Below are 230,686 nucleotides of genomic sequence, written 5' to 3'. Positions count from 1 at the left end.
GAGTTTGAAGGCTTTACTCATGGTTTTTTCGTTCCTGCAGGAGATATCGGCGGGCAGGCTGCTAATTCTACTCCGCTATGGCGAATTTGCCAGAAAAAAATACTGGATATATTTACAGATATCCTGCACGATAACAGGGAGCAGCAACGACTCGCTTCAGTGCAATTTATGCGGCATCTGGCAAAACCTTGTTGCGCAAGGTTATCCCCAGATGGGTGATGCTTTTAACATTTGTCAATAGAGCGTCATAAAATTGCAGTTGTATGACCAACAAGAAAAATCTCAGGCTTGATTTTAAATAACATATTGATTTATTTATAAATCAGTAAAAAGCCCAGTTTCTCAGCATAATGTATCCAGGCCGCGTATTTCCTCGCTTGCGCTCTGTTTTCAGTCTCTAATACACAAGGTTATCCACAGGAATAGTGGATAACTGACGGCAGCCCCGCCGCCATCGCCTGTGCATAATTTTCTAAGCCTATTCCTGGCGTGCGAAAAAAAATTTTTTTATGTTTATTTTTCCCACAGCCCGCGTGGCATTAACTATTCTTTTTTCGTGCTGACGTCACTGAAAGCCCGAAATTCCCAGTAAATAAGGCCACTTATTCCTGAGCGATCTGCCTTATTACTGCTCAGATGCACCAGAAACGTTAAGCATTCAGCACCGCTAAAGTGCAGCCGTTTTATCACCCCCAGCAATTGTTAAGCATCGCTCAACTTTAATTCCTGATTTTGCCTCGCTGCTGCTGCTTTTTTTCATGGCATCAGCAAACTGGCCTGGGAATTGCAGGTTTCTCCATAAGCATACGCATCAACTCACTGATGGTGAGAGTGGCAATGATGAATCGTGTTTGACTGTTTGCCAGACGACACAGAGCGGGAGCATTCAGGCTAATTATCTGGAAGGAGAATGTCAGATGCTAAGTTTACGTTCGGTGAATCAGTTTTACGGTCAAAACCATATCCTGTGGGATGTGGACCTCGATCTGCCCCCTGGCACCTGCACGGGCGTGCTGGGTAGCCCTGGGATGGGTAAAACCACCCTGGTCAACTGCATTATGGGACGGTTGCCGATCAATAGCGGGTCGATGACCTGGCAGGAAGATGGCTCCCCTCCTGAAGATTTATTGCTGCAACCGGCGGAGCAACGTGCGCGCATGGGTATCGGCTACGTACCGCAAGGTCGCCATATTTTCTCGCAAATGAGCGTGGAAGATAACCTGCTGATTGCGCTGATGGCGGCGCATGACGACCGCAGTCGCGCCATTCCGGAAATGGTGTTCGATTTGTTCCCGGCGCTCTATTCATTACGCCACCAGCGCAGCGGAGAACTGCCGATGGATCAGCAGCAGCAGTTGGCATTAGCGCGCGCGCTGGTGTTACAACCGAAATTGCTGATCCTTGATGAACCAACCGAAGGCATGTCGCCGTGGCTGGAGGAGGAGATGGGAAATCTGATTCGCCGCCTGAACCGCGATTACGGCCTGACCATTCTGCTGCTGGAGCAACACGTCTCCTTTATCCGCCGCGTGGCTGACTATTTTCTGCTGCTGCATCGTGGTCGCAACGTGGCGCAGGGAAAAGTGGCCCAGTTGGACGATGTCACCATCAATAAATGGCTGACGGTAACCTGACATGAGCTGCCCGTAGCGGCGCGATTTATCGCGCCGCTACGCTTCAGGGCAATGTCAGATAACGGCCACAGTCATCCTGCTGCGCGTCATGCGTAAGATACGGGATTTCGCCCAGACACGGCGCATCAAGACGCTGACGCAAGGTTGCCAGATATTCCTGATGCCGCTTACCCGGCGGCTGAATGGTATTGGCGATCCAGCCTGCAAGGCGCAGGCCACTGGCATGCACGGCGGCGGCAGTCAGCATCGCATGGTTGATACAACCCAGTTTGATACCCACCACCAGGATCACCGGCAGCTGCTCAGCCACCACCCAATCAGCATAGGTTTGCGTTGCCGACAACGGAGTAAACCATCCGCCCGCGCCTTCCACCAATACCCATTCTGCCTGTTGCTCCAGCTCCCGTAGCCCGGCAGACAGTCCGGCAAAATCGATTGGCCTGCCCTCTTCGGCACTGACGATATGCGGTGACGTGGGTTCAAGAAAAGCCAGCGGATTGACCTGCTCATAACGCAATGCCAGCGAACTGTAGCGTTGCAGCGCCAGCGCATCGCTGTTGCGGATGCCTTCGGCAGTTTGCTCACAACCCGAGGCCACCGGCTTGTAACCTGCAGTGACCCATCCGGCAGCTCCCGCCGCCTGTAGCAACGCGCCACTGGCTACCGTCTTGCCGACTTCGGTGTCGGTACCTGTAATAAACCAGCGTTTCATGCCGTTAAGACTCCATACATCAGATGATAACTCAGGCGATAACCCGCCTCGTCCTGTGGCCAGCACTGCTCCAGCCGGGCCAGCTGACTCCGCGTCAGTAATCCGCCCTGGCGTCCATCATGCAGATGGGTTGCGCCAATCCCTTTCAGCGAACGCATCGCATTGAGCGCGCTGGGAAAATGTAAGGTGATGGTTTGCAGCGTGCTGTGCAGCGCCATGCCATCGGTCGCGGCGGCGATTTGCGCCGCGCTGAGAAAACGGTTGGCGTGCTGACGTCCATCCAACTGCGCCCACGCCTGATGAACCTCATTAAGCGAACCGGCCAGCAAAGTGGAAAACAGCACGCTGCCGCCGGGGCGAGTCACGCGTAGAAATTGCTGCAAAGCAGTGCGCAGATCGCTACTCCATTGCACCGCGAGGTTGCTCCACACGCCATCAACGCAGGCATCCGGCAGCGGCAGCGCATCAATATCGCCCTGCACATAATGATGTGCCGAGTGTTGCCGGGCCGCGCTATTCAGCATGGTTGGTGACAGATCAAGCGCAGTCAGGGTACGTCCACGATCGCGCCAGTAGCGGCTGTACCAACCGGTACCACATCCGGCATCCAGCAGGTGCGGGCCAAATCCGGCCGGTGCCAGCGCCAGCAGGGCATCACCACTCTGGCGTTGCAACTCGGCATGCTGCTCATAATGTTGCGCCGCCCGACCAAACGCCTGAGCAATCGCCTGTTTATTGATGTGCAGCGTCATACAGCGCCTCCAGCAGACGATCGATATCGTCAAAACTATGTGCGGCGGTCAGGGTTATGCGGAGGCGTGCTGTGCCCGGTGGCACCGTCGGGGGACGAATGGCGCTGACCCAGCAGCCTGCCGCCTTCAACCGCTGTGATAACGCCAGCGCAGCGCTGTTCTCACCGACCACCAACGGCTGGATGGCGCTGGCCGATGGCATCAACTGCCAGGGGAGATCTGCCGCTCCAGCGCGAAAACGCGCGATATTGGCGTGCAACTGCGCACGCAATTCATCGCCCTGCTGAATTTGCTGTAACGCCGCCAGCAGCGCGCAGCACTGCGCGGGCGGCATGGCGGTCGAGTAGATCAAATGGCGGGCAAACTGTTCCACATAATCGGCGGTCGCGTCATCGCACAACAGGGCGGCACCGCTGACGCCAAAGCCTTTGCCGAAGGTGACGATCAGTAATTCTGGCTTCACCTGCTGCTGCCAGCAGCTACCACGACCTTGCTCACCGGTCACGCCAATGCCATGCGCATCATCGACCAGCAGCCAGCCGTTGGCGCGTTGCGTTTCAGCAGCCAGCTGCGCCAGCGGTGCGCTGTCGCCATCCATGCTGAAGACGCCTTCGGTGACCACCAGGGTGTTACCCTCCACCGGCGTTGCCAACAGCTTTGCCAGGCTGGCGGGCTGATTGTGGGCAAAACGGCGCAGCGTGGCCGGGCTGTGGCTGGCAGCATCCAGTAACGAGGCGTGCGCCAGCTTGTCGGCCACAATCCGATCCGGCTTTTCCGCCAGCAGATGGATCACCGCCTGATTGGCGGCGAAACCCGAGATAAACAGCAGCGCACGGCGATAACCCAGCCAGTCGGCCAGTTGTTCTTCCAGTTGCGCATGATAACGGCTGAAACCGGTCACATGTCCCGATGCACCCGCGCCAGCCCCGGCATCCGCGGCCCCCTGTTGCCAGGCGGCAATCACTGCCGGATGCTGGCTCAGGCCAAGATAATCGTTGCTGGAAAAGTGGCGATAGCGTTGCCCGGCGACGGTCAGCTCGCGCACATTGTTATGTTCCACGCGGATACGCTGACGCCAGCCGTCGGCGGCACGCCGCGCCGCCAGCGCCTGTTCGATGCGTTGCGACCAGCTCATTACACCGCCGCGTTGTAAAACTGCGCGGTATCGGCATGCAACAGCTGTTCACTCAACTGATATTGCTGTTCGTTATCACCGGCGGTGGTGGCGGTATGCTCCGGGTTGAGTCCCAGTTTACGGAACAAAATCAAATCCTTGTCTTCTTCCGGGTTCGGCGTGGTCAGCAGCTTGCAGCCGTAGAAAATCGAGTTTGCCCCGGCCATAAAACACATCGCCTGGGTCTGTTCGCTCATCTGCTCACGACCGGCAGAAAGGCGGACGTGAGAAGACGGCATCATGATGCGGGCCACCGCGATGGTACGGATAAAATCGAACGGTTCGACATCGTCGTTATCCGCCAGCGGCGTGCCTTTAACTTTCACCAGCATGTTGATCGGCACGCTTTCCGGCGGTGTCGGCAGGTTCGCCAGTTGCACCAGCAGACCGGCACGATCTTTTACCGTTTCGCCCAGGCCAACGATACCGCCCGAACACACCTTAATGCCCGCGCCACGCACTTTGTCGAGGGTATCGAGGCGTTCCTGGTAGCTGCGCGTGGTGATGATGTTGCCGTAGAATTCCGGCGAGGTATCGAGGTTATGGTTGTAAAAATCCAGACCGGCATGCGCCAGCCGCTGCGCCTGGGTGTCGTTGAGGGTGCCGAGGGTCATACAGGTTTCCATCCCCATCGCTTTCACGCCCTGCACCATCTGCTCCAGGTAAGGCATGTCGCGATCGTGCGGGTTTTTCCACGCCGCCCCCATACAGAAACGGCTTGAACCGGCGGCTTTGGCTTTGCGCGCCGATTCCAGCACCGCTTCCACCTCCATCAGACGTTCCGATTCCAGCCCGGTTTTGTAGCGCGCGCTTTGCGGGCAATATTTACAATCTTCCGGGCAGGCGCCGGTTTTGATCGACAGCAGGGTACTGACCTGCACCTGACGCGGGTCGAAATGTTGGCGATGTACCTGCTGCGCCTCAAACATTAGCTCAAGGAAAGGTTTATCGAATAGTGCCTGGGCTTGTGCCAGTGTCCAGCGATGTGCCATTGCTTCACTCCAGAAAAGGGTTCATCCTGACGATTAACGTGGTTATACTTGTAAACTATATTTTTTATTTTTGGTTTACAATACCCATGTTCACTCAGGACGATCTCAATTTCGACCGCCAGCATATCTGGCATCCCTACACCTCAATGCGTGATCCCCTGCCCTGCTACCCGGTCGTCGCGGCGCATGGCTGCCAGTTACAACTGGCGGATGGACGTGAATTAGTGGATGGCATGTCGTCATGGTGGGCGGCGATCCACGGTTATAACCATCCACGTCTTAATCAGGCTTTGCAGGACCAACTGGCGCAGATGTCGCATGTGATGTTTGGTGGCATCACCCACCCGGCTGCGGTGGAGCTGTGCCGTCAGTTGGTGGCGATGACGCCAGCCCCCCTGGAATGTGTGTTCCTCGCCGATTCGGGGTCGATCGCCGTCGAAGTGGCGATGAAAATGGCGCTGCAATACTGGTTGGGACGGGGTGAAACCCGGCAAAAATTTCTCACCCTGAAACGCGGTTATCACGGCGACACGTTCGCCGCGATGTCGGTGTGCGATCCGCAAAACTCGATGCACAGCTTGTGGCGCGGCTATCTGCCGGAACACCTGTTCGCGGCTGCACCGGAGCGAGGGTTTGATGATGCGTGGGATGATGCTGATTTCGCCGATTTTGCCCGTCTGGCGGAACAACATCACCGGCAGATTGCCGCAGTGATCCTGGAGCCCATTGTGCAGGGCGCAGGGGGGATGCGTTTTTATCATCCGCGTTATCTGCAACGGGTGCGTGAGCTGTGCGATCGCTACGGTTTGCTGCTAATTGCCGACGAGATCGCCACCGGCTTTGGCCGCAGCGGCAAGTTGTTCGCCTGCGAACATGCCGGGATCGTGCCGGATATTTTGTGTCTGGGCAAAGCCCTGACGGGTGGCACCATGACGCTCTCCGCCACCCTTACCACCCGCACAGTGGCCGATACCATCAGCAACAGCGCCGCCGGCTGCTTTATGCATGGCCCGACCTTTATGGGTAATCCGCTGGCGTGCGCGGTCGCGGTAGAAAGCCTGAAGATGGTGAACGAAGGTCACTGGCCGGCGCAGGTGGCACAGATTGAGCAGCAGCTACGCGCGGCATTGCTGCCGTTAGCTGACCATCCGGCCGTGGCGGATGCACGCGTTCTGGGGGCGATTGGCGTGATTGAGACTCGTCGGGCAGTGGATATGGCGGCACTGCAACAGTTCTTTGTCGAGCGCGGGGTGTGGATCCGTCCGTTTGGGCGGTTGATTTACCTGATGCCACCCTATGTGATTACGGCGGCGGAGCTGACGAAGTTGACCGACGCCGTACGCGATGCGCTGGATTTTTCGCGCCATTTTCAGGGGTAAAAAGCAGCGCGATACATCGCACCGCTACCATTCCCCCCGTAACGGCGCGATTTATCGCGTAATGACTTAACCCAGTGGGTGAATCACCACCCACATTGGGCCTTGTCCGACGGCATAACGCGCCAGCGGTGTCAGCAGACCGCGATCGTCGCTGATTTTGTAGACCTCGATATGGTGCGATTTCTGCCCGGCTGCCACCAGATATTTCCCGCTGTTGTCGATATTAAAACCACGCGGTTGCGTCTCTGTCGGCTGGAAGCCCTCGATGTTCAACAAGCCGCCATCTTCGCTGACGCTGAACACGGTAATGGTGCTGCTGGTGCGATCGCAGGCATACAGGAAACGGCCATCCGGCGTCAGATGGATATCCGCTGCCCAGCGGGTGCCGCTGAAATCCGCAGGCATCATATTCAGGCTCTGCACACGCTCCACTTCGCCGTGTGCATTGCTTAACGCCCAGACATCTACGCTGCTGTCCAGTTCGTTGACGCAATAGCTATAGTTGCCATTCGGGTGAAACGCCATATGACGCGGGCCAGCACCTTCAACCGTGGTGACCTGGGCTTGCGCGGCGGGTGTCAGGCTGCCATCGTTGCCTAACTGGAACAAACAAATACGATCCTGCTTCAGCGCCGGCACAAACAGCGTCTGATTTTTCACATCAATATTGGCGGAGTGACAACCTTCCAGCCCGCCGATCACCTGGCTCGGAGCCTGCGGCAGACCATCGCTACCAATTGGGCTGATGCTGACACAGGCATCATTGTAAGAACCGCAGAACAGGAAGTTACCCTGGCGATCGGTAGAAATGTGCGTCGGGCTGCCCGGCAGCGGTGCCTCTCCGGCTTCGCTCAGGGTGCCATCCGCGGCAATACGGTATGCCAGCACGCGAAAATTCGGACGCACGCCAACATAGAGGAAATCTTTCTTCGGGCTGACCACCATCGGCTGCACCTGACCGGCCACATCCGTCACCTGTAATAACGTCAGCGCGCCATCTTCCTGTAACTGCCAGGCGTGAATCTGCTGGCTCTCGGGGCTGGCGGTATACACGACTTGTTTCATGCGTTCTCCTTGTTCGGCTTGCTGAAAGGGTATCACTCTAGCGCGTTTCATTTTGCCGCGCAGGAATCATTTGTGCCCTGCTTTTTGTCTCAAAGGCGTTACCCGGTGTAGACTGGTTGCTTTGTAACCCAGACGGAAAGAGTAATGAGCTACCGCGTAATCGCCCTTGATCTTGACGGCACCCTGTTGACCCCGCGTAAAACCATTCTGCCTGAATCCCTTGAAGCCCTGGCCCGCGCGCAGCAGGCAGGCGTCAAAGTGCTGATTGTTACCGGTCGCCACCATTGTGCCATCCATCCTTTTTATCAGGCACTGCAACTGGATACACCCGCTATCTGCTGTAACGGCACTTATTTGTATGATTATCAGGCGAAAAAGGTGCTGACCTCCGATCCGCTGGAAAAATCTCAGGCGGTGCGGGTGATCGAGATGCTGGATGAACAGCAGATTCACGGCCTGCTGTATGTCGATGACGCGATGCTTTACCAGGAGCCGACCGGCCATGTGACCCGTACCCTTACCTGGGCGGAATCGCTGCCTGCGGCACAACGTCCGACCTTCCTCCATGTGCCGAGCCTGGTTCAGGCTGCGCACGATGCACAGTCGATCTGGAAGTTCGCCCTGTCCCATGCCGATACCCACGCGCTGCAACAATTTGCCGAGCGCACCGAAGCCGAACTGGGGCTGGCGTGTGAATGGTCATGGCACGATCAGGTGGATATCGCCCAGCGCGGCAACAGCAAAGGCAAACGCCTTGCGCAGTGGGTGGAGAGCCAGGGATTAAGCATGAAAGACGTGCTGGCGTTTGGTGATAACTACAACGACCTCAGTATGCTGGAAGAAGTCGGTCTGGGCGTGGCGATGGGCAATGCCGACGACGCGATCAAAGCACGCGCCGGCAAAGTGATTGGCACCAATCTGGAGCCGGGCATTGCCGAAGTGATTTACCAGGAAATTCTGTAAAATCCGCGCGATAAATCGCGCCGCTACGGATTTCCCGACATCATGGGGTAATCGACACGCTTTTAATCTGGGCATACAGCCACTGATCTGGCCGAATGCCCAGCTCATCCCGTGCCCAGGGCGAAATACGCGCCCACAGTTCGCTGATGCCAATGCGCAGCTTAACCTCTACCTGATCGTCAATCTCCAGCAATTCAACCACCTGCGCGGGCAGGATGTTACGAATCGAGGTGTTTTGCGGCGGTTGCAATGCCAGCGACACATCGGCTGAGGCGATACGAATGCGTAACGCGGTTTTCAGCGGCTGATTGACCCGGCTGACCCAGATATGTTGATCGCCGAGTGACAGCGCGGTCATCGGGTAATCAGGATGCTGCTCCAGCACCTGGACGCGAAGTACGCTGGTGCGATCGCTGGCCGGTAGCCACGGGCGCATCGCCGCACTGCTCCACACCTTCTCCAGCGAACCAAAGGCTTTGACTTTACCGCTATCCAGCACCAGCACGTTATCCGCCAGTTGCAGGATCTCGTCGAGGCTGTGCGACACGTACAACAGCGGAATATCCACCTGTTTCGCCAGCTTTTGCAGGTAAGGCATCAGTTCACGTTTACGTGGTAAATCCAGCGAGGCCAACGGCTCATCCATCAACAGAATATCCGGTGCCGTGAGCAGCGCGCGGCCAATCGCCACCCGCTGTTTCTCGCCGCCAGATAAAGAAGATGGCGCGCGACGCAGCAAGGCGTCGAGGCCCAATAACGCCACCAGGCTGTCGAATTGCGGTTTCATGGTAGCCGCCATACCGTATTGCAGATTGCCGCGCACGCTGTAATGCGGGAACAGGCGAGCATCCTGAAACACATAACCGATACGGCGTTTCTCTGGCGGTAAATTCAGTCCGGTGGCGGCATCAAACAACAGCCGTTCATCCAGTTTAATCTGCCCCTGCTGCGGCTGAGTTAACCCGCCAATCGCGTTGATCAACGAGGTTTTGCCCGCGCCAGAAACGCCAAAAATCGCGGTGATCCCTTTGCCGGGGATCTCCACGTCCACATCCAGCTGGTGGGTGCCCAACTGCTGGGAAAAGTTCAGTGTCAGCATTAAACCCCCAGCCGCTTACGGCCCCAGCGGGCCAGCAGTTCCGACGCCACCAGCGACAGCAACGCCAGCACAATCGCCACCGCACACAGGCGCGCGGCGGCATTTTCCGCCCCCGGTGTTTCAATCAGGGTAAACATCGCTGACGGAATGGTGCGGGTTTCACCAGGTATATTCGACACGAAGGTGATGGTGGCACCAAACTCACCCAGCGAACGGGCAAAAGCCAGCACCGTACCGACAATGATGCCGGGAAAGGTCAGGGGTAAGGTAATGGTAAAGAACACGCGCCAGCGTCCTGCGCCGAGGGTGCGTGCCGCCTGTTCCAGTTTGGTATCTACCGCTTCCAGCGCCAGGCGAATGGCTCGCACCATTAACGGGAAAGCGATCACCGCCGCCGCCACCACTGCGCCACGCCAGCTAAAAGCAAAGCTGAAACCAAACCAGTCATATAACCAGGCACCGATAAAGCCACGCCGCCCGAGGGCAATCAGCAGCAAATAACCGACCACCACCGGCGGTAGCACCAGCGGTAGATGGATAACACTATCGAGCAGGGTTTTGCCCGGAAACTGGCAACGCGCCAGAATCCAGGCCATCAGGATGCCCAACGGCAGGCTACACAACACCGCCACAGTGGAGACTTTCAGGCTGAGAAACACCGCCTGCCATTCGGGATCACTCAATATCATTTCTTCGGCGTAAATCCATACTGTTTAAACACTGCGGCGGCTTCCGGCCCCTGCAAATACTTGAAGAAGGCTTCTACCGGCGCACGCTGATGTTCTTTGACGATCGCCATCGGATATTCGACCGGCTTATGGCTATCTTCCGGGAAACGCCCCACTACCTGCACTTTTTGGCTGGCTACCGCATCGGAACCGTAAACAATGCCGTAAGGCGCTTCATTACGTTCCACCAGCGCCAGCGCAGCTCGCACGTTGTTGGCCGGGGCCAGTACCGGCACTAACGTATCCCACGCGCCCAGTTTCTGTAACGCTTCTTTTGCGTAGATCCCGGCAGGAACATGATCCGGGTCGCCCACCGCCAGACGCTGGCCCTTCAGCAGGCTTTTCCAGTCGGTTTGCGCATTGATGGTCACGGCCTTAGCGCTGTCGCTGCGCGGTGCCACCAACACCAAATCGTTACCCAACAGGGTTAAACGCGTGTTATCGATGACGCTTTTTTTCGCCACCGCATCGTCCATCCACTGCTGGTCAGCAGAGATAAACAGATCTGCCGGTGCACCCTGCTCAATCTGGCGCGCCAGTACCGACGACGACGCAAAGGACGACACCACTTCGACACCGGTTTTTTTCTGATACTGCGTGGCGATATCCTGCAACGCGTTGGTCAGTGAGGCCGCTGCAAACACGGTAATTTTCTCAGCAGCCAGTGCCTGTCCGGCCAGTGAAAAAGTCAGAACGGCAGCGGCACCCCAGCGGTAATGTTTTGATAGCATTTTTAGCTCCTTGTTACGTTATATACTGAATACTACAACGCTGGCTTCGATGCTGTCATGAAGTTTATATCGGCAGGATTTGGCGGAAGTTAAGAGCAAAACGCCCGCAAGATGCGGGCGTTGAAAAATCAATGTGAGTTGTTGGCGGGGCGATCGTCGCGGCGGCCAAATTTCGAGATGACGTTGAAGACTTCACCCAAGCCGTAAATTAAACCCAGCATGATAGCCATAACAATTGGCACCATAATGATGGCCACGGCCAGGCTTTTTAGCAGTTCCAGCATGGAAACCTCACGAAAATGATAAAAAAGTGATTGTAACGGCTTGAGAATAAACTGCCATGCCCTTTTCGTGCTTTTACTTTAGCGCATACAATTGGTGCCACTAACTTAAGGAGCTGACATGCAAGCTGAACTCTCTCTCCATATTCGCCTACAGCAGAAGTTGTTTGCCGATCCGCGCCGCATCGAACTTCTGAAGCGGATTAAGGAGACCGGCTCCATCAGCCAGGGAGCAAAACTGGCGGGTATCAGTTACAAAAGCGCCTGGGATGCCATCAACGACATGAACGGGATGGCAGATCAAACCCTGGTGGAACGCGCCACCGGCGGCAAAGGGGGTGGCGGTGCGCAACTGACACGTTACGGTGAGCGCCTGATCCAACTGTTCCAGTTGATGGAGCAGATCCAGCAGAAAGCCTTTGATGTGCTGCAAAACGACACCCTGCCGCTCGATAGCCTGCTGGCGGCGATTGCGCGTTTCTCGCTGCAAACCAGCGCACGCAACCAATTGTACGGCACGGTACTGGCGCGTGATAATCAGCAGGTGGTGCAGCATCTTGAGGTGTTGTTAAGCGATGGCGTAACCCGCTTGCAGGTGGCGCTGACCCAGCGCAGTGCCGAACGTTTGCAACTGGAAAGCGGCAAAGAGGTGCTGGTGCTGATCAAAGCACCGTGGATTCAAGTCAGCCGCACAGCCAGCCACGGGGATAATCAGCTGCCGGTGCAGATAACCACCATCGAACCCGGTGAACAGGTGAGCGAGGTGTTGATGGCGCTACCTGGTGGAGAAACCCTGTGTGCCACGCTGCCGAATAGCGCAGTGACGCAGCAGAATCTGCAACCTGGCGACAACGTCACCGCCAGTTTTAATGCGGAACACGCCATCATCGCCACACTGCTCTGAAATCCCGGCCATGATTTGACTTCACCGGCAGCGGTCGCTACAACTGAGTGACACGATGCATAAAATGGAACAAATCATGGCTTCATTGCAAATTTCGCAAGGCACGTTTCGTCTTAGCGACACCCGAGTACTGTCCCTCAATGATTTAACGCTTAACAGCGGTGAGAGCTGGGCGTTTGTCGGTGCCAACGGTAGCGGCAAATCCTCACTGGCCCGCGCGTTGTCCGGTGAATTGCCGCCGGGCAAAGGCAGCGTCACGCATAGCTTTCAACGTCCGACCCGCTTATCACTCGAACAGCTGCAAAAGCTGGTGACCGAAGAGTGGGAACGCAACAACACCGACATGCTCAGCGAAGGCGAGGATGACACCGGTCGCACGGCTGCGCAGATCATTCAGGATGAAGTCAAAGACGACGCGCGCTGTCAGGCGCTGGCGCAGCAGTTTGGCATCAGCTACCTGTTGGATCGTCGTTTTAAATATCTCTCGACCGGCGAAACGCGTAAAACCCTGCTGTGCCAGGCGCTGATGGCCCAACCGGACCTGCTGATCCTCGATGAACCTTTTGATGGTCTGGATGTGGCGTCCCGTGCCAGCCTGGCACAAACCCTGAGCGATCTGCATCAGCATGGCTACACCGTGGTTCTGGTGCTGAACCGCTTTGACGATATTCCCGACTTTGTCGATCAGGTTGGCGTACTGGCGGAGTGCACCCTCACCCACGTCGGCCAACGTCAGGCGATTCTGGCTGAAGCGCTGGTCGCCCAACTGGCGCACAGTGAAAAGCTGTCCGGTATGGCGCTGCCGGAAGCCGATGCTCCCGATCAAATTCCCCCGCTGGCGGAGGATGCGCCACGGGTGATTCTGCGTAACGGTGTGGTGTCATATAACGACAAGCCGATTATCAACGGCCTGAGCTGGCAGGTAAGTCCCGGTGAGCACTGGCAGATTATCGGCCCCAATGGCGCAGGCAAATCCACCCTGCTCAGCCTGGTGACCGGTGACCATCCGCAAGGCTACAGCAACGATTTAACCCTGTTCGGCATTCGTCGCGGCAGCGGAGAGACCATCTGGGACATCAAACAACATATTGGTTACGTCAGCAGCAGCCTGCACCTTGATTACCGTGTCAGCGTCAATGTGCGTACCGTGATCCTCTCCGGCTTCTTTGATTCCATCGGACTGTATCAGGCGGTGTCGGATCGGCAAAAATCGCTGGCGCGTCAGTGGCTGGCGTTACTGGGGATGGATAACGCGCTGGCCGATGCGCCCTTCCATAGCCTCTCCTGGGGCCAGCAGCGGCTGGTGCTGATTGCGCGTGCGCTGGTGAAACATCCGGCGCTGCTGATTCTGGATGAACCGTTGCAGGGTCTGGATCCCATCAACCGTCAACTGGTGCGGCGCTTTGTCGATGTGCTGATTGGCGAAGGTCGTACCCAGTTGCTGTTTGTTTCCCACCACGCCGAAGATGCGCCACAGTGCATCACCCATCGCCTGAGCTTTGTCGCGCAGGATGGCGGTGGCTATGGGTATCAGCAAGAAAAGCTGCGTTAAAACCCCCGCGATAAATCGTGCCGCTACGGTAGCGGCGTGATTTATCGCGCATCACACCATCAATGTAACCGTTACCATTTCATTGCCCACATATTCGGCAAACACGCCTGATAACCCCACAAAATGAGAATCGTCACCTTGTGTAAACGATACCATTTATCCAGACTGGATCACGCTTTCAGTCTGACCTTTATGCTACTTTGAACGCAGCCATTTTTATCTGTTTGTCGTTTACCAGGATCCAACATGGAAAAATTTAACCCGGTCGATCATCCGCATCGCCGTTATAACCCGCTGAGCGATCAGTGGGTATTGGTTTCGCCACATCGCGCCAAGCGTCCGTGGCAGGGCGCACAGGAAACGCCGGCGCTGGAAACATTGCCGGCACACGATCCCGACTGCTTCCTCTGCGCCGGTAATACCCGCATCACCGGTGATAAAAATCCCGATTATAAAAGCACTTACGTCTTCACTAATGACTTTGCCGCGCTGATGACCGACACGCCTGATGCGCCGCAAAGCGACGATATTCTGATGCGTTGCGAAAGCGCGCGCGGCACCAGCCGGGTGATCTGCTTCTCGCCGGATCACAGCAAAACCCTGCCGGAACTGCCGCTCAGCGCGCTGGAAGAGATCGTACGTACCTGGCAGGAACAAACCGCCGATCTCGGTCAGCACTATCCGTGGGTGCAAGTGTTTGAAAACAAAGGTGCGGCGATGGGCTGCTCTAACCCCCATCCGCACGGTCAGGTATGGGCAAACAGCTTTTTGCCGAATGAGGCACAGCGGGAAGACCATCTCCAGCGTCGCTATTACGCCGAAAAAGGCACACCGATGCTGGTGGACTACGCCGCGCGTGAACTGAACGATGGTAGCCGTACCGTGGTAGAAACCGACCACTGGCTGGCGGTGGTGCCCTGGTGGGCCGCATGGCCGTTCGAAACGCTGCTGCTGCCAAAAGCGCAGGTGAAACGCATCACCGATCTGACCGAGGCGCAACGCAAAGATCTGGCGCTGGCGATCAAGCTGCTCACCAGCCGCTACGACAACCTGTTCCAGTGCTCCTTCCCCTACTCAATGGGCTGGCACGGCGCGCCTTTTAACGGTGAAGCCAACGATCACTGGCAACTGCACGCGCATTTCTATCCGCCGCTGCTGCGCTCAGCAACGGTGCGCAAATTTATGGTTGGCTACGAGATGCTGGCCGAAACCCAACGTGATTTAACGGCAGAACAGGCGGCTGAACGCCTGCGTTCTGTTAGCGATGTCCATTTCCGCGAGGCGCAATAAATGTCATTAAAATCCATTACACAACAGACGTTCGTCGAGACATTTGGTTATCAGCCGAGCCACAGCATTCAGGCACCTGGCCGCGTTAACCTGATTGGTGAACACACCGACTATAATGATGGTTTCGTGCTGCCCTGCGCCATTGATTATCAAACCGTGATTGCCTGTGCCAAACGCGATGACCGCCAGGTGCGCGTGGTGGCGGTGGATTACGATAACCAGCAAGACAGTTTCTCACTGGATGCGCCGATTGAGCCGGTAAAAGAACCGATGTGGGCCAATTATGTGCGCGGCGTGGTGAAACATCTGCAAAAACGCGATGCCAGCTTTGGCGGCGTGGATATGGTGATCAGCGGTAACGTGCCGCAGGGCGCGGGCCTGAGTTCTTCGGCGTCGCTGGAAGTGGCGGTGGGCACCGTGTTTCAACAGTTGTATCAACTGCCGCTCGACGGCGCAGCCATTGCCGTGAACGGTCAGGAAGCGGAAAACCAGTTTGTCGGTTGTAACTGCGGCATCATGGATCAGTTGATCTCGGCGCTGGGTAAGCAGGATCACGCCATGCTGCTGGATTGTCGTAGCCTCAGCACCCGCGCCGTTTCGATGCCGGCAGATGTGGCAGTGGTGATCATCAACTCCAACTTCCGCCGGACGCTGGTGGGCAGTGAATACAACACCCGTCGCGAGCAGTGTGAAACCGGTGCACGTTTCTTCAATAAACCCGCGCTGCGCGATGTCACCCTGGCGGAATTCGAAGCGGCTGAAGATCAGCTCGATCCGCTGGTGGCAAAACGTGTCCGTCATGTGATTACCGAGAATGCGCGCACGCTGGAAGCCGCCGATGCGCTGGCAGCGGGCGATCTGACGCGAATGGGTGTCCTGATGGCCGAATCACACGCCTCAATGCGTGATGATTTTGAAATCACCGTGCCGCCGATTGACCAGTTGGTGGAGATCGTCAAAGCTGCGATCGGACCGCGCGGCGGTGTGCGAATGACCGGTGGCGGCTTTGGCGGCTGCATTGTGGCCCTGATGCCAACTGATTTGGTGGATCAGGTGAAAGCGGCAGTGGCCGGGCAGTATGAAGCCCAAACCGGTATCAAAGAAACCTTCTACGTGTGTAAAGCCTCTGAAGGAGCTGGCCAATGGTAAATGATGTGCAATCACATGCACCTGATGGACAACCGTGGCGCATTACCGTGTTACGTAATCACAACGGTATGGTGGTGACGTTTATGGACTGGGGCGCGACCTGGCTGTCGGCGCGCGTGCCAATGCGGGATGGCAGCGTGCGTGAAGCGCTGCTCGGTTGCGCCACGCCATCCGACTATCTGCACCAGGATGCGTATCTCGGTGCCACGGTTGGCCGTTATGCCAACCGTATCGCCAACGCCACGCTGAAGCCGCTGAATCTGGCACTGGTGGCCAATCAGGGCGCGCATCAGCTACATGGCGGGCCGCAAGGATTTGATAAACGTCGCTGGCAGATCATCAGCCAGAGCGAAACCGAGGTGCATTATCGCCTCGACTCGCCGGATGGCGATCAGGGATTCCCCGGCAATCTGATTGCTGACCTGCGTTATCAGCTTGATGACGACAATTGCCTGTCGATCAGCTATGTCGCGAGCACCGATAAGCCCTGCCCGGTCAACCTCACCAACCATGCTTACTTCAACCTTGACGCGCATCATGGCGATGCGCGCCAGCATCGCTTACAACTGCTGGCAGACCGTTATCTGCCGGTCGACAGTGAAGGCATCCCCAATGCGCCGCTGAAAGCGGTAGAGGGAACCAGCTTCGATTTTCGTCAGCCGAAAACCGTCGCCGATGACTTCCTCGCCGATGACGATCAGAAAGCGGTAAAAGGTTATGACCATGCGTTTCTGCTGAATACCGCTGGTGACAGCAGCCAGCCCGCCGCCCGACTGTGGTCGGCCGACGGTAAGCTGGAGTTGAGCGTATTTACCGCTGCCCCGGCGCTTCAGTTCTACTCCGGCAACTATCTGGAGGGAACGCGCGCCCGCGAGCAGGGAAGCTATACTGCTTTCCAGGGCATCGCCTTAGAGAGTGAATTTTTACCGGATTCGCCCAACCATACTGAGTGGCCGCAACCGGATTGTTGGTTGCAACCCGGCGACAGCTGGCAGTCGGTGACGCGCTATCGCCTCACCCCGCACTGACCCGCCGGATGAAAAACGCGCACTGCGTCGCTGACAGGCTTACGCAGTGCGATGTTTTCCGCTATGGTATGGCGCTATCAGTGAGCCGCTTCATCAGGTGGCCGCCGCCGGTTTCTATAATACATCAAGCATTAAGGAGTTAAGCTATGGCCGTAACTAAGCTGGTTCTGGTGCGCCACGGCGAAAGCCAGTGGAATCAGGAAAACCGCTTCACCGGATGGTACGATGTGGATCTGTCCGACAAGGGTCGCACCGAAGCCAAAGCAGCCGGTCAGCTGCTGAAGAAAGAAGGTTTCGTATTCGATTTTGCCTACACCTCCGTGCTGAAACGTGCCATCCACACCCTGTGGAATGTACTGGACGAGCTGGACCAGGCCTGGCTGCCGGTTGAAAAATGCTGGCGTCTGAACGAACGTCACTACGGTGCGTTGCAGGGTCTGGACAAAGCAGAAACCGCTGCCAAATATGGCGACGATCAGGTGAAACAGTGGCGTCGCGGCTTCGCGGTTACTCCGCCAGAACTGGATCGCAGCGATGAGCGTTTCCCGGGCCACGACCCGCGTTATGCATCACTGACCGATGCCCAGCTGCCGACCACCGAAAGCCTGGCGCTGACCATCGAACGCGTGATCCCTTACTGGAACGACAGCATTCTGCCGCGCATCAAAAGCGGTGAGAAAGTGATCATTGCGGCACACGGTAACTCGCTGCGTGCGCTGGTGAAATACCTCGACAACCTGAGCGAAGACGAAATCCTCGAACTGAACATCCCAACCGGCGTGCCGCTGGTGTATGAGTTCGACGAGAACTTCAAACCGCTGAAACGTTACTATCTGGGCGATGCCGACGAGATCGCTGCGAAAGCAGCCGCCGTGGCAAACCAGGGTAAAGCGAAGTAAGTTTCGCTTGAAACGTAAAAAGGCCAGACGCAACTCTGGCTTTTTTTTTGTAGTAGGTAGTAGCGCGTTGACAGCGAGAAGGTTCCGGCTGACAGCAGCGGTTTGGCTCTGAGCGGGTTCCGCCCGCCAGGCTTTGGGCAGTTTCAGCACTGCCGTGCTGGCGGACGGGCAAAGGTGCGATGGCGCGCACCTTTGCAATCCGCGCCATGCGCCGTCCTCGCGCAGCGCTACGCGCTGTGCCCTCGCTTATCACTCAGGCCGCACGGCACGCGCGGATTCGCCATCCATGGCTCATTCCGCTCTCTCGCCGCATCCATGCGGCTCGGCCTGGCCTTCACTCTGCACTCGGCGCTGCGGATGCCACCCACCCCACCGCCTTTGAGTTTTGTGCTCTCTTAATTGCGCGATAAATCGCGCCGCTACAAATGACCGCACGTAACGTAGCGGCGCGATTTATCGCGCAGACAGCAATGATGATATTACAGCGAAGCACAAGTCATGCAGCGATGGGTGGGCGCCATCCGTACTCGCTGAACGAGGGAACGCTGCCAGGATGAGCCGCATGGATGCGGCGAAAGGTGGCGTTGAGCAGGAGCGAATCGACGCCGGTCCTTCGGCAGCGTGAGGGAGTGAAGGTACCGCGAAGCGACGAGGCAGGCTGGCGCAGGGCCGGGGAATGCAAAGGGGACGGCCAGGTCCCCTTTGCTCGGTCGCCGCACCGGCGAAATGTATCTGCCAGTGCAGGTGGCGAACGAAATATGCTCAGTTCAAACCAAACTTACTCAGCGTGGCTGAAATTAACCGCGACGCTGTTTAACCGCCTGAGCCAACTGACGCAATACTTTGTCAGTATCTTCCCAGCCAATACAGGCATCGGTCACGCTTTTGCCGTAGACCAGCGGCTCACCGCTGTCGAGGCTCTGGTTACCTTCCACCAGGTTACTCTCCAGCATCACACCGGTAATACCTCGCTCACCACCGGCAATCTGCTGCGCAACATCTTCCGCCACCACCATCTGGCGCTGGAATTGTTTGCTGCTGTTGGCGTGGCTAAAGTCGATCATCACCTGCGGTGTCAGACCTGCTTTCTCCAGCCCGGTTTTCACCGCTGCCACATGATGGGCGCTGTAGTTCGGCTCTTTGCCACCACGCAGAATGATATGACAATCTTCGTTGCCGCTGGTTTCGACAATCGCTGAATGACCATACTTGGTGACCGACAGGAAGCAGTGCGGCGCGCTGGCAGCACCAATGGCGTCAATCGCCACTTTGATGGTGCCATCGGTGCCGTTTTTGAAACCTACCGGACAGGAAAGACCGGAAGACAGCTCGCGGTGTACCTGTGATTCGGTGGTACGCGCACCAATCGCGCCCCAGCTCATCAGATCCGCCACGTATTGCGGGGTGATCATATCAAGGAACTCGCCTGCCGCAGGCAGACCGGTATCATTAATATCCACCAGCAGTTTACGCGCCAGACGCAGGCCGTCGTTGATCTGGAAGCTGCCATCCATATACGGATCGTTGATCAGCCCTTTCCAACCCACGGTGGTACGAGGTTTCTCAAAGTAGACACGCATTACCACTTCCAGCTCGCCACTCAGCTCATCACGCAACTTCAGCAAACGTTCGGCATATTCTTTGGCCGCCGCAGTGTCATGAATCGAGCACGGCCCGATGATCACCAGCAGGCGGTCATCTTCGCCATGCAGAATACCGTGAATAGCCTGGCGGGCTTTCGCGACGGTCTGTGCTGCGCTATCGGTCGCGGGGAATTTTTCAAACAACGCAACAGGAGGTAATAATTCTTTGATTTCTTTAATTCTTAAATCGTCGTTCTGGTAATTCATACTTAGTCCATTCAATTTCTGGCCCGGCGCGCGCCGGACGCAACCCGTCCACTGTAGCCCGTCAGACTAGCGCTGTAAACTGACGCTTCCATGAAGAGTTGCTACCTGGCGATCCAGGGTGAAGACCTGCCAGTCAACCCGCTGTGAACTAAGGGTAAATACCGCCGTGGCGAGGGTGTTTTCGTCATCCGGGTCCTGCGGTGATAAACGGTAGATCGGTAGTTCAGCATCATGCTGGTCCGATAAAATCGCTTTTGCCGCATCCTCGTCCAGTTCTGACTGACTGGCCTGCCAGCCTTTTAATCTTGCCTGGCGTGAAGCTGAACTGGCGGTGATAACCTGCTGAACATCGTCCATCACCGGGTGAATAAGGTGATTGGCATGGCCCATCACATTTGTTACCTGCACCACGGAACAGCCCGAACCGGTGGCCTCCACACTGAATACACGACGGTCGCCCATCTGTCCCAGGGTATGGTGAAACGCCCCGGCACGCGTATGCGTGGTCAATTGCAGAACCGCCTCGTCCAATGTGGCAGCATTTAACGCCGCGCGGGCCAGCACCTGACGCGGTAAACCCGCCGGGCGGTGCAGCGCACGGATATTATTCACCGTGTTGACGATGCCCTTCTCGTTAACTGCAAAGGTATGACCGGGAATCGAACCGGGATAGGCAAAGCTGGTGAACCCCAGCCCGTCATCCGGCGTGATGCTGACCAGCGCGCAATCCTCGCGCAGCTGCGGGAAACCATCCTCGTTATGGGCGATGATAATCTCCCCAGTCACGCGACTACCCGCCACGGTGGTACAACCGTCCGAAGTGGAACGCACCAGATCGCCACGGCAGTTCCAGGCGAGGACCTCGTCAACCGGGACGCCCAGCCCCTGCGCCATACCTTCCAGCTCCTGCCAAATCAGCGGATACTGCGCGATCACCGCAGCGCGCATCGCCTGGAGTTGTGCCGATCCCTGCATGGCGATCACCGTTTGCCACAGCCGGGTTTGCGTCAGCTTCTGATGCCAGGCATCACGGCCAAACTCACCTAATTGCTTACCGACGGCAAATGCGGATCCACTGATTGCGATTTTTTTCATGGTGTTATCATTCACTTATATTCAGGAAACGTGCTGCAAAAACTCTTTCAGACGCGGATTGCTGCTGGCGTTGAGCAGAATATCAGGCGGGCCATCTTCCGCAATGGTGCCACCATCAATAAAGATTAGTCGCGATGCCACATCACGCGCAAAACCGATCTCATGGGTGACGATCACCATTGTCATGCCTTCATCCGCCAGCGAGCGCATCACCTTTAACACCTCATGGCGCAGCTCCGGGTCGAGGGCCGACGTCGGTTCGTCAAACAGCATCATTTTCGGCTTCACCGCCAGCGCACGGGCAATCGCGACACGCTGCTGCTGGCCGCCGGACAATTCGGCGGGATAATGATTGGCACGTTCACGCAGCCCGACGCGATCCAGTAGCGCCAGCGCCTGTTCGCGTGCCGCCGCTTTACTCTGCTTACGTACGCGAATCGGACCAAACATCACGTTCTCCAGCGCGGTCAGATGCGGAAACAGGTGAAACTGCTGGAACACCATCCCTGCTTCGCGGCGGATATCACACTCATTGGCGTGGGGATCAGTGATGTGCATACCTGCCACCAGCAGGGTGCCGGAAGAAATCTCTTCCAGCTTGTTAATACAACGCAGCAGCGTTGATTTGCCCGATCCCGATGGGCCGATGATCACCACCACTTCCCCGGCTTCAATTTTTAAATTGATATCGTGCAGCACCTGAGTCGCACCAAAATGCTTGGAGACCGCATTAAATTCAACCATGCTCATAAAATATGGATCCTTTTCTCCAGTTGCTTCAGCAGGAAACTCAGGCACAACGTCACCAGCAGATAAATCAGCGCGACCGCGGTCCAGACTTCCAGTGCACGGAAGTTGCCCGCAATAATTTCCTGACCCTGGCGCGTTAATTCAGCCACGCCAATGACAATAAATAATGAGGTGTCTTTAATGCTGATAATCCATTGATTCCCCAGCGCCGGAATCATACGACGTAACGCCAGCGGCATGATCACGTACCATAGTGTACGGCGCTGGGAGAGTCCCATCGCCAGGCTGGCCTCTTTAAAACCTTTATTAATGGATAAAATGGCGCCACGGGTAATTTCCGCAATATAGGCACCAGAGTTAATAATAATGGTGACAATCGCGGCGCTCACCGGATCGATACGAATCGGTAACACCATCGGCAATGCGAAGTAAATAAACATCACCTGCACCATAATAGGTGTACCACGGATCAGCTCAACGAAAATTAATGATATCGTTTTCGTGATACGGCCACCCAGGGCACGGCAGGTTCCCGCCAGCAGGCCAATCACAAACCCACCGAGCAATCCCGTCAGGGAAATAATCAACGTCAATTGTAATCCCTGTAATAACAGCGGCAGGGATTCCCATATATATTTGGTTTCGAAATTCATAGCACGACCAATTCAGCTGAACTCAGGCCGGTTTTCACCGGCCTGACAGGATTATTTAGGTTGTTTATCAAACCACTTTACGTAGATTTTGTTGTAGGTGCCGTCGGCGCGTAATGCTTTCAGCGCCGCATTAACTTTTGGCGTCCAGCTGCTGTTTTTCTGCATTGCGAAACCGTACTGCTGCGGCAGAATGCTGTCGGTTTCTCCGGTAGATTTCACTTTGCCATCACCGGCAGTTTTCACGTAATAGAGTACGTTCGGTGAATCGTGCACCACGGCATCCAGATTACCGGCCTGCAAATCAAGGTAGGCGTTGTCGATATTCGGGAACTCAACGTAATCCGCTTTATATTTGGCTTTCATAAAACTGGCCGCCGCAGTGCCCTGTTTCAGGCCCACTTTTTTACCCGCCAAATCGCTGAATTTGGTGATGGTGTTATCACTGCTTTTAACCGCCATTAATAAATCGGCGTCATAATAACCATCGCTGAAATCCACCACCTGTTTGCGAGCATCGGTGATGGTAATCCCGGCCATTGCCACATCCAGATTGCGTGATTGCAAGCCCGGAATTAAACCACCGAAGTCCATTGGACGTAATTCATAGCTGACATGCATTTTCTGTGCAATGGCATCCCATAAATCGATATCAAAACCGACATATTTATCGCCTTGTTTAAATTCAAACGGAACAAAAGCGGTATCCACACCCACCACCAATTTATCCTGGGCCGTAGCAACAAAACTGGCCGAACAGGCAACGAGTGCCAGCGTGACTTTTAATTTTGAAAAAAATGCAGACATAATAACCCTCAGCGTCAGTGAAACAGCAGGCAGTAGCATTCGCGCAGCACAATAAATATTGGCTACCATTATTCATCAATGTTATTCAGCACGGGGAATAAGGGCGCGATACCTGCCCTTATTTTCGAGTGAACCACTTATGCGGGGATAATAAAATCCCTGGTGTCGGGTACTGGCGTCTGTGCGCCATTCATTATCATGGAAAGAAAACTGTAATAACCGTTGATACCGATCAGGTCGACCACACCTTTCTCACCCCACAGGGCGATGGCCTGTTGCCAGGTGTCATCATTCACTTTTTTCTGTTGATGCAGCTGCTGGCAGAAGTGATACAGCACCCACTCATCATCCTGTAAATCTTCAGGCAAGCGTTGCTCGTTAATCGCCTGCACGGCGTGGGCGGAGATCCCCTTCTCCCGTGCGATAGGGGCGTGAATCGCCCACTCAACCGGCTGTGACCAGTGGCGCGCCGTAAGCAGAATCGCCAGCTCCGACAGGCGCTGACCCAGCGCGCTGCGATAACGCAGATATTCACCCATACGTTGTGCATGCGCCATCAGCTCCGGGCTGCGTAACAGCGGTTCAAACGGTGGCAACAAGGCACCGCGCGGTCCGTTGATGATCTCTTCAGCCAACTGACGCTGTTCTTCGCTCCATTGCTGTTCAGCCAGCGGCGGTAAACGATTCATAATTAACGCCCCGCTAGCTTGCGCGTTTCTTCGCTAATCACCTGATGCAGCGTATCCACCACAAAATCCAGTTGTGGGCGGGTGACGATGAACGGTGGTGCGATCAGGATATGATCGCCATATTGACCGTCGAGGGTGCCGCCCATCGGATACACCATTAAACCACGCGCCATACATTGCGCTTTGATTGCCGCATGCAGCTTCAGTGCCGGATCGAACGGGGTCTTGCTGGCTTTATCCTGCACCAGTTCCACGCCCGCGAACAAACCGCGCCCGCGCGTGTCTCCGACATGCGGTAACTCACCTAACACCTCACGCAACGCCTGTTGCAGATATGCCCCCTGCTGCTGTACCTGTGCCAGCAGGTTGTCGCGCTCAATAACTTGCTGTACCGCCAATGCCGCTGCGGCCGCCGTGGCGTGACAGATGTAAGTATGACCATGCTGGAACAAGCCACTGCCCGCCTGTAATGCCGCGACAATTTTTTCGCTCGCCAGCACCGCACCAATCGGCTGATAACCGCCACCTAAGCCTTTGGCGATGGTGACAATATCCGGTACCACGCCGTCCTGCTCAAAAGCATGCAGGGTGCCGGTACGTCCCATGCCGCACATCACTTCGTCGGCGATATACAGGATGCCGTACTTGTCGCATAAACGGCGCACCCCCTGAAAATAGCCGGGGGTTGGCGGCGTGGCGCCGGTAGTCGCACCGACCACCGTTTCCGCACAGAAACCGATGATTTTCTCCGGCCCGGTGGTCAGAATCGCTTCTTCCAGTTCCTTCAACAGACGCTGGGTATATTGCTGCTGGCTTTCATCGTCGCGACGATCGCGATACTCATTGCATGCCGACACACGAACCACATCCATTAACAAAGGGGCAAACTGACGGCGACGCCACTCATTGCCCCCTACCGCTAACGCTCCAAGAGTATTACCGTGATAACTCTGCTTGCGGGCAATAAAGGTGGTGCGCTCAGGCTGACCAATCTCAACAAAATACTGACGTGCCAGTTTTAGCGCCGTCTCAACCGCTTCGGAGCCGCCAGAAACGAAGTAGGCATAATTCAGATCGCCAGGGGCAGTGCGGGTTAATTGCGCAGCCAACTGTTCAACAGTTTCACTGGTGAAAAAGCTGGTGTGCGCATAAGCCAGTTGATCAATCTGGCGGTGCATGGCGGCCAGCACCTCGGGATGACCATGCCCCAGGCAGGAAACTGCCGCGCCCCCGCAGGCATCGAGAAAACGCTTACCATGAATATCGGTGATGTAAGCCCCCTGCGCGCTCACCGCCACGGCTGGCGTGGTACGAAGGCTGCGGTGAATGATCTGACTCATGCTCTGTTCCTGCTCCTGAAAACGCTTGTGCTCGATATTGATTGCATCTTGCATGATCCATTTGAATCACGTCAATGCAAATATGATACAAATGCATTTCATTTTCTTATGACAGGAACAAATGGATCATCCGTCAGGATTTGCCAGGAATTACGTAGGCTCCCGAATCAATCAGATAACGTTCCGCGCTCTCAATCTTGCTGACCGCTTCGCGTCCATGACGCGCCACCAGCATCGCCAGCAGGCATTCCGCTAACCCCATACCCGACACTACCGAAGGGAAAAAGGAAGGACTGTCGATAGAGAACAACAGGGTACAATCTGCCGCCTGTGCCAGTGGGGAAACCGGGGAATCGGTAATGGCGATGATACGCGCACCGGCCTCAGTTGCCGCGTGCAGGACAGCGAGCGATTCGCGTGAATAAGGCGCGAAGCTGGTCAACAGCACACAATCTTTGCCACTTAACTCGCGGGTAAAGACTTCGATGTTACTCGCCAGACCATCAATCAATGACACCTGACGGTTAAACAGCCGGTAGACATAAAACAGCGACCAGGCGATGGGGAAGCTGGCACGAAAACCGCAGATATAGACGTTTTCCGCCTCATCCAGCAAGGTGACTGCCTGCTGCATTGCCTGTTGGTTTTCTGTCTGGGTAAAGGCCAGATTGGCCTGATGCGCCAGAAAAACCTCTTCATACAGTGCTGGCTGGGTGCCTTTCGCAATCAGTTTTTCCGCTTTGGATACATATGTATCATTGCGCAAACCCAGATCATCAATCATGGCGCTTTTCAGTTCACCCCAGCCTTGATAACCAAGGCGCTGCGCCAGCCGCAGCAATGTGGCAGGTTTGACGCCGCCTTCAGCGGCAAAAGCGCGCATCGACAACACCACCAGTTTGTTGGCATGTTGCAGGGAAAATTCGGCGGCACGCTGTAACTCTGGCGAGAGTGAACTGAACTGACTGACAATATTTTCCCGTAGATTCATCGCGTTTCGTCATCATAAAAAGGGTAACGGCACGATGTTAACACTCATACGCCGGGGAGATAATGAATATTCCCCTGCTTTTCCGTTATGCTAAAACAACGAAAACGACAGGACAGGATTATGGCTGCGCTGCTGCTTATTGATGATCACCCGTTAGTTGAAGTCGCGCTGAGTGCTGCCTGCGTCAACTCCCCGATTCCGTTGCAACTGTACGCCGCCGGTGACGAAGCCCAGGCGCGCCAATTGCTGCAACAACAAGCTATCGACCTGGTTATCCTTGATATTGGCTTACCGGACAGCGACGGGCTGGAACTGCTGCGTCGTCTGCGCATACATCATCCCGACTGTCCGGTACTGATCTATTCAGCGGAGCAGAGTCGTCATACCCTGCTGCGCGCCGCCTCGCTGGGTGCTGCCGGTTATGTGGTGAAAAGCCAGAGCATGGCGCAGTTGCTGAGTGCAATTCTCGCGGTGCTGGGCGGGCAACAGGCGTTTCCAGCCTTGCCCGAACGCATCGATTTACCACTGACCGAAAAAGAGCAGCAGATTGTTGCGCTGCTGGCTCGCGGCCTGTCGAATTTGCAGATTGCTGAACAACTGCATATCAGCAACAAAACCGTCAGCACGCATAAGAAGAACATCCTCGAGAAAACCGGGGTGCATTCGGTGGTTGAACTGGCTGAACTGTGGAAAGCACATCAGTGAGACGTCTGCTTCTGTTGCTGGCCTGGCTTTTCAGCACCGTGGCGCAGGCCGATTTACAACCCGCCAGCAGCGTGATGCTGCCGTCAATGATGCCTGCGCCACACAGCACGCCGTGGTCGTCCTCTCCCCTGCGCGTGGCGCTCCCCGCGCAAAATAGCGCGCCCTGGGTGATGCGCATCGGCGATCAGATTTGGGGTGTCGACGCTGACTATCTGAGCGCGCTCAGCCAGCTCACCGGCAGCCACTTCGTGTTGCAAACCTATGCCGATCGTGACCAGCAACTGGCCGCGCTGGCGCGCGGTGAGGTTGATTTGGTGCTAAGTACCAACCACGCCTCCTTATCACCCGACATTCGCCTCAGCGATAGCTGGTACACCAGCCCGGTGCGTATCTACCGCAACCGCGAAAATCAACGCGCCGTGATGTTCAATAGCCACAATGCGCAACTCACCGTAGCCCAATCCACGCTGGCGCAGCTGCCGGAAAATTTTGTGCGTGCGCATCGCTGGTTTGCGTTACCGGGGGATCTTCAGGCGCTGTATGCGCTGCTGAATCAGCAAAGCGACTACCTGGTGGCCGACCAAACCAGCGCCGGATTTCTGCTCAGTCAGTTGCAGCAGGGGCAGATCTACCAAATCACCGCTGACCCGGGTGCCGGAGATCTCACCCTGCGAGCGATGGCACGCGATCCGGCCCTGATCCAGTGGCTTAATCAGCAACTGCGTCTGCTGCCTGCCGAATTCAGCAACCGGGTTCAGCAGCGCTGGAGTCCCCCACTGCTGCGTTATCAGGATACGCAGACGCTGATGCTTTCTGCGCCGGAGCAGCAGTGGCTGACGCAACATCAGCAAATCCCCTATGCCGCTGAGGCTGATAACGCCCCCTGGAGCTATCGTGATGCCAATGGCAACCCACGGGGTTTTGCTATTGATTTACTCAACGCACTCAGCCAGAGCACCGGCCTGCATTTCACCCCGCACTGGGTGGCGAATCCACAACAGGCGACCACCTTGCTCCAGCAGCAACAGGTGATGCTCAGCGTTCTGCCTGCGCTGGACGGCACCACCACGCTGCCGGTATGGCGTGCCATCTGGGGCATTTACACCCTGTCGACGCGCCAGCCCATGAACTGGCAGGCGCTTCAGGGACAACGCGTAGGTATCTTGCGCGACGACCTGGCACAACGCATGCTGCCCGGTGGAATTAACGTCCAGGTTTTTGACGACCGTGCCCAGTTGTGGCAGGCGTTGAATAACAACCAAATCGATGCGCTGGTGGATAATGTGCTGTCGGCACGTTGGCGCATCGCCAGCCATTATGGTGAGCGCATCCATCTGGCGTTTGCCGCCAGTGATATTGCCTGGCCACTGGCCCCGCAAATCAGCGATCAACAACCGGTGTTGCGTGCCTTGCTGGATCGGGCGCTACAGCAAATCCCGCCGGAAACCCTCAACCAGATGCGCGATAACTGGTCGGTGCCGCCACAGCCCGGCACCAGCATGGCGATGCGTAATGTGCCGCTACTGGTGTTGATTGCCGCGGGTATCGCGATTCTGGTGCTGTTGGTGCTGCTGATACGCCGCTACCTGCAACAACGGCGCGAACGTCTGCAACGCGAGCAGGCCGAGCGGGCCAATGCCGCGAAAAGTCAGTTTCTTGCCACCGCCAGCCATGAGCTTCGTACGCCAATGCAGGCGATTCTGGGCCTGCTGGAGCTGGAACAACAACAACATCCCAGCGCCCGGCTGGAGCTGATGCACAGCAGCGCACGTTCGCTGATGGCATTGCTGAATGATTTGCAGGATCACGCGCGCATCGAGAGCCACAGTTTTCGCCTGGCACCGCGCCCGTTGAATTTGTCGCACTGGCTGCAACAGCAGCAGCAGTTCTACCATCCGTTAATGCGGGATGCCGGCCCACAGCTGGTGGTGGAGGCGTTAACTCGTCTGCCCGGCACGGTACTGCTGGACGGCGACCGCCTGCAACAGGTAGTGAATAATCTGGTGGCGAACGCGCTGAAGTTTACCCGTCAGGGTGATATCCGCCTGACGCTGGCGGTCAATGACGCCATCGTGTTGGTGGTGACGGATAGCGGCAGCGGCATCCCGCAAGAGGAGCAGGCGCAGTTATTTGAACCCTGGTATCAGGCACCGTCCGGTAAAGCCCTCGCCGTGCAGGGCAGCGGTCTTGGCTTGTTTATCTGCCGGGAGATTGTGCAGCGCATGGGCGGTAGCCTGACGTTAACGTCAGCACCGGGGACGGGCACCCGCGTTGAGGTCACGCTGCCGCTCACCCTTGTCGACGGTCAGACTGAAAGCGATTCTGCCGCCTGGCCGCACTATCCGCAGCTACGCGTGGCGATTGTCGACGACCATCCCACCAATTTGCTGGTGATGCAGCAGCAACTGGCGCTTTTTGCCATTCATGCCGAGGTGTTTGATGAGGGGCGCGCATTGCTGCGCGCGGATGCCCGTCAGCCCTTTGACCTGCTGTTTATTGACCAGATGATGCCGCGCCCCAATGGCCTCACGTTGTTGCGGATCCTGCGTCGCCGCCAGCGACAACGTGGCGATAATGCGTTGCGGGTGATCTGTTCCGCAGATGCGCAGCTGGTCAAGCTGCCGCTCCAACCCAACGAAGCGCTGCTGGTAAAACCGATCACGCTGAACGATGTTGCCCCCCTGCTGGCGCGCGCCAGCCAGGACCCGCTGATGCAGCTATCCGACAGCCTGCATATCCTTGCGCAGCACAACGCCAGCATGATTCCGCGCATTTGTCAGACGTTGCAACGCACGATGCTACAGGACCGCGACACCCTGCTGACCGCCAGCACCGCGCAGGATTGGCCAGCACTGGCGCGCGCCGCACATCGGATGAAAGGCAGCTGGCTGTTGCTGGGGATGGACGAGGTTGCGTCCCATTGTCAGCAACTGGCAGAAGCCGCCAAACAGCAACGGCTGGAACCAGAGCAACTCAATTTACTGATATCATTAACGAACAGGTTACTGAAAAAACTGGAAAGTTATGGCACACACCCATTCTCACAACACGCCTGACGGCAACCATACCCGCCTCGCAGCGGCCTTTGGCATTACCGCCTTGTTTATGTTGGTCGAAGCGATTGGCGGTTGGATCTCCGGTTCGCTGGCCCTGCTGGCAGATGCTGGTCATATGCTTACCGATACCGCCGCCCTCTTGATGGCGCTGCTGGCTGTGCAATTTTCCCGACGCAAACCGAATGCGCGTCATACCTTTGGCTTGTTGCGCCTCACCACGCTGGCTGCCTTTGTCAACGCGATTGCCTTGCTGGTGATTACCGTGATGATTGTCTGGGAGGCGTTACGGCGCTTTTATCAACCGCAGCCGGTCGCCGGTGGCCTGATGCTGACCATTGGTGTGGCCGGTTTGCTGGCGAATTTGCTCTCCTTCTGGCTGCTGCATCATGGCAGCGAAGAGAAGAACCTTAACGTGCGTGCAGCCGCCCTGCATGTGCTGGGGGATTTGCTGGGTTCGGTCGGTGCTATTGTCGCGGCGGTGATCATTATGTTCACCGGCTGGACGCCGATCGATCCGATTCTGTCGCTGCTGGTGTCGCTGCTGGTGGTACGCAGCGCCTGGTCGTTGCTGCGTGAAAGTTTGCACGAACTGCTGGAGGGCGCGCCCGGTCATATCAATGTTGATAAGCTCAAACGCGAACTGACTCTGAATATCGCTGAAGTGCGCAATGTCCATCATGTGCATTTATGGCAAGTGGGCGAGAAACCGGTGCTGACGCTGCATGTACAGGTGATCCCGCCTTATGACCACGACGCGCTGCTGGTGCGCATTCATCGCTACCTGCACCAGCATTATCAGATCGCTCACGCCACGGTGCAGATGGAGTACCAGCCCTGTAGCGGGCCGGATTGTGAATTGTGCTTCGACTCAGGGAGTATGCAGCATGACCCGCATCATCATGCCGGTCATGTGCACCAACATCATTAAGAGGAGAGCGCATGCGAGCCATGTTCGCGTGCGCTTTTGATCCACAAACGGGAACCGTTCAGCGCGATCAGCGTCAGGATGGCGTACTCCAGCGACATGGCATAGACGCCCTGGCGGGCAAAAATCATCACGCTGATGACATTGATCACCACCCACAGCAGCCAATTTTCCACGTATTTACGCGTCATCAGAATCATCGCCACAATCGACAACACCATCATGCTGGAATCCCAGAACGGGAAGGCATCCGGTTGTAATTGCGGCATCACCACCTGCAACCCCAGCCCCTGCATGATGCCTACCGCGCTGCGGGTCAGGAAGGCAAACACCGGGTCAATCCAGAAGGTCATCAGCGCGATGGCAATGACGCATACAGCCCCCCAGCCCAGCGCTTTTGGCAGCGGCAGCCAGCGAATTTTCAGCTCCGCTTCCTGCGCTTCATTTTGCCGACTCCAGGCATACCAGCCATAGACATTGGCGACAAAGAAAAACAGTTGCAGCAGCAAACTGGCGTAGAGCTGGATCTGGAAGAAGATCACCGCAAACAGGGTGACGTTGATCAGGCCGAAGAAATAATTGATGATTTTTTCCAGACTGGCCAGCCAGATACACAGCAGGCCAGCCACAGTGCCGACCGCTTCGATCCAGGAAAGATCGTAGCCGCCGACGCCGAGAGGAATATGAACCAGAATGTTTTGCGTGCTAAAGAAATCCATAACGGGCACCTGTCTGAAAGGTGCAGCGCGTCAGGCGTTCCCTTTCACCTTGAGTTTGAGTTCCGCTGCAAAGGATAGCATGCGGTTGAGTGGCAGCAACGCCGCTTCGCGTAATCCATCATCGACATGGATTTCGTGCTCACTGCCGCCCTGCGCTAACCCTTCGGCAATCGCTTTCAACCCGTTCATTGCCATCCACGGACAATGCGCACAGCTGCGACAGGTAGCCCCTTCTCCGGCAGTCGGTGCTTCCAGTAGCTCCTTTTCCGGTACCGCCTGCTGCATTTTGTAGAAGATGCCGCGGTCAGTGGCGACGATCATCTGCGGATGCGGCAGGCTTTTCGCCGCCTGAATCAGCTGGCTGGTAGAACCGACGGCATCGGCCAGATCGACAATCGCCTGAGGGGATTCCGGGTGGACCAGCACGGCGGCATCAGGATAGAGCGCCTTCATACGTTGCAGCGCCTGGGTTTTGAATTCATCGTGTACGATGCAGGCCCCCTGCCAGCACAGCACATCCGCGCCGGTTTTCTGCGTAACGTAGCGCCCCAGATGACGATCCGGTGCCCAGATGATTTTCTCACCGAGGCTGTCGAGATGTTCAATCAGTTCAACCGCGATGCTGGAGGTCACAACCCAATCGGCGCGGGCTTTAACCGCTGCCGAGGTGTTGGCATACACCACCACGGTACGATCCGGGTGCGCATCGCAAAAGCGGTTGAACTCCTCAATCGGACAGCCCAGATCGAGCGAGCATTCCGCCTGCAAGGTAGGCATCAGCACGGTTTTTTCCGGGCTGAGAATTTTCGCGGTTTCGCCCATAAAACGCACCCCTGCCACCAGTAGAGTGGAGGCCGGATGAGTGCTACCAAAACGCGCCATTTCCAGCGAATCCGCTACGCAGCCACCGGTGGCTTCCGCCAGAGCCTGAATTTCTGGATCGGTGTAATAATGCGCCACCATCACCGCATCGCGTTCTTTTAGTAACCGTTTGATTTCTTCGATATAAAACGATTTTTCATCCTGGCTGAGACGCGCCGGTTTCGGCGGGAAGGGGTAGATCGCGCTTTCAGGATCGAACATCAGGCTCATGACACGGCTCTCGGTTTTCTTAATTTAACAAAATCGCCTTGAGGGGCGATTAAGATGGCAAAAAATCCGCCATCGTGTTTTATATGCTAAACAAGATAGCGGATCTCACCGAACGTGTCGTGTTTTTTTTACCCAAAGCAGAGTGGCTGTGACGCGGTTAGCGTTTTGGCATCCCTTCCAGTTCCAGCAGGAAGGCTTTGACCGGCAAGCCACCGGCAAATCCGGTCAGTTTGCCATTGCTGCCAATAACCCGATGGCAAGGTGCCACAATCGACAGTGGATTCTTACCGTTGGCCGCACCGACGGCCCGCACCGCTTTAGGATTACCAATTTGCTCGGCGATCTGGCGATAGCTGCGGGTTTCACCAAAGGGAATGGTGATCAACGCCTGCCAGACTTTTTTCTGAAACTCAGTGCCGACGGTGTCATAGGGCAGGTCAAACTGCTGACGCTGCCCGGCAAAGTATTCGCCTAGCTGGCGTTCGGTTTCACATAAGATCGGATGCTGGTCATCACGGCTGATCGGCTTGAGCGGCACGCGTTGTGACCCTTCGTTCTCCCACAAAATCGCCGAGAGTCCTTTATTGCTGGCAATTAAGGTGAGATCGCCCACAGGGGTAGCGATAATTTTTGCATGATACATAGTGCGCCTCCGGCTTGATATCTGTGGTGCATTATCGCACTTTTGCTGCCATAAACTGGCTGTTTTCGGTCATGCAGATAAACTGGTTAGCTGTCCGAAAGCAGCGAGTTTTCGTCGCCAGGCTGCGCGAGGATGCGGTTTATTTGCTGGAGAAGATGATGTTTGATCCCGATATTGCTTACCAGGCGCTGACATCGCGCGACAGCCGTTTTGACGGCTTGTTTTTTGTTGGTGTGACATCAACCGGCATCTATTGTCGACCGATCTGCCCGGTTAAAGCCCCAATGCAGAAAAATTGCCTGTTCTTTTCCAGCGCTGAAGCGGCAGAGAAGGCCCATTTTCGCCCCTGTCTGCGGTGCCGCCCGGAACTGGCTCCCGGTTTTGCCCCGGTTGATAGTCACCATCGTATCGCCGATCGGTTGATCCGCCGCATTGAAGAAGGCCTGCTGGAAGAGCAGGAAACGCTGGCGGAGATTGCCAGCGAGTTTGGTCTGAGTGAGCGCCAGTTGCGCCGCGTAGTGCAGCAGGAACTGGGCGTATCACCGATCGAGTTACGGCAAACCCGGCGCATGTTGCTGGCGAAGCAGCTATTGACTGAAACCTCGCTGCCAATCACGGAAATCGCCTATGCCAGCGGTTTTAACAGCCTGCGCCGATTCAATGATGTGTTCCAGGCCCGCTACCGTATGACGCCATCCCGCCTGCGTAAGCAGGCTTCCCCTGCCCCCGGCACGCCGTTGCAGGAGAGCGCGGAACTCCGCCTGAGTTATCGCCCGCCTTATGACTGGGAGGCGATACTCGATTTTCTGCAACAGCGCGTGATGAAGGAGGTGGAATGGGTGTCAGAGGGCGTCTATCACCGTACCGTGGCGCTGGGCGGTTGTCAGGGTTGGGTACGCGTCAGCCACTATCCTGAGAAACAGGCGCTGAAGGTACAATTCACCACCAGCCTGACGCCGGTGTTGCCCGCCCTGCTACGCCGCCTGCGCGATTTGTTCGATTTGGATGCCCAACCGCAGCGAATTGCCGACCAGTTAGCCCAGGACCCGTTACTGGCACCGAGTCTGGCAAAGTATCCCGGCCTGCGAGTGCCAGGCGCGTTTGATGGTTTTGAGTTGGGAGTGCGGGCGATTCTCGGTCAGCAGGTGACGGTCAAGGCGGCGACGACGTTGAGTAGCCGTGTGGCACAGCGTTTTGGCGCGCCCATGATGACGCCGTGGCCTGAGTTGTCGCGCCTCTCTCCCAGCGCAGAAACGCTGGCGGCTGCAACCCAGGATGATATCGCCAGCCTTGGGATTGTCAGCGCACGTTCCCTGGCGATCATCGCCCTGGCTCAGTCCTGCGCCTCGGGTTCCTTGCGTTTTAATGGCGCGGTAAATCCGGATGTGGTGCAGCAGCAATTGCTGGCGCTGAAAGGGGTCGGTCCGTGGACCGCCAGCTATATCGCGATGCGGGCGCTGCGCTGGCCGGATGCGTTTCCCAAAGAGGATATCGCGATTCGTAACAATCTGGGCGGCGTAAGTGCGAAGGAAGCGGAACAACTGTCGCAGGTGTGGCGTCCGTGGCGCAGTTATGCGGTGCTGCATATCTGGCGTAGCGGTGCGATTGATCGCGCAGAAAAGCACGATTCGTAACGGTCATAAAAGAGCGCGATAAATCGCGCCGCTACGGTTTACAGAGTGATACCCCTGGCACCGTTACCCCTACAAAAAAACTAAAAGGCGCCCTCAGGGCGCCTTGTTTAGCCAATAATTACGTTAACATTCAGGCATGTTCATCATACAGCGTTTGTGCCTGCTCACGCGCCAGTTCCAGCTTCGGCTGGGCGTTCATGGTCGCCACTGAACGCTCAATCCTCTGGCGAGTGTACTTACGGATCAGTGCCTGCATCCCTTCATCCATCAGTCGGGTGCGCTCATCACTGGCGTAGCTCTTTGATTTTGCATGGTAGATGTAAGTGTTGGTGAGGACAGCCAGATCGAAACCGGCATCCGACACGCGGAAACAGAAATCATTCTCCTCGCCATAGCCGTGTGGGAAGCTTTTTTCGTCGAACAGACCTATTGCATCAAACACTTCACGCTTAACCGCGAAACAGAAACCATGTACCAATGGTACGCGCACCAACTGACGATCCCAGCGTGTCTCGAAGAAGTGATCAATATCCGCCGGAGTCAGGCCGTCCGGCAGTGCGTTAATTGCCGTTTGCGTTGCGGTGCCCTTGATAGAAGGCACGGATTGGGTACTTGCCGCATTGGAAAGTGGCCCCACTACGCCAAGGTTTGGTTGGCTATCCAGCGCATGACACAGTTTTTCTAACGCACCTGCGGGAACGATAGTGTCACTGTTAAGCAACAACACATTGCGGCTGGAACCACCGCGCACACCATTATTGGCTGTCTTGGTGTAACCCAGTCGAACTTCCTGTCTGATCAATTTGGCGCCTTTGGCAACGGCAAATTCCGCGAGAAATTGCTCGGTCTCTTTAGCGGAGGCATCATCGACCAGAATGATATTTCCTCGTCCCTGCAATGCTTCATCCAGAGATGCCAGGCACGCACGCACATCATCCAGTGCGTTGTGAACACAGACCACAACATCAAGATCGAGAGATTTCTGCGGTTGCGCGTCCTTGTCAGCAGACGTGTAACTGATATCAACTACCGGTTCTGAGGCCGGGGTATGCCAGCTTGCGTAGATATGCGGCTGCGGTCCCCATTGGTTCAAACCATGCTCGTACAGTGCAAACTCGTCAGAGTCACGCACCGATTGATTATCTTCCAGCAACGGATACCAGGTGACGCCAGATGCGTTCAACGCATAACTTATACTGATCTGATCACGACGGCTGTAGGTGTTGATCTCGTTCCACCACAGTTTCATGAAGTTATGCACCGCCTGCTCGCGCGCATCCAGCACCAGCACATTGCTTTCGATCAGCGGAATAAGACTCAGCTCATCAATGGCTTTATAACGGCCAATCTGCTCGCTGACTGCTGACGGATCATCAAGCTCCAGCGCCAGGATCTCTTCAGCTTCTTCCAGCCAGGTGTCGCGGATCGGATGTTTAATCGCGCCAATCTGCCGTTCAGATAACGCCACGCGTTCCACCAGATCGGAAACCGGGACATTCAGCTCAACGTTGGCGTCGATCCAGATGACATAATCATAGTTTTCGATATATTTCAGCAAATTAGTCTTAATATATCGCGCTGAGCGGCGAGGATCGGCATCAATATAAGGCGGAAGATGCATCTGGAACACACCGTAACCATCGGTGACCGAATCAGAAAAACAGTGGTAATCGACATCGCTTTCAAGGCATTTGGGCAGCAGTAACGCATCAAAAGGCCCAATAATGGCGGTAACCAATGCAATACGTGGTTTCCGACCGCCCCTCGCCTGAACGGCACGCTGGTAAGCTTCGATATCCGCGTGACGGTCACGCACCAATTGCGGGAAACTACCAGACTCAGAATCAGCTAAACGCGCTCGATCAAAGTAGTTGATCAGACGGAAGTCCCTATCGACGAAACGCATAGTTGTCGTGTAATTCTGCAACAGCGGGACCGTACCAAACAGGCGCTCAAAACCATGTGCCAGCGTACCGTCATACTGTCCTTCCTCTTCGTCAAAATCTTCCAGACGGTATTCACCATTGAGCAGTGGGCGCAATGCATCAGAACGCGACCAGAAGAACGATCCTGCCGGATAGTCCGGACAATAGGTCATGTCATAGGTGAAGCCCAGACGTGCCAGCTGTTCCTTAACTATCTCACGATTGCCTCCCCAATTAGGTTGACGTGTCACCCCGTAGAAATAAGCCGGGAATAACACACCTAATTTCGGATCGTTATCAAATGAATTCAGGATTTGTGTCGTAATAGACTCACTGCCCAGCGTGTAATGCAGCAGGAAACGACGCCATCCTTTTGATAACGCTTGTGGCGATTTCTTCGAGTGAATATGAAGAATAAGTTCGTAGGAAAGCAATTCCGGACCAAACTCAACAATAAACGGATAAATATCTCTCCCTTTATTTTCTGTTTCCCGGATGATTAATTTTTTAAGCGTTTTAATACCCGTACGGAATTTGCGCTCGCACTCTTCGACATTATGCTTGCCACGAGGCAGCGAAATAAACAGATCAAAGCCTGTCGGGATGGTATTCAAATGTTTGATAAATTCATCGGCCAGATCGACATAATACAAGTGCAGATGGACACCAATGGTGCGCGAGAAACCTTCATTCAATTGCACTGGGGCGTCAATCAATAACGTCCTTCCTTTAGCACCATATTCTGAAGGCCCATAGCGGAAGAACGGTGCTTCTAACATGCGCGGCGTTGCACTCGGCTGACGCCCTTCGGTATGGCCATACAGAAGAAAATGTTCGAACGGGTCCATACCTGATGCAGCAACATCAGGATAGGTTTCCAGATACCACGGAATATCCAGATCCTGCGCGACCAGCCTGGCTAATGAAGAAAATCGTCCTTCCTGACGTCCATGCGTAATGTAATGGTACACCGCAGATATCTGCGCGCGGGCAACGTCGGTGTAGGTATCGAGATACCATTCTGCATCGAAATCTGGCACCTCAGCCTGCAGAAAGGCATTTTGGGTAGGATAGCGACCTTCGTGCTTACCGTAGTTCTGGTAATGTTCTTCTGGCTCGACACCCGACCCCAATACATCTGGATAGGTTTGCAGATACCATTCGCGATCGACCTGAACCTGTTGCTCAGGCATTCCTGGAGCAGCAGATTGACGTCGCAGTAGCGTGTTTTTTGTCCGTCGTAATACACGACGCAGCGCGCGTTTCGTAGCACGCACAGGCGCAGTGATACGCCATGAGGAGGAGTTCAGAATGATTCTGATATCCTCATTTTTGAACGCAAGCTCCTGAGTGGCCAGTGCCAGCGATTCAGCCGCCTTTCTGGCTTCAGCGAGTAACATCTCATTTTCTTGTCTGCGCAGCACCAGTTGTTGTGTAGCCCGCGACAGAGAAGCCTCTAATTCCACAATTTGCGCAGCGGTTTTTGCATCTGTCCGTTCTCTGGCGTTGTCATTTTCCATAATCCGCATGCGGAACTGTTCCTTTTGCTGAGATATCGTTACTTCTGCTTCCGCAATTCGCTGGCGGAGTTGCTCCACTTCCTTAACCGAGCGATCGCGCTCGCTTTGGGCAGCCCCAATCGTTGTTTTTAACGAACGTACACTATATTCATCAAGGCAAGCTTTCCCCAGACGGGCAAACACTTCCTGAACGTTACGGAGTTGCGTTTCATCGTTATCGGCTGCAAACAAGCGTTGTAATGCTGCGGTTTGCTCAGCCCCCACCCCCACTATCGTTAAACCATGACCGTGGGCAAATTCGAAACAGGGATAGGTGTGTCTTAACTCCTCAACAAAGCGGAAAACGCCAAAGTCCCCCTTACGCTCGTTGCTGTCATGAATAATAACCACCCCACGACTGGAGAGTTTCGGCAGCCAGGTGTCAAAGTCGTGTTTCACGGCTTCGTAAGTATGGTATCCATCGATATGTAGCAGATCGATTTCATCCTCTTTGAAGAAGTTAGCCCCTTCATCAAAGGTGGTGCGCATGAGTGTAGAGAAGCGTGAGTAGAAACGAGTATTGTGAGCATGCACCGAGCCATAGACGTTTTCGCCATAAAAGCCGGCATGCTCATCACCTTTCCAGGCATCGATGGCGTAACTTCGAGTAGGTAAACGCAGCTGTTCAATTGCCTGGCAGAATGCAAAATACGATGAGCCATAATGTGTGCCCAGCTCAACCAGAACGCGCGGTTTGTGGGCATTGGTCAGCCAAAAAGCAAAGGGGATATGTTCAAGCCAGGCTGATTGGGTAAGCTCCGTTGGTTGCATGAACGCAATCGCATTCATGGTCAAATCCGGGTATGCGGAGTTCCCACCAATTCCAATCTTAATTTCTGCAGAGGTATTCGAAGCGTTTTTGAATTCCTTTACTGTATTGAATTCTTTTTCAGTCGAGTTCATTTTTTTTCCCAAAGACACTTACAACGGCTTCAGCATAATCCCATTTCGTATAAGAATCATCTTATATATCCAGCATTACCAAGACTGGGAGCAGACTGATTCTTCGCTAATGTTCCGTCCCGGAACATGGAGACTGACCGGGGACATCGCCAGCGTCGCCTGGCTGGCAGCGCCTGTGTTCACAGTGAATACATCGAGAATGATGATAATGCGGTGGTTAAATAGTATGTTTGCCCAGGTTCTCTAACGCAATAGTGTCATCTGAAATTTAGATTTTTCTCCGAAAAATTGCCGCACATTCGCAGACAAAATGCTGAACTATCAGGCATGGAATTCATCAAGATGAAAAAAAACCGCCTCTCTGAAACAGAGAGGCGGTTTTCTTATTTCCCCGGATATTATCAAATATCCCAGGAAGCAATATTGGTGGGTCGTGCAGGATTCGAACCTGCGACCAATTGATTAAAAGTCAACTGCTCTACCAACTGAGCTAACGACCCGCTCGATGAGGGCTTACAACCAGAGTGACCAGATGGTGGGTCGTGCAGGATTCGAACCTGCGACCAATTGATTAAAAGTCAACTGCTCTACCAACTGAGCTAACGACCCATCGTGGTTGTGAAGCAAACTGAAGAAAACACTGAACCGATTAGAGGTTGAGATGGTGGGTCGTGCAGGATTCGAACCTGCGACCAATTGATTAAAAGTCAACTGCTCTACCAACTGAGCTAACGACCCATCTTCAGCGCTGCCGATACTTGTTAAGATATGTCCCGGCAACGGCGGCATATATTACTGATTTAGCGGGGTAGCGCAACCCTTATTTTCCACCAAATCACTCAATTGCTTACCTTTCATGCGGCCAGACCAGAAATCACACGAAATCCGGTCTGTGCTGCACAAATTACAACCCGGCGAGACGTTTCTGCGCCAGCTTTGCCGATTCGCTGTTTGGGAATTGTTTGATCACTTGCTGGTAGACCGCCTTGGCTTTCGCCGTGTCGTTCTTCTCCTGCATGATCACCCCAACCTTAAACAACGCTTCTGCGGCTTTCGGCGATTTCGGGTAGTTTTTTACCACAGTGGCAAAATAATAGGCCGCATCGTCCTTTTTGCCCTTGTTGTAAAACAACTGCCCCAGCCAGTAATTGGCATTGGGCTGGTAAGTCGAATCAGGATAACGCTTCACCCATGCCTGCAACGCAGTAATGGCCTGATCGTACTGCTTCTTCTCCAGAATCAGCGCTACAGCGGCATTGTAGTCGCTGTTGGCATCACCGCTTTGTGTCGGCGCTGCGGTTGCTGCGCTGTCACTGCTACCTGCGGCTGCGGTGGCAGCACCGGCATCAGCACCACCGGCGGCTGCCGCTGCATCACCACCACCGCTGGCCTGAGCACCATTATTACCGCTGCTCAAACTGTCAATCTGTTGGTAGATCTGCTTCTGGCGCTCAATCACCTGATTAAGCTGATAAGTGTTCTGCTGAATTTGCCCGCGCAGCGAATCAATATCGCTTTGATTGTCACTCATCTGCTGCTGCAACTGCTGCAAAAGCTGAGCCTGGGCATTGGAGATTCGTTCAAGAGTGGTGACACGGTCTTCGACCGAGCCTGAGCCAACGCTACTGATTGACGCCTGGGCATTAGCGGCCCAGGGGGCCGCTACACCAACCAGTAACGACAGACTCAAGAGATGAAGTCTGAAGTTACTCATCATGTGATTATCTTAGTAAACCAGAACGGCACGACGGTTTTTAGCGTAAGCCGCTTCGTCGTGACCCAGAACTGCCGGCTTCTCTTTACCGTAAGATACGATAGACATCTGATCAGCTGACACGCCTTTACCCTGCAGGTACATTTTCACTGCGTTAGCACGACGCTCGCCCAGGGCGATGTTGTATTCCGGCGTACCGCGCTCATCCGCATGACCTTCGATGGTCACTTTGTAAGACGGGTTGCTACGCAGGAAAGCAGCGTGCTGATCCAGCATCTGAGCGTACTCAGACTGCACGTCATACTTGTCCAGACCGAAGTAAACGATGTTGTTCTGCTGCAGCTGCTGCATTTGCAGACGTGCCTGCTCGTCAGAAGACATGTTACCGTTCTGGCCAGAACCGTAAGCGCCATCAGCACCCATACCAGTCTGGTCGTTGTTGTTGTTTTTGTGAGAGCTACATGCAGCCACTGCGATAACCGGCAGAGCCAGCATCAAACCCTTCAGCACTTTGTTCAGTTGCATTTCTTTATCCTATTATTTTGTTTGCCATACATATGATCCCCCACCTCAGCAGGGGATTGATGCATCACAGATACGGCGACCAGGCAGGTGATTTTACCTGTCCATCAGTTGCCGGAAGACGCGCTTTGAAACGCCCATCGGTTGAAACCAACTGCAACACGGAACCCATCCCCTGAGTAGAGCTATAGATTACCATCGTGCCGTTAGGAGCCAGACTTGGCGTCTCATCCAGGAACGTGTCCGTTAACGTTTGAACGGCTCCCGTTTCCAGATCCTGTTTGGCGACATGCTGAGCACCACCGGCGCTGCTGATCATCACCATTGTTTTACCGTCGGCAGACACATCCGCATCCTGGTTCTGTGAACCTTCCCAGGTAATACGTTGTGGCGCACCGCCGTTAATGCCAATTTTGTAAATCTGTGGCGCACCGGCCTGATCCGAGGTGTAAGCCAGGGTCTGGCTATCCGGGAACCAGGTGGGTTCGGTGCTGTTGTAACGCCCATCGGTAATCTGACGAATCTGACCTGAACCCAGGTCCATCACGTACAGATTCAAGCTACCGGTTTTAGACAGGGCAAATGCCAGTTTAGAACCATCCGGCGAGAAGGCTGGCGCACCGTTGTGGCGCGGGAAAGAAGCCACCTGGCGAATCGCACCGTTTGCCAGCGTCTGCACTACCAGCGCAGATTTACCGCTTTCAAAGGTCACATAAGCCAGTTTGCTGCCGTCCGGCGACCAGGTCGGTGACATCAGCGGTTCCGGCGAACGATGCACCACAAACTGGTTGTAACCATCGTAATCAGAAACGCGAAGTTCATACGGGAACTGACCACCGTTGGTCTGTACCACGTACGCGATACGGGTACGGAAGGCACCTTTGATACCGGTCAGCTTCTCAAACACTTCGTCACTGGCAGTGTGTGCGGCATAACGCAGCCACTGCTTCGTCACTTTGTAAGAGTTCTGCGCCAGTACCGTGCCCGGTGCACCACCGGTATCCACCAGTTGGTAAGCGATCTGGTAGCTGCCATCGGCATTCGGGGTGACCTGACCTACCACGACAGCGTCGATACCCAGTGCGCTCCAGGCGGCAGGCTGAACCTGCTGTGCGCTGGTAGGCTGCTGCGGCAGACGTGAGCGATCCAGCGGATTGAATTTACCGCTGTTACGCAAGTCTGCTGCGACGATGCCACCAATATCTTCTGGTGCAGCGCCCGGACCGGCCCACTGGAAAGGAACCACACCAATAGGACGTGCGGTATTCACGCCCTGCGTAATTTCAATGCGTACTTCCGCGTGCAGCATGGCCGCCCACAGCAGTACAAAAAAACCTAAGGTTACACGAAGTGCCTGCTTCATCTTTTCTCCCTTATCTGAACCTGAGTTCATGATAATTCGCACTGTTCCTGAAAAAACACGGGTACTCATAGAATACGGCAAGCTAACCTTAGTTCAACCTGCCGTATGTTACTGCATTACTGAGGTTTGAAATCCATTGGTGCGTTTTTGAACACCTCATACACCGCCTGTGAAGGTGGCTTCGGTATGCGTGCCTGTTTCGCTGCCGAGACTGCCGCCTGACACAACGCAGGATCGCCACCCTCCGCCCTCACATCAATCAGCAAGCCATCCGGAGCCAGCTTGATGCGCAGGTTACACTCTTTACCTTTGTAGGAATCAGCATCATAGAAACGGCTCTGAATTGCTGCCACAACCTGGCCCATATAGGAGTTAATTTCGGCTCCTGAAGCACCGGCTTTCTTCTGATTACCTTGTCCAGCCGCAGCCCCGCCACCGGAAGCGTTCCCGCTTTTCGGTGCATTCTTACCGGATGAAAGACCACCCAGCAGATCATCAACAGCGTTTTCATTCTTCGCCGCTTCGGCAGCTGCTTTCTTCTTCGCGTCAGCTGCTGCTTTGGCTTTCGCCGCGGCATCCGCCTTCGCTTTCGCTGCTGCTTCGGCTTTTTCTTTCGCCTCAGCCGCAGCCTTAGCTTTCGCGTCTTCAGCCGCTTTCTCTTTGGCTTCCTGCGCGGCTTTTGCCTTGGCATCGGCCGCGGCCTGCGCTTTGGCTTTCGCCTGAGCCGCTGCTTTCGCTTCCTGCGCCGCTTTCTCTTTCGCCGCTTCGGCTGCTGCCGCTTTCGCCTCTTGCTCAGCCTGTTTCTTCGCTTCAGCCGCTGCCTGTTTCGCTTCAGCAGCGGCTTTCGCCTGAGCTTCTGCCGCCGCTTTTGCCTGTGCATCGGCCTGCGCTTTGGCGTCGGCTTTGGCTTTCGCCGCTGCCGCTTCAGCCGCTTTCTGTTCTTCCTGCGCCTGTTTTGCCGCCGCTTCAGCCGCTTTCTGCTGCTCGGCCTGCTGTTTCGCCTGCTCTTTGGCTTCCTGTTGCGCCTGCAAACGCTCTTTCTCCAGCTCTTTCAGACGCTGTTGTTCGGCGGCCTGCTTCTGTTGCAACTCTTCAGCCTGCTGCTGCGCCTGTTTCTCGCGCTGCTGCTCGGCACGCTTGCTATCGCTTTGTTGATTCTGCTGACGATTGTATTGATCGACCACGGCACCCGGGTCGACCATTACCGCGTCGATATCGCTACCGCCGCCACCGCCGCTGGATTCGATTTTTTCGTTAAACGAGCTCCAAATCAGCAAGGCGATCAACACGATGTGCAGAATCACCGAAATGATTATCGCGCGTTTTAACTTCTCGTTTTGCTCGGTTGCCTTCGACACTCTCGGTTCCCAAAAACGGTTCGCTTTAAATCGGCTGCGTCATCAAACCGACAGATTTCACGCCAGCCTGATGCAGCAGGTTAAGCGCCTTGATGATTTCGTCGTAAGGCACATCTTTCGCACCACCGATCAGAAAAACAGTCTTCGGATTGGCTTCCAGTCGGCGCTGCGCTTCGCTCACCACTTGCTCAGGAGGCAGTTGGTTCATACGATCGTGATCCACCACCAGGCTGTACTGCCCTACCCCGGAAACTTCGACAATCACCGGCGGATTATCATCGCTGGAAACTGTTTTTGAATCAGTCGCATCCGGCAGATCCACTTCCACACTTTGGGTAATGATCGGCGCGGTTGCCATAAAAATCAGCAGCAGCACCAGCAGCACGTCCAGGAGTGGAACGATGTTGATTTCCGACTTAAGGTCGCGGCGTCCGCGACCACGGGTTCTGGCCATCGTTTACCTCGACTTACTTCGTATTGTCGGTGGAGAAAGCCTGACGATGCAGGATAGCCGTGAACTCTTCCATAAAGTTGTCGTAGCCCTGCTCCAGCTTATTCACACGCTGGTTCAGACGGTTGTACGCCATGACCGCCGGAATCGCGGCAAACAGACCGATTGCGGTGGCGATCAGCGCTTCAGCGATACCCGGCGCAACCATTTGCAAGGTAGCCTGCTTCACCGCGCCGAGGGCGATAAAGGCGTGCATAATCCCCCACACCGTACCAAACAGACCGATATAAGGACTGATGGAACCGACGGTGCCAAGGAAAGGAATGTGGTTTTCCAGCGCTTCCAGTTCACGGTTCATCGAGATACGCATGGCACGGCTGGCACCTTCCACCACCGCTTCTGGCGCGTGGCTATTGGCGCGATGCAGGCGCGCGAACTCTTTAAAACCGGAATAGAAAATCTGCTCTGAGCCGTTCAGTTCGTCACGACGTCCCTGGCTCTCCTGATACAGGCGAGACAGCTCGATACCTGACCAGAATTTATCTTCAAACGCTTCGGCTTCGCGCCCGGCAGCATTGAGAATGCGGGTACGCTGAATAATGATTGCCCAGGAGGCAATGGAAAAGCCGATCAAAATCAACATGATAAGTTTGACCAGAAGGCTTGCCTTCAGGAACAAATCAAGAATATTCATGTCAGTCACTGCTTGAACTCCGCGACAATAGACTTGGGAAGCGCAATCGGCTTCATTAGATGTGGGTTGATGCAGGCAATCAGGACTTCTGCTTCATTGAGCACTTTGCCTTCATTATTCACGATACGCTGCGAGAACGTCATGGTGGCTCGCGTCATTGAGGTCACTTCACTCTGGATTTCCAGAAGATCGTCAAGACGTGCTGCCGCAAGATAGTCCACCGTCATACGCCGTACCACAAAACAGATTTGCTGTTCCAGCAACGTCTGTTGATTGAAATGGTGCTGGCGCAGCATTTCGGTACGTGCTCGTTCATAAAAAGCGATATAGCTGGCATGGTAAACCACACCACCGGCGTCGGTGTCTTCGTAATAGACCCGAACCGGCCAGCGAAACAGCGTTGTACTCACTCTACATCCCGGTATCATTTTAAACGTTGCTACTATACGCAAGTGAGATCAGCTTGGGAATGGCCCGCTGACGCCGCGAGAAAATAATTATCACACGGTAACAATCGGAAGGAATTTTGGCAGGTTTCTTGACCAGGCGCTGACATAACCTCACACCAGCGCCTGAAATTTCTACAAAAAAAGGACAACATTCGTCCTGATCGTTGACTTAACGGTAAAACCAGATGATTCCCGCCGCCAACACGACCATTGCCGGTAACGGTGTGAACAACGCTTGCCAACGCAAGCGCTGAGGACGGAACCCGGTACCATGAATCACGCCAGTACATACCGCCCAAATCAGCACCAGTCCATGCCAGACCGAGAGAGCGCTGGTCTTCGCCGCGAAGCGCGACGGATCCCAGAACACACACCCCGCCAACCATAGGGCCAGCAATAGTGAAAGGGCCCGTAACGGGCCCTTATCCATCAGACGATACAGTGTCTGAAACAATCCGCGCATCAGGCTTTATCACCCTTTGCTGCGGCTTCTTCCGCACGCTCCAGCGCCAGTGCCGCGATCACACCGAACGAACAAGCCAGCAGGGTGCCAAGTATCCAGGCAAAATACCACATGCTCTTTCTCCTTAATCAGTACAGGGAGTGCGTATTGCTCTCAATGTGTTCTTTGGTGATGCGACCATACATTTTGTAGTAACACCAGGTGGTGTACAGCAGAATGATCGGCACAAACACGATGGCCGCAAAGGTCATAATTTTCAGCGTCAGCGCACTGGAGGTTGCATCCCACATGGTCAGGCTGGTGCCCGGCACGGTGCTGGATGGCATGATGAACGGGAACATCGCAATGCCTACCGTCATGATCACACCCGCCAGAGTCAGTGAAGAGAAGATAAATGCCCAGGCACCCTTCTCAGCACGCGAACACAGGATGGTCAGCAGCGGCATCAGCACACCCAGTAACGGGAAGATCCACAGGATCGGCGTCTGCTCAAAGTTCACCAGCCAGGCTCCGGCTTCACGTACCACATCTTTACCCAGTGGATTAGACGCCGCATGGTGATCGATAACGCTTTTCACCACATAACCATCAATACCGTATTTCACCCACACGCCAGCGAGAATGAAGCACACCATCATCACTAAGGCGGAGATCTGCGCAACAGAACGTGAACGGACATGCAGTTCGCCAGTGGTACGCATTTGCAGATAAGTTGCGCCCTGCGCCAGGAACATCGCCACACTGATCACGCCAGCCAGCAGGCCAAACGGATTTAACAGCTGGAAGAAGTTGCCGGTATAGAACAGACGCAGGTATTCGTCAGCGTGGAAGGGTACGCCCTGCAACAGGTTACCGAATGCCACGCCAATCACTAACGGCGGTACGAAGCTACCGATAAAGATGCCCCAGTCCCAGGTGCCACGCCAGCGCACATCTTCAATCTTGGAGCGGTAATCAAAACCGACCGGACGGAAGAACAGTGACGACAGCACCAGGATCATCGCGACATAGAAGCCGGAAAATGCGGCGGCGTACACCATCGGCCAGGCAGCGAAAAGCGCGCCACCTGCGGTGATCAGCCACACCTGGTTACCGTCCCAGTGCGGGGCAATGGTGTTGATCATTACGCGACGTTCGGTATCGGTGCGGCCCATAATACGGACCAGCATCCCTACCCCCATGTCGAAACCTTCAGTGACGGCAAACCCAACCAGCAGAATGCCGATCAGCAGCCACCAGATAAATCGCAACACTTCATAATCAAACATGGCAGCTCTCCTTATCCACGCGCCGGTTGAGTCGATGAGCCAATCTGCTCATGGTGGTAGCGGCCCGTTTTCAGGCTGCTTGGACCAAGGCGGGCAAATTTGAACATCAAATACATCTCCGCCACCAGGAACAGGGTGTACAGACCGCATATCAGAATCATGGAGAACAGCACGTCACCAGTGGTCAGCGAAGAGTTCGCCACTGCCGTCGGCAACACCTCACCGACCGCCCAAGGTTGACGACCATATTCCGCGACAAACCAACCTGATTCGATGGCGATCCACGGCAGTGGGATGCCGTACAGTGCCGCTTTAAGCAGCCACGGCCACTTGCCGATGCGATTGCGGATCACACTCAGGAACGACAACGCAATGATTGCCAGCAGCAGCACGCCGCACAGCACCATGATACGGAAGGCAAAATAGAGCGGTGCGACGCGAGGGATCGAGTCCGCCGTCGCTTTCTGAATCTGCGCTTCGGTAGCGTTAGCCACGTCCGGGGTATAACGCTTCAGCAGCAAGCCATAACCGAGATCCTGTTTGCTTTGCTCAAAAGCGGTACGCACTGCCGGATCCTTGCTACCTGCACGCAATTCGTTGAGTAACGCATAGGCCTTCATACCGTTACGGATACGCACTTCATGCTGCGCCAGCAACTCTTTCAGGCCGGTAACCGGCGTATCCACCGAACGAGTGGCTATCAAACCGAGCAGATAAGGAATCTGGATAGCGTATCTGTTTTGCTGCGCGTCCTGATCTGGAATACCGAACAAGGTAAAGGAGGCAGGCGCAGGTTGCGTTTCCCATTCCGCTTCGATGGCAGCCAGTTTGGTTTTCTGCACATCACCCATTTCATAGCCGGATTCATCACCCAGTACGATAACGGAGAGTACCGCAGCCATACCGAAGCTGGCGGCAATCGCGAAGGAGCGCTTAGCGAAAGCAATGTCACGTCCTTTCAACAGATACCATGAGCTGATACCGAGGATAAACATCGCCCCTGCGGTGTAACCGGCTGCCACCGTGTGCACGAATTTCACCTGTGCCACCGGGTTGAGCACCAGTTCGGAGAAGCTCACCATCTCCATACGCATGGTTTCAAAGTTGAACTCAGAGGCAATCGGGTTTTGCATCCAGCCGTTCGCCACGAGGATCCACAGCGCTGACATGTTCGAACCCAGCGCCACCAGCCAGGTCACCGTCAGGTGTTGTACCTTACCGAGGCGATCCCAGCCGAAGAAGAACAGGCCGACAAAGGTAGATTCAAGGAAGAACGCCATCAGGCCTTCGATGGCCAGCGGCGCACCAAAGATATCGCCGACGTAATGTGAGTAATAAGACCAGTTGGTACCGAACTGAAACTCCATGGTCAGACCGGTCGCCACACCCAGGGCAAAGTTGATACCAAACAACTTGCCCCAGAATTTGGTCATATCTTTATAAATTTGTTTCCCCGTCAGGACGTATACGGTTTCCATGATCGCCAACAGAAACGCCATACCCAGCGTTAATGGCACGAACAGGAAATGGTACATCGCCGTCAGAGCAAACTGTAAACGCGACAGCTCGACAATATCTAACATGATGACTCCTTGCTCCTCGCATGAACTCCTTCTGCGGGCGACAACGGTAAAAAGACAGACATTGACGTGCAGAATAAGAGTCAGGAACGACTGATTATTGATTCCAGTTTTGTTTTGTTACCGACAGAACAGAGTAATCTGCTGCCCGAAGTGAGCGAGTAACTGTGATGAAAAAGCCCTGAAAACTCATCGCAACAATCGGTTTTCGACAGTCGAGAGTGCGGTGGCGACAGAATTGATATAACAACGCCTGGCACAAACTCCTGAAAAAACATGGAAATGATTGAATTGATGTAGCGCAATTTATACCGTTTGCGCTGCGCTTTGCCAGCGGTAAAGTTTGTTATATCTCAGCATTTATTGATCTGAGATAACGTACAAAATTTCCAGATATGTATTGTTAGGCAGGTTGTTAATTAGTTGTCATGAGACGATGACGCAATTAAGAAAATAATTACCTTTGCCATAAAAATTTAACGAAGCGGCGGGTAAGACTTTCCTAACTTTCAAACAGAACGCCTTCGAATTTGCCCTTCTTTACCTTTCTGACAAAGTAAGCATAGACGGCAATTTTCACTGCGCAGGATTTTTCCCCACTTTTTCAGTGGCTACGGACATAAAAAAAGCCACCCGCAGGTGGCTTAGATCAAAAACGTAAACTTATTTAGCAGGCAGTACCGCTTTCACCGCGTCACCGATGTCAGCCAGGCTGCGCACGGTTTTCACGCCAGCCGCTTCCAGTGCAGCGAATTTCTCATCCGCCGTACCTTTACCACCGGCAATGATTGCACCGGCGTGGCCCATACGTTTACCTTTCGGCGCAGTCACACCGGCGATGTAACCAACAACCGGCTTGGTGACGTGTTCTTTGATGTAGGCAGCAGCTTCTTCTTCAGCACTACCGCCGATCTCACCGATCATCACGATCGCTTCGGTCTGCGGGTCTTCCTGGAACATTTTCAGGATGTCGATGAAGTTAGAACCCGGGATCGGGTCACCACCGATGCCGACACAAGTAGACTGACCATAACCGATATCGGTGGTCTGCTTAACCGCTTCATAGGTCAGGGTGCCAGAACGTGACACGATACCTACGCGGCCCGGCAGGTGAATGTGACCCGGCATGATGCCGATTTTACATTCGCCTGGGGTGATCACACCCGGACAGTTCGGGCCGATCATGCGCACACCAGCTTCATCCAGCTTCACTTTCACGGTCAGCATATCCAGCGTCGGGATACCTTCGGTGATGGTGATGATCAGTTTGATACCGGCATCGATCGCTTCCAGGATACCGTCTTTGCAGAACGGAGCCGGAACGTAGATCACGGTGGCGGTTGCGCCTGTTGCTTCTACCGCTTCGCGCACGGTGTTAAACACCGGCAGACCGAGATGGGTGGTGCCGCCTTTGCCCGGCGTCACACCGCCAACCAGCTGCGTACCATAGGCCAGCGCCTGCTCAGAGTGGAAAGTCCCCTGGCCACCGGTGAAACCCTGGCAAATGACTTTGGTGTTTTTGTCGATCAAAATGGACATTATTTACCCTCCGCAGCAGCAACAACACGCTGTGCCGCGTCTGTCAGGCTGGTTGCTGCAATGATGTTCAGACCGCTGTCCGCCAGTTTCTTAGCGCCCAGCTCGGCGTTGTTACCTTCCAGACGTACCACCACCGGTACGTTGACACCCACTTCTGCCACTGCACCGATGATGCCGTCTGCGATCAGGTCACAACGCACGATGCCGCCGAAGATGTTAACGAATACGGCTTTAACCGCATCGTCAGACAGGATGATTTTGAAGGCTTCGGTTACGCGCTCTTTGGTTGCGCCGCCGCCGACATCAAGGAAGTTTGCAGGCTGACCACCGTGGTGTTTCACGATGTCCATGGTACCCATCGCCAGACCGGCACCGTTGACCATACAGCCAATGTTGCCTTCCAGCGCGACGTAGTTCAGTTCCCACTGCGTTGCATGAGCTTCACGCGGATCTTCCTGGCTCGGGTCACGCATTTCACGCAGTTCCGGCTGACGGAACAGGGCGTTGCCATCGGCACCCAGTTTGCCATCGAGGCACACCAGGTCACCCTGCTTGGTAACGACCAGCGGGTTGATCTCTACCAGCGCCAGATCGCGCTCTAGGAACATGGTCGCCAGACCCATAAAGATTTTGGTGAACTGGCTGACTTGCTTACCGGTCAGGCCCAGTTTGAACGCCAGCTCGCGGCCCTGATACGGCTGAGGACCGGCCAACGGATCGAGTGCCATTTTGTGGATCAGGTGCGGGGTCTCTTCCGCCACTTTCTCGATCTCAACACCACCTTCGGTCGAGGCCATAAAGACCACGCGACGGCTGGCACGGTCAACGACCGCACCCAGGTACAGCTCCTGATCGATGTCAGTCGCGGCTTCAACCAGAATCTGGTTTACCGGCTGGCCTTCGGCGTCAGTTTGATAGGTCACCAGACGTTTGCCCAGCCAGTGTTCTGCAAAGGCGCGGATCTCTTCTTTGCTCTTGACCACTTTCACACCGCCCGCTTTACCGCGGCCACCGGCATGAACCTGACATTTCACTACCCACGGGCCTGCGCCAATTTTAGAGGCGGCTTCTTCTGCTTCGCGTGGCGTAGTACAGGCGTAGCCAGTCGGTGCCGGCATACCATACCGTGCAAACAGCTGTTTCGCCTGGTATTCGTGTAAGTTCATGATGTTCTATCCATTCAGGTCTGAAAAGACTAATGAGTGTTGGGCGCGCCCTTAAGAACGCGCCCGGTGAAAATTAGACGTCCAGCAGCAGACGCGCCGGATCTTCCAGCATCTCTTTCACGGCCACCAGATAGCCGACAGACTCGCGGCCATCGATCAGACGGTGATCATAGGAGAGCGCCAGATACATCATTGGCAGCACCACAACCTGACCATTCACTGCCATCGGACGATCTTTGATAGCGTGCATACCCAGGATCGCACTCTGCGGTGGGTTGATGATCGGCGTGGACATCAGCGAACCGAACACCCCACCGTTGGTGATGGTGAAGTTACCGCCGGTCAGTTCTTCAACGGTCAGCTTGCCGTCACGGCCTTTTACCGCCAGCTCTTTAATTTTCTTCTCGATGTCAGCCATGCTCAGCGCATCAACATCTTTCAGCACTGGCGTCACCAGACCACGCGGGGTTGATACCGCGATGCTGACGTCGAAATAGTTGTGATACACCACGTCTTCGCCATCGATAGACGCGTTCACTTCCGGGAAGCGTTTCAGCGCTTCAACCACGGCTTTGATGTAGAAAGACATAAAGCCCAGACGCACGCCGTGACGCTTCTCGAAGGCATCGCCGTACTGCTTACGCAGATCCATGATCGGCTTCATGTTCACTTCGTTGAAGGTCGTCAGCATCGCGGTGCTGTTTTTCGCTTCCAGCAGACGCTCAGCCACGCGCTTACGCAGACGCGTCATCGGTACACGCTTCTCGCTGCGGTTCGCAATCGCCGTCGGCGCAGCAGCGGCAGCAGGCTGCGCAGCCGGTGCGGCTTTAGCTTCCGGTTTCTTCGCCAGATGTTTTTCTACATCTTCACGGGTGATACGACCGCCCACGCCGCTGCCTTTGATCTGGCTGGCGTCAAGGTCGTGCTCCGCGATCAGACGGCGAATCGCCGGGCTGAGCGCGTCATTGCTCTCTTCTTCCAGAGAAGCAGTCTGACGCTGTGCTGGCGTTGACTCCTTGCTCTCCACTTTCGCGGTAGTCTCTTTCCCGCTGCTGTTGCCTTCCTTCAGACGGCCCAGGATCTGACGTGAGGTCACGGTTGCGCCTTCATCTTCAAGCACCGCATCCAGAACACCGTCGGCAGCAGCCGGTACTTCCAGTACCACTTTGTCGGTTTCGATTTCGACAATCACTTCATCGCGACTGACCGCGTCGCCGGGTTTTTTATGCCAGGTGGCTACCGTTGCATCCGCTACGGATTCAGGCAAATCGGGAACGAGAATATCTACACTACTCATTATCTTTCCTTTTTATTAACCAAGGTTCAGCGCGTCGTTAACCAGGTCTTGCTGCTGTTTTTGATGTACAGACATGTAGCCCACGGCCGGTGAAGCCGAAGCCGGACGGCCTGCATAACGCAGTGACGCACCAAACGGAATCACTTCGCGGAAATGATGCTGACTGCAATACCATGCACCCTGATTCAGGGGTTCTTCCTGACACCAGACAAAATCCTGCACATGGGCATAAGCTTTTAATGCTTCCTGTACCGCTTTATGCGGGAACGGGTATAACTGCTCGATACGAATAATCGCGACGTCGTTTTTCTCGTTCTTACGACGTTGCTCCAGCAGGTCGTAATAGACCTTACCAGAACACATCACTACGCGTTTTACCTGTTTCGCATCAAGGGCGTCGATTTCGCCGATAGCCGGCTGGAAGCTGCCGTTCGCCAGTTCGTCGAGTGTGGAAATCGCCAGCGGATGACGCAGCAACGACTTCGGCGACATCACGATCAACGGACGACGCATACCGCGTAACGCCTGACGACGCAGCATATGGTAAACCTGCGCTGGCGTAGACGGTACACACACCTGCATGTTCTGCTCAGCACAGAGTTGCAGATAGCGTTCCAGACGGGCGGAGGAGTGCTCCGGGCCTTGTCCTTCGTAGCCATGCGGGAGCAGCATCACCAGGCCACACATACGGCCCCACTTCTGCTCGCCGGAACTGATGAACTGGTCGATTACCACCTGAGCACCGTTGGCAAAGTCACCGAACTGCGCTTCCCAGATGGTCAGCACGCGCGGCTCTGCGGTGGCATAACCGTATTCAAACGCCAGCACCGCTTCTTCAGACAGGACGGAGTCCCAAACTTTGAACTGGCCCTGACCATGATGGATATGGTGCAGCGGCGTGTAGGTTGAACCGTTCGCCTGGTTGTGCACTACCGCATGACGATGGAAGAAGGTGCCACGACCGGAGTCTTCACCAGACAGACGGACCGGGATGCCTTCATCCACCAGCGTAGCGTAAGCGAGGTTCTCCGCGCCGCCCCAGTCAAAGGCTTTGTTGCCTTCGGCCATCTCTTTACGATCGTTGTAAATCTTGGCGACACGCCCCTGAACTTCAACCGCTTCCGGCACCTGGCTGATACGACGCGCCAGTTCCTGCAAACGTTTCATCTCCACAGTTGCCGGGTAGCTCTCATCCCAGTCGTGGTTGAGATACGGTGACCAGGTGAAAGAATGCAGACTCATCGGACGCCATTCCGGCACCACGCATTCACCGGCATCCAGTGCGTCGCGGTACAGGTTGACCATCTCGGTGGCATCTTCCAGTTTGGCAATACCATCCGCTTCCAGACGATCGGCATAGATTTTACGCGGTGTCGGATGCTTTTTGATTTTCTGGTACATCAGCGGCTGGGTTGCACTTGGCTCATCGGCTTCGTTATGGCCATGACGGCGGTAGCACACCAGATCGATAAACACATCACGTTTAAAGGTGTTGCGATAGTCGAGCGCCAGTCGGGTAACAAAGGCAACGGCTTCCGGATCATCCGCGTTAACGTGGAAAATCGGTGCCTGCACCATTTTACCGATATCGGTACAGTACGGCGTAGAACGCGCGTCCAGCGGGTTAGAGGTGGTGAAGCCCACCTGGTTGTTGATCACGATGCGAACGGTACCGCCCACTTCGTAACCACGCGCCTGCGACATGTTCAGGGTTTCCTGCACCACGCCCTGGCCGGTTACCGCTGCATCACCATGAATGGTGATTGGCAGCACTTTATTGCTGCTTGGTTCTGCCAGACGATCCAGACGCGCACGCACCGAACCCATCACCACCGGGCTAACGATTTCGAGGTGCGACGGGTTAAACGCCAGCGCCAGATGCACCAGGCCGCCTTCGGTTTCCACGTCTGACGAGAAGCCCATGTGGTACTTCACGTCACCGGTGCCGAGATGTTCTTTATGCTTACCGGAGAACTCGTCGAACAGATCCTGGGGCTTTTTACCCAGCACGTTGATCAAGACGTTAAGACGACCACGGTGTGCCATACCCAGCACCACTTCACGCGTGCCACTCTTACCGGCATGACGGATCATCTCACGCAGCATTGGAATCAGCGCGTCGCCGCCTTCCAGCGAGAAGCGTTTTGCGCCCGGGAATTTAGCGCCCAGATATTTTTCCAGGCCTTCTGCCGCTGTCAGTTCTTTCAGGAAACCTTTTTTCTCATCCGTGCTGAACGTCGCGTGCCCCACCACCGATTCGATACGCTGTTGAATCCAGCGTTTTTCGTCGGTGTTGGTGATATGCATATACTCGGCACCAATGGAGCCGCAGTAGGTTTGCTTCAGCGCCTCATAGAGATCGGCCAGCTTCATGGTCTCTTTGCCGATAGCAAATGAGCCTACGTTAAAGCTTTCCTGAAAATCGGCGTCGGTCAGGTCGTGATAAACCGGGTCGAGATCCGGTACAGCGTCCTGCTTCCACAAGCCGAGTGGATCAAGGTTAGCGTGCTGGTGTCCGCGAAAGCGGAAGGCGTTGATCAGCTGCAACACCTTAACCTGTTTGGAGTTGGTGGCCGGATCAGTGACTGTGGAAGTGTAACGCGCAGCATCTTTCGCCAGGCGGCGGAAGTAATCACGCGTGGTGGAGTGAAACTGCTCAGGTTTCACGCCAGTGCCAGGCAGCTGTTGGAACATGTCGCGCCACACTGCATCAACAGAGTCAGGATCGGTCAGGAAATCCTCATAGAGTTGCTCTATGTAAGATTGGTTCGCGCCGGCCAGCCAGGAGGAGTCCAGCCAGGGCTTCATCGCGCTGTTCTGCATTGTGATCCCTTAAGCATTAGTATGCTTTTTTTGAGGTTTCATTGTTGCCGCTTTCGCGGCTTGCCGTAGTGAGTTCAGCGATACGAGCCCTTGCGCTATCGGCGCCCGACTCGTAAGGGAACCTTTATAAGCGTGGTGTTGACCGCGCTTATAGAGGCTTCCGTAAACTGCCGGGAACCTGAGGTTCCCGGACAATGGTGGTGATTACGCCCCGCGTTGCAGCAGCATCGACTTAATATGGCCGATGGCGCGCGTCGGGTTTAGTCCTTTCGGGCACACGCTCACACAGTTCATGATGCTGTGACAGCGGAATACACTGAAAGCATCGTTCAGATTATCCAGACGCGCATCGGTTTCCGTATCGCGGCTGTCAATCAGGAAACGGTAAGCCGCCAGCAGACCGGCCGGACCGATGAATTTATCCGGGTTCCACCAGAACGACGGGCATGAGGTTGAGCAGCAGGCGCAGAGGATACACTCGTACAGGCCATCCAGATGCTCACGCTCAGCCGGGCTTTGTAAATGCTCGCGTGCCGGTGGATTTTCCCCGTTATTCAACAGGTAAGGCTTAATCTTCTCATATTGTGCGTAGAATTGCCCCATATCCACAACCAGATCGCGGATCACCGGCAAACCAGGCAATGGACGGATAACAATTTTCTTCGAACCATTACCCAGCGCAGAGACCGGGGTGATGCACGCCAGACCGTTTTTGCCGTTCATGTTCAGGCCATCGGACCCGCACACGCCTTCACGACAGGAGCGACGAAACGCCAGCGTCGGATCTTTCTCTTTCAGCTTGATCAGCGCATCCAGCAGCATCATATCGCGACCGTCTTCCGCTTCCAGGCTGTACTCCTGCATACGCGGCGCGTCATCCACTTCCGGGTTGTAACGATAGATTGAAAATTCGAGTCTCATGATGATCTCCGCAATTAGTAAGTACGCGCTTTCGGCGGGAAGGCCGCACGCAGTTTCGGTTGCATGTTCACCTCACGGCGCGTCATGCTTTCCGTTTGCGGAACATAGAGGCTGTGGCACAGCCAGTTTTCATCATCGCGATCCGGGTAGTCGAAGCGGCTATGCGCACCACGGCTTTCGGTACGGAAGTTCGCCGCCACTGCCGTGGCATACGCGGTTTCCAGCAGGTTATCCAGTTCAAGACACTCGATACGCTGAGTATTGAAGTCCGGTGAACGGTCATCCAGACGCGCGGATTTCAGACGCTCACGGATCACTTTTAACTCTTCCAGCCCCTGCGCCATCGCTTCACCTTCACGGAACACCGAGAAGTTGTTCTGCATGCAGCGTTGCAGTGCTTTGCGAATCTCAACCGGGTCTTCGCCAGTAGTGTTGTTTTCCCAGCGGTTGAAACGCGCCATTGCCGCGTCGATCTCTTCCTGGCTGGCATCGCGCAGTTCACCCTGCTCTTCGATACATTCCGCCAGATGCAGACCCGCTGCACGGCCAAACACCACCAGGTCAAGCAGGGAGTTACCGCCAAGACGGTTAGCACCGTGTACCGATACGCAGGCGATTTCACCCACCGCGAACAGGCCTGGAATCACTTCATCTTCACCCTGCTCATTGACGCGCAGCGCCTGGCCGGTGACTTTGGTCGGCACGCCACCCATCATGTAGTGACAGGTTGGAATGACCGGAATCGGTTCTTTAATCGGATCGACGTGAGCAAAGGTACGCGACAGCTCGAGAATGCCCGGCAGACGTGATTCCAGCACTTCTGCACCCAGATGGTCGAGTTTCAGTTTGATATGCGGACCCCACGGGCCGTCACAACCACGACCTTCACGGATCTCCACCATCATGGAACGAGCGACCACGTCACGCCCCGCCAGGTCTTTGGCGTTTGGCGCATAGCGTTCCATAAAGCGTTCGCCGTGTTTGTTCAGCAGATAACCGCCTTCACCACGACAACCTTCGGTTACCAGAACACCGGCTCCGGCAATGCCGGTTGGGTGGAACTGCCACATCTCCATATCCTGCATCGGCACGCCAGCGCGCAGCGCCATGCCAACGCCGTCGCCGGTGTTGATATGGGCGTTGGTGGTGGACTGATAAATACGTCCCGCACCGCCAGTTGCCAGGATGGTAGCTTTGGCTTTGAAGTAGACGGTTTCACCGGTTTCGATGCAGATAGCGGTACAACCGACAATCGCACCGTCTTCATTTTTCACCAGGTCCAGCGCATACCATTCGGAGAAGATGGTGGTTTTGTTTTTCAGGTTCTGCTGATACAGGGTATGCAGCAGGGCGTGGCCAGTACGGTCAGCGGCCGCAGCGGTACGCGCTGCCTGCTCACCACCGAAGTTTTTTGACTGACCACCAAACGGACGCTGATAGACGCGGCCGTCATCAAGACGGGAGAATGGCAGACCCATATGCTCCAGCTCCAGAATCGCTTCCGGGCCGGTTTTACACATATATTCAATCGCGTCCTGGTCACCGATATAGTCGGAACCTTTGACGGTGTCATACATATGCCATTCCCAGTTATCTTCATGGGAGTTACCCAGCGCTACGGTGATACCGCCTTGCGCCGATACGGTATGGGAACGGGTTGGGAACACTTTGGATAACAGGGCGCAACTCAGGCCCGATTGGGAGATTTGCAGAGCGGCGCGCATACCTGCGCCACCCGCGCCGATCACCACGGCATCAAATTCTCTGACTGGCAAACTCATTTACACACCCCACACTACAACGGTTCCATAAATTGCATAGGACAACAGCGCCACCACAACCACCAGCTGCAACACCAGACGGGTCGACACCGGTTTCACGTAGTCAGTCAGCACCTGCCACATCCCAATCCAACCGTGGACCAGAATCGAGAACAGCGTCAGCAACGTGAACACTTTGGTAAAGGAGGAAGCGAAGAAGCCGCGCCAGACGTCATACGTCAGCGTGCCTGTCATCACCACAAAACCGAGAATGTAGAGAATGTAGAGCGTAATTAAGATTGCAGCAGCACGCAGCAACAGCCAGTCATGAACACCGTTGCGTCCTAATGCAGAAGCATTGCTTACCATACGAGGACTCCAGCCAAAATTGAAAGCACGACAGTGATACCAAAAGCCGCCTGAGCGGAACGGGTGCCCACCTGCAAGGTTTCTTCCATAAAGCCAAAATCAGCCAACATATGACGAATACCGCCCACGACATGGTAAGCCAGCGCAGTCAGAATGCCCCACATGATGAATTTGACGAAGAAGCTATCCATGATGGATGCGGCTTGCAGGAAACCTTCAGGAGAAGAGAGAGAGAGACCCAGTAACCAGAGCAGAATTCCGAGAGCGACAAAGGTGATCACGCCGGAGACGCGGTGGAGAATGGACGATATTGCAGTAACGGGAAACCGGATCGTCGAGAGATCCAAGTTAACAGGTCTTTGTTTTTTCACGGTTTTGCCCACACAGCTCTTTTTTATTTTGCTTCCTCCGGTCCTGGGTTGCACCAGAGACACAGGACGTGTTCAGAGTGCAACCGTCACCAAAGAAGCAACATCCAGTGTTCAGTGACGCGGGGAAAACGCTGGGTGGCTCCTGGTGTCAGGGTGTTCCGGAGACCTGGCGGCAGTATAGGAGGATCACATTCTGATTACAATTCCCCTACAATCTCTTTGGTCACATTTAAGCTGAACAGTGATCCCCCTCACGGATTTCACATTTCATACATTTTTAATTATCTGATTTGACAAAAGTTCAACAATTCGGTTACAAACAAACGCATTAAAGCCCTATGATGCACAAAAGTTATGGGGATACACTTTCCCCTAAGCTGAAGTTATGTAACATTGCCACTCAGAGCATTACAAAGCATCAGGTTATTGGTTACCAAGAAGTTATGTCGTGACAGGATCTTTAACATCCGCGATTTGCAGCATGTCATGCCCGGACGCCACTGCCCCAAACGTAACGTTCACTCTGTACTCTACCTTGCACGACAAACGTGACCGCAGAGTGATACTGTGAAGATTGTGGTTTTTATGAAACATGAAAGCTGTATTGGTGTCTAAGATCCTTACCTACCAAGGCGCTATGGAGACGAAAAATGACAGATAAAAAAGTGACGCTAACCCTACAAGACAATACGGCAGTTGAACTGGACGTGATGCATGGCACGCTGGGACAGGATGTCGTTGATGTCCGCGCTCTCGGCAATAAAGGCCTGTTTACCTTCGACCCCGGTTTCACCTCTACAGCGTCATGCGAATCTAAAATCACCTTTATTGATGGTGATGAAGGTATTTTGTTACATCGCGGTTTTCCGATTGATCAACTGGCAACGCACTCAAACTACCTGGAAGTCTGTTATATCCTGCTGAACGGCGAAGCGCCAACCCAGGAGCAGTTTGAAGAATTCCGCGTTACCGTTACCCGCCACACCATGATCCACGAGCAAATCACCCGTCTGTTCCACGGCTTCCGCCGTGACTCACATCCGATGGCGGTCATGTGTGGTGTAACGGGTGCGCTGGCCGCGTTTTATCACGACTCGCTGGACGTCAATATTGAACGTCACCGTGAAATCGCCGCGTTCCGTCTGTTGTCCAAAATGCCAACCATGGCGGCGATGTGCTACAAATACTCCATTGGTCAGCCGTTCGTTTATCCGCGCAACGACCTCTCCTATGCGGGTAACTTCCTGCATATGATGTTTGCCACCCCGTGCGAAGAGTACAAGGTAAACCCGGTACTGGAACGCGCCATGGACCGTATTCTGATTCTGCACGCTGACCACGAACAAAACGCCTCCACCTCCACCGTACGTACCGCTGGTTCTTCCGGTGCTAACCCGTTTGCCTGTATCGCGGCGGGTATCGCGTCCCTGTGGGGACCGGCACACGGTGGTGCGAACGAAGCTACGCTGCGTATGCTGGAAGAGATCAGCACCGTGGATCACATCCCGGAATTCGTCCGTCGTGCTAAAGACAAGAACGATTCGTTCCGTCTGATGGGCTTCGGCCACCGTGTGTATAAAAACTACGACCCGCGCGCTACCGTCATGCGTGAAACCTGCCACGAAGTGCTGAATGAGCTGGGTATGAAAGATGACCTGCTGGAAGTGGCGATGGAGCTGGAACATATCGCGCTGAACGACCCGTACTTCATTGAGCGTAAACTCTATCCAAACGTCGATTTCTACTCTGGCATTATTCTGAAAGCGATGGGCATCCCGTCCTCCATGTTTACCGTGATCTTCGCGATGGCGCGTACCGTGGGCTGGATTGCACACTGGAAAGAGATGCACGACGAAGGCATGAAGATTGCCCGTCCACGTCAGCTGTATACCGGTTATACCGAGCGTCCTTTCACGTCGGCACTGAAGAAATAAGGTTAAGGGCGGGTTATCCCGCCCGCTGCATCAAACCGCGCGATAAATCGTGCCGCTACAATTGGAACACCTGACGTAGCGGCGCGATTTATCGCGCATCAGGCCTGCTGTCATTAGTTCTGACACCCCGGACACCAATAAAACGGGCGGGATGACAGCACGCCCTTCTCGATTACCGTCCCACAACGTCGACACTTTTTCCCCTGCCGATGAAACACCTCAAAACGGAAAGCCGCCTCTTCATGGTATTTCTTCATGCTGCCACGCATCTGATAAGAGTGGCGCGGCACCGCCAGTAGCGCTTCACTCAGCGCCCTGAGCTGCAACGCATTCAGATCCTGAGCACGATGCTGCGCCAGCAACTGCGCATGCCATAAAATCTCCACGCGCAGGTAGTTCCCCAGGCCAGCGAGAAACGCCTGATCGAGCAGCAAGCCACTGAATTGCCGCCGCCGAAAGCGTGGCGACAACAAGCGCTCCTGCACCGCGTCCACCGTCAGGCTGGCATCCAGCACATCCGGTCCTACGCGTTGTAAAAAAGGATGAGCGGCCAGCGTCTCCGCATTGAGCAGCTCAATATCGGACGCGCTATATAGCAGGATGGTTTGGTCAGCATTAGCCAGCCGTACCCGCAACTGCCGAGCGGTCTGCGGTTGGGTACCGGTCGGCACCACACGCCAGACGCCATACAGCTGGTTATGGCTGTAGAGGGTCAGACCATTGGAGAAATGAGTCAGTAGCGCCTTGCCCCGGGTTTCAATTGCCGTAACGGTTGCACCCAGTAGCGCCGGTTCGTAAGTTTTCAGCTGCGGAAAGGCAAACCACACATCAGTGAGCGGTTTGCCCGTCATCGCCGCCGCCAGCTGATCCGCCGCACGGCGGATCTCCGGTCCTTCAGGCATGACGACTCCTGTTAATGGGTCGCGCCCCCCGCGACATGCAAATCTTTATCCACCTTCAGCGTCACGCGGATCGCCATCTCCAGCGCCTGAATGACACTGGCCGCTGCCATGCTCGGCGCACCGGGATGCTTCACCGCTTGCTCCGGCAGATATGGGATATGAATAAAACCACCGCGCGCGCTGCTCTGATGCATCGCCAGCCAGTGCAGCAAGCGATACATCACATGATTACAGGTAAAGGTCCCGGCAGTTTGCGATACCGAGGCCGGTATCCCCGCCTCGCGCGTTGCCGCAACTATCGCCTTGATCGGCAGCGTCGAAAAATAAGCCGCCGGCCCGTCCACCACCACCGGCTGATCAATCGGCTGCTGCCCCTCATTATCAGGGATACGTGCATCATCAATGTTGATCGCCACCCGCTCCACGCTGATGTCGCTGCGTCCCCCCGCCTGACCGATACATAGAATGCGATCGGGTTGCAACGCTTCCAGCGCCTGCGTCAGCACGGCACCGCAACGACTGTACGCCACCGGTAACTGACGTGCCACCACGCGTGCGCCGTCAATCACCTTTCCATCAAAAGATCGTACCGCTTCCCAGGAGGGATTGATGCTTTCGCCTTCAAAAGGCTCAAACGCGGTCATTAATACCGTTTTCATTCTTTCCTCACAAAAACATCATGAACCACAGCAGGAAAATATTGACCACCAACAACATTAAACCGGTCGGGACCTGAGCTTTGATTACCGCATTGCGATCCGGTAGCTCCAGCAGGCGAGCCGGAACAATATTGAAGTTCGCCGCCATCGGGGTCATCAAGGTGCCGCAATAGCCCGAGAACATGCCAATCGCCGCCATCACTGCCGGGTTACCGTGGTGTTGCAGCACCAGAATCGGGATGCCGATACCGGCGGTGACAATCGGGAACGCAGCGAAGGCATTACCCATCACCATGGTCAACAGCGCCATACCAATGGCATACACGGCTACCGCGATAAAACGGTTATCGACAGCCAGATACTGCTCGGTCAGGTGTGAAATCGCGTTACCCACCCCGGCGCTGGTGAACAGCAGGCCCAGCGTGGCAAGGATTTGCGGCAGGATAAACGCCCAGCCAACGGCATCCAGCAAACGTCGCGTTTCCTGCATCGACTGCATCGGCTTTTCACGGGTCATTTTCAGTGCCACCAGCCAGCCAATCAGACAACCCATCATCATTGAGAACAGCGTAATCAGGGTGGAATGGTTCCCTGCGCCAAACACCGCCTGTTGCAGACCAGGCAGATTGTTAAACGCCAGCACGCCAACCACCGTCACCACCGGGATCGCCAGCGCCGGGATAAACAGCTGGTTACCCAGACGTTTGGCGCTGGCCTGCTTCTCTTCATCGCTGCGTTGGTGATACCGGCCCAGGCGCACGCCGCCAAAACCGGCAATCAACGCCATCACCACCACGGCAACACCTACGGCGATATGCAGGGTTCGTGGCGTCATCCATTGATAAACCCCATCACTAATCAGGAAGATCATCCCGTATAGCGCCCAAAACAACCCGGTAGTCAGACGCCGAGGATTGGCACGATCCCGCCAGGAAAATACGGCGACAATCAGCAGAATGATGCCTGCCAGCCACATCAGATATTGTTGCTGGAACATCATTCCGCTCCTTTGGCTTGTAACGCCTGTTGATTCAGTGCGCCCAGCTCACGCGCCAACTGGCGGTCAAGACGGATCAAACGGGCGGAGTGGATCAGGAAGGCACAAATCGCGGTGGGAATGCCCCATACCGCGATATGCAGCGGTTCGGTCTGAATGCCAGCCGACTCCTGCATAAAGTTGTGCATAAAGATGATGGCACCGAAGGCAACGAAAATATCCTCACCAAAAAACAGTCCGACGTTATCCGTGGCGGCCGACATGGCGCGCAGACGATGACGGACCTCCGGCGACACTTCACCATAGCGGTTTTCTGTCGCCCCTTCCGCCATCGGCGCCAGCAGCGGGCGCACCATTTGCGGATGGCCGCCGAGGCTGGTCAGCCCCAGCGCTGCGGTAATTTCTCGCACAAATAAATAGACAATCAGCAGACGTCCCGCCGTAGCGGTTTTGATCTGGGCGATCCAGGTTTGCGCTCTTTCTTTCAGGCCATGTCGTTCCAGCAGGCCGATCACCGCCAGCGGCAACAGCAGAATCAACGGCAGGTTACGGGTGTTCAGGAACCCGGAGCCCAGTTTTTCCAGAATATCGGCCAGCGACATATGGGCCGATAACCCGGTAACAAAACCCGCCACAATCACCACCAGCACCGGATTAAACCGCAGCACAAAACCGAGCACGATAGTACCAATCCCCAGCAACGGCCAGAGATTCACCACGCTTTCCATGTTTTCTCCCCTTATCAGAAATAAAAAGCCCGGCTTGCTTGCACCAGGTCGTCGCGGCACAGTTTATCGTGCGGGTTTTGGCAGGCCATGAAATGCCTGAAAACAGCGCGATAAATCGCGCCGCGACGGAATGTGTAGCCGGGTAATTGTTCGAAACTTATACGCTGGTCACAGTAACGTGCTGGGCCGCAAACGCCGCACGCAACGCGTGAGCAAATTGCAGCGCATGAGCCCCATCGCCATGCAGACACACGGTTTGCGCATTCACCGCCACCCAGTCGCCAGAGATGCTTTGTACTTTACGCTGTTGCACCATCGTCAGCGTGTGGGCAATTGACTGCGCAGTATCTTCAATCAACGCACCCGGCTGACCGCGCGGCACCAGCGCGCCACTGGACAGATAGCCGCGATCGGCAAACACTTCTTCGCGCGTTTTCAGCCCATGATGGGCCGCTGCCTGAATCGACTCACTGCCCGCCAGCCCCACCAGGATTAAACCGGCATCAACCGCCTTGACGGCACGAGCAATGGTATCCGCCAGTTGTGGATCGGCTGCCGCCTGGTTGTATAACATGCCATGCGGTTTGACGTGCACCAGTCGCGCGCCCTCGCTTTCCGCCAGACTTTTCAGTGCGCCAATCTGGTAAATCATCTGCGCATAGACGATATCCGGCGGCAGCTGCATGGCGGTGCGGCCAAAATTTTCCCGGTCGGGAAAGCTGGGATGTGCACCAATCGCCACCCCAGCCGCCTGCGCCCAGCGCACCGATTGCAGCATGGTTGCCGCATCCCCTGCATGGAAACCGCAGGCGATGTTGGCGGAACTGACCAGTTGCAACAATTCCTGATCGCTGCCGCTCCCTTCGCCGAGATCGGCGTTGAGATCAATTTTCATGTGATAGCCCCCAGTTCATCTGATCAAATACACGCTGTTGCTGCTGCTTCGCCTGCATCGCTTCTTCCAGCGTGCAATGGGTGAAATGAATCGGTTCCCCCAGGCGAATCTGGGCTAAATGATAGAGATCGGCTTCGATAATGCAGGCAATTCGCGGATATCCCCCGGTAGTCTGCGCATCGGCCATCAACACAATCGGCTGTCCGTTTGGCGGCACCTGCACCACGCCCGGTACCAGACCGTGTGACAACAAATCGCGCGTGGCTTTGCGATGCAGCGTGCGCCCCTGCAAGCGATAGCCCATGCGGTTACTTTGCGGACTCAGTTTCCACGCGCTGCGCCAGAACGCTTCCTGCGCTTCACGGGTGAATTCGTTGTATTCCGGTCCGGGCAGCGCGCGGATACGATTGCCCCACAGCAACTGCCGCACCCCGGCTTTCTTGCTGAAGTCACGAGTCGCCTTGCCGAGCGGCAACAGATCACCATCCTGCAACTTACGTCCGGCAAAACCACCAAATCCGGCTTTCAGATCGGTACTGGCGGAGTCCAGCATCTCTGGCACGGCAAAACCGCCGTTAATCGCCAGGTAACTGCGCATGCCGTGCACTGGCATCGACAAACTGAGGACCTGCCCTTTCTTCACCGGCAGACGCCAGCCGGTCCAGACAGCTTTACCGTCCAGGTTAGCATTGCAGCCTGCTCCCGTCAGAGCGAACCAACCGTCACGCTGAAACTGCGCTTTAAACTGCCCCAGCACAATCTCCAGTACCGCGCTGCCTTCATCGTTACCCACCAACATGTTGGCGGTGCGCATGGCCGGTTGATCAAGTGCGCCACTGACGCTGATGCCAAACTGCCGCCAGCCGTTACGGCCCTGATCCTGCAATGAGGTCATCAATCCGGCACGAAGAATCTTTAGCATACGCCCTCCTTTTGCGGCACGAAGCGCACGCTGTCGCCGGGACGCAACAGCGTTGGCGGTTGCTGTTGGGGATCAAACAGGCTGATGGCGGTTTGTCCCAGCAATTGCCAGCCACCTGGGGTTGCCAGCGGGTAAACGCCGGTTTGGCTGCCGCCGATGCCGACTGAACCGGCAGGCACGATCACGCGTGGCTCGGCGCGACGCGGCGTATGTAAACGGCTATCGAGGCCGCCCAGATAGGGGAATCCTGGCTGAAAGCCAATAAAATAAACCACATAGTCGGTGCTGCTGTGTAGCTCCACCACCTGGCGTGGTGTCATTCCGGCATGCTCGGCGACCACCGATAAATCCGGCCCGGCCTCACCGCCATAAACCACCGGGATCTCCACCAGACGCGATTCCGGTCGCTGCGCTTCACTCTCTTCCCACCAGCGTTGCAGATTCTCGATAGCATCCAATGCATTGCGCTGTGGATCGCGCAGCAGCAGCGTCAGATTGTTCATGCCGGGAATCACTTCCGACACCTTTTCATTACCCTGTAGCCGCTGGCACAATCCCCAAATGCGTTGCTGGCTGGCTAAGGAAACCGGTGGTTCCAGTTCCAGCACTACCGCGCGTTCCCCCAGCAGATAACAACGTGCTCGTTGCAAAACCCACCTCCTGATTCACTTTCTTCCGGGCAGCCAACTGATGTTGCTCCCCGCTGTACGCGTGTCGCTTATGCTTTAAAGGCAACCAGTTATGCGAAAGTGTCAGAGGTGTGTCAACCGATTTGCGCCCCCAGCCGTAGCTTAGGGCGCAATAGCTGAAAAATCAGGCAGGATTGTCGATATCGATAAAGGTCACGTCGAGGCTATAGCTTTGTGCCAGCCATTCCCCCAGAGCCTTGATGCCGCCACGTTCGGTGGCATGGTGTCCGGCGGCAAAGAAGTGCAGTCCCTGCTCGCGGGCGCTGTGAATGGTTTGTTCCGACACTTCGCCAGTGATAAACGCATCGACGCCGAATGCCGCCGCGCTGTCAATAAAGCCCTGACCGCCGCCGCTACACCAGGCGATACGTTTGATTTTCTCCGGCGCATTATCACCGCAATGGAGCGGTGTGCGCCCCAGCGCCTGGGCAATGCGTTGTGCCAGCGCCTCACCGCTCAGCGGCTCCGCCAGCTCACCCCACGGCACCAGCGGCATCACCTCGCCCTTCACCTCAATATTGAACAACCGCGCCAACTGCGCGTTATTGCCGAGATGAGGATGGGCGTCAAGTGGCAGATGCCAACCATACAGGTTGATATCATTGGCCAGTAGCGTGCGCAGGCGCTGGCGTTTCATTCCTTTAATCACCGGCGCTTCGCTTTTCCAGAAATAACCGTGATGCACCATCACCGCATCGGCATTGCGTTTTACCGCTTCGTCGAGCAATGCCTGGCAGGCGGTGACACCGGTAATAATGGTTTTCACCTCCGGACGACCTTCGACCTGCAACCCATTGGGGGCGTAGTCACTAAAGGTGCTGCTGTTCAGCTGCTGGTTAACAATGTGTTCTAATTCAACGTGATTCATAATGGCTCCCTGACCTCTCAGGCCGCGCTGCGCGCGCGCTCGAAGGCGTCCAGTGTCTTTTTACGTGCGTCCTTATGTTCCACGATTGGCTCAGGATAATCGAGTGTCTTGTTATTTTTCTGCGCCCAGGCGTGCGGCTGATGGATATGCGCGTCCGGTACTGCCGCCAGTTCCGGTAACCACTGGCGGATAAACTCACCCTGTGGGTCGAAACGCTCGCCCTGAGTCGTCGGATTAAAAATGCGAAAATAGGGAGCCGCATCAGTGCCGGTAGAAGCCGCCCACTGCCAGCCTCCGTTATTGGCTGCCAGATCACCGTCGATCAGTTGCTGCATAAAGTAGCGTTCCCCGTCATGCCAGTCGATCAGCAAATCCTTCACCAGAAAACTGGCGACAATCATCCGTAGCCGGTTATGCATCCAACCCAGGGTATTTAGCTGGCGCATCGCCGCATCCACAATCGGATAACCGGTTTTCCCCTGCTGCCAGGCCACCAGATGGTTTTGATTTTTCTGCCAGCGCACGTTACGCGTCCAGGCGACAAACGGCTGATGTTTGCATAGTGCCGGAAATGCCACCATCAAATGGCGATAAAACTCACGCCAGATCAACTCGTTAAGCCAGACAAATGCGTGACCGCCATCCAGCGCGTCCGGGTGGTGTTTGAGGATACGATGCAGGCACTGGCGTGGCGACAACACGCCCGTCGCCAGATACACCGATAGTCTGCTGGTGCCATCCACTGCGGGTTTGTCGCGTTCAGCGGCATACGCCACCACCGGCTGCTGCGCGAAATGGCGCAACTGTTGCAGCGCCGCCTCTTCGCCGGCGGGAAACAGCGTGGCGTCGAAATCTTCCAGCGGATAGTCAAACGGCGGAATTTCGCGTTCGACCGCGATGGGGCCACCGCCACGGGCGCGAGGGGCCATATGACATTCGGGCAGCCCCTGATGCAGGCGACGGACAAAGGCTTTGCTGAACGGGGTAAACACCTTAAACATGGTGTGATTGCCGGTCTGCACGCTCCCCGGCGGCAACAACAGGCTGTCATCAAAGCCCTGGCAAATCACGCCCTGATCATCGAGACGTTTTTCCGCAGCGGCATCGCGCTGACGTTCATTGATTTCGTATTGATAGTTGTAAAATAGCTGATCGACCTGGTGGTGCTGGCAAAAGTCTGCCAGATACTCCAGCGAGGCAGCAAAATCGTCGCATTGCTGGTAATGCAATGGGATGCCCCGCTCCGCCAGCGCCCCCTGCAACAAACACAGGCTTTGATAAATAAACGCCGCCTGTTTCGGTGCCATATGATGTTGCTGCCACTGGCCGGGCGTGGCGATAAACAGCGCCAGCACGCGCGCGCCCGGATCGCGACAGGCAGCATACAGCGCGCTGTTGTCATTGATGCGTAAATCATTGCGCAGCCAGACAAGATGAGTGGTCATAAAGCTCCTGAGATTATTGGCCATAGCGCAGACGCAGCGCTTCCGGGTAAGGGTCGAAATAACGCTGCTGGGTTAGCCACGGATGCGGGAACTCCGCCATGTAGTGTTTCAGCATGGTGATCGGGGCCAGTAACGGCTGTAGCCCACAGCGATAACGGTCAATCAGCAGGGCCAGCTCCTGGCGTTGCGGCGAGGTCAGCTGACGGCGGAAATAACCCTGCACATGCATCAACACATTGGTGTGGTTGCGTCGGGTCGATTTGTGCGCCAGCAAACGCATCAACCGGTTGCGATATTCAAAAGCATAATCATCCAGCGAATCCCACGACTCCATCTTCGCCACAAAACGTCCCAACTCACGGTATTCATCCTGAGAGTGAGACAGCAGCAGCAGTTTGTAGCGACTATGGAACGCCACCAGTTGATGGCGCGTCAGGCCATTGCGCCACATCTGATTGAACTCATGCAGGGCGTAAACACGGCCAATGAAATTTTCCCGGATATCCGCATCGTTGAGACGACCATCCTCTTCCAGTGGCAACCACGGCAGTTCACGCTGGAGGAATTCGGTGAAAATGCCGGTCCCCGCTTTACGATTGTTGTTGGTTTGCGGTTCATACACCCGCACCCGCTCCAGACCGCAACTGGGTGATTTGGCGCACAGGATGTAGCCACACAGGTGATGTAACCCTTTCACCCGTTGTGCAGACCACTGCGCCATCTGATCCGTGACTTCATCGCCGCCCGCCTTACTGAAGCACAGATGTACGCGCGCATCGTCCTCTTTTACCAGACGCAGCGCCGGGCGCGGCGTCGGCAAACCAATCGCCATTTCCGGGCATACCGGCTCGAAATGGACAAAGGGGCTGAGTTCGTCTGTCGCAAAGGCAAAACGCTTATGGCCGCCATCAAAGCGAACGCTATCCCCGAGCAGGCAGGCACTGATACCGACAGGAATTTTTTCGCGCATACTTGTACAACCTCCGAAATCTTGTAGAGGTTTTAAGTGTAGCTGAAATGTATGCCGAACACAGCGTCAGCGGGGATGCGCAGTGAAAAATTGGCATAAAAAAACCCGGTGCTTCAGGGAAGACACCGGGCGGAACGACAGCGGAACAGCGTTACCAGAAAATGCCGCCAGCCGCTTCAGATTGCGCCAGCCAAACTGGCTTCGCGCTGGTTTTGCACCACATACGGTGCAGATAGCTGTAAAAGCGTGCGCGATCGGCACGGAACAGCATTACAGGGAGCGCCAGCACCCCCAGCAACACCACCAGCGCGCGGCGCAGCACAACTTTGTAGAACGGATATGCCTGATACATGGTTGCCTCCTGGTGAGTCTGAGAAAATGTGATCTGACACAAATATTACGCCTCGTTGTGTAATTTTACTACTCATCCGACCACTTTTTTGATCTTTTTTTGTCCATTTCATCGCCGCACTGAAATTAAGTTACATGAATGTAAATGTAAGGTTCCCAATGGGTAACAAACTTCAACACGGACGGCGACGCGATTTATTGCTACAGTGAACCGTTATCCATTTCTGCCGCAGGAGTTCGCGTGACCACCATCTTGATCGTTGAAGATGAAAAGGAGATCCGCCGTTTCGTGCGCCTGGCGCTTGAAGGCGAAGGGCTAAAGATTGTGGAAGCCGAGCAGTTGCAGCGCGGCCTGATTGAAGCCGCCACGCGCAAACCCGATTTGGTGATCCTTGACCTCGGTTTGCCCGACGGCGATGGCAATGACTTTATCCGTGAAGTGCGCCAGTGGAGCAGCATGCCGGTAATTGTGTTATCCGCCCGCACGGACGAACAGGATAAAATCGATGCGCTGGATGCCGGTGCCGATGACTATCTCACCAAGCCTTTTGGCATTGGTGAACTGCTGGCACGGGTGCGTGTGGCGTTGCGACGTCATCAGGGCAGCCAGTCCGAACCGGTATTGCGTTTTGGTGACGTGACGGTCGATCTGGCGGCGCGTCGTGTGCTGCGCGCTGGCGAAGAGGTGCATCTGACGCCGACCGAATTTCGTCTGCTCAGTTTGCTGCTGAATAATGCCGGAAAAGTGCTGACACAACGTCAGTTGCTGAACCAGGTCTGGGGGCCAAATGCGGTGGAGCATAGCCATTATCTGCGCATTTATATGGGGCATCTGCGTCAGAAGCTGGAAACCAACCCCACCCAACCCAACCATCTGCTGACAGAAACCGGCATTGGTTATCGGTTTATGCCATAAAAAAAGGCGCATAACGCGCCTTTTTTCATTTCGCTGTGCTTAAGCGTTTTTCAACACTTCGCTCACGATTTCTACCGCTTCTTTCTCGATCAGCTGGCGATGCTCAGCGCCGAGGAAGCTTTCACAGTAGATTTTATAAGCATCTTCGGTGCCGGACGGACGCGCGGCGAACCAGCCGTTCTCCGTCATCACCTTCAGACCACCAATTGATGCGCCGTTACCCGGTGCCGCCGTCAGACGTGCGGTGATCGGATCACCGGCCAGCGTGTCAGCGCTCACCATTTCCGGTGAAAGCTTCGACAATGCCGCTTTCTGCGCGGAAGTCGCAGCTGCCTGCAAACGGTTGTAGCTTGGTGCGCCAAAACGCGCCGCCAGCTCATCATAATGTTGCTGCGGGTTTTTACCGGTGACAGCGGTGATTTCCGCCGCCAGCAGGCACAGAATGATGCCATCTTTATCGGTGGACCAGGCCGTGCCGTCGAAACGCAGGAACGACGCCCCGGCGCTCTCTTCACCACCAAAGCCGAAGCTGCCGTCGAACAGGCCATCAACGAACCATTTGAAGCCCACTGGCACTTCCACCAGCTTGCGGCCAATGTCGTTCACCACGCGGTCAATCATCGCGCTGGACACCAGGGTTTTACCCACGGCGACATCTTTGCCCCACTGTGGACGATGCTGGAACAGGTAGTTGATCGCCACCGCCAGATAGTGGTTCGGGTTCATCAGGCCAGCCGGCGTCACAATGCCGTGGCGGTCGTAATCGGGATCGTTGCCGAAAGCCAGGTCGAATTTGTCACGGTACGCCAACAGGCCAGCCATCGCGCACTCTGACGAGCAGTCCATACGCACCACGCCATCTTTATCCAGATGCATAAAGCGGAAGGTCTGATCGATAGCATCGTTAACAATGGTGATATCCAGCTTGTAATGCTCTGCAATACGCTGCCAGTAGGCCATACCAGAGCCACCAAGCGGATCAACACCAATTTTCAGGCCCGCTTTCTGAATCGCCGGGAAGTCGATCACCTGCGCCAGCCCCTCAACATAGGGTTGGATCAGATCCTGTTCAACGATATGACCGCTGGCCCACGCCTGATCCAGTGGCAGACGTTTTACATCCTTCAGACCCGCTTTCATCAGCTGGTTAGCACGATCTTCCACCACTTTGGTGACGTTCGTATCGGCCGGGCCACCATTCGGCGGGTTGTATTTGATACCACCATCTTCCGGCGGGTTGTGCGACGGGGTGATGACGATGCCATCAGCCAGTGCGCCACCGCGTTTGTTGTGCTCAAGGATCGCGTTGGAGATAGCAGGCGTCGGCGTGTAGCCGTTGTCCTGCTGCACAATCACATCGACGCCGTTAGCCGCCAGCACTTCCAGCACCGACAAAATCGCCGGTTCAGACAGCGCATGGGTGTCTTTACCGACATAGCACGGACCGGTGATGCCGTTCTTCTTACGGTCTTCCGCGATGGCCTGCGCAATCGCCAGAATATGCATTTCGTTGAAGCTGTGACGACCTGCGCTACCACGGTGACCGGAAGTACCAAATTTCACCGCATGTTCAGGGTTATCCACATCCGGCTTCAGGACGTAGTACTGAGAGGTTAATTGTGCAACGTTAATCAAATCGCTCTGCTGGGCGGGCTGCCCGGCACGGGGGTGATTGGCCATTGGCGCTTCTCCCTGACGCTTCGGTTTAAATGGTGCCGCAAACTTTCTCTGTCAGTTCCTGCGGGAACTGCATGGCTAACATGATGTGTTCCACCATGCTGCATTTGCGACCGGTATTGGTATTGGTGATCACCCAGTACGGTGTGCCGGGCACATGCTTCGGCTTAGTATGGGTGCCATTTTGCAGCAGCGTATGCTCATCACCGGCAAAATAGACGCGGGTGCGTCCTTGCAGTGACGCCGTGGCATCCGCAAAGGCTGCGGGATCAAGACGATAGAGCGTTGACAACACCAGCATAAAGCGATTAACCGCCTTTTTCTGCTCTGCATACTCATCAGAAAGTAACAGTTCACGTACCGCACGAACGCGATCCTGCGGACGGGCTTGCGTTGCGACCGGCTGGGCTTCTTTGGCCGCAACGGCGACAACAGCAGAGGTTGCAGGGGCACTCTGACCGGCAGTGAACTTCAGCATGCGGCGCAAAATTTCGGAGGCGCTTTCACCAATGTGCTGGGTGTGGCTGGCAATATAACGGTAGAGTTCTTCGTCAACTTCAATCGTTTTCATCTTTTTCCGTACGATTCTGGCAAATGACAGAACCACGCATTTCTGCAAAGGCCTTAGCAAAATCCTGCCGTGCAAAATGTGAGCGGGCTCTAACATGAGGATTATAAAGTTAAATCCCAGGCGGCCGATAGCGCTGGCATCGTTTCAGGGCAAAAGTCGGAATATGCCCTAATGCCCACCAGGTTGGCTCCTGAGCAGGTGGATTCATGATAACCTAAGCGAAGCTCACAACCGTAAGAACTTTGCCATGATTTTGAATGCCCGTCTGGAAACTGAACAATCTGCCCCTGATGCTCCTCCGATTCTGTTAATTCATGGCCTGTTTGGCAGCCTGGATAACCTTGGCGTGCTGGCACGAGGCCTGCGCGATGCCCGTCCCACCTTGCAGGTGGATGTACGCAATCACGGTCTGTCCCCGCGTAGCGACGAGATGAACTATGCGGCGATGGCGCAAGATATCGTTGACACTCTTGACGCCCACGGCCTCGATCGTGTTGGCGTAATCGGCCATTCGATGGGTGGCAAAATTGCCATGACGTTAAGTGCCATTGCGCCGGAACGCATTGAAAAGTTGGTGATGATTGATATCGCGCCGGTGGATTATCAGACACGCCGCCATGATGAGATTTTTGCTGCTATCCGTGCCGTGAGCGCCGCGGGTGTGACGCGTCGCGGTGAAGCCGCCGAGGTGATGCGCACCCTGTTGACTGAAGAAGGGGTCATTCAGTTCATTCTGAAATCGTTCCAGGATGGCGAATGGCGCTTCAATGTGCCGGTGCTGTGGGATAATTACGCCACCATTTCCGGCTGGAATGAGGTTCCTGCATGGCCACATCCGGCGCTGTTTATTCGCGGGAGCGAATCGCCTTATCTGGACAATCAGCATCGTGATGCGTTGCTGCACCAGTTTCCACAGGCGCATGCGCATGTCATCAGTGGTGCCGGTCACTGGGTCCATGCTGAAAAACCTGAGGCGGTTTTGCGCGCAGTTCGCCGCTTTTTTGTACTGTAAAAGCAAAAGCTTGCCGCAAAACGTTTAAGGTTGGCGTCGCAAGGAGTGCTGGAGTATGATGTCGCGCTAAAAATTTGCCGCGGATGATTTTTTCACCGTGGCTGGGCCGATAATGTATAAATTGCGCAGCGCCTTTCCGCCGTTCGCGCCCACTCAGTTTTACAAAAAATGGCAAAAGAACAAACTGACCGCACCACGCTCGATCTCTTCGCTGATGAGCGACGTCCCGGTCGCCCCAAAACCAGTCCGCTAACGCGTGACGAACAGTTGCGCATTAACAAGCGCAACCAGCTAAAACGCGACAAAGTGCGTGGTTTACGTCGCGTGGAGCTAAAAATGAGCAGTGAAGCGGTTGACGCGCTTAATACTCTGGCAGAGCAGCAGAACATCAGCCGTAGCGAATTGATTGAACAAATGCTGCTGGCGCAACTCAAACTGTCGTAACACACGCAGACCGCACGCAGGAACACAAAGTCTCGGCTTTACAAGTTCCGCCACTTTGCCCGGTCTGCTATCATTCGCTTAACTGTGCATTCAACCCATATATCAGGATTTAAGAGGTTACTTAACTCATGGCAATCGTAGGCATTTTCTTCGGCAGCGATACCGGCAATACTGAAAACATTGCAAAAATGATCCAGAAACAACTGGGTAAAGATGTGGCCGAAGTGCATGACATTGCCAAGAGCACCAAAGAAGATCTCGAAGCATTCGATATCCTGCTGCTGGGCATTCCGACCTGGTACTACGGCGAAGCGCAATGTGACTGGGATGATTTTTTCCCGACTCTGGAAGAAATTGATTTCAATGGCAAATTAGTCGCGCTGTTTGGCTGCGGTGACCAGGAAGATTACGCTGAATACTTCTGTGATGCGATGGGCACCATCCGCGATATCATCGAGCCAAACGGCGCGGTGATTGTGGGACACTGGCCGACCGAAGGCTACCATTTCGAAGCCTCGAAAGGTCTGGCAGATGACAAACACTTCCTCGGTCTGGCGATCGATGAAGATCGTCAGCCTGAACTGACCAACGAACGTGTTGATAAATGGGTGAAACAGATTTTCGATGAGCTGCAACTGAAAGAGATCATTGAAGCCTGATCCCCTGCCCTCCTCAATGTGGGCGCTGGCTCACATTGAGTTAAAGGAATTTCCTATAAAAATAATAGCTACTGTTTTTTAACTTTTTCCCGCAAATCTGTAGAATACCCGTAACGGTCATCCGCTTATTCCTCTGGCATCAGAATGAGGCTGAGTGAAATGGAAACAAAGACCTGCACGATCCCCGCCGGCGTTAGTGACATTTCTCCTTACAGCCACTGGTGATTTTCAGGACATTGCCTTGGTTTTCATTTCACTGCTTGAGTTCTATAATGAGACGCAAATGAGAATGCGCGTGATCGACATTCAAGGCCCTGCGCCGCAAGTGACTAGCTAAGTAACAGGACAATATCCGCATGACTGACAACAACTCCGCATTGAAGAAGGCTGGCCTGAAAGTCACGCTCCCCAGACTGAAAATTCTGGAAGTGCTTCAGGAACCCGAATGCCATCACGTCAGCGCGGAAGATTTGTACAAACGCCTGATCGACATGGGCGAAGAGATTGGTCTGGCAACGGTTTATCGCGTTCTTAACCAGTTTGATGACGCGGGAATCGTGACCCGCCATAACTTCGAGGGTGGTAAATCCGTCTTTGAACTGACGCAACAGCATCACCATGACCACCTGATCTGCCTGGATTGTGGCAAAGTGATCGAATTCAGCGATGAATCCATTGAAACGCGTCAGCGCGAAATCGCCACACGTCACGGTATTAAGCTGACTAACCACAGTCTGTACTTGTACGGCCACTGTGCGTTGGGAGACTGCCGCGAAGACGATACGCTCCACGACAAGCAATAAAATGTGCTATGCAGTATAAAAAAACCGGTGCCTGGCACCGGTTTTTTTATGGCTGCATCACTGCACCAGCGTTTCCTGTAAATAACGCCAGCGCGGAATTGAAGTACTGCAATCCAGTACCGCCAGTGAGATGCGGCTCTGGTTGGTGCCGTTCATCATTTGCAATTCACGATACTGAATCGTCACTTCCTTGCTTTGTTGCGAAATGATGGCATGTTCGCTGGTGGCGATACGCATCCCTTCACGCTGACCACGCAGCTGACGGAACAGCACTTCCGTCGCATTGAAATCCAGTTGCTTGCCCTGCGGGGTCACCATTTTGAAATCCGGGTGAAAGTGCGCAAGGAACAATTCAATGCTGTCGTCGGTGCTATCCGACTGATTAAAAATACGTTCGATAAGTTGATGTAATACCACTACGCTGTGTTTGGCTTCCTGAGCGAGACTTGTCATTTTTTTTCCTTTATAACCCGCGGAGCAACGTCTGAGAGCGGATAGCCTACCTGAAAAAAAGTTTTTAACACTCGTAAATTGATTAATTATGTTAAAGTCAGATTAGTTGCAAATCCCGGTAACAAGCACGTTTCGCAAGCCACAGAATAAAAGATGGCTAAACTCAAATTACAGCCAATAAAAAAGGGCGATTTCTCGCCCTTTTATCAGGATATGGGGAAAACGACAAAAAGGATTAATCGCCGATTTTCGCCCAGGTATCACGCAAACCGACAGTACGGTTGAATACCAGCTTAGAAGGCTGTGAATAAACGCTATCCGCGCAAAAATAACCTTCACGTTCAAACTGATACGGAGCAAGCGCTACTGCATCACGCAGACCCGGCTCAACAAAACCTTGTTTGATTTCCAGCGAGTTCGGGTTGATGGTGGTGAGGAAATCCTCTGCCGCACCTGGGTTCGGTACACTGAACAGACGGTCATACAGACGGAATTCCGCAGGCAGCGCATGGATCGCCGAAACCCAGTGGATCACGCCTTTCACTTTACGGCCATCAGCCGGATCTTTGCTCAGGGTATCGACGTCACAGGTACAATAGATGCAGGTGATATTGCCTTCATCATCTTTCGCTACGCGCTCGGCACGGATCACATAAGCATTACGCAGACGGACCTCTTTACCCAGCACCAGACGTTTGTACTGCTTGTTGGCTTCCTCACGGAAATCAGCGCGATCGATCCACACCTCACGGCTGAACGGAACCTCACGCGTGCCCATTTCCGGCTTGTTCGGATGGTTCGGCATGGTGATGATCTCTTCATGACCCGCAGGCAGGTTCTCAATCACCACTTTCAGCGGATCCAGCACCGCCATAGCACGCGGCGCATTCTCGTTGAGATCGTCACGGATACATGACTCCAGCGAGGCCATCTCAACGATGTTGTCCTGTTTCGTCACACCAATACGCAGGCAGAATTCACGAATCGAGGCTGCGCTGTAACCACGACGGCGCAAACCGGACACGGTCAGCATACGCGGGTCATCCCAGCCTTCTACCACCTTTTCACTCACCAGCTGAGTCAGTTTACGCTTCGACATCACCGCGTATTCCAGATTCAGACGTGAGAATTCATACTGACGCGGGTGAACCGGAATGCTGATGTTGTCCAGCACCCAATCGTACAGGCGACGGTTATCCTGGAACTCCAGCGTACACAGCGAATGGGTAATGCCTTCCAGCGCGTCGGAGATGCAGTGGGTAAAATCGTACATCGGGTAGATGCACCATTTGTTACCAGTCTGGTGATGCTCAGCAAATTTAATGCGATACAGCACCGGATCGCGCATCACGATAAAGTTTGATGCCATATCGATTTTGGCACGCAGGCAAGCCTTGCCCTCTTCGAAGCCACCGGCGCGCATTTTTTCAAACAGCGCCAGGTTCTCTTCCGGCGTGCGATCGCGGAACGGGCTGTTTTTACCTGGGGCAGTCAGGGTGCCACGGTATTCGCGAATCTCTTCCGGCGAAAGCTCATCCACATAGGCCAGGCCTTTGTTGATCAGTTCGACCGCATAGTTGTACAGCTGGTCGAAATAGTTCGAGGAGTAACAAACGTCTCCGCTCCATTCAAAGCCCAGCCATTGCACGTCGCGCTTGATGGACTCGACGAACTCCATATCTTCTTTCACCGGGTTGGTGTCGTCGAAGCGCAGATTGCACTGTCCCTGGTAATCTTGTGCGATACCAAAATTCAGACAGATCGATTTCGCATGGCCAATATGCAGGTAACCATTGGGCTCAGGCGGGAAACGGGTATGCACGCTGTTGTGCTTACCGCTCGCCAAATCTTCGTCGATAATCTGACGAATAAAGTTCGTTGGGCGGGCTTCAGCCTCACTCATCTCAAAATCCTCAAATACAATACGGGTGATTTGTCCTGGAAAGTAACGGAGTATGATCCACAAAGCGCAGAAGGGAAACAACCGTTTGTTGGTCGTTTTAAAACAAAAAAGGCAGGAATCGCTTCCTGCCTTTGGGGTTTATCACAAGGGTTTAGCCTTTAACCTCGTACAAACGGGTTTCACCGGCGACCACTGACCCACTTGCCAGCAGATTGAGGCCAGCGAAATCATCGCTGTTGCTGACCACCACCGGGCTGATCATCGAACGGGCATGGGCGTTGAGGAAATCCAGATCCATTTCCAGCACTGGCTGGCCCGCCACCACCGTTGCGCCCTCTTCCACCAGACGCGAGAAGCCTTTGCCTTCCAGCGCGACGGTATCCAGACCCATATGCACCACGATCTCAACACCGTTCTCGCTCTCCAGACAGAAAGCATGGTTGGTATTGAAGATTTTCACGATGGTACCGGCAATCGGTGCCACCACGGTTTTACCGGTAGGCTTAATTGCCAGACCATCACCCACCGCCTTGCTGGCGAAGGCTTCGTCCGGCACCGCGTCCAGGGCAACCACTTCACCGCTCACCGGAGCCACCAGCGTGGCGATCACGCCTTTGTCGCTGTTCAGCACGGCCTGCGGCTGTGGTGCAGCGGCCTGTGGAGCAGAGGGTGCGGCAGCCGCAGCGGCGACCGGGCCTTTAGTCAGCACAGTTTTCATTGCGCTAGCGATGCTTTCCGCCTGGGTACCGACGATAATCTGCACGCTTTGTTTGTTGAGACGGATAATACCGGATGCACCCAAACGTTTCGCCACGCTGTCGTTCACCTGTGCGGCATCTTTCACGTTCAGACGCAGACGGGTGATACAGGCATCGATGTTGGTCAGGTTTTCTGAACCACCCACGGCACCAATGTAACGACGCGCCAGCGATTCGGTCTGGCTTTCGCCACTGCCGCTGTGATCAACATTGACGTCATAGCCGTCAGTTTCATCATCAGCAGCCAGTTCACGGCCCGGTGTCATGAGGTTGAATTTCTGGATAGTGAACCGGAACACCACATAGTAGATGGCGAAGAACACCAGACCTTGTGGGATCAGCATCCACCAATGGACCGCCAGCGGGTTACGCGTTGACAGTGCCATATCCACCAGACCGGCGCTGAAACCAAAGCCCGCAATCCAGTGCATGCTCGCCGCAATAAATACCGAAAGCCCGGTCAGCAGCGCATGGATGACATACAGCACCGGTGCCACGAACATAAAGGAGAATTCCAGTGGTTCGGTGATGCCGGTAAAGAAGGCAGCAAAGGCAGCAGCCAACATGATACCGCCCACTTTGGCACGGTTTTCCGGACGCGCGCAGTGGTAAATCGCCAGCGCCGCACCCGGCAGACCGAACATCATGATCGGGAAGAAGCCCGCCTGATAGCGACCGGTGATCCCCGGAATGCCGCTGCCATTAGCGATGGACTGTGCACCACCGAGGAATTTCGGAATATCGTTGATGCCAGCCACATCAAACCAGAACACGGAGTTCAGCGCGTGATGCAGGCCAACCGGAATCAGCAGACGGTTGAAGAAGGCATAGATACCTGCGCCAACAGAACCCAGTTTCTGAATGCTCTCGCCAAAGCTGACCAGACCATTAAACACCACCGGCCAGATATACATCAGAATGAACGCGACGAGGATCATCAGGAAGGAGACCAGGATGGGAACCAGACGGCGGCCACTGAAGAATGACAGCGCTTTTGGCAGCTCAACGTGGCTGAAGCGGTTATAGACTTCCGCCGAGATAATCCCCACCAGGATACCGACAAACTGGTTCTCGATTTTGCCAAAAGCGGCAGGCACTTGATCCAACGGGATTTTCTGAATCATCGACACGGCGGCCGGTGAACACAGGGTAGTGACCACGAGGAAACCAACGAAGCCAGTCAGCGCCGCAGCGCCGTCTTTATCTTTTGACATGCCATAGGCAACACCGATGGCAAACAGCACCGACATATGCTCGATGATCGCGGCACCGGATTTGATCAGCAACGCAGCCAGAGCGTTACCCGCCCCCCAGCTGTCAGGATCGATCCAGTACCCCACCCCCATTAAAATTGCCGCTGCCGGCAGGGTCGCCACCGGCACCATAAGCGCTCGGCCGACCTTTTGCAGATATCCTAAAATACTCACCTTATTCTCCCCCTTTGAGACTGGCGTATTGCCGTAGCGCGGGTTGATTTTATTATCCCGGCACCCGGTAGCTTAGATGACACTTTTCACCACGAGGCGAAGTGTAGAGATAAATTAATTCGCCTCGCAAATTAAAACCACAACAACTGTGACTTTTATCACCAAAAATGACGTTTACACCCCCTAACTGCTAGCCATCACCCCAAACTTATTTTATGATGAAAAATATCAGGGCGCACTTTTCCCCGTATGGTTGAGCTTAAACGGATTACGCTTAAGAACGGTCTGTAGAGAAAACGGCGACCCCACTTTTCAATCTTTAACTGAGGTGAAGACATGAGACTGATCCCTTTAGCCACACCTACCCAGGTGGGTAAATGGGCCGCGCGCCATATTGTTAACCGCATTAATGCGTTTAATCCTGGCCCAGATCGTCCCTTCGTGCTAGGTCTGCCCACCGGTGGCACACCACTGGAAGCGTACAAGCACCTGATTGAGATGCATAAAGCGGGCCAGGTTAGTTTCAAACATGTGGTCACGTTTAACATGGATGAATACGTTGGCCTGCCAAAAGAGCATCCGGAAAGTTACCACAGCTTTATGTATCGTAATTTTTTCGATCACGTTGATATCCAACCAGAAAACATCAATCTTCTGAATGGCAATGCGGAAGATATTGACGCAGAATGTCGTCAGTACGAAGAGAAGATCCGCGCTCTGGGCACAATCCATCTGTTTATGGGTGGCGTGGGCAATGATGGTCACATCGCCTTTAACGAACCAGCCTCCTCGCTTGCATCCCGTACCCGTATCAAAACGTTGACACACGAGACTCGCCTCGCCAATTCCCGTTTCTTTAACGGTGATGTGGATCAGGTGCCAAAATATGCCCTGACCGTGGGTGTAGGTACGTTGCTGGATGCCGAAGAGGTGATGATTCTGGTTACCGGTCATGTCAAAGCTCAGGCGTTGCAGGCGGCGGTAGAAGGTAATGTTAACCATATGTGGACCATCAGTTGCTTGCAGCTGCACGCCAAAGGCGTGGTGGTGTGTGATGAACCCGCCACCATGGAACTGAAAGTGAAAACCGTGAAATATTTCCGCGAAATGGAAGCGGAAAATATGAAAGGTGTGTAAGACCACGTTGTAAAAATCCTGCTGCCAGCATGGCGGTGGGCTTAGCCGGGAGAAAGAAACGATGTACGCATTAGTAAACGGCCGGATTTTTACCGGTCATGAAATTCTGGACAATCATGCGGTAGTGATTGCCGATGGCCTGATTGAGCGCGTCTGCCCACGCGATGCGCTTGACGCCACCCTGCCGCAACAGGATGTTGCGGGTGCGTTTATCGCTCCCGGTTTTATCGATTTACAACTTAATGGCTGCGGCGGCGTGCAGTTTAACGATGATATCGATGCACTGACCGTGGAAACGCTGGAAATTATGCAGCGCGCCAATGAGAAATCAGGCTGCACCAGCTACCTGCCAACGCTTATCACCAGCACCGATGCGTTAATGAAACGCGCAATCGAAACCATGCGCGCATATCTGGCTAAACATCAAAACCAGGCGTTGGGTTTACACCTCGAAGGTCCGTGGCTGAATAAAGTCAAAAAAGGCACCCACAACCCGGAACTGATTCGTCTGCCGGATACACAACTGGTGGATTTTCTTTGCGCTAACGCCGATGTCATCACCAAAGTGACACTCGCCCCGGAGAATGCCGGTAGCGCGGTGATCCGCAAATTAAGCGATGCGGGCATTATTGTTTCAGCAGGCCACTCGAACGCCACTTATGAAGAAGCCAAAAGCGGTTTCGCCGCAGGCGTAAGTTTTGCCACCCACCTCTACAATGCGATGCCGACCTTTGCCGGACGTGAACCCGGTTTGATTGGCGCGCTGTTTGATTCGCCTGATGTATACTGCGGCATCATTGCAGACGGTTTACATGTCCACTACGCTAATGTGCGCAATGCGAAGCGTATCAAGGGCGACAAGTTGGTGCTGGTCACTGATGCCACAGCCCCGGCAGGCGCCTCGATTGATAAATTTATTTTTGCAGGTAAAACAATATACTATCGCGATGGCCTTTGCGTGGATGAGAACGGAACCTTAAGTGGTTCTGCTATCACCATGATTGAAACGGTTCAGAACTGTGTAGAACATTGCGGCATTGCGCTGGATGAGGCGCTGCGCATGGCTACGCTCTATCCGGCAAAGGCGATGGGAGTGGAAAAACAGTTGGGTACGGTCGAAGCTGGAAAAGTCGCCAACCTGACTGTCTTTACCCGCGATTTTCAAATCATTAAGACGTTCGTCAACGGAGAGAACGTCCTCAGCGAGTAAGCACTGAATGACCACTGGCGGCCAGACTCAAATAGGAAATGTCGATCTTGTCAAGCAACTCAATAGCGCAGCCGTTTATCGGTTGATTGATCAACAAGGGCCTATTTCGCGCATTCAGATAGCCGAAGTGAGCCAGCTTGCACCCGCCAGCGTCACCAAAATTACCCGCCAGTTGATTGAGCGCGGTCTGATCAAAGAGGTGGAACAACAAGCCTCCACCGGTGGTCGCCGCGCCATCTCCATCATCACGGAAACCCGCCATTTTCACACCATTGGGGTGCGTCTCGGACGCAACGATGCCACGCTGACGCTGTTTGATCTCAGTGGCAAATCCCTGGCACAGGAAGATTACCCGCTGCCGGAACGTACCCAGGAAACGCTGGAAAATGCGTTATTCAACGCCATCACCGCGTTTATGGCCGCCCATCAGCGTAAAATTCATGAACTGATTGCCATTGCCGTGATTCTGCCTGGCCTGGTGGACCCGATTAATGGGGTGATTCGCTATATGCCGCATATTGCCGTCAGCCACTGGCCGCTGGTTTCCAGCCTGCAAAAACGCTTCAATGTCACCAGTTTCGTTGGTCACGATATCCGCAGCCTGGCCCTTGCTGAGCACTACTTCGGTGCAAGCCGTGACTGTGCAGACTCCATTCTGGTGCGCCTGCATCGCGGTACCGGGGCTGGCATTATCGCCAATGGTCACATTTTTCTTGGCAGCAATGGCAACGTGGGCGAAATTGGCCATATCCAGGTCGATCCGCTGGGCGAGCGCTGCCATTGTGGTAACTTCGGCTGTCTGGAAACCATCGCCGCCAATGGGGCGATTGAAAACCGGGTGCGCCATCTGTTGAATCAGGGCTATCCCAGCTCGCTGACTCTCAGCGATTGCCAGATGCCGCAAATCTGTCGCGCAGCCAATCAGGGCGATGCGCTGGCATGCGAAGTGATCGAATATGTTGGTCGCTATCTCGGAAAAGCCATCGCGATTGCCATTAACCTGTTTAATCCGCAGAAAGTGGTGCTAGCCGGTGAAATTACCGAGGCCGATAAAGTGCTGTTTCCGGCGATTGAAGGCTGCATTAATACCCAGGCACTGAATGCGTTTCGTAAAAATCTGCCTGTGGTACGCTCAGAACTGGATCATCGCTCCGCCATCGGCGCTTTTGCGTTGGCAAAACGCGCGATGCTGAATGGCATTCTGCTGCAACATCTGCTGGAAGAGTAATCGATGCCTGCCCCAGGCAGGCCATACCGGATGCAATCTATGACAATTAAAAGCGTAATCTGTGACATCGACGGTGTGTTGATGCACGACAACACCGCCGTTCCTGGTGCCCAGGAGTTCCTGCAACGCATCCTTGAAAAAAAGATGCCGCTGGTGGTGCTGACCAACTATCCCTCACAAACAGCGAAAGATTTGGCAAACCGTTTTGCCTCTTCTGGCATTGAAGTGCCGGATTCGGTGTTCTACACCTCGGCAATGGCTACGGCCGATTTTCTGCGCCGTCAGGAAGGGAAAAAAGCCTATGTGATTGGCGAAGGCGCGCTGATTCATGAGCTGTACAAGGCGGGATTCACCATCACCGATATCAATCCGGATTTCGTCATCGTCGGCGAAACGCGCTCCTTTAACTGGGAGATGATGCATAAGGCGGCGTTCTTTGTTGCCAACGGCGCCCGCTTTATCGCTACCAACCCGGATACCCATGCACGTAATTTCGTCCCGGCCTGTGGCGCGTTGTGTGCCGGCATTGAGAAAATCTCCGGGCGCAAACCGTTTTATGTCGGTAAACCCAGCCCGTATATCATGCGTGCTGCGCTGAATAAGATGCAGGCGCACTCCGAAGAAACGGTGATCGTGGGCGATAACCTGCGCACCGATATTCTCGCCGGTTTCCAGGCCGGTCTGGAAACGGTGCTGGTGCTGTCGGGTGTTTCAACACTCAGCGATATTGATGCCATGCCGTTCCGCCCGGACTGGATTTATCCTTCGGTTGCCGATATCGATCTGTTCTGATTCTCTCCATCAACAAAACTTATGGCCCGGCGCACCAAAAAAGTTCGCCGGGTTTCTTTTTTTCGCGCCCTGCCTTGTTCACAAAATAGCCCGAATTGAGATTTCATTAGATACCATCTAATGAAATGGTTATTTAATTGAATAAAATTCAATTTATTTGCGATGACAACATTCTTTTTATCAACCAATCGTGAATTTGCTTGCATTACCACCACCAAATAGCGCATTTTCTTATACATCACGCAGCCGATGCTGCCGGACAAACGTAGAAATAACATCCCCACAGGGTGAGATCAGGAGTCAGTTATGTGTTCGATTTTTGGTGTGCTGGATCTGAAAACCGATCCTGTTGAATTGCGCAAGAAAGCGCTGGAATGTTCCCGTCTGATGCGCCATCGCGGCCCGGACTGGTCAGGCGTCTATGCCGATGACAAAGCCATTCTGGCGCATGAGCGCCTGTCAATTGTTGACGTCAACAACGGCGCACAGCCGCTGTACAACGCCGATCACACCCACGTACTGGCGGTAAACGGTGAAATCTACAACCATCAGGCGCTGCGTGCTGAACTGAGCGATCGCTATCAGTTCCAGACCGGTTCTGACTGTGAAGTGATCCTCGCGCTGTATCAGGAAAAAGGCGTCGATTTCCTCGATGACCTGCAAGGCATGTTTGCCTTTATTCTGTGGGACAGCGTGAAACAACAATATCTGATTGGTCGTGACCATATCGGTATCATCCCGCTGTATATGGGTAACGATGAACACGGCAACTTCTATGTCGCTTCCGAAATGAAAGCGCTGGTGCCGGTGTGCCGCTCCATCAAAGAATTCCCGCCGGGAAGCTACCTCTCCAGCACCGATGGCGAAATCCGTCGTTACTGGCAGCGTGACTGGATGGATTACAAAGCCGTTGAGCACAACGTTACTGATGCCGCCGGTCTGAAAGCCGCGCTGGAAGAGTCAGTCAAAAGCCATCTGATGTCAGACGTCCCCTACGGCGTGCTGCTGTCTGGTGGTCTGGACTCGTCCATTATCTCCGCAGTGACCAAACGTTTTGCGGCAAAACGCGTAGAAGATCATGACAAGAGCGATGCCTGGTGGCCGCAACTGCACTCCTTCGCGGTAGGTCTGGAAGGTTCACCGGACCTGAAAGCGGCGAAATCGGTCGCGGAACATCTCGGCACCGTGCACCATGAAATCCACTTCACCGTGCAGGAAGGTCTGGATGCAATCCGTGATGTGATTTACCACATCGAAACCTACGATGTGACCACTATCCGTGCCTCAACGCCGATGTACCTGATGTCGCGTAAAATCAAAGCGATGGGTATCAAAATGGTGCTGTCTGGCGAAGGTGCTGATGAAGTGTTTGGTGGCTACCTCTACTTCCACAAAGCGCCGAACGCCAAAGAGTTCCACGAGGAGAACGTGCGTAAGCTGCTGGCACTGCATATGTATGACTGTGCCCGTGCTAACAAAGCGATGTCAGCCTGGGGTGTGGAAGCGCGTGTGCCGTTCCTCGACAAGAAATTCCTGGATGTCGCGATGCGCATCAACCCGGAAGATAAAATGTGTGGCAGCAACGGCAAGATGGAAAAACACATCCTGCGTGAATGCTTCTCCTCATATCTGCCGGAAAGCGTGGCATGGCGTCAGAAAGAGCAGTTCTCAGACGGTGTAGGTTACAGCTGGATCGACACCCTGAAAGAAGTGGCCGCGAAGCAGGTTAGCGATCAACAACTGGCGACCGCCCACTTCCGCTTCCCGTACAACACGCCGAACTCCAAAGAAGCGTATCTGTACCGTGAGATCTTTGAAGAACTGTTCCCGATCCCGAGTGCCGCTGAATGTGTGCCGGGTGGTCCGTCGGTGGCCTGTTCTTCCGCAAAAGCGATTGAATGGGATGAAGCGTTCAAATCAATGGACGATCCATCAGGTCGTGCGGTAGGCGTGCATCAGTCTGCCTATAAATAAGATTTTTAATATCAAGCAACAGGGGCCAGAAATGGCCCCTTTTTTTATCCGTTGCGTTTGTATTGATCGAAAATTGCCGAATAAATCATCAGCCTGGTTATAAGCCAGACAAACAGGCGCATTAAGGCGAAAAACGGTAAAAAATTTGTTGACGCTACAAAGCTCAATACGCATAATGCGCCCCGCAACGCCGATGAAGGTAGCGCGAAAAAAAGATGGCTACGTAGCTCAGCTGGTTAGAGCACAGCACTCATAATGCTGGGGTCACAGGTTCGATTCCCGTCGTAGCCACCATCTTTTTTTGCGGGAGTGGCGAAATTGGTAGACGCACCAGATTTAGGTTCTGGCGCCGCAAGGTGTGCGAGTTCAAGTCTCGCCTCCCGCACCATTTCCAGTCTTCGGCAGCCGGATGGGGTATCGCCAAGCGGTAAGGCACCGGTTTTTGATACCGGCATTCCCTGGTTCGAATCCAGGTACCCCAGCCAATCCGATGAACTCTCGTGGATATGAGTCGACTATTGGGATATCGCCAAGCGGTAAGGCACCGGTTTTTGATACCGGCATTCCCTGGTTCGAATCCAGGTATCCCAGCCATCGTCGGATGTGATGTAAAGCAGTACAATTTGGCTACGTAGCTCAGCTGGTTAGAGCACAGCACTCATAATGCTGGGGTCACAGGTTCGATTCCCGTCGTAGCCACCATATAAAATTGGGGTGTCGCCAAGCGGTAAGGCAGTGGATTCTGATTCCACCATTCCGGGGTTCGAATCCCTGCACCCCAGCCATACAAAGACAATTTGACCAAACACCTATTGGGGTGTCGCCAAGCGGTAAGGCACCGGATTCTGATTCCGGCATTCCGGGGTTCGAATCCCTGCACCCCAGCCAAATTGCACAATAAAGCCCGCTTTTGCGGGCTTTATTGTTTTCTGGGTTTATGTAAAAACACATCCCCCTGTAGCGGCGCGATTTATCGCGCTCTTTTGATTTTAAAACCTGCTCGATAAATCGCGCCGCTACGGAATGTGCAAAAATGCCAGATTAAAGCCCCAACGCGTAACGCAGCACCTGACGTTTTAACGCACCGGCGTGTTCAGCAGCGATCAATCCCAGATTACGGGCGAAACGCAGCGGCGGCAGTTTATTGCTGAAAGCGAAGTAAAACAGATCCATTCCGCCCTGCATCAACAAATTATCTCTGCGGCGCTGGCGCTGATAACGCTGCAACACCGCCGCCGATGACCACGACTCCGCCTGACTACGCGCCTGCACCAGCGTGTCCAGCAACGCATCCACATCACGATAGCCAAGATTCACCCCCTGCCCGGCCAACGGATTGATGGTATGCGCCGCATCGCCAACCAACGCCAGCCCGGCGGTGACATAGCGCGTTGCATGACGTCGCACCAGCGGAAAGGATGCCGCCGCCTGCACCTGAAAACGCCCCACGCGCGCCGGAAAATGCGCGTGGATCTCTTTTTCCAGCTGTGGCAACGGCAAACTCTGCAACTGACGAATACGTGCTGGCGCGTCATACCACACCAGCGAAGCATGCCTGCCGAACAGCGGCAAGAACGCGCGCGGCCCTTCCGGCGTAAACTGTTGCCAGGTGGCATCCCCGGCGTCATGTTCACACTCGACGCTAATCAACATGCAAGATTGCGCGTAGTTCCAGCCATGCACACCAATCCCGGCCAATTGGCGCACGCGAGAATTGGCACCATCGGCCCCCACCACCAGTCTGGCATCCAGCGTGGTACCATTGTCCAGTTGCACATGCCAACCGCCGCTGTGTGGCAGCACATTGTCCAGACTGGCCGGGGCGCATAAGGTCACCCCATCTTCCTGCATCTTTTCCCACAACGCGCGTTGCAGCACGCTGTTCTCAACCATATAACCCAGTTCAGGCAGACCAAGTGATGCCGCATCAAAGGTGACATGGGCCGTTTGCCATTCCCAGGTTTCCAGCTTGCGGTAAGGTGCACAACGCATCGCCTGCACACGCGGCCAGACGTTAAGCTGTTGCAGCAACGCCACCGATGACGCACCAATGGCGGAAATACGAACATCCGGCGCGCGCGCCGCATCAAAAGGGGCCGGTTCAGCCCGCTCAACCACCGCCACACGGAATTGCTGCTGCGCCAGGCCGCAGGCCAGGGCCGCACCAACCATCCCGCCGCCAATCACCACCACATCAAAATGTGAATCCTGCATTACCGTTATCCCTCATATCTAACGCAGCGCTCATTGTGCGAAGTGTACCGGAAATTCACGTCACGATCAGAAAAGCCCTTACCCTTATACTGGTCACAACAGCAGCAAAGCATTACAATACGCGCCCAGCACTTACCTGCACTGAATTAATGGCTAGTCCAATGACCAAAAAACTGCATATCAAAACCTGGGGCTGTCAGATGAATGAGTATGATTCATCGAAGATGGCTGACCTGCTGAACAGCACCCACGGCTACACCCTGACTGAGGAAGCCGAAGAGGCAGACGTTCTGCTGCTCAACACCTGTTCCATTCGTGAGAAGGCACAGGAGAAGGTTTTCCATCAGTTAGGACGCTGGAAAACGCTGAAAGAGCGTAATCCCGACCTCATCATTGGCGTGGGTGGCTGCGTGGCTTCTCAGGAAGGCGACCATATTCGCCAGCGCGCGCCCTGCGTCGATATCGTGTTTGGTCCACAAACGCTGCATCGCCTGCCGGAGATGATCAACACCGTGCGCGGCAGCAAAAGTCCAATCGTCGATATCAGCTTCCCGGAAATTGAGAAATTTGACCGTCTGCCCGAACCGCGTGCAGAAGGCCCGACAGCGTTTGTTTCCATCATGGAAGGCTGCAACAAATACTGTACTTTCTGCGTGGTGCCTTACACCCGTGGCGAAGAAGTGAGCCGTCCAAGTGACGACATTCTGCTGGAAATCGCCCAGTTGGCGGCCCAGGGTGTGCGCGAAGTTAACCTGCTGGGCCAGAACGTCAACGCGTATCGCGGCGCGACCTTCGACGGTGACTTCTGCACCTTCGCTGAACTGCTGCGTCTGGTGGCGGCGATTGACGGTATCGACCGCATCCGTTTCACCACCAGCCATCCGATTGAGTTCACGGACGATATCATTGAGGTTTACCGTGATACACCGGAGCTGGTCAGCTTCCTGCATCTGCCGGTGCAGAGCGGCGCTGACCGCATTCTGACGCTGATGAAACGCGCGCACACGGCGCTGGAGTACAAAGCGATCATCCGTAAACTGCGCGTGGCGCGTCCGGATATTGAAATCAGCTCCGACTTTATCATCGGCTTCCCCGGTGAAACCCAGCAGGATTTCGAACAGACCATGAAGCTGATTGGCGATATCAATTTCGACATGAGCTTTAGCTTTATCTACTCCGCACGCCCTGGTACGCCAGCGGCCGACCTGCCGGACGATGTGCCGGAAGAGGAGAAGAAGCAACGCCTGTACATCCTGCAAGACCGCATCAACCAGCAGGCGATGGGCATCAGCCGCCGTATGTTGGGTACCGTGCAGCGCATCCTGGTGGAAGGTACCTCGCGTAAAAACGTGATGGAGCTGTCAGGTCGCACCGCAAACAACCGCGTGGTGAATTTCGAAGGCTCGGTCGGCATGATTGGTAAGTTCGTTGACGTGGAAATCGTCGATGTTTATACCAACTCATTACGTGGCAAAGTGGTACGTACTGAAGACGAGATGGGCCTGCGTGTGGTAGAAAGCCCGGCGTCGGTGATTGCGCGTACGCGTAAAGAGAACGAAATCGGCGTAGGTCTGTTCCAGCCTTGAAACCCCGACCTTTGAGCGACAGCGCACAAAACGCTGTCGCCTGTTGCCTCAGGCAGCACTTGCATTCTGGCAGTGCTGCCCAAATATCTCCCCTGAAGCTTGCGCCCAGGCGTTGCCCCATAAATAATTCCGTAATGATGCGTCGGGCCTTGCTGCCACGCCTCGGATACACTTTTTCAACTGGCCCTGAGTGACCCAAAGGATTCATTTGAATATCGAAACTCGTGAAATCGCCCTTGAACCGGTAGATAACCGCCGACTGCTCAGCCTGTGCGGTCCGTTTGATGACAATGTGAAACAGCTGGAACGGCGTCTGGGGATCGAAATCAACCGCCGTGACAACCAATTTAAACTGGTGGGCCGCACGCTGTGCGTCAACGCCGCAGCAGATATTCTGCGCACCCTGTATGTGGATACGGCACCCGTACGTGGTCAGTTCCAGGATATCGAACCCGAGCAAATCCATTTAGCGATTAAAGAGAGTCGCGTACTGGAACAAAGTGCGGAGAGCGTGCCGGAGTACGGTAAAGCGGTCAATATCAAGACCAAACGCGGCGTGATTAAACCGCGCACGCCCAACCAGGCGCAATACATCGCCAATATTCTCGACCATGACATTACCTTTGGTATCGGTCCTGCCGGTACGGGTAAAACCTATCTGGCGGTTGCTGCCGCAGTCGATGCGCTGGAACGCCAGGAAATTCGCCGTATTCTGCTGACGCGTCCGGCGGTGGAAGCCGGCGAGAAACTTGGTTTCCTGCCAGGCGATCTCAGCCAGAAAGTCGATCCTTATCTGCGCCCACTTTACGATGCGTTGTTCGAGATGCTCGGTTTTGAGCGGGTTGAAAAACTGATGGAGCGCAACGTCATCGAAGTGGCACCGCTGGCGTATATGCGTGGCCGTACGCTGAATGATGCCTTTATCATCCTTGATGAGAGCCAGAACACCACCATCGAGCAGATGAAGATGTTCCTGACGCGTATTGGGTTTAACTCCAAAGCAGTGATTACCGGTGACGTGACGCAGATTGACCTGCCGCGCCATACGAAATCCGGCCTGCGCCATGCTATCGAAGTGTTGTCCGAAGTCGATGAACTCAGCTTTAACTTCTTCCACAGCGAAGATGTGGTACGTCACCCGGTGGTGGCGCGCATCGTTATCGCCTATGAAGCCTGGGAAGAAGCAGACCAGAAGCGCCGTGATAAACAGGCCGAAGAGCGTAAACGTGAAGCGCTCGCGGCCACCCAACCCAGCCCGCAGGAGCCTTCATGAGCGCGGTAATTCTTGATCTACAACTGGCTTGTGCTGACAGCCAGGGCTTACCTGACGAAGCGGCTTTCCAGCGTTGGCTGGAAGCTGCCGTCACCCCGTTCCAGCCCGAGAGCGAAGTGACGATACGTCTGGTTGATGAGGCGGAAAGTCATGAGCTAAATCTGACTTATCGTGGGAAAGACAAGCCGACCAACGTGCTCTCTTTTCCCTTTGAAGCCCCACCCGGCATTGAGTTGCCGCTGCTGGGTGACCTGATTATTTGCCGCCAGGTCGTGGAGCAAGAAGCCGTCGAGCAAGGGAAAACCCTGGAAGCCCACTGGGCGCACATGGTGGTGCACGGTACACTGCACCTGCTGGGTTACGACCATATCGAAGACGATGAAGCCGAAGAAATGGAAGCGCTGGAGACCGAGATAATGCTTGCCCTTGGTTATCCGGACCCGTACATTTCGGAGAAAGAAGACGCCTGAGCCACTGGCTCCGGTCATTATGCTGCTGGCGTGGACGCCGGCAGTTTCCTTCCCTCACCAGAGAGAACTAAATAAAAACGCCATGAGCGACGACCATTCTCAAAACAGCGATGCACCCAGTAGTAAAAAGGGATTTTTTTCCCTGCTAATCAACCAATTGTTCCACGGCGAACCGAAAAACCGTGACGAACTGCTGGGGCTAATCCGCGATTCTGAGCAAAAAGAACTGATCGACCAGGACACCCGCGACATGCTGGAAGGGGTGCTGGATATTGCCGAACAACGCGTGCGCGACATCATGATCCCACGTTCCCAAATGATCACCCTGAAACGTAACCAGAGCCTCGAAGAGTGTCTGGCGGTGATCATCGAGTCGGCTCATTCCCGCTTTCCGGTGATCAGCGAAGATAAAGACCACGTTGAAGGCATTCTGATGGCGAAGGATTTGTTGCCCTTTATGAGCAGCGCCTCAGAACCTTTCAGCATGGAGAAGGTACTGCGTCCGGCAGTCGTGGTGCCGGAAAGCAAGCGTGTGGACCGCATGCTGAAAGAGTTCCGTTCACAGCGCTATCATATGGCGATTGTGATTGATGAGTTTGGCGGCGTGTCCGGTCTGGTGACCATTGAAGACATCCTTGAACTGATCGTCGGAGAGATTGAAGACGAGTATGACGATGAAGAAGATCGTGATATCCGTCAGTTAAACCGCCACACCTACACGGTGCGTGCGTTGACGCCGATTGAAGACTTCAACGAGGTGTTTGGTACCGGCTTCAGTGATGACGAAGTGGATACCATTGGCGGTCTGGTGATGCAGGGATTCGGCCACCTTCCCGCGCGCGGTGAAAGCATTGAAATTGATGGTTACCAATTCAAGGTCGCCATGGCTGACAGCCGCCGTATCATCCAGGTGCATGTAAAAATTCCGGAAGACTCGCCGCTCCCTCAACTGGATGACGAATAACTTTATGGCTTTAGCCTCTCTCTACTCGCGGCAGCGGGTTCGCCTGCTGCTGGCGTTAATTACGGGTGCCATCGGCACCCTTTCCTTTTCCCCGTATGATTTCTGGCCCGCGGCGCTGATTTCGCTGTGCGGCCTGCAACTGTTATTGCTGGACCGTCGTACCGCGCAGGCGGCCGCGATTGGCTTCGTCTGGGCTTTTGGCCTGTTCGGCAGTGGTATCAACTGGGTATACGTCAGCATTGCGACTTTTGGCGGTATGCCGGGACCGGTTAACGTTTTCCTGGTGGTGTTGCTGGCTGCCTACCTGTCGATCTACCCGATGCTGTTTGCCATCCTGCTTAATCGCCTGTGGCCTCGCGTCACGTTATGGCGTCTGGCAGTGGCGGCCCCGGCATTATGGCAAATTACCGAGTTCCTGCGCGGCTGGATCCTCACCGGTTTTCCGTGGCTCCAGTTTGGCTACAGCCAGATTGATGGCCCGCTGAAAGGCCTGGCTCCGCTGGCCGGAGTGGAAACCATTACCTTCCTGTTGATGGTCATTGCCGGTCTGCTGGCGTATGCGCTGCATCAACGCAACGTCAAAAGCCTGATCGCTGCCGCACTGCTGCTGTTGCTGCCGTGGCCGCTACGCATGTTGCAGTGGTATCAACCGCTGCCGGAGCGCAGTGTCAATGTCGCGATGGTACAGGGCAACATTCCGCAATCGATGAAGTGGGATCCCCAGCAACTGCTGAATACCCTGCGGGTCTACACCTCTTACAGCCAGCCGTGGATGGGCAAAGCGCCGATTATTATCTGGCCGGAATCGGCGATTACCGATCTGGAAAGCAATCAGCAACCGTTCCTGCGCGCGCTGGATGAAGAATTGCGCGCACGCGGTAGCTCACTCATCACTGGCATCGTCGATTCACGTCTGGAAGGCGACAACCGTTACCACGATTACAACTCGGTGATTGTGTTGGGTGGCGAACAATCTTACAGCTATCAAAGCCAAAACCGTTACCAGAAAAACCATCTGGTGCCGTTTGGTGAGTTTGTCCCGCTGGAAGAATTGCTACGACCGCTGGCACCGTTTTTCGATTTGCCAATGTCGTCCTTCAGCCGTGGCGCGTATATCCAGCCTGCGCTGAAAGTGGCGGGTTATAACCTGACCACCGCCATCTGCTATGAAATCGTATTGGGTGAACAGGTTCGCGCCAATTTCCATCAGGACACTAACTTCCTGCTTACCGTCTCGAATGATGCCTGGTTTGGTCACTCCATCGGCCCGTGGCAGCATTTCCAGATGGCGAGAATGCGGGCGCTGGAGCTGGGTCGTCCGTTACTGCGTGATACCAATAATGGCGTCACGGCGGTGGTTAACGCCAACGGAGAGGTTGAGAAGATGCTGCCGCAGTTCACCCGTGATGTGCTGACCGCCAAAGTGACTCCGACTACCGGTGAAACCCCCTATGCCAAAGCCGGTATTTGGCCGGTGTGGGTACTGACATTACTGGGCGTAGTGCTGGCGCTGTTTCGACGTCGTCACTAACCTCCCACTTTTTACCAAGGCGAAGCTCATCCTTCGCCTTTTTTTATCGCATTTTTCCGCTCCCTTCCCGTGGCTTTACCACATTCTCTGCTGGCTTTTTACACTCATTAATCGCTTTGGCACGATCATTGCTATTTATTTCAGTGTTTTTCGCAAACATCAGCTTTTGTCAGCGTAATGCTCGCCATGAAGCACCGTAATAAGGCAATGATGCGCACCATTGTGGCGCACAGGTCAAATTTTGCTTTTTATTGGTGCGGAGCGGCTCGCAAAAAAGAAACTTTTCTGTTTCATTGCGTTAACAATTCGCTATGTTAAGCACTATCCTGCGCGCGGTTGCGCTACGGGATAATCAGAAAAGCAGCGAAAAATACACACAACATCACAATCTGCGCAGTTTATCTGCTGTGCACCAGCAATACGAAGGAGTTGGAGATGAAATTACGGAAACTGGGCCTTTGCCTGGCTCTGGCTGGCCTCGCCTCCGTGGCTCATGCGGAAGATGCTAAACCGGCAGCCGCAGCACCGGCCGACCAGCAAGTCAGCACGCTGGATAAAATCAGCAAAAATGGCGTGATTGTCGTTGGGCATCGCGAATCGTCTGTTCCCTTCTCTTACTACGACAATGAGCAAAAAGTCGTCGGCTATTCGCAGGATTACTCCAACGCGATTGTTGAAGCCATTAAGAAAAAGCTGAACAAACCGGATTTGCAGGTCAAAATGCTGCCAATCACCTCGCAGAACCGTATTCCGTTGCTGCAAAACGGCACCTTTGATTTCGAATGTGGTTCCACCACCAACAACCTGGAACGTCAGCAACAGGCAGCCTTCTCTGACACCATCTTCGTGGTAGGTACACGTCTGCTGGTGAAAAAAGGCGGCCCGATTAAAGATTTCGCTGATCTGAAAGGTAAAACCGTGGTTGTCACCTCCGGCACCACCTCAGAAATTCTGCTGAACAAGCTGAATGATTCACAAAAAATGGGCATGCGTATTATCAGCGCCAAAGATCACGGTGACTCCTTCCGTACGCTGGAAACCGGTCGTGCCGTGGCCTTTATGATGGATGACGCCCTGTTGGCCGGTGAACGCGCCAAAGCGAAGAAACCGGATAACTGGGAAATCCTCGGCACGCCGCAATCGCATGAAGCTTACGGCTGTATGCTGCGCAAAAACGATCCTGAGTTTAAAAAGCTGATGGATGACACCATTGCCCAGGCGCAGACCTCTGGCGAAGCGGCCAAATGGTTTGATAAGTGGTTCAAAAATCCGATCCCGCCAAAAGGCATGAACATCAATTTTGATCTCTCGGATGATATGAAAGCGCTGTTCAAAGCACCAAACGACAAGGCAATGAACTAACAATCACAATAAGGGCGGCCCTGCTGCCCTCTCGATTGCTGAAAACACGGTGCGGACAGACAGACTCTCACAGGTCGTTCCCCTGAGAAGAGTAAGCAAGACACCGTTCATCAATCTTCCGGGTAACTTATACCCTACAGGTATAAGTTACCCTTTTTTTACCGGAGCTCGTTATGGGTATCGACTGGAACTGGGGCATCTTTTTACAACCGGCCCCGTTCGGCAACACGACCTACCTCGGCTGGCTGTGGTCCGGATTTCAGGTGACCATCGCCGTCTCCTGCTGCGCCTGGATTATCGCTTTCTTTGTAGGTTCCTTCTTTGGCATTCTGCGTACCGTGCCTAATCGCCTGTTATCAACGATTGGTACTTGTTACGTGGAGTTGTTCCGCAATATTCCACTGATTGTGCAGTTCTTCTTCTGGTATCTGGTCGCGCCGGAACTGGTGGGGGAGAACCTTGGCATGTGGTTTAAATCGGAACTGGACCCGAACATTCAATTCTTCTCTTCATCGGTGATTTGCCTTGGGCTATTCACCGGTGCGCGCGTCAGTGAGCAGGTGCGTGCCGCAATTCAGTCGTTGCCGCGCGGCCAGAAAAATGCGGGGCTGGCGATGGGTCTGACCCTGCCGCAAACTTATCGCTACGTGCTGCTGCCAAATGCGTATCGCGTGATTGTGCCGCCGATGACCTCGGAAATGCTTAACCTGGTGAAGAACTCCGCCATCGCCTCAACCATCGGTTTGGTAGATATGGCCGCGCAGGCGGGTAAGTTGCTGGATTACTCAGCACACGCCTACGAATCTTTCACCGCCATCACCCTGGCTTACATTGGTATTAACCTGGTGATTATGCTGCTGATGAGTCTGGTGGAGCGCAAAGTGCGACTGCCCGGCAATATGGGAGGGAAATAATGTACGATTTTGACTGGAGTTCAATTCCTCCCAGCCTGCCCTACCTGCTGAACGGTATGGTGATTACCCTCAAAATCACGCTGACTGCGGTGGTGTTCGGTATCATTTGGGGCACCATCCTCGCGGTGATGCGCCTGTCGCCCTTCACGCCGGTCCGCTGGTTTGCCAAGTTGTACGTCAACCTGTTCCGATCCGTACCGCTGGTTATGGTGCTGCTGTGGTTTTATCTGGTGGTGCCGAGTTTCCTGCAACAGGTGCTGGGCTTGTCGCCGAAGACCGATATTCGCCTCATCTCCGCGATGGTAGCCTTTTCGCTGTTTGAAGCCGCTTACTACTCGGAGATTATCCGAGCCGGCATCATCAGTATCGCCCGTGGGCAATCCAGTGCCGCACTGGCGCTGGGCATGACCCACTGGCAATCGATGCAACTGGTGATCCTGCCGCAGGCGTTTCGTGCGATGGTGCCGCTGTTACTGACCCAGGGGATTGTGCTGTTTCAGGATACCTCGCTGGTGTACGTACTCAGCCTGGCAGACTTCTTCCGCACCGCGTCCACCATTGGTGAGCGTGACGGTACCCAGGTAGAAATGATTTTGTTTGCCGGACTGGTCTACTTTGTGATCAGCCTGAGCGCTTCGCTGTTGGTTAGTTATCTGAAAAGAAAAAGGACGGTTTAAATGATTAGCCTGAAAAATGTATCTAAGTGGTATGGGCACTTTCAGGTGCTGACCGACTGCTCCACCGAAGTGAAAACCGGTGAAGTGGTGGTGGTATGCGGTCCGTCCGGCTCTGGCAAATCAACGCTGATCAAAACGGTGAACGGTCTGGAACCTATCCAGCAGGGCAGCATTCAGGTCACCGGCATCGAAGTCAACGACAAGAAAACCAACCTCGCACAGCTACGTAGCAAAGTCGGTATGGTGTTCCAGCACTTCGAACTGTTCCCGCACCTCAGCATCGTCGACAACCTGACGCTGGCGCAGGTCAAAGTGCTGAAGCGCGATAAGAAGGCGGCGCGCGAAAAAGGGCTGAAGCTGTTGGCGCGTGTCGGCTTATCCGCGCATGCTGACAAGTTTCCCGGCCAGCTCTCCGGCGGCCAGCAGCAGCGTGTCGCGATCGCCCGTGCGCTGTGCATGGATCCGGTGGCCATGTTGTTCGATGAGCCAACTTCAGCGCTCGACCCGGAAATGATCAATGAAGTGCTGGACGTGATGGTGGAACTGGCGCAGGAAGGGATGACCATGATGGTGGTTACCCACGAAATGGGCTTTGCCCGCAAAGTCGCCAATCGCGTGATCTTTATGGACGAAGGCAAAATTGTTGAAGACACCAACAAGGATGATTTCTTTAACAATCCGCAATCAGATCGCGCCAAAGACTTCCTGGCGAAGATCCTGCACTAACGCATAACCCGTCGTGGCGCGATAAATCGCGCCGCGACGAAATAGGATCAGGGTTCAAATGGCTGGCGCTGGAACTGATCGTGGCCGCATTCCGGACAACGGGTTAAGGTCTCCGGGGTATAAATGGCGCGGGTGAAATGACACTTCTCGCATACCAGATTCCCCAGCCCCACCACTTCGCCGCTTTGATAGACGCCATGATGACGCAGATCCTGAAACACTTCGCGCCACTCCAGTTGGCTCTTATCGGTGATATCAGCCAATTCCTTCCAGATGCTCTCACGGATAACACGCATAAAGACCGAGTCACCCACTGCATCGGATGACTCCTCATAGCTGAGTGCAAACTCCTGGAGATCCCGCCGTACTGCACGCATCACTTCATCGACCTCTGCCGACGTCAAATTCTGCTGCGCCAGCAGGCGCAGACGTGCACTGGCAACCAGCGCCTCGATATCACGCTCGCCACGCTCCAGCCGTTGGGTTAATGCCGCTACCGTCGCACGATAGACCTGCGCCACGTTATTCATTTTGTTCTCCTTTCTGCTGCGAATGCCCTGATTAAGTTTAGTCACTGGCAAGTGCACGCGTTGAGGAAATCACAAAAGGGTGAATGTGGCGGCGCATTCAGTAGAAATCGCGCGGGCAAAGGCGCGAAGTGTTGTTGAGGGGCAGCCTTATGGGTATGCTATGCGGATCTAAAAGTACGCTTAGAGCGATATTCATTAAGGACCACAGGCAGCCATGCAAGAGCAATACCGCCCGGAAGAGATAGAATCCCGCGTCCAGCAGCACTGGGACGAAAATGAAACCTTTAAAGTGACCGAGCAGGAAGGCAAAGAGAAATACTACTGCCTCTCTATGCTGCCCTATCCTTCCGGCCGCCTGCACATGGGCCATGTGCGTAACTACACCATCGGTGATGTGATTGCCCGTTATCAGCGTATGCTGGGCAAAAACGTGCTGCAACCCATTGGCTGGGATGCATTTGGTCTGCCCGCCGAAGGTGCGGCAGTCAAAAATAACACCGCCCCTGCCCCCTGGACGTACGACAACATCCAGTACATGAAAAACCAGCTCAAACTGCTGGGTTTTGGTTATGACTGGAGCCGCGAACTGGCAACCTGCCAGCCGGAATATTATCGCTGGGAACAATGGTTCTTCACCAAGCTGTACGAAAAAGGCCTGGTTTATAAGAAGACCTCGGCGGTCAACTGGTGCCCAAATGACCAGACCGTTCTGGCGAACGAGCAGGTCATTGACGGCTGCTGCTGGCGTTGTGACACCAAAGTGGAGCGTAAAGAGATTCCACAATGGTTTGTCAAAATCACTGACTATGCTGAAGAACTGCTGAACGACCTCGACAAGCTGGAAGATTGGCCGGAACAGGTCAAAACCATGCAGCGCAACTGGATTGGCCGCTCAGAAGGCGTGGAGATCACTTTCAACGTTGCCAACAGTGACGAAAAAGTGACGGTCTACACCACCCGCCCGGACACCTTTATGGGGGCGACTTACGTAGCTGTTGCCGCAGGCCATCCTTTGGCGCAGCAGGCTGCAACCAGCAACCCAGCGCTGGTGGACTTCATTGACGAATGCCGCAACACCAAAGTGGCAGAAGCCGATATGGCGACGATGGAGAAAAAAGGTATGGCCACCGGCCTGCATGCCATCCATCCGCTGACCGGCGAAGAGATCCCTGTGTGGGTCGCCAACTTCGTCCTGATGGAGTACGGCACCGGTGCGGTGATGGCAGTTCCGGGCCACGACCAGCGCGACTGGGAATTCGCCACCAAATACGACCTGTCAATCAAGCCGGTTATTCTGAACCTCGATGGTACGGCACCCGACCTGAGTGCAGCCGCGATGACCGAAAAAGGCACGCTGTTTAACTCCGGCGAATATGACGGGCTCGACCATCAGGCAGGCTTCAACGCCATCGCCGATGCGCTGACCGCCAAAGGCGTTGGCGTGCGCAAAGTTAACTACCGTCTGCGCGACTGGGGTGTTTCCCGTCAGCGTTACTGGGGTGCGCCGATCCCGATGGTCACGCTGGAAGATGGCACCGTGATGCCAACCCCGGAAGATCAATTGCCGGTGATCCTGCCAGAAGACGTAGTGATGGACGGCATTACCAGCCCAATCAAAGCGGATCCTGAGTGGGCGAAAACCACCGTAAACGGCCAACCTGCGCTGCGTGAAACCGATACTTTTGACACCTTCATGGAGTCATCCTGGTACTACGCGCGTTACACCTGTGCCAACTACAACGAAGGTATGCTGGACCCGGCTGCTGCGAACTACTGGCTGCCGGTCGATCAGTATGTTGGCGGTATCGAACACGCCATCATGCACCTGATGTACTTCCGCTTCTATCACAAGCTGCTGCGTGATGCGGGCCTGGTGAACTCTGACGAGCCAGCCAAACGCCTGCTGTGTCAGGGCATGGTGCTGGCAGATGCCTTCTACTACGTGGGTGCCAACGGCGAGCGTAACTGGGTTTCTCCGGTTGACGTCAACGTCGAGCGCGATGAGAAAGGTCGCATCGTAAAAGCTATCGACAATCAGGGCCGCGAAGTGATTTACGCTGGCATGAGCAAAATGTCGAAGTCGAAAAACAACGGTATCGACCCGCAGTTGATGGTAGAACGTTACGGTGCAGATACCGTACGTCTGTTTATGATGTTTGCTTCCCCGGCAGAAATGACGCTGGAGTGGCAGGAATCAGGCGTGGAAGGCGCAAACCGCTTCCTGAAACGTGTCTGGAAACTGGCCTGGGATCACGTCGCAAAAGGTGCCACCGTTGCGCTGGATGTGAACAGCCTGAACGACGATCAGAAAGCACTGCGTCGCGATCTGCACAAAACCATTGCCAAAGTGGCGGATGATATTGGCCGTCGTCAGACCTTCAACACCGCGATTGCAGCGATCATGGAGCTGATGAACAAGCTGATCCGCGCACCGCAGGAGAGCGATCAGGATCGCGCCCTGTTGCAGGAAGCGTTGGTGGCTGTCACGCGTCTGCTGTATCCGTTCACACCGCACACCAGCTATGCCCTGTGGGAAGCGCTGGGCGGTGAAGGGACTATCGACGACGCCAGCTGGCCGGTCGCTGACGAAGCAGCTATGGTTGAAGACTCACTGCTGGTGGTGGTTCAGGTAAACGGCAAAGTGCGCGGCAAAATCACCGTTGCGCCCGATGCCACCCAGGAGCAGGTGCAGGCGCGTGCCGTGCAGGAGCATCTGGTGGCGAAATATCTGGAAGGCGTCACCATTCGTAAAGTGATTTATGTCCCCGGCAAACTGCTTAACCTGGTCGTGGGTTAAGTTCAGGAGGAACTGTGCGACAACTGATTATCAGGCTGTTTGTCCTGCTGGCGGTGATGATCACCGCTGGCTGTGGTTTTCATCCGCGTGGTACGACACAAATACCCGCGGAAATGAAAACGTTGATCGTCTCTACCGGCGATCCCTATGGTCCACTGGCTCGAACCGTTCGTCAGCAGTTGCGTCTGAATAATGTGCGCATTGTTGATGACACCAAAGATGCACGCGCCACTATTCCGACGCTGCGTCTGGGTGCAGAACGCCAGGGCCGTGATACCGCATCGGTGTTCATTAGCGGGACCACCGCGGAATACTCGCTGGTGATGACCGTCACCGCGCAGGTATTGCTGCCAGGCAAAGGGATCTACCCGATCAGCACCACGGTGTATCGTTCCTTCTTCGACAACCCGAATGCCGCACTGGCGAAGGATGCCGAGCAGGACAAGATCGTGCAGGAGATGCGTCAACGTGCAGCCGAGCAACTGGTACGTAAGCTGCTGGTGGTGCATGCCGCACAGGAAAGCCAAAAAGACACGCTGCCAGAACCTGAGGTCATTGTCCCTGGAGAATCACCGGAAGTGCCCTCCTCGTCAGCTACCAGTCTGCAATGATCAGGATCTATCCTGAACAACTCAGCGCGCAGCTCCGTGAGGGGCTGCGCGCCTGTTATTTTCTCACCGGCAATGAACCACTGCTGATTCAGGAGAGCGCCGACGCCATTCGAGCGGCGTCGACGACTCAGGGATTTGAAGAGCATTTCAGCGTGGCGCTGGATGCGCAAACCAGTTGGGACGATTTGTTCGCCAGCTGTCAGTCACTCAGCCTGTTTACTCAACGCCAGACTTTAACTCTGCTGTTCCCGGATAATGGCCCGAATGCGGCGATGGCCGAACAGTTGGTCAAACTTGCCAGCCTGTTGCACAGCGATATTTTGCTGGTGCTGCGTATGGCAAAACTGACTAAAGCGCAGGAAAACAGCGCCTGGTTTAAAGCCCTGAGCGCTAAGGCAGTGCTGGTGCCCTGCCAGACGCCCGAGCAGGCCCAGTTGCCGCGTTGGGTGATGAATCGCGCTAAAGCGATGAAGCTTCAGGTGGACGACGCCGCCATCCAACTGCTTTGCTACTGTTATGAAGGCAATCTGCTGGCACTGGCGCAGGCACTGGAACGGCTGTCGTTATTATGGCCGGATGGCAAGCTGACGCTGCCTCGCGTGGAAGAAGCAGTGAACGATGCCGCACACTTTACCCCGTTTCACTGGGTAGATGCGCTGCTGGCTGGCAAAAGTAAACGCGCCCTGCACATCCTGCATCAGCTGGAGAAAGAAGACAGCGAAGTGGTGATTCTGCTGCGCAGTCTGCAACGTGATCTGCTGACGTTGCTGCATTTGCAACGCCATCAGGCGCAACAAGCGTTGCGTACCCTGATGGATCAACAGCGTATCTGGCAGAATCGGCGGGCGTTGTTTATGGAGGCGTTACAACGGCTGGATGCGCGCCGTCTGCAACGTGCTATTCATCTGCTGGCGGAGATTGAGCTGTCGATGAAACAGGATTACGGTCAAAATCTTTGGCCGCAGCTGGAAACCTTATCCCTGCTGCTGTGTCACCGCGATTTCCCGATGAGTTTTGCTGATGTCTGAACTTTATGCCCTGTTTGGCGGCACCTTTGATCCGATCCACTTTGGGCATCTGCATCCGGTTGAAGCGCTGGCGCAGCAGGTCGGCCTGAAAAAAGTCACCCTGCTGCCGAACAATGTTCCCCCCCATCGCCCACAACCACAAGCCAGCGCCCGGCAACGTGTTGAAATGTTACGCTGTGCAATCGCTGACCGACCCTTGTTTGACATTGATACGCGCGAACTGGAACGCGACACACCGTCATGGACAGTGGCAACGCTGGAAGCATTACGTGCGGAACGTGGAGCGCAGCAGCCTCTCGGATTTATCATCGGTCAGGATTCTCTGCTAACGTTATCCAAATGGCACCGCTGGCAGGACTTGTTGTCGCTGTGTCATTTGCTGGTGTGCAAGCGTCCTGGCTATCCGACGCAGATGGACACCCCTGAGATGCAACAGTGGCTGGATCAGCATCTCGCCCGCGATGTGCAACAACTGCATCGTCTTCCGGCTGGCCATATCTGGCTGGCCGATACGCCGCTTTTCGACATTTCAGCCACAGAAATTCGGCAACGCCGTCATCTGGGCGTTTCCTGTACGGATTTATTGCCTGCATCGGTCATCGACTATATTGATCGTGCTGGCTTATACCTTGAATAATTCAGGTTGACGCCGGGCATTCCCGCCCTGTCTGGGCAGGGAGAATATTCGCCACGTATCTTCCGACAACCTGAAAGATAGGCGGAATATATCTATATTTCGCCGACCGATCGCGACATGCTATACTGCGCCGCTTCATATTTTGGCTGCGTTTCCAGGGCATTCAGCCTGCCCGTAATCACCTGTTTTGAGGGGAACCTTTTGCAAGGTAAAGCACTCCAAGAATTCGTTATTGATAAGATTGATGATCTCAAAGGCCAGGACATCGTCGCACTCGACGTTCAGGGCAAATCCAGCATCACCGATTGCATGATTATCTGCACAGGCACGTCAACCCGCCATGTGACCTCCATCGCTGACCATGTGATGCAGGAGTCACGCGCTGCCGGGCTGGCGCCGTTAGGCGTGGAAGGGAAAGCTGCCGCCGATTGGGTGGTTGTCGATCTCGGCGACGTGATTGTGCATGTTATGCAGGAAGAGAGCCGCCAGCTGTATGAGCTGGAAAAGCTCTGGAGCTAAGCGGTGAAACTGCAGCTTGTGGCCGTCGGGACCAAAATGCCCGACTGGGTTCAGACCGGATTTACCGAGTATCTGCGCCGTTTCCCGAAAGATATGCCGCTGGAACTGACAGAAGTGACAGCAGGCAAACGCGGCAAAAATGCCGACATCAAACGCATTCTGGAAAAAGAAGGTGAAGCGATGTTGGCTGCCGTAGGGAAAGGCAACCGTATTGTGACCCTGGATATACCCGGACAGCCGTGGGAAACCCCACAGCTGGCACAACAGCTGGAACGCTGGAAACAGGATGGGCGCGATGTCAGCCTGTTGATTGGCGGGCCAGAAGGTTTGGCACCGGCCTGTAAGGCCGCGGCAGAGCAGAGCTGGTCGTTGTCGGCACTGACGTTGCCGCATCCGTTGGTGCGTGTGCTGGTGGCAGAAAGCCTGTACCGAGCCTGGAGCATTACCGCCAATCATCCTTATCATCGTGAATAAACACCAGGCCACACCGGATATTAAACACAGCGGATGAAATTACAAACCAACGCCTTTCGCGATTACACAGCCGAACAAAAACTGTTTGTCCGACGTGCTTTAGTCGCCTTTTTCGGCATCTTCCTGCTTTCAGGCATTTTGGTGGTCAATTTGTACCACCTGCAAATTTTGCGTTTTGCCGATTACAGTACCCGTTCCAATGACAACCGTATCAAGTTGGTACCGGTCGCACCGAGTCGCGGCATTATCTTCGATCGTAACGGTGTTCCCCTGGCACTGAACCGCACCATTTATCAGGCTGAACTGGTGCCGGAAAAAGTCGATAACCTGAAGCAAACGTTGCAGGATCTGCGACCGATACTCGACCTGACCGATGACGATCTCGATGCTTTTGAGAAAGAGCGGAAACGTTCACGTCGTTTTACCTCGATCCCGGTAAAAACTGCGCTCAGTGATGTGCAGGTGGCCCGTTTTGCCGTTAACCAATATCGTTTTCCTGGCGTAGAAGTAAAAGGCTATCAGCGCCGTTACTATCCCTATGGTCAGACGCTCACCCATGTCGTCGGTTATGTTTCAAAAATTAACGACCGCGATGTTACCCGCCTCGATCAGGAAGGCAAATGGCCGAACTATGCCGCTACCCACGATATAGGCAAGTTAGGTATCGAGAACTATTACGAAGACGTATTGCACGGCACCACCGGCTATGAAGAAGTTGAAGTCAATAACCGTGGTCGTGTGATTCGCCAGTTGCATGAACAATCGCCGCAGGCCGGGCGAGATATCTACCTCACCATCGACCTGAAATTGCAGCAGTACATCGAAACGCTGCTGGCCGGGAGCCGAGCGGCGGTTGTGGTCAGCGATCCACGTACCGGTGAACTGCTGGCGCTGGTTTCAACGCCAAGCTATGACCCGAACCTGTTTGTTGAAGGCATCTCCAGCGCAGATTACAAGTCATTGCTTAATGACGAAAACCGCCCGCTGTACAACCGCGCGTTACAGGCCGCTTATCCGCCAGCCTCAACGGTGAAACCCTATGTCGCGGTTTCGGCGCTCAGTGCCGGGGTGATCAATCGCAATACCAGCCTGTTTGACCCGGGCTGGTGGCAGTTGCCGGGTTCGGAAAAGCGTTATCGTGACTGGAAAAAATGGGGACACGGGCGTCTTAACGTCACCAAAGCGCTGGAAGAGTCCGCCGATACCTTCTTCTATCAGGTCGCCTATGATATGGGCATCGATCGCCTGTCAGAGTGGATGACCAAATTTGGCTACGGCCATCGCACCGGTATTGACCTGCCGCAGGAAAGTCCCGGTAACATGCCGACACGAGATTGGAAGCTGAAGCGCTTTAAGAAACCCTGGTATCAGGGCGATACTATCCCGGTCGGCATTGGTCAGGGTTACTGGACCGCAACGCCGGTGCAGATGAACAAAGCGCTGATGATTCTGATTAACGATGGCGTGATCAAAGTGCCGCATCTGCTGCGTGCCACCCGTGAAGGTCACACTATGGTGCCGTATCGCCAGGCCCCGGATGAGCCGATTGGTGATATTCACTCCGGCTACTGGGAGATTGCTAAAGATGGGATGTTTGGCGTAGCCAATCGCCCGAACGGCACTGCGCATAAAAGTTTTGCCGACGCGCCGTATAAGATTGCGGCTAAATCCGGTACGGCACAGGTTTTCGGTCTGAAAGCGAACGAAACCTATAACGCACACAAAATTGCTGAGCATCTGCGCGATCACAAACTGATGGCCGCCTTTGCCCCTTACGATAAACCGCGCGTAGCCGTCACCATGATTCTGGAGAATGGCGGCGCAGGCCCGGCTGTCGGTTCGGTGATGCGCCAGATTCTCGACCACATTATGTTAGGCGATAACAATACGGTGCTGCCAGAAGCAGCGCCGACGCCACCTGGTTATGAAGGTGATTAACAATGTCCATGAATGATAGCCCGCAGAAAAGATCAATCTGGATGCGCATCCATATTGACCCACTTTTTATGCTGGTGATCCTCGGCTTGCTGACTTACAGCGCCATCGTTATCTGGAGTGCCAGTGGTCAGGATCCGGGCATGATGGAGCGTAAAATCGGCCAGATTGTCATGGGGCTGGTGATCATGATTGTGCTGGCCCAGGTCCCCCCCCGCGTTTACGAGAGTTGGGCACCCTATCTCTATATTGTTTGCGTCATCCTGCTGATTGCGGTGGATGCCTTTGGACAGATCAGTAAAGGGGCACAACGCTGGTTGGATCTGGGGGTGGTACGCTTTCAGCCCTCGGAGATCGCCAAAATCGCGGTGCCGTTGATGGTGGCACGCTTTATCAACCGCGATGTGTGTCCCCCAACCCTGAAGAATACCGGTATCGCGCTGATCCTGATTTTCGCCCCGACGCTGCTGGTCGCGGCGCAACCGGACCTCGGCACCTCAATTTTGGTCGCGGCTTCTGGTTTGTTCGTGTTGTTCCTGTCGGGCATGAGCTGGAAATTGATTGGCGTCGCCGTCGTACTGGTGGCAGCCTTCATCCCGGTGCTGTGGTTCTTCCTGATGCATGATTATCAGCGCGCACGCGTGATGATGTTGCTTAATCCGGAAAGCGATCCCCTGGGGGCCGGTTACCATATTATCCAGTCCAAAATTGCCATCGGCTCCGGTGGACTGCGCGGTAAAGGCTGGTTGCATGGCACCCAGTCACAGCTGGAGTTTTTGCCGGAACGCCATACCGACTTTATTTTTGCCGTCCTGGCTGAAGAATTGGGGCTGGTTGGCGTATTGGTCCTGCTGGTGCTTTATTTGCTGCTGATTATGCGTGGATTAGTTATCGCTGCGCGGGCACAAACCACTTTTGGTCGCGTGATGGCTGGTGGTTTGATGTTGATTTTATTCGTTTATGTTTTCGTTAACATTGGTATGGTTAGTGGTATCTTACCGGTGGTTGGCGTACCGCTGCCCCTGGTCAGCTACGGCGGATCGGCATTGATTGTATTAATGGCCGGATTTGGCATTGTGATGTCGATCCATACTCATCGAAAAATGTTATCTAAAAGCGTTTAAGAGGCTGCACATGCGTAAGGACTGGCTTGGGATTGCTCTGGCATCATTGGTATTGGCTGCCTGTTCCTCCCAGGAGGAACCGCAGAATACCGCCCCACCACAACCGGCCTACAATGGCCCGGTGGTTGAAATTCCTGGGGTGGAACCACGCTATGAACCGATTAATCCGTCGACCAGTCAGGATTACAGCGTCAATGGCAAAAGCTATCGTATCGTTAAAAACCCCGCTAACTTCAGCGAAGTTGGTTTAGCCACCTCCTACGGTGATGAAGCCAAGGGCAATCGGACTGCGATCGGTGAAACTTTTGATCCTGACGCCATGACCGCCGCGCATCCAACTCTGCCGCTGCCAAGCTACGTGCGTGTTACTAACCTGGCGAATGGTCGCCAAATCGTCGTGCGCGTCAATGACCGCGGGCCATATACCCCAGGGCGCATTATCGACTTGTCACGCGCCGCCGCTGACCGTCTGAACACCTCGAACAATACCCGCGTTCGCGTTGACTATATCAATGTCGCACCGGATGGCACGCTGTCCGGTCCTGGCACCATCGGCACGACGGTAGCGAAGCAGAGCTACGCCTTGCCCGCTCGCCCAGAATTGGGTGGCGGTACGGTGATGATGGGCGGAAGCACCAGCGCAGTCAGCGCACCGCCCGCGCAGGATGTCCGTGCAGTCGATAACAACACCCTGCAAAGCAGTGACAACATGGGTGCGCCCGTTCACAGTAACGGTTTCCTTGGCGCACCTCAGCCACTAGCCAGTGGCGTGCTGGAAGGCAGCGAACCGCAACCGACGGTCGCAACACCGACCCCAGCCCCTGCTGCCGCGGCACCGGTAGCGGCCTCATCCGCACCGGCAAGCGCAGGCAGTTATGTGGTGCAGGTCGGCGCACTCAATGATTCCGCCCGCGCGCACCAATTAGCCGCCAGCCTGGGTCACCGTTTTGGCGTACAGGGGTTCGTTGAAGCCAACGGTAACGTTTATCGCGTGCAACTGGGTGGCTTTAAAACCCGTACCGAAGCGGCAGCGCTGCAACAGCGTCTGAGCAACGAAGCACAAATGAGTTCTTTTATCACCACCTCCCGTAACGGAATGTGATAATAACCACCAGGCATAGTTATGCCTGGTTACAACAGTTTTGCAAAGCAAGATGCCGCCAGATCAGGTGTTTGCTATAGTAAGGCACTTTTTTCACTCTAAACCCACGGATGTTGTAGTCCTGAACATGAATACGCTGAAACCTTCTCGTTTTCTGAAACGCCTGACAGTGGGATCACTGGTCGCCCTCTCTCTCAGCCATGCCGCCTTCGCGGATGATGTAAACCTCAAAACCATGATTCCGGGCGTGCCGGACATTGATGCTGAAGCCTATGTGCTGATCGACTATAACTCGGGCAAAGTGCTGGCCGAGAAGAACGCCGATGCACGCCGCGACCCGGCCAGTCTGACCAAAATGATGACCAGCTATGTCATTGGTCAGGCGGTAAAAGCAGGCAAAATCCATCAGGATGACATCGTCACCGTGGGTAAAGATGCCTGGGCCACCGGCAACCCGGTGTTTAAAGGTTCTTCACTGATGTTCCTGAAACCGGGCGATCGCGTACCGGTTTCGCAACTGACGCGCGGTATTGTGTTGCAATCCGGTAACGATGCTTGCGTGGCGATGGCGGATTATGTCGCCGGTAGCCAGGATGCGTTTGTTAACCTGATGAACAACTACGTTCAGGCGTTGGGTCTGAAAAACACCCACTTCCAGACCGTGCACGGCCTGGATGCAGACGGCCAGTACAGCTCAGCCCGCGATATGGCGCTGATTGGTCAGGCGCTGATTCGTGACGTACCCGATGAATACGCGGTTTACCACGAAAAAGAGTTCACCTTTAACAACATCCGTCAGTTGAACCGTAACGGCTTGCTGTGGGATACCAGCCTGAACGTTGACGGCATCAAAACCGGCCATACCGATGCGGCGGGTTATAACCTGGTGGCATCTGCCACCGAAGGCCAGATGCGTCTGATCTCCGCGGTGATGGGAGGTCATACTTACAAAGGCCGTGAAACCGAAAGCAAAAAGCTGCTGACCTGGGGCTTCCGTTTCTTTGAAACCGTCGCACCGTTGAAGGCCGGTAAAGAGTTTGCCTCCGAGCCGGTATGGTTCGGCAACAGCGATCGCGTCCAGCTTGGCGTGGAAAAAGATGCTTATCTGACCATTCCGCGTGGCCGTATGAAAGATCTGAAAGCCAGCTACGTGCTGAACAACACCGAGCTGCACGCACCGTTGCAGAAAAACCAGGTGGTGGGCAGCATCAACTTCCAGCTGGATGGTAAAACCATTGAACAGCGCCCGCTGGTGGTGCTGAACGAAGTCCAGGAAGGCGGTTTCATCAGTCGCATCATCGATTACATCAAACTGATGTTCCACCACTGGTTCGGCTAAGGCGCGATTGAAAAAACGCCACTTTGCCCCTATATAAGTTAATATTATTGCTCCCGCCCCGGCGGGAGCCTGTTTTTATGCACCGGAGTCAATATGAAAACCAAACTGAATGAACTGCTCGAATTCCCTACCCCCTTTACCTATAAAGTGATGGGTCTGGCGCAACCGGAGCTGGTTGATCAAGTGGTTGAAGTGGTGCAGCGTCATGCGCCTGGCGACTACAAGCCGGATGTGAAGCCGAGCAGCAAAGGCAATTATCACTCCGTTTCCATCACCATCATCGCCACCCACATTGAACAGGTTGAAACCCTGTACGAAGAACTGGGCAATATCGATATCGTACGTATGGTGTTGTAATGCTGACGCTGGCAAAGGGTTCTTTGCCAGCGTTATACTTTGCCTCTCACTTCGCTACCGGACTTCGTTTTGTCAGCCAATACGCTTCTTGTTCGTCAACTGGGTCAGCGCGACTGGCAACCCATTTCTGACGCCATGCACCGCTTTACCGATCAACGCGACAGTGACACCCCGGATGAAGTCTGGCTGGTGGAGCACAACCCGGTGTTTACTCAGGGTCAGGCAGGTAAAGCCGAACATTTGCTGATGCCCGGCGATATTCCTGTGGTTCAGAGCGACCGTGGTGGTCAGGTGACGTATCACGGGCCAGGTCAGCAGGTGATGTATGTGCTGATTGATGTTAAACGTCGCAAACTGGGCGTTCGCCAGTTGGTGACGGCGCTGGAGGAGACGGTAGTGGCCACTCTCGGCGATTACGGCGTCACCGCGCACGCCCGCCCCGATGCGCCCGGCGTGTACGTTGGAGAAGAGAAGATTTGTTCGCTCGGTTTGCGCATCCGTAAGGGGTGCTCTTTCCACGGTCTGGCCCTGAATGTGGCGATGGATTTGGCCCCCTTCCTTCGTATCAACCCATGTGGTTATGCCGGGATGCGCATGGCGCAATTGGGACAGTTTCAACCCGGCGTGACCACCGCTGACGTGCAACCGCGCCTGGTGCAACACTTTGCCCGTTTGACGGGTTTTGCACAAAGTGAGTGGTTAAATGCCGATGTGCCGGGTTGACCTTGTCCGTCAGTGCGGATTTACAATTTTGTAACCTAACGGCATACACAGCGGCTGATTCCCGCGCTGCGAGATGATATAATTTTTGCAATTTTTTCAAATAAAGTTGAAAGCCTGGTTCTCAGTTTGAGTGAGGAAGCTTTCAAATCGCAATCCCGACCGGAACCTGCAGATTTATGAGTAAACCAATTCAGATGGAACGTGGCGTCAAGTATCGCGATGCCGACAAAATGGCGCTGATTCCGGTGAAAACCGTGGTCACCGAACGCGAGGAGATTCTGCGTAAGCCGGAGTGGATGAAGATCAAACTTCCTGCGGATTCCAGCCGTATTCAGGGCATCAAGGCTGCGATGCGCAAGAATGGCCTGCATTCGGTCTGTGAAGAGGCGTCCTGCCCTAACCTGGCAGAATGTTTTAACCACGGTACCGCTACCTTTATGATCCTTGGGGCTATCTGTACCCGTCGCTGCCCGTTCTGCGACGTGGCACATGGTCGCCCGAATGCCCCTGATGCCAACGAGCCGGTAAAACTGGCACAAACCATCGCCGATATGGCGCTGCGTTATGTGGTTATCACCTCAGTGGACCGCGATGACCTGCGCGATGGCGGTGCCCAGCACTTCGCCGACTGCATCAGTGCCATTCGCGAAAAAAGCCCGTCAATTAAGATTGAAACTCTGGTACCCGATTTCCGTGGTCGCATGGATCGTGCGCTGGAAATCCTTACCGCCACCCCACCGGATGTGTTCAACCACAATCTGGAAAACGTGCCACGCGTCTACCGTCAGGTGCGTCCGGGTGCGAACTACGAGTGGTCACTCAAGCTGCTGGAACGGTTTAAAGAAGCGCATCCGAACGTGCCGACCAAATCCGGTCTGATGGTCGGTCTGGGCGAAACCAATGCGGAAATCATTGAAGTGATGCGCGATCTGCGTCGTCATGGCGTCACCATGCTGACGCTGGGTCAGTATCTGCAACCAAGCCGTCACCACCTGCCAGTGCAGCGCTACGTTAGCCCGGCAGAGTTTGATGAGATGAAAGAAGAAGCGATGGCAATGGGCTTCACCCACGCGGCCTGTGGCCCGTTTGTGCGCTCCTCTTACCATGCAGACATGCAGGCTAAAGGCTTGGAAGTGAAGTAAATTCGTAGCGGCGCGACACAAAACAAAAAACCAGACTGGCGACAGTCTGGTTTTTTTATAACGTAATAAATTTTTACACTTATTGACGTTAGCCGTAAAGATTACTCTTTATGGGTGACACGTTCTGCTGGTGCTTCTTCAGCAGTGCTTTTGGTTGCGGTGGATTCATCATCTTTCATGGCTTTTTTGAAGCCTTTGATTGCGGAACCCAGATCGCCACCCAGTGAACGTAACTTGTTGGTGCCAAAGAGCAGTACGATGAGAGCACCGATGATCAGCAGTTTGGCAATACTGATACCTTCCATAATTAACCTTTCAACCTTAGCGAAAAACGGTGACTGTTATTTACGCGCAGAAAGCTTAGCGGCTCAACTGCAATCTGTAACAGATTAAGATCAGGACGGCACACATTTGTAGCGGCGCGATTTATCGCGCAATAAATCGTGCACCGGATATTGCGCGATAAATCGCACCGCTACAGGGTGTCCCCAATCCTTGATCAGATAAAACGGCTCAAAAACGCCTGGGTACGCGGGTGCTGCGGATTACCTATCACTTGCTCCGGGCTGCCCTGCTCCACCACCACGCCACCGTCCATAAATACTACCCGGTCAGCGGCTTCACGAGCAAAGCCAATTTCATGGGTGACGACAATCATCGTCAGCCCCTGATCCGCCAGCGTGCGCATGGTTGCCAGTACTTCACCCACCAGCTCAGGATCAAGCGCCGAGGTGGGTTCATCAAACAGCATCAGCGCGGGTTTGATTGCCAACGCACGGGCAATCGCCACACGCTGTTGCTGACCACCCGACAGATGGCGCGGCCAGGCATCGGCTTTATCACTTAACCCCACGGTAGCCAGCAACTCGCGGGCATGCTGTAACGCTTGCTGACGCGGAAACTTGTGCACGCCAATCGGCGCTTCAATGATGTTCTGCAACACCGTCATATGCGGGTAAAGATTGAACTGCTGAAACACCATGCCAATCTTCTGGCGCTGGTGCGCAATCTTGCGTGGCGACAGGCGATGCAAAATGCCTTTCTTCAGCTCATAGCCAATTTGTTCCTCACCAACCATGATTGAACCGGCGTTCATATCTTCCAGATGATTAATGCAGCGCAGAAAGGTCGATTTACCCGAACCCGACGGCCCGAGGATCACCACCACTTCCCCCGGAAACACATCGAGGTCGATGCCCTTCAGCACCTCATTGTCACCATAACTTTTCTGCACATTGCGGGCGCGCACCAGCGGCTGAACGTGACTCATACATCCTCCTTCTGCACCAGGGCACCACGACCGATATCCTCGCCCTGTGTGCGGCGTTTGGGCGCGACCACCGTGCGTTTGGTTCCGCGAGCATAGTAACGTTCGATCGCCGACTGACCGACATTCAGAATCGAGGTGATGACCAGATACCAAATCACCGCCACCATCAGCATCGGAATGATTTCAAAGGTACGGTTGTACACCGCCTGCACCGAATAAAGCAGATCGCCCATCGCAATCACGCTCACCAGCGAGGTGGCTTTGATCATGCTGATTAGCTGGTTGCCGGTCGGTGGAATGATGGAACGCATCGCCTGCGGAATAATGATGCGACGCAGTGCCCGCGTCCGGCTCATACCAAAGGCCTGGGTGGTTTCCACCTGGCCGTTATCCACCGACAGCAAACCAGCACGAATGATCTCCGCCATATAGGCCGCTTCGTTCAATGCCAGACCGGCAATCGCTGCGGTTAACGGGGTGATCAGATCATTGGTGTTCCAGCTGGCAAAGGTAATACCGGTCCAGGGAACGGTAATCGACAGCGTCGGGAACAACGTTGACAGGTTGTACCAAAAGATCAATTGCACCAGTAATGGCGTACCGCGGAAAAACCAGATGTAGAGCGATGAGATGCCGCTTAACAGTTTGTTCTCCGACAGACGCCACACCGCCAACAGCAGGCCCAACAACGTGCCGAGGATCATCGACACCACCGTCAGTCCAAGCGTGACCTGCAACCCCTTCAATACCGAAGCTTCCGTGAACCATTTCAACACCACGGACCACTCAAAGTTTGGGTTGGTCGCCACCAGCCAGAGAAAGTTGGAGGCGATCACCAGCACCACAATCCATGAGACCCAGCGTCCATATGTGGGCGCGCTGCGGGCAAAAGCCACGTCGCGCTGCTGCACGTCGGCCTTATCCCTGGCTCGCGAATCGTTGGTGTTCAAACTCATTTTGCCGCCCCTTTCGCCAGGTTACGCCCTGGTGCCTGCAACATGTTTCCGTCCAGCTTCCACTTCTTCATGATGGCTGCATAAGTCCCGTTGCTGAACAGCTCTTTATAAGCATCCAGCACCACGTTACCCAACTCAGAACCTTTCGGCACAACGGTGCCCTGGAAGATATCGCCAAAGCCGTTTTTCTGGCCTTTGCCGGACAACTCCAACTGACCATTCGCCTGCTCAACGAAGTACGTCAGCGGTGCCTGTGATGAGAAGAACGCATCAGAACGTTTTGAACGCACGGCAAGGATCGAAGAAGGCTGATCGGTAAAGGATTGCACCACAACCGCCGGTTTACCCGCTGCCACACAGGCATCGGATTGCTTGCGGATCACCTGTTCAGCAGACCCCGCCGCCATCACCGCGATACGCTTGCCGCAGGTATCCTCCAGGCCATTGATCTTCGCCGGATTGCCTTTCTGCACGCCGAACACCACAAACTCCTGCACGAAATCGATAAAGTCGACTTTTTCCTGACGGTCCGGGTAATCACCAATCGGACCAATCGCCAGTTGGTAACGACCAGAGTTAATCCCGGTTAGCACGCCAGACAGACCGCTAACGGTCGCATGTTCGATTTTCACCCCGAGCAATTGACCCAGCGCGTTGGCGAGGTCGGCAGATGCACCGTCCATTGAGTGCGGGCCATTGACGATCTCATACGGAGGAAAAGATCCGTTATTCACGGCGATCATTTTGCCCGCGCTTTTAATCTCAGCAGGCAGACGGTCATGCAGCGCCTGATCCACTTTTTGGCTTGGAATAGCGTCAGCAGCCTGGGCGAACGATGCCGTCAGCCCTAAAGCCAGCGCGATTGCAGTTGTGATTTTTTTCATGCTCGAGTTTCCCAGTGCTGTCAGTGTGTATTCAATTCAGGTCGGGCAAAACGGCGGTTCTCAAGAACCGGCAAAACGCTGCGTGCGTAAGCGATACGTTGTGGATCGAGGTCGGCGAACACCAATGCCGCTGATTCAGGCGCTTTCGCAATCGCCACGCCGAGTGGGTCAATCACCAGGCTGTTACCGATATTGCGCGGGCCACATTCGCCTACCGCTACCATGTAGCAGGTGTTCTCCAGCGCGCGGGCGGTGGTCAGCAGCTCCCAATGCATCTCCTTCAGTGGCCCTTTCACCCAGGCAGCGGGCAGCACCAGTACATCAGCACCATCCAGCACCAGGCGGCGTGCCAGCTCCGGGAAGCGCACGTCATAACAGGTCATCAGGCCCACTTTCATACCGGCAACCTCAACCAGCGGCGGTATGACATGACCAGGATTGACGCGTTGTGACTCCTGCATGGCAAAAGCATCGTAAAGGTGGAGTTTTTCGTATTCGGCAATGATTTCGCCATTGCGGATAGCAATCAGCACGTTCAGCGCTTTCTGTCCTTCAGTCGGGACATGCACGCTCATCATGGTCGTCAGATTATTGCCTTTACTGGCGGCCAGCAGTTGTGTGACAAACGGACCATCCAGCGGTTGCGCCGCTTTCAGTACCAGATCCGGGTCGGCGATATCACGCGCCAGCACACCTTCCGGCAGCACCAGCAAATCCGCGCCACCCGCCAACGCTTTGTTCATCAAACCAATGCAAATATCGGTGTTTTCCTGCCATTCGCGGCTGACCGCAAATTGTCCCATCGCAACTTTCATCATCACTCCCCCTGAGCCGCCGCCGGGAAAATCGCTTCCGGCGTCAGCAATGTTTTGGTTAAGCCCTGTTCGAACAGCTCACTGGCGAAATCCGCAATCATCTTTTTGTTAGCGGTAAATCCGTTTTGATTCCAGTCGGCCGGTAATTCCTGCGCGGTACGTCGCAAATCATCCAGTAACCACGGCGTGGTGTCGGCATATTTCTCGCGTTTCTTCATCCACAGCTGGTACGAACGATCGATAATCTCACTCAATGCCTGCGGCAGCCACGGATGTTCCGCTGCCAGCGCCGGTTTCATTGCCAGAATATGGATCCCCGGGACATAGCCCACACGGTTGAAGTAATCACGCTCGGCGCTGGCAAAGTCCGGCTGCAACTGGCGCAGGCCCGATCCCGGCAGGAAGAAACCTTCCGGCATAAAGGGGGTGAAGACGGCATCCAGCTCACCGGCCTTCAGCAGTTCAATCAGAGGACGTTCACCCGGAGCCACTTCAATGCGTCCCGGACGCCCAAAACCTGCCAGACGATCAACAATCGGATGATCCTCCGTCAGACGGCCCGCAAACCAGTATGCGTCATCAATGCCGACCCCGGCTTCGCGCAGTACGGTGCGTGTCCAGGTATTGCCGGAGTCCTGCCAGCCGGTGACACCAATCTTCTTCCCTTTCAGCTGGGCTGGCGTCGTGATCGGGCTATCCGCCGTGGTGATGATGCAGCGCTGGCGGAAGCCACGCATCAGAAAATGGGGCAGACCAAGCAGCGAGGTATCGCCTTTGGCACGCGCCTGGGCATAACGGCTGAACGAGACTTCACCCGCGTCATATTTTTCGCTGGTGCCAAGGTTATCAACCAGCGTGCCGACGCGGTCAATTTCCAGCTGAAATCCTTCCGGCTTGATGTCGCCGAGTGCCAGCGGTGTGAAGTAATCCCAGTCACGAACCGCCAGTCTGATGGTTACCATATTCGTCGTTTCCCCGTGTGCAGCCACGCTGCGTTTAGTTATTCAGCAAATAGTGCTTGAATTTGATACTAAATCGGGAATACTAATCTGAACAATAAATACTTTGTTACTGAACAAAGGTTTTTCTTATGACGCAAACGGTAGATATCGACTGGTTCAGCGCGCAAATTACCGATGCGTCGGTAAAGGGCATCACGCTCACCGCTTCCACCTTAATTCGCGATGGTCAGATTGCCGTAGGCATGCAAATGCCCGCGGTGCGCGAGCTGGCGGAACTGCTGGGAGTGAGCCCGGCGACGGTCTCGGCAGCCTGGTCACAGTTAAAAAAACAAAAAGTGCTGGCGGGTAAAGGGCGTAGCGGCGTCTGGGTGTGTGGTAATACGGTGATGCCGCGACCGATTCGCTTTGAGAAAATCGGCAACTACGGCGATAACATTCAGGCAGATTTGGCGATGGCCTCCCCCGATCCGGCGCTGTTGCCGAATCTGCATGCGGCGATGCTGGCGGGCATTCAATCACCCCAGTTGAATAGTTACCATCGTGAAGCCATTTCACCGCAGTTGCTGGCAGCGATTAAGCCGCGCTGGCCCTACCCGGCGGAGTCATGGCTGGCGACGGATGGCGGTTTTGATGCCATGAATGTCATCGTGCAGACGCTGCTGTCGCCTGGCGACAGGGTGGTGCTCGAAGATCCCACCGCAACCCGTTTGCTGGATATGCTGGATAACATTGGCGCAGAAATTCTGCCGCTGTCGTGCGATGAACAGGGCCCCATCCCTTCTGCCTTAGCCGCACACCTGCATAAATCCCCGGCGATCTTTATCTACCAACCCCGCACCCATTCGACCACCGGGCATACCGTGACGCAGCAACGCAGCGCTGAACTCGCGCGCGTGTTAGCCAACAGCAAAACGCTGATCGTTGAGGATGACGGGATTGGTGATCTGTCACGCTGGCCGGTGTGGAGCCTGGGTTTCCACTTTCCTGAACGCGTGGTACATGTGCATTCGTTTTCCAAAGCCTATGGCCCGGATTTGCGACTGGCCGTACTCTCCGCCCCCGCAGAACTGGTGAAGCGTATTCAGGCCTGGCGTAACTTCGGCGTCAGTTGGACCAGCCGAATTTTGCAGGATGCGGTGGCGTGGATGCTGACAGACACCGCCACCCAGCAGCAAGTGGCGCAGGCGAAAACAATCTATCGTGAACGTCGTCAGCAGTTGTTGAACGCCCTGCTGGCACGCGGGATGGCGCTGACCGATCGCGATGGCCTGAGTCTGTATATTCCGGTAGCGTCAGAACAATATGCCATGATTACGCTGGCGGCCCGAGGAATCGCCGCCGTGCCAGGTGAACGTTACAGTATCAATGCCGAACAATTTATCCGCGTCAGCACTGCTATGTTCCCTTTGCAACAACTTGACAGTATTGCTGACGCGCTGGTGATTGCATCCGGACGGGAAATTAACCTTAACCCAGATCTTTGATGTGATAGCGTGGGGATTCGACATAACCTTCACGCGCGTAAAACTGGTTAGCTTTCAGGCGTGATGCGTGGCAGTGCACCTCCATCCGGTCGCAGCCGCGCTCACGCGCCAGTTGTTCGGCATAGTTAAGCAATTGCTGACCACTCCCCTTGCTGCGCTCACCTTCCGCGATACAAAAGTAGCTGATACGGGCGAAATCGCCGGCCAGCGCCAGTTGCGGAATGAAATGAAGCGAGAGAAATCCGAGGACCTGCGTACCATGCTCCGCCACCAGCAAGACTTCATCCGGATGGCTGGAAAGCTGTGCTAAACGTGAATCAATAAACTCTTCCGTACCTGCGTAACCCAGTTCAGTGAGCAGGGCACTCAGAGCAAAACTGTCTTTCGCCTGTGCCTGACGTATGTTCATCCAGCCTCCTCATTAATCCATTTCCAGCTGTTATATAGCGTTGCCAGCAAAAAAGCTGCAAGTAAGGATTGTTATGGGGATGTTACGAGAATTATCTGTGAGTTACCCCGCAGATCGTGCCCTATCATGCGCCTGTCATCAGGGCTTAAGGATGCGTTAATATTGCTTTGCCATCCTGACCTGGAGCTTACAGGAGGCAGAAACCATGAAGAGTATGATACCCCGTACAATGGATGAAATGCTGGCAATCACCATCAGCAGTTTCGCCATCATTGCCTGGGCCATTATTTGGTGGCAGGCATAAAAAAACCCGCCAGAAGGCGGGTTTTTAGAATTCTGCGTGTTAACTTACAGGCTGATAACGTTAGCAGCAGATGGGCCTTTAGCGCCGTCGGTGATTTCAAACTCAACGCGCTGACCTTCAGCCAGAGTTTTGAAGCCGTTGCTCTGGATAGCAGAGAAGTGTACGAATACATCTTTGCTGCCATCTTCAGGAGTAATGAAACCGAATCCTTTAGATTCATTAAACCACTTAACGTTACCTTTGATCTTGGACATCTATATTACCTTTACATGAAAAATGGACACTAAACTGTGTCGGCGCCTAGTACAGCAATTGCGGTGACATTTGTCCAGTGCGAATTGATGAAAAAGTGATAAATATCGCCTTTTTCGTCAGCCTTTACACTTTTCATCCGTCTTCCCAGGTCAGAACTGAAATCTCAACCAGGCAAAATAGACATTTCCATTGTTGTAAGTACCTGGAATATAAGTCATTTGAAAGGTAACAGGCCCATATCCCACTGAAGCCATCGGCAACAAAACCGGAATCGGGATATAGTTCCAGTTATCCCTGGCCGTTACACCGGCCGTGAAGCCTGCGCCAAAGTGAAAATTATCATCCCTCAGAGGACGCCATGTAGCTTCCCAACCGTAGCCGCCGATCGGTTCCCATTTGTTAAATGAGTCCTTAAACGCCATCAGATAGAGGCCATGCCAGTTCCCTTTGTCATCCCAACGAGAGATACCACCGCCCGCGCCCCAGGGCCGCTCATTGTACCTGTCGATATGTTCCTGATCATAGGTCCAGCGGTTATGCCAGGTAATGGCAGGCAAGTAGAAGTCATAGTTTTGCGGCTGCGACCATGTCTGGGCCACATTGTCAGTGAAAGTATTCCAGCCAGACTTGATAGCCTGCGTGGTGGTGTCAGCCTGAGCAGAAGAAACGCCCGCAACGATCAAAAAACAGCCGGCAAAGGCTGTAGAAACGTACCGATTCACAACAATCATTCCTGTAACACAATTCTTATGATGGCAAGACATCAGACACTTATCTGAAATCTGCCTAAAATTAATGCTATTACCTGAAAAGCATAATAAAAATGGACCTGATACTCTCCAGGCATTATCTGGATTGATCCAGGGATCGTCTGCATGGTCAGACGCATGAAGGGTGCATGTTACCGATAATGCGATGAGATAACTGGAACAAGAGATAAACGAAACCGGCATTATCGCCATTGATAAAATGTGCACTCCTGCGCTGTTGGCAATTGCTTAAAATTGCTTAATTTTCAGCAAGCTGGATTTGATTGTTGATAACGTAAATAAATTAACGAAATTTATTGTTTGAACTGATGCGGGGAATGAGATAAATCTCAGGGTTCCAGGAAGGAGATGAGGAGGAATGCTGATGACTATCCGTTGTAGCCGTTGTGGATGCGCACGATTCTTTTATACATTGAACGGTACCAAGCTAACCCGAGAGCAGCATCACGGAGCCTGCTGTGCTGCCTGCCGCAAACCGCTAAATCTGCGGGATGTGGTTCTGCCGATACCTCGTACTTTTCCTGCGGCATTCACCAATGCAGATTGAGTCTGAAGCGGCACCCGCAGGTGCCAGATAGCGTCAGAAAATCAATTTAAACACGCCAGTAATCGTCAAGAGTCCAACAATGAAGATGATAGCGATGATCCACAGGATTATTTTCATTTTCAGCTCCTTGTTACGTCATAAATAGCGTCTGCTCACACCAGTATAGATGAAAATTCTACCCTTGATGCCAGGTGCGATGCCTGTCACGCCATCTTGCTGTCGTTTCGTTTACCTGAAGATTATTTCTGCGACCGGGATCGCAGCTGAAGATTTTTCTTAAGTTTGCCGCTTCGTTCTCCGCCTCAGCACTGTCTAAACTTACAGCGCCTGTAGCAGGCCTCAATTGTTATCACTGCCTAAGTAACAAGGAGATTCTATGAGCACGATAAATACCAGCATGGGACGTTATAGCCTTAAGGCAAAGGACTATGGCAATCATATCAGTGGCAGCATTGCCATAAACGATGAAGGTGGCACGCAGCTCACCATGCAGGAGTTTAAAGAGCATTATCTTGACGATGTCGTCAACAATGTCATTTATCCTGTCACCGGTGGTAACCGTGAGATTACTCGCGCGCTGCGAGATCAAATGGTAAAAGCGGGATTTGAACAACCGCACTGAGTTTTTGGGCCACAATTTGTGGCCCTTTGCTTTGCATAATCCTCACTTGCCGTTATTACGCAATCGTCGCAGGATGGAGTCTCCATTTTTCAAGGAGATCAACCGCGTGAGTGCCCTTCATCGTATTCCGTCTTCCCCTCTTCATCAGTTTGTGCAGGCTATCTGGTTGCATGCTGGCAGCAGCGCCGACGAAGCACGACTGGTAGCCGATCATCTGGTCGCTGCAAATCTGGCCGGCCACGATTCGCATGGCGTAGGCATGATTCCCAGTTATATGGTTTCGCTCTCGCAGGGCTTTTTACAACTTAACCAGCACACCACTATCGAAAAGGATGTTGGCGCGGTCATTACCTTGAGCGGCCATAACGGCTTTGGTCAGGTTGCCGCATGGGAAGCGATGCAATTGGGGATTGAACGCGCCAGTAAATTTGGTATCGCTGCTGTGGGCCTGCATGATTCACACCATATCGGACGTATTGGTCACTGGGCGGAACAGTGTGCGGCTGCCGGGTTTGTCTCTTTTCACTTCGTCAACGTCGCGGGCGACCCGATGGTGGCGCCATTCAACGGCAGCGACCGCCGTTTCGGTACCAATCCGTTCTGCGCCGTGTTCCCACGAAGCAATGGCAAACCGTTGCTGTTGGATTTCGCCACCAGTGGCATTGCCTTCGGTAAAACCCGTGTCGCCTGGAACAAAGAGCAGCAGGTAGCCGCAGGCTATCTCATCGATCATCAGGGCAAAGCCACCACCGAACCGGGCGTGATGCATCAGGAGCCATATGGTTCACTGCTGCCATTTGGCCTGCATAAAGGCTATGCGCTGGCGACCATGTGTGAAATCCTCGGCGGTGCGCTCTCTGGTGGCCGCACCACCCATGAAGAGACGCTTGTGACCTGTCATGACGCCATCTTCAACTGCATGACCACCATCATCGTCAACCCGGAAGCCTTCGATGCCCCGGCGATGCAGCAGGAAGCGGAGGCTTTCCTCAATTGGGTGAAGCGCTCACCACAAAGTGGCGATGCACCAATTCAGGTGCCGGGCGAATGGGAAGAGAGTAATCGTCTGGAACGCGAGCGCGATGGCATTCCGCTCGACAGCAACAGTTGGGAAAAAATTTGCCAGGCGGCATTGCAGGCAGGTATGCCTGAAAAAGAGTTGGCGGCGTTCCGCGCCCTGGCGCAGTAGGCCGCCCCACGCTGAGGCTTAACGCCTCAGCGTTTCCACATCAAATCACCATCGACAGCAGCAAACAACCCACCAGACCGCAGACCGAAATGATGGTCTCCAGCACTGACCAGGATCGGATGGTTTCACCGATAGTCAGGTTGAAATACTCTTTGAACAACCAGAATCCCGGATCGTTGACGTGGGAGAAAATCACGCTGCCCGAGCCAACGGCAATCACCATCAGTTCCGGGCTTGCACCGGAGGTGACAATCAGCGGAGCCACAATACCGCCTGCCGTAATCGCCGCCACGGTGGCAGAACCCAGCGCAATACGCAGGACAGCCGCAATGGACCACGCCATAAAGATCGGAGAGACATTGGTTTCATGCATCATGCTGGCGATGTATTTATCCACGCCGCTGTCCACCAGCACCTGCTTAAATGCCCCGCCACCGCCAATAATCAGCAGCATCATCGCGATGATTTTGATCGAGTCACTCAGCGTGCCCATCACCTCATCCATGCTACGTCCGCGGTTCAGGCCAAAAGTGAAGATCGCAATCAACACCGCAATCAGCGTTGCCATGATCGGATCACCAAAGAACTCTGCGTAAGGCAGCACCACATGGCCTTTCGGCAGTACCATCTCCGCCACCGCACGCAGAGCCATCAGGATCACCGGTACCAGAGCCGTCGCAACGCTGACACCAAAACCCGGCATTTCTGCTTCGCTGAAGGTTTTCGGGTTCCACAGTCCTTCCGGAATGGGTTTATCAATGCCTTTGAGGAAACGTGCATACACCGGTCCCGCCAGAATGACGGTAGGAATGCCCAGCAGGGTACCAAACAACAACGTTTTACCCATGTCGGCATTGAACAGAGTGGCAATGGCGGTTGGCCCCGGATGCGGCGGCAGGAAACCGTGGGTGACAGACAGCGCAGCCGCCATCGGCACACCGACAAACAACAATGGCACGCGCGCTGAAGCGGCGATGCTGAACACCAGCGGCAGCATCAGCACAAAGCCGACTTCATAGAACAGGGCGAAACCGACGGTAAAACCGGTCAGTACCAGCGCCCACTGAATATGTTTTTGACCAAATTTAGCGATCAGCGTGGTCGCAATGCGCTGCGCCCCGCCACAGTCAGCCAGCAGTTTGCCCAGCATGGCACCAAAACCCATGATCAGCGCCAGACTACCCAGCGTGCCGCCGACACCCGTTTTGATCGATCCAATCACTTTGTTGACCGGCATGCCCTGCATCATACCGACGGCCAGCGCCACCAGAATCAGCGCAATAAACCCATTCAGTTTGAAACGAATCATCAGCAGCAGCAATAACGCCACCCCGATAGCCACGTAGAGTAATGGCATAATTTTTCTCCACTTTTTGCCAGATCTTTCACCGGCAGCGGTTTGTTGTGATAAGTCCTGAGGACGATGGATAAAGCAGCGTTTGATATGTTGTTACATAGCGTCGCATCTTGTTACCGGTATCATGTTAAGGGTAACACGATGAAGAAATCACCTGCTGCGCCGGGTGAATTTCGGATTTGAGAAGGTGATCAACTTTTTACCCACTGGTTATCAGAATGTTTGCCCCGGCAGCAGGAAGTGATTTGGTTACACTAAGGTCTTTCCGCCCATGAAAAAGGATCTGCAGGTGAGTGAGAATCTGATCGAGCTGTACAGTAATCAACAAACCCTGTTTGCCCGAGGCAGTATTGATCGGCTGGTGCCGTTGCTGGCCGCCAATCCGCAGCCGACGTTGTTGTTCTGTGGTCGCTCGTTTCTGAACGGCCCTACCTGGGCGCGCCTTGGGGCAGCGCTCAACGAGAACATCCTCGGCTATGAGATCGTCAGCCATGAGGCTTCGCCAGATGAAATTGATGGCTGGGTCAATCGCTGGCGCGGCCATGTTGATCGTGTGGTGGCGATCGGTGGCGGCAGCGTGCTGGACGCAGCCAAAGCCTTTAGCGCCATGATGCAACATCCGCTACCCACCGCGCGCTATTTGGAGAAAGTGGGTGATACGCCGGTACAGCCTGCCACATTGCCGCTGATTGCGGTTCCGACCACGGCTGGCACCGGTAGCGAAGCGACACAAAACGCGGTAGTGACTGACCAACAACATATCCAGGTGAAAGCCTCACTGCGCCACCCGGTGTTTGTGCCGCAGGTGGCAATTCTCGATCCCGATCTACTCAAAGGGACGCCAGACCCTGTCCTGGTCACCTGCGCCATTGACGCTTTTACCCATCTGTTTGAAGCCTATTTATCGCGCAAGGGCAATCTGTTCAGCCAGCAGATGGCGTTGAGCGGCTTGCGCTTGTTCTTTCAAGCCTGGCCCGCACTGAATCGCACCGATCAGGCAGGTGATAATGCCCGCGAAGCGATGATGATGGCGTCATGGCTGGGCGGCGTCTGCCTGAGTAGCGCCGGATTGGGGGTGATTCACGGTATCGCCGGGGAGCTGGGGGCGATTAAGCCTTTCCATCATGGCGAAGTCTGTGGACGTCTGCTGTTTCCGTTCCTCGATGTGCTGGCCGAAAGCGAACATCCCGAGCAGCAGCAACTGATGGCGCAACTGGCGCAACAACTGCTGCCGAATGATCCGGCACCACCGGCACTGGCGTTAAAAGCCTGGCTGCAACAGCACGCCATCATGCCGTTCTGGCAGGGCGGCCCAACGTTGACAGCGACGGAAGTTGAGTGGATTGTGGCGCGAGCCAACAGTAAAAACGGCTGGGTCAGCTACACCAAAGAGACGTTGACTGACATGATCGCGGCAGCCTGGCAGATTGCATGATCCGTTACGGCGCGATTTATCGCGCCGTTTCGTCCCGGATATGCGTTCAGGCGTGGAATGGCCCCTGCCCTGCCAGCATCTGCTCAATGACCTGCAACACGCCCTCGTCATTATTAGACGGTGCCTGATAACGTGCCGCCTGCTTCACACGCTGCGGCGCATTCTGCATGGCAAAGCTGAAACCAGATTGCACCAACATTTCGAGGTCGTTGCCACCATCGCCAAACGCCATCACTTCCTCATCGGCAATGCCCCAACGCGCCTGCAACAGGCGTAATCCATTGGCCTTATGCAGACCCGGCACAATCAAATCAACCGACCCATGCCCGCTGGAGGTCGCCGCTGCGGCACCATGATGCAAGCGTTCAATATCGGCCATCAAAATCGACACATAGTCGTCGGAGAGATTGAGCGCAAATTTAAACAACTTGTCGTCACCGGTGTCACTCAGGCTATCGATAGCCTTCAGGCGATGACAATAGTGCCGCATTTTCGTCAGCCATGACTCATCGGCATCGGTGAAGTAGTAAGCGCTGTTACGACCGGCAATCAAATACTTCAGATCGGGATAGTGACCACGCTGTAGCGTATCCATCACCGCATGAACGTCATCACGCGAAAACGCCCCGCAGAACAGCTCCTCATCCCGGTCAATAATCCACGCGCCATTCTCCGCCACAAAGGCGATCTCGCTGGCGATCTCAGGGAAGAAGGATTTGAGCTGATAATATTGGTTGCCGCTGGCGACCACGAATTTGATGCCACGTTGTTTCAGTTGGGTGTAACAGGCGTGAAAACGTGCGCGATTGTACTGTTTTTTGTCGTCGAGAAAGGTGCCGTCCATATCTACCGCCACCATTTTTACCACGGCCATCATGACTCCTTAGCGCATTGAAAGGAAAACAGATCGCTATAGAGGATAACCTGGCGGGGAGGAGAAAACAGCGAAAAGACGGATGGCAATGGCCATCCGTCGGCAGGATTAGTTGAAGGCGTTATTCAGCAGAATCGCGGTGATGATACCGGTGGCTGCGGCTACAAGGACGTAGTTACCGTCGATATACGACCAATATTCACCGCGTGGCGGTGCATACAGGCCGTGTCCACGCCAGTCATCGACACGATAATGCGGGCCTCGGAATTCCGGCGGCGCCGGGTAACCACGACGGAAATCATGGCCGTTCCAGGCGAAGCGATCACCACCGTGATGGCCTTGCGGCATCGGACGTCCAGCATAATGATCATTGCCACGGCCAGGACCACGATCTGCGCCGCGATCAGGGCCACGGTTGTTGCCGTGGTCAGGGCCACGATTACCACCATGATCCGGACCATTACCGTGGTCCTGATGTTGATTACCACCGTGTTGCTGCCAGCGCTGGTCACCGGGGCCGTCAGCCCAGGAAACGCTGGAAATCAATGTGCTGCATGCAATAAGCGAAGCGACTAAAGTCAATGTTGTTTTTTTCATGGTGTTACCTCCAGGGATAACGGCAGTGATAGCGCCGTTAAGCGATACTATTAATGATATGGAGGCAAAAGCGCATTTCCAAAACTCCTAAAAAACTGCCGACTTACAATATATTACCTCGAATTATCGATTTCTTAACGTTTGTGTCAGGCGTGACATTAAATGGACCGAAAATGCAGCATTCTACGGGGAGAGTAATCCATGAAAAAAACCCGATCGCGAAGATCGGGAGGAATCAATTTCCATTTATTGCATAAAGAGGGGTAACCCTACAAAAGCGAGGGTAAAACTGAAGCACACAACGCCACATCACTAGCATTGCCGGTAAACAATACCATTTCAAAATGAAAAATTCTTTTAAAAATGACTTTTTTTCAGAAAAATACGTAAGGAGTTAGATGCTGAGGTAAATAATCCTCTGCACAGAATTAAATACTTTTAAATAAGGTCTGTGCTCTGACCAGAGTAGCCAACAAGATATTTCTTGCCATCACGATATTATCAGACACACCAGGTCAATCCGCATAAAAAAACAATCAAAATCAAACAGGTAAAGAAAAACCACCCTCTTAACCATCAGCATTTCTTAACGAAACACTGCTTTCATGGATAATTTTCATCTGGCGAAAGCCGTAAAATCCCACAAAAAACCAATTAATACCAAACCGTGATTAATACAGAATTCAATATTAGCGTTATTAGAAATAACGGATGAGATCAGATTATTCTGCCCGGGAAGTGCGAGCGGAGACTTCTTTTGTTTTTACTTCTGTATACCGGAACGGATAATTACCTGTTGAATACCTCATCATTGGTATTTACCTTGTTGCCAGATGGCGTGTCGTCGATGCCGGATAACGCAGTAACTTAGCTGCGGGTCGTATCGGACGGCGTACCAGCTCTCCACCACAGTTCGGGCAATGTCCATCGAGTACCCCGGTGACGCAATCGATGCAGAAGGTGCACTCAAACGAGCAGATATGCGCTTCTCTTGACTCCGGCGGCAAATCTTTATCGCAGCATTCACAGTTAGGACGAAGTTCCAGCATGGTGTTCTCCTGTACGAAAAAATCCATCATCGCCGCTGCAATCGTTTATGACCAGATCGCAGGCAGACACTACAGGGACAAATCAGGACATCAACAGATTCCACATCGCGCGATAAATCACGCAGCTGTCCTGCCGAATATGTGACGCTCATCACCAGACCTTCTATAGTTCATGCGTTCCCCTTTTTAAAGAGACGTATTGATGCAAGTTAAAGGTTTGAATATCGGCTTTTTCATCGTCATCCTGGCGATTGTCACGGTGGCGTTTTTTGACGTGCTCACCCCTTACTTCTCCGCCATTTTATGGGCAGCGATTCTGGCGGTGATTTTCCATCCACTGAAATCCGTGTTACGACAAAAAATGGGGGATCGTAACGGCCTGGCCTCGCTGGTGACATTGCTGATCATCTGCCTGATCGTCTTCACACCGCTGGCTATCGTCACCTCATCGCTGGTGGTGGAGCTCAATACCGTCTACACCAAACTGCAAAACAACTCATCGCAGTTTCCGACGGTCTTTGCCGACCTGTTCCAACATTTGCCAGCGTGGGCACGTAATTATCTGTCTGAACATCATCTGAACAACGCCACGCAAATCCAGGAAAAACTCTCCGGCTTTGCCCTGAAGGGCGGCCAGTATATGGCGGGCAGCGTGTTCATCATCGGTAAAGGCACCTTCACCTTTACTGTAGGTTTTGGTGTGATGTTGTATCTGCTGTTCTTCCTGCTGAAAGATGGTGCCTGGCTGGTAAGCCTGATTTTAGAGGCGCTGCCACTCTCCACCTATGTCAAACACCATCTGCTGTTGAAGTTTGCGGCAGTGTCTCGCGCAACGGTGAAAGGCACCGTGGTGGTCGCCGTGGTACAAGGGGTATTGGGTGGATTGGCATTCTGGATCACCGATATCGATGGCAGCCTGCTGTGGGGCGCGTTAATGGCGTTTCTCTCGCTTATTCCGGCGATTGGTTCGGCGATCATTTGGGTGCCCGCCGCCATTTTCTTCTTCGCTACCGGCGCGCTGTGGAAAGGCTTGTTCCTTGTTGGCTTCTTTGTGGTGGTGGTCGGTCTGGTGGACAATATTCTGCGCCCGCTGCTGGTGGGTAAAGACACCAAAATGCCGGACTATCTGATTCTGATTGCCACGCTGGGTGGCATGGAAGTTTACGGTATCAACGGCTTTGTCATCGGTCCGTTAATTGCCGCGCTGTTTATCGCCTGCTGGAACCTGCTTTCCGGACGTGATAACCGTGACAACGTGGAAGAGATTGATGAAGAGTTTATTGAGGAAGGGAAGCAGCGCGACTGATAGCGGGTGCCGTCTGGCACCCGACTTAAACGTTAACTCGCCATGACCTTGTCGCCTGATGTGCGCCAGCCGCGCGTCAGGCGTTTTTCAATTTCCACCAGCACAAAGATCCCGGCACTGACCGCCAACGCGATAAACCAGTATTTCAGCGGTAACATCCTTCACGCAGCACAATGGCATCGCTCGACAGCATATTTTGAATGTTTTTCAATGACTTATCGTCGTTACTTTCCTGGATAAATCCAATCAGTGCGTTGATGACAGCAACGCCGAGAATGACAAAGGTATCGACCCAGTGGCCCATCATGGCCGTAACTAGCGCCGCCGCCAGCAGAATATAAATCAGCACATCTTTGAAATGGGCGGTAAAACGCATCAACACCGATTGCTCGCGCTTCTGCGGCAGAATATTTGGACCCTGAGTATGCAGTCGCTGCTGCGCCTCTTCACCGCTTAATCCTTGTGGACAACTGTTAAATGCAGAGAACGCGGCTGCGCTGTCTTGTTGATACCAGGGACGCTCGGCGGAATCCGTTCGCCTCATGGTAAAAGGAATGACATTCATAATTACCCCGTGGGACTGAATCAATAAATTATGACCAAAATAAAAATCACACTTTAATAAAATCTCCAGTCATCGCGATGACCAATATCATGTTTTTCTCAGTTTTAAATCCGCAGGTAATTCACCCAAAGCTAGTCACAAAGGTAAATTATTATCACGATAAGAAAATTCTAATCCGACAATATTTAGAGATTTTCAGATTTTATAACTCTTTAAACCCTCAACGCAAAAACAAAATAAAACTTTAAAATACAATAAGTTATAATTATTTTATTGTTTTGTTCTGATGCGGTAATCGCCTTTTATGTCACAGGATTGTTGATCTTTAATATTCCATCCAGCCTGGCTACATCGCGCAGAAGACATTAAACGAAACCTTAACGAAAGTTGAAAAAGTTAACTCCCGCCATAAAAATTGCGGGCAATCAGTATTTAAACTGAATTCGTGATGCATATTTAACCCGGTAGTTAATTGATAAGGGCAAGGAAAATGAACAACTGGCCGGTGTTGGGTGCGTTGCTGTGCTGTTTGATTCTTATTGGTTGTAATAATAAAAAAATCACGGAGATGATAGTTCCTAACGTAATTAAGAGTTCTGTATTCAAGGATAATAATGTTGAAACCCTGCGCATCTTTGCGACACCGGGTAAAGATAGCCTGGCACTGAAAGGTGTCGGATCGTGGCGAGAACATGACGCTCAGAGCAGCCTGAAACTCAACGAGCATCCATACCCACTCGTCCCTTCCCCCCTTCACCGCGGCGATGCGCTGGAGGTGATTTTCAGCGTGCCGGAAAATCTGTTTATCAGCCTGGAGGGGCAAAACGCCAGCAGCTAGTCCCCCTTTACGTAACGGCGCGATAAATCGTGCCGTTACGTACTTATATTCTGTGAAGTAACTCCCAATTCTAATTCCTTGTCGAAATATTTATGTGATCTCACTGGCAATAAATTCGCCATCATCCATTAGCGTCTACCCGGCAATGCCCTGACATTATTATTCTGATTTAACTGTGTTCATCATTTTGAACATATTCCGTTCATGTTTTGGTATTTCTCCCCTCCTGATTTCTGGCTATAACAACCACAGAGCCAGCACCGACATAAATTCTGCGCAGAGGATAACAATGACAGTGCTCAACAAAAGACAAATAGAGTTAGTTAACTTACTGGCACTGGAGAATAGCTGGTTGCCGATGACCCAGGTAGCGCAACAGCTCAATATTTCTATCAGTACCATCCGTCGTGATGTGGAAGTGATTAACTTGTATTACCTGGGAAACAATAAAGTTATCAGCAAACCGGGACTGGGATTGAAATTAGATGTCAGTAGTACCCTTTCCGTACCACATGATACTAACGATGATGCCATGCTCGGCATTCTGAAAAGTAAGCGGCTGATCAGCATGACCACCGATTTACTCTCAGATTCGCCCGATCCTTTATCCATCAGTGCACTGGCGGAAAAATATTTTATCAGTCGCTCATCTATCGTTGAAGATTTGAAAAAGATTGAAATCTGGATTGAAAAGTTTTCCCTTGCGATCAGAAAAAACCATTCAGGAACTTTTATTTCCGGAACGGATTATAACATCAGAATGGCACTGAAAGAGATTATTACCCATAGCGTGCTGAGCAATTATCAGATGACCGACAGCCGCATCGACCGTTTTTCCAGGGTGCAACTTATTACTGAGTTTGGTCAGGAAAATGTTGCCAACTGTATGAACCTGATTGCCCTCATTGAGGAAGAGTTGCAAGGTTCAATCAGTGAGCCTTATTACACAAACTTATTTTCTCATCTGCTGGTCACGCTGCGCCGCAACTTACATCCCGGCAGAAATATGGCGGAACAAACGGTTTTTATTCGTTACGATAACCGGGAATGGCGCATTGCCGAAAATGCTATCCTCTGGCTGGAAAATGAATACCAAACCCGTTTTCCGGCTATCGAAGTCAATTATATTTACCAATATATTATTTCATCTGGCATGCACCCTGTCACCGTGGCAGAAACAGAGAATAACCCTCATGATTGCACCGCGATGGAATATGCCGGTTTGCTGGTTAACCGACTCTCCGCCTCACTGGATATCGATTTTTCCCGTGATAGTGGATTAAAAAAAGCGCTGGCTTCCCATATAAAACCGATGTTGAACCGTCTGGTTTACGGGATTGTTATCCATAATCCGTTGCTGGAAGAGATCCGTAACGAATTTAATCAGGTATTTACGGCGGTGAAACAAACCGCATTCGCGATCCATCAGGAGCAGCATCTTGCTCTGCCTTCTGACGACGAAATTGCCTGGCTGACTATCTATATTCAGAACGCGCTGGAAAAAACCAAAGCAAAAAAACGGGTCATTCTGGTCTGCTCCAGTGGTATCGGTACTTCACAACTGTTATCCAGCCGTATTAACCGTGCCTTTCCCGAATGGGAGATTATCGATATTGTCCCTGGCGCCCGTCTCAAACAGACACTGCAAAGCCAGCACTGCGATCTGATTATTTCCACCATTCGCTTAGACGATATTGAATTGCCTGTCGCCTATGTTTCGGCGCTCTTTTCCAGAAATGATATTGCTCGCGTTGTTGAATGCCTGGGAACCGATATAACCCGTAAGGAGAAATGTGATGCTCGATAAAATTGTGGTCGCAGATTTGTTAAGCCGTTCCTGTGTGCTGACCGATTTGGTTGCTAAAGACAAACTCGAAGTTATTGAGAAAATGACAGATTGTCTTTACTCCGAGCAGGTAATCACCAATAAGGCCGGTTTTATCCATGATGTACTGGCGCGCGAGGAATTGGGTTCCACTGGATTTGAAAACCAGATTGCGATCCCGCATGGGAAATCATCCTGGGTGAAAGAAACCCGTATTGCGGTTGCCAAACTCAGCTCCCCTGTCGACTGGGAAACGATGGACAGTTCCGACGTCAAACTGGTTATTCTTTTTGCCGTCAAAGATGCTGACAGCGGTGCAGGTCATATCCGGGTACTGGCTAAAATATCGATCGCCCTCGGTGACGATGACACCGTGGATAAACTTATCAATTCGCAAACTAAGGAGGAGCTTTATGATTTAATCGTCAATCATAGCGAAGAATAATAATTTTCATCAGGAGAGCATAATGAACATCATAGCCATTACCGCCTGCCCTACAGGCGTTGCTCACACCTATCTTGCCGAAGCAAATTTAAAAAAGAATGCCAAAAAGATGGGTGTCGATATCCTTGTCGAAACACAAGGTGCGGTTGAAAGTGAATATATCCTGACCTCGGACGATATTAAAAAGGCCGACACGGTATTAATTGCTGCGGATAAAGTGATTGACCTTTCGCGCTTTAGTGGCAAGAAAATTATTCGGGTGCCGGTTACCCGTGCAGCAAAAGATGCACAGGGATTATTAAATGATATTCTGTCAGGAAAAATAAAATCAGAGTTACTGGAACTCAAAAATAGCCGTAGCCATAGCGAATCTGAATCAACGGATCAAAGCCGGTCATGGTTTTCACAAATCTATGTCCATCTAATTACTGGCGTAAACCTGATGATCCCGTTTGTGGTCGCCGGTGGTATTTTAATTGCCCTGAGTTTTTCATTCGGTATTACCGCGGCGACACCAGGCGATCCGCATTTCAGTCCACTGGCGAAGATGTTTTCTGATATTGGCGGCGGCGCGGCTTTTGCCCTGATGCTACCGATACTTTCTCTCGGGATCAGTAAATCGATCAGCGGCAATATGGGGATTGTGTCGGGTGCCGTCGGCGGGATGTTGGCCATTCACACCGGGTCGGGCTTTCTCGGCGCGCTGTTAGCGGGTTTCCTCGCCGGTTACGTTACTTTCGCCATCGTGAAATATGTCAACCTGCCCAAAGCGTTGGCGGGCCTGAAACCGATTCTGATCGTGCCATTGCTCAGCGTGTTGATTACCGGCGCATTGATGATTTTTGTCGTCGGTGAACCGATCAAAGTGCTGCTTCAGGCTCTGACCACCTTTCTGGAAAATCTCGGCAATACCAACGCCGCGATTATGGGGCTGCTGATTGGCATGATGGTGGCGTTCGATATGGGCGGCCCGTTAAATAAAACCGTCTGCATGTTTGCCATTGGCTTAATGTCCTCCGGAATCTATGAACCGATTGCTGCCTGTATGGCCGCCGGGATGGTACCGCCGCTGGGTATTGCACTGGCCACCCTGCTGTTCAGACAGAAATTCACCCATCAGGAGAGAGAAACCGGGAAAGTCACCTGGGTGCTGGGCCTGTCATTTATCACTGAAGGAGCCATCCCCTACGCCGTGGCCGATCCGCTGCGCGTGATCCCCGCGATTGTGGCCGGTTCAGGTCTGGCAGGCGCGCTCTCTATGGCGCTGGGTTGCGGCTCCCGCGCCCCGCACGGCGGCATCTTCGTGATGTTTATCCCGAATGTCATCACCCATGTCGTTGCCTATGCCTGCGCCATCGCCGCCGGTGCCATTTTGACCGCGCTGATTCTCCGTTTTGTCAAAAAAGATTGTCAGGAACTTCCACAAGAGGGTTAAGTGATGTTGATGAATATGAAAGATTTACTCCAGGTTGCGCAGCAGAATAAGTTTGGCGTCGGCGCCTTCAATATTGCTTCCGCCGAATTTGCGCGCCTGGTGATTGAGGTCGCGGAAAAACTGCAATCTCCGGTGATTTTAGAGGTACACCCGGATGAGCATGAATTTGTCGGCGATGCATTTATTGTCTATTTGCGCGAACTGGCGAGCAATGCATCGGTGCCAGTGGTTATCCATCAGGATCACGGCCAGTCGCTGGAACAGGTGATGCGCGCCATTCGCACCGGCTACACCTCGGTGATGATCGATGCCTCTGCGTTCCCGCTGGAGGAGAACATCGCCATCACCCGCAAAGTGACTGAGGTGGCGCACACGGTGAATGTGTCTGTCGAAGCGGAACTCGGCACCATTGGTGTGGCGCAGGGCAGCGCAGAAGGTGGACACAACGAAATCCTCTACACCGATCCCGCGCAGGCTGAACGTTTTGTCCGAGAAACTGGCGTCGATACCCTGGCGGTGGCGATAGGCACGTCACATGGCCTCTATCCGCCAGGTATGCAACCCAAACTGGATATTGATCGCCTGAAAGCGATCCAGCAACGCCTGTCGATTCCGCTGGTACTGCATGGCGGTTCCGGTAACAAAGACAGCGAAGTGGCGGAGTCGATTCAATATGGCGTCGGCAAAATCAATATCTCCAGCGATATGAAAAAAGCCTTCTTCGTGGCGCTGGAAGAATCCATGAAATCACCAAGCCATGAGCCAAGCAGCCTGTTTATTCAACCGATGGCTTCGGCTCGCGCGGTAGTGGAACATAAAATGAAGCTGTTTTCTTCGGTGGGTAAAGCGGAGCTTTATCATTAATTAACAGCACATGCCGTAGCGGCGCGATTTATCGCGCGGGTTTTGGTTACGAAAAAACCGCGCGATAAATCGCACCGCTACGGATCATGACTACTCCACGCGCCCAATCTCCGGTGCCAGAATCCATTCGGCGCTGTCGTTCCACACGTCCATTTTCACGATCAATCCCTCGCGCACTTCATAACGATCCAGATAACGATTACCGGCAAAGGGTCGACCATCCGGCCACTCGCCATACAGGGTGCCGTTGGAGTACACCACAACGTGATCGCCGCGATCCATCCAGTCAAATTGTCCGACGGACTTCTTCACCCATTTATAGCGTGCACCGTTGAAGTCCGTGATCCCTTTGGTGGTGGGAAACTCACGTTTCCCGGTAAAGGTAATACTTACCTGCGGATGCATAAAGGTCGCTGCCAGCACCGCATCGGGAGCCATAGATGCTGCTAAAAACCCCTTAACCACCTCAACCGCTTGCTCAATCTCAGACATAAAACCTCCTGATGTGAATTTGCACAACGCTGGCGCATCAGCACCACAATGGCGCAACTTTGCCGCTAACTTGCGGGATAAACCGCCTGTTTTTAAGCAATAACAAACTGGCATCGAAATTGCTAGAAATAAAAATATTATTGCTAGCAATCCACATGAGGTGAGTGATGTCCGGAAAATCGTTACTGAAAAACTGGCGTTTATGCGCTGCCGCCACCCTGATGACCATGATGTCAGCGAGCGTGCTGGCAGCCGATCCGATCAAAGTCGGTCTGGTCACGGCACTGTCAGGTCAATCGGCTAAATCGGGCGAGGCGCTGACCCGTGGGCTGACCATCGCCATCAACGAGATCAATGCGGCAGGTGGTGTGAAAGGCCATCCGCTGGAGCTGGTGCGCCGTGATGATGAAAGCAACCCCGGCAAAGGGATGCTGGCTGCGCGCGAATTGATCCAGCGTGAAAAAGTTGCCGTGCTGTTCGGCGGCCTGGACACCCCCGTCTCGCTGGCGATCGTACCGCTGGCGAATCAATTGAAGACCCCTTTTGTCGGCTTGTGGGCCGCAGGCACCGGCATCACCCATAACGGTGCGAAGGAGAACTACGTGTTCCGCGTCTCCGCAGTGGATGAACTGGTGGATGAAGCACTGGTGGAATACGCCAGCGAAAAGAAAGGCATGAAAAAAGCCGGCATGATCCTGGTAAACAATCCGTGGGGGGAATCGAACGAGAAGGGTTTCCGCGCGGCATTGCAGAAAAACAACATCCCGGTAGCCGGGGTTGAACGTATCGAAGACAGTGATGTGGACCTGGTGCCGCAACTGACCCGCCTGAAAAATGACGGTGCCGATACCCTGCTGATGGTCGGCAACGTCGGACCTTCGGCGCAGGTAGTGAAATCGCTGCATAAGATGAACTGGCAGGTACCGGTCGTTTCGCACTGGGGACCCGCTGGCGGTCGCTTCAGCGAGCTGGCTGGCCCAGGTGCCGATCAGGTGACCTTTATCCAGACCTTTGTCTTTACCGACCATAACTCGGCCAAAGGCAACCAGGTGATGGATGAACTGAAAAAACAGTATCCACAAATCAAAGGCTTGGCAGATGTCACACCGGCGGTGGGCATCGCCAATGCTTACGATGCCATGCACCTGACCGCCCTGGCGCTGAACAACGCCACCAGCCTCGATGGCACCGCCATTCGCAATGGTTTCTACGCCATCAAGGATTATGACGGCCTGATTAAACATTATCAGCAACCGTTCACCGTGCAGCAACACGATGCCCTGGGACCGAAAGACTACGTGTTTGCCCGGTTTGAAGGCGAGCAGATCCTGCCAGTTACCCAGTAAGGAGAAGGATAATGTGGAGTACCGCCCTGTCCACCGGACTTAGCCTCGGCAGCATGTATGCCCTGCTGGCGCTCGGCTTTCATATCACCTGGATTGTGTCCCGCACCCTGAACTTTGCTCAGGGCAGCGCCATGATGGTGGGCGCAACCCTCGGTTACAGCCTGTACGTGACTTTCGGCTGGCCGTTGTGGCTGGCTCTGCCCGCCACGTTGCTGTGCTGCGCCTTGTATGGCGTGGTGATTGAACGCCTGCTGGTACGGCCATTTGTGGCACGCAATTCGGAAGCCTGGCTGATGGCGACGGTGGCGGGCGGGATCCTCGTCGATAACCTGGCGATGTTTACTTTCGGCAAAGAGCCGCGCCAGTTCCCGGTGACCGACGTCACCTTTACGTTGTTTGGCAGCTCATGGTCACTAATCAACCTGCTGATCCCGCTGACCGGCGTGGTAATCGTGGTGGCTCTGACCGTGATCCGCCGTTACAGCCGCATCGGCAAAGTGCTGGAAGCCACGGTACAGAACCCGCGCGCTGCGCAGTTAATGGGCATTCGGGTGAATACCGTGGTGGCAGTGGCGTTCGCCCTCTCCACCGTGTTTGCCGCGCTGGCTGGCCTGCTGATCGCGCCGTTGTTCAGCATCCAAAGCGATATGGGCACCTTATTCGGCCTGAAAGCCTTCGCGGTGGCGATCCTCGGCGGTCTTGCCAGCAGCAGCGGCATCTGGATCGCCGGGTTGCTGTTTGGCCTCAGTGAAGCGCTGGTTACGCTGTGGTTTGGCTCCGCCTTCACGCAAATCTTCACCTTCTCGCTGGTGATTCTGGCACTGGCGCTGCGCCCGAACGGGTTGTTCGGGCAAAAATTAAGGGTCAAAGTATGATCAAAACCCTCCCCCTCGCTGCGCTGGCGCTGATCAGCCTGCTGCTGCCCTTCGTGCTCGGCAGCTATGCGCTGCTGGTGTTCTCCCTGTTTGCCCTCGCCGTCACTACGGTGGTCGGGCTGAATATTCTGCTGGGGCTAAGCGGACAAATCTCCTTCGGCCACATCGCCTTCTACGCGCTCGGAGCCTACATTTCGGCGGCGTTGACCATGAATGGCGTGCCGCTCGGCGTCGCCATGTTGGTGGCGATGGTGGTATGTGGCGTGATTGGCGGTTTACTGGCCATCCCGGCGCTGCGTGTCAGCGGTCCGTTTCTGGCGATGATTACCATCGCTTTTGCGCTGGTGGTGCGCCATGTGTTGATTGAATGGCGTGAGGTGACCGGCGGCTCGAATGGATTGATGGGCATCCCGATGCCCGACTTTGGCCCGATCGATCCCAATATCGGACTGGCCTTATGCTGCGCCGTGCTGATGCTGGCAGCGCTGGCGCTGTTTGCCCGCCTGCAAGGCAGCCAATGGGGACTGGCGATGCGTGCCGTCAAGGCCAGTGAGATTGCTGCCCGTTCGCTGGGCTTTAACCCGGTGGTCAGTAAAACGCTGGCGTTCGCGCTTTCTGCCATGCTCGCCAGCGCCGCCGGTACTTTCGTTGCGCCGTTGATGATGTTTATCAACCCGGATTCTTTCCCCTTCGCACAGTCGATCCTGTTTGTGTTGGCAGTGGTGGTTGGCGGTAGCGGTACGCTATTCGGCCCACTGCTGGGCGCGTTATTGATTGTGGTGCTGCCGGAGCTGCTGTCCTCGTTCGCGGAATATCGCCTGCTGATTTTTGCCGTGTTGCTACTCAGCGTGCTGTGGCTGGCACCGCGTGGCCTGCTCGGTACGCTGGCGCGCTGGCTGGCGAAACCCGCTGCGCAATTCGCCCCTGCAACACCCGACGAAGCCCTGCTGCAACGTCACTTCCAGCGTGGCGGCAATGATGTGTTGAATGTCGAGGGGATCGGCATCCGTTTTGGTGGCGTCCAGGCGGCCAACGATGTCAGCTTCAAAGTGCGTGCCGGTGAGATCCTCGGCCTGATGGGGCCAAACGGCGCCGGAAAAACCACGGTGCTGAATATGATCAGCGGCTTTTATCGTGCCGACAGCGGCAGCATTCGCCTGCAACAGGAACTGCGTGGTCAGCCTGCCTGGCGCGTCGCACGCGCCGGGATCGCCCGCACCTACCAAACCACCCAACTGTTCGGCGGAATGAGCGTGCTGGAAAACCTGCTGGTGGCCCAGCAGCGTGGCCGCCAGGGACTGCCGTGGCGACACCCGGCGCAGCAGCAACGGGAGGTTGCGCTGGCACTGCTGGCGTTGGTTGGTTATCGCGGTTCGGTGCATACCCCGGCAGAAGATCTGCCGCATGTTGATCGTCGGCTGGTGGAGATTGCCCGGGCGCTGGCGCTCGATCCTGCCCTGCTGCTGCTGGATGAACCCGCAGCCGGACTGAGTCGGGAAGAAACGGATGCCCTGATCCCGCTGTTGCGCCGACTGGCAAAATTTGGTCTGGCAGTGATCGTGGTTGAACACGATATGGCGCTGGTGATGGCGGTCAGCGATCGTCTGCAAGTGCTGGATGCCGGTAAACCCCTGGCACAAGGCAGTCCGGCAGAGGTGCAGCGCAATCCGGCGGTGATCGCTGCCTATCTCGGCGGCACCGAGTATCGCGGCAAACCGCGCGTGATGCCGTTGCGCAGCAGCGGCGAACCGGGGCTGGTGGTGGATAAACTGACGCTCGACTATGGCGCTGCGCCGGTGGTGCGTAATGTCAGCTTCACCGTCAATCCGGGCGAAACCGTGGCGATTCTCGGTGCCAACGGAGCCGGGAAATCCACCATTCTGCAAACGCTGGCCGGGCTGCATCCGGCACGCAGCGGAGCCATTTATCTGCACGATCATTCGATCAAAGAACTCAACGCCGCCCAAATCGCCGCTCGCGGTCTGGCGCTGGTGCCGGAAGGACGCCAGTTGTTCCCGCAAATGACGGTGCTGGATAACCTGTTGATCGGCCAGTATGCCTGTAGCGAACGACTCGATCCGCAGGCGGAAGTGGAGGCGATCCTGCGCCGCTTCCCGCGCCTGCGCGATCGCCTGCACAGCCAGGCTGGGCTGCTCTCCGGCGGCGAACAACAGATGGTCGCGATTGGCCGTGGCCTGATGTCGCGCCCCTCAATTTTGCTGCTGGATGAACCCAGCCTCGGCCTGTCACCTGCGATGATTGGCGAACTGTATGACGCGCTGGCCGGGTTACGTAATGAAGGCGTCACGCTGCTGCTGGTCGATCAGATGGCAAATCTCGCCCTGACCATTGCCGACCGTGCGCTGGTGCTGGAATCGGGTGAAGTGGTGAAAGCCGGACGCGCGCAGGATCTGCTGGCGCAGGCGGATCTGGCAGAAGCCTGGCTGGGAGCAGGGAACGCATGAAACGGCTGAACATCATCAATGCCCGATTACCGGGCGCAGAGGCGTTGCAAACGCTGTACATCGCCAACGAACATTTTGTCGCTGCACATAATGAACCGGCGGAGACGCTGGATCTGGCGGGTGCGCTGGTGCTGCCCGGTCTGCTGGAAACCCATATCCACCTCGATAAAGCCTGCATCATCGATCGCTGCCGCCAGCAGGAGGGTACGCTGGCGGAGGCGATACGTGAAACCGCGCGCGCCAAAGCCGATTTCAATGAGGAGGACGTTTATCAACGTGGTGCCCGCGTGCTGGAACAAGCCATTATTCAGGGCACCACGCGCATGCGTACCCATATCGAGATCGATCCGGTGATTGGTCTGACCGGTTTTCGCGCCATCCGCCGTTTGCAGGCAGATTACGCCTGGGCGCTGGATCTGCAACTTTGCGTATTTCCGCAGGAAGGGATGCTGAATAATCCAGGCACAGAGACGCTGCTGTGCGAAGCGCTGGCATCGGGTGCGGATCTGCTGGGCGGCTGCCCGTATACCGACAGCGATCCAATTGGTCAGATCCAGCGGCTGTTTGCCTTAGCCCAACGCTATGATGTCGATCTCGATTTTCATCTCGATTTCGATCTGTCGCCAGAAAACCGGCTGATCGATAGCGTGATTGAGGAGACAGAACGTGCAGGCTGGGGCGGTCGGGTTACCGTCGGGCACGTTACCAAGTTATCGATTCTGGATATCGAGCCACTGCGTGCATTAGGCCGGAGGCTCGCTGATGCGGGGGTGCAGGTTACCGCCCTGCCCGCCACCGATCTGTTTCTCACCGCACGCGATCGCTTTGCCCTGCAACCGCGCGGCGTCGCACCGCTGGATGAGCTGGATCGCTGTGGCGTGGTATGTTCCCTCTCCACCAACAATATCGCCAATCCCTTTACCCCGTTTGGCGATGCCTCACTGGTACGCCAGGCCAACCTGTTCGCCAACGTGCGTCAATTGGGAACCCAGGGAGATTTGCTGCGATGCCTGAGCTGGATCTCCAGCCAGTCGGCAAAGCTGTTGCGCTTAACCGACTATGGCCTGACGCCAGGCTGCCTGGCCGATATGGTGATATTTGATGTGACACACGCCGGGCAAATTGTGGCGCAGATTGCCCCACCAATCGCCGGTTTTAAACGTGGCAGACAAACCTTCAACCGCCCGCAGGCTGTGCTCAATAGACCTTAACGGGTATGTGGCCCCCCTCCTTCTCCCGCTTACGGGGGAAGGTCGGGATGAGGGCGACTGACCGCTCGTACCCCGTTTACAGCAGTGCCTGGCTCAGCGACAGCTCCTCGGATACCACTTCGGTTAAATCCAGTTCCGCTTCCAGTTCATTCAGATGCGCCAGCATGATTTGCTGCGCTTCTTCGGTGTTGCCCGTTTTTAACGCCGTAAGGATCGCACCGTGCTCGGCGCACTGGCATGACGGCACATCATTACGCTGATACAGCGCGACAATCAGCGAACTGCGCACCATCAGGTTTGACAGAATTTCACTCAATACTTTGTTGCCGCTAACTTTTGCCAACAACAGGTGAAAGGCACTCAACTCACGCACGATATCACGACGATCCTGCTGCCCGGTGGCGGCATGTTCGGCCTTTTGCTGCGCATCGATATCATCGGCAAACTGCGCCATCTGCGTGGGGGTTATCGACGCCACAATCGCGCTCTCAATCGCCCGCCGGGCAATAAAGATCTCCCGCGCTTCCTGCGCTTCAGGATGCGCCACCATCGCACCGATATTGGGTTCGATAGTCACGATATGCTGCAACGCCAGACGTTGTAGCGCCGCCTGCACATGGTTGCGATTGGCTTTTAGCGCCTCGACAATTTGCGCCTCGACTAACCGCCTGCCTGGCTTTAGACGATGCTGCGCGATAGCGAGCGAGAGCGCATCAACGATACGCTGCACTTCACGCTGCTTCGCGGTGGCGACCTGACTCATTCTGACCTCATCCGGGGGTGTTAATGCCTCGATATTAACATCTCCAGGGCTGCTTGCTGAATGCATTATTCTCTCACCAGGGCAACAAGCGTAAACGGCAGAGGTGGCATCGCCTCACCACTTAACGCGATGAGGAAGCCTGCTTCATTTAATGCAAACAGGGGGACAACGCCGTGATTCTTTTCGAGGTAATCTGTCCAGCCAAAATTTTCATTCAGGTTGGTTGCTTTTAGATAGCCGCCCGTTGAAAGCAGCTGATTCAGCTTTTCCCAGGTTATCCCTGCCCCTAATAGCCGGGTCTGGCGACCGAAACGGCTTTTTCTGGTAGTGGAACTGGCCTTATCACCTGCGTCAGAACGTACCGTGAACACATGTTCCGAACCTAATAAATGACTGAAATGATAGACACTTAATGCGTTACGATGCTGGTCAGGCGATAAAGCAAAAACCTGAGCAATGCTGCTGATATCCAATGAGTTTTCTGCATGTTCCGACCACGGATTTCCGTAATAGGCGGGTAAACCTTCCATGCGAGCAAGCCGACAATATTCCCAATTGTTGTCGGCTAGCTGCACCGGGATACCGATTTTCTTTAACGCTATCCCAAATGAACGCGCCACTTCATCAGCACTGGTGATCATCACACCGCGAGGTTTACGCTGCTGTACCTTGAGTAAACGAGCAAGAGGGGAGCTGGTCAGGCTTTGAATCACCACTGTGCCGATGATGACAGCAAACACGACAGTGACCAGTTGATTTGCGCCTGGATAGCCGTTTCGCTCCAGCGTTAAGGCAAAAAGAGAACTTACAGCCGCCGCCACAATGCCTCGCGGGGCGATCCAGCTCAATAATAATTTCTCCCGTACCTTAAGCTGAGAGCCCAGGGTTGCCAAAACAATACATAATGGCCGCGCCACCAATTGGACAATCAATAACATGCCCAGTAGCGGCCATCCCATTTGCATAAGTGAATGAAGATCAAGACGCGCCGCAAGGATGATAAATAACGCCGAGATAAGGATGGCCGACAACTCTTCTTTAAATGCCAGGATATCGCTGATATCCACATCCCGCATATTTGCCAGCCATACACCTGCAACGGTGACCGTCATCAGTCCAGCCTCATCGGCAATTGCATTAGATAGACCAAAAGAGGCCAGGATTACGGCCAGTACGGCGAAATTTTGCAGATAAACGGGTATCCAGGCCCGTTTCAGGGCATTACCTAACAACCAACCGGCAATTCCACCCAGCAAGACCCCGACAGAAAGCGTCTTTATTAGTGTTGCCAACAGATGAAACCAGGTATTAGTTTCCTGCCGTAAGGTAATAAATTCAAATACCAGCAGGGTGAAGATAGCGCCCACTGGATCGATCACAATACCTTCCCAACGCAATATTTGATTAATAGCCGCATTGGGTCGTACCACCCGCATTAAGGGGGCAATCACTGTTGGCCCAGTCACCACAGTAACGGCGCCGATGAGTGCGGAGATCTCAGGAGTGAGTTGTAAAATCCCCCAGCACGCCAGGCTCACCACCACAAAAGTAGCCAGCATCCCGACAGTCACCAGATTACGGATAACCCTCCCCAAGCCTTTGACATCACTGAAACGTAGTGTCAGTGCTCCCTCGAACAAAATAATGGCTACCGCCAATGACACCAAGGGAAACAGCAGATTACCGAATAAGGCATCTGGCTTAAGAATCTGTGTCACCGGTCCCAGCAGAATGCCACACAACAGCAGGGTCAAAATCGCTGGTAAACGTATGAGCCAGGCAATCCACTGCGCCACCAGAGAGGTAAAACCAATTATGACCAACAGCAGAGGCACTGATAATTCCATGATCAGACCCTTAATTCATGATTAGTGTCGTGTCGGATAGCATAGTTGGCATTTTCGGGAGTGTCAGTTACGGACAGGCCAGGTCCGAAATAATTGTCAGATATCAATATTTACCAAATAAAAAGGCGGAATCGCTTCTGTCTTATTTTGTTTATTTGGTATAACAACATCACAAACTTGTCATACATCTACCTGATTATCAGGGTTATGCTGAGATAACCGATGGCACTGTCAGATTCTACTCAGGAAACCACCCCGCAAAAGCCACGCCACGATGCGGATCGCATCTCCGGCCTGGCGCTACTGGTTGCCAGCGCATTTTTTATGGAATTCCTCGATGGCACGGTGATCGCCACCGCGTTACCGGACATGGCCAAAGCGTTTGGCGTCTCCGCTATCGATCTGAATATCGGCATCAGCGCCTATCTGCTAACGCTGGCGGTGCTGATCCCGGCCAATGGCTGGGTGGCGGAACGCTTTGGTGCGCGTAATGTCTTCAGCCTCGCGTTAACCATTTTCACCCTGTCATCACTGTTTTGCGGCCTGACGCATAACGTCACTGAATTTGTGTTGATGCGTATCTTACAGGGCATTGGCGGTGCCATGATGGTGCCGGTTGGCCGTCTGGTGGTACTGCGCACCACGCCTAAAGATCAGCTGATCAAAGCCATCGCCACCCTGACGTGGCCCGCGCTGGTCGCCCCGATCATTGGGCCGCCGCTCGGCGGGTTTATCACTACCTACGCCAGTTGGCACTGGATCTTTTTCCTCAATGTGCCGCTGGGGATTATCGCCATCATCCTGGCGCTGCGCATGATGCCAAATGACTCGGCTCACCAGCATCGCCCATTCGATGTCACCGGTTTTATCGCTACCGGTGTCACCATGCTGTGCCTGGTGGCTGGCCTGGAAATGTTGAGCCAGCAAAGCGCCAGCCTGGCTGCCGCAGCCGTGACGATTGCACTTGGACTGGCAACGCTGGTGTGGAGCATCCGCCATTTGCGCCGCAGCAAAGCGCCGCTGATTAGTCTGTCATCGCTTTCCGTGCCCTCTTTCCGCATCACCATGCGTGGTGGCTTCCTGCTACGTGCCACTATCAGCTCCGCTCCTTTTATGCTGCCGCTGATGTTCCAGGTCGGTTTCGGCATGAATGCCTTTCAAGCCGGTTCGTTGGTGCTGGCGGTGTTTGCCGGTAACCTGGCGATGAAACCCGCCACCACGCCACTGATTCGCTATTTTGGCTTCCGTAAGCTGCTGATTGGAAACGGTGTGGTTTGTGTGCTGACGCTGCTGCTGTGTGCGTTTTTGACGCCGACTTCACCGCATGTGATTACGCTGGTACTGCTATTTATGGGCGGATTAAGTCGTTCGATGCAGTTTACCGGGATCAGCTCACTGGCTTTTGCCGAGGTGCCCGCGCAGGAGATGAGTTCGGCGAATACGCTGTTTAGTACCTCCTTACAGTTGGCGAGCGGGCTGGGGGTAACGCTGGGAGCGTTGTGTATCCGGCTGGGGACGGTGTTGGGGGATGAGTTTGGTTACGCGGCGGTACCAGGGATAGGGTTTAAAGTGGGGTTTGGGGTGATTGCCCTGATTACGCTGATTGGGGTGTGGGATATGGTGCGGCTGGAGCCGGCAGCGGGGGAGCGTGTTTCTCAGCGACAACGTTAATCCCGACCTGAGAACAGGTCGGGATAGTCTGGTTATCGCACCGCTGCTTTCGCCTGTTTGATCCAACCATCGAAAGTAGCCTGGTGTGCCTTGATCCAACCATCTACATGTCGTTGAATATCGGCTGCAGAGGATTCACCTTCATGCATACGTTGATTCTGTGCATTGACATCAGCAAGGGGTAATTTCACGATGGCAAACAATTTCGCTGCTGCCGGGTTTTTAGCCGCCCATTCTTTGTTAGCAACTACATGCTCATTATTAGGTTTGAAACCGTAATTTTTCCCATTAGGCAATGCAGTATCTTCATTTTTCTGAGAGCCTGGCGTAACAGAAAAAGGCACGGTCAACCAGACAACATCTTTTCCTGGTTTTAATTCATCACTGACCCAATATGGCGTCCAGGTGAAATACAGAACTGGTTTCCCAGACTTATAGCGCGTCAGGGTATCTGCGATGATGGCGGAATAATTCCCTTGGTTCTGCTGCACTGTACCACTTAAACCATAAGCTTTAATTTGTGCATCAATCACCTGTCCACAAACCCAGCCAGGATTACAACCCGCCAGATCCGCTTTTCCATCGCCATTCGCATCAAACAATTTAGCTATTTTCGGATCTTTAAACTGTGAAATATCTGTAATGTGATACTTATCTGCCGTTTTTTTATCAATCAGGTATCCCTGTGCCGCACCTGTTATATAGCTACCTTCGCGATAAAATTTATTATCACCACCGGCAGCATTGTACATGTCTTTCTGCAACGGCTCCCAGTTTACCGCCATGTAAGTTGCATCTCCGGCAGCGATAGCGGTATACGCAACGTTATAGTCCACTTCCTCAGTGGGCTTGACATCATAACCCAACTTTTCCAATGCCCGGTTGATTAACTCAGTCTGGAAGGATTCTTCAGGCAATGTACTCTGTACCGGGTGTACGTCTACTCCTTTCCCTGGTAAATCTGCGGCAAAAACTACAGATGAAGAGAATAAAGCAGCGACGGGTAATAATATTAATTTTCTTCTGGTCATAATAATGGCCTTTTTTCTGACTATGATATGGCGGGAAAGTCTTTCCATACAGAAAGAGAATTGAATGATGACAAACAACCTGATGGGATAGCGCGAAGTTGATAACGGCACATGGAATAAAGAAAGATAGCGGAAAATTTTAAAATCGGACCAAGGCAACCTGAAATCATCATTGTTATTTTCTTCCAGACGCTTTCGCTTTCAGTTATTTGCGAAGCCCTGAATCCACCCTCAAATAATTCAACATCCATTTACCATAACACATAAATCACATCATGCAACCTCTAACGGGGATAATGAGAAAAACAGCGGTATATTCTGGCGTGCATATTACTGATTATCCATGCTATAAAAAACAGCTTCAGGGGCAGTACTCCGCATCGTTTCTGAAGCCATCCGGCAGGGCTTTAATAATGGCCGTATTATCGCTGAAAGGCTTAATGAAGCTGCTGGATATGATGCCTAAAGGGCATTGGTTAACCATTCAAAATCCAGGGTTCTGTCACATAAACAGGCAGGTCAAATTATGAACAAATGAGGAATTCTCTTGCCCAACTTGTTGGTTTAAAGGAAACCAATAATGGAGCGCAATGAAATGGATGATACTAAGACGAATGTTAAAGATGTTATGCAAGCACTTAATATTACATCGAAAAAAGATTTCGATCTGATGATCAACTACCTGGCATCAGAATTACAGTCCGAGCATTTGGGTCGTGAGTCTGAGAAGAAAGATGTACTTAAATTTACAGATATTCGGAAGCCGCCTTCTGAACGCGAGCAGAATTTATACAACATCAACGCATTAGCTATTCATTACGATTTTATTTATAACATCTGGCGAAGTCAGCTCTATCCCTCACTTAAAGCTATAGACTCACCACTTGCAAGCAAACTATATGACCGCTTTACCGATGGCGCGGTATTCCTGTCGTACATAAAAAAAACAGCGGAAAAACAGCTTCTTCCAGGGGAAGAAGCCCGGATAGACTAATATCTGGCGTAACAGTAGCAGCGAGAAAGCCTGTCAGAATTAGCCTGAGTACGAAAGGATTACATACCTCTTAACAAAAGACAGGAATAAAAATGAAAAAGATCGCAGCACTAATCATGCTAACCGCAGTGTTCGCTTTCTCAACCTCAGCGATGGCATGTCCTAAAGGTACGCATCCGCATGGTGGAACAGGCTCGCATCATGCTGGTGGGACTTGCTACTGATATTCATGGCTCACATCTGTGGGCCATTTTTTAGCCCCCTACAGGATTGAAAAGTTAGGCGTAATTAGATGATTTATGGGGGTAAATTCTGAGTTCAATTTTGTCCATGCCCCCGGCTTGTTGTGTTCGATAGCCGCTATCGCACACAACACACTGCCAAAAGCGGGACATTCAGCGCGCCTGGTAGCAGATGCCATCAATCGCGAAATGCTTCAATGTTATGGGACATTATTGTATGAAGGTTTTCAGTGATCTTTTCTACAGGCCAATCCCACCACGCCAGCTTTTGTAAAGCCGCTATGGTTTCATCTGAAAAACGTTGTTTAATCACTTTCGCCGGATTACCGCCCACAATCGCATAAGCAGGTACATCGGAAGTCACCACTGAACGCGAGGAGATAATCGCTCCGTTGCCTATCTTCACGCCGGGCATGATTAATGCCTGATATCCAATCCACACATCGTTACCAATCACCGTATCTCCCTTGTAAGGCAAATCCCCTGCCTTTGGCATCGATTTTTCCCATCCATTACCAAAGATATAAAACGGGAACGTGGAGAAACCGGAAAGCTTATGGTTGGCTCCGTTCATTATGAATTGAACACCTTTGGCAATCGCGCAAAATTTGCCAATGATGAGCTTATCGCCAATAAATGGAAAATGATAAAGTACATTACGTTCAAAGTTTTCCGAGTCTTCCGGGTCGTCGTAATACGTATAATCCCCAATGATGATATTGGGATTATTCATCGTATTTTTAATAAAGCAAACCTGGGGAAATCCCTTCATGGGATGCTTATCAGACGGATCTGGTCCATGCATACTTGCCTCCTTATTCATTTGGATCAATGTTACGACTGCCGGATCATTATTTTAGCCAGTGCTTTTGCAGGTTGCATCAAAGCTGCGCATGGTTTTCTGTGAGATCACACCCGCTTTCAACATACCGGCTGCTGCGCTATGGATAGCTTCAAATGCGGGACTTTTGAATTTAATTTTTGCTGTCATGACAGATCTCTACACGTTCTTTGATCATCATTATTGGTGTAATTTTCTGTTTCGAGAGAACAGTTTAATGCTTTTCCAGTTCACAGAATCGAGATAGTTCTTGAGAATCAATGTTCGTCATATCCTGCAGGCAAACAGGAAAGCATATATCCGACACGTCCCGACTTTAGCCAGAATGATTCACCAGACAGGCAAAGTTTTAAGGGAACGAAATAGACGTCAAAAAATCAGGAATGCAGCATTGATTGTGATTTCAGTGAATTTTGCAGACTAAAAAGGATATGAGAAGAAGAGGAGATGGCACGCCCTACAGGATTCGAACCTGTGACCTACGGCTTAGAAGGCCGGTGCTCTATCCAGCTGAGCTAAGGGCGCATATGCGGTTGCGTCGAATTATACGTTGGCACGCAGTCGCGTCAACGTTTTTGCACCTGCCAAGTGCAGAGTGCTGATGTTCTAACCAATCCCTGTCAATGACGCTTACGATAATCGCTCAGCGACACCAGATTACTCTCCTCGCCCGCCTTGCCTTCCAGCTCCACGCCCGGTAAAAACGCCCCGTTAAACCGCTCACGCATCAGGTTCATCTCTTCACGGTCCGGCTCCAGTTCGCGCAGAAAGCCCATCGCCAGCAACAGTTGCTGTTGGGTGATCACCGGTGAAAAATGCGCCCGGCTGAGAATCTGATGCCAGCGCCGCATGTTCTCTTCCCCGCCATCAACAATGCACACCTGCCAAATCAGCAGCACTGCCGCCGCGTTCTGCAAATGGTTTTCATTGTCGCCGGTGATGTAGTCAGTGAACTCCTTCGCCGCCTCTTTCCCCATCAGCGATAGCATCGATTCCACATGGACCGGCGGCAGTTGCAGTCGTTTACTCAGGGACTGAGCCGCATGGCGTGAACCGGCCGTCAGCAGGCGGAAACCCACCACAAAAACCACCACTAAAGTCGCAAGGATTAGCCAGATCATAAACATTCCACTAAATTCATTGCCGGGCATCATACGGGTTAACGCGGGCAATCTGAAGTGACAAAAGCGCGCCTCAGGATCAATCTGTGCCTGACAGCGCGACGCGCTTCTGACAGAATAGGCGCCTTTCCCCGATTCAACATTACACAGTGGATTTCCTCTCTGATGGCAGCAAAAATTATTGACGGTAAAACGATTGCGCAGCAGGTGCGCCTTGAGGTTGCGGAAAAAGTACAGCAGCGTCTGGCGGCTGGAAAACGTGCGCCTGGCCTGGCAGTCGTTCTGGTGGGGGAAAACCCCGCTTCGCAGATCTATGTCGCCAGCAAACGCCGCGCCTGTGAAGAAGTGGGATTCGTTTCCCGTTCTTACGATCTGCCAGCAACCACCAGCGAAGCCGAGCTGCTGGATTTGATCGATGCGCTGAACAACGATCACGAAATCGATGGCATTCTGGTGCAGCTACCGCTTCCGGCAGGCATCGATAACGTCAAGGTACTGGAACGCATCGTGCCGGACAAAGACGTCGACGGTTTCCATCCTTACAACGTGGGCCGTCTGTGCCAACGCGCGCCGAAGCTGCGTCCCTGCACCCCGCGCGGCATTGTCACGCTGCTGGAGCGCTACAACATCGATACCTACGGCCTGAATGCTGTGGTGGTTGGCGCATCCAACATCGTTGGCCGTCCGATGAGCATGGAGCTGCTGCTGGCCGGTTGCACCACCACCGTGACCCACCGTTTCACCAAAGATCTGCGCCACCATATCGAACATGCCGATCTGTTGATCGTGGCAGTAGGTAAACCGAACTTTATTCCGGGCGACTGGATCAAGCCGGGCGCGATTGTGATTGATGTTGGTATCAACCGTCTGGAAAGCGGCAAAGTGGTTGGCGATGTGGATTTCGAGGCAGCCTCAGAACGCGCTTCCTACATCACCCCTGTGCCGGGCGGCGTTGGCCCGATGACGGTCGCCACCCTGATTCAGAACACCCTGCAAGCGTGCGAAGAGTATCACGATGAGGAGAACGCATAATGGCGACGTTTTCTTTGGGTAAACACCCACATGTTGATCTTTGCGATTTGCTGAAACTCGAAGGCTGGGTGGAGAGCGGCGCGCAGGCCAAAGCGGTGATCGACGAAGGCGAAGTGCGCGTTGATGGCGCGATTGAAACCCGTAAGCGCTGCAAAATCCTTGCCGGTCAGACGGTAGAATTTGCCGGCCAACGCATTACCGTGGTGGCTTAAAAAACCGTAGCGGCGCGATTTATCGCGCCTGTTGCTGCTAAAAAGCGCGATAAATCGCGCCGCTACCAGGCTGAAATAAAAAGGGCGAACATCAAAGTTCGCCCTTTTTTTCGTTACTTACGACGCCAGGTGGTGCCCTGCGGGCCATCTTCCAGCACGATGCCCAGCGCATTCAATTTATCGCGCGCCACATCAGCTTGCGCCCAGTCTTTCGCTTTACGCGCATCGTTACGCATCTTAATCAACGCTTCGATTTCAGCCACTTCATCGTCGTTGGCTTGCGCACCGCTTTGCAGGAACTGCTCCGGGTCCTGTTGCAGAATACCCAGCACATCCGCCAGCTGACGCAGTTTTGCCGCCAGCGCATCCGCCGCGGTTTTGTCTTCCGCTTTCAGGCGGTTCACTTCGCGCGCCATATCGAACAGCACCGAGTAGGCTTCCGGCGTGTTGAAGTCATCTTCCATCGCGCTGCGAAAACGCGCTTCGAACTCTTCGCCACCGGCAGCCACTGCGCTGACATCGGTATGACGCAATGCGGTGTAGAGACGCTCCAGCGCCGCGCGTGCCTGGTTAAGGTTATCTTCGCCATAGTTGAGCTGGCTGCGATAGTGGCCGGACATCAGGAAGTAACGCACGGTTTCGGCGTCGTAATGTTGCAGCACATCGCGCACGGTAAAGAAGTTGCCGAGGGATTTTGACATCTTCTCGCGATCAACCATCACCATGCCGGAGTGCATCCAGTAGTTAACATACGGGCCATCGTGCGCACAGGTGGATTGCGCCACCTCGTTTTCGTGATGCGGGAACATCAGGTCCGAACCGCCACCGTGGATATCAAAATGGGTGCCGAGTTGTTTGCAGTTCATCGCCGAACATTCGATATGCCAACCCGGACGCCCGTTGCCCCACGGTGAGTTCCACGCGGGTTCGTCGGCTTTGGACATCTTCCACAACACGAAATCCATCGGGTTGCGCTTCACTTCGGCTACTTCAACGCGCGCACCAGCCTGGAGTTGTTCCAGATCCTGACGCGACAGCACGCCGTAATCTTTATCGCTCAGTACATCAAACATCACATCGCCATTGTCGGCTACGTAGGCATGCCCACGTTCGATCAGGCGACCAACCAGCTCGATGATCTCGTCGATATGACGCGTCGCACGCGGCTCCAGATCGGGCGGCAGGATGCCCAGCGCAGCAAAATCTTTATGCATTTCACCGATCATACGATTGGTCAGGGTTTCGATGCTTTCGCCATTCTCGTTGGCACGTTTGATGATTTTGTCGTCAATATCGGTGATGTTACGCACATACTTCAGCTTATAACCGACATAGCGCAGGTAACGCGCTACCACGTCAAACGCCACAAAAGTACGTCCGTGGCCAATATGACAGAGGTCGTACACCGTGATGCCGCACACGTACATGCCGATTTCGCCAGCATGAATGGGTTTGAATTCCTCTTTCTGTCGCGTCAGGGTGTTATAAATCTTTAGCATTGAACGGTTCCGTATTTAACGTGTGCGGGAAAGGCCTTTCCAGGCTAGCTGCGTATTGTGCCGTATTTTTTACTTCAGCGCGACGCCAGCATAGCAACTGTCGCTGCCTTGCTGACGCGTCATCACAATTTGTGATATAAGATGCGTCTACAAAAATGCCCGCTGCTCTGAGGCAGGCGCGGCAATCGACACCGACGACAACCTTTACAGGACGAGAATGATGGTCACCTTCCAGACGAACCACGGCGATATCGTGATTAAAACCTTCGATGACAAAGCGCCGGCTACCGTAAAGAACTTCCTGGATTACTGTCGTGAAGGTTTCTACGACAACACCATTTTCCACCGTGTGATCAACGGCTTTATGATTCAGGGCGGCGGCTTTGAGCCGGGCATGAAGCAGAAAGCAACTAAAGAAGATATCCGCAACGAAGCCAACAACGGACTGAAAAACACCCGTGGCACCCTGGCGATGGCGCGTACTCAGGCTCCGCACTCGGCGACGGCTCAGTTCTTCATTAACGTGGCAGACAACGACTTCCTGAACTTCCGCGACGAAAGCCTGCAAGGCTGGGGTTACTGCGTGTTCGCAGAAGTGGTTGAAGGCATGGACGTGGTCGACAAAATCAAAGCGGTAGCCACCGGCCGCAGCGGCATGCACCAGGACGTGCCGAAAGATGACGTAGTCATCCAGAAAGTGACCGTTAGCGAGTAATGTCGCGCACGCTGTTTATCGCAGATCTTCATCTGTGTGAAGAAGAACCGGCAATCACTGCCGGTTTTCTGCATTTTTTGCAGCGGGAAGCGCATCAATGCGATGCGCTTTACATCCTTGGCGATCTGTTCGAAGCCTGGATTGGCGATGACGATCCCAACCCTTTGCATCAGCAAATCGCCGATGCGCTCAAGGCCCTGCCGGTGCCGACATTCTTTATCCACGGTAATCGCGATTTTCTGCTCGGTCAGCGTTTTGCGCGTGCCAGCGGCATGACATTGTTGCCAGAGGAACAGGTGTTAACCCTGTACGGTAAACGTCTGCTGATTATGCATGGCGACACCCTGTGCACCGACGATGAAGGTTATCAACGCTTTCGCGCTAAAGTGCACCAGCGCTGGCTGCAAAAGCTGTTTTTGGCCTTACCGCTCAGCTTGCGGATGCGTATCGCTGCCAAAATGCGCGCCAACAGCAAACAAGCCAATCAACACAAATCCCTGAGCATCATGGATGTGAACCAGCAGGCGGTGATGGATGCCATGACCCGCCAACAGGTGCGGCTACTGATCCACGGCCACACCCATCGCCCGGCGATCCATGATTTTGTTTTACAGGGTGAAAATGCCCAACGCGTAGTGTTGGGTGCCTGGCATCAGCAGGGATCGATGATTCAGGTCGACGCCGATGGCGTCAGGCTTAGCGAATTTCCGTTCTGATTAACGGGCAATCTTGCCCGTTTTCCGGCCACGCAACCGTTTTCCTTGCTGCCATCTCATGCTATTCTCTGTGCCCTTCTTCACCTGCCCGCCCGGCCAGGTTCGTTTGTATATTCACAGGAGTTGACCGCATGTCATCCAACGCCGCCCCGGCTCGTATCGCCATCGTCATGGGTTCCAAAAGTGACTGGGCTACCATGCAGTTCGCCGAGGAAATTCTTAACAGCCTGGATGTCCCCTTCCATGTGGAAGTGGTTTCTGCTCACCGTACGCCGGACAAACTGTTCAGCTTCGCCGAAAACGCCGCGCAAAATGGTTTCCAGGTGATTATCGCCGGTGCTGGCGGTGCAGCCCATCTGCCGGGCATGCTGGCCGCCAAAACCCTGGTGCCGGTGCTGGGTGTCCCGGTACAAAGCGCCGCCTTAAGCGGTGTCGACAGCCTCTACTCGATTGTGCAGATGCCGCGTGGTATTCCGGTAGGTACACTGGCAATCGGTAAAGCCGGTGCCGCCAATGCTGCCCTGCTGGCCGCGCAGATTCTGGCAATTCACGACAGCGCGCTGGCAACTCGCCTCGCCAACTGGCGTCAGACCCAGACCGACGAAGTGCTGAACAACCCGGATCCGCGGGGGGATGCATGAAGCCGGTTTGCGTACTGGGAAATGGTCAGTTAGGCCGTATGCTGCGTCAGGCGGGTGAACCGCTGGGCATTGCCGTTTATCCGGTCGGGCTGGATGCAGAACCTTCTGCGCTGCCGATCGCACAAAGCGTGATCACGGCGGAAATTGAACGCTGGCCTGAAACCGCGCTGACGCGTGAGCTGGCAAGCCATCCGGCCTTTGTGAACCGCGATATTTTCCCGCGTCTGGCCGATCGCCTGACGCAAAAACAGTTGCTCGATCAACTGAACCTCGCCACTGCACCGTGGCAACTGCTGGCGGATAAAAGCGAATGGCCGCAGGTGTTCAGCTCGCTTGGCGAACTGGCTATCGTCAAACGCCGCACCGGTGGCTACGACGGACGCGGCCAGTGGCGTCTGCGCGCCAATGAAACCGACACCCTGCCGGATGAATGCTACGGTGAATGCATCGTTGAACAGGGCATCAACTTCAGCGGTGAAGTGTCGCTGGTTGGCGCGCGTGGTCAGGATGGCAGCACCGTTTTCTATCCGCTGACCCATAACCTGCATCAGGAAGGGATCCTGCGCACCAGCGTCGCGTTCCCACAAGCCGATGCGGCGCAGCAGCAACAGGCCGAAGCGATGCTCAGCGCGATCATGCATGAGCTGAATTACGTCGGTGTGATGGCGATGGAGTGCTTCGTTACGCCGCAGGGCTTGCTGATCAACGAACTGGCACCGCGTGTCCACAACAGCGGACACTGGACGCAGAATGGTGCTTCCATCAGCCAGTTCGAGCTGCATCTGCGCGCAGTGCTGGGTTTACCGCTGCCGCAGCCGGTGGTGTATGCACCTTCGGTAATGGTCAACCTGATTGGTACGGATGTGAATCTGGCGTGGCTGCATCAGCCGTTGGTACATCTGCATTGGTACGAGAAAGAAGTGCGTCCGGGACGTAAAGTCGGCCACCTCAATCTGACCGACAGCGACCAGGGTCGTCTGGCCGCGGCATTAAAGGCGCTGGTGCCGTTGCTGCCGGCGGAGTATGCCAGCGGTATCGCCTGGGCCGTAGAGAAGCTGTAATTAAAAGGTCGCCAGCAATGGCGACTCCCCCTCCCGTAGCGGCGCGATTTATTGCGCAGTTTTTCCCGCAGCGCGCCCTGAATTGCGCGATAAATCGCGCCGCTACGCCAGGTTGCATTTCGACCAGGCGATCACGCCGCTTCAAACCGCCTGAACAACGCCTTCCCTTTCAGCAAACGCACCCCCAGCCAGCCGCCGCACAACGACAGCAAAATCGCCCCGGTGATCGGCAGCGCCAGCCACAGGCTCCAGTCCGGTTCCCAGGGAAAATCGAAGATTTTGCGCTGCAAACCCCATAACGCCGCCTCCGCGCCCAGTGCTGCCGCAACCCCGGATACCACGCCGAGCAAGGCAAACTCACACCACAGGGTGCCGCGCAGCAGTCGTTTGCTGGCACCCAGCGTGCGATAAACCACCAGCTCCTGACGTCGTTGACGCATCCCGACCTGAATCTGCGCCAGCAGCAGCAGCACGCCACAGATCGTCACCAACACCACCATAATCTCCAGCGCCTGACTCACCTGCGCCAGCACCTGGCCGATTTGGCGCATCATGCTGCCGATATCCAGCAAACTCAGAGTGGGGAATGCCCGGTTGAGCTGCGCCAGCAAGGCAGGGTTATTCGCCATACGGAAACTGGTGAGCCAGGTTTGCGGCTGGTCATCCAGCGCCCCCGGCGGAAAGATAAAGAAGAAGTTGGGGCGCAAACTCTCCCAATCCACTTTACGCAGGCTGGTAATTTTGGCGCTGAACTGCTGGGTATCGCCGCTGAAAGTTAAGGTGTCACCCAGCTTCACCCCCAGACGATCCGCCAGCTCAGTCTCCACCGACACTTCCCCGACACGCGGCGGCCAACTCCCCGCTACCAGCGGATTGTGGTCCGGACGCTCCGCCTGCCATGTCAGATTCAGCTCACGATTCAAGGCGTTATCCATATTCGGATCGGCATCCTTACCGTTGAGCTGCGTCAGTCGGGCGCGGATAATCGGGTAGAAAGTCTCCGCTTTGATCTGATGCGATTGCAAGAAATCACGTACCTGTGGCACCTGTTCATGCGTCATATTCAGCAGAAAATAGTTGGGACTATCCGGTGGCAACTGTTGCTGCCAGCGATCAAGCAGATCGCCGCGCATCACCAGCAGTAACGCCAGCAACATAAAGGAGAGTGAAAACGCCGCCAGTTGGCTGAGGGTCATGGCCGGTTGTCGCAACAGCCGGTTGATGGCCAGTCGCAGCGCCAGGTTACGCACTACCAGACGTCGCAACAGCAGCAAAGTGCCCCAGCCCAGTAACGCCAGCAACAACGCCAGCAACACCACACCCGCCAGCAACGCCCACAACATCTTGCTGCCGCCCATCAACAACGCCAGCAGGCCAATCACCACCAACGCCATCACTGGCAGATAGACGCGCAACGGCCAGACATTCGCCACCGCATCCCGACGCAGCACGCGTAATGGCTGGGTTGCCAGCAATAACCGGTAAGGACGCATCCCCACCAGCAGCGAGATCACGAACATCGCCCCCAACGACCACAACCACGGCCAGAAACTGGCCGCCGGAAGTGCCGCAGGCAGCACCGGTTTCAACATCGCCAGCAGGATGATTTCAATGCCCTGTCCCAGCACGCTACCCGCCACCGCCGCCAGCAGCAATACCGCCAGCCACTGACCGATGATCAAACGTTGCAGCACCTTACGCGTCGCACCGAGGGTCTTCAGCACCGCCACCAGATCATAGCGGCTGCGGCAATAGTGGCTCATCGCCACCGCCACCGCCGCAATCGCCAGCAGCAAAGTCAGCAAGGCGGAGAGCAACAAAAATTGCTGCGCGCGCTGCATCGATCGCCCCAGTGCATCTTCTGAGTTTTCCACGCTAATCCAGCGTTGATCCGCCTTGAGCTGCGGCTGGATCCAACTATCGTAGCGCGCCAGCGGAGCAGGATCGCCTGAGAACTTGTAGCGCCAGCTCAGGCGGCTGCCGGGCTGGATCGCGCCGGTTTTCTCCACATCCGCCAGGTTCATCAGCAAACGCGGTGCGGTCTGAAAAGGGTTAAAACCCGCGTCAGGCTCCTGAATAACTTCACCTGCGATACGCAACGTGGTATCGCCCACGTCAATCTGATCGCCGGTTTTCAGGTTCAACAGCGCCAACAATCGGGGGGCTGCCAGCACCGTCCCTGCACGAGGACGCAAGCCGGGCGGATCGGTTTGCAGGGTGCCAAACATCGGATACGCGTCATCCACTGCCTTCACATCCGCCAGCTGTGGCGTTTCCTGCGCAAAGGTCATGGTCATAAAACTCAGTTGAGGGCTGACTGAAAGTCCCTCGTGCCGGGCCTGCGCCAGCCAGGCTTCCGGCACCGGCGCGCTGCTGCGCAGGGTACGATCTCCGGCCATAAAATCACGACTTTGCTGGCTTAACCCTTTTTCCATCCGATCGCTGATCGACCCCAGTGCCAGCACGCAGGCCACCGCCAGCGTCAACGCCAGCCAAACGATCAACAAGGAGGGCGAACGCCACTCACGCCAGAACCAACGCCAGATCATGACTCCTCCCACAATTTGCCATCACGCAACCGCAGACGACGATCGCAACGCGCCGCCAGCTGCTCATCATGGGTAACCAGGATCAGGGTGGTGGCAAAATCGCGGTTGAGGGAGAACAGCAGATCGGCGATGCGATCGCCGGTCTGACGATCGAGGTTGCCAGTCGGTTCATCAGCAAACAACAGGCCAGGACGACCATTAAAGGCGCGGGCCAGCGCCACCCGCTGCTGCTCGCCACCGGAAAGCTGGGCGGGAAGATGATGCAACCGCGCTTTCAAACCGAGCTGCGTCAGCAACTCGACCGCCTGATCGCGGCTTTCGCGGTCGCTGACGCCACGCAACAGCGCGGGGAGCTGGACGTTTTCCAGCGCATTCAACGTCGGCACCAGCATAAAAGATTGAAAGACAAAACCGACTTCCCGCGCGCGCAGTGCCGCACGCTGCTCCTCGTCCATACTATGTAACGGCTCGCCGAGCAGATGCACTTCACCGCTGCTGCCATCGTCCAGCCCGGCAAGGATACCCAGCAGAGTAGATTTACCCGAACCGGACTCGCCAATCAGCGCAATGGTCTGGGCGGGTTTGACAACCAGCTCAACTCCGGTAAGGATGGTCAGCTGATGCTCTCCCTGACCGACGGACTTAGTAAGATGATGAACTTCAACAATGTTTTCCGCTGGCATTATTCCTTCCTGTTGTTATTGCTTCTGCTGGTGTCACGTCTTGCTGCGGCCGATACGCTGCTGGTGCTGGGCGACAGCCTGAGTGCCGGTTATCGCATGTCCGCGAACGTCGCATGGCCGAGTTTGCTCGACAAAGAGTGGCAGCAGCAGCCCAGAATTATCAACGCCAGCATCAGTGGCGATACCGCCGGTCAGGGGCTGGCGCGTTTACCGGCGCTATTAAAACAGCATCAACCGCGCTGGGTGTTAATCGAATTGGGCGGTAACGATGGCTTGCGTGGCTTCCCACCGCAAAATATCGCCCAGGATCTGAGCAAAATTATCGACGATGTGAAGGCGGCAAAAGCGCAGCCGCTGCTGATGCAAATTCGCATACCGGCAAATTATGGGCGTCGTTATACGCAGGCGTTTAGCGCGATTTATCCGCAGCTGGCACAGCAGTACAACATTCCTCTGGTGCCCTTCTTTATGGAGCTGGTGTACCTGAAACCGGAGTGGATGCAGCAGGATGGTATTCACCCGAATCCGGATGCACAGCCCTTTATCGCAGGGGTGATGGCGAAGGAACTGGCTCCGCTAGTAAAGCATGATTAACGCAGGCGCGTGATTTTTAACAGGTAAAGTTATGCAAAAAACCATTCTTATCACCGGCTGCTCCAGCGGTATCGGCCTGGTGGCCGCCAATGACCTGCTGATGCGCGGTTATCGCGTGATTGCCGCCTGCCGTCGGGCGGAAGACGTTGCGCGCATGCATGCGCTTGGTTTTATCGGCATTACGCTCGATCTGGACGATCCGGCCAGTGTCGATGCCGCAGCGGATCAGGTCATTGCGCTGACAGAAAATCGTCTTCACGGGCTGTTCAACAACGCCGGTTTTGGCATTTATGGACCGCTCGCCAGCCTGTCACGCCAGCAACTGGAGCAACAATTCTCCACTAACTTCTTTGGGACGCATCAACTGACCATGCGCCTGTTGCCCGCCCTGCAAGCCAGCGGCAGCGGACGTATCATTAATACCAGCTCGGTGCTGGGGGTGATCTCCACCCCCGGACGCGGCGCTTACGCTGCCAGTAAATATGCGCTCGAAGCCTGGAGCGATGCGCTGCGCATGGAGTTACGCACCACGGGCGTGCGCGTCAGCCTGATTGAGCCAGGGCCGATCCATACCCGTTTTACGGAAAACGTCCATCAGGGGGAAAGTGACAAACCGGTGCGTAATCCCGGCATCGCCGCGCATTTTTCCCTGCCACCTGAGGCGATCCTGCCGAAGCTGCGTCACGCTCTGGAAAGCGCGCATCCGCGCCTGCGTTATCCGGTGACGCTGGTGAGTTGGACCATGAGCCTGTTAAAAAGAGTACTGCCAGGCTGGATGCTGGATCGCATTTTGCGTAGCAAATAGGCTGCAAGCCTGATTAGAACTTGAAGCCGGGCAGCTTGCCCCCATATTCTCAACACACTTTCAGCAAAGAGACGTATTCATGTCACACGCTTTGATTATCGACATCAACGAATCCAATCTGCATCAGACGCTGGAACAATCCATGCAGCTGCCGGTGCTGTTTTATTTCTGGTCCGATCGCAGCCAGCACTGCCAGCAACTGACGCCGGTGCTGGAGCACCTGGCCCAGGAGTACGCTGGTCAGTTTATTCTGGCAAAACTGGATTGCGATAAAGAGCAGATGGTGGCTTCTCAATTTGGTCTGCGCTCCATCCCGACGGTGTACCTGTTCCAGAACGGTCAACCGGTCGATGGCTTCCAGGGGCCGCAGCCAGAGGAGGCGATTCGCGCCCTGCTGCAAAAAGTGCTGCCGCGTGAAGAAGAACTGAAAGCCCAGCAGGCGATAGCCCTGATGGAAGAAGGCAAACCGCTGGAGGCGCTGCCGCTGTTGAAAGATGCCTGGCAGCTGAGTAATCAGGCCAGCGAAATTGGCTTCCTGCTGGCGGAAGTTCTGATCACCCTGAATCGCAGCGATGAAGCGGAAGCGGTGTTAAATGCGGTGCCATTGCAGGATCAGGACACCCGCTATCAAAGCCTGGTGGCGCAAATCGAGCTGCTGAAAAAAGCCGCCGACACGCCAGAAATTCAACTGTTGCAGGAGCAACTGGCGAATGAGCCCGCGAACGCCGAGCTGGCTGCTAAACTGTCGTTACAGCTGCATCAGGTTGGTCGTAATGAAGAAGCCCTTGAATTGCTATTTGGTTTCCTGAAAAGCGACCTCAACGCCGGTGACGGCCAGGTGCGTAAAATGTTGCAGGAAATTCTGGCCGCACTCGGCACCGGTGATGCCCTGGCTGCACGTTATCGTCGCCAGCTTTATTCGCTGCTGTACTAATCAGTACGGGGTAGTAATCGGGCCGAAGCGACTCGGCCCGAAACAGTGACAACCTGGAGGTTATTATGTTGACCGTGATGCCAGTCATCATCGTACTCGCGTTGGTGACCGTTTGGGCCGGAGTAAAAATTGTGCCACAGGGTTATCAGTGGACGGTTGAGCGCTTTGGGCGCTATACCCGCACGCTGCAACCTGGCCTGACGTTAGTTGTTCCCTTCATGGATCGCATTGGCCGCAAGGTCAACATGATGGAGCGCGTCCTTGATATCCCCTCTCAGGAAGTCATCTCGAAAGATAATGCCAACGTCACCATCGACGCCGTCTGCTTCCTTCAGGTGATCGACGCGGCGCGCACAGCGTATGAAGTCAGCAACCTTGAGCTGGCAATTCTCAATCTCACCATGACCAACATTCGTACCGTATTAGGCGGCATGGAGTTGGATGAAATGCTGTCGCAGCGCGATAACATCAATACCCGTCTGCTGCATATTGTCGATGAAGCGACCAATCCCTGGGGTGTAAAAATCACCCGTATCGAAATTCGAGATGTGCGTCCGCCGCAGGAGTTGATTGCGGCCATGAACGCGCAGATGAAAGCCGAACGGACTAAACGCGCCGATATTCTGACAGCGGAAGGGGTGCGACAGGCTGCGATTCTGCGCGCCGAGGGGGAAAAACAGTCGCAGATCCTGAAAGCCGAAGGGGAACGAACCGCCGCGTTCCTGCATGCCGAAGCGCGAGAGCGTGAGGCGCAGGCAGAAGCTAATGCAACGCGCATGGTATCTGAAGCCATCGCCGCCGGGGATATTCAGGCCGTGAACTACTTCGTGGCGCAAAAATATACCGATGCGTTGCAGAAAATTGGCCAGGCCAATAACAGCAAAGTGGTGATGATGCCACTGGATGCCACCAGCCTGCTTGGCTCGATAGCCGGAATTAGCGAGCTGCTGAAAGAGAGTGGCCGGGAGCGCAAACCGTGATCCTGATGGAGCTGATTGCCCACCCGCACTGGTTCTGGCTGACGCTGGGCGGCCTGCTGCTGGCGGCTGAAATGCTTGGCACCAGCGGCTATCTGCTGTGGAGCGGGCTGGCAGCGGTGCTGGTTGGCCTTATCGAGTGGTTTTTTCCCTTCTCGTGGACCAGCCAGGGCCTGTTGTTCGCAGTGTTAACTCTGCTGTGTGTCTATTTCTGGTATCGCTGGATGCGTTATCGCGAAGCATCGCAACAACCCAATAGCCTGAATCAGCGTGGTACGCAACTTATCGGCCAACACTTTACGCTGGAAAACGCCCTGAAAGACGGCACCGGCCATGTGCGCATTGGCGACAGCAGCTGGCGCGTGCAGGCAGAGAGCGATCTGCCTGCCGGTACCCAGGTCATCGTCACTGGCGTAGTTGGCATTACGCTGATGATTCAGCCTCGCTTTCCGGCTGTCTGATGGCAGCAGCCCGCCAGGTGATTGATGATGGGGCACTCCGCGCCATCATCGCCAGGACAGGCTTCGGCCAGCGCCAGTAAACGCGCCCGCATGGCGTGTAATTCTTCAATATGCGCCGCGATCTCATCCGCTTTCTGCAAAGTGCGCGCTTTTACGTCGGCGCTGTGGCGGGCAGGATCGTTAAACAACGTCACCAGCTCGCGACATTCGTCGAGAGTGAACCCCACCTGACGCGCCTGACGCAACAGATTGAGTTCATCAATATGGTGTGGATTGTAACTACGATAACCATTTTCACTGCGCAGCGGTGGCGTGACGACGCCCTTCTCTTCATAGAAACGAATCGCTTTGCTGGTCAGCCCGGTTTTTTTGGCAACATCGCTAATGTTCATGTGATCCCCTTGACCTTCCCCTGAATGGAAGGTTTAGGCTTTATAACTAATGCAAAGTCTGCATGCAGTCAAACCTGAACGCATAAGGAGTTAAATATGTCACACACACAGTTGCTGGCGCTGGACGGTCTCTCCTGCGGCCACTGCGTCAAACGCGTCAAAGAAGCGCTGGAACAGCGCAGCGATGTTGAACAGGCTGAAGTTACCCAACAGGAAGCGCGTGTCACCGGTGCTGCCAGCGCCAGCGATTTGATCGCGACCGTAGAACAGGCAGGTTACCACGCAGCACTGAAAGACAGCCCAAAGTCTGAACCGTTGACAGCATCAGAGCCGCAGCCGGAGGCGCTGACAACGGAGGAACGATCGCAACCGGCAGATGACACCCTGCCCGTCCACCACCTGCTGATTGGCGGCATGAGCTGCGCCAGCTGTGTGAGTCGTGTCGAGCAGGCATTGCAAAAGGTACCCGGCGTCAGCCAGGCACGCGTTAACCTGGGTGAGCGCAGCGCGCTGGTATTGGGCGATGCGCAACCCGCGGCGTTAATTGGCGCTGTCGATCAGGCGGGCTATTCGGCAGAAATCATCGAAGATGAGCAAACTCGCCGGGAACGCCAGCAGGTCAGCGCCCGCCAGGCGATGCGCCGCTTTGGCTGGCAATCCGCGCTGGCATTGTTGCTCGGCGTGCCCATGATGATCTGGGGCATGCTGGGCGACAACATGATGCTCAGCGACAGCAATATCACCCTATGGCGCTCACTGGGCGTGATCACCCTGTTGGTAATGGTGATTGCCGGTGGCCATTTCTACCGCAGCGCCTGGCGTAGCCTGCGCCACGGCACCGCCACCATGGATACGTTGGTGGCGCTCGGAACCGGTGCCGCCTGGCTCTACTCAATGAGCGTCGCGCTCTGGCCACAATTTTTCCCGCATCAGGCCCGGCATCTCTATTTTGAAGCCAGCGTGATGATTATTGGTCTGATCAACCTCGGTCATGCGCTGGAACAACGCGCAAGGCAGCGTGCCTCACAGGCGCTGGAACGTTTGCTGGACTTAACCCCAGCGCAGGCTCGCGTCATTACCGACCAGGGTGAAACCCTGATACCGCTCAGCGATGTGCAGCCTGGTATGGTGATTAAACTGGTCACCGGCGATCGTATCCCGGTCGATGGCGAAGTGGAAAGCGGCGAAGGCTGGTGCGACGAAGCGATGCTGACCGGCGAAGCGGTGCCGCAAACTAAACAGGCCGGAGATAAAGTCTTTGCTGGTACGCTGCTTCAGGATGGCACGTTGCGCTTTGTCGCGCGCGCCACCGGCAGCCATACCACGCTGGCACGCATCATCAATCTGGTCCGTCAGGCGCAAAGCAGTAAGCCCGATATCGGACGTCTCGCCGACCGCATCTCCGCCGTGTTTGTGCCAGTGGTGGTGGCGATTGCGCTGTTAAGTGGCCTGGTGTGGTATCTGGCCGGACCGCAACCGCAGTTGGCTTATACGTTGGTGATTGTCACTACGGTGCTGATTATCGCCTGTCCTTGCGCCCTTGGTCTGGCAACACCAATGTCGGTGATTGCTGGCGTCGGACGTGCCGCAGAACTTGGCGTGCTGGTGCGTGATGCGGATGCGCTCCAGCGCGCCAGTGAAGTCGACACCCTGGTATTTGATAAAACCGGCACCCTGACCCAGGGCACGCCGCAGGTGAGCGATGTGTTGTTGTATAGCGACTGGGATCGTCAGCAGGTACTGCACGCTGCCGCCCAGCTGGAACAGGGTTCCAGCCATCCACTGGCAACCGCAATTATCGCGGCAGTGCCGGATCTGCCTGCCGTTGATGTTGAGCAATTTCGTACAATACGCGGTAAGGGCGTGAGCGCTACAGTGGCAGGCAGAACCTTGCTGCTCGGCAACCTGGCGCTGATGGAAGCCCAACAAGTGGATTGCACACCCGCCCGTGAAGATATTGAACGTCTGGCGGCGCTGGGTGCCACGCCAGTGCTGTTGGCCGATGACAGGCAACTGCTGGGGTTGATCGCGCTACGTGACAATCTGCGTCCGGAGAGCCGCGCGGCGCTGCAACGCCTGCATCAGTTGGGGTTTCAGCTGGTGATGCTGACCGGTGACCATGAAAAAACCGCACGCGCAATCGCTGCTGAAGCCGGTATCGACGACGTGATCGCCGGGGTGCTGCCAGAAGGCAAAGCACAAGCCATCGAGCAGTTGCAACAACAGGGGCGCAAAGTGGTGATGGTCGGTGATGGCATCAATGATGCTCCGGCGCTGGCCCAGGCAGATGTTGGTATTGCTATGGGTGGCGGTAGCGATGTGGCGGTTGAAACCGCCGCCATGACGCTGATGCGTAATGATCTGCACTGCGTGGTGGATGCGCTGGCGATTTCCCGCGCCACGCTGCGTAATATGCGGCAGAACCTGCTGGGTGCATTTATTTACAACAGCTTTGGCATTCCGATTGCCGCAGGTGTGCTTTATCCGTTCACCGGCATGCTGCTTAGCCCGATTGTGGCGGGAGCGGCGATGGCGCTCTCCTCCATCACGGTGGTGAGTAATGCTAATCGTCTGTTGCGGTTTAAGCCACCGGTACACGAATAGCAAGCCCTGCCCTGTTTTTCGCGCGATGAAATCGCTAGCATGGATTTTTGACTTAAAAAGGACAGGGAATGAGACGCAGCCTGTGGCAATGCGTAACACAGCTGGCATCGCGACTTTTTCCGGCCAGCTACGCCTGGCCCGCGATGGATATTCAGTTGGGCAATCGCCAGTTACACCTGGTCGGCAGCATTCATATGGGTACACGCGATATGCAGCCGCTGCCGGCACGTTTGTTGCGCCAACTGGCGAAAGCCGACGCGCTGATCGTTGAAGCGGACATCACCCAAGGCGGTTCCCCCTTTGTCGAAGGAGAAAACCTGCCGCCGCTGGCAGAACGCCTCGACAGCGAGACCCTGACCAGGCTAACCGCGCTCTGCGATGAGCTGATGCTGTCGGTAATGATGTTTGACAACCTGCCGATGTGGCAGATTGCCCTGATGTTGCAAGCGCAGCAGGCACAGCGCCTCGGGTTGCGGCCACAATATGGCATCGATTATCAACTGTTGCAGGCTGCCAAAGCGACACATAAGCCGGTGATTGAGCTGGAAGGACCGGACACACAAATCGCACTGCTGAAGTCGTTGCCGGAGAATGGCCTGCCCTTGTTGCTGGATACGCTGGAACACTGGCACACCAACGCACGTTTGCTGCAAACCATGATCAGCTGGTGGCTGGATGCACCACCGAAGCAGCAGCCGGTCGCGCTACCCACCACCTTCAGCAATGAATTGAATGACACCTTGATGCGCAACCGCAATCAGCACTGGCGCGAATTGTTGCTGGCATTACCGCCGGGACGTTATGTGGTGGCCGTGGGGGCGTTGCATCTTTACGGGGATGATAATTTACCGGGCCTGTTCAAAGCGCGCTAAAAAAAGAAGGCCGATATTACTATCGGCCCGTCAAAGAGGAATTTGTTTATGATTTTGGTTATCACACAGCCATTGCTGGCTGGCGCGGGCCAATTCTCGCGCAAAGTTCAGAATTTCGCCAGTACTATTCGCCGTTTCTGAAATAAGATTTTCCTTAGCAAGGATCGAAAAATGACGCCCGCTGTAAAACTGCTGGAAAAACAAAAAGTCACCTTTACTCTGCATCCGTATGATCATGACAGCCATGAAACCAATTTTGGCGACGAAGCGGTGCGAAAACTGAATCTCGATGCTCGACAGGTATTCAAAACGCTGCTGGTGGCACTGAATGGCGATGCGAAACACCTGGCAGTAGCGGTTACGCCGGTGTCCAGTCAGCTCGATTTGAAGAAAGTCGCCAAAGCGCTGGGGGCGAAAAAAGCCGATATGGCTGACCCGCTGCTGGCACAGCGCGTCACCGGGTATCTGGTGGGCGGCATCAGCCCGCTGGGGCAGAAAAAACGCCTGCCCACGGTGATTGATCAACAAGCGGCGGAATTTGCCACCATCTTTATCTCCGGCGGTAAACGCGGGCTGGATATCGAACTGGCGGCACAGGATCTGGCGCGTTTGCTGGATGCCCCCCTGGCCGATGTCGCGCGCCGCGATTAATCAGGCTGCTGGGCGCAAAGTTGATCGATCATCCAGCGCCCGGCAGGTCCCGGTGGATTACGCGTCGACCAGACCGCTTCCACCGCAATATGCTGCGGCCAGCCTGACACCGGCAACTCCTTCAACACCTGATGACCAAACTGCTGCACCAGCCAGCGCGGCAACACGCTCCAGCCAAATCCCTGCTCCGCCATCTCCAGTAATAACAGATAAGACGGAGCCGACCACACCCGGCCCGCTGGCATCGGGTCACGCGTCTCCACCCAGGTATTGAGCCGCAACTGACGTAACGCCCCGAGTTGCGCTTCGGTAACCTGTTTCTGCTGGGCCAACGCCTGGTCCTGATGCAGATAAATCGCCATCTGCGCCTCCACCTGTAAGCGCGCCACCGCGATATCTGGCGGTAATGAGGGCTGAGCGCGCACCACCCCAAGATGCACGCGTCCGGCCTGTAGCAGGTCCAGCACGTCGGCATCTTCGGCGATCATGCATTCAAATTCGATATCCGGATAGCGCGCTTCAAAACGCTTCAACAGCGTTTCATGATATTCCGCCTGCCAGAAATCGGAGATCGCCAGACTGAGGCGCGGCTCGACACCCTGCGACAGCCGCACCGCCAGTTCATCCAGCCGCTGGCTGGCCGCCAGGATCTGCTGCACCTGCGCCAGTGCTCGCTGTCCCTGCTCGGTTAATACCGGCTGACGTCCCTGCCGATCAAACAACATAAAGCCTAAATCATCTTCGAGATTCGCCACCGCGCTACTGATGGTGGACTGGCTTTTGCCCAACGCCCGTGCCGCCGCAGAGAATGACCCGCTGGCGACGGTCTGCACAAAAGCCTCAAGGGATTCCGGGGAGTATTTCATAGTTATCCATCGCTTTTATCGATAGGTGTTCATTTTATCTTAATTTCGGCAAGTGAGAAAATGCGTCCTGTAATGAATCAGGAGGTTTTTATGCGTACCCGTTCTTTGAAAGAACGTTTTTTCCACGCTGCTGGCTTTGAAATTCTGGCGATTTTGACTGTTTCCCCGTTAGCCGCCTGGGTAATGGATAAGCCGCTGTTTGAAATGGGGCTGTTGGCGATCATGCTGTCGACCGTCGCCATGCTGTGGAACATGATTTATAACGCCGGATTTGATCGCCTGTACCCACGGGATCGGGTGCAGCGAGGCGCTGGCCTGCGCGTACTGCACGCGCTGGGTTTTGAGGGCGGTTTTATTGTGATTGGTTTACCGATTGCTGCCTGGATGCTCAGTATCACGTTGTTGCAGGCGTTGATGGTGGAAGTGGCGTTTTTCCTGTTCTTCCTGCCCTACACCGTCGCGTATAACTGGCTGTGGGATATTCTGCGTCAGCGCTGGCTCACGCGCAAAGCGTGCCAGGCGTGAGAAACCCGCGCGATAATTCGCGCCGCTACCAACGTGTGTACGGTCGCGTAGCGGCGCGATTCATCGCGCAATTCCGCGCAGGGACGTTATTTTTCCACCGCATGCGGCAGTATCCATGCCAGCACCGTCTTCGGATAGCTGCGCTTCCTGGGTTTCTCCGGCGCGCTATCCCGTTGCTGTTTCTGCTCCGCGGTCAGGTGCACAATCCCCTCTCCCGGTGCGTAGTCACTCACTTTCAACGGTGAATGCTGACTCACCCAGCCGCGCAACACATCCGCATCGCGCAACCCGGTGTTGGTGTAACCTGCGAGGTTATCAATGCGCGGATAACCATCGCCGCCGGTAGCGTTGAAGCTGTTGGTCGCCATGCGATAGGTTTTATCCTGCTGTAATGGCTCACCGTTGATCTTCACCTCACTGACATCGCTACCATCCGCCACCAGGCTGATATTGGCAAACTGCGCAAAGCCACCGGCATCGGTTTTAATATTGGCAACGGTTGCCAGATACGTCAGCAATTGATTACCGGTCAGGGTGACGGACACCACCTGATTGCTGAAGGGCTGCACCTGCAACACATCGCGCCAGCTGATCGCCCCTTGCGGCAGTGAAGTACGAATCCCGCCACCGCTCATCACCGCAAAATCTGCTTTGGTGGCGGCCATCTGCGCACGCAGAATTAACTGGCCGAGGTTAGTTTGCTCAAAACGCACTTTGTCCCGCTCGCCAACAAAGACACCGTCGCTGCTGCCGACCGGCACATCCAGTTTGGCTTCTGCGCGTTTCTGGAAGGGGGTCAGCAGTTTCATCATCGCCGGATTCGGTGGGATCTCCTGCTGCCAGGTCAGCCAGGATTCGCTGCCATCCGCATTCTTGATCTTATGCTTCAGATTGACCGGGATCAGTTGGTAGCTATCCAGCGCCAGCTCACCGTTGCGGAAGGTAAAATCACCGCGCCCGACGAATTTACCCCACTCTTTCGCTTGTACGATCCACACACCATTCTGGCGGTCCGGCTGGCAGGGCTGGCCTGGCTGATAATTTTTCACGCTGACGTTCTCTTTCTCCATGCACACTGCATCGTGTGAATGGCCGCCAACGATCAGGTTCACGGTGCCAGGCGGCAAGCTGCGCGCCAGCTCGACATCGCCCGGCGCATTGCTGCCATGCTGGCCGTCGTCGTAATGGCCCATGTGGGTGAGAAGAATAATCACGTCCGGCTTGACGCTGGCACGTAACTCAGCCACCGCTTTTTCGGTTTCAGTGACCGGATCTCGAATCTCGATAGTTGCCATATTGGCCGGATTGGCGATACGCAGGGTGTCGGGCGTGGTCAGGCCGATTACGGCAACTTTCAGCCCCATACGGGTAAAGACCGCCCAGGGCTTGAACAGCCGTTGGCCGCTGGATTTTGCGTAAATATTGGCGGAAAGAAAGGGAAATTTGGCCCATTTCTGCTGCTTTTGCAGCACGCTGAGCGGTTTATCAAACTCATGGTTACCCAGCGCCATCGCATCATAGCCCACCAGGTTCATGCCGCGAATATCGGGTTCCGCATCAAGCAAATCCGACTCCGGCACCCCGGTGTTAACATCACCGCCGGAAAGGATCAGCACACCGCTTCCTTTTGATTGCGCATCATAACGTTGCGTATCCATCAGGGTTTTCTGCGCGGCCAGACCATACTCGCCCTGCGCGTTGGGCCAGAAATGACCATGCTGATCGTTGGTATGCAGGATAGTAAGACGGTAGCTGCGGTCGGGCTGCCATGCCTGTGCCAGTATCGGCAACAACAGGATAATCAATGCCAGCCAATGGCTTTTGCGCGGAATTAACAACAAGCCGATCTCCTTATTCTGCGTTTTTCCACTAACCAGTGGACTTTATGTGCTTTATCGCCCTTCTGTGTCGCACAGATCGCACTTTAACTCAAGATGAAAGGCTTATAGAGTCTTGAGAGAAGTAACAATCTGATAACGAAAATTGACCCTCTCAGGATTTCTATGGCAAGTGATCATACTCTCTCATCCCCGGCACGCGCACCGGGGCGCACGGCGTTCGGCATTTTAGGGGCGATCAGCCTCGCGCATCTGCTGAACGATATGTTGCAGTCGCTGTTGCTGGCGATTTACCCGCTGTTGCAAAAAGATTTTAGCCTCAACTTTGTGCAAATCGGTTTAATCACCCTCACCTTCCAGGTGACCGCCTCGCTGCTGCAACCCGTGGTCGGCTACTACACCGACAAATATCCCAAACCCTGGTCGTTACCGGTTGGCATGGGTTTTACCCTGTGTGGCCTGGTGCTGCTGACCTTCGCCAGTGACTATCTCCAGGTGCTGCTGGCAGCGGCACTGGTGGGTAGCGGTTCATCAATTTTTCATCCCGAATCTTCCCGTGTCGCCCGTATGGCATCCGGTGGACGTCATGGCCTGGCGCAATCGCTATTCCAGGTGGGCGGGAATTTCGGCAGTGCACTCGGCCCGCTGCTGGCCGCAATGATTGTTGCACCCTATGGCAAAGGCCATCTCGGCTGGTTCGTGCTGGCCGCGTTGCTGGGGATCATCGTGTTGTTGCAGGTCAGCCGCTGGTATAGCCACCAGCAGCGCGCCAGTAAAGCCAAAGCTGCCACGGTGTTGTCCAATCCGCTGCCGCGAAAAAAAGTGGTGCTGGCGATCAGCATTTTGCTGCTGCTGATTTTCTCCAAGTACTTCTATCTCACCAGCCTGAGCAGCTACTACACCTTCTATTTAATGCAGAAATTCGGCCTCTCGGTGCAGGCGTCGCAATTTCATCTGTTTGTATTTCTTGGCGCAGTGGCGGCAGGGACCATTATTGGTGGACCGATTGGCGACAAAATTGGTCGTAAGTATGTGATCTGGTGCTCGATTCTCGGTGTCGCCCCCTTTACGCTGCTGTTGCCGCACGCGTCATTAATGTGGACAAGTGTACTGAGCGTAATTATTGGTCTGATTCTCGCCTCAGCGTTTTCTGCCATTCTGGTGTACGCGCAGGAGTTGCTACCGGGACGTATCGGTATGGTTTCCGGGCTATTTTTCGGTTTTGCCTTCGGTATGGGTGGGCTGGGTGCCGCCGTGCTGGGGGTGGTGGCAGACCACGCCAGCATCGAATGGGTATATCAAATCTGTGCCTGGTTGCCACTTATCGGCCTTTTGACCGCTTTCCTGCCAGATAACCGTCACGTCTGAGCCTGTTTCGGGGGGTAATTATTTTTCCCTGCCCCCCTTTATTCAGCATGAATCCTGCCGATATTGTGAGATAACTGAAGAAAATGACACTTCGGCTGCATTTTTCTCTTATTTTTTCATTTTTTCTGCTTATCCCGCTCAAATGTTTAAACGCGGTTAGCGATTGTGCAGTAAACTAGGTTGTTACAAGCGGATACATTTGCACACAAGGAGACAGGCATGCATCACACCACACCGTTGATCACCACCATCGTCGGGGCACTGGTCCTGGCCTTTCTCCTTGGTATGTTGGCACATCGCCTGCGAATTTCGCCGCTGGTCGGTTACTTGCTGGCCGGTGTGCTGGCCGGTCCCTTTACCCCTGGTTTTGTAGCCGATACCAATCTGGCCCCTGAATTAGCTGAACTGGGGGTGATCCTGCTGATGTTTGGTGTGGGGCTGCACTTTTCGCTGAAAGATTTGATGTCGGTAAAGTCGGTCGCCATTCCCGGTGCAGTAGCGCAAATCGCCGTGGCAACCTTACTGGGAATGGGGCTGTCGTGGGCGCTGGGCTGGTCAATGATGACCGGGCTGGTGTTTGGCTTGTGTCTCTCCACCGCCAGTACCGTGGTGTTACTGCGCGCGCTGGAGGAGCGTCAACTGATTGACAGCCAGCGCGGGCAAATTGCCATCGGCTGGCTGATTGTTGAAGACCTGGTCATGGTGCTGACGCTGGTGCTGCTGCCTGCCATCGCTGGCATGCTGGAACAGGGTAACGCCAGCCCAACCCTGTTGGCGTGGGACCTGCTGCTGACCATCGGTAAAGTGGTCACCTTTATGGTGCTGATGATGGTGGTGGGCCGCCGCGTGATCCCCTGGATTCTGGCGAAAAGTGCTGCCACCGGTTCACGCGAGCTGTTCACCCTGGCGGTGCTGGCACTGGCGCTGGGCATTGCGTTTGGTGCAGTAGAATTCTTTGATGTCTCCTTTGCCCTCGGCGCTTTCTTTGCAGGCATGGTGCTGAACGAATCTGAATTAAGCCACCGAGCAGCACACGACACGCTGCCGCTACGTGATGCGTTTGCCGTGCTGTTCTTCGTTTCTGTTGGCATGTTGTTCGACCCGATGATTCTGGTCAACCAGCCGTTGGCGGTACTGGGGGCGCTGGTGATTATCGTGGTGGGCAAATCGGTCGCAGCCTGGCTGCTGGTCACGTTGCTGGGCCACTCACGCCGCACAGCCCTGACGATCTCCGTTAGCCTGGCGCAGATTGGCGAGTTTGCCTTCATTCTGGCCGGTCTTGGCATTTCGCTGGGGTTACTGAGCCAGGAGGGGCGTAATCTGGTGCTGGCCGCAGCCATCCTGTCGATTATGCTGAACCCGATTCTCTTTACTGTGTTGGAACGTTATCTCGACAAAACCGAGACGATGGAAGAGCAGACGCTGATCGATCCTATCGAGGAGGAGAAGCAAATTCCGGTGGATATCTGTGACCATGCGGTGATTGTCGGCTATGGCCGCGTCGGTAGCCTGCTGGGACAGAAGCTGCTGGAAGCGGATGTGCCGTTAGTGGTGGTGGAAAACTCGCGACCACGCGTTGAAGCGCTGCGCGAGCAAGGCATCAAAGCGGTGCTGGGCAATGCCGCCAGCAGCGACATCATGGAGCTGGCGCGCCTCGACTGCGCCCGCTGGCTACTGCTGACCATTCCCAATGGTTATGAAGCCGGTGAGGTTGTCACGGCGGCGCGCGCGAAGCGCGACAATATCGAGATAATCGCCCGCGCCCATTATGACGACGAAGTGGAATACATCCTCGAACGTGGTGCCAATCGCGTGGTGATGGGGGAACGAGAGATCGCTAACAGCATGCTGCATATGCTGGAAGAAGAGATTGCGCAAAGGCCGATTGTGCGTGAATGTCCGATTTGATTTAACGCCGTAACGGCGCGATAAATCGCGCCGTTACGGGGTAATTTTTATCTGTCCCAGTACGACTCTTCGAGGCTATCCTCACGCTCCGGTAAACCTCGCGTCAGACGCGGGGAATGCTGATTCAGCACCTGGTAGCTGACGCGGTTGGCATATTTACACACCTGCGCCAGTGATGAATACGTCAGATACTCGCGCGCATGTTTGCTGGAGTTCGGCACTTTCTGGCGGTGGAAATTATTGGCGGTGATATCGTGCAGTAGCGCTGCTAAAGCCGCATCCCCCGCGCCATTGGTGTTCATAATCTTCTCCGGACCGCCCATATAAGGCGCGATATGCGAGAAGATGCGCAATGGCTGCTGGCAATCCCGCTGGCGCATGGCACGGCTGAACTCATACTGGTTAAATTCAGCAATCGCGCCTGGCAGCAACGGATGGTTGGTTTTGCGCTTAAATTCTTCTTCGGTAAAGCCCGCCATATATAACCCGGTTGGCCCGGCGGTGCAGAGCACCAAATCGACCCAATCCAACGCCATATTGGCCGCCAGCAGCGGATCGGCCTCTCCGGTCAGAGCCAGGGCTTCCTCTTCATTCATCGCGACGATGGAGACATGATCGCGCAGAAATTCGCGCCAGAACAGCGGGTTGTCCTGAATGACGTATTTGGTACCCAGCGTTAACACCACCGGTACGTTATGTTTTTTGGCGAACGCAATCGCGCGCAACGTCGCTTCGGGCATCGGTTCTCCCGGCTGACAACGCACCAGATAGGAGGTCAACACCAGCGCTGACGCGCCTGCGATCACCTCTTCGGGAATGCTGTCGGCCTTTAACTGGTTCATCAGACCGGGGCTGATGGCAAAGGTACGCTCGCCCTGCTCACCAATCAGGGTGAAACAACGACCAATCGCGCCATCGACACCTTGCAAATAGTTGAGATCCATCCGGCTGGAGGTGTTGCACAGGTAACGATAAGCGTAGCTACCGATCTGGATGCTGTTGCACATCACGCCCAGCAACACCGAACGGTCATCGGCCAGCACCGAGTAGTTATGCAAAGTGTTGCCAATGGTGCCACCGGCAAACTGGTGGCTAATTAACTCGTCACGCATCAGCTCGTGGTACAACGCTTCCGCCGTGGCATCATCAATCACCAGCGAATGACCCGCACTCAGGCCGTAACGTTGCAGGAAGCCATCATCAACTTTGGCTTCAATATCTACCAGCGTCTGATCAATACCGACGACCCAGCTGCCCTCCTCCTGCTCTTGTTGCGTAGCCTGCAACAGCGGATCGCGCGCGCTAACGGGGAAATAGTGTTTGGATTTGCGTTTGCCGGGAAATTTCATGGGGGATGCCGTCTGGAAAATCAGGCAGAGAATGATAACACATTCTCTGCCACTCCCTTAACGGCGCGCGTTGACCAACTGCACCATCATGGCAATGTGCTCGTCATCGGCGTTCAACGCAGGGATATACTCAAACTTCTCACCACCCGCATGCAGGAAGAATTCACGGTTCTGCTCGCTAATCTCCTCCAGCGTTTCAAGGCAGTCTGCGGCAAAGCCGGGACTCATCACCTGCACATGCTTGATACCTTTAGCGGGCAGACCTTGCATGGTTTCGTCGGTGTAAGGCGTCAGCCAGGGCTCACGGCCAAAGCGCGACTGGAAGGTCATCATGATCTTGTGTGGCGCGATGCCGAGCGCGGCGGCCAGCGCATCGGTAGTATCTTTGCAGCGTTGCGGATAGTCATCGCCTTCGTCGGCGAAGCGCTGTGGGATGCCGTGATAGGACAGCACCAACAGGTCCGGCTCGCCATGCTGGGCGAAGGAACGCTCGACGGAGGCTTTCAGCGCCGCGATATATGCCGGATGTTCAGCGTAATCACGAATAAAAGCCACTTCTGGCAGGGAACGCAGCGGTTTGAAGCTGGCAGCCAGGCCATCCCATACGGCCGCAACTGTGGAGCAGGAGAATTGCGGGTAGAGCGGCAACACGATCAATTTAGTGACGCCCTGTGCCAGCAGACGCTCAACCGCACCTTCAAGGCTCGGCTGGCCGTAGCTCATGCCCAGCTCCACTGGCATATCGATTTGCTGCGCCAGCGCATCACGCTGCCGCTTGCTGAACACCATCAGCGGCGAACCTTCATCCATCCAGACCGATGCATAAAGCTTCGATACGCGCGGCGAACGGAACGGCAGGATAATAAAGTTGAGAATCGGCCACCACAACCAGCGCGGCGTATCCACCACGCGCGGGTCACCGAGGAATTGTTTCAGATAACGTTTAACCGCTGGTGTAGTGGGTGCGTCTGGCGTGCCTAAATTAACCAGTAAAACCCCGGGCTTTTCTTGCCTCATTGTATTTCCTTGCTGTCGAAACGAATGGGTCAAAATCGTGGGAAATTGTAGCGGAAAAAGCGGGAGGGAAAAGCAATTGCTGCAAAAGGGCCGATAAACCGGCCCTTAACTGGCTTAGCCGAGAATCGCGGCCAGCTGTGCACTCACTTCAGCAACCTGACGGGTGCCGTCGATTTTGTGGTATTGGGTGTTACCGGCTTCCGCTTCTTTGCTGTAGTAAGCAATCAGCGGCGCAGTCAGTTGATGGTATTCCACCAGACGCTTACGCACCGTTTCTTCCTGGTCATCTTTACGTGTTGTCAGCTCTTCGCCGGTCACGTCGTCTTTACCTTCCACTTTCGGCGGATTGTACTTAACGTGATAAACGCGACCAGACGCCGCATGCACGCGACGACCTACAATACGATCCACAATCAGTTCATCCGGTACGGCAAACTCCAGCACGAAATCGACGCTGATACCGGCTTCTTTCATGGCATCAGCCTGCGGAATGGTGCGCGGGAAGCCGTCAAGCAGAAAACCGTTTTTGCAGTCTTCCTGAGTAATACGCTCTTTAACCAGCGCAATTACCAGCTCGTCAGTCACCAGTTTACCGGCATCCATAATGGCTTTCGCCTGCTGGCCCAGCTCAGTGCCCGCTTTCACTGCCGCACGCAGCATGTCACCTGTGGAGATTTGCGGAATACCGTATTTCTCCATGATGAATTGAGCCTGAGTGCCTTTACCTGCGCCCGGTGCCCCGAGCAGAATAATACGCATTGCGTAATTCCCCTTGCGAATCGCATTGATCAATCTGAGAAGGCGAAGACCATACCACTATGCCCCGCCCACCACAAGGAAAGGGGCGCGGTAACGGCTAATGTCCTACTTTACTGCCTTTTGCCACCGATACCAGCCCGACGCGGGATTTTTCCGCATTTTCAGAATTGCGACCGCTATTTAACAGCTCGCGCAGGCGCTTCGTCAGTTTCATTGTCATATTCTGACTTTTGTTGGCGCTGCCACGCACATTGGCACGAAGAAGGACGCGCCCACGCTCAGGCCAATGATGCAAATCAGGCTGCGGCGCGTTTGGCAGCTTACCCGGCATAATCGGCAGCACCGCGAATGACAGACCCGGCTGTTGCAAAGATTGCAGCGAAAATGGCGCTTCCAGCGTGATGGTATCAACGCTGGCGATATTATAAGGTCGCCATTGCGCAGCCGCCATCTGTGCCAACGCCTGCTCCGGCGCATCACCCAGCGCCAGCCCCTGTTCAAACAGGCGCAACTCACTGCGCACCAGGGTGCTGAAATCATGGGTACGTAAGGCGATCAACACTAAATCCGTTCCCAGCGCCGCGTGACGATCGAGCCGTGTGACAAACAGTCGCGCCTCGCTTATCAGCCGTCGGTGCAACAGCGTGGCGAAAGACTCAGATGCATCGGTGACGCCCTGGCTCTGGCATTCAGCCAGCGCGCGTACCCGCCCCTGAAACAGGTCAATATGTTCAACCAGAGCAATATTCCCCGCCATCACCGGCACTGCTGCCAGGATACTTAATTCACTGACAGGATAATGCGACGCATAGCGGGTTTGGTTACGCGCCTGCTCCTGGCGTAAAAACAGTTGGGAAAGCAGCACCCGCGCAATATGCAATGAAGGTGCAAAGAAGAGATCATACTGTTCAAGCCGATAATGGCGGGAAAGCTGGCCGCGAAGCTGATCGCGCGCCGCCGCCCTGGCAGAAGCATTCTGTGAAGCCATCGCGTGATTTTTCTCTGTTTATTGTGCTGTGTGATGGCGGATGAGGCTCGGATCCGTGGCAGAAATTACCGGCGAAACACAGAGACGCCTGCCAGTCAACCCGCCAGAATCAGGGGGAAAGGTTAGGGGAATGCGGCTGGACTTTAAAATGATATAAACTGACAATCCCTGTTAGGTTTTTACACAGGGGATGAGTATGACCGGGCTACCTTCGTTACGTGCACTGCATTATTTCCACCAGGCGGCACTGCACAGCAGTTTTAGCGTAGCCGCAGAACGTCTGCATGTGACCCATAGCGCCATCAGCCATCAGGTCCGACAGCTGGAAAGCTGGATGGGTAAGCCTCTGTTTGTCCGTACAAATGGACGTGTCAAATTAACCTCACATGGTGAGCGATTACTGGTCAGTTGTCAGAAGGCCTTCAGCGAACTTTCCACGACCTGTGAAAGTATCCGCACCGGCATGCGTCACCATCTTAGCGTCTCCTGCGCGCCGAGTTTTCTTTCCCAATGGCTGATCCCGCGCATCGGCACTTTTTATCTGCGCTATCCCGATATTGAGATCCAGTTCCAGCAACTGGTAGAGATTGACCAGTTACGCAGTGAACATACCGATGTTCTGATTCACAGTTACGAACAAACACCTGATGAAGACATTGATGCCACCCTGATTAGCGATGATTACATCGGCCCGCTCTGTGCCCCCCAATTTGCCGCACGCTTCCAGAGTGAGCAGGATCTCGCCGCCTTACCCCTTCTGCATGCTGATACCCGACTTCACGCCTGGGCGGAGTGGGCAAAAACCAGCGGTACGCGAGGGAATTTCTGGGTGGGAAAACATTTTGATAATTTGACGTTGGGCATTCAGGCAGCCAGAAATGGCCTGGGCGTGATCATGGCACCGCGTTTGCTGGTGCGGCAAGAGTTACACGACGGCACACTGATCGCGCCACTTGGTTTTGTGCGGGTGGATCGCGCCACCTGGATGATGACCAAGGCGTCACGTCAGCATGATGCGGAGATTACCTTGTTTCGTGATTGGTTGAGGGATGAGGCGCATCACTGATCACTATTGCCAATAAGATACTTATTACATAAACGTAAAACGTGAATGGTATGAGGATACGTTATGGATGCACTTATTGCCCAACTACTGAATAGTGGCATTGGTGAAGCGACAAAAGTCATGGTTGAAAAGTTGCTGAAGGTTGACTGGATCCCAACCCGAAAAGCAGGCAAAAAACTTCTCAGCCAAATGCAATCACCCCACATTCAGCAGGCCTATCTGGAAAAGCATGCTTATGCTGCTCTGCGTATGCGCACTCTGCATAATCCCGATTATGACGTTTTGCTTGAAGATATTTATTATCCGCTCACCATTGAAAACAGGCCGGAAAAGACCGAACTGATTGTCAGTGATGGCGCACAGATAATCTCCCAGAACATCGTCAACATCATTGGGATTGCCGGACAAGGCAAAAGTACCATTCTGCGTAAACTGTTTCTTGAAGAGATCAGAAAGCATCGTCGATTGCCTTTCTTCCTGGAATTACGCCGTATTGAGGACGGCAACGTCCTCGAATATCTTCACGCGCAATTAAACATATTAGGATTCGATCTTAACCAGGATGCTTTAGAGCAACTCTTGTCGTCAGGAAAAATCATCATTTTACTGGACGGTTTTGATGAAATTAAAGATAACCTGCGTTCTGCTTTTATCCGTTCTATTTTTGAAATTAATAAAAAATATCGCTGCCCTGTCATTGTCACCAGTCGCCCCGATACTGAGATATGCAGTGAAGCTGGCATCACCAATGTTTTTGTCAAATCACTTACGGATAAGGACAGATACGGCATACTTAAAAAACTCGCCACGCCCGATGATTTCAACGAATTATCCCAGCTTCTCAGAACGAATTCTGGGTTAGCGCATACGCTGGTGAGTCCTATCCTGTTGACCCTGTTACATGCCTGCTATCATGACTGGGATGAACTACCGCGAACTGCCGTGGATTTTTATCGCCTGTTGTTTTCCACCTTGTATCACAAGCATGACCGTATCAAGGCCTGGTCCAGGCAACGCCGCTGTAAATTACAAACAGACGAAATTCAATGGTGTTTTTCGGCGATGTGTTTATTTGCCATGGAAGATGAAGTCTATGAGTTCAACGAGGAAAACCTCCACGCTTACGCTGCGCGGGCGCTGGATACCGCCGCTCTTGATGAGCAAGAACGCGATAACTTTTTGCATGACATCATTAGCATCACCTGCCTGATACAAGCCGATGGTTTTAATCGCTATGTTTTTTTGCACAAATCATTGCAAGAATATCATGCTGCTTATGCTGTCACAAAATTACCTGAAGATTATAAAGATAAATATTATGACTATTTTTCCGATAAACTGGGCACGGGCATTGAGTATGACAACGTCCTCTTTTTCTTATTTCATATTGATGAAGATTGGTTTCGCCGAAAGATTATGACCGAGCGGTTCGAAAAGACGGGTTTTATTTCACTCGCAGAAATGAACACCGAAGAACTTGCTGAATATGTACTCCAATCGCTTGAGTACGATCAAGCGCTCTATGAGATCACAAAATTCACCAATGGATTTAGCGACGAAATTGTTGCCAGTAGCACACCAGACATACAAACATCACTTCACACGCTTGCCGTTATGTCCGGTAAACCCAGAGAGCCAGGACTACATACCGACATTGTCATCAATAACATACTGGAAGAAAGCATCCATCCCGATAATCTCCATCAATACCGAACAACACAGCATGAGAAAACGTCTGCCGACGATACCAATAAAGATCTGTATAACATTGCTCTGTCAGATCTGTTTCATCAATCAGAATATTGGGATGAATTAGTCTTTTCCATCAGCAGTGAAATTTATCGATATTATCACGGCGTGTATTTACCAACGAAAGCAAGACTTCACGAGAAGAAACAAGCGTTATCACGCGGTATGAAGATCAAACTTTAAGTTTTGGCAAACGAGGCAGCGCTAAACTTGCGCTGATGTGAGCAATAAAGGGCGACCTGCTGGTCGCCCTTGTGCTGTTTAGGCAGTTAACAACTGATTCATACGACGAATAAACTGGTTCGGATCGTCCAGCGTACCGCGTTCAGCCAGCAGCGCCTGGTCGAGCAGCAGTTCCACCCATTCGCCAAAGCGGCTTTCATCCTGGGTATCCGCCACACGTTTCACCAGCGTATGATCCGGGTTCAGTTCAAAGATGTATTTCACATCCGGCACTTCCTGGCCCGCCGCCGCGAACAATTTCGCCATCTGGGTGCTCATTTCGTTGGCATCGGTGGTGACAATCGCCGGCGTATCCGTCAGACGATGGGTTAAACGCACCTCTTTGACACGCTCGCCCAACAGGGTTTTCACGCGATCAACGAACGGCTCCAGCGCTTTTTCCGCTTCTTTCTGTTCTTCGGTTTCTTCGTCGGCCAGTTTGCTCAGCGACTCATCCGCTTTGCTCACCGACTGGAAGGTTTTACCGTCAAACTCGGTGAGGTAGCTCATCATCCATTCGTCGATACGATCGGACAGCAGTAGCACCTCGATGCCTTTTTTGCGGAACAGCTCCAGATGCGGGCTGCTTTTAGCGGCGGCATAGCTGTCAGCGGTGATGTAGTAAATCTTGTCCTGACCTTCCACCATGCGGCTCAGGTAGTCGTCCAGAGAAATCGTCTGCTCGGCACCTTCGCTTTGCGTGGTGGCAAAACGCAACAGCTTTGCAATCTGCTGCTGGTTGGCATGATCTTCGGCCGGGCCTTCTTTCAGTACCAGGCCGAACTCTTTCCAGAACTGCTGATATTTTTCCGCGTCATCTTTCGCCAGTTTTTCCAGCATTTGCAGGCTACGCTTGGTCAGCGCACCGCGCAGGCTTTGGGTCACGCGGCTGTCTTGCAGAATTTCACGCGAAACGTTAAGCGGCAGGTCGTTGGAATCAATCAGGCCACGCACGAAACGCAGGTAGTTCGGCATAAACTGTTCGGCGTCGTCCATGATAAACACGCGCTGGACGTAAAGTTTCAGGCCGTGTTTGTGGTCGCGGTTCCACATGTCAAACGGGGCGCGTGCCGGGATATACAGCAGGCTGGTGTACTCCTGCTTACCTTCGACGCGGTTGTGGCTCCAGGCCGCAGGCTCGCTGAAGTCATGGGCGATGTGTTTATAGAATTCGTGGTACTCTTCGTCGCTGATCTCAGCTTTGTTGCGCGTCCACAGTGCCTGGGCTTTGTTGATTTTTTCCCAGCTGGTGGTGTCGCTCTCTTCATCTTTGCTTTCGATCTCGACCGGCAGCGCGATGTGATCGGAATATTTGCCGATGATGCTGCGCACACGCCAGGCATCAAGGAATTCATCCTCGCCTTCACGCATATGCAGGGTGATCTCGGTGCCGCGATCGGCTTTCTCGATCTCAGCCAGGGTATATTCACCCTCACCGGCCGATTCCCAGAACACACCTTCTTCGGCGCTGGCACCGGCGGCGCGGGTACGCACGGTGACTTTATCAGCTACGATAAATGCCGAGTAGAAACCGACACCGAACTGACCAATCAGCTGGCTATCTTTTGCCTGGTCAGAACCCATCGACTCCAGAAACGCTTTGGTGCCTGATTTAGCGATGGTGCCGAGGTTCTCAATCACCTCATCACGACGCATGCCGATGCCGTTATCACTCAGCGTCAGCGTACGATTTTCCTTGTTGACCGAGATCCGCACGCGCAGGTCGCCGTCGCCTTCGTACAGATCCGGTGACGACAGCGCGCGGAAGCGCAGTTTGTCAGCCGCATCGGAGGCGTTGGAGATCAGTTCACGCAGGAAAATCTCTTTATTTGAATAGAGGGAATGGATCATCAGGTGCAGAAGTTGTTTTACCTCTGACTGGAAGCCACGCGTCTCTTGTCCTTTCATGGTCATTGCTACCTCAACTGAATCGGGTTGATCGAACGTTGAGGAAGAGATGGGGATGGTGCGGAGAATTTCAAGCCGGTATCAAGATTGATACCGGCAAGTGATTAAAATTTAATCTTGTGACGTCCAGCCAGCGAGTGCGACAGCGTGGTGCCATCGACCATCTCCAGCTCACCGCCCACCGGCACGCCGTGTGCAATGCGGCTGGCATCCACGCCGTACTGGCTGCACAGCTCGGCGATATAGTTGGCCGTGGCTTCTCCTTCCACCGTGGGATTGGTCGCGAGGATCACTTCCTGCAACGTTTCCTGCTCCAGGCGCTGCTCCAGACGATCCAGCCCGATATCCTGCGGGCCGATACCATCCAGCGGCGACAGGTGGCCCATCAGCACAAAGTAGCGACCTGCGAACTGGCCGGTCTGCTCAATGGCGTGGATATCCGCCGGACTTTCCACCACGCAAATCTGGCCGTTTTGTTGACGACGCGGATTGGCGCAGATGGTGCAGATCTCCTGCTCGGTGAACGTGCGGCAATCGGCACAGTGGCCGATTTCCGACATCGCGCGCGTTAACGCCTGCGCCAGGCGCATGCCACCGCTGCGATCGCGCTGCAACAGATGAAAGGCCATACGTTGCGCCGACTTCGGGCCAACCCCCGGCAGACAACGCAGCGACTCCATCAAGGATTCAAGCAGTGGACTGGTTTGCATCAGAACGGCATCTTGAAGCCTGGCGGCAGCTGCATACCGGCAGACACAGAAGCCATTTTCTCTTTCTGCGTTTCATCGATACGGCGTGCGGCGTCATTGAACGCGGCAGCGATCAGATCTTCCAGCATATCTTTGTCATCTTCCAGCAGGCTCGGATCCACTTCCACGCGACGGCAGTTATGCGCGCCGTTGATGGTCACTTTGACCAGGCCAGCACCTGATTCGCCAGTGACTTCCAGCGCGGCGATCTCTTCCTGAACTTTGGCCATTTTGTCCTGCATCTGCTGGGCCTGTTTCATCAGGTTGCCCAATCCGCCTTTTCCAAACATAGTCTTCTCTCTCTGCTGGGGCTGCGTCGCGCGCTCATCGCACGGCAGCATGTTCATACGGGTCGAATACTCTCTTCATCCAAATCCGCGTCAAAGAAACGACGCAAGGTCTGAATGTGGGTATCGCTAATGATCGACTGACGCGCCTGCGACAGTTTCTCTTCATAAATGGCCTGACGCCATTCCAGTGGCGTCAATACCGCGGAATTATCGTCTTCAATAATGGTCAGTTCAACCGTCTCACCTGCCGCATGGCTGAGTGCCTCGGCCAATGCCTGGCGCGCACCACCTGAATTCAGATGACGCTGGCTGCTGCGCAAATGCAGACACACCTGATTATCGCCCTGCTCTTTCCAGGCGTTCAGCGCCAGTTGCTGCACCAGCTTTGGCAACGTCAGAGCGGCGATTTCCGCCGCCCAGGCATCGCGCTGCTGCGCTTCTTCCGCCAGACGTTGCGCCAGCTCAGGGGTTTTCTCATGCTCCAGCGCTGAACGCAAGGCTTTTGGCGTCGCGACCGGCTCAGCGATCACCTCGGTCGGCGTTTGCGCTTTCCAGCGATAGGCTTCCGGTTTTGCCGCCGCTTTTACCGCCGGCTCACTTGCTCGTTGCTGCACCCGTTCCGTGACATTCGCCAGGCGCTCCAGTGCCGCATTAGCCGGCCGCGCGGAACGCGCTGCCGGCTCACTCTTTTTTGCTTTGCTGGCTCCCTGACGCAATAACTGCGTACGGGCCTGTAACAACTGGCTGGTGGCATCCGACAGATTTTCCGGCGCAGGGGCCATATCAGGATAATCGGCAGGAATCGGCGGCGCTTCAGTCTGCGGCGGTGCCATTTGTGGTTGCGCCGCCACTAACGGTGCAGCAACCGGAGCCGCCTGCGGCGTCAGCACCGGACGTGCAACCGGTTCGGCAATCAACGCCTGCGGGTGAAACGCCAGCGCACGTAATAACGTCATTTCCACACCCAGACGGCGATCCGGTGCCAGCGGCAGATCTTTACGCCCCATCAGCAGCGTCTGGTAATAAAGTTGCACGTCGGCTGGCGGCAATACCCGCGCCAGTTCGCGCAGACGTTGCGCCTGGTTGACTTCATCCTCGCTGAGCGAGCCAGGCAACAGTTGTACCATGGCGATACGGTGCAGCAGGCGCAGCATTTCCACCAGCAAGGCTTCCCACTCGACGCCGCGTGACGCCGCCTGGTTCAGCAGCGCCATCACCTGTTCACCGTTGCCTTCGCTTAGCGCTTCAATCAACGCTAACGGCTGTTCATCGTCCAGCGTGCCGAGCATCTGTGCCACGCTATCACGCGTCACGCTACCCTGCCCCATCGCAATCGCCTGATCGGTCAGGCTGAGTGCATCACGCATACTGCCTTCGGCAGCGCGCGCCAGCAGTTGCAACGCGCGCGGTTCGGCGGCGATCTGCTCCTGCTGTAAAATATGCTCCAGTTGCTGGCGAATCTGTTCGACATCCAACGCTTTGAGATGGAACTGCAAGCAACGGGATAAAATGGTGACCGGCAGCTTTTGCGGATCGGTGGTCGCCAGCAGAAATTTAACGTGTGATGGCGGCTCTTCCAGCGTTTTCAGCAACGCGTTAAAGCTGTGACGTGACAGCATGTGCACTTCATCAATCAGATAGACTTTGAAGCGACCGCGCGCTGGCGCGTATTGCACGTTATCGAGTAAATCACGGGTGTCTTCAACTTTGGTGCGCGACGCCGCATCGATCTCAATCAGATCGACAAAACGTCCCTGCTCGATTTCACGGCAGTTATCGCACACGCCACAAGGCGTCGAGGTGATGCCGGTTTCGCAGTTGAGGCCCTTTGCCAGCAGACGCGCAATCGAGGTTTTACCTACGCCACGGGTGCCGGAAAAGAGATAAGCATGATGGATTCGTCCCAGTGACAACCCGTTGGCCAGCGCAGTCAGCACATGTTCCTGACCGACTACGTCAGCGAAAGCCTGGGGACGCCATTTTCGCGCAAGTACCTGATAGCTCATGTGGATTCGATCACTGGATTTGGTTGAGTTGGCACAGCGGCACGACTAAGGAGCCGAGGCCCGCTGTCAGTCAAAAGGGGAAAAACGCTGCTTTGCAAACCCTGTTTATTTTGGCAGTAGTTTAACAGCCAACACCCAAGATGCCTATAACTTTGCGGAGATGCGCCCCGTCGGATAACGGAGCGCGCTGGCCTTAGTGGCCGGGGAAATTAACCAGGCTGAAGCAATCGAGGCCCATCGCTTTCAGACGCGCTTCGCCACTCAGATCAAACAGGTTAATAATGAAAGCAGCATCTTTCACCTCACCGCCTGCACGACGGATCAGTTTCACGGTAGCTTCGATGGTGCCACCGGTCGCCAGCAGATCATCTACCACCAGCACCACGTCACCCGGCTGGATAGCATCCTGATGCAATTCCAGTGTGTCGGTACCGTACTCCAGTTCATAGCTTTCGCTAAAGGTGGCTCGCGGCAGTTTGCCCGGCTTACGCACCGGCACAAAACCCACGCCTAAACCCAGCGCGACCGGCGCGCCAAACAGGAAACCACGCGCTTCCGTCCCCACCACTTTGGTGATGCCTTTGTCACGATAACGCTCAACGAGGATGGCAATCGACGCCGCATAGGCTTGCGGGTCTTCCATCAGACTGGTGACGTCACGGAACAGAATGCCCGGTTTGGGGTAGTCAGGAATGCTTTTGATGCTGTTTTTAATGAGTTCAAGCTGCTGAGCAGTTGCGGTCATAGTGTTACGCCTGGTGAAATCTCTATTTCGCGCAGCTCCCATAGCGCCATTACCCGGAGGACCGGGTTAAGCGAAGTCAGTTCACAAAGGGAAGCCACGCACGAAGAGGCCCAAATCTAAGCAAATGGTCGCCTAAATGCAACCCTGTCGCTACGTTTCACGTTCGTCTGTACTTTCTGCCACCACCGGAATCCGCCACATAAACAGCAGCAAGATGCACAACATCACGCCAAGCATAATGCGCACCCACCACAGATGAACCAACCAGATGGACACAGCAAAGGTAAGGATAATCAGCAGCATGGCACGACCTTTTGCTCCAGGTGGCATCGCACGATGGCGCTGCCAGTGGCGCAGATAACGACCAAAAGGTGAACGCCATAACAACCAGTGATGGAAACGCGGTGAGGAACGGGCAAAACACCAGGCCGCCAGCAACACAAATGGCGTGGTAGGTAATAAAGGTAATACAATCCCCAGCGTGCCCAGCACAATTGCCAGCCAGCCAAGGCTCAGTAATAAAATGCGTTGCATAACGGATGCCTGATAAAATCGATACCGCGCTACGTTAACACAGTCGGGAAAAGAGTGATGCCCTTGCCACGCCCACAACAACGTCTTCAATCCACGCTGGTACTGCTGCGCCAGCAAATCGCTCAGCAACCAGATGGGAGCTGTCGGCAGCCGCGTTTTGATGCGCAGTTGTTCCACTGCAAGGGAACACGCCTCGCCGACTATCTGCAAGAGCTGGAACACAACATCGCCCAGCTCAGCGCCGCTGATCAGGACGCCACGCGTCGGCAGTGGCTGGCCGATAAAGTCGTGGATCAGATTGCTGCTTTACAACGTGAGTGCCAGAGCCAGCAACTGCGCGTAGCGCGTGAACGGCCACGTACTGATGTCAAACAACAGAAACGTGAAGAGTATCGAGGTTATGAGACGCGGTTGCTGGCGATGATCGCCGAACGTGAGCAGCATCTGCAACATGCCGAAACCTTGAGCGTCCAGCAGCAATTGATTCGTGAGCTGGAGCAGCTTCAGGTGCGTCTGGGACGCTGTCGCCAGGCCATCCACAAGCTGGAGCTGCAATTTACCGCACGGTAAGCGCCGTGATCTTTCCTCTATACTCATCTCTCCTGAGATGAGGAGTTGCATATGGCTTTTATCGCCTGGATTTTGACCGGTCTTGCCGCCGGCTGGCTAAAACGGGTGCTATTTCCCGGACGACCTGGTGGCTTTATCGTTACGCTGATACTGGCGGTGATAGGTGCGCTGATCGGCGGTTATATCGCCAGTTATTTTAACGCGGGCGACATGGTAACCCTTAGCGTGGCGACCCTGGGCATGGCACTGGCTGGCGCCGTGGTGATGCTGCTGGTGGTGATGAAATTACGTATTTAGGAGAGACAATGTCACTGGAAACGGCACCAGACGAAATCAAACTGGCAGTGGATTTGATTCAACTACTTGAGGAGAACCAGGTGCCCACCACCACGGTGCTGGCCGCGTTGGCAATTGTCCGACGCGATTATGAACAGAAACAAGCCGCAGAAAAATCCCCGTAACAGCGCGATTTATGAAGCGCGCCGTTACGAATGAATACCGTTGGATAATGTTGGGCTGAAGCGCAACATATCCAACAGGGCTTCAACCAGGCCCGGCGCTTCTGCCGCCAGATCAAAACTTTCCGGGGTAAACAGCCAACTTTCCATCATGCCATTAACGTAGGCGCGCATAATCAACGCTGCCTGACGGGTGTTGAGGCTGCCGGGCAACTGGCCCGCATCAATGCACGCACGCAGCACCTCTTCTATTCTGTCGTAACATTCCAACAGTAAGCTTTGCTGCATATTCTGCAAGGTTGCCATTTCACCCACAAATTCGCATTTATGGAAAATGATCTCCATTAGTGCGCGTCTTTTGGGATCCTTTGCAGTAGCGTCAAGGATATAGATCAACATCGAACGCATAACAGAGAGTGGATCGTCGGGGTATTTTGTTTGATACTCAAGTTCCACATCGTCAAGCCCAGCGTCACATTGCAACCAGATTTCATGTAACAGATCGGCTTTATTCTTGAAATGCCAGTAGATGGCTCCCCGCGTGACGCCGGCAGCCGCAGCGATATCCGCCAGTGATGTGGCGGCAACACCGTGTTCTGAGAAGTGAGCTAACGCGGCATCAAGAATTTGATTACGCGTTTCAAGTGCTTGTGCTTTGGTTTTTCGTGCCATAGCGGACTTTTTTTACAAACTGGCAAGTTTACATACATTTGTGAATGTATGTACCATAGCACGACCCGTGTTTTAACGCAGCAATGGGTTTAACGGTTTGTGATCCATTGATCATTTGATATCGGACACTCGAGGTTTATTTATGAATAAAAACAGAGGATTAGCCCCTCTGGCGGCCGTCCTGATGCTTTCAGGCAGCTTTGTATTGACAGGATGTGATGATAATAAATCCCAGCAAGCCGCCCAGCAGCAGCCCCCTGAAGTGGGTGTTGTGACGTTAAAAAACGAGCCACTGAAAATCACCACTGAACTCCCTGGTCGTACTTCGGCTTTCCGTGTTGCGGAAGTTCGCCCTCAGGTCTCAGGTATCATTCTGAAGCGTAACTTTGTTGAAGGCAGTGACGTGAAAGCAGGGGTTTCCCTGTATCAGATCGATCCCGCTACCTATCAGGCGGCTTATGACAATGCAAAAGGTGCCCTGGCGGAAGCGCAAGCCAATGCGCGCATCGCAGATTTGACGGTTAAACGCTATAAGCCGCTGCTGGGTACCAAGTACATCAGCCAGCAGGATTATGACACCGCCGTCGCTACCGCCGCGCAGAATGCCGCAGCCGTACAGGCCGCACAGGCGAACGTGGAAAGTGCCCGCATTAATCTGGCATACACCAAGGTGACCTCCCCGATTAGCGGACGCATTGGTAAATCTTCCGTGACGGAAGGTGCGCTGGTTTCGAGTGCGCAGACTACCGCGCTGGCTACCGTGCAGCAGCTCGATCCGATGTATGTTGACGTGACCCAATCCAGCGATGATTTCCTGCGTTTGCGCGCCGAGCTGGAAGCCGGTCAGCTGAAACAGACCGACGGCAAAGCCAATGTTGTTCTGTTGATGCAAAACGGCAGCACCTACTCACAGGCCGGTACGCTGGAGTTCTCCGACGTGACCGTCGACGAAACCACCGGCTCGATTACCCTGCGAGCGATCTTCCCGAACCCGGATGGCCGCCTGTTGCCTGGCATGTTTGTCCGTGCGCGTCTGGATGAAGGTACCAATCCGAGTGCGTTGCTGGTACCTCAGCAGGCAGTAACCCGTACCCCAACCGGTCAGGCCACAGCCATGGTGGTCGGAGCCGATAACAAAGTTGAATTGCGCAACCTGACAGCCAACCAGGCGATTGGTGATAAATGGTTGGTGACCGAAGGATTGAAAGCAGGCGATCGCGTGATCACCGTCGGTCTGCAACGTGCCAAACCCGGTGCGCAGGTAACACCACAAGAAGTATCAGACGACACGAAAGCCGCTGCCGCATCTCAGGCACAGTCTGAAAAATCGTCTTCATAAACAGGAGCCGTTAATACATGGCTAAGTTTTTTATCGATCGCCCCATTTTTGCGTGGGTAATCGCCATCATCATTATGTTGGCGGGTGCGCTATCGATCATCAGTCTGCCTATCGAGCAATATCCTAATGTTGCGCCGCCGGCAGTTGAGATCCAGGCCTCCTACCCGGGTGCTGATGCGAAAACGCTGCAAGACTCGGTGACCCAGGTCATCGAACAAAATATGAATGGTATCGATGGACTGATGTATATGTCCTCGAGCAGTGACTCGTCCGGTACCCTGACCCTGACCCTGACTTTCCAGTCCGGTACGGATGCGGATATCGCCCAGGTTCAGGTGCAGAACAAACTGCAACTGGCGATGCCGTTGCTGCCCCAGGAAGTTCAGTCGCAGGGGATTCAGGTTAAAAAATCCTCCAGCAGCTTCCTGATGGTGGCCGGTTTTGTCAGTGATGATCCGAACATGACGCAGAACGATATCTCGGACTACGTTGCGTCGAACATCAAAGATCCGATCAGCCGTACTCCTGGGGTGGGTGATACCCAGGTATTTGGTGCGCAGTATGCGATGCGTATCTGGCTTGATCCGCACAAACTCAACAACTTCCAGCTGACACCGGTCGATGTGATCAGCGCACTGACAACCCAGAACACCCAGGTGGCCGCCGGTCAGTTAGGTGGTACACCTCCGGTGCCCGGACAGCAGTTGAACGCCTCGATCATTGCTCAGACCCGTCTGACATCGACCGACGAGTTCGGCAACATTCTGCTGAAGGTCAACACCGATGGTTCGCAGGTGCGTCTGCGTGACGTGGCGAAGATTGAGCTGGGCGGGGAAAACTACGACATCATCGCCCGTTATAACGGTAAACCCGCTTCCGGTATCGGTATCAAGCTGGCGACCGGCGCTAACGCCCTGGATACCGCTGATGCGGTAAAAGCCGAGCTGGCGAAGCTACAACCGTTCTTCCCGGCCGGCCTGAAAGTGGTTTATCCGTATGACACCACGCCGTTCGTTAAAATCTCCATCTTCGAAGTGGTGAAAACCCTGATGGAAGCGATCGTGCTGGTGTTCCTGGTGATGTATCTGTTCCTACAGAACTTCCGCGCCACGCTGATCCCGACCATTGCAGTACCGGTCGTATTGCTAGGAACCTTTGCGATTATCGCCGCCTGCGGCTACTCGATAAACACGCTCACCATGTTCGGGATGGTGCTCGCCATCGGCCTGTTGGTGGATGACGCCATCGTGGTGGTAGAAAACGTTGAGCGTGTGATGGCCGAGGAGGGGCTGCCGCCCAAGGAAGCCACGAAACGATCGATGGAGCAGATTCAGGGCGCGCTGGTGGGTATTGCGCTGGTGCTCTCCGCGGTATTTATTCCGATGGCCTTCTTTGGTGGCTCTACCGGGGTTATTTATCGTCAGTTCTCCATCACCATCGTGTCAGCGATGGCCCTGTCGGTGCTGGTGGCGTTGATTCTGACGCCTGCGCTGTGCGCAACCATGCTGAAACCCGTAGAGAAAGGCAGCCACGGCAAAACCACCGGTTTCTTCGGCTGGTTTAACCGCCTGTTCGATAAGAGCACCCATCACTACGTTGATAGCGTTGGTCATATCGTACGCAGCACCGGTCGTTACCTGGTACTTTATCTGATCATTGTTGTCGGCATGGCGTATCTGTTCCTGCGTCTTCCTACCTCGTTCCTGCCGGAAGAGGATCAGGGGTTGCTGCTGGCTCAGGCGCAATTGCCTGCCGGTGCGACTCAGGAACGTACGCAGAAAGTGCTCGACCAGGTGACGGATTACTTCCTGACTAAAGAGAAAGACAGCGTGAACTCGGTGTTTACCGTTAACGGCTTCGGCTTTGCCGGTCGTGGACAGAACACCGGTATCGCCTTCGTCAGCCTCAAGCCGTGGGACGAGCGTGGCAGTGCCGACATGAAAGTGCCTGCCCTTGCCGCTCGTGCGATGCGTGCGCTGGGTTCCATCAAAGATGCGATGGTCATTCCGTTCAACCTGCCGGCGATTATCGAGCTGGGTAACGCCACCGGTTTCGACTTCCAGCTCATTGATCAGGGTAACCTGGGACATGAGAAGCTGACCGAAGCACGTAATCAGCTGTTCGGTATGATCGCTCAGCACCCGGATACGCTGGTGGGCGTGCGTCCTAACGGCCTGGAAGATACTCCGCAGTACAAACTGATTATCGATCAGGAAAAAGCGTCGGCGCTGGGTGTCTCGCTGTCTGACATCAACACCACGCTGGGTGCGGCATGGGGTGGTTCCTACGTCAACGACTTCATCGACCGTGGTCGCGTGAAGAAAGTGTACGTTATGGGGCAGCCAGATTCACGTATGCTGCCGGATGACGTCAGCAAATGGTATGTACGTAACAGCGCCGGTGAGATGGTGCCATTCTCTGCCTTCTCCAGTGCGAAGTGGCAGTATGGTTCACCACGTCTGGAACGTTATAACGGCCTGCCGTCGATGGAAATTCTCGGCCAGGCTGCACCGGGTAAAAGCTCCGGTGATGCCATGAACCTGATGGAAGAACTGGCGGCGAAACTGCCAGCCGGTATCGGCTATGACTGGACGGGTATGTCCTACCAGGAACGACTTTCCGGTAACCAGGCTCCGGCGCTGTACGCCATCTCGTTGATTGTGGTGTTCCTGTGTCTCGCTGCGCTGTATGAAAGCTGGTCGATTCCGTTCTCGGTAATGTTGGTGGTTCCGCTCGGCGTGGTGGGTGCGTTGCTGTTCACTACCCTGCGTGGTCTGAGCAACGACGTCTACTTCGTGGTGGGTCTGCTGACTACCATCGGCCTGTCGGCGAAGAACGCCATCCTGATCGTGGAGTTCGCCAAGGACTTGATGGAGAAAGAAGGCAAAGGCCTGGTGGAATCAACGCTTGAAGCATCCCGTATGCGTCTGCGCCCGATTCTGATGACCTCGCTGGCCTTTATCCTCGGCGTGCTGCCGCTGGCGATCAGTACCGGTGCCGGTTCTGGCGCACAGAACGCGGTAGGTACAGGCGTGATGGGCGGCATGGTCACCGCAACCGCGCTGGCAATCTTCTTCGTGCCGGTGTTCTTCGTGGTGGTACGTCGCCGTTTCAGCAAGAATAAAGCTGAACTGGAACAAGGCCATCCGGTTAACCATAGCCACTAAGATTTTCCCTTCCTTAAAAGGCCGCTGATGCGGCCTTTTTTTTTGCTTTCAGCACAACCCGCGCGATAAATCGCGCCGCTACGGGGCAGGTACGGCATCGTGGGTGGGGCGATAAATCGTAACGCTACGGGGCAGGTGCGGCATCGTGGGTGGGGCGATAAATCGTGACGTTACGGGGCAGGTGCGGCATCGTGGGTGGGGCGATAAATCGCTCCGCTACGAGTTGCATTGTGGGACGCTCAGGTTCATACTATTGTTATATTATAACATTACATAAAGCGAGAAATTATGAAACCTGATATCCATCCCCACTACCGCCCGGTGGTGTTCCACGACACTACGGCGAATGAATATTTCAAAGTCGGCTCCACCATCAAAACTGAACGTACTATCGAATTTGAAGGCGAAGTGCTGCCCTATGTCACACTCGATGTCTCTTCAAAATCGCATGTGTACTACACCGGCAAACAGAAAGATTTTGCCAAAGAAGGCAGCGCGGCACGCTTCAACCAGCGTTTTGGTCGTTTCCTCGGTCGCGGTAAGGCATAACGGAGCACCACATGCAGGTATTGAGTTCATTGCGTTCAGCGAAGACCCGTCACAAAGATTGCAAAGTCGTGCGTCGTAAAGGTCGTATCTATGTGATCTGTAAAACCAATCCGCGCTTTAAAGCGGTACAGGGAAGAAAGAAGAAAAAACGTTAGGATGGTGTCGTGATAATTGGCCGGGTTAATACCCGGCCTTTTTTATTACTGCATACTTTTCAGCATGGCATTCACGTTGTGCTTGAATGCTGCTTCATAACTGGCGGCCGGACCATTGGCTTCCGACAGCGCTTCCGGATACAGTTCACCACCCGGTTTGGCGCCGGTTGCGCTGGCAATCTGCTTCACCAGACGCGGATCGGTCTGATTCTCCATAAAGTAGGTATTGATGTGCTCAGCCTTAAGCTGTTTGATAATCGAGGCGACATCGCTGGCGCTGGCTTCCGCTTCCGTTGAGAAACCGACCGGGGCGAGGAATTCCACGCCATAGCGCTGGCCAAAATAACCAAACGCATCATGGCTGGTCAGCACTTTGCGTTTATTCTGCGGTACAGCGGCAAAGGATGTTTTTGCCCAGCTATCGAGTTTCTGTAATTGCTGGATATAGTTTTCGCCCTGTTTACGAATGGCGGCGGCATCTTCCGGATCGGCCTTGATTAACGCGTTCATAACGTTAGTGGCATAAATCACGCCATTCGCCATGCTGTTCCACGCGTGCGGATCGGTAATGGTTTTACCATCATCCACCATTTGACGGGTATTGATGCCGGTTGAGGCCACCACCAGCGTGCCTTTGTAACCTGATGCGCTCACCAGTCGATCCATCCAGCCTTCCAGCCCCAGACCGCTGACGAACACCACATCCGCCTGCGCCAGTGCCTGGCTATCCTGCGGAGTGGGTTCAAAAGTGTGAGGATCGCCATTTGGCCCCACCAGCGATTTAACTTTAACGTGATCGCCACCAACTTGTTTCACGATATCCGCCAGCACGGTAAAACTCGCTACCGCATCCACCGTTTTTGCCAGCGCCAGCGGGCTGATCAACATGGCACCCAACGCCAGGCTAATCGGTAACTTCTTCATACATATCCCCTTATTGGTTTCGTTATCGGCGGCGCAGTAAACCGCCACATGGTCCTGTCAAAACAGAAAGCAAAAAAAGTCCGGCGGCACTCAGCACCACCGCCGGCCCCGCAGGCAGTGAGTAATGCCACGACAACATCAGCCCGATCAGCGCAGCGATCACTGCCAGCAACATGGCAACGCCGAGCATGCAGGCGAGATGGCGACTCCAGAAACGGGCGCTGGCGGCGGGCAACATCATCAATCCCACCGACATCAAAGTGCCCAGCACCTGAAAACCGGCCACCAGATTGAGGACCACCAGAGTGAGAAAAATGCCGTGCACCAGAGGGGCACTCCATTTGCCCTGTGCGCGCAGAAAATCGGGGTCGAAGGCGTCTATCACCAGCGGACGATAAATGATCGCCAGCATCAGTAACGTGAAGGCAGCAATACCGCCGACCAGCACAATTGCTGCGTTATCCACCGCCAGTAGCGAGCCAAACAGCACATGCAGCAGGTCAACGCTGGAACCGCGTAGTGACACCAGGGTGACCCCCAGTGCCAACGAACCCAGATAAAAACCGGCAAAGCTGGCATCTTCTTTAAGCGGGGTATATCGGCTGACAGCACCGGAGAGAAGCGCAACGGCCAGACCGGCAATCAAGCCACCAATCCCCATTGCCACCAGCGACAAACCAGAGATGAGATAGCCAATCGCTGCGCCAGGCAGCACCGCGTGAGAAAGTGCATCGCCAATCAGGCTCATGCGTCGTAATGAGAGAAACACACCCAGTGGTGTGGCACTCAGCGCCAGCGCCACACAGGCCACCAGAGCACGGCGCATAAAACCGAATTCGATGAAAGGTTGCAGTAAGGTCACGATGCCACCTTCTGCAACAGAGAGACCCGGGCGGATTCAACTGCATCCAACGACAACACATCCTGAAAATAACGTTCAACCAAAGGACGGTCATGCAATACCACCAACAAGGTGGTGCCTGCCTGTTGCTGCTGTTGCAGGATTGACATCAATAAGGTCACGGTCTGGCTGTCGATACCATTAAAGGGTTCATCCAGCAGCCACAACTTGCTGCGTTGCAGCATCAGGCGGGCGAATAACACGCGCTGTAACTGACCTCCTGACAAGGTGGCAGGCTGTGCATCCGCGAAATCACGCATCTGCACCGCATCAAGCGCCGCATCAATCTCTTTGCGTAGCGCGCGGTTAATCGCGCCAAACCAACCACAACGCGGCCAGCACCCCATCGCGACCAACTCATAGGCCGTGACAGGGAAGCGCTTTTCCAACTCGGTACGCTGTGGCAGCCAACCCAGCTCTTTACGGGAAACCTTCAGCTCACAACGCCCTGAAATCGGCGTCAGTAAACCGGCGATGGTTTTCAACAGCGTCGATTTTCCGCTGCCATTGGCGCCAATCAACGCCGTCATACTGCCTGCTACCAACTCACCGTTGATCGTTGGTGTAACCCTTTGCCCTTGATAACCAGCCTGCAAGTGGTGAAAACGCATCATTTTTGCATGCCCCACACAATAGCCAATCCCAACAGGGCAACCAACAGCAGCGCGACCAGCAAGCGCCCGCCTAGCGACAACAGTAATCCACTATGATTCATACAGTACAACCAAGATGTTATAACATAACAATACACTATCAGACTCTTCTGTCGGTTAGTCAGGGGGAAAGTGTTTCAAAAGTTAACCAGCGTTATCCAGCATCCTCCCTCACCTTTCGAATTCGCCTCCTTCTCATGACCTCCCGTAATGCAATCCATCACAACAATAGCTATTTATGCTTAAGGTGAGCTTGCAATGTTTGTCAGAAACCCCAATGATAGAAACAACAGCCTTTATACCGGGTTAACGATGCAGGCCATTATTCATTGTGATATTGCGGTCGGTGAGGATAACTGCACAAAGTTGCAGGCATTAATTCAAGGGAATATTCTCAAAATAGCCTCAGCGCTGGCGGGTGATTTACAATGGTATTCACAAAATGCGCGATTAGTTCCCGAGAGTTTTCGCATTATTTCCATCAAGATTATCGCTAATAATCGATTTAAAATGCTTTACGATTTCCAGTGGAATTTATTTAGTCCCTGTCAGGATTTAAATGAAACCTTTACACGTCAGGAAGATGTTCTGTTTCATATCCAGCCGGGCGCACTGGTGTTCGAAGTGATAGACAATACACGCCCTTCACCCGCCGATGAATTGTAATATTTGGTAATGGAGGTGAGCAAAACTAATGAATCTGGATTATATTTGAGGAGTCGCTGAATTCATTTTATTCGTGATCGCTTCCTGGCCACTTTTCCAAATCTCGCCGCGCTGCGGTAACCGTGCTAGCTATGGAGGGGAAAAAGATGGACGAATACTCACCGAAACGGCATGATATTGCCCAGCTTAAATTTCTGTGTGAGAACCTGTTTGACGAAAGTATGGCAACATTAACTGACAGTCATCATGGCTGGGTTAATGATCCTACTTCTGAAAGCAATTTACAGCTCAACGATTTGATTGAGCATATCGCGTCTTTCACGATGAATTACAAAATTAAGCATGTTGAAGATGAAGCACTGATAACGCAAATCGATGAATATCTTGACGATACCTTTATGTTGTTTAGCAGTTACGGAATCAATACTCAGGATCTTCAACGTTGGCAACGTTCAGCACGACGCTTATTTAACCTGTTTGCCGAAGAGTGCGCTTTTCTACAGCAACCCAGCCATTCCTTTTAGCATCAGAGTGAGAACGATTTATTTATGAGCAATCAAGCCTTAACCAAAACCGATTATTTGATGCGACTGCGCCGCTGTCGCTCAATCGATACCCTTGAGCGGGTGATTGAAAAAAACAAGTATGAATTGTCCGATGACGAGTTAGCGGTATTTTACTCGGCTGCCGATCACCGCCTTGCAGAGCTGACGATGAATAAGCTCTACGATAAAGTGCCCGGATCTGTCTGGAAGTTCGTCCGCTAAGTATTTCCCTTCTCTTGCCCAGCCTGTTGCAGCAACCGATTTTCAGGGATTGACCTTTCACTGGCAAAGGAGTGCCAGCAGCACGCTATTGATTGAATTTAAGGGGATTTTTTCGAGGCAGAAATGGTGGAGGCCCTGCCAGCTACATCCCGGCACACGCGTCGCCTGCTGCGGCTGCTTCCTTCCGGACCTGACCGAGTTCACAAGTTAGCATTGCGGGAGAACCAACAGGGCCCCCATTGACTAGCCCTCATTACGAGAGCGCTGGCATTATCAGGTAAGCCCCCGGCAATTGCAAGCAAACGCCGGATGACCGTTGTTTTCTTGAACAGACAGGCGATTATACCTGCCCTGGTTCATGTTAAAGTCTGCCCTTTGCGGTTATTCAGGACGACCCAATGAGTGAACACGATAGCTTTCCGCAGCGCGTGTGGCAGATTGTTGCCGCCATTCCCCCCGGTAAAGTGATGACCTATGGTGATGTCGCCCGTCTGGCTGGCTCCCCGCGTGCGGCACGTCAGGTGGGTGGCGTGCTGAAACGTCTCCCGCCCGGCAGCCAGTTACCCTGGCATCGAGTCCTGAATCGTCACGGGCGTATTTCGCTACAGGGTGATGATTTGTTTCGTCAGCGCGATGCGCTGGAAGCTGAAGGGATCGAGGTGAGTGATGCGGGAGAAATTGAACTGGCGCGATATCGTTGGGATCAGGATTGATACCCGGTACACATTCGTCCCGGTGCGATAAATCGCGCCGGGACGATATCCGTTTACATACTGGTCGCAGCAGGCACTGAAGACGATGGTGTCACCTGCGTTGGGGAGGTAGACGGCACGGTCGTTGCCGCACCAGGCTGCGTTGGCATCGCCATATTGGTGGTAGGCACCAGCAACAATTCGACCTTGGTTCCGCCCTGATTAATCACCGGTTTCACCGTATCAGTGATAAACGCCAGTCTGCCATCAATGGCTATTGCTGCACTCAACAGAATGCGTGCGTTCGGCTGGATATCTGCCGGGTTAAAGGGCAGCACAAACTGGAACGGTGCCTGTTTACCCTCGGTACGCACCACATGCTGCGCCAGCACTCGGGATGGCGCATCGGACTGTGAGGCATCTGACAGAGTCACCGTCAGCACCGCATCCGGCGGTAACGCAATACGCTGGCGAATATAAATGGAGCCACTTACATTCGGCTGCGCAATGGTCGTTTGCTGTCCGGCAACCGTTGCACCCAACGTTGGCGTTGCCACCGGTTTGCTGTGATCCGCGCACCCTGCGACCGCCACAGCCAATGTCATACCGCTAATGATTTGCCAGAGTTTCATTGATGTCGTCTCCTTATGAACACTATGATTGTCGGCGGGAAAAAATAATGTGCAGCTATTCCACCGCCGAATGCCCTTAATTCTGGCACAAGAATCCGCAATGCGCTTAAGACGGGTCTTAGATTGCTGAAACCACGGCAAAAAGATTGACGACAACTGGTCGGATCTTTCACACTTGCCCGACCGGTATCACTGAGGAATCCGTTATGAGCCAGGCACTGCACAACCTGCTTAATTTGTTGAATCTGGAAAAACTGGAAGAGGGATTATTTCGCGGTCAAAGCGAAGACCTCGGCCTGCGTCAGGTGTTTGGTGGTCAGGTGGTTGGCCAGGCGCTTTATGCAGCGAAACAGACAGTGCCGGAAGCACGTATCATTCACTCATTCCATAGTTACTTCCTGCGTCCGGGCGATAGCCAGAAAGCCATTATCTATGATGTGGAAACTCTACGGGATGGCAAAAGCTTTAGCGCGCGCCGCGTCAGCGCTGTGCAAAATGGACAACCGATCTTCTACATGACGGCCTCGTTCCAGGCACCGGAAAGCGGATTTGAGCATCAGAACAGCATGCCACAGGTCCCCGCCCCGGATAATTTGCCATCGGAACAGGATCTGGCGCATAAGCTGGCAGCGCATCTGCCGATTAAATTACGGGAAAAATTCCTCTCTGAACGTCCACTCGATATTCGTCCGGTGCAGATTCACAACCCGCTGAAAGGCCGTGTTGATGAGCCGGTACGTCAGGTGTGGGTGCGTGCTAACGGTCAACTGCCGCAGGATCGCCGAATTCACCAATATCTGCTTGGCTATGCATCAGACCTCAACTTCCTGCCTGTAGCGCTTCAGCCGCACGGCAAAGGCTTCCTTGAGCCCGACATGCAGGTCGCGACTATCGACCACTCAATGTGGTTCCACCGCCCGTTCGACCTGTCAGAATGGCTGCTGTATAGCGTAGTCAGCACCTCAGCATCAGGTGCACGCGGGTTTGTACGCGGGGAGTTTTTTACTCAGGATGGCACGCTGGTGGCAACCACGGTGCAGGAAGGGGTGATGCGCCAACGCAGCGAATAAAAAAAGGGGCGATGACTCGCCCCTTCTGCTTTTTATTATTTTAGCGCACTGCTCTCTTTTTCAGCCCGGCTCTTACTGGTTGTAAGCGTTTTCGCCGTGGCTGTTAACATCCAGACCTTCACGTTCCTGATCTTCCGGAACACGCAGGCCAACAATCATATCGGCCAGTTTGAAGCCAATGAAGGCAACCACACCAGACCAGACGATGGTGACACCCACGCTGAACAGCTGGATCCACACCTGATGGCCCATAGTTACGCCTTCAGCATAACCTACGCCACCCAGTGAAGAGGAAGCGAACACGCCAGTCAGGATACAACCCACGATGCCGCACACGCCGTGCACACCGAACACATCACACGGGTCATCAACACGCAGCCATTTCTTCAGGGTGGTGACACCCCACAGGCCAGCCAAACCACCGACCAGACCGATAATCAGCGCGCCGCCAACACCGACATAACCACACGCCGGAGTGATAGCAACCAGACCTGCGATGAAGCCTGAAGAGGCACCCAGCAGAGAAGGCTTACCACGCAGTGCCCACTCACCGAAGGTCCAGGACAGTACCGCACCCGCCGTCGCAATGACGGTGTTCAGGAATGCCAGGGCAGCGATTTCGTTGGCAGCAGAAGCAGAACCCGCGTTGAAGCCGAACCAGCCCACATACAGGATTGCAGTACCCGTGAACACCATTGGCAGGTTGTGCGGTTTAAATGCTTCTTTACCGAAGCCAGCACGTTTGCCCACCAGATAAGCACCGACCAGACCAGCAACCGCAGCGTTGATGTGAACAACGGTACCGCCCGCGAAGTCCAGCGCGCCATCAGATGCCAGCAGACCGCCAGCCCAGACCATGTGTGCAATCGGCAGATAAGCCAGAGTCAGCCATACCGCAACGAAAATCAGCACCGCAGAGAAACGAATACGTTCCGCAATGGAACCCACAATCAGGCCCACGGTGATACAGGCGAAGGAAGCCTGGAACGCAACGTGAATATATTGATAGAAGGTGCCCATCAGCGCTTTCAGCTCGATATTTTTCAACATCGCCCACTGGAAGCTACCGAAGAAGGCATTGCCTTCGCTGAAAGCCAGCGAGTAACCGTAAATCATCCACAGCACACAAACCAGAGAGAAGGTTACCGCTACCTGAGTCAGCATGGACAATACGTTTTTACCGCGGATCAGACCGCCGTAAAACAGGGCGATGCCCGGAATCGACATGAACAACACCAACGCGGTGCAGATCATCATAAACGCGTTATCGGCTTTATCCGCAACGGCAGGAGCTGCCGCCATGGCCAGAGACGGTAACAGCGCCAGGCTGGTCAGGCCTAACTTCGTCATCATTTTATTCATTTCTTTCCATCCCATCACAATCAAGGCCTAGTTACAGTGCTGCTTCGTCGGTCTCGCCAGTACGAATACGGATAACGCGTTGCAGTTCCGCAACGAAAATTTTGCCGTCGCCAATCTTGCCGGTGTAAGCGGCTTTGCTGATCACATCCACGACTTCGTCCAGTTGATCATCAGCAATGGCGATATCAATTTTTACTTTTGGCAGGAAGTTCACGCTGTACTCGGCACCGCGATAAAGCTCTGCGTGACCTTTCTGGCGACCGAAACCCTTCACTTCGGTAACTGTCAGTCCCTGAATGCCAATAGAGGATAAGGCTTCACGCACGTCCTCCAGCTTAAATGGTTTGATTACCACGGTAACCAGCTTCATACGATCCCCTCCAGGTATTTAATGAGTGAGTCTTACCGGACACGCAGGGATATAAGCAAAGGGTGTGCCATAAATAAAAAAACCGCAGAGTCAGCAGATTAGCCGCGCTACAGCGCGCTTCGTTCTGTGATGAACAACACAAATACCAGCAGGAAAGGAAGAAAGGAGTGGATTGTTTGCACCTCTTTGGTGCTCACAGCCTCAAAGAAGTGCATTTCTACAGAATAATCCGATAAAGGTGCGCAAAAAAGGTGCAAGTCACCCTTCAGTCGTTAAGGGAATGCCCGCCGCGAGTTCATCGCCCGCCTGTTGCAGCTGATACATTTGCCAGTAACGCCCCTGTTGCGCCAGTAACTGGGTATGCGTACCGCGTTCAGCGACCTGACCGCGATGCAGGACCAGAATCTGGTCTGCCTCAGTAATAGTGGAGAGGCGATGCGCGATCACCACCAGCGTGCTGTGCTGACGTAAGGCACGCAGGGCGTGCTGAATCGCCTGCTCAGTGCCGGAATCGATATTGGCGGTGGCTTCATCAAGGATCAAAATTTGCGGCAGCGATACCAGCACCCGCGCCAGCGCTAACAACTGTTTCTGACCGACCGACAGGTTATTGCCCTGCTCGCCCAACCGGGTGTGAATACCCTCCGGCATAGCGCGCACCAGCGCGGCAAGCTGCACCGTCTCCAGCGCCTGCCACACCGCCTGCTCCGGGATATCGCGCCCAAGACGGACATTGGCGAGCAAGGTATCTGCCAGCACCACCGGGTCCTGTTGCACCATCGCTACCCCCTGACGTAACGCCTGATGCGTCAGTTGTGGCAATGGACGACCGTCCAGTTCGATACTGCCGCGCGTCACCGGGTAGTACCCCATCAGCAGGTTTGCCAGCGTACTTTTGCCACTGCCGGTATGGCCAACCAACGCAATAAAGCCACGGGGCGGCACGTCCAGATCGATCTGGCTTAACACGTCACGATCGGCGCGATAGGCGAAGCTGACATCACGCAGGGAAATACGCCCGGAGGCCAGTGGCCGGTTATCCGTGCCGTAATCCTGCTGAGTCGCATCCATCAACTCAAAGATGCGCTCACCCGACACCACCGCCTGTTGCAGCATCGATTGCTGGGTAGTGAGTTCAATCAACGGCTCATTCAGACGCCCGAGGTAAGTGATAAAGGCATACAGAACGCCCACCTCAAACACGCCTGGGTTAGCAAAGCTGAACAGCATCAGCAGGCCGCACAAAATTAGTGCAGAGAATAAACTCAGCAATGGACGCAGCAAGAAGCCATCCAGTCGTAGCGTCTCCATTCGCGCCAGATAGTGCGAACGGCTGGCCTCCCCCATGCGCTCACCAAAGCGCGCCTGCTGGCGGAACTGCTGGATGACACTCATGCCGTTAATCACTTCATTGAAGCCGTTATTGATATCGGCCAGGTAGCTACGCACCCGGCGCGCTATCGGTGTGCTGTAGCGCTGATAGATCAACATCACCGTCAATACCAGCGGGAAAATTACAATCGCCACCAGCGCCATACGCCAGTCGAGCGCAAACATGGCCACCAGCATCGCGCCGATCAACGCGGCACTGCGCAACACCGTTGCCACCACCGTGACATACAGATCGCGGATCACCTCGGTATCGTTGGTCACGCGTGAGATGATTTGCCCGACCGGTTGGGTATCGAAGGCGCTTAACGGCTGACGTAGCGCGGCATTCATCACATCAGAACGTAATTTTTGCACCACACCGATCGCCGCGCGGTTGAACAGCAACGACTGAAAATAGTGCAGGCCCGCTGCCAGCAATTGCAGCAGAATAAATCCGACCACCAACCCGGCGACAATGCCCCACGGCATCTGGTGTTGCGCCACCAGATGATCAATAAAATAACTGACTAACACCGGCCCGGTGACTTCGGCCGCCGCCGCCAGCCATAACATGCCCACGGCCAGCCATAACGATTTACGCCACGGTTTGCCGTAGGCCAGTAAACGTTTCAAGGTAGGCCACAGACGCACAGATTTAGCCACGACTCGCTCCTTCGCTGATCTCATCCTCGTCCAGCGCCGCTTCCAGTTGCTGATAACGGTACATATCACGATACCAACCGCTTTCTGCGACCAGATCGTCGTGGTCACCACGCTGCATCACCTGACCCTGCTGCAATACCAGAATTTCGCTGGCTTCGGTCAGCGCCGACAAACGATGCGCACTGATAATCAGCGTTCGGCCCCGACCCCATTGCCGCAGGTTGTGCAGAATATCGTGCTCGGTGCGTCCATCCACCGCAGATAAAGCATCATCCAGAATCAGGATCTCGGCATTCAGCAACAGCGCACGCGCAATAGCGATGCGCTGCTTCTGACCGCCTGAGAGCATCACGCCACGTTCACCCACCTCGGTTTCATAGCCCTGCGGCAGGCGCAGGATATCCTCATGAACGCAGGCCATCTTCGCCACCTGCTCAATCTCCTGCTGGCTGGCATTGGGGCGACCTAACGCAAGGTTATTAGCGACGGTATCGGAAAACAGGAACGGCGTCTGGCTCACTACCGCCAGGCGGCTGCGCCAGCTATCAATGCGCAACTGCGACAGTGGGGTGTTGTGATAGCGAATATCGCCTTGTTCAAGGTCGAAATGGCGCTGAAGCAAACTTAACAGCGTGCTTTTGCCACAGCCAGTGGGGCCACATAAGCCCAGCATTTGGCCGGGTTTAAGCTGAAAATTGACATGGCTGAGCGCCACACCGGCACTCGCCGGATAGCGAAACTCGCGGATCGCCACCTGCAAATTCCCGGCTTCCGGCGGCAGCATTTGTTGGCCGTCTTCCACTGCCGGAGCTTCCGCCAGCAACGCACGGATACGGCTCCAGGCCGCGCTGCCACGCTCAACGATATTGAACATCCACGCCAGTGCCAGCATCGGCCAAATCATCAGGCCGAGGTACATTACAAAGCTGGTGAGCTGCCCTAACGTCAGGCTGCCATGCCACACCATCCAGCTCCCGCCACCAATCGCCAGCAAATTGGAGAAACCAATCGCGATATAGATGGTGGGATCAAAACGCGCATCTACCCTTGCCACTCGCAGGTTTTTCTCGCCAGTATCACGCGCGATGGCCGCAAACTGCTGCGACTGATGATCTTCCAGACCAAAGGCTTTGATCATGCGAATGCTGGTCAGGCTTTCCTGAGTTTGATCATTCAGGCTGGAGAACGCTGCCTGTGCCAGTTTGAAACGATCATGCAACTGATTGCCGTAGCGATGGATAATCAGCGCCATAATCGGCATCGGCACCAGCGCCAGTAACGTCAACTGCCAGCTGATTTGTACACTCATCACCACCAGCACCACACAACCCATCACCAGTGAATCCACCAGCGTCAGCACCCCTTCTCCGGCGGCGAAGACCACGCGGTCAACATCGTTGGTGGCGCGGGCGATCAGATCACCGGTGCGATGACGCAGGTAAAATGCCGGATGCTGGCGGCTCAATTGACGGTAAAAATCTTCACGTAATTTCACCGCCAGTTGGTAAGAGGCTCCGAACAGCAGCACGCGCCAGACATAACGCAGCAGATAAACCACCACCGCAGTGACCAGCATCACGCCGATCCACATCATCAGTCGTCCGGTGCTTAAGGTATGTTGGGTAACGCCATCAACAATTACGCCCACCAAATGCGGTGGCAGCAATTGCAGAAGCGCAATGATGATGAGCAGAGTGACCGCGCCCAGATATCGCCGCCACTCGCGCAGAAAATACCAACTTAACTGGCTGAATAATCGCACAAGACTGTCTCTTTCTTTACCCGTCAGGGTGCTACCGGCAATGCGGTTGTGTATTTAATTTCTTCCATCGCGAAACTGGAGGTCACGTCAATCAGACCCGGTACGCCATTCACCAGCCGCTTATAAAAACCATCGTAACTTTTCATATCTGCCACCTGAATACGCAGCAGATAGTCATATTCGCCGGCCATACGGTAGAACGCCATCACCTCCGGCATCTGCTGAACCACGCTGACAAATTGCTGATACCAGTCGCTGCTGTGCTGCTGGGTTTTGACAAACATGAACGCGGTCAGCGCCAGACCGATTTTATCGCCGTCCAACAGCGCCACACGCGCACGAATAATGCCATCATCTTCCAGTTTTTTCAGGCGTTTCCAGCACGGTGTGGTAGTGAGATTGACCGCATCTGCCAGCGTCTGGAGTGACAAGGTGCAATCCTGCTGTAATAACGCCAGCAGTTTACGGTCAGTTTTATCTAGCATTTGCCTCTCCGGGAGAAAATTTTTCTCTCATCGAGCCATTATACACCGATTAAAGCAACCTCTTTTTCCTGCCAGTGCCTTACACTGTGGCGATTAAATTTTGCGGAAACTTAGCATGCAAACGCCCTGGATTCGTCACGCTATTAACGAAATTAACGCTGATTTTCAGCGCTCTGCCGACACCCATCTGATTCGCTTTAACCTGGATGATTTTCCCGGCATCGGTTTTTACCTGAAAGATGAAAGCACCCATCCGAGCGGTAGCCTGAAACACCGTCTGGCGCGTTCGCTGTTTTTGTACGGCCTGGCCAATGGTTGGATCCGCCAGGGAACGCCAATTATTGAAGCCTCTTCCGGCAGCACTGCGGTTTCAGAAGCCTATTTTGCGCGTTTGCTGGGGCTGCCATTTATTGCCGTGATGCCCGCCAGCACTGCTAAACGTAAAATCGAGTTGATCCGCTTTTATGGTGGGGAGTGTCATTTCGTGACCGACCCCTGCCAGTTGTATAGCGAATCGGAACGACTGGCGCGTGAGTTGAACGGCCATTTTATGGATCAGTTTACCTATGCTGAGCGTGCCACTGACTGGCGCGGCAATAACAACATCGCTGAGAGCATCTTTCGCCAGATGGCACATGAACCTTGCCCGGTGCCACATACCCTGATTATGAGTGCGGGTACGGGCGGAACCTCCGCCACCCTCGGGCGTTATATCCGTTATCAGGGCTATGACACCCGACTGCTGGTGGTCGACCCTGAGCACTCGGTGTTTTTTGATTTCTGGCACAGCCGCGAGCGCGGACTGAGTAGCGATCGCGGCAGCATGATTGAAGGCATTGGCCGTCCACGCGTTGAACCGTCGTTTTTACCCGATGTGATTGACGAGATGATCAAGGTGCCGGATGCCGCAACCGTTGCTGCCATGCTGAAGCTGGAACAGATTCTCGGCCGTCGTCCGGGAGCCTCCACTGGCACCAATTTCTGGGGTATGTTGCAGGTGGCGAAACGTATGCGTGAACGGGGTGAACAAGGTTCGCTGGTAACGATACTGTGCGACAGCGGCGAACGCTATCCGGATACCTATTACAACGCGGAATGGGTCGCGCAGCACATTGGCGATATCCAGCCGTGGCAGCGAGAGATGCAATAAAAAACCGGACATCCTGTCCGGTTCACTGCAAGCCTCAGCATTCGGGGGAATAATCGAGGTGTGGTGTGGTCATCCAGTGATTTAAATAGTGAGACACAGCCTGTGTCTCGCAACGTCCAATAACCGGCAAATGCGGCAACTCCGCTTTCAATTGAGGCATGGCATTGCCCATGATGAAACCGTTGCCGACACGGTCCAGCATTTCGCGATCGTTCATGGCATCGCCAAACGCCATACAATCGGCAAGCGACAGGGAAAGATGCTGGCATAGTCGCGCCAGAGCCGCTCCTTTGTGACAATCCAGCGGTAAGACCTCCAGGCAATCCCAGGCAGAAAAACAGATATTCGCGCGTTCACCCAATGCCGCATCCAGTTCGGTTTTCAGTGAACACAACGTCTCATGCGGGGCAATAAAACAGATCTTGGTGACTTCATGCGCCGACATACGTTGCAGATCACGCAGTTGATAGTGGAAGCCGCTCATTACATGCGCTTCCCGTACCCAGGGCAGCGGTTTGTCGGTAAACCAGCCTTCATCATTGAAAATATGAATGGTCGCAGGTGTTTGCCAGTGGCGATGAATCACCTCTTCGGCGATAGAAGGCGGCAGATCGCAGCCATATAACTGTTTGCCATCCAGATCGTGTACGCGGGTACCATTGCCGGTAATCAGCCAGGCGGGTAGCGTGATTTGCTCACGTACCACCGGCTGCATATCCAGCAGATGACGTCCGGTAGCAAACGCCAGCGTGACGTCACGTTGATGCAGGGCATGCAAACTGGCGAGAGTTTCTGTACCCAGGCGATGAGTCGGCAGCAGGAGCGTACCGTCCATATCAAATGCCGCGAGGCGGGCCATGCGAGTTCTCCTGTCGGTGTGATACTCCCACTATCGCCTGGTAATTGCGGAACTAATAGTGAATACTTTTCGAAAACTGTTCCGGGTTTAGGTGATGCGGCAACTTCATCGGGTCAATCAATTCCAGCGGCTCTGGCAACTTAGCCAGGGTGCTCCCCAGCAACTGAGTGTTTCCGCCATGGCACAGCACTGCTTTTGCAGCGAACGCCATATTCGCACCCTGCTGCGCCAGTGGCAGGACGCGGGTTGGCTGCGTTGGCAGGGTGCTGCGGGGCGCGGTAAACAGGGAATCCTGACCTTTCTCACGTCACCGGAACAGCTACGCCAGCAACTTTTGCAGCAGCAACTCGCCGCAGGCGAAGCGGTGCAGGCATTGCAGGTGCTGGATGTGCAACCCGATCATCTGTTGAACATGTTGCGTCCGTTGATGGGCGGTCAGTGGCTTAACCAGGCTCCGGTACTACGCATTCCCTACTATCGTGCCCTTGAACCCTTGCGCCCGCTGAGAATAACCGGACGTGCCGAACAGCATCTGGCGCGCCAGATTTTCTCTGGTCTGACACGCTTCAACGGCGACGATGTCGTGGGTGATTTGGCTCACCACTGGCAACATGACGCCACGGGCTGTGACTGGTTTTTCTGGTTGCGCCCGCAATTAAGCTGGCATAACGATGAACCGCTGTATGCCGCACAACTGGTCACGCAGTTTAACAAGATCCGCCATAGTACTCCGGGGTTGCGACTGCTTGCCTCGGTGGAAAGTATCACTGCGCCCCATCCACTGGCGCTACGTATTCGCCTGCGTCACAGTGACTACTGGCTGCCACAACGGTTGGCGCACCAATACTGCCTGTTGCCACATCCTGAACGTGATGACATCGGTAGCGGTGCATGGAAACTGACGCATTTCGCCGCTGAGCTGGTACGACTGGAAAGTCATGCGCGCTGGCATCTGCAACGACCATTGATTCAGGCGGTTGAATACTGGATCACCCCCCAACTGTTTGATCGCACCCTGGGCACCAGTTGCCGTCATCCGGTACAAATCGCCATTGGCGATCCTGACGAGCTGGATACACTGCGCCCGGTCGATCGCAGCATCAGTCTCGGATTCTGTTATCTGGCTCCCCGTCTCTCAGCACGCCTGAGTACTGCACAGGCTAAAACCTTAATTGCCCTGATTCAGCGAAGTGGCATGATCCAACAGTTGCCGCTGGATGAAGGCTTGATCACTCCCAGCCAGGAGTTGCTGCCGGGCTGGCCGGTGCCTGCCTCGGAAGAAACGCTGGTCACACTGCCTGCTGCACTCACCTTGCATTATCATCTGCCAGTGGAATTACATGTGATGGCGGAAGCCCTGAAGCCGCTATTAGCCGCGCAGGGCTGCCAGCTGACTTGCATATTTCATGACGTCAAAAGTTGGCGCGATGAACGTGAACTGGCCGAAGCCGATCTGGTGATGGGCGATCGCCTGATTGGTGACGCGCCACTGTTTACCCTCGTAAGCTGGCTGGAGAACGATCCACTATGGCAGCCACTCCGGGGAACGCAAAGTGCGATCCATTTACGTCAGCATCTGCGCGAAATTGCGCAACAACAGGACCCGGGGCAGCGTGCTATTCTTAGCCACCAGCTGTTTGAGCAACTGATGCGCGCCGGTTATCTACTGCCGTTATTTAATTATCGCTATCAAATCTCTGCCCCTCCCGGCGTGGAAGGCATTCAACTTAACAGCCTGGGCTGGTTCGACTTTACCCGCGCGTGGATCCCTCCTCCCGCCGCAGTCGATACTGTTCATCACACAGCTGAGCCATTACCATAAGGGCTGGGTTTTATACGGAAGAAAAGATGAAAAGAGCCGTTGTAGTATTCAGTGGCGGACAAGACTCCACCACCTGTTTAATTCAGGCGTTGCAGCAGTATGATGAAGTGCATTGCGTCACCTTTGATTATGGCCAGCGTCATCGCGAAGAAATTGAGGTTGCGGCCGAACTGGCAAAGAAACTTGGCGCATGCGCGCATAAGGTGCTGGATGTAACGCTGCTGAACGAATTGGCGGTCAGCAGCCTGACGCGTGATAACATCCCGGTGCCGACCTATGATCCCAACGCCAGCGGCCTGCCGAGTACTTTCGTGCCGGGACGCAACATTCTGTTTTTAACGCTGGCCTCGATTTATGCATACCAGGTGGAAGCCGAAGCCGTCATCACCGGGGTGTGTGAAACCGATTTTTCCGGTTACCCTGACTGTCGCGATGAATTCGTCAAAGCGTTGAATAACGCCGTCAGCCTGGGCATGGCGCGCAATATTCGTTTCGAAACGCCGCTGATGTGGCTCAACAAAGCGGAGACATGGGCACTGGCGGATTACTGGCAGCAGTTACCGCTGGTGCGTGCGGAAACCCTGACCTGCTATAACGGCGTCAAAGGTGACGGTTGTGGCGAATGTGCTGCCTGCCATCTGCGCGCCCGTGGTCTGGCGGATTATCAGGCTAATGCCTCAGCCATCATGGCGCAGATGAAACAAAAAAGCGGGCTGGCCTGATCCCGCTTCACCCTGCTGGCGTCGCTGACGCCAGCCTCTCGTCATACCATTAATGCCGCCAGCCGTTCGCGTAACTCCCCTTCCATTGGCACTGCTTTTTGCGTACGCAGGTCAATGCAGACAAAGGTTAATGCCGCATCGGCAACCGGTGAACCATCGCCGGCTAACAACACCCGCTGTGAAATAACGCCACTCTTGCCATTCAACTGCGCAATCTCACTCTCAATCGTCAGCACGTCGCCCAGCACTGCCGGGCGGCGATAGTTAATGTTGATATTCACCACCACAAAAGCGAGCTTCTGCTGTACCAGCCAGTTGAACGCATCGACATCCTCCAGCCATTGCCAGCGCGCCTCCTCCAGAAACTCCAGGTAACGCGCATTGTTTACGTGCTGATAGACGTCAAGATGGTAACCGCGCACTTTGATCGTGGTCTGCATTATTGCTCCTGATTACGCTGTGAATGACAACTGGTTGGACCTGTTGAGCATAGCACAGCGTAAATGCAGGTTGACCTCATCCTTCCTGAGTCGCGAGCTTTCTCACAGTTTCAGGCGGGCACTGTTACGCTCAACCAACGCGCTACCGATACCTGGCACCTCCTTTAATTGCTCAATTGCGGTAAATGGGCCGTATTGTTCGCGATAACTAACGATAGACTGGGCTTTCTTCAGGCCAATACCATTCATTGCAGCTGCAAGTTCTTCTGCGCTTGCCTGATTGATGCTGACCTGTCCTTCCGCTGGCGGTGATACCTGCGTTGCCTGTGTCTCACTGGGGCTTTCTGCCGCTGCCAGACTGGTGGAACACACCGTACCGCCAAGGGCCAGCGAGAAGAATAAGACCTGAAAAGTTTGTTTGATCATGCTGTGTCTCTCCTTGTGTTTAACAGCAGATGCAGAGTGTCACAGCACAGAATCAGGCTCAAAAGCCGAATCTCAGAAATGGAAAAGGCCGCATAAGCGGCCTTTGTCTGTTTCAACCATTCTGATTTTTTTGCGAGGCTTACTGCATTTGTGCGGCTGCGCCGTACTTGATCTTGGCCTCTTTGCGCAGGTTTTCCAGCAGGGCTTCGAAGGCGATTTGCGCGTTATTCTGCGTCACACCTTTCACCATCTGGTCAATCTGCGGTTGTGGCATGCTGCCAGTGCTGACTTTATCCAGTGCCACCAGTACCACATTACCCTGCATGTCTTCGCTCACGCCCCATGACGGTTTGTTGTCAACCGGCTGCGGCAGGTTGAATGCAGACTGTGCTACCGGGTCCTGCGCATTGCGATCGACGGTTTTGCTGGCGCTCAGCGTCAGACCGGCGGCTTGCAGCACATCCTGCTTACCGGCGTTGAGATCGGCCAGCAACTTATTCGCCTGCTCTTTCGCCTGCTGGGTTGCTTTATCATGCTTCAGGGTATCGGCGATTTGTGCTTTGACCTGATCCAGCGGTTTGACTGCTTCAGGTTTGTGCTCGCTGATACGCAGGACAAACGCGCGGTCGCCATCCACTGAGATGATGTCGGAGTTATTACCCGGCGCACCATTCTGTCCGACTAAGCCACCGTTGAAAATGGCTTGTTTAACCGCATCGAAATCCAGGTCCTGCGGCACGCTATCCTGACTGAACCAGTCAGTTTCAACCACTTTCAGGCCAGAAGCCTCTGCTGCGCCTGCCAGTGATTCATTGTCATTGCTGGCGGCTTCGCTGACCTTCTGTTGCATTTTATAGAAGGCATCAACCGCTTTTTCCTGCTTCACTTTTTCAGCAACTGCATCGTGCACTTCTGACAGCGGCTTAACCTGCTCCGGCTGGATATCATCCAGACGGGCAATCAGGAAACCAACCGAGGATTTGATCACACCTGAAAGCTGGCCTTTCTCGGTCAGATTGGCATTTTTCAGTTCATCCGGCGTGGTGTTCGGTTCCAGCCAGCCCATGTCGCCGCCTTTACGGGCAGAGATCGGGTCGATGGATTTGCTTTTCGCCAGGGTAGCGAAATCTTCGCCTTTTTTCAGCGCATCCAACACGGCATTGGCATCCGCTTCAGTTTTGGTCTGAATGACACTGTAGCGGTTACGTTGCGGCTGCGAGTAGTCGGCTTTGTGTTGATCAAACCAGCTCTGAATATCCGCTTCGCTGGCGTTTTCCTGCAAGCTCGCCGCATCCATCTTGATATAGCTGACGCGGAACTGCTCCGGTGCCATAAAGCTGCTTTGATGCTGTTGATAGTACTGGCTGATTTCGTCATCGGTGGTTGTTTGTTTCGCCGCCAATGCATTGACATCAATGATGGCCTGACGAATTTCGCGCTGCTGCGCCACCAGATCAACCAGCTTGCTGGTTTCGCCTTTAAGCATAAAGTCGGTGTTTGCTACGGCGTTGATCAGTTGCTGGTTTGCCAGCTGTTTACGCAGCGCTTCAGCGTATTGATCGGCAGTGAAGCCCATGCTGGTAATCAGACCGTTGTATTTGGCGTTGTCGAACTTACCATTGGTCTGGAAAGCCTGCTGATTGAAAATCGCATCCCTGACCTGATCGTCACTGATACCCATGTGCAGATCTTTGATGTACTGATCGAGCAAAGCCTGGTCAATCAGCTGAGAAAGGGCCTGCTGACGCATCTGCTGCATGTAGCCTTCATTACTTGCCAGCTGAGAGAATTGGTCGCCCAGCATCTGCTGCTGACGATTCCGCTCAGTGTTGAACGCCTGCTCCAGCTCTCCACGACTGATCTCATGTCCGTTAACTTTGGCAGCATAATCACTGTTACCGCCAATCAGGTAGTTACCCACCCCAGTCAGAACAAAGGACAGGATAATCAATCCCAGAATGATTTTGAGCACGACGTGATTACCCGCCGCACGTAAATTGTCCATCATGGTATGACAACACTCCGCTGTAGTGTGAATGTAAAGCTCTGACACGATGTCATCATCGCGCAACTGCAATTCAGGCTGGCAGCTGACAACCCTGCGGAGACAACAGCCAAAGGGGCCATTTGCTGCGCATCAGAATAAAAAAAGGCACATCAAAATTGATGTGCCCGTATGTTACATGAGAACGGCTTTTGCGTCCTCAATCCGCTGAAGAAAATGCTTCAACGGATGTGACAGCGGTCATTAATTGACAGCGTCTTTCAGTGCCTTGCCAGCACGGAAGCCCGGCACTTTACCAGCCGGAATGGTGATTTCTTTACCGGTTTGCGGGTTACGGCCTGTGCGAGCAGCACGCTCACGAACAGAGAATGTACCGAAACCAACTAATGCCACTTCATCACCGCCTTTCAGCGCGTCAGAAACGGAACCCATGAATGCATCTAATACACGTCCAGCTGCTGCCTTAGAAATATCCGCATCTGCAGCAATTTTGTCGATCAACTGTGACTTATTCACTCTATTCATCCCCTCTTTTATTATTCACATCGCATCCGCGCTTCCCGCCGGATACGAACGCGCAGCCAGTTATATCAAGCCTGTTGAGCCGAAACAACGGTATTCGTCTTAATCGTTGATCCAGCAGCCCCCTAACTTAGCGGCACAAAAAAAGGCTGGCAAGCACCATTTCGCCTGCCCGCCTCGCTTTTTAACGGTTTTTGCCGTTAATCACTATTTTGCCGTCGCAACCTGCATACCGTAAGGGGCATTTTCCAATGCCAGGTTCAGCACTTCTTCAATGCGTTTCACCGGATGAATGGTCAAATCGGCGATCACGTTCTGCGGAATTTCTTCCAGATCGCGTTTGTTCTCGTCCGGGATCAACACCGTTTTGATGCCACCACGATGCGCTGCCAGCAGTTTTTCTTTCAAACCACCGATTGGCAGCACCTGACCACGCAAAGTGATCTCACCGGTCATTGCCACATCAGAACGCACCGGATTACCCGTCAGGCAGGACACCAGCGCGGTACACATCGCGATACCCGCGCTAGGACCATCTTTCGGTGTGGCACCTTCTGGCACATGCACATGGATATCACGTTTCTCATAGAAATCACCGTTGATACCCAATTTCTCTGCACGCGCACGCACGACAGTCAATGCTGCCTGGATTGACTCCTGCATCACTTCACCCAGCGAACCGGTGTAAGTCAGTTTACCCTTGCCCGGAACACAGGCGGTTTCGATGGTCAGCAAGTCACCGCCCACTTCCGTCCACGCCAGACCGGTTACCTGACCAACACGGTTTTCGCTATCCGCGCGACCGTAATCAAAGCGTTGAACCCCAAGGAAATCTTTGAGGTTATCACCGTTGATGGTGATGTGTTTTTTCGCTTTGTCCATCAGCAGCGCTTTCACAGCTTTACGGCACAGTTTGGAGAGTTCACGTTCCAGACTACGCACGCCCGCTTCACGGGTGTAGTAGCGAATGATGCCCATAATGGCGCTGTCATCAACGCTGATTTCTTTCTCTTTCAGCGCGTTACGTTCAATCTGTTTCGGCAGCAGGTGCTGTTTGGCGATGTTCAGTTTTTCATCTTCGGTATAACCAGACAGACGAATCACTTCCATACGGTCCAGCAGCGGTGCCGGGATGTTCATCGAGTTTGAGGTCGCCACAAACATCACGTCTGACAGATCGTAATCCACTTCCAGATAGTGATCGTTAAACGCAATGTTCTGTTCCGGATCCAGCACTTCAAGCAATGCCGAAGCCGGATCACCACGCATGTCGGACGACATTTTGTCGATTTCATCCAGCAGGAACAGCGGGTTTTTCACCCCCACTTTCGCCATTTTCTGGATCAATTTGCCCGGCATTGAACCTATGTAAGTACGGCGATGTCCACGAATCTCTGCTTCATCACGCACCCCACCCAACGCCATACGGACATATTTACGGCCAGTTGCTTTCGCAATCGACTGACCCAGCGAGGTTTTACCTACCCCCGGCGGTCCGACCAGGCACAGAATCGGCCCTTTGATTTTGCTGACACGGCTCTGGACCGCAAGATATTCAAGGATACGGTCTTTGACACGTTCCAGACCGTAATGGTCGGTATCCAGCGTTTCCTGCGCTTTACGCAGGTCTTTTTTCACCTTGCTGCGCGCATTCCACGGTACCTGCACCATCCAGTCGATGTAGCCACGTACCACGGTCGCTTCTGCTGACATCGGCGACATCATTTTCAGCTTCTGCAATTCCGCTTCGGCTTTTTCACGCGCTTCGGTCGGCATTTTCGCCGCTTCAATTTTGCGTTTCAGCGCTTCATATTCGTCAGGCGCATCGTCCATCTCGCCCAGCTCTTTCTGAATCGCCTTCATTTGCTCATTGAGGTAATACTCGCGCTGGCTTTTTTCCATCTGCTTTTTCACGCGGTTGCGAATACGCTTCTCAACCTGTAGCAGATCGATTTCTGACTCCATCATCGCCATCAGATATTCCAGACGCTCATTGACGTCGGACATCTCCAGCACCGATTGTTTGTCGGCCAGTTTCAACGGCATATGCGCCGCAACGGTGTCAGCCAGACGGGCTGCATCGTCAATACTGTTAAGTGAGGTCAAAACCTCAGGAGGAATTTTTTTATTAAGCTTGATGTAGCCTTCAAACTGATTGATGGCCGTACGGACCAGCACTTCCTGCTCGCGCTCCTCGATTTCGGGCGAGATCAGATACTCAGCCTGGGCAACGAAGTGGTCGCCATTATCTGCCAGCGTGGTGATATGTGCGCGCTGTAAACCTTCAACCAGCACTTTAACCGTACCATCCGGCAGCTTCAGCATTTGCAATACCGAAGCGACGGTCCCTACAGAGAAGAGATCGTTAATACCAGGTTCATCCGTTGAAGCCTCTTTCTGTGCAACCAGCATGATCTTCTTATCATGATCCATAGCGGCTTCGAGGCACCGAATCGATTTTTCCCGACCCACAAACAACGGAATTACCATGTGCGGATAAACCACTACGTCGCGCAGAGGCAACACAGGGATTTCAATGCGTTCAGAACGCTCAGGATTCATAGAGCTCTCTCTTAGTTTAATGTCCGCCAGGTGATGGGAACCGCCTGATCACAATCAATATGCAGTTAAACCCACAGGATATTGAGTATATGGGGATGCTTATCCGACATTCAATGTCACAGGCGTGAGAAAAACAAAAGGGGAAAGATTTTCCCCTTTTATAAGATAACAACGTGGTTTAATTGTTTATTTATTCGCCAGAGGCTTGAGCTTCATGCTTTCCGTAGATCAACATTGGCTCGGACTGGCCATCAATCACTGACTCATCAATCACCACTTTTTCGACGTCTTCCATTGAAGGCAGGTCGTACATGGTTTCGAGTAAGGCAGCTTCAACAATCGAACGCAGACCACGCGCACCGGTTTTGCGTGACATTGCTTTTTTGGCAATCGCCGTTAACGCTTCGTCACGGAACTCCAGCTCAACGCCTTCCAGGTTAAACAATGCCTGGTACTGTTTGGTCAGGGCGTTTTTCGGCTCACGCAGAATCTGGATCAGGGCTTCTTCACTCAGTTCATTCAGCGTTGCCACGACGGGCAGACGGCCAATAAACTCAGGAATCAGACCGAACTTGATCAAATCTTCCGGCTCTACCTGAGACAGCAGTTCACCTTCGCTCGCTTTCTGCGATTTGCCTTTCACCGTTGCGCCAAAACCAATGCCTGAACCGGTTTCTGTGCGTTGAGAAATCACTTTGTCGAGACCGGCGAAAGCACCACCACAGATAAACAGGATTTTTGAGGTATCAACCTGCAAAAACTCCTGCTGCGGATGCTTACGACCACCCTGCGGCGGCACGGCTGCCACGGTACCTTCGATCAGTTTCAGTAACGCCTGCTGTACGCCCTCGCCCGATACGTCACGGGTGATAGACGGGTTGTCCGACTTACGTGAAATCTTGTCGATTTCATCAATGTAGACAATACCGCGCTGGGCTTTCTGCACATCGTAATCGCATTTTTGCAGCAGCTTCTGAATGATGTTTTCCACATCCTCGCCCACGTAACCCGCTTCGGTCAGCGTGGTGGCGTCGGCCATGGTGAATGGTACATCCAGTAAGCGTGCCAGCGTTTCCGCCAGCAGGGTTTTACCGCTACCGGTTGGACCGATCAGCAGAATGTTACTTTTACCCAGTTCAATGCCATTGCTGGTGTCACCATTGCGCAAGCGTTTGTAGTGGTTATATACCGCTACAGCCAGCACCTTTTTCGCCTTTTCCTGCCCGATAACATAATCATCGAGATGATGGCGGATTTCATGCGGCGTCGGTAGTGCGCTGCGCTCGCGATGCGGGGCGACTTCTTTAATCTCTTCGCGAATGATGTCGTTACATAAATCGACACATTCGTCGCAGATATACACTGACGGCCCGGCAATCAGCTTACGCACTTCATGCTGGCTTTTGCCGCAAAAAGAGCAGTACAGCAACTTACCTGAACCGTCTTTGCGCTTATCTGTCATCAGCTAACCTCTTTTCATTCTCGGGCCATACGGGCGTACGGCAATGGCCGCACGTTACGGCCGATATTCATTCAACTCATCTGCCTGTTGTCCAGTTAACTATAGCCCAGGGACCCGGCAGATGTGTCTTATTGGCGATGCGTCAGAATAGAATCGACCAGGCCATACTCTACCGCTTCACTGGCAGAGAGGAAACGATCACGCTCGGTGTCACGCTCAATCTGCTCCAGCGATTTACCGGTGTGTTCAGCCATCAATTCATTCATACGCTGCTTCACTTTCAGAATCTCACGCGCATGGATCTCAATGTCCGTTGCCTGCCCTTGATAGCCACCCAGCGGCTGGTGGATCATCACGCGTGAGTTAGGCAAGCAAAAGCGTTTGCCTTTGGTGCCTGCCGTCAGCAGGAACGCGCCCATTGAACAGGCCTGGCCCATACAAATGGTGCTAACGTCCGGCTTAATGAATTTCATTGTGTCATAAATTGACATACCGGCGGTAATCACACCACCCGGTGAGTTAATGTAGAGGTAGATGTCCTTCTCAGGATTCTCCGCTTCCAGAAACAGCATCTGCGCCACGATCAGGTTAGCCATATGATCTTCAACCTGGCCGGTCAGAAAGATCACACGCTCTTTGAGCAGGCGGGAATAGATGTCGTAAGAACGCTCGCCACGCGAGGTTTGTTCGACCACCATTGGCACCAGCGCCATGTGCGGTGCAGTAAATTCACGATCGCCACTGTATGACATTACCGTCTCCTGGATAAATTTCGTTGGCAACATTCTGTACCGATTTTACGTGAGACGCGCGATGAAAACTATGCGCTGCCTCCTCACTCCGACACCAACAGGACGGTTAATCAGCCAGTTTCACTGTCTTCATGCATTCTCCCTGTATCTGGGGATGCTGCCCAGTTATTTCAAGCATAACAACCTTTTCCCTATTCGCTAACACGGAAAAAGAGCTTATCGGATAATTTGCCGGTTAATTAATCAAATAGAAGACAAATCCAGACTTTTCAGCGTGAGAAAATAAAAAAGCCCGCGACTTTTTGTCGCGGGCTTCGCACTTCGTGTTAACTAACGAATCAGGCCGAAGCGGTCTGGTTCATCAGTTCCTGGAAGTTGGTGGCTTTTTCGGTCACTTTCGCTTTTTCCAGCACCGCTTCAACCGCTTGCTCTTCCAGCGCGACGTTGCGCATGTTGTTCATCAGCTCGTTGTTCTTGCTGTAGAACTCGATCACTTCCTGCGGATCTTCGTAGGCAGAAGCCATCTCTTCGATCAGCGCTTTAACGCGGTTTTCATCAGCCTGCAGTTCGTTGGTGCGAATTACTTCGCCCAGCAGCAGACCAACAACAACGCGGCGTTTCGCCTGCTCTTCGAACAGCTCGCGCGGCAGTTCCAGCGCTTGCTTCTCGTTGCCACCGAAACGCTGAGCCGCCTGGCGACGCAGAACATCGATTTCGCTGTCAATCAGTGCAGCCGGTACGTCGATAGCGTTGGCATTAACCAGGCCGTCGATCGCCTGAGACTTCAGACGGTTACGGATTGCACCTTTCAGCTCGCGTTCCATGTTCTTACGCACTTCAGTACGCAGGCCCGCAACTGAACCATCTTCCACGCCAAAACGCTTGATGAATTCTTCGGTCAGTTCCGGCAGTTCGCGTACTTCAACTTTCTTCAGTACGATTTCGAACTTCGCGTCTTTACCTTTCAGGTTTTCCGCGTGGTAGTCGTCCGGGAATTTCACGTCGATGGTGAAGGTTTCACCCGCTTTGTGACCCACAACGCCATCTTCAAAACCTGGGATCATACGGCCCTGGCCCATTGCCAGTACGAAGTCAGAGGCTTTACCACCTTCAAACTCTTCGCCGTCAACAGAACCGGTGAAGTCGATGGTCGCGCGATCTTCAGCACCAGCCGCTGCATCGCTCTCTTTCCAGGTCGCCTGCTGCTTACGCAGGGTTTCCAGCATGGTATCGACGTCAGCGTCGGTCACTTCAACAACCGGCTTCTCAACTTCGATGGCGTCGAGACCTTTCAGCTCAACTTCCGGGTAGACTTCAAATTCTACGGTGTAGGTGAAGTCTTCACCCAGCTTGTACTCGCCTGGCACGTAGTTCGGTGCGCCAGCCGGGTTGATTTTCTCTTTAATGATGGCGTCAACAAAGTTGCGCTGCATCAGATCGCCCAGCACGTCCTGGCGAACAGAAGCACCGTAGCGCTGCGCTACGATCTGCATCGGCACTTTGCCTTTACGGAAACCATCGATACGGACTTTCTTCGCCACATCCACCAGTTCTTTCTTCACTGCGCTTTCGATGCTGTCAGCTGCAACAGTAATCGTAATGCGACGGCCCAGACCCTGAGTGGTTTCTACTGAAACTGTCATCTTGCTACCTCAAAAAATCGCGTGCTCGGTCAACTTCAGACACCACACATATGAAATGCGCCGTATCCAACTAGCGGGAGGGCATCTGCTGACAGAACCTGTTCCCTGTTGTCAGAAGCTCCCGAAGACATTCCGGAAAAATAGACGCCGCATTATAGCGGCATCATACAGGCTAGTCGAGGCTGCAAAGTCACCACTTTTGAACGACTTTGCTGCTTTTTTGCGCCGCAGATCGCGTTTAAGCGTAAATAAGGAAGTGAAAACGGCCCGCAGGCCGTTTTTTAGGCAGGTGAAGTGAGAAGAATCAGGCGAGCGTACCCGCACCACGGCAATTGGGGGAAGCCAGTACCGTATCCTGTAAACCATCCCACTCTTTTTGTGTGTAGGTATGCAGTGCCAGCGCATGCACTCCTCCGGCAAACTCTGCCGTCAGCTCGCTATAGATGGAGCGATGGCGAGCCAGGAAACGCTGGCCGGTAAAGCGGTCACTGACGATCACCACTTTGAAGTGACTTTCAGAACCAGCAGGCACGTTATGACGGTAGCTCTCATCATGCACTTCGAGGTGTGCAGGTTCGAACGCCTTACGCAGCTTTTCTTCTATTTCTTCGCGAATCATTGGTAACACTCCTCTACGGCGAGCGCTGTGCCTCATCTGTTTAAATATTAGTAGGTTTTTCGCCATTTCCGCAGGGAAGCAGGAAAAAATAATACCGGGTGTGCATCTTAACCATACTGTCACCCAGGTCAACGCCGGTTTATCTCCATCCATCTGAAAAAACCCTTTACAATCAATTTCCACTGGCATAGGGCTTTTTTCACACTCACGCAATGCTATGATGGCCGCAGTTTTGCAAACCAACCCATATACCGCTAATGAGAATGAGTATGTTGAAAAAACTGTTATTTCCTCTGCTGGCTGCCTTAATTTTGGCCGGCTGTGCCAGCAATAATACAACGCTGAATATTCAACCAAAAATTCAGCTGCCGCAGCAGGACCCAAGCCTGATGGGCGTGACTGTCAGTATCAATGGTGCCGATCAGCGTAGCGACCAGGCGCTGGCTAAAGTCAACCGAGATGGTCAGTTGGTCACCCTGACGCCGTCGCGTGATATGCGTTTCCTGTTACAGGAAGTGCTGGAGAAACAGATGACCGCACGAGGCTATATGGTTGGCCCGAACGGTGCGGTTGATCTGCAAATCGTAGTCAATGGCCTGTATGCCGATGTTACCCAGGGCAACGTGCGTTACAGCATTACCACTAAAGCGGATATTTCTATTATTGCTACCGCAAAAAATGGTAACAAGCAGGTCAAAAACTACCGCCAGACCTATAGTGTAGAAGGCGCCTTCACTGCAACGAATGACAAAATTACTAACGCGGTTAACTCTACGTTAAGTGACGTAATCTCTGATATGGCGCAAGATACGAGCGTCCACAATTTCATTAAACAGAACGCCCGCTAATTCCGTCGCTCTTCGCCCGGTCATTGCTGGCCGGGTTTCACTTCAGGTTCGTTATGACTTCTCACTATCTGCGCATTTTTACCCAACGTAATGCTGCCGTTTTGCTGTTACTGGGCTTCGCCTCCGGACTTCCGCTGGCGTTAACCGCTGGCACGTTGCAGGCGTGGATGACCGTTGAGAACATCGACCTGAAAACCATTGGTTTCTTCTCCCTTGTTGGCCAGGCCTACGTCTTTAAGTTCCTGTGGTCACCCATGATGGACCGATATACGCCACCGTTCCTCGGTCGGCGTCGCGGCTGGTTGCTGGTCACGCAGTTGTTGTTGATCGGCGGCATCGTGGCAATGGGCTTTATGCAGCCCGCCCGGGATTTAACGCTGCTGGCCGCAGTCGCAGTGTTGGTTGCGTTCTGTTCTGCCTCGCAAGATATTGTGTTTGATGCCTGGAAAACCGACATCTTACCGCCCGAAGAACGCGGCAGCGGTGCAGCCATTACCGTTTTAGGCTACCGCCTCGCGATGCTGATCTCCGGCGGTCTTGCGCTGTGGCTGGCCGATCGTTATCTCGGTTGGCAGGCCACTTACTGGTTGATGGCCATACTGATGTTGCCAGGTCTGATCGCGACCTTGCTGGCTAAAGAACCTGAAGTTCCGGCGAATGAGCCTCGTAATTTGCGCCAGGCCGTCTCGTTGCCGCTGAAAGATTTCTTCCAGCGCAATAATGCCTGGCTACTGATTACGCTTATCATCCTTTATAAGCTGGGCGATGCTTTTGCCGCCTCACTCACCACGACCTTTCTGATCCGTGGTGTTGGCTTTAATCCGGGCGATGTTGGCCTGGTCAACAAAACGCTTGGGCTGCTGGCAACCATCATTGGGGCTTTGTATGGCGGTGTGCTGATGCAACGCCTGAGTCTGTTCCGGGCGCTGATGATCTTTGGCCTGTTGCAGGCGGTATCGAATTTTGCGTACTGGCTACTGGCGGTAACACCGCCTCATTTATGGAGCATGGCAGGGGCGGTATTTATTGAGAACCTGTGCGGCGGCATGGGGACAGCCGCCTTTGTCGCGCTGCTGATGACACTGTGCAACAAATCATTCTCTGCGACACAGTTTGCCCTGCTTTCCGCACTTTCCGCTGTGGGTCGAGTGTATGTCGGGCCAGCCGCAGGCTGGTTAGTGGAACTCTGGGGATGGCCAACATTCTATGCCTTTACCGTCGTTGCAGGTTTGCCTGGTCTGCTGCTGCTGTGGGTGTGCCGTAACACGCTGAATGCAATCCAGCAAAGCGGCGAATTTCTCCCCCGTAGCCAGTGGCAACAAGGGTATCGCTGGACGGTGCGTTTGTTTAGCCTTGGCTGCGCCATGCTGGCGGTCTGGCTGCTGGCGCTGGCGCTGAGCGCCGCAGGATTCTGGCAACCCGGTAATCTACTGGCTCACCTGTTTGAAGTGGGAATGGGCCTGGCGTTGATCGCGGTGGCATTCGGGGTGACTCTTGATTGCCTCGCATTGCGAAAACACCCTCAGGTAAAAACCCATCAGGTTTAGCCGCTATATTCTTGTCGTCGAATTAATTGACTAAAAAATATCAGCGACTAAATTTTATGGGATAGCATTTTTTTACAACGTAAAAAAGAAACATTAAATTAACAATTGCCGTGAATATTAAAAACCGGTGAGCAATTATTTTGTAGATTCATTATCGCAAAAATGATGCAAAATTGTTAAATAAATGGGTATTAAAAGTACGGTTTATGCTTTCCCTGATTTTACTGCGGTTTCTATCATTTGATTTTGTTATAATAATACCAACTGCTTGTCTGCGTTAATAATTTGTCACCCTGCGCAACATCTGTGACACCCTTAGCAAAAGGTGTCAACAGCCTTCTGACACATCCTTAAGCTGGTTTACACTGCATAAACCTTCCCGTAAAATGCGCGCACACTTAAACGACAATAGAGCCCTTTGTCATTGAGGTCGTTAAATGAGACTCAGGAAATACAATAAAAGTTTGGGGATTTTGTCATTAATTGCAGGCGCTGTATTACTCAGTGGCTGCGATAGTGCGTTGTTAAATCCCAAAGGACAGATTGCACTGGAGCAACGTTCGTTGATTCTGACAGCTTTTGGCTTGATGTTGATCGTCGTAATCCCGGCAGTCTTTATGGCGGTGTTTTTTGCCTGGAAATATCGGGCAACCAATACCAATGCGAAGTATAGCCCCAACTGGTCACACTCTAACAAAGTGGAAGCCGTGGTCTGGACCATTCCGATCCTGATCATTCTCTTCCTCGGCGTTCTGACCTGGAAATCAACCCACGCGCTGGAGCCGAGCAAACCGCTGGCCTCTGACGTCAAACCGGTTGAGATCGACGTTGTCGCGCTGGACTGGAAATGGCTGTTTATTTACCCGGAACAGGGTATTGCAACCGTTAACCAGCTTGCCTTCCCGGCAAATACGCCGGTCAGCTTCAAGATCACCTCCAACTCCGTCATGAACTCCTTCTTTATTCCTACGCTGGGTAGTCAGATCTACGCGATGGCGGGCATGCAGACCAAACTGCACCTGATCGCCAACGAGCCGGGAATTTTCGACGGTATGTCTGCTAACTTCAGTGGTCGCGGTTTCTCTGGCATGAAGTTCAAAGCCATTGCCACCAAAGACGACGCGGAATTCCAGCAGTGGGTAGCCAAAGTGAAAGCGGCTCCAGACACGCTGACCACCATGGATGATTTCGAGAAACTGGCTGCGCCAAGCGAAAATCACCCGGTGGAATATTTCTCTACGGCCAACCCTGAACTGTTCAAACAAGTTATTGATAAGTTCAAGATGAGCCACGGGAAGATGGACATGCCAGAGCACGAAGGCATGGACATGAGTCACGCCGCTTCCGCGGGAGCCGAGGAATAATACGATGTTCGGAAAATTAACACTGGATGCAGTGCCGTACCATGAGCCGATTATCATGGTCACGGTTGCCGGTATCATCATAGGTGGTCTGGCTATCATTGCCGCCATCACCTACTTTGGTAAATGGCAATATCTCTGGTCTGAATGGCTGACGTCAATCGACCACAAAAAACTGGGTATCATGTACATCATCATGGCATTCGTCATGCTGCTGCGTGGCTTTGCTGATGCAGTCATGATGCGTACCCAACAGGTGATGGCTTCCGCCGGGGAAGCAGGCATACTACCACCGCACCACTACGACCAGATCTTCACCGCCCACGGCGTGATTATGATCTTCTTCGTGGCGATGCCTTTCGTGGTAGGTCTGATGAACGTTGCGGTTCCGCTGCAAATTGGTGCACGCGACGTTGCCTTCCCGTTCCTGAACAACCTGAGCTTCTGGTTCACTGCGATCGGTGTGATCCTGGTTAACCTGTCTCTGGGTGTGGGCGAGTTCGCGCAGACTGGCTGGCTGGCCTATCCGCCGCTTTCGGGTGCGGAGTACAGTCCTGGCGTCGGGGTCGATTACTGGATCTGGAGTCTCCAGCTATCCGGTATCGGGACCACGTTAACCGGTATCAACTTCTTCGTGACCATTCTGAAGATGCGTGCACCGGGCATGGACCTGTTCAAAATGCCGGTATTCACCTGGGCTGCTCTGTGTACTAACGTCCTGATCATCGCTGCGTTCCCGGTACTGACCGTAACGCTGGCACTGTTGACCCTCGACCGTTACCTCGACTTCCATTTCTTCACTAACGAAATGGGCGGTAACATGATGATGTACGTCAACCTGATTTGGGTCTGGGGTCACCCGGAAGTATACATCCTTGTCCTGCCGGTGTTTGGTGTCTTCGCTGAAGTCACTGCCACCTTCTCGAAAAAGCGTCTGTTTGGTTACACCTCTCTGGTGTGGGCGACCATCGCCATTACCGTACTGTCGTTCATCGTTTGGCTGCACCACTTCTTCACCATGGGTGCCGGTGCCAACGTTAACGCCTTCTTCGGTATCATGACGATGATCATCGCGATTCCGACCGGCGTGAAAATCTTCAACTGGCTGTTCACCATGTATCAGGGTCGTATCGAGTTCCACTCAGCAATGCTGTGGACCATCGGCTTCCTGGTAACCTTCTCCATTGGTGGTATGACGGGTGTTCTGCTGGCGGTACCGGGTGCGGACTTCGTTCTGCATAACAGCCTGTTCCTGATCGCGCACTTCCACAACGTTATCATCGGTGGTGTGGTGTTCGGTTGTATGGCTGGTGTGACTTACTGGTTCCCGAAAGCCTTCGGCTTTACCCTGAACGAAACCTGGGGCAAACGCGCCTTCTGGTTCTGGATCATCGGCTTCTTCGTAGCGTTTATGCCGCTGTATGCGCTGGGCTTCATGGGTATGACCCGTCGTGTTAGCCAGGACATCGACCCGCAGTTCCACTCACTGCTGGTGGTTGCGGCTTGCGGTGCTGCGCTGATTGCCTGTGGCATCCTGTGTCAGCTGATCATGTTCTACGTTTCTGTGCGTGACCGCGACCAGAACCGTGATCTGACCGGTGACCCGTGGGGTGGTCGTACGCTGGAGTGGGCAACCTCTTCACCGCCGCCGTTCTACAACTTTGCTGTAATCCCGCACGTTCACGAGCGCGATGCTTTCTGGGAAATGAAAGAGAAAGGCGAAGCGTATCAGCAGCCGGCTAAATATGAAGAAATTCATATGCCGAAAAACAGTGGTGCTGCCATTGTTATCGCTGCCTTCGGTACGATTTTCGGCTTCGCGGCTATCTGGCACATCTGGTGGCTGGTGGTTGTTTCCTTCCTGGGCATGATCATCTCCTGGATTGTGAAGAGCTTCGATGAAGACGTGGATTACTACGTACCGGTTGCGGAAATCGAGCAGATCGAGAAGAAGCACTTTGACGAAATCAGCAAAGCAGGTCTGAAATAATGTCAACTCAAACTGTGACGACACACCACCACGACGCCCATGCGGAGCATGGGCATCACGATGCAGGAGCCAATAAGATCTTTGGCTTCTGGATCTACCTGATGAGTGACTGCATTATCTTCGCAACGCTGTTTGCGACCTATGCAGTTATGGTCAACAACACTGCCGGTGGCCCGGCAGGTAAAGACATCTTCGAACTGCCGTTTGTACTGGTAGAAACCGCGCTGCTGCTGCTCAGCTCCATTACCTATGGTATGGCAGTGATCGCGATGAACAACCAGAACAAGGGCGCGGTCATCAGCTGGTTAGCGTTGACCTTCCTGTTCGGTGCCGGATTTATCGGGATGGAAATCTATGAATTCCATCACCTGATCATGGAAGGCTTCGGTCCAAACCGTAGCGGCTTCCTGTCTGGATTCTTTACGCTGGTTGGGACGCACGGTCTGCATGTGACCTCTGGTCTGATCTGGATGGCAGTGCTGATGTTCCAGATCTCCAAGCGTGGTCTGAGCGCCACTAACCGCACCCGTATCATGTGCCTCAGCCTGTTCTGGCACTTCCTGGATGTGGTGTGGATCTGCGTATTTACCATTGTTTACCTGATGGGGGCCATGTAATGAGTCATTCAGCAACCGAACATGGTGCATCACACGGTAGCGTGAAGTCCTACATGATCGGCTTCATCCTGTCGATCATCCTGACGGCGATCCCGTTCTGGATGGTGATGGATGGCGGCGCCTCTAAAGGCACCATTCTGGCTGTCGTTCTGGTGTGTGCGGTGGTTCAGGTGCTGGTGCACCTGGTCTACTTCCTTCACCTTGATAGCAAATCTGAGGGTGGCTGGAACATGGTGGCCATTGTCTTTGCGGCCGTCATTATTTTGATTGTCGTAGTAGGCTCACTGTGGATTATGTGGAACCTCAACTACAACATGATGGTCCACTAAGAGTCGCCCATGATGATTAAGCAATACCTGCAAGTAACAAAACCAGGAATTATTTTCGGCAATTTAATTTCTGTGATCGGTGGATTCCTGCTGGCTTCGAAAGGCAGCATTGATTACACCTTGTTCGTCATCTCACTGGTGGGTGTATCGCTGGTTGTCGCATCAGGTTGTGTTTTCAACAACGTGATTGACCGCGATATCGATATCAAGATGGAGAGAACGCGGAATCGAGTGCTGGTTAAAGGCCTTATCTCGGCGAAAGTGAGCCTGGTTTATGCAACCGCATTAGGTATTGCTGGCTTTGCGTTGCTTTATTTCGGTGCTAACCCGCTGGCCATGTGGCTGGCGGTGCTGGGCTTCGTAGTCTACGTCGGCATTTACAGCCTCTATATGAAGCGTAATTCGGTCT

218 protein-coding genes, 11 tRNA genes, 1 other RNA gene, 3 pseudogenes and 1 other annotated feature (2 of these 234 cut by a window edge) are annotated in these 230,686 nt (G+C 54.2%); of the genes and pseudogenes, 110 read left to right on the top strand and 123 right to left on the bottom strand.

Annotation, left to right across the window (positions count from 1 at the left end; translation table 11 throughout):
- Positions 1-21, bottom strand: the 5' end (the start) of a protein-coding gene (uvrB, locus tag AC6I8R_RS06085) for an excinuclease ABC subunit UvrB (RefSeq protein ID WP_021182455.1). The gene continues 2,001 nt to the left of window position 1, outside the view; 21 of the gene's 2,022 nt are visible here — the first part of the coding sequence; it begins with the start codon at positions 19-21; its stop codon lies beyond the left edge, outside the window.
- 896 nt (positions 22-917) lie between these two features.
- Here uvrB and AC6I8R_RS06080 point away from each other — a divergent pair.
- Positions 918-1,634 carry an ABC transporter ATP-binding protein gene (locus AC6I8R_RS06080; protein WP_013508350.1) on the top strand — a complete coding sequence of 239 codons (717 nt, stop codon included), beginning with the start codon at positions 918-920 and terminating at the stop codon, positions 1,632-1,634.
- 43 nt (positions 1,635-1,677) lie between these two features.
- Here the strand turns inward: AC6I8R_RS06080 and bioD are convergent, their stop codons facing one another.
- The 4 genes from bioD to bioB are packed head-to-tail and all read right to left on the bottom strand — an operon-like array spanning position 1,678 to position 5,264.
- Positions 1,678-2,346, bottom strand: coding sequence for a dethiobiotin synthase (gene bioD / locus AC6I8R_RS06075; protein ID WP_497832011.1), 669 nt, complete (start codon positions 2,344-2,346; stop codon positions 1,678-1,680).
- A complete protein-coding gene (bioC, locus tag AC6I8R_RS06070) occupies positions 2,343-3,098 on the bottom strand; it encodes a malonyl-ACP O-methyltransferase BioC (RefSeq protein WP_021182453.1) in 756 nt (251 codons plus the stop codon). Before bioC ends, bioD begins: the two co-directional genes overlap by 4 nt.
- Positions 3,079-4,233 (bottom strand): 8-amino-7-oxononanoate synthase, encoded by a 1,155-nt coding sequence (bioF, locus tag AC6I8R_RS06065; RefSeq protein WP_497832010.1) that lies wholly within the window; start codon positions 4,231-4,233, stop codon positions 3,079-3,081. Before bioF ends, bioC begins: the two co-directional genes overlap by 20 nt.
- Entirely contained in the window at positions 4,233-5,264 is a 1,032-nt protein-coding gene (bioB, locus tag AC6I8R_RS06060; protein WP_021182451.1) for a biotin synthase BioB, read from the bottom strand. Before bioB ends, bioF begins: the two co-directional genes overlap by 1 nt.
- Before the next feature lie 86 nt (positions 5,265-5,350).
- Between bioB and bioA the strand changes: the two genes are divergently transcribed.
- Positions 5,351-6,643, top strand: coding sequence for an adenosylmethionine--8-amino-7-oxononanoate transaminase (gene bioA / locus AC6I8R_RS06055; RefSeq protein WP_497832009.1), 1,293 nt, complete (start codon positions 5,351-5,353; stop codon positions 6,641-6,643).
- Between the two features lie 66 nt (positions 6,644-6,709).
- Here the strand turns inward: bioA and pgl are convergent, their stop codons facing one another.
- Positions 6,710-7,708, bottom strand: coding sequence for a 6-phosphogluconolactonase (gene pgl, locus AC6I8R_RS06050; RefSeq protein ID WP_497832008.1), 999 nt, complete (start codon positions 7,706-7,708; stop codon positions 6,710-6,712).
- 144 nt (positions 7,709-7,852) lie between these two features.
- Between pgl and AC6I8R_RS06045 the strand changes: the two genes are divergently transcribed.
- Entirely contained in the window at positions 7,853-8,671 is an 819-nt protein-coding gene (locus AC6I8R_RS06045; protein ID WP_497832007.1) for a pyridoxal phosphatase, read from the top strand.
- A 40-nt stretch (positions 8,672-8,711) separates the two neighbouring features.
- Here the strand turns inward: AC6I8R_RS06045 and modC are convergent, their stop codons facing one another.
- From modC to AC6I8R_RS06025, 4 genes are all read right to left on the bottom strand, one after another.
- Positions 8,712-9,770, bottom strand: a complete 1,059-nt coding sequence (modC, locus tag AC6I8R_RS06040; protein WP_021182447.1) for a molybdenum ABC transporter ATP-binding protein ModC — start codon at positions 9,768-9,770, stop codon at positions 8,712-8,714.
- The gene (gene modB / locus AC6I8R_RS06035) at positions 9,770-10,459 is read right to left on the bottom strand and encodes a molybdate ABC transporter permease subunit (protein WP_021182446.1); all 690 of its coding nucleotides are present in this window, start codon (positions 10,457-10,459) and stop codon (positions 9,770-9,772) included. Before modB ends, modC begins: the two co-directional genes overlap by 1 nt.
- The gene (gene modA / locus AC6I8R_RS06030; protein WP_415173812.1) at positions 10,456-11,229 is read right to left on the bottom strand and encodes a molybdate ABC transporter substrate-binding protein; all 774 of its coding nucleotides are present in this window, start codon (positions 11,227-11,229) and stop codon (positions 10,456-10,458) included. Before modA ends, modB begins: the two co-directional genes overlap by 4 nt.
- Before the next feature lie 128 nt (positions 11,230-11,357).
- Positions 11,358-11,513 (bottom strand): AcrZ family multidrug efflux pump-associated protein, encoded by a 156-nt coding sequence (locus tag AC6I8R_RS06025; protein WP_021182444.1) that lies wholly within the window; start codon positions 11,511-11,513, stop codon positions 11,358-11,360.
- Between the two features lie 118 nt (positions 11,514-11,631).
- On the opposite strand from AC6I8R_RS06025, the gene modE reads away from it, so the two are divergent.
- From modE to gpmA, 6 genes are all read left to right on the top strand, one after another.
- Entirely contained in the window at positions 11,632-12,414 is a 783-nt protein-coding gene (gene modE, locus AC6I8R_RS06020; RefSeq protein ID WP_021182443.1) for a molybdenum-dependent transcriptional regulator, read from the top strand.
- Between the two features lie 76 nt (positions 12,415-12,490).
- A complete protein-coding gene (modF, locus tag AC6I8R_RS06015; RefSeq protein WP_415173813.1) occupies positions 12,491-13,966 on the top strand; it encodes a molybdate ABC transporter ATP-binding protein ModF in 1,476 nt (491 codons plus the stop codon).
- Positions 13,967-14,212: 246 nt separating this feature from the next.
- Complete coding sequence (gene galT, locus AC6I8R_RS06010; protein ID WP_415173814.1) at positions 14,213-15,256, top strand: galactose-1-phosphate uridylyltransferase; 1,044 nt, start codon at positions 14,213-14,215, stop codon at positions 15,254-15,256.
- On the top strand, positions 15,257-16,405 hold the full coding sequence (gene galK / locus AC6I8R_RS06005) for a galactokinase (protein ID WP_497832006.1): 1,149 nt from the start codon (positions 15,257-15,259) through the stop codon (positions 16,403-16,405).
- Positions 16,399-17,433, top strand: coding sequence for a galactose-1-epimerase (gene galM, locus AC6I8R_RS06000; RefSeq protein WP_021182439.1), 1,035 nt, complete (start codon positions 16,399-16,401; stop codon positions 17,431-17,433). Before galK ends, galM begins: the two co-directional genes overlap by 7 nt.
- Before the next feature lie 146 nt (positions 17,434-17,579).
- The gene (gpmA, locus tag AC6I8R_RS05995; protein WP_013508332.1) at positions 17,580-18,332 is read left to right on the top strand and encodes a 2,3-diphosphoglycerate-dependent phosphoglycerate mutase; all 753 of its coding nucleotides are present in this window, start codon (positions 17,580-17,582) and stop codon (positions 18,330-18,332) included.
- 797 nt (positions 18,333-19,129) lie between these two features.
- Here the strand turns inward: gpmA and aroG are convergent.
- The 8 genes from aroG to AC6I8R_RS05955 all read right to left on the bottom strand — a co-directional run bounded on the left by aroG (position 19,130) and on the right by AC6I8R_RS05955 (position 26,504).
- Complete coding sequence (gene aroG, locus AC6I8R_RS05990) at positions 19,130-20,182, bottom strand: 3-deoxy-7-phosphoheptulonate synthase AroG (protein WP_021182438.1); 1,053 nt, start codon at positions 20,180-20,182, stop codon at positions 19,130-19,132.
- 66 nt (positions 20,183-20,248) lie between these two features.
- A complete protein-coding gene (locus AC6I8R_RS05985) occupies positions 20,249-21,277 on the bottom strand; it encodes a C45 family autoproteolytic acyltransferase/hydrolase (RefSeq protein ID WP_497832005.1) in 1,029 nt (342 codons plus the stop codon).
- Between the two features lie 21 nt (positions 21,278-21,298).
- Positions 21,299-22,021: a glutamine ABC transporter ATP-binding protein GlnQ gene (gene glnQ, locus AC6I8R_RS05980; protein WP_415173822.1), complete on the bottom strand. Its 723-nt coding sequence runs from the start codon at positions 22,019-22,021 to the stop codon at positions 21,299-21,301.
- Positions 22,022-22,023: 2 nt separating this feature from the next.
- Positions 22,024-22,680, bottom strand: coding sequence for a glutamine ABC transporter permease GlnP (glnP, locus tag AC6I8R_RS05975; RefSeq protein WP_208725035.1), 657 nt, complete (start codon positions 22,678-22,680; stop codon positions 22,024-22,026).
- A 51-nt stretch (positions 22,681-22,731) separates the two neighbouring features.
- Positions 22,732-23,484, bottom strand: coding sequence for a glutamine ABC transporter substrate-binding protein GlnH (gene glnH / locus AC6I8R_RS05970; RefSeq protein WP_415173816.1), 753 nt, complete (start codon positions 23,482-23,484; stop codon positions 22,732-22,734).
- 137 nt (positions 23,485-23,621) lie between these two features.
- The gene (locus AC6I8R_RS05965; protein WP_208725033.1) at positions 23,622-24,173 is read right to left on the bottom strand and encodes a carboxymuconolactone decarboxylase family protein; all 552 of its coding nucleotides are present in this window, start codon (positions 24,171-24,173) and stop codon (positions 23,622-23,624) included.
- A gap of 2 nt (positions 24,174-24,175) precedes the next feature.
- A complete protein-coding gene (locus AC6I8R_RS05960) occupies positions 24,176-25,513 on the bottom strand; it encodes an aspartate aminotransferase family protein (RefSeq protein ID WP_497832004.1) in 1,338 nt (445 codons plus the stop codon).
- Between the two features lie 133 nt (positions 25,514-25,646).
- Positions 25,647-26,504, bottom strand: coding sequence for a MurR/RpiR family transcriptional regulator (locus AC6I8R_RS05955; RefSeq protein ID WP_021182432.1), 858 nt, complete (start codon positions 26,502-26,504; stop codon positions 25,647-25,649).
- Positions 26,505-26,624: 120 nt separating this feature from the next.
- Here AC6I8R_RS05955 and AC6I8R_RS05950 point away from each other — a divergent pair, with 120 nt between their 5' ends.
- The 3 genes from AC6I8R_RS05950 to zitB are packed head-to-tail and all read left to right on the top strand — an operon-like array spanning position 26,625 to position 31,193.
- A complete protein-coding gene (locus AC6I8R_RS05950) occupies positions 26,625-27,209 on the top strand; it encodes a response regulator transcription factor (protein ID WP_021182431.1) in 585 nt (194 codons plus the stop codon).
- Positions 27,206-30,265, top strand: a complete 3,060-nt coding sequence (locus AC6I8R_RS05945) for an ATP-binding protein (RefSeq protein ID WP_497832003.1) — start codon at positions 27,206-27,208, stop codon at positions 30,263-30,265. The genes AC6I8R_RS05950 and AC6I8R_RS05945 overlap by 4 nt, the downstream gene beginning before the upstream one ends.
- Positions 30,234-31,193, top strand: coding sequence for a CDF family zinc transporter ZitB (zitB, locus tag AC6I8R_RS05940; protein ID WP_415173820.1), 960 nt, complete (start codon positions 30,234-30,236; stop codon positions 31,191-31,193). Before AC6I8R_RS05945 ends, zitB begins: the two co-directional genes overlap by 32 nt.
- Here zitB and pnuC read toward each other — a convergent pair.
- The 3 genes from pnuC to AC6I8R_RS05925 all read right to left on the bottom strand — a co-directional run bounded on the left by pnuC (position 31,190) and on the right by AC6I8R_RS05925 (position 33,644).
- The gene (gene pnuC, locus AC6I8R_RS05935; RefSeq protein WP_021182428.1) at positions 31,190-31,909 is read right to left on the bottom strand and encodes a nicotinamide riboside transporter PnuC; all 720 of its coding nucleotides are present in this window, start codon (positions 31,907-31,909) and stop codon (positions 31,190-31,192) included. The two genes, zitB and pnuC, sit on opposite strands and share 4 nt — an antisense overlap.
- A gap of 30 nt (positions 31,910-31,939) precedes the next feature.
- Complete coding sequence (gene nadA / locus AC6I8R_RS05930) at positions 31,940-33,001, bottom strand: quinolinate synthase NadA (RefSeq protein ID WP_415173821.1); 1,062 nt, start codon at positions 32,999-33,001, stop codon at positions 31,940-31,942.
- 157 nt (positions 33,002-33,158) lie between these two features.
- Complete coding sequence (locus AC6I8R_RS05925) at positions 33,159-33,644, bottom strand: methylated-DNA--[protein]-cysteine S-methyltransferase (protein ID WP_021182426.1); 486 nt, start codon at positions 33,642-33,644, stop codon at positions 33,159-33,161.
- 158 nt (positions 33,645-33,802) lie between these two features.
- Here AC6I8R_RS05925 and AC6I8R_RS05920 point away from each other — a divergent pair, with 158 nt between their 5' ends.
- A complete protein-coding gene (locus AC6I8R_RS05920; RefSeq protein ID WP_497832738.1) occupies positions 33,803-35,278 on the top strand; it encodes an AlkA N-terminal domain-containing protein in 1,476 nt (491 codons plus the stop codon).
- Between the two features lie 130 nt (positions 35,279-35,408).
- Here AC6I8R_RS05920 and AC6I8R_RS05915 read toward each other — a convergent pair whose 3' ends face one another.
- From AC6I8R_RS05915 to sdhC, 23 genes are all read right to left on the bottom strand, one after another.
- Positions 35,409-39,665 carry a rhamnan synthesis F family protein gene (locus tag AC6I8R_RS05915; protein WP_497832002.1) on the bottom strand — a complete coding sequence of 1,419 codons (4,257 nt, stop codon included), beginning with the start codon at positions 39,663-39,665 and terminating at the stop codon, positions 35,409-35,411.
- A 424-nt stretch (positions 39,666-40,089) separates the two neighbouring features.
- Positions 40,090-40,165, bottom strand: a tRNA-Lys gene (locus AC6I8R_RS05910).
- A 33-nt stretch (positions 40,166-40,198) separates the two neighbouring features.
- A tRNA-Lys gene (locus tag AC6I8R_RS05905) sits at positions 40,199-40,274 on the bottom strand.
- A 53-nt stretch (positions 40,275-40,327) separates the two neighbouring features.
- A tRNA-Lys gene (locus AC6I8R_RS05900) sits at positions 40,328-40,403 on the bottom strand.
- A 166-nt stretch (positions 40,404-40,569) separates the two neighbouring features.
- Positions 40,570-41,382 (bottom strand): cell division protein CpoB, encoded by an 813-nt coding sequence (cpoB, locus tag AC6I8R_RS05895; RefSeq protein WP_036624451.1) that lies wholly within the window; start codon positions 41,380-41,382, stop codon positions 40,570-40,572.
- Between the two features lie 9 nt (positions 41,383-41,391).
- On the bottom strand, positions 41,392-41,904 hold the full coding sequence (gene pal / locus AC6I8R_RS05890) for a peptidoglycan-associated lipoprotein Pal (RefSeq protein WP_013508313.1): 513 nt from the start codon (positions 41,902-41,904) through the stop codon (positions 41,392-41,394).
- 64 nt (positions 41,905-41,968) lie between these two features.
- Positions 41,969-43,264 (bottom strand): Tol-Pal system beta propeller repeat protein TolB, encoded by a 1,296-nt coding sequence (tolB, locus tag AC6I8R_RS05885; protein WP_021182422.1) that lies wholly within the window; start codon positions 43,262-43,264, stop codon positions 41,969-41,971.
- 116 nt (positions 43,265-43,380) lie between these two features.
- Positions 43,381-44,622: a cell envelope integrity protein TolA gene (gene tolA / locus AC6I8R_RS05880; protein ID WP_497832001.1), complete on the bottom strand. Its 1,242-nt coding sequence runs from the start codon at positions 44,620-44,622 to the stop codon at positions 43,381-43,383.
- Between the two features lie 25 nt (positions 44,623-44,647).
- Positions 44,648-45,076: a colicin uptake protein TolR gene (gene tolR, locus AC6I8R_RS05875; RefSeq protein ID WP_013508310.1), complete on the bottom strand. Its 429-nt coding sequence runs from the start codon at positions 45,074-45,076 to the stop codon at positions 44,648-44,650.
- 13 nt (positions 45,077-45,089) lie between these two features.
- Complete coding sequence (gene tolQ, locus AC6I8R_RS05870; RefSeq protein WP_013508309.1) at positions 45,090-45,776, bottom strand: Tol-Pal system protein TolQ; 687 nt, start codon at positions 45,774-45,776, stop codon at positions 45,090-45,092.
- Complete coding sequence (gene ybgC / locus AC6I8R_RS05865; RefSeq protein WP_369700778.1) at positions 45,773-46,195, bottom strand: tol-pal system-associated acyl-CoA thioesterase; 423 nt, start codon at positions 46,193-46,195, stop codon at positions 45,773-45,775. The genes tolQ and ybgC overlap by 4 nt, the downstream gene beginning before the upstream one ends.
- A 190-nt stretch (positions 46,196-46,385) precedes the next feature.
- A complete protein-coding gene (gene ybgE, locus AC6I8R_RS05860; protein ID WP_208725026.1) occupies positions 46,386-46,679 on the bottom strand; it encodes a cyd operon protein YbgE in 294 nt (97 codons plus the stop codon).
- Positions 46,679-46,792 (bottom strand): cytochrome bd-I oxidase subunit CydX, encoded by a 114-nt coding sequence (gene cydX / locus AC6I8R_RS05855; protein WP_013508306.1) that lies wholly within the window; start codon positions 46,790-46,792, stop codon positions 46,679-46,681. Before cydX ends, ybgE begins: the two co-directional genes overlap by 1 nt.
- A 15-nt stretch (positions 46,793-46,807) precedes the next feature.
- Positions 46,808-47,947, bottom strand: a complete 1,140-nt coding sequence (gene cydB / locus AC6I8R_RS05850; RefSeq protein WP_021182418.1) for a cytochrome d ubiquinol oxidase subunit II — start codon at positions 47,945-47,947, stop codon at positions 46,808-46,810.
- A gap of 11 nt (positions 47,948-47,958) precedes the next feature.
- A complete protein-coding gene (gene cydA, locus AC6I8R_RS05845) occupies positions 47,959-49,530 on the bottom strand; it encodes a cytochrome ubiquinol oxidase subunit I (RefSeq protein ID WP_021182417.1) in 1,572 nt (523 codons plus the stop codon).
- Between the two features lie 660 nt (positions 49,531-50,190).
- Positions 50,191-51,066 carry a succinate--CoA ligase subunit alpha gene (gene sucD / locus AC6I8R_RS05840; protein ID WP_021182416.1) on the bottom strand — a complete coding sequence of 292 codons (876 nt, stop codon included), beginning with the start codon at positions 51,064-51,066 and terminating at the stop codon, positions 50,191-50,193.
- Positions 51,066-52,232 (bottom strand): ADP-forming succinate--CoA ligase subunit beta, encoded by a 1,167-nt coding sequence (gene sucC, locus AC6I8R_RS05835; RefSeq protein WP_013508302.1) that lies wholly within the window; start codon positions 52,230-52,232, stop codon positions 51,066-51,068. Before sucC ends, sucD begins: the two co-directional genes overlap by 1 nt.
- Positions 52,233-52,305: 73 nt before the next feature.
- Positions 52,306-53,529 (bottom strand): 2-oxoglutarate dehydrogenase complex dihydrolipoyllysine-residue succinyltransferase, encoded by a 1,224-nt coding sequence (gene odhB / locus AC6I8R_RS05830; protein ID WP_208725025.1) that lies wholly within the window; start codon positions 53,527-53,529, stop codon positions 52,306-52,308.
- 15 nt (positions 53,530-53,544) lie between these two features.
- The gene (gene sucA / locus AC6I8R_RS05825; protein ID WP_021182413.1) at positions 53,545-56,352 is read right to left on the bottom strand and encodes a 2-oxoglutarate dehydrogenase E1 component; all 2,808 of its coding nucleotides are present in this window, start codon (positions 56,350-56,352) and stop codon (positions 53,545-53,547) included.
- A gap of 204 nt (positions 56,353-56,556) precedes the next feature.
- A complete protein-coding gene (locus AC6I8R_RS05820) occupies positions 56,557-57,273 on the bottom strand; it encodes a succinate dehydrogenase iron-sulfur subunit (protein ID WP_021182412.1) in 717 nt (238 codons plus the stop codon).
- A 14-nt stretch (positions 57,274-57,287) separates the two neighbouring features.
- Positions 57,288-59,054 (bottom strand): succinate dehydrogenase flavoprotein subunit, encoded by a 1,767-nt coding sequence (gene sdhA / locus AC6I8R_RS05815; RefSeq protein ID WP_021182411.1) that lies wholly within the window; start codon positions 59,052-59,054, stop codon positions 57,288-57,290.
- Positions 59,055-59,402 (bottom strand): succinate dehydrogenase membrane anchor subunit, encoded by a 348-nt coding sequence (sdhD, locus tag AC6I8R_RS05810; protein ID WP_497832000.1) that lies wholly within the window; start codon positions 59,400-59,402, stop codon positions 59,055-59,057.
- Positions 59,396-59,785, bottom strand: a complete 390-nt coding sequence (gene sdhC / locus AC6I8R_RS05805) for a succinate dehydrogenase cytochrome b556 subunit (RefSeq protein ID WP_036624441.1) — start codon at positions 59,783-59,785, stop codon at positions 59,396-59,398. Before sdhC ends, sdhD begins: the two co-directional genes overlap by 7 nt.
- Positions 59,786-60,423: 638 nt before the next feature.
- On the opposite strand from sdhC, the gene AC6I8R_RS05800 reads away from it, so the two are divergent.
- Positions 60,424-61,707 (top strand): citrate synthase, encoded by a 1,284-nt coding sequence (locus AC6I8R_RS05800; RefSeq protein ID WP_021182408.1) that lies wholly within the window; start codon positions 60,424-60,426, stop codon positions 61,705-61,707.
- A gap of 113 nt (positions 61,708-61,820) precedes the next feature.
- Here the strand turns inward: AC6I8R_RS05800 and nei are convergent, their stop codons facing one another.
- The 11 genes from nei to AC6I8R_RS05745 all read right to left on the bottom strand — a co-directional run bounded on the left by nei (position 61,821) and on the right by AC6I8R_RS05745 (position 71,134).
- On the bottom strand, positions 61,821-62,609 hold the full coding sequence (nei, locus tag AC6I8R_RS05795) for an endonuclease VIII (protein WP_415175576.1): 789 nt from the start codon (positions 62,607-62,609) through the stop codon (positions 61,821-61,823).
- An 11-nt stretch (positions 62,610-62,620) separates the two neighbouring features.
- Positions 62,621-63,268, bottom strand: coding sequence for a pyroglutamyl-peptidase I (gene pcp, locus AC6I8R_RS05790; protein WP_497831999.1), 648 nt, complete (start codon positions 63,266-63,268; stop codon positions 62,621-62,623).
- A 7-nt stretch (positions 63,269-63,275) separates the two neighbouring features.
- Positions 63,276-64,268, bottom strand: a complete 993-nt coding sequence (locus AC6I8R_RS05785) for a DUF979 domain-containing protein (RefSeq protein ID WP_415175574.1) — start codon at positions 64,266-64,268, stop codon at positions 63,276-63,278.
- Positions 64,265-64,993: a DUF969 domain-containing protein gene (locus AC6I8R_RS05780; protein ID WP_208725021.1), complete on the bottom strand. Its 729-nt coding sequence runs from the start codon at positions 64,991-64,993 to the stop codon at positions 64,265-64,267. The genes AC6I8R_RS05785 and AC6I8R_RS05780 overlap by 4 nt, the downstream gene beginning before the upstream one ends.
- Before the next feature lie 157 nt (positions 64,994-65,150).
- Positions 65,151-65,888: a 5-oxoprolinase subunit PxpA gene (gene pxpA / locus AC6I8R_RS05775; RefSeq protein ID WP_021182402.1), complete on the bottom strand. Its 738-nt coding sequence runs from the start codon at positions 65,886-65,888 to the stop codon at positions 65,151-65,153.
- Positions 65,878-66,810 (bottom strand): 5-oxoprolinase subunit PxpC, encoded by a 933-nt coding sequence (gene pxpC, locus AC6I8R_RS05770; RefSeq protein ID WP_021182401.1) that lies wholly within the window; start codon positions 66,808-66,810, stop codon positions 65,878-65,880. Before pxpC ends, pxpA begins: the two co-directional genes overlap by 11 nt.
- Positions 66,804-67,460 (bottom strand): 5-oxoprolinase subunit PxpB, encoded by a 657-nt coding sequence (gene pxpB / locus AC6I8R_RS05765; protein ID WP_021182400.1) that lies wholly within the window; start codon positions 67,458-67,460, stop codon positions 66,804-66,806. Before pxpB ends, pxpC begins: the two co-directional genes overlap by 7 nt.
- A 163-nt stretch (positions 67,461-67,623) precedes the next feature.
- Positions 67,624-68,367, bottom strand: a complete 744-nt coding sequence (locus tag AC6I8R_RS05760; protein WP_415175572.1) for a type 2 GTP cyclohydrolase I — start codon at positions 68,365-68,367, stop codon at positions 67,624-67,626.
- Between the two features lie 17 nt (positions 68,368-68,384).
- Entirely contained in the window at positions 68,385-69,812 is a 1,428-nt protein-coding gene (gene phrB / locus AC6I8R_RS05755; RefSeq protein ID WP_415175571.1) for a deoxyribodipyrimidine photo-lyase, read from the bottom strand.
- Positions 69,813-69,825: 13 nt separating this feature from the next.
- Positions 69,826-70,782, bottom strand: coding sequence for a YbgA family protein (locus tag AC6I8R_RS05750; RefSeq protein WP_021182397.1), 957 nt, complete (start codon positions 70,780-70,782; stop codon positions 69,826-69,828).
- Positions 70,783-70,933: 151 nt separating this feature from the next.
- A complete protein-coding gene (locus AC6I8R_RS05745) occupies positions 70,934-71,134 on the bottom strand; it encodes a DUF2517 family protein (RefSeq protein ID WP_021182396.1) in 201 nt (66 codons plus the stop codon).
- Positions 71,135-71,374: 240 nt separating this feature from the next.
- Between AC6I8R_RS05745 and kdpE the strand changes: the two genes are divergently transcribed.
- Complete coding sequence (gene kdpE, locus AC6I8R_RS05740) at positions 71,375-72,049, top strand: two-component system response regulator KdpE (protein ID WP_021182395.1); 675 nt, start codon at positions 71,375-71,377, stop codon at positions 72,047-72,049.
- Between the two features lie 39 nt (positions 72,050-72,088).
- Here kdpE and pgm read toward each other — a convergent pair whose 3' ends face one another.
- Together pgm and seqA are read right to left on the bottom strand one after the other, a co-directional pair.
- Positions 72,089-73,729: a phosphoglucomutase (alpha-D-glucose-1,6-bisphosphate-dependent) gene (pgm, locus tag AC6I8R_RS05735; RefSeq protein ID WP_208725016.1), complete on the bottom strand. Its 1,641-nt coding sequence runs from the start codon at positions 73,727-73,729 to the stop codon at positions 72,089-72,091.
- Positions 73,730-73,754: 25 nt separating this feature from the next.
- A complete protein-coding gene (gene seqA / locus AC6I8R_RS05730; RefSeq protein ID WP_021182393.1) occupies positions 73,755-74,297 on the bottom strand; it encodes a replication initiation negative regulator SeqA in 543 nt (180 codons plus the stop codon).
- A 247-nt stretch (positions 74,298-74,544) separates the two neighbouring features.
- On the opposite strand from seqA, the gene ybfF reads away from it, so the two are divergent.
- The 4 genes from ybfF (at position 74,545) to fur (ending at position 77,215) form a co-directional block, all read left to right on the top strand.
- The gene (gene ybfF / locus AC6I8R_RS05725; protein ID WP_415175568.1) at positions 74,545-75,309 is read left to right on the top strand and encodes an esterase; all 765 of its coding nucleotides are present in this window, start codon (positions 74,545-74,547) and stop codon (positions 75,307-75,309) included.
- Between the two features lie 168 nt (positions 75,310-75,477).
- Positions 75,478-75,753 carry a LexA regulated protein gene (gene ybfE / locus AC6I8R_RS05720; protein ID WP_013508279.1) on the top strand — a complete coding sequence of 92 codons (276 nt, stop codon included), beginning with the start codon at positions 75,478-75,480 and terminating at the stop codon, positions 75,751-75,753.
- A gap of 128 nt (positions 75,754-75,881) precedes the next feature.
- Positions 75,882-76,412 (top strand): flavodoxin FldA, encoded by a 531-nt coding sequence (gene fldA / locus AC6I8R_RS05715; RefSeq protein ID WP_013508278.1) that lies wholly within the window; start codon positions 75,882-75,884, stop codon positions 76,410-76,412.
- Between the two features lie 356 nt (positions 76,413-76,768).
- Complete coding sequence (fur, locus tag AC6I8R_RS05710; RefSeq protein WP_415175567.1) at positions 76,769-77,215, top strand: ferric iron uptake transcriptional regulator; 447 nt, start codon at positions 76,769-76,771, stop codon at positions 77,213-77,215.
- Between the two features lie 57 nt (positions 77,216-77,272).
- Here fur and AC6I8R_RS05705 read toward each other — a convergent pair whose 3' ends face one another.
- The 3 genes from AC6I8R_RS05705 to nagE all read right to left on the bottom strand — a co-directional run bounded on the left by AC6I8R_RS05705 (position 77,273) and on the right by nagE (position 81,750).
- A complete protein-coding gene (locus AC6I8R_RS05705; RefSeq protein WP_415175566.1) occupies positions 77,273-77,668 on the bottom strand; it encodes a hypothetical protein in 396 nt (131 codons plus the stop codon).
- 235 nt (positions 77,669-77,903) lie between these two features.
- Positions 77,904-79,571: a glutamine--tRNA ligase gene (glnS, locus tag AC6I8R_RS05700; RefSeq protein ID WP_021182390.1), complete on the bottom strand. Its 1,668-nt coding sequence runs from the start codon at positions 79,569-79,571 to the stop codon at positions 77,904-77,906.
- Between the two features lie 151 nt (positions 79,572-79,722).
- The gene (gene nagE / locus AC6I8R_RS05695; protein WP_036624757.1) at positions 79,723-81,750 is read right to left on the bottom strand and encodes an N-acetylglucosamine-specific PTS transporter subunit IIBC; all 2,028 of its coding nucleotides are present in this window, start codon (positions 81,748-81,750) and stop codon (positions 79,723-79,725) included.
- A gap of 342 nt (positions 81,751-82,092) precedes the next feature.
- On the opposite strand from nagE, the gene nagB reads away from it, so the two are divergent.
- The 12 genes from nagB (at position 82,093) to AC6I8R_RS05635 (ending at position 88,985) form a co-directional block, all read left to right on the top strand.
- Positions 82,093-82,893 carry a glucosamine-6-phosphate deaminase gene (gene nagB, locus AC6I8R_RS05690; RefSeq protein ID WP_497831998.1) on the top strand — a complete coding sequence of 267 codons (801 nt, stop codon included), beginning with the start codon at positions 82,093-82,095 and terminating at the stop codon, positions 82,891-82,893.
- A 61-nt stretch (positions 82,894-82,954) separates the two neighbouring features.
- On the top strand, positions 82,955-84,103 hold the full coding sequence (gene nagA, locus AC6I8R_RS05685) for an N-acetylglucosamine-6-phosphate deacetylase (RefSeq protein WP_415175564.1): 1,149 nt from the start codon (positions 82,955-82,957) through the stop codon (positions 84,101-84,103).
- 7 nt (positions 84,104-84,110) lie between these two features.
- A complete protein-coding gene (gene nagC, locus AC6I8R_RS05680) occupies positions 84,111-85,331 on the top strand; it encodes a DNA-binding transcriptional regulator NagC (RefSeq protein ID WP_021182385.1) in 1,221 nt (406 codons plus the stop codon).
- A 39-nt stretch (positions 85,332-85,370) separates the two neighbouring features.
- Positions 85,371-86,123: an HAD-IIA family hydrolase gene (locus AC6I8R_RS05675; RefSeq protein ID WP_013508270.1), complete on the top strand. Its 753-nt coding sequence runs from the start codon at positions 85,371-85,373 to the stop codon at positions 86,121-86,123.
- A gap of 306 nt (positions 86,124-86,429) precedes the next feature.
- Positions 86,430-88,097: an asparagine synthase B gene (gene asnB, locus AC6I8R_RS05670; protein ID WP_021182384.1), complete on the top strand. Its 1,668-nt coding sequence runs from the start codon at positions 86,430-86,432 to the stop codon at positions 88,095-88,097.
- Positions 88,098-88,314: 217 nt separating this feature from the next.
- Positions 88,315-88,391, top strand: a tRNA-Met gene (locus AC6I8R_RS05665).
- Between the two features lie 9 nt (positions 88,392-88,400).
- A tRNA-Leu gene (locus AC6I8R_RS05660) sits at positions 88,401-88,485 on the top strand.
- 22 nt (positions 88,486-88,507) lie between these two features.
- Positions 88,508-88,582, top strand: a tRNA-Gln gene (locus AC6I8R_RS05655).
- 34 nt (positions 88,583-88,616) lie between these two features.
- Positions 88,617-88,691 (top strand) — tRNA-Gln (locus AC6I8R_RS05650).
- Positions 88,692-88,722: 31 nt separating this feature from the next.
- Positions 88,723-88,799 (top strand) — tRNA-Met (locus AC6I8R_RS05645).
- Positions 88,800-88,807: 8 nt separating this feature from the next.
- Positions 88,808-88,882: transfer RNA gene (locus AC6I8R_RS05640), tRNA-Gln, on the top strand.
- Positions 88,883-88,910: 28 nt separating this feature from the next.
- Positions 88,911-88,985, top strand: a tRNA-Gln gene (locus AC6I8R_RS05635).
- A 153-nt stretch (positions 88,986-89,138) separates the two neighbouring features.
- On the opposite strand, the gene ubiF is transcribed toward AC6I8R_RS05635, so the two are convergent.
- On the bottom strand, positions 89,139-90,311 hold the full coding sequence (gene ubiF, locus AC6I8R_RS05630) for a 3-demethoxyubiquinol 3-hydroxylase (protein ID WP_021182383.1): 1,173 nt from the start codon (positions 90,309-90,311) through the stop codon (positions 89,139-89,141).
- A gap of 161 nt (positions 90,312-90,472) precedes the next feature.
- On the opposite strand from ubiF, the gene miaB reads away from it, so the two are divergent.
- The 9 genes from miaB (at position 90,473) to AC6I8R_RS05585 (ending at position 99,814) form a co-directional block, all read left to right on the top strand.
- A complete protein-coding gene (gene miaB / locus AC6I8R_RS05625) occupies positions 90,473-91,897 on the top strand; it encodes a tRNA (N6-isopentenyl adenosine(37)-C2)-methylthiotransferase MiaB (RefSeq protein WP_021182382.1) in 1,425 nt (474 codons plus the stop codon).
- Between the two features lie 208 nt (positions 91,898-92,105).
- The gene (locus AC6I8R_RS05620) at positions 92,106-93,170 is read left to right on the top strand and encodes a PhoH family protein (RefSeq protein WP_021182381.1); all 1,065 of its coding nucleotides are present in this window, start codon (positions 92,106-92,108) and stop codon (positions 93,168-93,170) included.
- On the top strand, positions 93,167-93,640 hold the full coding sequence (ybeY, locus tag AC6I8R_RS05615; protein WP_021182380.1) for an rRNA maturation RNase YbeY: 474 nt from the start codon (positions 93,167-93,169) through the stop codon (positions 93,638-93,640). Before AC6I8R_RS05620 ends, ybeY begins: the two co-directional genes overlap by 4 nt.
- A gap of 82 nt (positions 93,641-93,722) precedes the next feature.
- Entirely contained in the window at positions 93,723-94,604 is an 882-nt protein-coding gene (gene corC / locus AC6I8R_RS05610; RefSeq protein WP_036624428.1) for a CNNM family magnesium/cobalt transport protein CorC, read from the top strand.
- Positions 94,605-94,608: 4 nt separating this feature from the next.
- Complete coding sequence (gene lnt, locus AC6I8R_RS05605) at positions 94,609-96,135, top strand: apolipoprotein N-acyltransferase (RefSeq protein WP_497831997.1); 1,527 nt, start codon at positions 94,609-94,611, stop codon at positions 96,133-96,135.
- A gap of 435 nt (positions 96,136-96,570) precedes the next feature.
- Positions 96,571-97,497 carry a glutamate/aspartate ABC transporter substrate-binding protein gene (locus AC6I8R_RS05600; RefSeq protein WP_021182377.1) on the top strand — a complete coding sequence of 309 codons (927 nt, stop codon included), beginning with the start codon at positions 96,571-96,573 and terminating at the stop codon, positions 97,495-97,497.
- 173 nt (positions 97,498-97,670) lie between these two features.
- Positions 97,671-98,411, top strand: a complete 741-nt coding sequence (locus tag AC6I8R_RS05595) for an amino acid ABC transporter permease (RefSeq protein ID WP_021182376.1) — start codon at positions 97,671-97,673, stop codon at positions 98,409-98,411.
- Entirely contained in the window at positions 98,411-99,088 is a 678-nt protein-coding gene (gene gltK, locus AC6I8R_RS05590; RefSeq protein WP_021182375.1) for a glutamate/aspartate ABC transporter permease GltK, read from the top strand. Before AC6I8R_RS05595 ends, gltK begins: the two co-directional genes overlap by 1 nt.
- Entirely contained in the window at positions 99,089-99,814 is a 726-nt protein-coding gene (locus AC6I8R_RS05585) for an amino acid ABC transporter ATP-binding protein (protein WP_013508259.1), read from the top strand.
- 47 nt (positions 99,815-99,861) lie between these two features.
- On the opposite strand, the gene AC6I8R_RS05580 is transcribed toward AC6I8R_RS05585, so the two are convergent.
- Positions 99,862-100,344, bottom strand: coding sequence for a zinc ribbon-containing protein (locus AC6I8R_RS05580; protein WP_021182374.1), 483 nt, complete (start codon positions 100,342-100,344; stop codon positions 99,862-99,864).
- Positions 100,345-100,558: 214 nt separating this feature from the next.
- Here AC6I8R_RS05580 and leuS point away from each other — a divergent pair, with 214 nt between their 5' ends.
- From leuS to lipA, 13 genes are all read left to right on the top strand, one after another.
- Positions 100,559-103,141: a leucine--tRNA ligase gene (gene leuS, locus AC6I8R_RS05575; protein ID WP_497831996.1), complete on the top strand. Its 2,583-nt coding sequence runs from the start codon at positions 100,559-100,561 to the stop codon at positions 103,139-103,141.
- Between the two features lie 14 nt (positions 103,142-103,155).
- Positions 103,156-103,752 (top strand): LPS assembly lipoprotein LptE, encoded by a 597-nt coding sequence (lptE, locus tag AC6I8R_RS05570; protein ID WP_021182372.1) that lies wholly within the window; start codon positions 103,156-103,158, stop codon positions 103,750-103,752.
- Positions 103,749-104,780 carry a DNA polymerase III subunit delta gene (gene holA, locus AC6I8R_RS05565; protein WP_415173230.1) on the top strand — a complete coding sequence of 344 codons (1,032 nt, stop codon included), beginning with the start codon at positions 103,749-103,751 and terminating at the stop codon, positions 104,778-104,780. The genes lptE and holA overlap by 4 nt, the downstream gene beginning before the upstream one ends.
- Complete coding sequence (gene nadD / locus AC6I8R_RS05560) at positions 104,773-105,417, top strand: nicotinate-nucleotide adenylyltransferase (protein ID WP_415173231.1); 645 nt, start codon at positions 104,773-104,775, stop codon at positions 105,415-105,417. The genes holA and nadD overlap by 8 nt, the downstream gene beginning before the upstream one ends.
- Positions 105,418-105,618: 201 nt before the next feature.
- Positions 105,619-105,936 (top strand): ribosome silencing factor, encoded by a 318-nt coding sequence (gene rsfS / locus AC6I8R_RS05555; protein ID WP_036624423.1) that lies wholly within the window; start codon positions 105,619-105,621, stop codon positions 105,934-105,936.
- A 3-nt stretch (positions 105,937-105,939) separates the two neighbouring features.
- On the top strand, positions 105,940-106,410 hold the full coding sequence (gene rlmH, locus AC6I8R_RS05550) for a 23S rRNA (pseudouridine(1915)-N(3))-methyltransferase RlmH (RefSeq protein ID WP_013508252.1): 471 nt from the start codon (positions 105,940-105,942) through the stop codon (positions 106,408-106,410).
- Between the two features lie 33 nt (positions 106,411-106,443).
- Entirely contained in the window at positions 106,444-108,348 is a 1,905-nt protein-coding gene (mrdA, locus tag AC6I8R_RS05545) for a peptidoglycan DD-transpeptidase MrdA (protein ID WP_415173232.1), read from the top strand.
- Between the two features lie 8 nt (positions 108,349-108,356).
- Entirely contained in the window at positions 108,357-109,469 is a 1,113-nt protein-coding gene (gene mrdB, locus AC6I8R_RS05540; RefSeq protein WP_036624753.1) for a peptidoglycan glycosyltransferase MrdB, read from the top strand.
- A gap of 10 nt (positions 109,470-109,479) precedes the next feature.
- A complete protein-coding gene (gene rlpA / locus AC6I8R_RS05535; protein ID WP_415173233.1) occupies positions 109,480-110,571 on the top strand; it encodes an endolytic peptidoglycan transglycosylase RlpA in 1,092 nt (363 codons plus the stop codon).
- A gap of 127 nt (positions 110,572-110,698) precedes the next feature.
- Positions 110,699-111,910 (top strand): D-alanyl-D-alanine carboxypeptidase DacA, encoded by a 1,212-nt coding sequence (dacA, locus tag AC6I8R_RS05530; protein WP_021182364.1) that lies wholly within the window; start codon positions 110,699-110,701, stop codon positions 111,908-111,910.
- 93 nt (positions 111,911-112,003) lie between these two features.
- Positions 112,004-112,267, top strand: coding sequence for a DUF493 family protein YbeD (gene ybeD / locus AC6I8R_RS05525; RefSeq protein ID WP_013508247.1), 264 nt, complete (start codon positions 112,004-112,006; stop codon positions 112,265-112,267).
- 69 nt (positions 112,268-112,336) lie between these two features.
- Entirely contained in the window at positions 112,337-112,990 is a 654-nt protein-coding gene (gene lipB, locus AC6I8R_RS05520) for a lipoyl(octanoyl) transferase LipB (RefSeq protein ID WP_021182363.1), read from the top strand.
- 176 nt (positions 112,991-113,166) lie between these two features.
- Positions 113,167-114,132, top strand: coding sequence for a lipoyl synthase (gene lipA, locus AC6I8R_RS05515; RefSeq protein ID WP_021182362.1), 966 nt, complete (start codon positions 113,167-113,169; stop codon positions 114,130-114,132).
- 101 nt (positions 114,133-114,233) lie between these two features.
- Here the strand turns inward: lipA and tatE are convergent, their stop codons facing one another.
- The 6 genes from tatE to AC6I8R_RS05485 form a co-directional block, all read right to left on the bottom strand.
- Complete coding sequence (gene tatE, locus AC6I8R_RS05510; RefSeq protein ID WP_021182361.1) at positions 114,234-114,437, bottom strand: twin-arginine translocase subunit TatE; 204 nt, start codon at positions 114,435-114,437, stop codon at positions 114,234-114,236.
- Between the two features lie 194 nt (positions 114,438-114,631).
- Entirely contained in the window at positions 114,632-115,402 is a 771-nt protein-coding gene (locus AC6I8R_RS05505; RefSeq protein ID WP_021182360.1) for an amino acid ABC transporter ATP-binding protein, read from the bottom strand.
- A complete protein-coding gene (locus AC6I8R_RS05500; protein ID WP_415173235.1) occupies positions 115,399-116,358 on the bottom strand; it encodes an amino acid ABC transporter permease in 960 nt (319 codons plus the stop codon). Before AC6I8R_RS05500 ends, AC6I8R_RS05505 begins: the two co-directional genes overlap by 4 nt.
- A complete protein-coding gene (locus tag AC6I8R_RS05495) occupies positions 116,355-117,242 on the bottom strand; it encodes an ABC transporter substrate-binding protein (RefSeq protein WP_021182358.1) in 888 nt (295 codons plus the stop codon). The genes AC6I8R_RS05500 and AC6I8R_RS05495 overlap by 4 nt, the downstream gene beginning before the upstream one ends.
- Before the next feature lie 20 nt (positions 117,243-117,262).
- Entirely contained in the window at positions 117,263-118,057 is a 795-nt protein-coding gene (locus AC6I8R_RS05490) for a deaminated glutathione amidase (RefSeq protein ID WP_013508240.1), read from the bottom strand.
- A gap of 2 nt (positions 118,058-118,059) precedes the next feature.
- Positions 118,060-119,019: an ABC transporter substrate-binding protein gene (locus AC6I8R_RS05485; protein WP_415173236.1), complete on the bottom strand. Its 960-nt coding sequence runs from the start codon at positions 119,017-119,019 to the stop codon at positions 118,060-118,062.
- Between the two features lie 128 nt (positions 119,020-119,147).
- Between AC6I8R_RS05485 and AC6I8R_RS05480 the strand changes: the two genes are divergently transcribed.
- On the top strand, positions 119,148-120,503 hold the full coding sequence (locus AC6I8R_RS05480; protein WP_497831995.1) for an aminotransferase-like domain-containing protein: 1,356 nt from the start codon (positions 119,148-119,150) through the stop codon (positions 120,501-120,503).
- On the opposite strand, the gene AC6I8R_RS05475 is transcribed toward AC6I8R_RS05480, so the two are convergent.
- From AC6I8R_RS05475 to AC6I8R_RS05460, 4 genes are all read right to left on the bottom strand, one after another.
- The gene (locus tag AC6I8R_RS05475) at positions 120,487-120,912 is read right to left on the bottom strand and encodes a GNAT family N-acetyltransferase (protein ID WP_021182355.1); all 426 of its coding nucleotides are present in this window, start codon (positions 120,910-120,912) and stop codon (positions 120,487-120,489) included. The two genes, AC6I8R_RS05480 and AC6I8R_RS05475, sit on opposite strands and share 17 nt — an antisense overlap.
- Before the next feature lie 348 nt (positions 120,913-121,260).
- A complete protein-coding gene (gene cspE, locus AC6I8R_RS05470; RefSeq protein ID WP_006118399.1) occupies positions 121,261-121,470 on the bottom strand; it encodes a transcription antiterminator/RNA stability regulator CspE in 210 nt (69 codons plus the stop codon).
- A 150-nt stretch (positions 121,471-121,620) separates the two neighbouring features.
- Positions 121,621-122,193, bottom strand: coding sequence for a lipid IV(A) palmitoyltransferase PagP (gene pagP / locus AC6I8R_RS05465; protein ID WP_369758259.1), 573 nt, complete (start codon positions 122,191-122,193; stop codon positions 121,621-121,623).
- Positions 122,194-122,821: 628 nt separating this feature from the next.
- Positions 122,822-122,905 carry a small membrane protein YohP gene (locus AC6I8R_RS05460; protein WP_017346848.1) on the bottom strand — a complete coding sequence of 28 codons (84 nt, stop codon included), beginning with the start codon at positions 122,903-122,905 and terminating at the stop codon, positions 122,822-122,824.
- A 259-nt stretch (positions 122,906-123,164) separates the two neighbouring features.
- On the opposite strand from AC6I8R_RS05460, the gene AC6I8R_RS05455 reads away from it, so the two are divergent.
- The gene (locus AC6I8R_RS05455; protein ID WP_021182353.1) at positions 123,165-123,410 is read left to right on the top strand and encodes a hypothetical protein; all 246 of its coding nucleotides are present in this window, start codon (positions 123,165-123,167) and stop codon (positions 123,408-123,410) included.
- Between the two features lie 106 nt (positions 123,411-123,516).
- Positions 123,517-124,599: a malate/lactate/ureidoglycolate dehydrogenase gene (locus AC6I8R_RS05450; RefSeq protein WP_497831994.1), complete on the top strand. Its 1,083-nt coding sequence runs from the start codon at positions 123,517-123,519 to the stop codon at positions 124,597-124,599.
- Between the two features lie 40 nt (positions 124,600-124,639).
- Here the strand turns inward: AC6I8R_RS05450 and gntT are convergent, their stop codons facing one another.
- Positions 124,640-125,956: a gluconate transporter gene (gene gntT / locus AC6I8R_RS05445; RefSeq protein ID WP_021182351.1), complete on the bottom strand. Its 1,317-nt coding sequence runs from the start codon at positions 125,954-125,956 to the stop codon at positions 124,640-124,642.
- Between the two features lie 271 nt (positions 125,957-126,227).
- Between gntT and AC6I8R_RS05440 the strand changes: the two genes are divergently transcribed.
- Positions 126,228-127,391, top strand: a complete 1,164-nt coding sequence (locus AC6I8R_RS05440) for an iron-containing alcohol dehydrogenase (RefSeq protein WP_497831993.1) — start codon at positions 126,228-126,230, stop codon at positions 127,389-127,391.
- Between the two features lie 46 nt (positions 127,392-127,437).
- Here AC6I8R_RS05440 and AC6I8R_RS05435 read toward each other — a convergent pair whose 3' ends face one another.
- From AC6I8R_RS05435 to AC6I8R_RS05425, 3 genes are all read right to left on the bottom strand, one after another.
- Positions 127,438-128,265, bottom strand: coding sequence for a Cof-type HAD-IIB family hydrolase (locus AC6I8R_RS05435; RefSeq protein WP_208725497.1), 828 nt, complete (start codon positions 128,263-128,265; stop codon positions 127,438-127,440).
- Between the two features lie 108 nt (positions 128,266-128,373).
- Positions 128,374-128,862, bottom strand: coding sequence for an RcnB family protein (locus tag AC6I8R_RS05430; protein WP_497831992.1), 489 nt, complete (start codon positions 128,860-128,862; stop codon positions 128,374-128,376).
- Positions 128,863-129,680: 818 nt separating this feature from the next.
- The gene (locus AC6I8R_RS05425; RefSeq protein WP_071783553.1) at positions 129,681-129,911 is read right to left on the bottom strand and encodes a DUF1272 domain-containing protein; all 231 of its coding nucleotides are present in this window, start codon (positions 129,909-129,911) and stop codon (positions 129,681-129,683) included.
- Positions 129,912-130,113: 202 nt separating this feature from the next.
- Between AC6I8R_RS05425 and AC6I8R_RS05420 the strand changes: the two genes are divergently transcribed.
- Complete coding sequence (locus tag AC6I8R_RS05420) at positions 130,114-131,217, top strand: AI-2E family transporter (RefSeq protein WP_021182346.1); 1,104 nt, start codon at positions 130,114-130,116, stop codon at positions 131,215-131,217.
- 32 nt (positions 131,218-131,249) lie between these two features.
- On the opposite strand, the gene AC6I8R_RS05415 is transcribed toward AC6I8R_RS05420, so the two are convergent.
- Both AC6I8R_RS05415 and AC6I8R_RS05410 read right to left on the bottom strand, forming a co-directional pair.
- Complete coding sequence (locus tag AC6I8R_RS05415; RefSeq protein ID WP_415173240.1) at positions 131,250-131,375, bottom strand: hypothetical protein; 126 nt, start codon at positions 131,373-131,375, stop codon at positions 131,250-131,252.
- A pseudogene (locus AC6I8R_RS05410) lies at positions 131,375-131,782 on the bottom strand (cation-transporting P-type ATPase); the annotation flags it as partial. The gene AC6I8R_RS05415 and the pseudogene AC6I8R_RS05410, both read right to left, overlap by 1 nt.
- A 490-nt stretch (positions 131,783-132,272) precedes the next feature.
- Here AC6I8R_RS05410 and AC6I8R_RS05405 point away from each other — a divergent pair.
- The 5 genes from AC6I8R_RS05405 to AC6I8R_RS05385 all read left to right on the top strand — a co-directional run bounded on the left by AC6I8R_RS05405 (position 132,273) and on the right by AC6I8R_RS05385 (position 137,189).
- The gene (locus AC6I8R_RS05405) at positions 132,273-132,620 is read left to right on the top strand and encodes a hypothetical protein (protein WP_415173241.1); all 348 of its coding nucleotides are present in this window, start codon (positions 132,273-132,275) and stop codon (positions 132,618-132,620) included.
- 289 nt (positions 132,621-132,909) lie between these two features.
- Positions 132,910-134,427, top strand: a complete 1,518-nt coding sequence (locus AC6I8R_RS05400; protein WP_415173242.1) for a BglG family transcription antiterminator — start codon at positions 132,910-132,912, stop codon at positions 134,425-134,427.
- A complete protein-coding gene (locus AC6I8R_RS05395; protein WP_021182341.1) occupies positions 134,417-134,890 on the top strand; it encodes a PTS sugar transporter subunit IIA in 474 nt (157 codons plus the stop codon). The genes AC6I8R_RS05400 and AC6I8R_RS05395 overlap by 11 nt, the downstream gene beginning before the upstream one ends.
- Positions 134,891-134,912: 22 nt before the next feature.
- On the top strand, positions 134,913-136,325 hold the full coding sequence (locus AC6I8R_RS05390; protein WP_497831991.1) for a PTS fructose transporter subunit IIC: 1,413 nt from the start codon (positions 134,913-134,915) through the stop codon (positions 136,323-136,325).
- A gap of 3 nt (positions 136,326-136,328) precedes the next feature.
- A complete protein-coding gene (locus AC6I8R_RS05385) occupies positions 136,329-137,189 on the top strand; it encodes a ketose-bisphosphate aldolase (protein WP_021182339.1) in 861 nt (286 codons plus the stop codon).
- A gap of 90 nt (positions 137,190-137,279) precedes the next feature.
- Here AC6I8R_RS05385 and AC6I8R_RS05380 read toward each other — a convergent pair whose 3' ends face one another.
- On the bottom strand, positions 137,280-137,681 hold the full coding sequence (locus AC6I8R_RS05380) for a nuclear transport factor 2 family protein (RefSeq protein WP_021182338.1): 402 nt from the start codon (positions 137,679-137,681) through the stop codon (positions 137,280-137,282).
- A 167-nt stretch (positions 137,682-137,848) separates the two neighbouring features.
- Between AC6I8R_RS05380 and AC6I8R_RS05375 the strand changes: the two genes are divergently transcribed.
- From AC6I8R_RS05375 to AC6I8R_RS05360, 4 genes are read left to right on the top strand one after another with little or no spacing between them, the layout of a single operon-like run.
- On the top strand, positions 137,849-139,027 hold the full coding sequence (locus AC6I8R_RS05375; protein ID WP_021182337.1) for an ABC transporter substrate-binding protein: 1,179 nt from the start codon (positions 137,849-137,851) through the stop codon (positions 139,025-139,027).
- An 11-nt stretch (positions 139,028-139,038) separates the two neighbouring features.
- A complete protein-coding gene (locus AC6I8R_RS05370; protein ID WP_021182336.1) occupies positions 139,039-139,902 on the top strand; it encodes a branched-chain amino acid ABC transporter permease in 864 nt (287 codons plus the stop codon).
- On the top strand, positions 139,899-142,367 hold the full coding sequence (locus AC6I8R_RS05365) for a branched-chain amino acid ABC transporter ATP-binding protein/permease (RefSeq protein WP_415173218.1): 2,469 nt from the start codon (positions 139,899-139,901) through the stop codon (positions 142,365-142,367). Before AC6I8R_RS05370 ends, AC6I8R_RS05365 begins: the two co-directional genes overlap by 4 nt.
- Positions 142,364-143,578 carry an amidohydrolase family protein gene (locus AC6I8R_RS05360; RefSeq protein WP_497831990.1) on the top strand — a complete coding sequence of 405 codons (1,215 nt, stop codon included), beginning with the start codon at positions 142,364-142,366 and terminating at the stop codon, positions 143,576-143,578. Before AC6I8R_RS05365 ends, AC6I8R_RS05360 begins: the two co-directional genes overlap by 4 nt.
- Before the next feature lie 76 nt (positions 143,579-143,654).
- On the opposite strand, the gene AC6I8R_RS05355 is transcribed toward AC6I8R_RS05360, so the two are convergent.
- Entirely contained in the window at positions 143,655-144,341 is a 687-nt protein-coding gene (locus AC6I8R_RS05355; protein WP_497831989.1) for a GntR family transcriptional regulator, read from the bottom strand.
- A 65-nt stretch (positions 144,342-144,406) separates the two neighbouring features.
- On the bottom strand, positions 144,407-146,188 hold the full coding sequence (locus tag AC6I8R_RS05350) for a cation:proton antiporter (protein ID WP_415173220.1): 1,782 nt from the start codon (positions 146,186-146,188) through the stop codon (positions 144,407-144,409).
- 222 nt (positions 146,189-146,410) lie between these two features.
- On the opposite strand from AC6I8R_RS05350, the gene AC6I8R_RS05345 reads away from it, so the two are divergent.
- The gene (locus AC6I8R_RS05345) at positions 146,411-147,859 is read left to right on the top strand and encodes an MFS transporter (RefSeq protein ID WP_497831988.1); all 1,449 of its coding nucleotides are present in this window, start codon (positions 146,411-146,413) and stop codon (positions 147,857-147,859) included.
- A gap of 32 nt (positions 147,860-147,891) precedes the next feature.
- Here AC6I8R_RS05345 and proX read toward each other — a convergent pair whose 3' ends face one another.
- Entirely contained in the window at positions 147,892-148,890 is a 999-nt protein-coding gene (proX, locus tag AC6I8R_RS05340; protein ID WP_415173224.1) for a glycine betaine/L-proline ABC transporter substrate-binding protein ProX, read from the bottom strand.
- Positions 148,891-149,716: 826 nt separating this feature from the next.
- On the opposite strand from proX, the pseudogene AC6I8R_RS05335 reads away from it, so the two are divergent.
- Positions 149,717-149,806 (top strand): annotated as a pseudogene (locus AC6I8R_RS05335) (Rha family phage regulatory protein); the annotation flags it as partial.
- A gap of 498 nt (positions 149,807-150,304) precedes the next feature.
- On the opposite strand, the gene AC6I8R_RS05330 reads toward AC6I8R_RS05335, so the two are convergent.
- The 4 genes and pseudogenes from AC6I8R_RS05330 to AC6I8R_RS05315 form a co-directional block, all read right to left on the bottom strand.
- Positions 150,305-150,931, bottom strand: coding sequence for a Vat family streptogramin A O-acetyltransferase (locus AC6I8R_RS05330; RefSeq protein ID WP_497831987.1), 627 nt, complete (start codon positions 150,929-150,931; stop codon positions 150,305-150,307).
- Between the two features lie 66 nt (positions 150,932-150,997).
- Positions 150,998-151,117: pseudogene (locus AC6I8R_RS05325) on the bottom strand (helix-turn-helix domain-containing protein); the annotation flags it as partial.
- Between the two features lie 298 nt (positions 151,118-151,415).
- A tRNA-Arg gene (locus tag AC6I8R_RS05320) sits at positions 151,416-151,492 on the bottom strand.
- 95 nt (positions 151,493-151,587) lie between these two features.
- Entirely contained in the window at positions 151,588-152,088 is a 501-nt protein-coding gene (locus AC6I8R_RS05315; protein ID WP_497831986.1) for a DUF1198 family protein, read from the bottom strand.
- 165 nt (positions 152,089-152,253) lie between these two features.
- On the opposite strand from AC6I8R_RS05315, the gene folD reads away from it, so the two are divergent.
- Both folD and ybcJ read left to right on the top strand, forming a co-directional pair.
- A complete protein-coding gene (gene folD, locus AC6I8R_RS05310; protein ID WP_021182321.1) occupies positions 152,254-153,120 on the top strand; it encodes a bifunctional methylenetetrahydrofolate dehydrogenase/methenyltetrahydrofolate cyclohydrolase FolD in 867 nt (288 codons plus the stop codon).
- A complete protein-coding gene (ybcJ, locus tag AC6I8R_RS05305) occupies positions 153,120-153,332 on the top strand; it encodes a ribosome-associated protein YbcJ (protein ID WP_013508198.1) in 213 nt (70 codons plus the stop codon). The genes folD and ybcJ overlap by 1 nt, the downstream gene beginning before the upstream one ends.
- A gap of 113 nt (positions 153,333-153,445) precedes the next feature.
- Here ybcJ and cysS read toward each other — a convergent pair whose 3' ends face one another.
- Positions 153,446-154,831, bottom strand: a complete 1,386-nt coding sequence (gene cysS, locus AC6I8R_RS05300) for a cysteine--tRNA ligase (protein WP_021182320.1) — start codon at positions 154,829-154,831, stop codon at positions 153,446-153,448.
- A gap of 220 nt (positions 154,832-155,051) precedes the next feature.
- Between cysS and ppiB the strand changes: the two genes are divergently transcribed.
- From ppiB to purK, 4 genes are all read left to right on the top strand, one after another.
- A complete protein-coding gene (gene ppiB, locus AC6I8R_RS05295) occupies positions 155,052-155,546 on the top strand; it encodes a peptidylprolyl isomerase B (protein ID WP_021182319.1) in 495 nt (164 codons plus the stop codon).
- Positions 155,546-156,262 carry a UDP-2,3-diacylglucosamine diphosphatase gene (gene lpxH / locus AC6I8R_RS05290; RefSeq protein ID WP_021182318.1) on the top strand — a complete coding sequence of 239 codons (717 nt, stop codon included), beginning with the start codon at positions 155,546-155,548 and terminating at the stop codon, positions 156,260-156,262. The genes ppiB and lpxH overlap by 1 nt, the downstream gene beginning before the upstream one ends.
- 131 nt (positions 156,263-156,393) lie before the next feature.
- Positions 156,394-156,903, top strand: coding sequence for a 5-(carboxyamino)imidazole ribonucleotide mutase (gene purE / locus AC6I8R_RS05285; protein WP_013508194.1), 510 nt, complete (start codon positions 156,394-156,396; stop codon positions 156,901-156,903).
- On the top strand, positions 156,900-157,964 hold the full coding sequence (gene purK, locus AC6I8R_RS05280) for a 5-(carboxyamino)imidazole ribonucleotide synthase (RefSeq protein ID WP_497831985.1): 1,065 nt from the start codon (positions 156,900-156,902) through the stop codon (positions 157,962-157,964). The genes purE and purK overlap by 4 nt, the downstream gene beginning before the upstream one ends.
- Before the next feature lie 131 nt (positions 157,965-158,095).
- Here the strand turns inward: purK and ybbP are convergent, their stop codons facing one another.
- Both ybbP and ybbA read right to left on the bottom strand, forming a co-directional pair.
- Entirely contained in the window at positions 158,096-160,513 is a 2,418-nt protein-coding gene (ybbP, locus tag AC6I8R_RS05275; protein ID WP_497831984.1) for a putative ABC transporter permease subunit YbbP, read from the bottom strand.
- Positions 160,510-161,196 carry a putative ABC transporter ATP-binding protein YbbA gene (gene ybbA / locus AC6I8R_RS05270; RefSeq protein WP_036624740.1) on the bottom strand — a complete coding sequence of 229 codons (687 nt, stop codon included), beginning with the start codon at positions 161,194-161,196 and terminating at the stop codon, positions 160,510-160,512. Before ybbA ends, ybbP begins: the two co-directional genes overlap by 4 nt.
- Here ybbA and tesA point away from each other — a divergent pair.
- The 5 genes from tesA (at position 161,164) to AC6I8R_RS05245 (ending at position 164,967) form a co-directional block, all read left to right on the top strand.
- Positions 161,164-161,790 (top strand): multifunctional acyl-CoA thioesterase I/protease I/lysophospholipase L1, encoded by a 627-nt coding sequence (gene tesA, locus AC6I8R_RS05265; protein ID WP_497831983.1) that lies wholly within the window; start codon positions 161,164-161,166, stop codon positions 161,788-161,790. The genes ybbA and tesA overlap by 33 nt on opposite strands.
- Positions 161,791-161,821: 31 nt before the next feature.
- The gene (locus tag AC6I8R_RS05260) at positions 161,822-162,595 is read left to right on the top strand and encodes an SDR family oxidoreductase (RefSeq protein WP_021182310.1); all 774 of its coding nucleotides are present in this window, start codon (positions 161,822-161,824) and stop codon (positions 162,593-162,595) included.
- A gap of 79 nt (positions 162,596-162,674) precedes the next feature.
- Positions 162,675-163,529, top strand: a complete 855-nt coding sequence (locus AC6I8R_RS05255; RefSeq protein ID WP_021182309.1) for a thioredoxin family protein — start codon at positions 162,675-162,677, stop codon at positions 163,527-163,529.
- 65 nt (positions 163,530-163,594) lie between these two features.
- Positions 163,595-164,509, top strand: a complete 915-nt coding sequence (locus tag AC6I8R_RS05250) for an SPFH domain-containing protein (protein WP_415174714.1) — start codon at positions 163,595-163,597, stop codon at positions 164,507-164,509.
- Entirely contained in the window at positions 164,509-164,967 is a 459-nt protein-coding gene (locus tag AC6I8R_RS05245) for an NfeD family protein (RefSeq protein WP_208725496.1), read from the top strand. The genes AC6I8R_RS05250 and AC6I8R_RS05245 overlap by 1 nt, the downstream gene beginning before the upstream one ends.
- On the opposite strand, the gene cueR is transcribed toward AC6I8R_RS05245, so the two are convergent.
- Positions 164,943-165,359, bottom strand: a complete 417-nt coding sequence (cueR, locus tag AC6I8R_RS05240) for a Cu(I)-responsive transcriptional regulator (protein WP_021182307.1) — start codon at positions 165,357-165,359, stop codon at positions 164,943-164,945. The two genes, AC6I8R_RS05245 and cueR, sit on opposite strands and share 25 nt — an antisense overlap.
- 96 nt (positions 165,360-165,455) lie before the next feature.
- Between cueR and copA the strand changes: the two genes are divergently transcribed.
- The 3 genes from copA to ybaK all read left to right on the top strand — a co-directional run bounded on the left by copA (position 165,456) and on the right by ybaK (position 169,486).
- Positions 165,456-167,963, top strand: coding sequence for a copper-exporting P-type ATPase CopA (gene copA, locus AC6I8R_RS05235; protein ID WP_021182306.1), 2,508 nt, complete (start codon positions 165,456-165,458; stop codon positions 167,961-167,963).
- A gap of 68 nt (positions 167,964-168,031) precedes the next feature.
- Positions 168,032-168,835 (top strand): TraB/GumN family protein, encoded by an 804-nt coding sequence (locus AC6I8R_RS05230; RefSeq protein ID WP_415174716.1) that lies wholly within the window; start codon positions 168,032-168,034, stop codon positions 168,833-168,835.
- Between the two features lie 171 nt (positions 168,836-169,006).
- Positions 169,007-169,486 (top strand): Cys-tRNA(Pro)/Cys-tRNA(Cys) deacylase YbaK, encoded by a 480-nt coding sequence (ybaK, locus tag AC6I8R_RS05225; protein WP_013508182.1) that lies wholly within the window; start codon positions 169,007-169,009, stop codon positions 169,484-169,486.
- Here the strand turns inward: ybaK and AC6I8R_RS05220 are convergent.
- Positions 169,483-170,352, bottom strand: coding sequence for a LysR family transcriptional regulator (locus AC6I8R_RS05220; RefSeq protein ID WP_021182303.1), 870 nt, complete (start codon positions 170,350-170,352; stop codon positions 169,483-169,485). The genes ybaK and AC6I8R_RS05220 overlap by 4 nt on opposite strands.
- A gap of 90 nt (positions 170,353-170,442) precedes the next feature.
- Between AC6I8R_RS05220 and AC6I8R_RS05215 the strand changes: the two genes are divergently transcribed.
- Entirely contained in the window at positions 170,443-170,877 is a 435-nt protein-coding gene (locus AC6I8R_RS05215; protein WP_208724977.1) for a multidrug/biocide efflux PACE transporter, read from the top strand.
- Between the two features lie 86 nt (positions 170,878-170,963).
- On the opposite strand, the gene ushA is transcribed toward AC6I8R_RS05215, so the two are convergent.
- Entirely contained in the window at positions 170,964-172,718 is a 1,755-nt protein-coding gene (gene ushA, locus AC6I8R_RS05210) for a bifunctional UDP-sugar hydrolase/5'-nucleotidase UshA (RefSeq protein ID WP_497831982.1), read from the bottom strand.
- A 162-nt stretch (positions 172,719-172,880) separates the two neighbouring features.
- Between ushA and AC6I8R_RS05205 the strand changes: the two genes are divergently transcribed.
- Together AC6I8R_RS05205 and ybaL are read left to right on the top strand one after the other, a co-directional pair.
- Entirely contained in the window at positions 172,881-174,083 is a 1,203-nt protein-coding gene (locus tag AC6I8R_RS05205) for an MFS transporter (RefSeq protein WP_497831981.1), read from the top strand.
- Between the two features lie 219 nt (positions 174,084-174,302).
- Complete coding sequence (ybaL, locus tag AC6I8R_RS05200) at positions 174,303-175,991, top strand: YbaL family putative K(+) efflux transporter (RefSeq protein WP_021182299.1); 1,689 nt, start codon at positions 174,303-174,305, stop codon at positions 175,989-175,991.
- A 47-nt stretch (positions 175,992-176,038) separates the two neighbouring features.
- On the opposite strand, the gene AC6I8R_RS05195 is transcribed toward ybaL, so the two are convergent.
- The 4 genes from AC6I8R_RS05195 to AC6I8R_RS05180 form a co-directional block, all read right to left on the bottom strand.
- Entirely contained in the window at positions 176,039-177,340 is a 1,302-nt protein-coding gene (locus AC6I8R_RS05195) for an inosine/guanosine kinase (protein WP_497831980.1), read from the bottom strand.
- A gap of 57 nt (positions 177,341-177,397) precedes the next feature.
- The gene (gene hemH / locus AC6I8R_RS05190; RefSeq protein ID WP_497830190.1) at positions 177,398-178,357 is read right to left on the bottom strand and encodes a ferrochelatase; all 960 of its coding nucleotides are present in this window, start codon (positions 178,355-178,357) and stop codon (positions 177,398-177,400) included.
- 114 nt (positions 178,358-178,471) lie between these two features.
- The gene (gene adk / locus AC6I8R_RS05185) at positions 178,472-179,116 is read right to left on the bottom strand and encodes an adenylate kinase (protein ID WP_021182296.1); all 645 of its coding nucleotides are present in this window, start codon (positions 179,114-179,116) and stop codon (positions 178,472-178,474) included.
- A 97-nt stretch (positions 179,117-179,213) separates the two neighbouring features.
- On the bottom strand, positions 179,214-180,104 hold the full coding sequence (locus AC6I8R_RS05180; RefSeq protein ID WP_497831979.1) for a DUF6024 family protein: 891 nt from the start codon (positions 180,102-180,104) through the stop codon (positions 179,214-179,216).
- Positions 180,105-180,300: 196 nt separating this feature from the next.
- Here AC6I8R_RS05180 and AC6I8R_RS05175 point away from each other — a divergent pair, with 196 nt between their 5' ends.
- A complete protein-coding gene (locus AC6I8R_RS05175; RefSeq protein WP_021182294.1) occupies positions 180,301-181,170 on the top strand; it encodes a LysR substrate-binding domain-containing protein in 870 nt (289 codons plus the stop codon).
- Between the two features lie 63 nt (positions 181,171-181,233).
- A complete protein-coding gene (locus AC6I8R_RS05170) occupies positions 181,234-183,102 on the top strand; it encodes an NACHT domain-containing protein (RefSeq protein WP_497831978.1) in 1,869 nt (622 codons plus the stop codon).
- Between the two features lie 78 nt (positions 183,103-183,180).
- Here the strand turns inward: AC6I8R_RS05170 and htpG are convergent, their stop codons facing one another.
- From htpG to AC6I8R_RS05140, 6 genes are all read right to left on the bottom strand, one after another.
- Positions 183,181-185,055, bottom strand: a complete 1,875-nt coding sequence (htpG, locus tag AC6I8R_RS05165; RefSeq protein ID WP_208724972.1) for a molecular chaperone HtpG — start codon at positions 185,053-185,055, stop codon at positions 183,181-183,183.
- Positions 185,056-185,153: 98 nt separating this feature from the next.
- Positions 185,154-185,759, bottom strand: coding sequence for a recombination mediator RecR (gene recR, locus AC6I8R_RS05160; RefSeq protein ID WP_208724971.1), 606 nt, complete (start codon positions 185,757-185,759; stop codon positions 185,154-185,156).
- Positions 185,759-186,088 (bottom strand): YbaB/EbfC family nucleoid-associated protein, encoded by a 330-nt coding sequence (locus tag AC6I8R_RS05155; RefSeq protein WP_021182290.1) that lies wholly within the window; start codon positions 186,086-186,088, stop codon positions 185,759-185,761. Before AC6I8R_RS05155 ends, recR begins: the two co-directional genes overlap by 1 nt.
- Before the next feature lie 53 nt (positions 186,089-186,141).
- On the bottom strand, positions 186,142-188,094 hold the full coding sequence (dnaX, locus tag AC6I8R_RS05150; RefSeq protein ID WP_497831977.1) for a DNA polymerase III subunit gamma/tau: 1,953 nt from the start codon (positions 188,092-188,094) through the stop codon (positions 186,142-186,144).
- Positions 186,739-186,800, bottom strand: a sequence feature (DnaX frameshifting element). It overlaps the preceding gene by 62 nt.
- Positions 188,095-188,287: 193 nt before the next feature.
- Positions 188,288-188,839 (bottom strand): adenine phosphoribosyltransferase, encoded by a 552-nt coding sequence (gene apt, locus AC6I8R_RS05145; RefSeq protein WP_013508166.1) that lies wholly within the window; start codon positions 188,837-188,839, stop codon positions 188,288-188,290.
- A gap of 150 nt (positions 188,840-188,989) precedes the next feature.
- Positions 188,990-189,373, bottom strand: a complete 384-nt coding sequence (locus AC6I8R_RS05140) for a DUF454 family protein (protein WP_021182287.1) — start codon at positions 189,371-189,373, stop codon at positions 188,990-188,992.
- Positions 189,374-189,430: 57 nt separating this feature from the next.
- Between AC6I8R_RS05140 and priC the strand changes: the two genes are divergently transcribed.
- From priC to rsmS, 3 genes are read left to right on the top strand one after another with little or no spacing between them, the layout of a single operon-like run.
- The gene (priC, locus tag AC6I8R_RS05135) at positions 189,431-189,943 is read left to right on the top strand and encodes a primosomal replication protein PriC (RefSeq protein ID WP_415174724.1); all 513 of its coding nucleotides are present in this window, start codon (positions 189,431-189,433) and stop codon (positions 189,941-189,943) included.
- Between the two features lie 51 nt (positions 189,944-189,994).
- Positions 189,995-190,240 (top strand): GlsB/YeaQ/YmgE family stress response membrane protein, encoded by a 246-nt coding sequence (locus tag AC6I8R_RS05130; protein WP_021182285.1) that lies wholly within the window; start codon positions 189,995-189,997, stop codon positions 190,238-190,240.
- Between the two features lie 8 nt (positions 190,241-190,248).
- Positions 190,249-190,404, top strand: coding sequence for a pleiotropic regulatory protein RsmS (gene rsmS / locus AC6I8R_RS05125; protein WP_021182284.1), 156 nt, complete (start codon positions 190,249-190,251; stop codon positions 190,402-190,404).
- 24 nt (positions 190,405-190,428) lie between these two features.
- Here the strand turns inward: rsmS and acrR are convergent, their stop codons facing one another.
- A complete protein-coding gene (gene acrR, locus AC6I8R_RS05120) occupies positions 190,429-191,073 on the bottom strand; it encodes a multidrug efflux transporter transcriptional repressor AcrR (protein ID WP_021182283.1) in 645 nt (214 codons plus the stop codon).
- A 142-nt stretch (positions 191,074-191,215) separates the two neighbouring features.
- On the opposite strand from acrR, the gene AC6I8R_RS05115 reads away from it, so the two are divergent.
- The 4 genes from AC6I8R_RS05115 to ykgO all read left to right on the top strand — a co-directional run bounded on the left by AC6I8R_RS05115 (position 191,216) and on the right by ykgO (position 196,283).
- On the top strand, positions 191,216-192,412 hold the full coding sequence (locus tag AC6I8R_RS05115) for an efflux RND transporter periplasmic adaptor subunit (protein ID WP_021182282.1): 1,197 nt from the start codon (positions 191,216-191,218) through the stop codon (positions 192,410-192,412).
- Between the two features lie 17 nt (positions 192,413-192,429).
- Positions 192,430-195,579 (top strand): efflux RND transporter permease subunit, encoded by a 3,150-nt coding sequence (locus tag AC6I8R_RS05110; RefSeq protein WP_415174725.1) that lies wholly within the window; start codon positions 192,430-192,432, stop codon positions 195,577-195,579.
- A 288-nt stretch (positions 195,580-195,867) separates the two neighbouring features.
- On the top strand, positions 195,868-196,128 hold the full coding sequence (locus AC6I8R_RS05105; protein WP_021185821.1) for a type B 50S ribosomal protein L31: 261 nt from the start codon (positions 195,868-195,870) through the stop codon (positions 196,126-196,128).
- 11 nt (positions 196,129-196,139) lie between these two features.
- Entirely contained in the window at positions 196,140-196,283 is a 144-nt protein-coding gene (gene ykgO, locus AC6I8R_RS05100) for a type B 50S ribosomal protein L36 (protein ID WP_013508157.1), read from the top strand.
- A gap of 45 nt (positions 196,284-196,328) precedes the next feature.
- On the opposite strand, the gene AC6I8R_RS05095 is transcribed toward ykgO, so the two are convergent.
- From AC6I8R_RS05095 to AC6I8R_RS05085, 3 genes are read right to left on the bottom strand one after another with little or no spacing between them, the layout of a single operon-like run.
- Positions 196,329-197,207, bottom strand: coding sequence for a metal ABC transporter substrate-binding protein (locus AC6I8R_RS05095; RefSeq protein ID WP_415174726.1), 879 nt, complete (start codon positions 197,205-197,207; stop codon positions 196,329-196,331).
- 22 nt (positions 197,208-197,229) lie between these two features.
- Entirely contained in the window at positions 197,230-198,069 is an 840-nt protein-coding gene (locus AC6I8R_RS05090; protein ID WP_021185823.1) for a metal ABC transporter permease, read from the bottom strand.
- Positions 198,066-198,722: a metal ABC transporter ATP-binding protein gene (locus AC6I8R_RS05085; protein WP_415174727.1), complete on the bottom strand. Its 657-nt coding sequence runs from the start codon at positions 198,720-198,722 to the stop codon at positions 198,066-198,068. The genes AC6I8R_RS05090 and AC6I8R_RS05085 overlap by 4 nt, the downstream gene beginning before the upstream one ends.
- Before the next feature lie 351 nt (positions 198,723-199,073).
- Here AC6I8R_RS05085 and AC6I8R_RS05080 point away from each other — a divergent pair, with 351 nt between their 5' ends.
- From AC6I8R_RS05080 to hha, 3 genes are all read left to right on the top strand, one after another.
- Positions 199,074-199,427 carry a hypothetical protein gene (locus AC6I8R_RS05080; protein ID WP_208725495.1) on the top strand — a complete coding sequence of 118 codons (354 nt, stop codon included), beginning with the start codon at positions 199,074-199,076 and terminating at the stop codon, positions 199,425-199,427.
- 146 nt (positions 199,428-199,573) lie between these two features.
- A complete protein-coding gene (tomB, locus tag AC6I8R_RS05075; protein WP_021185827.1) occupies positions 199,574-199,951 on the top strand; it encodes an Hha toxicity modulator TomB in 378 nt (125 codons plus the stop codon).
- 24 nt (positions 199,952-199,975) lie between these two features.
- Positions 199,976-200,194 carry a hemolysin expression-modulating protein Hha gene (hha, locus tag AC6I8R_RS05070; RefSeq protein ID WP_013508151.1) on the top strand — a complete coding sequence of 73 codons (219 nt, stop codon included), beginning with the start codon at positions 199,976-199,978 and terminating at the stop codon, positions 200,192-200,194.
- 133 nt (positions 200,195-200,327) lie between these two features.
- Here hha and ffs read toward each other — a convergent pair.
- Positions 200,328-200,424: signal recognition particle sRNA small type (ffs, locus tag AC6I8R_RS05065), an RNA gene on the bottom strand.
- A 168-nt stretch (positions 200,425-200,592) separates the two neighbouring features.
- Here ffs and AC6I8R_RS05060 point away from each other — a divergent pair.
- Complete coding sequence (locus tag AC6I8R_RS05060) at positions 200,593-200,907, top strand: MGMT family protein (protein WP_013508150.1); 315 nt, start codon at positions 200,593-200,595, stop codon at positions 200,905-200,907.
- 53 nt (positions 200,908-200,960) lie between these two features.
- On the opposite strand, the gene AC6I8R_RS05055 is transcribed toward AC6I8R_RS05060, so the two are convergent.
- Entirely contained in the window at positions 200,961-201,518 is a 558-nt protein-coding gene (locus tag AC6I8R_RS05055) for a YbaY family lipoprotein (RefSeq protein ID WP_021185828.1), read from the bottom strand.
- Positions 201,519-201,724: 206 nt separating this feature from the next.
- Between AC6I8R_RS05055 and tesB the strand changes: the two genes are divergently transcribed.
- A complete protein-coding gene (tesB, locus tag AC6I8R_RS05050) occupies positions 201,725-202,588 on the top strand; it encodes an acyl-CoA thioesterase II (protein WP_021185829.1) in 864 nt (287 codons plus the stop codon).
- A gap of 72 nt (positions 202,589-202,660) precedes the next feature.
- Here tesB and amtB read toward each other — a convergent pair whose 3' ends face one another.
- The 5 genes from amtB to AC6I8R_RS05025 all read right to left on the bottom strand — a co-directional run bounded on the left by amtB (position 202,661) and on the right by AC6I8R_RS05025 (position 208,601).
- Positions 202,661-203,950, bottom strand: coding sequence for an ammonium transporter AmtB (amtB, locus tag AC6I8R_RS05045; protein ID WP_013508147.1), 1,290 nt, complete (start codon positions 203,948-203,950; stop codon positions 202,661-202,663).
- A 31-nt stretch (positions 203,951-203,981) separates the two neighbouring features.
- Positions 203,982-204,320 carry a P-II family nitrogen regulator gene (gene glnK / locus AC6I8R_RS05040; protein WP_007886947.1) on the bottom strand — a complete coding sequence of 113 codons (339 nt, stop codon included), beginning with the start codon at positions 204,318-204,320 and terminating at the stop codon, positions 203,982-203,984.
- Positions 204,321-204,578: 258 nt separating this feature from the next.
- Positions 204,579-206,354 carry a SmdB family multidrug efflux ABC transporter permease/ATP-binding protein gene (locus AC6I8R_RS05035; protein ID WP_415174729.1) on the bottom strand — a complete coding sequence of 592 codons (1,776 nt, stop codon included), beginning with the start codon at positions 206,352-206,354 and terminating at the stop codon, positions 204,579-204,581.
- Positions 206,347-208,116: a SmdA family multidrug ABC transporter permease/ATP-binding protein gene (locus AC6I8R_RS05030; RefSeq protein ID WP_021185831.1), complete on the bottom strand. Its 1,770-nt coding sequence runs from the start codon at positions 208,114-208,116 to the stop codon at positions 206,347-206,349. The genes AC6I8R_RS05035 and AC6I8R_RS05030 overlap by 8 nt, the downstream gene beginning before the upstream one ends.
- 23 nt (positions 208,117-208,139) lie before the next feature.
- On the bottom strand, positions 208,140-208,601 hold the full coding sequence (locus AC6I8R_RS05025; protein WP_021185832.1) for an Lrp/AsnC family transcriptional regulator: 462 nt from the start codon (positions 208,599-208,601) through the stop codon (positions 208,140-208,142).
- Positions 208,602-208,716: 115 nt separating this feature from the next.
- Between AC6I8R_RS05025 and AC6I8R_RS05020 the strand changes: the two genes are divergently transcribed.
- Entirely contained in the window at positions 208,717-209,751 is a 1,035-nt protein-coding gene (locus AC6I8R_RS05020; protein WP_497831976.1) for a PLP-dependent cysteine synthase family protein, read from the top strand.
- A gap of 34 nt (positions 209,752-209,785) precedes the next feature.
- Here AC6I8R_RS05020 and cof read toward each other — a convergent pair whose 3' ends face one another.
- Positions 209,786-210,610, bottom strand: a complete 825-nt coding sequence (cof, locus tag AC6I8R_RS05015; RefSeq protein ID WP_415174731.1) for an HMP-PP phosphatase — start codon at positions 210,608-210,610, stop codon at positions 209,786-209,788.
- Between the two features lie 94 nt (positions 210,611-210,704).
- On the opposite strand from cof, the gene AC6I8R_RS05010 reads away from it, so the two are divergent.
- Complete coding sequence (locus AC6I8R_RS05010) at positions 210,705-212,432, top strand: SgrR family transcriptional regulator (RefSeq protein WP_415174732.1); 1,728 nt, start codon at positions 210,705-210,707, stop codon at positions 212,430-212,432.
- Positions 212,433-212,458: 26 nt separating this feature from the next.
- Positions 212,459-213,154, top strand: a complete 696-nt coding sequence (gene queC, locus AC6I8R_RS05005; RefSeq protein ID WP_497831975.1) for a 7-cyano-7-deazaguanine synthase QueC — start codon at positions 212,459-212,461, stop codon at positions 213,152-213,154.
- Between the two features lie 41 nt (positions 213,155-213,195).
- Here the strand turns inward: queC and AC6I8R_RS05000 are convergent, their stop codons facing one another.
- The 9 genes from AC6I8R_RS05000 to bolA form a co-directional block, all read right to left on the bottom strand.
- Entirely contained in the window at positions 213,196-213,594 is a 399-nt protein-coding gene (locus AC6I8R_RS05000; RefSeq protein WP_021185837.1) for an acyl-CoA thioesterase, read from the bottom strand.
- Positions 213,595-213,696: 102 nt separating this feature from the next.
- Positions 213,697-214,020, bottom strand: coding sequence for a ComEA family DNA-binding protein (locus AC6I8R_RS04995; RefSeq protein WP_021185838.1), 324 nt, complete (start codon positions 214,018-214,020; stop codon positions 213,697-213,699).
- Positions 214,021-214,159: 139 nt separating this feature from the next.
- On the bottom strand, positions 214,160-216,028 hold the full coding sequence (gene ppiD / locus AC6I8R_RS04990) for a peptidylprolyl isomerase (RefSeq protein ID WP_021185839.1): 1,869 nt from the start codon (positions 216,026-216,028) through the stop codon (positions 214,160-214,162).
- 240 nt (positions 216,029-216,268) lie between these two features.
- The gene (gene hupB / locus AC6I8R_RS04985) at positions 216,269-216,541 is read right to left on the bottom strand and encodes a nucleoid-associated protein HU-beta (RefSeq protein ID WP_014606441.1); all 273 of its coding nucleotides are present in this window, start codon (positions 216,539-216,541) and stop codon (positions 216,269-216,271) included.
- 213 nt (positions 216,542-216,754) lie between these two features.
- Positions 216,755-219,109 (bottom strand): endopeptidase La, encoded by a 2,355-nt coding sequence (gene lon / locus AC6I8R_RS04980; protein WP_013508136.1) that lies wholly within the window; start codon positions 219,107-219,109, stop codon positions 216,755-216,757.
- A 190-nt stretch (positions 219,110-219,299) separates the two neighbouring features.
- A complete protein-coding gene (clpX, locus tag AC6I8R_RS04975) occupies positions 219,300-220,571 on the bottom strand; it encodes an ATP-dependent protease ATP-binding subunit ClpX (protein WP_021185840.1) in 1,272 nt (423 codons plus the stop codon).
- Positions 220,572-220,699: 128 nt separating this feature from the next.
- Complete coding sequence (gene clpP, locus AC6I8R_RS04970) at positions 220,700-221,323, bottom strand: ATP-dependent Clp endopeptidase proteolytic subunit ClpP (protein ID WP_013508134.1); 624 nt, start codon at positions 221,321-221,323, stop codon at positions 220,700-220,702.
- Between the two features lie 338 nt (positions 221,324-221,661).
- On the bottom strand, positions 221,662-222,966 hold the full coding sequence (tig, locus tag AC6I8R_RS04965; protein ID WP_021185841.1) for a trigger factor: 1,305 nt from the start codon (positions 222,964-222,966) through the stop codon (positions 221,662-221,664).
- A gap of 304 nt (positions 222,967-223,270) precedes the next feature.
- Positions 223,271-223,585, bottom strand: a complete 315-nt coding sequence (bolA, locus tag AC6I8R_RS04960) for a transcriptional regulator BolA (RefSeq protein WP_013508132.1) — start codon at positions 223,583-223,585, stop codon at positions 223,271-223,273.
- 269 nt (positions 223,586-223,854) lie between these two features.
- Here bolA and AC6I8R_RS04955 point away from each other — a divergent pair, with 269 nt between their 5' ends.
- From AC6I8R_RS04955 to cyoE, 7 genes are all read left to right on the top strand, one after another.
- Complete coding sequence (locus AC6I8R_RS04955) at positions 223,855-224,433, top strand: lipoprotein (protein ID WP_021185842.1); 579 nt, start codon at positions 223,855-223,857, stop codon at positions 224,431-224,433.
- 53 nt (positions 224,434-224,486) lie between these two features.
- A complete protein-coding gene (gene ampG / locus AC6I8R_RS04950; RefSeq protein WP_415174733.1) occupies positions 224,487-225,980 on the top strand; it encodes a muropeptide MFS transporter AmpG in 1,494 nt (497 codons plus the stop codon).
- Positions 225,981-226,417: 437 nt separating this feature from the next.
- Positions 226,418-227,344 (top strand): cytochrome o ubiquinol oxidase subunit II, encoded by a 927-nt coding sequence (gene cyoA, locus AC6I8R_RS04945; protein WP_415174734.1) that lies wholly within the window; start codon positions 226,418-226,420, stop codon positions 227,342-227,344.
- A 4-nt stretch (positions 227,345-227,348) separates the two neighbouring features.
- Positions 227,349-229,331 (top strand): cytochrome o ubiquinol oxidase subunit I, encoded by a 1,983-nt coding sequence (gene cyoB / locus AC6I8R_RS04940; protein ID WP_021185845.1) that lies wholly within the window; start codon positions 227,349-227,351, stop codon positions 229,329-229,331.
- Positions 229,331-229,948 (top strand): cytochrome o ubiquinol oxidase subunit III, encoded by a 618-nt coding sequence (locus AC6I8R_RS04935; protein ID WP_013508127.1) that lies wholly within the window; start codon positions 229,331-229,333, stop codon positions 229,946-229,948. Before cyoB ends, AC6I8R_RS04935 begins: the two co-directional genes overlap by 1 nt.
- Positions 229,948-230,277, top strand: a complete 330-nt coding sequence (locus tag AC6I8R_RS04930) for a cytochrome o ubiquinol oxidase subunit IV (protein WP_036627544.1) — start codon at positions 229,948-229,950, stop codon at positions 230,275-230,277. Before AC6I8R_RS04935 ends, AC6I8R_RS04930 begins: the two co-directional genes overlap by 1 nt.
- A 12-nt stretch (positions 230,278-230,289) precedes the next feature.
- A protein-coding gene (gene cyoE / locus AC6I8R_RS04925) for a heme o synthase (RefSeq protein ID WP_036627589.1) crosses the window boundary here: on the top strand, positions 230,290-230,686 show its 5' end (the start). The gene runs 491 nt beyond the window's last position; only the first 397 of its 888 coding nucleotides appear in the window; it begins with the start codon at positions 230,290-230,292; the stop codon falls past the right edge of the window.

This window comes from Pantoea sp. X-Soil-OKNW-713 (assembly GCF_059730685.1).
Note: the sequence above shows the minus strand (reverse complement) of the source record. Positions and strands in the feature narration are given on the sequence as shown.

Excerpts from the sequence above, each read along its gene's own strand:
- AC6I8R_RS06080 (WP_013508350.1), top strand. The coding sequence starts at position 918 with ATGCTAAGTTTACGTTCGGTGAATCAGTTTTACGGTCAAAACCATATC.
- bioD (WP_497832011.1), bottom strand. The coding sequence starts at position 2,346 with ATGAAACGCTGGTTTATTACAGGTACCGACACCGAAGTCGGCAAGACG.
- bioC (WP_021182453.1), bottom strand. The coding sequence starts at position 3,098 with ATGACGCTGCACATCAATAAACAGGCGATTGCTCAGGCGTTTGGTCGG.
- bioF (WP_497832010.1), bottom strand. The coding sequence starts at position 4,233 with ATGAGCTGGTCGCAACGCATCGAACAGGCGCTGGCGGCGCGGCGTGCC.
- bioB (WP_021182451.1), bottom strand. The coding sequence starts at position 5,264 with ATGGCACATCGCTGGACACTGGCACAAGCCCAGGCACTATTCGATAAA.
- bioA (WP_497832009.1), top strand. The coding sequence starts at position 5,351 with ATGTTCACTCAGGACGATCTCAATTTCGACCGCCAGCATATCTGGCAT.
- pgl (WP_497832008.1), bottom strand. The coding sequence starts at position 7,708 with ATGAAACAAGTCGTGTATACCGCCAGCCCCGAGAGCCAGCAGATTCAC.
- AC6I8R_RS06045 (WP_497832007.1), top strand. The coding sequence starts at position 7,853 with ATGAGCTACCGCGTAATCGCCCTTGATCTTGACGGCACCCTGTTGACC.
- modC (WP_021182447.1), bottom strand. The coding sequence starts at position 9,770 with ATGCTGACACTGAACTTTTCCCAGCAGTTGGGCACCCACCAGCTGGAT.
- modB (WP_021182446.1), bottom strand. The coding sequence starts at position 10,459 with ATGATATTGAGTGATCCCGAATGGCAGGCGGTGTTTCTCAGCCTGAAA.
- modA (WP_415173812.1), bottom strand. The coding sequence starts at position 11,229 with ATGCTATCAAAACATTACCGCTGGGGTGCCGCTGCCGTTCTGACTTTT.
- AC6I8R_RS06025 (WP_021182444.1), bottom strand. The coding sequence starts at position 11,513 with ATGCTGGAACTGCTAAAAAGCCTGGCCGTGGCCATCATTATGGTGCCA.
- modE (WP_021182443.1), top strand. The coding sequence starts at position 11,632 with ATGCAAGCTGAACTCTCTCTCCATATTCGCCTACAGCAGAAGTTGTTT.
- modF (WP_415173813.1), top strand. The coding sequence starts at position 12,491 with ATGGCTTCATTGCAAATTTCGCAAGGCACGTTTCGTCTTAGCGACACC.
- galT (WP_415173814.1), top strand. The coding sequence starts at position 14,213 with ATGGAAAAATTTAACCCGGTCGATCATCCGCATCGCCGTTATAACCCG.
- galK (WP_497832006.1), top strand. The coding sequence starts at position 15,257 with ATGTCATTAAAATCCATTACACAACAGACGTTCGTCGAGACATTTGGT.
- galM (WP_021182439.1), top strand. The coding sequence starts at position 16,399 with ATGGTAAATGATGTGCAATCACATGCACCTGATGGACAACCGTGGCGC.
- gpmA (WP_013508332.1), top strand. The coding sequence starts at position 17,580 with ATGGCCGTAACTAAGCTGGTTCTGGTGCGCCACGGCGAAAGCCAGTGG.
- aroG (WP_021182438.1), bottom strand. The coding sequence starts at position 20,182 with ATGAATTACCAGAACGACGATTTAAGAATTAAAGAAATCAAAGAATTA.
- AC6I8R_RS05985 (WP_497832005.1), bottom strand. The coding sequence starts at position 21,277 with ATGAAAAAAATCGCAATCAGTGGATCCGCATTTGCCGTCGGTAAGCAA.
- glnQ (WP_415173822.1), bottom strand. The coding sequence starts at position 22,021 with ATGGTTGAATTTAATGCGGTCTCCAAGCATTTTGGTGCGACTCAGGTG.
- glnP (WP_208725035.1), bottom strand. The coding sequence starts at position 22,680 with ATGAATTTCGAAACCAAATATATATGGGAATCCCTGCCGCTGTTATTA.
- glnH (WP_415173816.1), bottom strand. The coding sequence starts at position 23,484 with ATGTCTGCATTTTTTTCAAAATTAAAAGTCACGCTGGCACTCGTTGCC.
- AC6I8R_RS05965 (WP_208725033.1), bottom strand. The coding sequence starts at position 24,173 with ATGAATCGTTTACCGCCGCTGGCTGAACAGCAATGGAGCGAAGAACAG.
- AC6I8R_RS05960 (WP_497832004.1), bottom strand. The coding sequence starts at position 25,513 with ATGAGTCAGATCATTCACCGCAGCCTTCGTACCACGCCAGCCGTGGCG.
- AC6I8R_RS05955 (WP_021182432.1), bottom strand. The coding sequence starts at position 26,504 with ATGAATCTACGGGAAAATATTGTCAGTCAGTTCAGTTCACTCTCGCCA.
- AC6I8R_RS05950 (WP_021182431.1), top strand. The coding sequence starts at position 26,625 with ATGGCTGCGCTGCTGCTTATTGATGATCACCCGTTAGTTGAAGTCGCG.
- zitB (WP_415173820.1), top strand. The coding sequence starts at position 30,234 with ATGGCACACACCCATTCTCACAACACGCCTGACGGCAACCATACCCGC.
- pnuC (WP_021182428.1), bottom strand. The coding sequence starts at position 31,909 with ATGGATTTCTTTAGCACGCAAAACATTCTGGTTCATATTCCTCTCGGC.
- nadA (WP_415173821.1), bottom strand. The coding sequence starts at position 33,001 with ATGAGCCTGATGTTCGATCCTGAAAGCGCGATCTACCCCTTCCCGCCG.
- AC6I8R_RS05925 (WP_021182426.1), bottom strand. The coding sequence starts at position 33,644 with ATGTATCATGCAAAAATTATCGCTACCCCTGTGGGCGATCTCACCTTA.
- AC6I8R_RS05920 (WP_497832738.1), top strand. The coding sequence starts at position 33,803 with ATGTTTGATCCCGATATTGCTTACCAGGCGCTGACATCGCGCGACAGC.
- AC6I8R_RS05915 (WP_497832002.1), bottom strand. The coding sequence starts at position 39,665 with ATGAACTCGACTGAAAAAGAATTCAATACAGTAAAGGAATTCAAAAAC.
- cpoB (WP_036624451.1), bottom strand. The coding sequence starts at position 41,382 with ATGATGAGTAACTTCAGACTTCATCTCTTGAGTCTGTCGTTACTGGTT.
- pal (WP_013508313.1), bottom strand. The coding sequence starts at position 41,904 with ATGCAACTGAACAAAGTGCTGAAGGGTTTGATGCTGGCTCTGCCGGTT.
- tolB (WP_021182422.1), bottom strand. The coding sequence starts at position 43,264 with ATGAAGCAGGCACTTCGTGTAACCTTAGGTTTTTTTGTACTGCTGTGG.
- tolR (WP_013508310.1), bottom strand. The coding sequence starts at position 45,076 with ATGGCCAGAACCCGTGGTCGCGGACGCCGCGACCTTAAGTCGGAAATC.
- ybgC (WP_369700778.1), bottom strand. The coding sequence starts at position 46,195 with ATGATACCGGGATGTAGAGTGAGTACAACGCTGTTTCGCTGGCCGGTT.
- ybgE (WP_208725026.1), bottom strand. The coding sequence starts at position 46,679 with ATGCGCGGATTGTTTCAGACACTGTATCGTCTGATGGATAAGGGCCCG.
- cydX (WP_013508306.1), bottom strand. The coding sequence starts at position 46,792 with ATGTGGTATTTTGCCTGGATACTTGGCACCCTGCTGGCTTGTTCGTTC.
- cydB (WP_021182418.1), bottom strand. The coding sequence starts at position 47,947 with ATGTTTGATTATGAAGTGTTGCGATTTATCTGGTGGCTGCTGATCGGC.
- cydA (WP_021182417.1), bottom strand. The coding sequence starts at position 49,530 with ATGTTAGATATTGTCGAGCTGTCGCGTTTACAGTTTGCTCTGACGGCG.
- sucD (WP_021182416.1), bottom strand. The coding sequence starts at position 51,066 with ATGTCCATTTTGATCGACAAAAACACCAAAGTCATTTGCCAGGGTTTC.
- sucC (WP_013508302.1), bottom strand. The coding sequence starts at position 52,232 with ATGAACTTACACGAATACCAGGCGAAACAGCTGTTTGCACGGTATGGT.
- odhB (WP_208725025.1), bottom strand. The coding sequence starts at position 53,529 with ATGAGTAGTGTAGATATTCTCGTTCCCGATTTGCCTGAATCCGTAGCG.
- sucA (WP_021182413.1), bottom strand. The coding sequence starts at position 56,352 with ATGCAGAACAGCGCGATGAAGCCCTGGCTGGACTCCTCCTGGCTGGCC.
- AC6I8R_RS05820 (WP_021182412.1), bottom strand. The coding sequence starts at position 57,273 with ATGAGACTCGAATTTTCAATCTATCGTTACAACCCGGAAGTGGATGAC.
- sdhA (WP_021182411.1), bottom strand. The coding sequence starts at position 59,054 with ATGAGTTTGCCAGTCAGAGAATTTGATGCCGTGGTGATCGGCGCGGGT.
- sdhD (WP_497832000.1), bottom strand. The coding sequence starts at position 59,402 with ATGGTAAGCAATGCTTCTGCATTAGGACGCAACGGTGTTCATGACTGG.
- AC6I8R_RS05800 (WP_021182408.1), top strand. The coding sequence starts at position 60,424 with ATGACAGATAAAAAAGTGACGCTAACCCTACAAGACAATACGGCAGTT.
- nei (WP_415175576.1), bottom strand. The coding sequence starts at position 62,609 with ATGCCTGAAGGACCGGAGATCCGCCGTGCGGCGGATCAGCTGGCGGCG.
- pcp (WP_497831999.1), bottom strand. The coding sequence starts at position 63,268 with ATGAAAACGGTATTAATGACCGCGTTTGAGCCTTTTGAAGGCGAAAGC.
- AC6I8R_RS05785 (WP_415175574.1), bottom strand. The coding sequence starts at position 64,268 with ATGATGTTCCAGCAACAATATCTGATGTGGCTGGCAGGCATCATTCTG.
- AC6I8R_RS05780 (WP_208725021.1), bottom strand. The coding sequence starts at position 64,993 with ATGGAAAGCGTGGTGAATCTCTGGCCGTTGCTGGGGATTGGTACTATC.
- pxpA (WP_021182402.1), bottom strand. The coding sequence starts at position 65,888 with ATGAAAATTGATCTCAACGCCGATCTCGGCGAAGGGAGCGGCAGCGAT.
- pxpC (WP_021182401.1), bottom strand. The coding sequence starts at position 66,810 with ATGCTAAAGATTCTTCGTGCCGGATTGATGACCTCATTGCAGGATCAG.
- AC6I8R_RS05760 (WP_415175572.1), bottom strand. The coding sequence starts at position 68,367 with ATGAATCACGTTGAATTAGAACACATTGTTAACCAGCAGCTGAACAGC.
- phrB (WP_415175571.1), bottom strand. The coding sequence starts at position 69,812 with ATGACCACTCATCTTGTCTGGCTGCGCAATGATTTACGCATCAATGAC.
- AC6I8R_RS05750 (WP_021182397.1), bottom strand. The coding sequence starts at position 70,782 with ATGCGCGAAAAAATTCCTGTCGGTATCAGTGCCTGCCTGCTCGGGGAT.
- AC6I8R_RS05745 (WP_021182396.1), bottom strand. The coding sequence starts at position 71,134 with ATGTATCAGGCATATCCGTTCTACAAAGTTGTGCTGCGCCGCGCGCTG.
- pgm (WP_208725016.1), bottom strand. The coding sequence starts at position 73,729 with ATGGCCAATCACCCCCGTGCCGGGCAGCCCGCCCAGCAGAGCGATTTG.
- seqA (WP_021182393.1), bottom strand. The coding sequence starts at position 74,297 with ATGAAAACGATTGAAGTTGACGAAGAACTCTACCGTTATATTGCCAGC.
- ybfF (WP_415175568.1), top strand. The coding sequence starts at position 74,545 with ATGATTTTGAATGCCCGTCTGGAAACTGAACAATCTGCCCCTGATGCT.
- ybfE (WP_013508279.1), top strand. The coding sequence starts at position 75,478 with ATGGCAAAAGAACAAACTGACCGCACCACGCTCGATCTCTTCGCTGAT.
- fldA (WP_013508278.1), top strand. The coding sequence starts at position 75,882 with ATGGCAATCGTAGGCATTTTCTTCGGCAGCGATACCGGCAATACTGAA.
- fur (WP_415175567.1), top strand. The coding sequence starts at position 76,769 with ATGACTGACAACAACTCCGCATTGAAGAAGGCTGGCCTGAAAGTCACG.
- AC6I8R_RS05705 (WP_415175566.1), bottom strand. The coding sequence starts at position 77,668 with ATGACAAGTCTCGCTCAGGAAGCCAAACACAGCGTAGTGGTATTACAT.
- glnS (WP_021182390.1), bottom strand. The coding sequence starts at position 79,571 with ATGAGTGAGGCTGAAGCCCGCCCAACGAACTTTATTCGTCAGATTATC.
- nagB (WP_497831998.1), top strand. The coding sequence starts at position 82,093 with ATGAGACTGATCCCTTTAGCCACACCTACCCAGGTGGGTAAATGGGCC.
- nagA (WP_415175564.1), top strand. The coding sequence starts at position 82,955 with ATGTACGCATTAGTAAACGGCCGGATTTTTACCGGTCATGAAATTCTG.
- nagC (WP_021182385.1), top strand. The coding sequence starts at position 84,111 with ATGACCACTGGCGGCCAGACTCAAATAGGAAATGTCGATCTTGTCAAG.
- AC6I8R_RS05675 (WP_013508270.1), top strand. The coding sequence starts at position 85,371 with ATGACAATTAAAAGCGTAATCTGTGACATCGACGGTGTGTTGATGCAC.
- asnB (WP_021182384.1), top strand. The coding sequence starts at position 86,430 with ATGTGTTCGATTTTTGGTGTGCTGGATCTGAAAACCGATCCTGTTGAA.
- ubiF (WP_021182383.1), bottom strand. The coding sequence starts at position 90,311 with ATGCAGGATTCACATTTTGATGTGGTGGTGATTGGCGGCGGGATGGTT.
- miaB (WP_021182382.1), top strand. The coding sequence starts at position 90,473 with ATGACCAAAAAACTGCATATCAAAACCTGGGGCTGTCAGATGAATGAG.
- ybeY (WP_021182380.1), top strand. The coding sequence starts at position 93,167 with ATGAGCGCGGTAATTCTTGATCTACAACTGGCTTGTGCTGACAGCCAG.
- corC (WP_036624428.1), top strand. The coding sequence starts at position 93,723 with ATGAGCGACGACCATTCTCAAAACAGCGATGCACCCAGTAGTAAAAAG.
- lnt (WP_497831997.1), top strand. The coding sequence starts at position 94,609 with ATGGCTTTAGCCTCTCTCTACTCGCGGCAGCGGGTTCGCCTGCTGCTG.
- AC6I8R_RS05600 (WP_021182377.1), top strand. The coding sequence starts at position 96,571 with ATGAAATTACGGAAACTGGGCCTTTGCCTGGCTCTGGCTGGCCTCGCC.
- AC6I8R_RS05595 (WP_021182376.1), top strand. The coding sequence starts at position 97,671 with ATGGGTATCGACTGGAACTGGGGCATCTTTTTACAACCGGCCCCGTTC.
- gltK (WP_021182375.1), top strand. The coding sequence starts at position 98,411 with ATGTACGATTTTGACTGGAGTTCAATTCCTCCCAGCCTGCCCTACCTG.
- AC6I8R_RS05585 (WP_013508259.1), top strand. The coding sequence starts at position 99,089 with ATGATTAGCCTGAAAAATGTATCTAAGTGGTATGGGCACTTTCAGGTG.
- AC6I8R_RS05580 (WP_021182374.1), bottom strand. The coding sequence starts at position 100,344 with ATGAATAACGTGGCGCAGGTCTATCGTGCGACGGTAGCGGCATTAACC.
- leuS (WP_497831996.1), top strand. The coding sequence starts at position 100,559 with ATGCAAGAGCAATACCGCCCGGAAGAGATAGAATCCCGCGTCCAGCAG.
- holA (WP_415173230.1), top strand. The coding sequence starts at position 103,749 with ATGATCAGGATCTATCCTGAACAACTCAGCGCGCAGCTCCGTGAGGGG.
- nadD (WP_415173231.1), top strand. The coding sequence starts at position 104,773 with ATGTCTGAACTTTATGCCCTGTTTGGCGGCACCTTTGATCCGATCCAC.
- mrdA (WP_415173232.1), top strand. The coding sequence starts at position 106,444 with ATGAAATTACAAACCAACGCCTTTCGCGATTACACAGCCGAACAAAAA.
- mrdB (WP_036624753.1), top strand. The coding sequence starts at position 108,357 with ATGAATGATAGCCCGCAGAAAAGATCAATCTGGATGCGCATCCATATT.
- rlpA (WP_415173233.1), top strand. The coding sequence starts at position 109,480 with ATGCGTAAGGACTGGCTTGGGATTGCTCTGGCATCATTGGTATTGGCT.
- dacA (WP_021182364.1), top strand. The coding sequence starts at position 110,699 with ATGAATACGCTGAAACCTTCTCGTTTTCTGAAACGCCTGACAGTGGGA.
- ybeD (WP_013508247.1), top strand. The coding sequence starts at position 112,004 with ATGAAAACCAAACTGAATGAACTGCTCGAATTCCCTACCCCCTTTACC.
- lipA (WP_021182362.1), top strand. The coding sequence starts at position 113,167 with ATGAGTAAACCAATTCAGATGGAACGTGGCGTCAAGTATCGCGATGCC.
- tatE (WP_021182361.1), bottom strand. The coding sequence starts at position 114,437 with ATGGAAGGTATCAGTATTGCCAAACTGCTGATCATCGGTGCTCTCATC.
- AC6I8R_RS05505 (WP_021182360.1), bottom strand. The coding sequence starts at position 115,402 with ATGAGTCACGTTCAGCCGCTGGTGCGCGCCCGCAATGTGCAGAAAAGT.
- AC6I8R_RS05500 (WP_415173235.1), bottom strand. The coding sequence starts at position 116,358 with ATGAGTTTGAACACCAACGATTCGCGAGCCAGGGATAAGGCCGACGTG.
- AC6I8R_RS05495 (WP_021182358.1), bottom strand. The coding sequence starts at position 117,242 with ATGAAAAAAATCACAACTGCAATCGCGCTGGCTTTAGGGCTGACGGCA.
- AC6I8R_RS05490 (WP_013508240.1), bottom strand. The coding sequence starts at position 118,057 with ATGAAAGTTGCGATGGGACAATTTGCGGTCAGCCGCGAATGGCAGGAA.
- AC6I8R_RS05485 (WP_415173236.1), bottom strand. The coding sequence starts at position 119,019 with ATGGTAACCATCAGACTGGCGGTTCGTGACTGGGATTACTTCACACCG.
- AC6I8R_RS05480 (WP_497831995.1), top strand. The coding sequence starts at position 119,148 with ATGACGCAAACGGTAGATATCGACTGGTTCAGCGCGCAAATTACCGAT.
- AC6I8R_RS05475 (WP_021182355.1), bottom strand. The coding sequence starts at position 120,912 with ATGAACATACGTCAGGCACAGGCGAAAGACAGTTTTGCTCTGAGTGCC.
- cspE (WP_006118399.1), bottom strand. The coding sequence starts at position 121,470 with ATGTCCAAGATCAAAGGTAACGTTAAGTGGTTTAATGAATCTAAAGGA.
- AC6I8R_RS05460 (WP_017346848.1), bottom strand. The coding sequence starts at position 122,905 with ATGAAAATAATCCTGTGGATCATCGCTATCATCTTCATTGTTGGACTC.
- AC6I8R_RS05455 (WP_021182353.1), top strand. The coding sequence starts at position 123,165 with ATGAGCACGATAAATACCAGCATGGGACGTTATAGCCTTAAGGCAAAG.
- gntT (WP_021182351.1), bottom strand. The coding sequence starts at position 125,956 with ATGCCATTACTCTACGTGGCTATCGGGGTGGCGTTATTGCTGCTGCTG.
- AC6I8R_RS05440 (WP_497831993.1), top strand. The coding sequence starts at position 126,228 with ATGAAAAAGGATCTGCAGGTGAGTGAGAATCTGATCGAGCTGTACAGT.
- AC6I8R_RS05435 (WP_208725497.1), bottom strand. The coding sequence starts at position 128,265 with ATGGCCGTGGTAAAAATGGTGGCGGTAGATATGGACGGCACCTTTCTC.
- AC6I8R_RS05430 (WP_497831992.1), bottom strand. The coding sequence starts at position 128,862 with ATGAAAAAAACAACATTGACTTTAGTCGCTTCGCTTATTGCATGCAGC.
- AC6I8R_RS05425 (WP_071783553.1), bottom strand. The coding sequence starts at position 129,911 with ATGCTGGAACTTCGTCCTAACTGTGAATGCTGCGATAAAGATTTGCCG.
- AC6I8R_RS05420 (WP_021182346.1), top strand. The coding sequence starts at position 130,114 with ATGCAAGTTAAAGGTTTGAATATCGGCTTTTTCATCGTCATCCTGGCG.
- AC6I8R_RS05415 (WP_415173240.1), bottom strand. The coding sequence starts at position 131,375 with ATGTTACCGCTGAAATACTGGTTTATCGCGTTGGCGGTCAGTGCCGGG.
- AC6I8R_RS05405 (WP_415173241.1), top strand. The coding sequence starts at position 132,273 with ATGAACAACTGGCCGGTGTTGGGTGCGTTGCTGTGCTGTTTGATTCTT.
- AC6I8R_RS05400 (WP_415173242.1), top strand. The coding sequence starts at position 132,910 with ATGACAGTGCTCAACAAAAGACAAATAGAGTTAGTTAACTTACTGGCA.
- AC6I8R_RS05395 (WP_021182341.1), top strand. The coding sequence starts at position 134,417 with ATGCTCGATAAAATTGTGGTCGCAGATTTGTTAAGCCGTTCCTGTGTG.
- AC6I8R_RS05390 (WP_497831991.1), top strand. The coding sequence starts at position 134,913 with ATGAACATCATAGCCATTACCGCCTGCCCTACAGGCGTTGCTCACACC.
- AC6I8R_RS05385 (WP_021182339.1), top strand. The coding sequence starts at position 136,329 with ATGTTGATGAATATGAAAGATTTACTCCAGGTTGCGCAGCAGAATAAG.
- AC6I8R_RS05380 (WP_021182338.1), bottom strand. The coding sequence starts at position 137,681 with ATGTCTGAGATTGAGCAAGCGGTTGAGGTGGTTAAGGGGTTTTTAGCA.
- AC6I8R_RS05375 (WP_021182337.1), top strand. The coding sequence starts at position 137,849 with ATGTCCGGAAAATCGTTACTGAAAAACTGGCGTTTATGCGCTGCCGCC.
- AC6I8R_RS05370 (WP_021182336.1), top strand. The coding sequence starts at position 139,039 with ATGTGGAGTACCGCCCTGTCCACCGGACTTAGCCTCGGCAGCATGTAT.
- AC6I8R_RS05365 (WP_415173218.1), top strand. The coding sequence starts at position 139,899 with ATGATCAAAACCCTCCCCCTCGCTGCGCTGGCGCTGATCAGCCTGCTG.
- AC6I8R_RS05360 (WP_497831990.1), top strand. The coding sequence starts at position 142,364 with ATGAAACGGCTGAACATCATCAATGCCCGATTACCGGGCGCAGAGGCG.
- AC6I8R_RS05355 (WP_497831989.1), bottom strand. The coding sequence starts at position 144,341 with ATGAGTCAGGTCGCCACCGCGAAGCAGCGTGAAGTGCAGCGTATCGTT.
- AC6I8R_RS05350 (WP_415173220.1), bottom strand. The coding sequence starts at position 146,188 with ATGGAATTATCAGTGCCTCTGCTGTTGGTCATAATTGGTTTTACCTCT.
- AC6I8R_RS05345 (WP_497831988.1), top strand. The coding sequence starts at position 146,411 with ATGGCACTGTCAGATTCTACTCAGGAAACCACCCCGCAAAAGCCACGC.
- proX (WP_415173224.1), bottom strand. The coding sequence starts at position 148,890 with ATGACCAGAAGAAAATTAATATTATTACCCGTCGCTGCTTTATTCTCT.
- AC6I8R_RS05330 (WP_497831987.1), bottom strand. The coding sequence starts at position 150,931 with ATGCATGGACCAGATCCGTCTGATAAGCATCCCATGAAGGGATTTCCC.
- AC6I8R_RS05315 (WP_497831986.1), bottom strand. The coding sequence starts at position 152,088 with ATGATCTGGCTAATCCTTGCGACTTTAGTGGTGGTTTTTGTGGTGGGT.
- folD (WP_021182321.1), top strand. The coding sequence starts at position 152,254 with ATGGCAGCAAAAATTATTGACGGTAAAACGATTGCGCAGCAGGTGCGC.
- ybcJ (WP_013508198.1), top strand. The coding sequence starts at position 153,120 with ATGGCGACGTTTTCTTTGGGTAAACACCCACATGTTGATCTTTGCGAT.
- cysS (WP_021182320.1), bottom strand. The coding sequence starts at position 154,831 with ATGCTAAAGATTTATAACACCCTGACGCGACAGAAAGAGGAATTCAAA.
- ppiB (WP_021182319.1), top strand. The coding sequence starts at position 155,052 with ATGGTCACCTTCCAGACGAACCACGGCGATATCGTGATTAAAACCTTC.
- lpxH (WP_021182318.1), top strand. The coding sequence starts at position 155,546 with ATGTCGCGCACGCTGTTTATCGCAGATCTTCATCTGTGTGAAGAAGAA.
- purE (WP_013508194.1), top strand. The coding sequence starts at position 156,394 with ATGTCATCCAACGCCGCCCCGGCTCGTATCGCCATCGTCATGGGTTCC.
- purK (WP_497831985.1), top strand. The coding sequence starts at position 156,900 with ATGAAGCCGGTTTGCGTACTGGGAAATGGTCAGTTAGGCCGTATGCTG.
- ybbP (WP_497831984.1), bottom strand. The coding sequence starts at position 160,513 with ATGATCTGGCGTTGGTTCTGGCGTGAGTGGCGTTCGCCCTCCTTGTTG.
- tesA (WP_497831983.1), top strand. The coding sequence starts at position 161,164 with ATGATGAACTTCAACAATGTTTTCCGCTGGCATTATTCCTTCCTGTTG.
- ybbA (WP_036624740.1), bottom strand. The coding sequence starts at position 161,196 with ATGCCAGCGGAAAACATTGTTGAAGTTCATCATCTTACTAAGTCCGTC.
- AC6I8R_RS05260 (WP_021182310.1), top strand. The coding sequence starts at position 161,822 with ATGCAAAAAACCATTCTTATCACCGGCTGCTCCAGCGGTATCGGCCTG.
- AC6I8R_RS05255 (WP_021182309.1), top strand. The coding sequence starts at position 162,675 with ATGTCACACGCTTTGATTATCGACATCAACGAATCCAATCTGCATCAG.
- AC6I8R_RS05250 (WP_415174714.1), top strand. The coding sequence starts at position 163,595 with ATGTTGACCGTGATGCCAGTCATCATCGTACTCGCGTTGGTGACCGTT.
- cueR (WP_021182307.1), bottom strand. The coding sequence starts at position 165,359 with ATGAACATTAGCGATGTTGCCAAAAAAACCGGGCTGACCAGCAAAGCG.
- copA (WP_021182306.1), top strand. The coding sequence starts at position 165,456 with ATGTCACACACACAGTTGCTGGCGCTGGACGGTCTCTCCTGCGGCCAC.
- AC6I8R_RS05230 (WP_415174716.1), top strand. The coding sequence starts at position 168,032 with ATGAGACGCAGCCTGTGGCAATGCGTAACACAGCTGGCATCGCGACTT.
- ybaK (WP_013508182.1), top strand. The coding sequence starts at position 169,007 with ATGACGCCCGCTGTAAAACTGCTGGAAAAACAAAAAGTCACCTTTACT.
- AC6I8R_RS05220 (WP_021182303.1), bottom strand. The coding sequence starts at position 170,352 with ATGAAATACTCCCCGGAATCCCTTGAGGCTTTTGTGCAGACCGTCGCC.
- AC6I8R_RS05215 (WP_208724977.1), top strand. The coding sequence starts at position 170,443 with ATGCGTACCCGTTCTTTGAAAGAACGTTTTTTCCACGCTGCTGGCTTT.
- AC6I8R_RS05205 (WP_497831981.1), top strand. The coding sequence starts at position 172,881 with ATGGCAAGTGATCATACTCTCTCATCCCCGGCACGCGCACCGGGGCGC.
- ybaL (WP_021182299.1), top strand. The coding sequence starts at position 174,303 with ATGCATCACACCACACCGTTGATCACCACCATCGTCGGGGCACTGGTC.
- AC6I8R_RS05195 (WP_497831980.1), bottom strand. The coding sequence starts at position 177,340 with ATGAAATTTCCCGGCAAACGCAAATCCAAACACTATTTCCCCGTTAGC.
- hemH (WP_497830190.1), bottom strand. The coding sequence starts at position 178,357 with ATGAGGCAAGAAAAGCCCGGGGTTTTACTGGTTAATTTAGGCACGCCA.
- adk (WP_021182296.1), bottom strand. The coding sequence starts at position 179,116 with ATGCGTATTATTCTGCTCGGGGCACCGGGCGCAGGTAAAGGCACTCAG.
- AC6I8R_RS05180 (WP_497831979.1), bottom strand. The coding sequence starts at position 180,104 with ATGGCTTCACAGAATGCTTCTGCCAGGGCGGCGGCGCGCGATCAGCTT.
- AC6I8R_RS05175 (WP_021182294.1), top strand. The coding sequence starts at position 180,301 with ATGACCGGGCTACCTTCGTTACGTGCACTGCATTATTTCCACCAGGCG.
- AC6I8R_RS05170 (WP_497831978.1), top strand. The coding sequence starts at position 181,234 with ATGGATGCACTTATTGCCCAACTACTGAATAGTGGCATTGGTGAAGCG.
- htpG (WP_208724972.1), bottom strand. The coding sequence starts at position 185,055 with ATGACCATGAAAGGACAAGAGACGCGTGGCTTCCAGTCAGAGGTAAAA.
- recR (WP_208724971.1), bottom strand. The coding sequence starts at position 185,759 with ATGCAAACCAGTCCACTGCTTGAATCCTTGATGGAGTCGCTGCGTTGT.
- AC6I8R_RS05155 (WP_021182290.1), bottom strand. The coding sequence starts at position 186,088 with ATGTTTGGAAAAGGCGGATTGGGCAACCTGATGAAACAGGCCCAGCAG.
- dnaX (WP_497831977.1), bottom strand. The coding sequence starts at position 188,094 with ATGAGCTATCAGGTACTTGCGCGAAAATGGCGTCCCCAGGCTTTCGCT.
- apt (WP_013508166.1), bottom strand. The coding sequence starts at position 188,839 with ATGACCGCAACTGCTCAGCAGCTTGAACTCATTAAAAACAGCATCAAA.
- AC6I8R_RS05140 (WP_021182287.1), bottom strand. The coding sequence starts at position 189,373 with ATGCAACGCATTTTATTACTGAGCCTTGGCTGGCTGGCAATTGTGCTG.
- priC (WP_415174724.1), top strand. The coding sequence starts at position 189,431 with ATGCCCTTGCCACGCCCACAACAACGTCTTCAATCCACGCTGGTACTG.
- AC6I8R_RS05130 (WP_021182285.1), top strand. The coding sequence starts at position 189,995 with ATGGCTTTTATCGCCTGGATTTTGACCGGTCTTGCCGCCGGCTGGCTA.
- rsmS (WP_021182284.1), top strand. The coding sequence starts at position 190,249 with ATGTCACTGGAAACGGCACCAGACGAAATCAAACTGGCAGTGGATTTG.
- acrR (WP_021182283.1), bottom strand. The coding sequence starts at position 191,073 with ATGGCACGAAAAACCAAAGCACAAGCACTTGAAACGCGTAATCAAATT.
- AC6I8R_RS05115 (WP_021182282.1), top strand. The coding sequence starts at position 191,216 with ATGAATAAAAACAGAGGATTAGCCCCTCTGGCGGCCGTCCTGATGCTT.
- AC6I8R_RS05110 (WP_415174725.1), top strand. The coding sequence starts at position 192,430 with ATGGCTAAGTTTTTTATCGATCGCCCCATTTTTGCGTGGGTAATCGCC.
- AC6I8R_RS05105 (WP_021185821.1), top strand. The coding sequence starts at position 195,868 with ATGAAACCTGATATCCATCCCCACTACCGCCCGGTGGTGTTCCACGAC.
- ykgO (WP_013508157.1), top strand. The coding sequence starts at position 196,140 with ATGCAGGTATTGAGTTCATTGCGTTCAGCGAAGACCCGTCACAAAGAT.
- AC6I8R_RS05095 (WP_415174726.1), bottom strand. The coding sequence starts at position 197,207 with ATGAAGAAGTTACCGATTAGCCTGGCGTTGGGTGCCATGTTGATCAGC.
- AC6I8R_RS05085 (WP_415174727.1), bottom strand. The coding sequence starts at position 198,722 with ATGATGCGTTTTCACCACTTGCAGGCTGGTTATCAAGGGCAAAGGGTT.
- AC6I8R_RS05080 (WP_208725495.1), top strand. The coding sequence starts at position 199,074 with ATGCAGGCCATTATTCATTGTGATATTGCGGTCGGTGAGGATAACTGC.
- tomB (WP_021185827.1), top strand. The coding sequence starts at position 199,574 with ATGGACGAATACTCACCGAAACGGCATGATATTGCCCAGCTTAAATTT.
- hha (WP_013508151.1), top strand. The coding sequence starts at position 199,976 with ATGAGCAATCAAGCCTTAACCAAAACCGATTATTTGATGCGACTGCGC.
- AC6I8R_RS05060 (WP_013508150.1), top strand. The coding sequence starts at position 200,593 with ATGAGTGAACACGATAGCTTTCCGCAGCGCGTGTGGCAGATTGTTGCC.
- AC6I8R_RS05055 (WP_021185828.1), bottom strand. The coding sequence starts at position 201,518 with ATGAAACTCTGGCAAATCATTAGCGGTATGACATTGGCTGTGGCGGTC.
- tesB (WP_021185829.1), top strand. The coding sequence starts at position 201,725 with ATGAGCCAGGCACTGCACAACCTGCTTAATTTGTTGAATCTGGAAAAA.
- amtB (WP_013508147.1), bottom strand. The coding sequence starts at position 203,950 with ATGAATAAAATGATGACGAAGTTAGGCCTGACCAGCCTGGCGCTGTTA.
- glnK (WP_007886947.1), bottom strand. The coding sequence starts at position 204,320 with ATGAAGCTGGTTACCGTGGTAATCAAACCATTTAAGCTGGAGGACGTG.
- AC6I8R_RS05025 (WP_021185832.1), bottom strand. The coding sequence starts at position 208,601 with ATGCTAGATAAAACTGACCGTAAACTGCTGGCGTTATTACAGCAGGAT.
- AC6I8R_RS05020 (WP_497831976.1), top strand. The coding sequence starts at position 208,717 with ATGCAAACGCCCTGGATTCGTCACGCTATTAACGAAATTAACGCTGAT.
- cof (WP_415174731.1), bottom strand. The coding sequence starts at position 210,610 with ATGGCCCGCCTCGCGGCATTTGATATGGACGGTACGCTCCTGCTGCCG.
- AC6I8R_RS05010 (WP_415174732.1), top strand. The coding sequence starts at position 210,705 with ATGCGGCAACTTCATCGGGTCAATCAATTCCAGCGGCTCTGGCAACTT.
- queC (WP_497831975.1), top strand. The coding sequence starts at position 212,459 with ATGAAAAGAGCCGTTGTAGTATTCAGTGGCGGACAAGACTCCACCACC.
- AC6I8R_RS05000 (WP_021185837.1), bottom strand. The coding sequence starts at position 213,594 with ATGCAGACCACGATCAAAGTGCGCGGTTACCATCTTGACGTCTATCAG.
- AC6I8R_RS04995 (WP_021185838.1), bottom strand. The coding sequence starts at position 214,020 with ATGATCAAACAAACTTTTCAGGTCTTATTCTTCTCGCTGGCCCTTGGC.
- ppiD (WP_021185839.1), bottom strand. The coding sequence starts at position 216,028 with ATGATGGACAATTTACGTGCGGCGGGTAATCACGTCGTGCTCAAAATC.
- lon (WP_013508136.1), bottom strand. The coding sequence starts at position 219,109 with ATGAATCCTGAGCGTTCTGAACGCATTGAAATCCCTGTGTTGCCTCTG.
- clpX (WP_021185840.1), bottom strand. The coding sequence starts at position 220,571 with ATGACAGATAAGCGCAAAGACGGTTCAGGTAAGTTGCTGTACTGCTCT.
- clpP (WP_013508134.1), bottom strand. The coding sequence starts at position 221,323 with ATGTCATACAGTGGCGATCGTGAATTTACTGCACCGCACATGGCGCTG.
- tig (WP_021185841.1), bottom strand. The coding sequence starts at position 222,966 with ATGACAGTTTCAGTAGAAACCACTCAGGGTCTGGGCCGTCGCATTACG.
- bolA (WP_013508132.1), bottom strand. The coding sequence starts at position 223,585 with ATGATTCGCGAAGAAATAGAAGAAAAGCTGCGTAAGGCGTTCGAACCT.
- AC6I8R_RS04955 (WP_021185842.1), top strand. The coding sequence starts at position 223,855 with ATGTTGAAAAAACTGTTATTTCCTCTGCTGGCTGCCTTAATTTTGGCC.
- ampG (WP_415174733.1), top strand. The coding sequence starts at position 224,487 with ATGACTTCTCACTATCTGCGCATTTTTACCCAACGTAATGCTGCCGTT.
- cyoA (WP_415174734.1), top strand. The coding sequence starts at position 226,418 with ATGAGACTCAGGAAATACAATAAAAGTTTGGGGATTTTGTCATTAATT.
- cyoB (WP_021185845.1), top strand. The coding sequence starts at position 227,349 with ATGTTCGGAAAATTAACACTGGATGCAGTGCCGTACCATGAGCCGATT.
- AC6I8R_RS04935 (WP_013508127.1), top strand. The coding sequence starts at position 229,331 with ATGTCAACTCAAACTGTGACGACACACCACCACGACGCCCATGCGGAG.
- AC6I8R_RS04930 (WP_036627544.1), top strand. The coding sequence starts at position 229,948 with ATGAGTCATTCAGCAACCGAACATGGTGCATCACACGGTAGCGTGAAG.